Consider the following 230,686-nt stretch of genomic DNA (forward strand, 5'->3'; position numbering starts at 1 on the left):
TCGGCAATATATTGGCAAGCAACCTCACCAGCTTGGGTATTGTTGGAACTAATCATCGCATCCACATCTGCATCAACGGCTGAATCTACTGCAATCACAACCCTACCTGCATGTCTTGCTTGGTCAATAACTGGTTTAACTCCTTTTTTATCAACAGCACTGAGGATAATTAGGTCAGTATTCGCAGCGGTAAAATTTTCGATTTGGTTGCTTTGTTGGTTCAGATCAAAAGCACTAGAAACCGCATTAACTCTGATATTACCCCCGATTTTTTGGGCTTCTGTCTCAGCCCCCTTCTGCACTGCATTATAGAAAGGATTACCTAAGTCACCCAAAGCAACGCCGATTGTTTGCAATTTTCTATTTGGAGAACTAAGATTCTCTGCACTTATATTAGTAGCCTTGTTAGTAGTATTAGTAGCAGTTTTGTCATTTTGAGCGCTATTTGTGCAGCTAACAACCGCGAAACCTAATATGCCAACTATGAGCGAGATTCTCTTCATATTCGTCTATTTCTAACAACGGAATTTAAATTTGAGAAAGTCAGCAGAATATAAATCTGCACAGTTATCACAATATCTATTAGGACTGAAAACTTTAGACCTAATCTAGTGATACTACTAGCTCTTCTAAATCTGACTCCAAAAGTCTTATGACTTGACGTAATTGGAGTTAGTGCGATTAGTTTTACGAAACTAGATGTTTTATTTTTAAAGCAAAACTATGAACACCACACTACTTAAAATAAGTAGATTATTTTTTGGTGAAATTACTTCGGTAGTACATAGTCTGAAAAGAGCTTTTGAGTGAAATTTTCAGAAATTAGTTTTCTTAAAATCGTAAAACTTTATTTGGTTTTGACTTTTTTCATTTTATCCTGCTCCCTCGCAAAAATTATTTTTCTTTATCGAACTTTACAAACAAAAAAGCTTTTATATCTCCCTCCACGTCATCTAAAGTGTTCATATTAAAGCATTTGCAGTAATCAGCAAATTGAAGATTTATGAAAAGGTTAAAAACGGTAACATTTCTCAATCAATCTGCTTCCGAAAATATCTGATTATGAGAGAAAAATTTTTGATCATAGTGTTAGATTTTGGGAAATGTAAACATCCTTCGGTTAGATTTTCTAAATTAACTCAAATCTCCTTGTCAAGCTTACTTATTTGTTATTGCTCCTCTATAGGAATCATATTTGATTTCTGAAAAAATCTCGGTAGTCTTGTAGTGAACTGTCATGGCTTTAATGTTGCAAAAAAATTGCTTTGTTGGGTGGAGGCTTTGCGTAACCCAACATCCGGATAATCAGTTGGGTTACGCAAAGCCTCCACCCAACCTACGTCTACGTCTAATGCACTATTAAAGCCATGACAGTTCACTAGGTGCATTTCAAAAATCAAATACTAGTCTTATATCACTTGAAGACAATAGAGGAGTAAACAAGATAATATTTTTATGCCTGATTTGGTATAAAGAACATTTGCTACCTGTTTTATGCTTTCACATCTCAATTTTGACTCCTAACTTTATGTAGTTTAAAAGTTTAATGTTGCGGGTAAATATTTAACCACTAAATCTTCATAGTATGGTTTTAATTTCTGCCAATCAGGAGGAATAGGGGTTTTTGAATACAAATCGTAGGGATTGAATAAGCTTACCCATTTAAACATTTCTTGATCATGTTTATCCATCAAATGTTGATATGCATTTTCACGATGTTGAGGATAAAATGAGTGATAGCGAAGCATATACAATGCAGGTTCGGGTAAATAGTTTTTCATCATCTGATAAAAATACTCATCATGCCCCCATGATAGATGTACATTACTCAATCCACAGTTAGGCTCATAAATGCCATATTTAGTGTTGTAATCGAGGTTATTATAATCAGGGTTTTCTTTGAAGAATTCTGAGAAAACAATTTTATCAGAAAATGCACAACCTACAGGATAAGTATCCCCGACGGTAGCCCATTGAGGTTCACCAAATAGACAAAGCACTTTCCCCATATCGTGAAAGAAGCCGGTAAGTACCATCCAGTCAGGATGACCATCGGCGCGAATAGCTTCTGATGTTTGCAATAAATGCTGTAACTGATCCATATCTGTATCAGGATCGGAATCATCAACCAATTGATTCAAAAATTCGACTGCATCCCAAACAGACATTTCTTTTTTATCAAACTTCAAAAATTCTTTTTCTTTTTGAAGTACAAAATTATATGTTTGATTAATATGATTTAACCGATAAAACTCTTTCACCGTATCTCTAATAGTCGTTTCGTAATTCCTGTACTCTTCGGTAGTTTTACCTTCTTTAACTATGCTGTCTGGATCGGGATAGCGATTAAGTAAGTCTTCTTCCCATTCTTCTAGTGAATCTAAGGGATTGTTTTCAACCTGAGTAATGGCATTATTTAGGATTTGAGACATGTCTTCCTAGTTGTCGATATTGTATTTGTTAAATGGTATTTTCGCACTCCCTTATGCACAGGTGTGCAAAATCTGTCTTAGACTTATTTATTATTTTTGCACACGTGTGCAAAAATAGGTGTTAAGTTTCATTTCGTCTTCTCCTACCTATGCATAATTTATTTCTTCAACTGTTTTGTCCAATCTGCTTGGCTCAGAATTAGGAATTAGGCAAAAAATTGACAAATTAGACAAAGTGTGATGATAGTTAAGACAAGGCACTGATGCGATCGCTAATTGTCAGAGATTTTGATGTCTTCTCAGTAGCGACGACCTGAGACCACAGCGATCGCATCATACCCTGTAGCATCAAGGAATATGCTCATCGCGTTATTTTCCAAAGCATGGCGAGACGGGTAATAATTAAATAAATAGTTAAAAAACTAAATATCAGCTGATCTTTTGTTTTACACACCTGTGCAAAAACTATACTTATTAATTTTTTTGTCGGACTAAATCAGCGTACTATCAATTTGTTAATTGTACAGCAGTGGAATACTTGATAATATTAGCCAATTCTTGTATCTGGTTTATTGCTTCTGCACCCTCCAACTTCATTAATTCGCGATCGTCCCACAATTCCATCCAAGTAATCCCGTAATCAGACACTAAAAATCGAATCAGGTGCTTTTCTCTAAGGCTAACCATAAATGAAGCACTCTTCATTTGGTCGCCACATGTATAACAAGACGCAGTATAGCCACGCTGCTCAAGTATAATTGTCAAGGCTTGCAGGTTCATTACCAAGTCTTGGACGAATTCCTGATGTTTTTGCGCTAATCTTAGAAACACTAGTTTTCTCCTACCACTACAGTTATGTGGTTGCTTTTATAATTTCTTTAGACTTACATCTGATGTGATTTAGTTGCCAAAAGTTGATGTTTCCGGAGATACGTGATTAATCTTAATATTACGGTTGTCACGCATAAGCTAAATTTCCAAAGCTGTTCTAATGTTTTGGACAATTATCTGGGGTGCCTGTGCAACATCCATACATAGAGTATCTACTGGTTCTTCAAGTGTATAAAACTGGCTATCGAGCAGTTTTTCGCTCATGTAATGATTGCTACGCTCTTGCAACCGCATTTGAATCAACTCATAAGACCCTTTGAGGTAAACTAGCTTGATGCGTTCGCTATCCAATACCAAAAATTGCCGATAGCTATCTTTTAAAGCCGAACACGCCAGCACCACATTTTTATTTTCTTGCAGCCAATGCTTTATGGCTGTTTGCAAATCTTGTAACCAAGGCATTCTGTCATCTTCACTCAAAGCGATACCGCGCCGCATTTTCTCAACATTCTCTGGCGAGTGAAAAGCATCAGCGTCGCGAAACTCCCATTCTAAGGAGTCTGCTAGCAGTTTTCCGATGGTGCTTTTGCCAGAACCTGATACACCCATTACGAGAATAATCATTTTTTTATTAAGAAAAGTAAAACTAATTCGTAATTCGTAATTTGTAGTTGTAATCATGGACGGAGGTAAAAGTCATGACTCCTGACTCCTTTCGATGCCAAATGTGAGTTGTATTAAAATCTCTTGACAAATAACGATTATTTTCTATAATACATACTATTGCACACGTGTGCAATATTTAAAAGCTAAGATAAAAAATGAATAAACGAAGAATTTCAATTGAAGATATTGCTCGCAGAGCAGGCGTTTCTCATTCTACAGTTTCACGTGCTTTGCGAGATAACGCTCTAATTAGCCCGAAAGTGCGAGAAGAAATTAAGCGACTGGCGCAGGAGATGAGCTATGTGCCCAATGCTATTGCTCAAAGCTTGCAAAATAAACGTACTAATACTATTGGTGTAGTAGTAACTTCAATTTCAGATCCCTTTTTTGCAGAGGTGGTAGAGGGAATCGAGAAGATAGCCAGACCGGCAGGCTTGAGTGTTTTATTGAGTGCTTCACACCGAGATTTTGAGCAGGAAATGGCAGCTATTGATACTTTTCATCGCCGTAGGGTAGACGGGATCTTAATAGCCGACTCACGAATTAGTAAGCAGCATATCAAGCAACTCACACAAATTGCTGTGCCAACAGTTTTGATTAATAGTCAAACTGAAGATCAATCGGAAATATTTCACTCAGTAGCAATAGACGATCGCTTAGGTGCTAAATTAGCCACAGAGCATCTAATTAGTCTGGGACACACCGCCATTGGTTATCTGGGTGTAGGCGATCGCAGCAGGTCAAACCAGCAGCGCCTAGAAGGGTATCGAATGGCCCTTGCGGAAGCTGGTATCCCACCAAATACTGATTGGGTTTCAATTAGTGATGAATATGATACTAGAATCAGCGATGTTGCCACCGGGCAAAATATGCTTTCTAAACTATTGGTTGCGGAAGTGACAGGCCTTTTTTGTTACAACGATATGGTAGCAGTTGGCGCTCTGTTAGCCTGTCAAGAACTAGGTATTTTAGTACCGCGAAATTTAAGTATCGTCGGATTTGATGGTATTGCTCTGGGCTGTTACGTTACACCAGCGTTGACCACAGTCAGCCAGCCAATGTTAGAAATTGGTGGCTATGCCATGCAAATGTTACTCGATTTATTAGAAGAAAAAACTGTGGAAAACCGCGTTTTATCTCCTTTTCTATTACAGCGTGGTAGTAGTGCAGCATTATTAACAATTTAAAATTCAAAACAATTTATGTCCGAGATTTTAACCAAACAAAAATTATGTTAACCAAAAAACCGACTTTATCTCCCAATCGCTGCTTTTCTCCAGAACCAGTTCAAAGACGATTAGCTCATCAATTTTTTGATAGTATATCTGCGTTACCTCTAGTTTGCCCACACGGCCACGTAGATCCAGCCTTGTTAGCTAATCCCGCAGCCCGTTTTGGTTCACCAACCGAATTACTGATTATTCCTGACCACTACCTGTTGCGGATGCTTTATAGTCGGGGCGTATCTCTGCAAGCTTTGGGCATACCTACCAGTGATGGTTCACCAGGAGAAACCGACCACCGCAAAATCTGGCAATTGTTCGCCGACCATTTTTATCTATTCCAGGGTACTCCATCCGGGTTGTGGCTGAAAGAGGAACTAACTAACGTCTTTGGGGTGGATGAACCTTTAAACTCTGGCAATGCCGGATATATCTATGATTGTCTGGAAGGTTTGTTAGCCTCACCTGAGTTTTCCCCTCGTGCATTATTCAAACGCTTTAACATCGAAGTGCTTTGTACTACCGACGCCGCCAGTGATAACCTAGAGAATCAGCGATCGCTCCACGAAGCAGGTTTTACTCAAATCAGACCGACTTTTCGACCAGATGCAGTAGTTAACCTGGATGCTCCTGGTTGGCGCGAAAATCTTAGCAAGTTGGAAACTAGTATCGGTAAAGAAATTAACACTTACGCCAATTTTTTGCAAGCTCTCGAAGAACGTCGAGCTTTCTTTAAAAAAATGGGGGCGACAGCTACCGATCAAGGTGCAGCTACACCTTATACCACACGCCTTTCTGACCAAGAAGCCGAAGCTATCTTTGCTAGAGCATTAAACAGCCAGCTGAATCCAGGTGATATAGAACATTTTACCGGTCATATCTTCATGGAAATGGCGCGGATGAGTGTAGAAGATGGCTTGGTGATGCAAATGCATTGTGGTGTGATGCGTAACCATAACCCGGCTTTATTTGAGAGATTTGGATCTGATAAAGGTGCTGATATTCCCGTAAAAATAGAGTGGACTCAAAATCTACGCCCGTTGTTGTCAGCTTACGGTAACGATCGCCGCTTCCATTTAATCATTTTTGGTATGGATGAAAGCACTTATAGCCGCGAGATGGCTCCGTTAGCTGGTCATTATCCCACTGTGTTGCTGGGGCCGCCTTGGTGGTTTCATGACAGCGTAAATGGCATGGAGCGTTATTTCAATCAGGTAATGGAAACTGCTGGAATTTATAATACTGCTGGGTTTAATGATGATACACGGGCTTTTGTTTCGATTCCGGCTCGTCATAATGTCTGGCGGCGAGTAGCTTGTAATTGGTTGGCTGGATTGGTAGCGCGGGGATTGGTTGAGGAGGAGGAAGGGTATGATATGGCTCGTGCTTTGGCTTATGACCTCGCTAAGGTTGCTTACAAGTTTGAGGGGAATTGAGAGGGGAATTTAAACGCAAAGGGGCGCAAAGGGAAGCGCAGAGGTACGCAGAGAATTTTACTAAGTGGGGGAATTATTTTGATTTTAAGTAAACTTTTTGGTTTGAAGGAGCGGGTTGCGGTAGTCACGGGTGGTTCTGGTGTGCTTGGTGGGGCTATGGCAAAGGGTTTGGCTCTGGCTGGAGCGCGAGTGATCGTTTTGGGTCGCAATGAAGTCAGGGCGGGGGCGGTGGTGGCTGAGATTACTGCTAATGGTGGAGAAAGTATGGCTGTGGTGGCAGATGTTAGCGATCGCTCTCAATTAGAAATCGCTAGGGATGTTATTATACAGCGTTGGGGTAAAATAGATATCTTGGTAAATATGGCTGGCGGTAATATTCCGGCTGCCACAATTACTGCTGATGCGACTATTTTTGATCTGCCTCGCGTTGCTTTTGAGGAAGTAGTTAGCCTCAATTTAGTTGGGACTCTATTACCTTGTCAGGTTTTTGGTCAAGCAATGGTGGAAAGAAGTCAGCCCCACGGTTGCATTGTGAATATTTCTTCTATGTCTGCTATTCGGGTGATTAGCCGCGTGGTTGGCTACTCAGCCGCGAAAGCTGGGATAGATAACTTTACTCGCTGGCTAGCCGTAGAACTCGCCCAAAAGTATGGTGATGGGATGCGAGTAAATGCGATCGCACCAGGTTTTTTTATTGGGGAACAAAATCGAGATTTACTCCTAAATGCAGATGGCAGTTTGACCGTTCGCGGGCAAAAAATCATTGATCATACGCCCGCCGGACGTTTCGGAAAACCAGATGAATTACTCAGCACCTTGATCTGGTTATGTAGTTCTGGTTCGAGTTTCGTCAACGGGGTAGTTGTGCCGGTAGATGGTGGATTTAGTATTTACAGTGGAGTTTAATCATGTATTCACTGGCTGTCAATCACGGGACACTTTCCGATGAGCAAGTTTCCGGGTTAGTTCATCAAGCTTTAGCAGACCCTAAGTTTGATGGACAGCGCATCTTGGTGTTAATTCCAGATAGTACCCGCACTGCTCCCATCCCGCAAATGTTTCGATTGCTGCATCAAGAGTTGAGTAAAAGGGTTGCGGCTCTGGATTTTTTAATTGCTCTGGGTACACATAATCCCATGAGTGAAGAACAAATCAATCACTTGGTAGGAGTAACACCAGAGGAACGAGAGACAACTTTTAAAAAAGTTCGCATCTTTAACCATCTTTGGAATGAGCCAGATACCTTTATTTCTTGTGGGGTAATTTCGGCAGATGAAATAGCAGAAATTAGCGGCGGAATGCTACATCAGTCAGTTGATGTGCGTGTTAATAAGCTTGTAACAGCTTATGATTTAATCGTGATTTGCGGCCCAGTTTTTCCGCACGAAGTTGTCGGTTTCTCTGGTGGAAATAAATATTTTTTTCCTGGTATTAGTGGTCAAGAAGTAATTAATCTCTCCCACTGGTTAGGTGCTTTAATCACCTGTTACGAAATTATTGGTACACTGGGAATAACACCAGTTCGGCGTTTGATTAACCGAGCCGCTAGTCTGATTTCTACCCCAAAGCTTTGTCTGGCGATGGTGGTTGCACCGAAAACAAATCAGCTAGCTGGACTCTATATAGATAAACCAGAGTCAGCCTGGGAAGACGCTGCAAAATTATCAGCTAAACTGCATATTAAATATGTAGATCAGCCTTTTAAACAAGTGCTTTCAGTAATGCCCCAAATGTATGATGACATTTGGACAGCAGCTAAAGGCATGTACAAGCTAGAGCCAGTAGTGGCCGACGGAGGCGAAGTAATTATATATGCACCTCACATTACCGAGTTTAGCTATACACACGGCGAAATTCTGTCCGAAATTGGCTATCATGTGCGAGATTACTTCCTCAAACAGTGGCATAAATTTCAAGAGTATCCTGCTGGAGTGCTGGCCCATAGTACTCACTTAAAAGGGATGGGTACTTTTGATCCGATAAAAGGGGAACAAGCGCGGATTCGCGTGACTTTAGCTACTGGCATTTCTGCTGAACGCTGTGCTGCTCATAATTTAAACTATCGCGATCCGGCGACTATTCAACCCACTGAATGGGCTAACCGAGAAGATGAAGGCATCTTGCTTGTGCCCAAGGCTGGCGAGATACTATACCGTCTACGTTACAGCAATTTTTAGTTAAATAAATCATAGACAGCGATATCTACGATGGGCTACGCCTACGCAATTGCAGGTTAAGATTTTAAACTTCGCGCTATTGTTGATCAAACGTCAGCGAACAAAAAAGCATGGGTGGCAAATTAATTGTATTTGAAGGGGTGGAAGGGTGTGGCAAAACCAGCCAAATGCAGCTTTGTTCTGAGTGGTTGCAAAGTCTAGGTGTTTCTGTAGTGGTAACTCGTGAACCAGGGGGAACAGAGTTAGGTTTACATCTTCGCCGCTTGTTACTAGAAAAGGCAGAAGATAAACCAGTTGCAGAAGTGACAGAACTATTGTTGTATGCTGCTGACCGATCGCAACACGTTGAACAAGAACTTAAACCAAATCTCGCCGCCGGGAAATATATTTTATGCGATCGCTACACTGACTCTACCATTGCCTACCAAGGATATGGTCGCGGTCTTAACATGAGTTTAATCAATCAGCTGAACAATATTGCTACTGGTGGTTTAGAAAGTGACCTAACTATTTGGTTAGATGTCGATGTCGAAGTCGGACTGTCCCGCAAACTCTTAGGCAAAGTAGGACTAGACCGCATTGAACAAGAGACAATCGCTTTTCATCGCCGCGTTCAGCAAGGATACGTACATTTAGCAGCATCGCATCCCTCACGAATTGTTCGGGTAGATGGCAGCTTGAGTAAAGAAGCTGTACAACAGATAATTCAAGGAATTTTGCGCGTACACCTGCGCTTGGCAAAATAGGCGAAAATAAACCTAATACTTGACAATCATAGGTAATATGCTATACTATTTTGTCAAATGCGTTGATGCTCATCCACACACCTCGCCCGAACCTTGAAAACCGCATAATTCCGTTGAGGTGTGTCGATGCCTTATTTGCCAAAATCAAAGAAAATCACTCCTCACTCCCCAAAATTGCTAGACTGAACGTTGAAACACTACTGAAAGATTATTAGCTGGCATTTGGTAAATCTGTTTCAAGTTAAGATTTTGTGCGCTAGCTACTGCTACAACATCATCCAAGTTACGCACACCCCACTCCGAGTTTTCGGCGCGTAAATATTGGTCAAAAGCTGCATTACTCGCTGCTGTATGTTCGTAACCTTGTTTGAAGGGGCCATACAAATAAAGGATACCTCCTGCTTTTAGGATACGACCTGCCCCTGCCATTAACCCCAGACAGGCTGACCAAGGTGAAATGTGAATCATATTGATGTTGACGATAGCGACAATTGGCTCCGTATTCGGCCCATCAAATGCACCATTCTCTACTTGCCAAACTGGTTCTCTTACATCTAGCTCAAGCGGTGCATAAACGTTATCACATACATTGTGTTCAGTCCATGAAATAATGCTGGCTCTTAATTGCGGATTTACATCTGTTGGTAGCCACAGACAATCCCTGAGCTTGGATGCAAAAAAGACTGCGTGTTCACCAGTACCACTTGCTATCTCTAAAATAGTGCCGCTCTTTGGCAACACTTCTAAAAGTACTTCTAGAATTGGTTCGCGGTTACGCTCGGTTGCTGGGGCGTATTGTCGTGCGTCTTGTGGTGTCATCTATATCGTTTCCTAATCATAGAAGGTACATCTTAGAGGATGTCTGAAAAGTTTTTTTGTATACATCTAACCCTTGGAGATCCCCCTAAATCCCCCGATAAATTGGGGGACTTTAAGACTTTTATTCCCCCCTTTTTTAAGGGGGGTTAGGGGGGATCGATAAGTGCCTAAAATCACAGCCAACCACTTTTCAAACAACCTCTTAGACGCAATGGCGATCGCTAGCTTCTTGGCACAAGTCCATCCAGTGTAAAATAGATTACCTGACAGCGCAATATGTAGGGGTAAGTGAGGAGTTATGGGGGGTTGCAGTGGGGACTTGAGCAACCAAAACCAAGTTCCCATTGGCATCGATTACCCAACCTTGGGCTTCCACAATTTGAGTAGGTTCATTGACAGAATTAACCTTCTGTAATTTTTCTTCTATGTTTCGCGGCTTGTGAACAACCGCTCTTTTCTGAATCCCCTCAGCACGATTCTTACTCTCTGGAGAGAGTGCTATCCAATCTACAAGCACCGCATCATCAGCTATCAATGGCTCCGTGGGATCGGCTACTACTCCTCCACGCCCAGTAGTAATAAACGAACTCCTTCCTATTTTTCGACCAGAATTACAATCAGCAACAATTTGCTGCGAAGCATCAACCAGATTTACAGGCAATTCCACTAATCCTTTACTGGGGTCAGCATCTGGTGAGTTGATTTGTACTGTGCCATCTAATGAAGGGTTCTGCCGAGAAAACGCTGTGATGTCATTTGTTAGCAGCTTATTTGGGTTTTTTTCGCCTGTTGGATCAAGCCTTTCTACGTCTGCACCTGTGGGCGACGTAAATCCAAAGATGTTTTTAGTAGTAATTTGAATTTTACCACCAGAGCCAAAGTTGGCATTGGCGGTGATATCGCTATTTCCGAAGGGAGGGGCGACAATGAAGCCATTAGGTGCATTGATGGTGATCTTTCCGCCATCTCCATCACTCGCGGCATTAGTGGATATTTGACTCTTACGGCGCATAAGTAATAAGTCCCGCACCTGTAGCGTAATATCTCCACCTTTACCTGATACGGTTTCAGATGTGAGTTTTCCTTGGTTGTCCAAACTGATGCTATGTGCATTTATATCAAGATTGCCTGCATCTCCTGTTCCCTTGCTACTAACGCTTACTTGAGCTGCATCTTGGACAATCAATTGTTGAGTTGCGATCGCAATGTCCCCTCCTGAACCTGTAGAGATGGGTCTGGTACTAGCAAACAGCCCACTGCTAGCTCCTTCATTTTGAACTCTCTTCTCTCCCGGAAAATTAATGTCGGCGTTATTCTTTCGTTCAGTGAAGGTGGAGTCACTTCCAGAAAGTGTAATGCTGTCAGTAGCATTAACGGTAATATTGCCTGCATTTCCAGAATCGCTAGCAGTAGTGATAACTTGTCCACCATTAATGGCTTCAAAGGTCGTCGCGTTAATAGTAATGCTACCTGCATTACTCTGATTGAGAGTTTGACTATTCACAATACCACCATCTGTTATCCGAAAATGCGGCGTATTAACGGTAATATTGCCTGCTAGACCTTCGGCATATGTCTCGGTAGCTGTAAATAAGCCACTAGAAAAACCTGTTTCAGGACTACTGCCTGAAATCGTCACAGAATCAGATGCATTGACTGTGATATTTCCCCCCTTGCTCTGCCCTCCAAGGTTTTGGTTTTGTGCCGTTTTATTGATAACGGAAGCACCTATTTGAGATCCAACACTTAAGGAGAGCGCTCGAGTAGTGATGTTAATTTCACCACCATTACCGACTCCTCCGGCTGACACATTGCTAAAAATTCCACTCTTTGTCAATGATTCGAGAGAGACAAGATCCGAAACCTCTAATAATATGTTTCCGGCATTTCCCTGTCCAGCGGTTCCGGTATTCACAAAACCCCCATCCTTTATAGAAAGTTCCCTCGCCGTGATTTTGACGTAGCCACCGTTACCTATTCCTTCTTCTCCCACACTGCTATCTATACGAGAATTGTTTCCCTCAGAATCCTTTCCAACAACTGTAACAGCGCCATTACTAACATCAATGTTTACGTTCCCAGCATCTCCTTTACCAAAAGTCGCGGCTTGCACTTGACCAGCGTTGCTTAAAAAGAGCGATCCAGCCTTAATATTGATGTTGCCACTATTGCCCTGTGCTTCAGGTCGCACTCTGTTGAGGATTCTACTCCCGTCTGTAACTTTCACTTCTCCTGTGGCATTGAGCGTAATATCTCCAGATTGACCGCCAATTTCCCCTGGATTTATCCCGCTAAAAAGCCTAGTTGTGTTTCCTGAAACGCCTATATCTCCTGCATTGACCGTGATACTACCGCCACCATTAGCAGTGACATCAACTTTAGCTCCATCGGTCAGAAATACATTTGCTAATGCGGTATTTTCAGGAAAACTTAAGCGGAAATTGTTGTTATCAATATCTAACCCTATTACTCCTGGTTCAGCCAATCCTCCCAATTCCACTCGACCGCCAAAAGCGTTTAATATTCCTCCGTTTAAGTTTACCTCCCCACCAACCAGGAGCAAACTCTGTCCATCAGGAACTCTTAAACCAAATACCTTTGATGATATATCTACTCCTGCTGGTGCGATTGAATTGTTGGGAATTGCTCCGTTAGCACTTTGATAAAACAAGGCTGAAGGATTGACTGTCAATAATGGAACCTCAGAAGCAGAAGCCCTAAAAAAGCCCTGATTCCCAAATTGAATAGCATTAGCTGTAGTCCCTACAAATGACCCGCCAACTTGCAACTTGGCCTTCTCTCCAAAGATAATCCCATTAGGATTTATCAAAAACAGGTTGGCGTTACCTCCTGATACGCCTAATGTCCCAAAAATATTGGAAGGTCGATTCCCTGTTACCCGAGTCAGAATGTTCCTGACTCCCGGATCAACGAATAGAACTGTTGCTCCTGCATCTACATTAAACTGAGAAAAACTGTGAAAAAGATTGCTCCCACGTTGAAGCCCACCCCCAATATTGCAAGTTCCAGTACATGTGTCTAGTGTGGTTGGGGTAGTTCCATCTATCTGGATAGATTGAGCCTGGACGGTACTGGTCGCAGTTACTAAACACAGGGAGATACTGCAAGCACCCCACAACATATAAAAGCGCTGTTTCATAAACAAATTACGAAAAAATTACGGCTCTATTGGCTCTTTTATGGAACCTAATACTATAAACTTGTTGCTTGACAGCTTTAAAAGCTTATAGGGAAAGGCTTTCATGATTTAGATGTGCATTATTTGATCATAAGCTTAGTGGCTCCACCATAGAAGAAGTGGTAGAACCAAAATTACCAGTCAACCGGAACATGAAATCTTGAGGATGTGGAAAGGAGGGCAAACGCATGGGATTTATGAAACTCTTTGGGCAAGGATATTGATGAAAAAATAGCCGACATGATAAAACGCCCAAATCCTTGCTATTAAAGAATTCTTATACTTAAGATGCGTTTGCCTTGACGTGGAAAGTAAGTAATAGTTGCGTCTTGATAATCGGTAAAAGCAATGCCCAAAACTACACAATTACTTCAGGCATAAACTCTGGTCGAGGAGGTGGAGGATCTATCGTTCCGTCAGCAATTAATACTGCTCCGCCTTCTTGCATCAAGTCATTTTCTGACTCAATAAAGGTAGTATCATTTGTTCCACTATCATTAGGTTCTGTTATCTCTTGTTGTAGAGAAGATTTTTTTGTCTTAGCAAGATTTAGAGCAATATTTCGATTCATGACTTTTCCCCTAAGTTAAAAAAGCTACTGTCAATTAGTAATTCAGGTTGGTTTGTGAAAATTACGCTTTGTGTAACAGAACTTTATATTCTTCTACTGAATTATTGCCTTTTCTAGAAACCAAGGCGCTGATATCAATAATTGGGATGTGTGAAAACCCTTTATCGGCAACTTGCAAGCTAGTTATGCTATTAAAATCGCTGACCTGTAGTAACTTCAAATCTAACTTCTCCTTGGTCACTAATTCCTAAGTCGCCTCGAATCAGCCCAAAAGATGACTTCACTCGCAATCCTAAGCCGTAACCAAAGCCACTTCCAGGTTTGTTTCGCAGCACTCCTGGTTCTCCTAGCACGGTTTCGCTAGACCCGAAATCTGAGGCGAGGTCAGTAAAAAGAACTCCTCCGATTGACTGAAAAATTGGGAAACGATATTCCACAGAAGCTAAACCATAACTCCGACCACTGGCAACTTTTCCATAACCGTAACCCCTGACAGAATCTAGCCCACCAATATTAAAAGCATCAGCTGGTGGAAAGTCTCCAATAGTGGTGCCAATTTGGAAATTAATCGCTAGCATTTCTGGATTATCGGTTGGTCTACCATTACCTATCCAACTGACTGGTAAATATTGAATATAATTTCCCTGTAGGCGGTTGCTGGAAATATTGCCCAGTCCAATAGGAATCGCTTGTTCTGTGCTGAAGGTGAGGATTGATCCTTGAGTCGGATTGTCTCGGCGATCGCGTTGATCTCTGGATACAGCAAATAATACTGTAAATAAGTCATCAATGCCAGTACCGCTCACAGATAAAGGACTCCCGAATCTATCGACCTGTGCAACGTTATATTCGCGATCGCGTAGGCTAATCCTGGTATAATTGAAACTTATAGCTGCATCCCACTCATCAAAAGATTTTAAAACTCCCACAGAACCGCCAAACCTTCCCTCGCGCACTGTGTCACCGTTAGACAATCTGATATCTTCGTTGAAGGTTCCCGATATATTTCGACTACGAAAACCTCTGATCCTGTAGCCTAAGCGGTTTGGTTCTTCAGGACGATAACGACTAATGAACTGACCATTAAATTGGACATCTTTACCGCTGATTTGCAAAGTTGTATCTAATTTATCGTTAAGACCGCTGATATTTGCATCTTTATAACCCACCCGACCGTATAGCCCAACATCGTCGTTATCACCGCCTCCTAAAATTAGAGAAGGGAAACTACGCTCTTTAATTTCATAGATCAGATTAACGCTCTTGGTATCTTCTTGGCGATAAACATTGACTTCATTAAATGACTCTAATCTCCTCAATCGTTGCAAGTCTGCTTCTAGTAAATCTTCACGGAATACCTGACCAGGTTTGAGTTTCAGCAGACCAATGATAAAATCTTTGCGAGTACGTCCTTTGATCGGCTGACCTTTGTCATCGAGTAACTGATCTTTATCATTCACAAAACGAATCTGGATGTCTTTGACAATTCTCTGGGAAAATTCGATAGACTGAGTATCTACTGGAGTTAATCCTATATAATCACCATATTTGGCATACCCTTCCTGTATCTGTAATGTAGGTTCTGTTGCCACAATACTACCAGCGCCATCTTGAGTAGAAGATTGCGAGTTTGCAATGGCTTCTAGATTTTCTCCACCTATTAAGATTACTGCGATCGCAACTACAACTATTTGAATACGCATAAATACAGCTTTGTCATTACCCACATTTTGGGAACAGTTAAATTGTCCCATTACGACAGACCGATCTCGAAAATATCGCTTTTTGTACCTTTATGACATCGGCTTGCAAAAATTCACCTATCGCGGTTTTCCCTTGAGTGCAGTACAGTTTTGACTTCATACCATTTCACACAAACCCTGATACATAAAGATTTCTTGTAAGGGCACAGCATTGCTCATTAGTGTCAACTTAAGCCCAAACCCCTTTAAAAACCTCGTTTCCAGCCCAGAGGCTGGAAATGCACCTCATTGCGGCTCTGCCGCAATTCAAGAGGCGGAGCCTCCTATAGGCATTCCCAGTCAGAGACTGGGAACGAGGCAATCTTTAAAAGCTGTGTCTAGACTGGTTTTCACGTTAAGTTGACACCAATGAGCATTGCTGTGCCCCTACCAACGTATTTGTATCATTGATTAAAGTAAAACGGTATCACTCCAAACCTCTCTCTTTTGAGGAGAGAAGCTTTGAATTTTACTCCCCAAGGTACAAAGGTTGGGGCTGAGGGTTAGGTCTGTATTGGACTCAACAGCAAACCGCTATATTACTCTGAAAAAATAAAATATTGTCGGTTGGGTTGAAGAAAGTGAAACTCAACCAAATCAAGGATTCTTGGTGTTGAGTTTCGTTCCTACCCCGACTCGTGAGAGTCAGAGAAAAGCGCTAATCAAGCGAATATAATATCAAAGCTTTCTTTCTTCAGTCACTAAGGTTAGACTAACCCATTCGCCTTTCTCGTTGTAGCTGCGAATCATCCGCTGGCGCAGGTTTGGCTGGATTAACCAACCCACTTCCAGAAAAAATGGTTGACGTAACTGCACCTTGACAGGTGATGTTGCAGAAGCGCCATCTGGTAATAGTAATACTTGCACCTGTTTTTGAGGGTCTTGGTCAAAGAGAACGATGGGGCCTTTGATAGTAGCAGTTGAAGTTATTGTGCGTAGACGCATTGGCGAAGCCTCTGGCAGAGAAGCGGCTTGTCGTGAGACATCGCCAAAAGAGGTAGTTTGAATTAATCGCCCAGCATTATCAATTTGTAATTTCAAGGTTGTAGAGTAAGTATCAGGCGAATCTCCTTCCGAGACGCTGCGCGATCGCAAATCTGGATATATTGTCACTGCTTGGCCTTGCCATTCTCCCAACAAATCATTTATCTGCAAAGGTGGACGTTCTGCTACTGAGGTTTCTGCTAGATGTTCTCGAATTAAGATGAGTTCCTTTAGCTGACCGGTATTATCAAACAGTTGCACTAGACGCAAGCGCTGATTTTTATGAACAAAAGCGAGTTCTCCACCAAATTCGGAAAATGGCCCTAGCTGAATTAAACCTTCAGAAAATGAACCATTTTCAAAAAACAGCAGACCCCCTCCCACAGAACTAAATTCTCTGATCACATCTTGTCCCGAACGGCTCAAAGTTAGGCGCACTGTCTGGTTATTGTTCAAATGTTCTAGAGAAAGACGGGTTGGAGTATCTTTCAGAAGTGTCCCTTGAGGAGAAAAATTGCTAAATGAACCTTCCCAAACACCGAGATTCTGCAAAAAACATTCCCATTGCGATTTCATAACGATTTCTCCCTTTGTCCTTTACCCATCCCCAATCCCAATCCCAATCTCAATCCCCAACCTAACCTTTAGCAAAACGTCGGACAGCAAATAAGCTCCCCATTAATCCTACAGCTGCACCGAAACTCAAAAGAATCAGGGGCAATAATAAAATTTCTGTTGGAGTGAGTTGGACTCTGTTGGTGATGACTTGGATAAACTCAGGTTGATTGACTAGCAACTTACCGAGAAACTGTTGAATCACAGAAATGAAACTCCAAGCGATCGCACCACCGACCAAACCAAAAACAATTCCTTGTAAAATAAAGGGGAGGTAAATCCAAGCAGAAGTCGCTCCCACTAGTTGCATAATTTCAATTTCCTGGCGTCGCGCCATGACAATCAGCCTAATTGTGGTGGTAGTAACAGCGATCGCACTTAAAGTCAGAATAATTGTAATTGTTAAAGTAATCCAGTTCAGACCTTGGTGCAACTGGGCAATGCGTTTGACTACTTCATCGACATACTGCACCGTCTCAACTCCTCGTAATTTAGCCAACTGCGTTGCTAAGGTTGGCACAACTTGAGAATTACGGGCTTTCACCTTCATCTCATCAACCAGAGGATTCTCACCTAGCTGCTGGGTAGCACCTTCAATGTCAGAAATTCTCATTTCCTTAACTAACTTAGTCCAAGCTTCTTCTTTGGTAATGGTTTTTATCCCCGCCACCTCTGGCATTTTTGCGATTAGTGGCTCAATACTTTCGATCCGCGTATCTGGTTCGAGATAAACTGATACTTCTAGCTGGCTACCAAACTGATAGAGAAGTTTTTCGACTTGCCAAGAGGTTTGCAAACTCAAGCCGAATAAAAACAGTAACACCGTCACAGTACTGATAGCTGCCCAATTCATCCAACCTCCGCGCAATAAACCGAGGAAAGTTTCTTTGAGCAAATAGTCAAGTTTCGTGAGAGATTTAAACATAAATCACCCCAATAAGTAATTCAAAATGCAAGAATGCAATTAGCTCTGCGCGATGCCAGTTGCAACAACTTTAGAAAAGTTCGCAACGCACTGGCTCAGATAGGTGAGATAACACCACCATTTATACTCGATAGTAGAAATTTTGAATCTGACTTTTCCCCCCTTTCTAAGGAGGGATTAAGGGGGGTAATTCGACTTGTGTGTACACCGTAGCCTTGCAGGAGAGAGGCTTTGAATTCTCCCCCTTCCCTATTAGACAAGGGGGCTGGGGGTAATGGCACTAAAAAAAGATATAGCCCTTGCCCTGACTGGTTGACTGGTTCCCAGCCTCTAGGCTGGGAACCGATTCTGGGAGGGCTGCCGCCTCCAGTAGCTTGACGGGAGGCAGAGCCTATGAGAATACATTCCCAGCCTAGAGGCTGGGAACGAGGCGACACACATGCCTTTAGGCTTTACAAGCGTGCCATTCGGGGCTGGGGGTTAGGTTTCGCGTTAGCTTTTGCAGATGACGTGAAAAGTCAGATTTTGAATGAGTCAAGTGCCAAAAACATCATCAGTTGCGATCGCAACTGATTTGTTACCGAAAAATAAATTTTGAATTTGGAATTTGGAATTCAAAGCCAAGCGACGTGAGGAGCTTGATAGAATAAGAATAGTAGGAATTTTCACCATCTAGCCATCGAGACTCATGCCCTCTGAAATTGCTGTAGAGAAAAAAAAGTTAAAAAATCCACCTTTGGAGCTTCATTATTTAGGCGATCGCGTGCTGCGTCAAGCTGCAAAGCGGATTTCTAAAGTAGATGACGAACTTCGCCAAATAGTGCGCGAAATGCTGCAAACTATGTACAGCAAAGATGGCATTGGTTTGGCTGCGCCCCAAGTAGGAATTCACAAACAATTAATTGTCATCGACCTGGAACCAGAGAACGCAGCGAATCAGCCCTTGGTGTTGATTAACCCCATCATTAAACAAGTCAGCCGCGACATCTCTGTTGCCCAAGAAGGATGCTTGAGTATTCCCAATGTATTCCTAGACGTGAAGCGCCCCGAAGTCGTGGAAATTGCCTATAAAGACGAGTACGGTCGTCCCCGGACATTAAAGGCGAATGACCTTCTGGGACGCTGCATTCAGCACGAGATGGATCACCTTAATGGCGTGGTATTTGTAGATCGTGTAGAAAATTCCTTGACTTTAGCCCAGGAGCTATCTAAAAATGGCTTCTCGTATCAAGCGGTGAAACCAATAGCATAGGGGGCTAGTAGTGTATTTAACTCCAAAAAGCGGTTTATTTCTGGGTGGTTCTTGTGTAAGTGCGATCGCCGCCGTCGGTTCGATTTTTGAACTCAGTTACGGACACCCAGATTTTGGTGTCACAGCCACGGCAATTATCCTGGTATTGAGCATTCCACTCACAGGGTTATTTTTCTTTGCCGCAGTTAAGGACGCAAGGGCTAACATGAAATAAGCATCAGGTACATAAAAAAGGTAAAAGGATGAAGGAAAAAGGCAAAATTCATTCTTTTACCTTTTATTTTTGCTCTCCATCTTCCACTGCCCCTAAAGCTTTTAGCGTCACTAACTGCGCTGCGGTTAACCCTGTAACCCCGGTGATATTCATTTTTTCATAGGGACGTGGCGATCGCAGTGTTCTTAGGCAATCACCCGTCAATACATCCCAAAGCTTAATTGTCTCATCTTGGCTACCACTAATCAGGGTTTGCCCATCGGGACTAAAGGCAACTGACTTTACCCAATTAGCCCCCTGCAAAGTTTTCAGGCACTTGCCATTATAGACATCCCATAATTTTATCGTTTGGTCTTCACTGGCACTAGCTAAAGTCTGTCCATCGGGACTAAAGGCAACTGACCAGACTCGATTAGTATGTTCTTGCAAAGTTGTCAAGCACTTGCCCATGTCAACATCCCATAACTTCACCGTTTGGTCATCACTGCCACTAGCTAAAGTCTGACCATCTGGGCTGAAAGTAACCGACCTGATCCGATTGCTATGTCCCTCTAAAACTTGGATGCATTCTCCTGTATAAATATCCCATAACCTGACTCTTTGGTTTTCACTGCCACTAGCTAAAGTTTCACCATCGGGACTAAAGGCAACCGATCTTACCCAACTGGTATGCCCTTTCAAAGTTTGGAGACATTTTCCGGTGTGGACATCCCATAATTTCACCGTTTGGTCGTCACTGCCGCTAGCTAAAATTTCACCATCAGGACTAAAAGCCACTGACCTGATTCGATTGGTATGTTCCTGCAACCTTTTGAGACATTGCCCGGTGTGAACATCCCATAATTTAATTGTTTGCTTTTCGCTGCCGCTAGCTAAAATTTCACCATCAGGACTGAAAGCAATTGACCGTACCCAACTGTTATGCCCTTGCAAAATTTTGAGAAACTTATCGTTACGGACATCCCATAATTTCACTGTTTGCTTTTCACTGCCGCTAGCTAAAATTTGACCATCGCGACTGAAGGCAACTGACCTTACCCGATTGCTATGCCCTTGCAAGGTTGTCAACGACTTACCATCCTGGACATTCCATAACTTCACTGTTTGGTTTTCACTACCACTAGCTAAAATTTCACCATCAGGACTAAAAGCAACTGACCTTACCCGATTGGTATGCCCCTGAAAGGTTTTCAGACATTTACCATCACAAAGATCCCATAACTTCACTGTTGGGTCATCACCGCCGCTAGCTAAAGTTTGACCATCAGGACTAAAGGCAACCGACCAGACCCGATTGGTATGTCCCTGCAAGGTTTTCAGGCACTTACCATCATGGACATCCCATAACTTCACCGTCTGGTCATCACTGCCACTAGCTAAAATTTCACCATCGGGACTAAAAGCAACTGACCTTACCCAACTATTATGCCCCTGCAAGATTTTCAGGCACTCACCATTGCGGACATCCCATAACTTTACTGTTTGCTTTTCACTGCAACTAGCTAAAGTTTGACCATCGGGACTGAAGGCAACTGACATAATTCGATTAGTATTCCCCTGCAAAGTTATCAGACATTTTCCGGTGTGGACATTCCATAACTTCACTGTTTGGTCTTCACTGCCACTAGCCAAAGTTTGACCATCGGGACTAAAGGCAACTGACCTGACCCAATTGTTATGCCCGTGCAAGGTTTTGAGACAATTACCGTCCTTAACCTCCCATAACTTCACTGTTTGGTCATCACTGCCACTAGCTAAAGTTTGACCGTCGGGACTGAAGGCAACTGATTTTACCCAACTGCTATGTCCAATACAACTAAACAGTAGTTTTCCATCTTCAACTTGCCACAAGTAAGTCTTGCCATCAGCATCACCCGTAGCCAAAAGTTTTCCATTCGGGCTAAATGCGACTGACGAAATACTAACTAATGTTTCTGCAAAAACGGACTTAGCTAAATCAGCATTGGCAAAATTTACCCGATGCAGATTCACACTTTGTAAATATGCTTGCCAAATAGTCAGATTAGAAAAATCATAACCGCTAAAATCAGTTTGTAGTTGACAAAGAATATTTAAGAGATTTCCACCTGCATATCCTGCTCTTTGGGGAATCTGCCGCAGGGACAATAAAATTTGATATAGATGATGTTCAATATTTTTAGCATATCTAAAAATAGTTGATAACCGATCTATAATTGGTTTAATAATCAGGGTAATCTGAGTGTTTCTAATATAATCTTTGGCCGTAGCTTCCATTAAAGCATGGCTCATAAATCGTCTAATATTACGAGTGGTAATTTCGTGACAAACCTGTTCAATCAGTTGGTCAGTCATGTATTCCATGACCACAGACTGGAGGGTGAAAAGTGCTGTTCTTTGTTCAATTAGCGATCGCCTCCGTAGAGATTCTAGCGCCTCCAGTACTTCCCTTTTGGACAAAGGACGCACAAGATCATTTAGCAATTCGTCTAGAGAAACTAACTCCCGCTTGATTGCTAGCCAATAAATTATTTCTTTTTCGATCTCTGACAACCGCTCAAATTGCTGGTCTAGTAAATTCCGGGTGTCGCCAAAAATTATCTCTCCTTCAGCCAAAAAAGCAGCAATATCACCATCAAATAACTCCCGAATTGGCTCAGAAACTAGCTTTAATGCCAAAGGATTGCCGGAATACTTCTCAACTAGTTTGGCCCATTCCTGTTGTGAGCCAAATAACCCTTTATCTTGGAGAATTTCTTGCCCTTCTGTTTTTTCTAAGCCAACTAATGATAATGTTCTGACTGGTGATGCTTCTCCCTCTAAAGGAGCAAATTCTTTTGGTTTTTCGCGAGATGTCAGCACCAAACAGCTTTGATGTGGTTCTTCCCCTACCCGACTAAGTAGTTGACCATAATCTTCATATTCTGGTTTATATTGTCCAGCGCGATCGCCTTCTTGTAAAATTGTCTCTGTATTATCAAATACCACAAGACAATGATGCTCTCGTAAATAATTAATCAGCAGTGTTACTCTACTATCTACGGTTTCTGGCAAATCTGTTTCCCTATCATCAGATAAAAATCTGATCAGGTTCGCCAACATCTCTGCAACGGGTGGCGCATTACGGAGACTTCGCCAAATCAAATACTCAAAATTCTCCTGAACTTCTTTTGCCAGTTTCACCGATAAAGCAGTTTTGCCAATTCCGCCCATCCCCAATATTGCCACTAGTCGGCAATTATCCTCAATTAGCCACTGCGTTAGCTGAGACAATTCTGTTATGCGTCCCCGAAAAAAGCAGACACCAGGGGCTTCACCCCAATCTTGGCGGTTTTGGGTAATGGATTTCTCATTTCCTGAAGATGCTTGATACTCAGATTCTATAACTTGTTGTAACTTAGTGAGCTTACCTGGGCCGCTACCAATAACATTAAATTTTTTGTAAACTTCGCTTAATCTTTTGCGTACTGCCTCGGCACTGATTGCCAATTCTTTAGCGATCGCATTTGGCGATTGTCCCTCAACAGCATATAAAAACACCTCGATCTCGCTGTTAGACAAGCACCGTTTTTCGGCTAAAACCAAAAGAACGTTTTCGGGAATGACACTCATACTCACACTCATACTCATTACAGACCAATGTTATCTCACTATGTGAGATAACATTACTGCCAATCCGGTATCCCCTGAATATTTTGGGGTAGACATTTGTTGCTCTGGGAATGCTTTCTTGGGCTTTGTCGTTCTTTATCTGACGGGGTGAGCGATCGCGCCGATGAGTTTATTGTACCTCACTTAGATAGATTAGACCTCTTGCATAAATCAAAAATAAAGAACCCCACCCCGCATTTGAGTAAAGCAAACGCTCCCCTCCCCTTACCAACTACGGTGTACACACAAGTCCTAAAAACCTTGCGTGATTTAGCTTGACTCGTTCCCAGGCTGCCTCGTTCCCAGGCTTGACTCATTCCCAGGCTGACTCATTCCCAGGCGGAGCCTGGGAATGCATTCATTGAGTCAGAGACTCAATGTCTAACTGGAGGCAGCAGCCCCTAATCAGCCATTCCCATGCAGCAGCCCAGGAACGAGAAAACAATGAGAATCGAGCTTTTTTCGACTTGTGTGTACACCGTAGCCCCGATGCTTTGGGGAGGAGTTGGGGTGTTAGGGACTTGTCTGCTTAGTTTCTGCAACTGGCTGCACGCGCAAACCCTCTGTCTCATCAACCGTAGGAGTGGCAATGAGCGATTCATTTCCTGTCAAACCGGATGTAATTTCTACTTCAATACCATAATCTCGCCCAACGGCAACTTTTTGATAATGCACTGTGTGGTCTTTGGTTACAGTTGCTACCTGCGTACCTCCGCCATTAACGACTAAGGCACTATCTGGCACAACAAAGGGAGGATTAGTGCGGTTAATGGCAAATTTGACATTGGCATACATCCCAGGCCGCAGCGTCGCGTCTGAATTGTGTACTTCTAATTGTGTCAGTAAAGTCCGAGTAGTTGGATCTATAGCGTTGCTAGTACGCACTACTTTACCCGTAAACACTCGTTCGGGTAACTCTCTAACTGTAATTTGTGCTGTTTGTCCAGTTTGAAGTGACTGTGATAAACTCTGTGGAACACTCACATTTACCTTTAGATTGTCATAAGCGGCAATAGTATAAAGGCTGCTATTGCTAGTATTAGTGTTGCTGGTACTGGTGTTGCCATTACCTGCTGAAATTAAAACACCTGTATTGACGTTACGTGCAGTAATCACTCCGGCAAAAGGAGCAGTGACTTTCTTATAAGACTGCAATACGGTATTACGCTGGAAGTTTGCTTGACTTGCGTAGGCGTTAGCTTGTGCTGCTTTGATATTGGCAGAGTCAGAATTAATAGTGTTTTGTGCTGCCTCAACGCTGGCAAGATTAGCTTGATATGTGGCATATTTTGTATCTGCATCTTGTTGAGGTACTGCACCTTGCTTGACAAGAACTTGCCAGCGCTGCCAACTCTGACGTGCTATTAAGAGATTAGCGCGGGCTTGCTTCAAATCAGAAACACTTTTAGCTAAATTAGCACGAGTTTGAGACACATTGGCTTGTGCTTGCACTAACTCTGCCTTCGCTTGCAGAACTTGCTGATCGGTGTCTGGTGAATCAATCTCTGCCAACAACTGACCGGCTCGGACGCGATCGCCAATATCTGCGTACCACCGCCGTAAATAGCCAGTACTGCGAGCGTAGATGGTCGTTTGGTTCAGGGCTACCACACTGCCAGGTAGTTCCACTTTCGTAGCACCAGTAGCGCGACGGGGAGCGATTACGTTGACAGAGGGTACTGTGCTTGCCTCCTTGACTGCTGCTTGTAATTCTGACTTTTGGCTTAACCGGGGTAGAATACCTATCGCCAGTAAGCTACCAAAAAAAACAGTACCAATTACAGCCCAACCAATTCCACCGATGCCGCGCCTGTGTTTTCTAGAAGTCGTTTGTTGTTCAGAATCAGGAGATGGACGATGCTGAGAATCCATAGGTAAACTGTCCTGTATTATCTAAGAAAGCAGAAATTTAGCAGCTAGAGTCATTACCTTATTAGACTTCTTGCAGAAGTGGGATAAGGGGTAATGGCACTAAGAAAAGATATAGCCCTTGCCCTGACTGGTTCCCAGCCTGGAGGCTCTTAACCGATTCTAGGAGGCTCCGCCTCCAGTAGCTTGACGGGAGGCAGAGCCTATGAGAATACATTCCCAGCCTAGAGGCTGGGAACGAGGCGACACATGCCTTTAGGCTTTACAAGCGTGCCATTCGGGTAAGGGGTAAGGAGTAAAGGGGAAAACGGCTCAGAAAAAAACCTTTCCCCTACGGTGTACACACAAGTTGTTGACTTGCATCTTAATTGCATCGACTTGCACCTTAATTGCATTGACCTGCACCTTAATTGCATTGACTTGCACCTTTGTTGCATCGACCTGCAAAAATTAATCTACCCTACGTTACGTAGTAACTTTAAAAGATTTATGTGTACACCGTAACTCCTAAAATATTTCTATGACTTGCCTTGAGATGATGACAACGAGTAGGCTGTCTTTGGATCTGAGAAATTCACATCGTCATCATCTTCATCAATAGGACGAGGTGGTTGACGCCGCATAATGCTGTATACAACAGGTACAAAGATGAGAGTCGCGACTGTTGCAGCTGACAAGCCACCGATTACAGCGCGACCCAAGGGTGCATTCTGTTCACCACCTTCACCAAGACCCAGAGACATTGGCACCATACCAATCAGCATGGCTAAGGCAGTCATCAACACCGGACGCAACCTTGTATAGCCTGCCGCTAGAGCTGCTTTATAGGCATTTTCCCCTTCTACACGTTGCTCGTTAGCAAAAGTAATCATTAAAATACTGTTTGATGTCGCCACACCGATACTCATAATTGCACCCATTAACGAAGGGACGCTCAGAGTAGTGCGGGTGACAAACAGCATCCAAATGATTCCCGCTAAGGCACTTGGCAGCGCCATCATAATAATCAGGGGATCGAGCCAAGATTGGAAGTTCACCACCATTAAGCAGTAAACTAACACAATTGCAAACACAAGTCCTAAACCAAGTCCCAAAAATGAAGAGTTCATCGTTTGCACTTGCCCGCGGACATTAATCTGACTTCCCTTGGGCAATTTTTTCTGATAATCAGCGATGATTCGATTTACATCGCCGGCAACTCCCCCAAGGTCGCGACCAGAGGAGTTAGCGTAGATATCGAAAACTGGCTGAATGTTGTAGTGATTCACAACTTGCATCACTGTGTCGCGTTTGACAGTAGCCAAATTACCTAAAAGTTGCGGTGCAGTTTGACCGTTGCCAACTGGCGTATTTTTCAGGCTGTCAATAGAGTCAATTTTGTACTGAGGAACTTGTACAGCCAGGGTGTAACTCACGCCTTTTTTGGGATCGAGCCATTGGTTGATTGCAGCTTGACCGCTTGAACTTAAGGAAGTGAGGACGCTATTGGCAACATCACGCTGGGTCATACCCAGTTGTTGAGCCTCGGTACGATCTACATCAAGAAGTAATTTTGGAGCATCGACAACTTGCTGGAGATGTACATCTACAGCGCCAGGAATGCGCGTCATCTGGGCGGCGATTTGTTGGGCAATTTCAAAGTTGCCCTTTGAGTTTTTCAGAGGGCCAGATATTTGCACGTCAACAGCAGCAGGTAAACCGAAATTGAGAATTTGAGTCACAATATCAGCCGGCTCAAAAAAGAAGGTGTAGCTGGGAAATGTCGCTTTCAATTTCTGGCGGAGTTCCTTTATGTAAGAAAAAGTTGCACCAGATTCTTTTAGAGACACAAGAATATCAGCATCAGCCTGTCCAATTGTCGCGCCGTTGTAGCCATAAGTAAGGTTGATGCCACTGGTGGGTAAGCCGATGTTATCCAGAATCAGAGCGAGATTCTCTTTCGGTACAGTCTGGCGGATAACGCCTTCAACTTGGCTGACAATTCTTTCTGTCTCTTCCAAACGAGTACCAGGTAAGGCTCGAACATGGAGGCTAAACTGACCACCATCGACTTCAGGGAAAAAGTCTTGACCGACGAACGGCAACAAAACTCCGGCACTGACGATAAAAGCACCAAATAGCACAAAAACTATGCTCCGGTGATTTAATGCTGAGTTCAGGACGTTGTAGTACCAACTGCGAAATTTCTCAAATTGTCGGTTAAACTTTTCGTGTAGCCGCCATATCCAATCTTTTTTCACAGGTTCGGCAGTTGTCGTTGTTGCCTCTTCTGTTTGGTGGTGGTTATCGCTACCATTATTGTTTTGGACTGGCGAATCTAGATGATGGCGATCGCGATTATCATGGATTTCGACTAGTGAAGAATGGCTGTGGTGATTGTCGCGACCATTATTATTTTGGACTGGCGAATCATCTATATGATGGTTGTCGCTATGACCATTATGATCCTCGCTTTCTCTATGCCAGTCCGCTTCGTGTGGTAAAAGATAGCTTGCCATTGTCGGTACTACAGTCCGAGATAGCACATAAGAAGCAAGCATTCCAAATACTACCGCCATCGCTAGGGGGACAAATAGGTACTTTGCCACTCCACTGAGAAACACGACCGGCACAAAGACAATACAAATACATAATGTTGCTACAAGTGCGGGAGTGGCAATTTGCTGCGCCCCATCTAAGATTGCTCGCTTGATGGGTTTACCTTGACCGAGATTTCGGTGGATATTTTCAATTTCTACTGTGGCATCATCTACCAGAATCCCAACAGCTAAGGATAAACCACCTAAGGTCATGATGTTGAAAGTTTGTCCCAAACGACTCATTACAATAATTGAAACTAGCATCGAGAGAGGAATCGATACGGCTACAATTACGGTGCTGCGCCAACTTCCCAGGAAAATCAAAATCATCAGCGCGGTGAGACAAGCTGCAATCAATCCTTCTTTGAGAACGCCTTGAATAGAAGCTTTCACAAATATAGATTGATCGAACAAAAACGCTAAATTCAATTCTGGGGGCAAGGTGGATTGGATGCGAGGCAAAGTTTTTTTGACTCGATCGATCACATCAATCGTTGAGGCATTGCCACTCTTTAGGATACTAAGTAAGCTCGATCGTCTGCCATTCTGACGTACAATGTTCGATTGCACACCAAAGCCATCTCTTACCTGCGCGACATCACGAATGGAAATGATAGTACCATTAACTTGCTTAATTGGCAAGTCATTGAGGGCTGCTACCACGTCTGGACTATTGTTGATTTGGACGGCGAAGTCGCGATCGCCTATTTTCATATCACCTGCGGGCAAAACCAGGTTTTGGGCACTGACAGCATTAGTCACATCTTGGGCAGAAATGCCATTAGCTAACATCGCTTGGGGATCGATATCAACCATAATTTGCCGAGGTTTACCACCATAAGGCAAAGGTACACTCGCTCCTTGCACTGTTGCTAATTGGGTGCGGACGAAGTTGGTAGCATAGTCGAAGAGTGCTTGTTCTGGTAAGGTTTTGCTACTGACACTCATCTGGATAATCGGCACGGAAGAAGCGTTGTATTGAATGATGAATGGCGGTGTAATCCCAGGTGGCAAAGGGCGGAGAATTGTTTGGCTGACAGAGGTAATTTGAGCGACTGCTGAGGCAATATTAGCGTTAGGTTGGAAAAAAACCTTGACGACGCTAACACCACTTAAAGATTGAGACTCAATGTGTTCGATGTCACCAACAGTTGTGGTCATAGCGCGTTCGCTAATGGTGACGATTCGCTGTGCCATTTCCTCAGATGTGGTACCACTGTAAGTCCAAACTACGCTGACAACCGGAATGTTAATTGCGGGAAAAATGTCAACTGGTGTACCAAATATCGTGACTACACCCAGGATCACAATCATCAAAGCGGCGATCGCGAATGTATACGGAAGACGTAAAGCAATTTTGACGATCCACATAGTTAGTTAGGACACTTCAAAAGTTTTTTGGGTTAAAGCTGTTTTACTGAGGTTGGCGTTTGAGCTAATTGCAGTTGTTCTGTTTGGAGTTGCTCAACTAGCCACTCAATTTCTGATTTGATCACTTCAACTGCACGCCTTTGCACTTTCGCTTGATATAAATCATCAGTAACTTCCAGTGCTTTTTTCTCTGTAAGGCGTAACTGGCATAACATCAATCGATGTTCAATTAACTGCACTCGTTCTTCGGGTAATAAATGACTAAAGAAAAAAAATTTGATTAAGAATCGCGATCGCATATTCACCCAGCTTTCATGAGGAAATGCCAGCATCTCTTGATACCAAGTGGTTTTACCGAGTGGTGTAATCTCATATACCTTTCCACACTGTCCACCTTCTTCTACTTGTTCTGCACATAGGATCGCTTCACCTTGTTCTTCCATGCGCTTCAGCAGAGGATAAATCGCGCCATAGTTGACACAAATACAGCAACTCATAAACATTTCTAGTTGCTGTTTGAGCCGATAACCATTTAATGGCTCTCGCTGTAATAGACCTAATACTGCTAGCTTCAGCATTTTGATATATCAATTTGATATGTCAATCAACAATATCAAATTCAGCCTTTTTAGCCAAGTACTTAAGGTTCAACTAGATCAGCAGGATTCCCCCACTATAGGCGTACTCGCTTTAGTGGGGGAGGAATGCGCGTGAGCAGACGATTCCACCTGTCTGCAATCTGACTCTTCGTAGCTCTGGTGCAAGTAGGCGGGTGGATGAGTCTGTGAACAATTTTCTTGATCTTATTGTCTTCAACAGCTATGATACTCATAGAGTTTGTTGAAAACATGAATCAAGTTATCACGGCAAAATTAAAGTTAAATCTCACCGCAGAACAAAAATCAGCAGTGCGTGATACTACATTGGCTTATCGTGATGCTTTGAACTATGCTTCAGCAATCGCTTTCGATAACGGCAAATCTAGCAATGGTGCTACGTTGCAAAAACTCGTCTACAACAGTCTCCGCTCTGACTTTAAGTTAGGCGCACAGATGGCGTGTAACGTGCCAAGACAGGTATCAGCAACGTTTAAGTCATTGCGGGCATTACTTAAACAGAACAATGAAGCGATAAAGAAAGGGCATACTAAAAAGCGTTTCAAAGGGCTTGATGAAGCTCCTAAATACTCATCTCGAACTGTTACCTTGAATTATCAGCGAGACTATTCATTTAAAGCTGACCAATGCGTTAGTATTGGAACGCTAAATGGTCGAATAGTTGTTCCTTACGAGGGCTGGAATAAACATCTAGACCTAATTAAAACCTGTCCTATTATTGGAGCGGCGAAGATAGTTTACCAGCGTTCTTCCAAGACTTACTATTTGATGGTGAGTCTTGAAATTGAACTACCAGATATCTCACCAACTACTATCACCAGAGTCTCTGGGATTGATGTAGGCATGAGATATTTAGCGGTAGAAACGGATCTAAAGAATAAGTCTGCTTTCTATTCTGGTAAGGCATCAAGGCATAAAGCGAACCAATACCAGAAGGCTCGAAAAACTCTACAGCGTAAAGACACCCGTTCTGCAAAGCGACGATTAATCGCTTTATCGGGAAGGGAGAGACGGTTTATCGCTGATGTGAACCACCAAATCAGTAAAGAAATTGCCAAGCCCAATAGCTTGATTGGATTAGAAAACTTGACCGGAATCCGAGATAGAACTAAATCTAAGACGGGCATTAAAGCAAGCAAGAAACAGCGTAGAGCTAATCGAAACAAAACTAAATGGTCGTTTGCTGAACTGCACAGTTATATTGACTATAAATCCAATTTGATTGGCAGTTTAGCAACTATTGTTCCAGCACATTATACTTCGCAGAGTTGCCCAAAATGTGGGCATACATCGAAGGCTAATCGACCGAACAAAGGTCTGATGTTTCGCTGTGAATGTTGTGGCAATGAATTACACGCTGACTTGGTTGGAGCGCGAAATATTGCAATGAGAACGTTGCTCGTTCGGCAAGACTGGACGGGTACGGGGAGCTTGTCAGTATCCCCTGATGTGTCGCGTGATGAAACCAAAGCTGATATCATGCTCATGTTTTCAGGATTGCGGTGGAGCGTAGACACAAGCCCCCACCATACGTGTACTCCCGTTGGTGGTGGGTAATTGACTTGTCAGAATTCTCTGTGATGCCGCATAAGTTACCTGTGGGCTAGTTACAGGCGAGTGAGACGCCCACCTCACAATAGGTAGTTGAGTATTTTCTTAATTGAAATAATTTTCTCTACAGTTTACCTTGACCTAAGTCACTTAGTTACTTTATAGTGAGTTTAACAGTAGAAACCACGGTGACTTAGTAAGGTTACGGGTGAAGTAAAGAAACTTAGTGAGTAAGGCATAAAGGCAAAGACTGGAATTGCAAATTCTGAAAAAGGCAAGTATACAAATTGCCTGGAGGAATTTCGAGGGTTCAATGCGCGTAGTGCGCGTTCTGTCCTATTACGCGCATTGAACACCTAATTTTTGATCGCCAGATTGCCCTGGTAATTCATCAAAGAGCTTAATTTTTCATGAGCCGCAAATATCAAAACCACCTTCGTTGGTATTCCCACTCCACTCAGGAGTAGGACTGTTGTCTACCTTGGCTTGGTGGGAGCAAAACTGTGGAGATTCGCTGTTTCCTTAGTGTGGTCAGGGGAGCGCCAACTGCTGCCTAGATTCAACTTTCAAAATAGGAAAAAACTATGAAACCCAGTCTCAAAGATAACGATAATCTGCTGTTCAATTGGTTTTGTACAGGACTCAAATATTTTCTGCTAGCGCTGCTGGGGTTAGGAATAGCCTTTGTTGTCTCTCACACTCTTGGGGCTAATGCGATAGTTGGGATGCTTTTATCTGCAAGTCTACGGTCATGGGTTGCGAAGATAGCCATTTTCCTAATCTGTCTATTTGCGATCGCCATGATGGTTGAGTCTTGGGGTTAATCGTAGGGACTCAGCAATGCTTATTCTCTCATATTGGGAGAAAGGGAGGTTGGAGAATTTCCTCCCCTCTCCCAAAATTGGGAGAGGGCAAAACTCATACAGCTAAAATAGAAGAATGCTCTCAACTCCCACTCAACTACTGCGACTGTCTCAAGGACAACTGAACTTACTAGAAGTTTGTCCGCGTAAATTTCAACATACCTACCTCGAAAAACTCAATTCGCCCTCAAATCCAGAACAAGAAGAACGGCTAACTTTGGGTAGTCGCTTTCACTTGCTAATGCAGCAGCAAGAAATGGGTTTGCCAATTGATGGTTTCCTGCAAGCAGATGCTCAACTGCAAAGCTGGATGCTAGGTTTTGCCGATGCAGCCCCAGAAATTTTAACTGCTGCATCTGATAATCAAACTTTTCGTGAAAGTGAACACTATCGCACCCTGCAACTTCAAGACTATTTGCTGACGGTTGTCTATGACTTATTGATTGCAGATAACCAACAAGCACAAATTCTTGACTGGAAAACTTATCCGAAACCACCCAATCAACGCCACTTAGAATCCAACTGGCAAACACGGCTTTATCTGTATGTATTGGCTGAAACTAGCGACTATTTGCCAGAAAACATTTCTATGACTTACTGGTTTGTCCAATCTGAGGGTAAGCCGCAGAATATTAAATTTAATTACAATACGGCTCAACACAGACAAACAGCAAAGAAACTTAATCAATTGTTAAGCCAGTTAACTAATTGGCTGGAATCTTACCAAAATAACCAGCAGTTTCCCCAAGTGGCGGAGGGTAGCAAAACCTGTGATTATTGTCAGTTTGCCAAACGGTGCGATGCCGAAGGCGGTAAACTACGCACACAAGCAACTGAAGAAGCAGTAAAAGACTCATTGCCAAATTTTGACAGTATTCAAGAAGTCTCACTCAACCCCATACATTAGAGGATGTTTGTAAAATCCAATCGGGGTATAAAGAGATTATAAGTTTTAAATTTATGTAAAATTATGTCCAGCTTTGACGAAACTGAAGCAGTTTATGTACGCGAATTAGGAATTGATGACATTGCTCCCGTTTACCACATGGGAGAAGGGTTATTTACCAGCGATTTATATCCTTATTTATACCGCACCTGGGACGAATGGGAGGTGATTGGACTTTACAACACCGATCCAGAATACTGTCTTGTAGCTGAAACAGATGGGGAATTAGCAGGATTCATTTTGGGAACCATCATCACCAAAGCATCCTGGACTTACGGATATATTTTATGGCTGGGAGTTAGTCCGAAGTATCAGCGTCGGGGAGTTGCAGACAAGTTGGTTGATAAAGTTGTCGCCCGGATGATTGAAGATGGGGCGCGGTTTATGCTGGTAGACACTGATCCCACCAATACTTCAGCATTAAAGTTTTTTAGTCGCAAAGGTTTTGGTAATATCCGCCAGCATATTTTCTTGTCGATGAATTTAAGCAAGCATGAATATTATGGCAGATTAATTGATTACGAACACCAAAAAGCTGAAAGAGCAGGTTATAAGCGATGTCTACGACGGGCTACGCCTACGCGTCCAGCAATTCGTGCCCGTAAAGCTGATAGTGTTGCTAATGAAGTCGTCCTCAATCCTCTAGTGAATGAATCTCAAATAACTGAGGATGAATCTCCAATCTAACAAAAGTTAGGAGTAGCCCCTTTCAAGGCGGGTAAAATTTGGGGACGATAATTCCTCTTTTCTCCGTGTTCTCTGCGTCTCTGTGGTTTAATAAATTACTTTTAAACCGTAGACGCATAGAAAACGCAGAGAGAAAAGCATTATGGCGATTGTTAATTTTGAATTTAGAACAAAGCGACGTGACTTATGTGTATAGAATTTGGGCGGGAAATCTCCGGCAATCTTGATATTGCAGAATCGCGGGAGTGGTTAGTTACTAATGGTATTGGTGGTTACGCCTCTGGGACTGTGGCTGGTTTATTGACCCGCCGCTATCACGGACTATTAGTAGCAGCATTGAAACCACCTCTGGGTCGCACCTTAATGCTGGCAAAATTAGATGAAACTGTATTGTATGGCGATCGCTCTTATCCTCTACATACCAATCGTTGGGCAGATGGTATTGTTAGTCCCCACGGTTATCAACATATTGAACGTTTTTCTCTGGAAGGTACAATTCCCGTATGGCGTTTTGCTGTTGCCGATGCCTTATTAGAAAAACGCGTGTGGATGCAACAAGGCGCTAACACAACTTATATCCAATATACTTTGCGTCGTGCCACTCAACCGCTGAAGTTGACACTCAAAGCAATGGTCAACTACCGCGATTACCACAGCGACACTCAAAGCAATGATTGGCAGATGTCTGTTGAACAGGTGGAACAGGGAATTTGTGTAACTGCTTATCCGGGTGCTGTACCACTGTATCTGTTGAATGATTCGCCCAAAGGCGATAGCTGCGCTTCACGCGCTAGTGCATCTGTTGCCCACAATTGGTATTATGGCTTTGACTTAGCAGTTGAACGCTATCGAGGATTGAATGACAAAGAAGACCACCTCCACGCCGCCACCTTTGAAGTTACACTGAATCCTGGGGAAGCGCTCGCGTTTGTAGCCAGTACAGAAAAACAACCAAATCTCAATGGTGAAGCTGCACTAAAGTTACGTCGCGCTCAAGACCAGAAGTTAACAGGATTTTGGAAAACTAATCGACCCCTCAACACTAAAGAATCACCTAGTTGGATCAACCACCTAGTACTAGCTGCTGACCAGTTTATTGTCGATCGCTCATTGCCAGAAGACCCCCACGGTAAAACTATCATCGCTGGTTATCACTGGTTTAGCGACTGGGGACGCGACACGATGATTAGTCTACCTGGTTTGACAATTTCCACTGGTCGCCCAGAGGTAGCCCGTTCAATTCTTCGCACCTTTGCTAGATATGTAGACCAGGGAATGCTGCCTAATCGCTTTCCTGATGCGGGTGAGCAACCAGAATATAATACAGTCGATGCTACTCTCTGGTACTTTGAAGCAGTTCGCGCCTACTACAGCGCTACAGACGATGATACTTTGCTTGGTGAACTCTTTCCCATACTTGCAGATATCATTAATTGCCACAGTCGCGGCACACGCTACAACATCCATCTCGATGCAGCCGATGGCTTACTTTATGCAGGCGTTGCTGGTGTACAACTCACCTGGATGGATGCCAAAGTTGACGATTGGGTAGTTACGCCCCGAATTGGCAAACCGATTGAAGTTAATGCCCTCTGGTATAATGCTTTACGGACAATGGCAAAGTTTGCCCGTCAGCTTGGTAAACCACACCAAGAGTATGAGGCAATGGCAGAGCGTGCAAACTATAGATTTTCTCGCTTCTGGAATGAAGAGACAGGTTATTGCTATGACGTTTTAGACAGTCCTGATGGTGATGATTCCGCGTTGCGTCCTAACCAAATCTTTGCTGTTTCATTACCAGAAAGTCCGCTAACATCTTCCCAGCAAAGGGGTGTGGTGGAAGCTTGCGGGCAAATGCTGCTGACTTCTCATGGGTTGCGATCGCTTGCCCCCGACCATCCCCGTTACCAGGGGAAATACGGTGGCAATCAGTATCAACGTGATAGAGCTTACCACCAGGGGACAGTTTGGGGTTGGTTGTTGGGGCCGTTCGTCTTAGCACACCTACGCGTCTACAAAAATCCTGAGCAGGCTCGTCAATTTTTGGAACCAATGGCTAATCATCTCAAAGCACACGGTCTTGGCAGTCTCAGCGAAATTTTTGATGGTGATGCGCCGATGACTCCACGAGGATGTATTGCCCAAGCGTGGACAGTGGCAGAGGTTTTACGTGCTTGGTTGGCGACGGAGATTTGATCCAGAGAATAAATCATACGATTTCGCTATGAGTATGCACTTAATATTTATAAAACGTTTATAGTTGCAGTTAATCCTGGCTGAAATTTAAATGATTACAATGCAGTAAGCAGAGTAATTGCCAATCTTGCCACTGAAAATGTAGAACTTCCATCAACAGATACAAGCACTTATTGCCAAGCTAATTCCAGACTGCGATCGCTGTGGTAGATACGCAACAGAATTTAATTGTTGTTTCAAAGCGCGATCGCTTGCAGCTTTTTTGATTTCGTCTAGCAAGGTGGGGTCTTTATCTAGCCGAATATTTATTTGGGGTGTAATAGCGAAAAAGGATTTTAGATCGGACACCCATTTTCCCAAATACATCCCCACCTACTTATGTCCAATTAATCTCTTTGGAACGAAAAGCTCTATCCCAATCGTTAGCAATCACTTCCATGATATTGATCATGCCTTCATAGCCAAAATATGGCTTGTCTACATAAGTTTCTCTGTTAGTGGGACTAAATACATCAAAAGCAATTTTGATTCCCAATTCCTCTGCCATGTATTTTTCCCATGCCGAGCCAATCACAGCATCAACATCAAACTCTTCTAAGGTCTGTTTTACCTGATAGCCATCTGCCGAAAATATTACGCGGGAAGTAAGACCGAGGCTGTGCAGTTCTCGCTCCAGAATTGAACGAGAATCAGGCATCGCTGAACGAAATAATAAGACTTCAGGAATCATCTCTAATTCTTCAAAGAGCATTCTCACTAGTCCAATGCCAAGCGTCCCATCCGCAGATACAGCAATTCTACAGTTACGATATCGGGGAATAATCATCAATGCTCGTTTGCGAAGTGTATCTACGACCATTTCTTCGCCTTGTTTGATGATTGGCTCCACTTTTTCATCTATCTTGAAATGTGCCGCCAATGCCTTCAACCATCGAGTAGTGTTGTTTACACCTATTGGTAAAGGTATATCATCAAGAATCAAAGGGATGTCATGGGTCTGTTGCATTTTCCGAGCAAACTTATACCCAACATCATGACTGAGAACAATATTAGCGGTTGCTTCACCAGCTTGCTCTAGTTCTTCAAAGGAGGTATTATGAGAGAAGACCGTCTGTACTTTAATCCTTAAAGATTTTAACATCTGCTTTACCCATTCCAAATCAGCCCACCAAGTAGGATTTAGATTTGCCTGTGGTGCAATGATATTTACAATCCTTGGCTTTCTGCCCCTTCTTTTAGTCTGCCTTTTTTTAATAAAAGGAAGTAAAGCCTCCAAACCCATCTCCAAGCCATCGTAAGCATTGCCCCGAAACCCACCAGCCATTAAAGGAACGAGTTTGGCTTTGACCTCTGGCTGAAGTTGATGGCACAATCCCGCAATATCTTCACCAATGATGTCTGCCGCGCAAGTACCAACGACAAACATCACCTTAGAATCAAAAGATTTATCCGCGTCTTTGATCATCCCTTTGAGTTTCTCAGATGCTCCCATCACAATGTCTGACTCAAAAAGACGAGTACAAGCAACTTTCCGCTTGGTGAAATCAACCTCATGAGCATCATACCCAGCTGCAACAGTAGACGCGCAACCCTGTGGAGACTGAATCACAATACTGACATCTTTAATGCCAGCAACTGTAGTTGCAATACCTTCAAGGGCACAGCCAACTACTGGGTCTTTACTATGGTTACAATTGTCAAAAGTCGTTTCAGCAGACATTTTTTCCTCCTGTTTCTCTAAAGCTTGACTATGGGAAACGCGTTTCATGCAGCTTGTAGCGACTTCTGCCTTGACGTTTCCGTGTTTTGTGAAGCCTGTAGCGACTTCTGCCTTGACGTTTCCATGTTTTGTGAAGCCTGTAGCGACTTCTGTCTTGACGTTTTCGTGTTTTGTGCAGCCTGTAGCGACTTCTGTCTTGACGTTTCCGTGTTTCGCGCAGCCTGTAACGGCTTTCACCTTGACGTTACCGTGTTTCGCGCAGCCTGTAGCAACTTCTGCCTTGACGTTACCGTATTTCGCGCAGCCTGTAACAGCTTCCGCCTTGACATTTTTGGCTTAAGCTTTGCTCGTAAGCTAATAATTATTCAAATTGCATCCCCGCGTCTCCCGCAACTCCCGCGTCCCCGCGTCTTTCTGAGGCTAAGGATTATGCAATTTAAAGGCGGATTAGCTTATCAGACGCCATTATCTCGTTCCCAGTCTCCGACTGGGAATGCCTAATGTGAGGCTCCGCCTCCCTTGCTGGCGGCAGAGCCGCCAAGAGCAGCATTTCCAGCCTCTGGCTGGAAACGAGGTTTTAAAGGGGTTTGCGCTTAAGTTGACACCAATGAGCAATGCTGTGCCCTTATTACGTGGTCTATTTACCTGAAAATAGCTGTAAAGGCGGATTAGCTTATCAGACGCCATCGAATCAGCCTGCAGTGTTTTCCAGTTCTTAAATGCAGCCAGTCCCGGTTTTTTGTTAACGATCGCTTGACTTTTAAGACAGTCGCTACAATTATTCTGCGCCTCTGCGTGAGACAAATCCATACTTTATTCAGCAAAGTCACATTTCATTTATCACTCGTTACAACATTTGCCCCGTCTCTTCTCTGCATATACGGTACAATCAGGCAAGTCTTGAGCTAATTTTCCGGTCAGTGATTGAGCAGATGCTAACCCGGAATCTTTAGGGAACACCATTTGCTTGGTTAAAGAACTGCGAGGTCTAAAGCCATATTGAAGTGCTGTTTTAATACACTTTGCGACCTTTAAAGCTCCGCGATAGCCGAATCTAGGACGATTTAAGATAGCATTTAAATCGACGACGGGAATATGGGGGAAACTCAAGGAAGAACCAAAATACACTACTGAATCTGAATCAAGACCACCAATAAAATCCAGTAATTCATCTTCGGTTTGTTTCATGGACTCGTACTTACCAAAAGCCAGTGTCCCCTTCGTAATCAAGATTTCCGGGTCTAACCCTGTTTCCAGCAAGTAATCCACACTGGTTTCTCGTGCTTCTGTACTCCACGGATGGAAGTTATAAATTACTACACGCATCCCAAAATCACGATCTAACATGTGGGCAAGGGACAAGCACTTAATAGCATCATGTCCTTCGATAATTGCTAACTTCCCTTCTATATAACCCTTAGCTTCCTCAAATTCAGTCTTGATTGCGGCATATTCCCTTGACATCAAAGCAGCCGCCTGTTCTTCCATCCCTAAATATTTTGCAGCCCCTTCGAGCCATTTTTCTGTAGCGGTGATTCCATAAGGAAGGATAGTAGAGTTTAACGGAGTACCAAACTTGTCTGACATGGCTTTGCCGATGGTATAGCCAAGATCCAAACATAAAGTACAGTTAACTGCCGCACTTGGTGCTTGCTTAAGTTCTTCTAAAGTACAATCACCAGCGATGACGCTGTGAACTCGTGCGCCCATTCCTTCTATCAATCGCACCAATTCCTTGACATCGGTTTCGACTTCCGTCCTTTCAGGACCCATCTTCGCGCCCACAATGTTGACAGCATTGGCTAGTTGTGCTTTCCGTTCTGGAGTTGGCGGCTCCATAAAGTCTACAATTTGCCGAAATACGATATCAAATCCACTGCGATACTCCCCTGCGAATCCTTCGCAATGTATCGTCATGATCTCAGACTTGATTTCGGTGCGGGCTTTATTCACTACGTCATCAACACAGTCGCCAATAATACCAGACGCGCAACTAGTAGCAACAACGATCGCATCGGGATGGTATTTTTCATCTACTTCTCGAATCGCGCCTGCTAATTCTTTTTCGCCTCCAAAAATTACCGCTTTCTCGCTCATGTTCGTAGTTACCACGGGTTCATAAGGGGAACCACTATTGCGGCTATTGGTCAGCTTGTATGCCCGCTTGACACCATAAGCACAGCCACTCGGCCCGTGAGAAATGACGATCGCATTTTTAATGCCACTTAAAATCTTCGTTGCAGTCCAGAATTTACAGGGGCGGGTATGACTACCTTGTAAACTGGTCTTAATCTTACCCTCTTTTGCCAAGCGATAAAGTTCGCTTAAATTTCCGTAAAATACGACATTCTGATCTATACTTGCAGTCATGAGAACTCTCCAATGTTTCGTCAGCTTCACTTTTTAAACGCAGAGGAGCGCTAAGGTTGGCGCAGAGGAACGCAAAGTTTTGAACGTATCGAAAAACTCTGCGCTCCTTTGCGTTAAAATTCAATCTACCAAACGTTTAAGAGCCACTCGCGATCGTGCTTGTTCTCCATATCTGCAAACATGGCGTTGGCAATGTTATCTGCTAGCCATTCTGCTCCTTTATAGCCAATAATGGGGTATTTCCACAGACCTGCGCGGTCAAAGCTGGGGAAGCCAACTCGAACCATTGGAATCTTGTTATCGATAGAAATATATCGACCCTTTGAATGACCTAGAATCAAGTCGATTTCGAGGGATTTATCTTTAATGCGGCGCTCCAGTTCCCAGAGGTCTGCATTCCAGATCACTTCGATGTCACAAGCTGCTTGCTTCTCCAACTCGGCAATTCTTGGGTCTTTGGTGCAAGCTCTGTTGTCGTCTCCCAACAACATCAGCACTGGCTCTAACTCAACTTCTAAGCAGAACTCTGCTAGACCAATTACTAAATCGGGATCTCCGTAAATCGCTACCTTCTTGTTGGCGAAGAACATGTGTGCGAGGTCGGCGATCGCATCGATTGCTTTACCCCGTTCTCTGACTAAAGATTCTGGTATTGCTTTCCCAGTTAGTTTTTGGATGTTTTGCAGCCAAGTGTCGGTATTTTTGATGCCAATTGGGGTTGGGCCAATGATTGCGGGAACCTTAAACTTCTCTTGTAAGAATTCGGCTGCGCTGCCGCCTTCATATTTACATAAAGCAATAGTTCCCAACGCATTAGCAGAATCAGCAATTTCTTCAATGGTGCTATTCCCAAAGGCAAAACTTGTCTTATCGGGCATGGTGGGCGCATCGAAGGTTTCTGTATCCAGTAAAATGTTTCCTGGAACGTCCATCTCTTTTAAGATGCGCTTAACTTCGGTAACATCTCCAGGGTTAAGCCACCCTGTGATCATGTTCAACTTGCCAGTTGGTTCGCCTTTTTTTGCTAGGCTAGAAATGATTGCATGTACGCCGACATTATAGCCAGTAACTTGACTGCCTTTGTAACTGGGAGTATGTACAGGAACAAGAATAACCTTGCGATCGGGATAGTCTTTCTTTAACTGGGCGTTGAGCTTGTTAATGGTTCCTTCGATATCGTCCCCAATTGTCTCAGTTGAACAAGTCGTAATAATTGGAATAATCCGTAAATCAGGATATCGTGCTACTAAGGTGTTTACGGCTTCCTCAATGCGTGGCTGTCCTCCAAGAACAGCGCTATTTTCATGGAGTGAAGAAGAAGCAATGTCGAAATTTTCCTTCAAATGCTGGGCAAACAGGAGCCGAACGAACATACTACACCCCTGTCCTCCATGCACCAGGGGAATACAATCTTTGATTCCGATGGAAGCGTATTCAGCCCCAGCAGGCTGACAGGTAAATATAGGATTGATTATTCCCTTGCGTTCTTTCTGTTTTACGACTAAAGACATTCTCTTGACTCCTATGTGGTAAAAAAATTGCGTGATTTTGTTTGGCGTTGCTGAACGAAGATATGAAGTGTCATTTTGAGCTTAAGAAAGTGGAGCGATGTCTGCGGCGAGGTAACGCTGCATCCAACCAAGAAACAAGCTACCCATAGCATCGATTACAGAAGAAAAGTAGAATTGAATTTCTTGAAAATCTTGAAAGCTAGATGAGATGCTTCTGTAGTCAGACACTATGCGGACACTACGCTTCTTGGGAATGCTTTTGGTGTAGCCCGTCGCAGCGTTAGCGATCGCTCGCCGCAGGCATCGCTCTCTACTCTGTAAGTCTCTACTCTGTAAGAAAATTTTTGCACAAACACTAACAGGATGACTTGACTCTATTTCATACTCCAATTCAACAACGCCGTTCGTTTAGTGAGGCAATCTGGTCTTCTCCCTGAACTCACGAATGGGAGAAGGGGAGAAGGGGAGACGCTAAAAGCGATCGCAAATCATCGAGCGTCACCCGGAGGGTTAAATTACCGATCTAATTGCTTTAATAAAGCGAATAATGCAATTCACCATTCTTCGACTTGGTTATTACAATATCGATCAGCATTGCCTTAACAGATTCCAGTACTGCTTTCTTTTGCGAGTTCTCCATGCTATTTAACCATGAAAATCTGATTTCCAGGTCAGCCGAAAGGATCTTCGCATCTGCATAAAAACCCCTCTGGATCAAGGTTTCCAGAACCACCTTTTCTCCAGTCAAGATTTGGGCGGCCATATCGAGAACACCATTGATGTTTTCTTCCCGATCCCATGCACGAGAGTGAAACTGCCACAAACACCGTTCTTGAATTAATTTTGTGACTTCCCCAGCTCGCTCTTGAATGTATGACGCGATTTCCTTAGCTTGCACTTGAACCTGTGGCGCAACCGCAACTTCCTTAGCTTGCACTTGAACCTGTGGTGCAACCGCAACTTCCTTAGCTTGGACTTGAACTTGTGGTGCAGCTTCCTTAGCTTGGGGTTGAACCTGTGGCGCAACTTCCTTCGCTAGTTGTTTGGCCTGTGGCGCAGTTTCCTTAGCTTGGGGTTGAACCTGTGGTGCAACTTCCTTCGCTAGTTGTTTGGCCTGTGGCGCAGTTTCCTTAGCTTGGGGTTGAACCTGTGGTGCAACTTCTTTAGCTTGGGGTTGAACCTGTGGTGCAACTTCTTTAGCTTGGGGTTGAACCTGTGGTGCAACTTCCTTCGCTGGCTGTTTGGCCTGTGGTGCAACTTCCTTCGCTGGCTGTTGAACTTGTGGCGCAGCTTCCTTAACTAGCTGTTTGACCTGTGAAGTGGTTTCCTTAACTAGCTGTTTGACTTCTGAAGTGGCTTCCTTAACTTGCTGTTGAATTAAAGAAACAACTTCTTCAGATACCTCTTTGGTTGCTTTACCGTTGCCATTACCATTGGTACTTGGCAGATTTTGCTCACCACGGATATCATATTGAGCCAATTTCATCAGAGGCGAATAGATGGCATTGTACATATCCCGTGCCATATTCACCGCACCTTCAAAGCCCATATAAGGGCCATTGTGGTAGCCATGACCATTCACATAAGGCAAATGTAGCTTCTTCACCAAAGCACCCACCCGTGGCCCAGTCAAAACCAAATCCGGCTTGACCATCTCCAGCACTTCAAAGAACTCAAGTTCATTGCCATCATCAATATAGATAGTCCCCTCTTCACCTCTGGCAATTACCTTTTCAAAGTCCTCTTGGTGTCCAAACTTGGAGGACATCGCCACAACGTGCATCCCCAAATCGTCTTCTAGGGCCTTAGTCCAGTGCCACAATCTCGGACCCCCAGTCCAGATACAGACCTTTTTGCCACTCAAGCGCTCTTTATACCACTCTAACTTCGATTCATATTTAGCGACTTCTTCAGCAATCACCGCTTCGGCTCTGTCTTCAATCCCAAAGAAAGCCCCGATTTTGCGTAACCCTTCCTTGGCATAGTCAAAGCCCCAAGTATCCACATCGATCCGGGGAATGCCATATTTTTTCTTTAATTCATTGGCAATGTATCCAGCAGAGCGGGCACAGTTAGTCACATTCAACTGCGCTCTGTGCATCCCACGTAAGGAGTCATAAGTACCATTCCCGGTAAAATGGGCAATAATTTGGATGCCCATTTTTTCCATGTACTTCTCCATTACAAAGGTATCCCCTTGGATGTTGTAGTCACCAATCACATTAATCGTGTATGGGCTGGTAATTTCTGGCTCAAAGGTTCCTACCTTGTCTGTCATCCACCCCATGTTAAACACGTGGTGTCCTTTGGATTGACTTACTCCAGCAAAACCGGGACATTCCACTGTGAAGATATCGACATCACCCAGTTCTTTTTCGACTTCTTTGACTACAGGCTTGATATCATCGCCAATCAAAGCTGTGGAACAGGTGGTGTACACCATCATCCGCTTAATGTCAGGAAATTCTGCAAAGGCTTCCAGCATAGCCTTCTTCAGCAGCTTTTCACCACCGAAGACAACGTGTTGTTCCTTCATGTCCGATGACCAGACATATTTGAGTTGGAAGTTGCCATTGTCGCTGGGATAGCGTTTGGTGTGCCATGTATCATAAGCACAGCCCACAGGACCATGTATCAACTGGATAGTATCCTTGAGGACACCACCAATTACGAGCTTTGCACCACAATAGCTGCATCCGCGCTCAGATAATGAGCCGGGAATGGTTTCCACGTGTGCGCTTGGCAGAAACTGGGTTGTATCTTCTCCTTTCTCTTTAATATATATGTGCTTCTCCCGTTCGGGGATGGATTCGTCGCACTTAAACAACTTCATTGGCATGGCTGATTGCTCCTTGTGCAAATAGCTGATATCAAGAAAGATACTTTGATATTTCTCTTATGATCAGAAAACTTCTTTGACTTCCTTGATTTCAAAATCTTATCAACCTTTGGAATTAATAATAGTAACTCTGATAACAATAGGAAAAATAAATATTGAATAAGCAACGATATATTCAATTATAAATAGACTATTCTGTCTAGATATAAACCATGCCTTGCTCATATATATAAGAGGTTTACTCATGTAAATAGACAGACTATTCTAACTATAATTAGAGAGAGAAATAATTTAATTTCTCTCTTGATTATGGATGTTTTATTTGGATAAATCGGCAATATTTGCTCAACTTAAAACCACACAATAACGCAATTATTGGCTTTCCGGCTCTCTAGATGAGGCAGTCCGGTCTTCTCTACGAGACGCTGCGCGAAGGGGGTTTCCCCCAGGAGGAACTGCCGTGATAACTAATTGTAACCACGAATACTCTTTGTAAATTAATTGGCCAGCGCAAGTAAATTGGCCAGATGTATGATATTCTTTATTTATAGGGAATCTAAACCACTTCACGCACAAAGGATCTCCAAGCACTTGCGCTGTAGTGATGAAGCCAAATCCCATAAGTTAACCAATTGTTTGATGAACTGATGGTCTTGCTCCACAAGTTTCTGGAGGATTGTGGAAGTACTTGATCGGTAGCAGTTCTGGAGTTCGGGGGGACTTTGGTCTGCTTGCAGTTCATCAATCACTTTTGGGACAAACCGTTTATTCTTTAGAGATAGTTTTTTATTAAATCCTCAGAAAGAATCGAAGCTTTGGCGAATAAAAGAATAGAACAATTAATTGATAAATCACATTATTTGCGATTTAACCAATTGGATAAAATCAACTTAATTCAATATTAAGATGGATGAAATAACCTGTTATTTAAAATAAATAATAGTCAAGAGTATTTTTTCATTTTAAAATATTGTTATTTTCTGTTGCTGCTATACATTGTAATACAGAGTTAAAAACTATTTAAAAATCTGAGTATAACGGTATACTTACTTCTAGCAATTACAGTGTATACAATAGCTATAACGTCAAAGCCTAATAGAAATTTGAAATGGTTTGCACATTTATGCAGTTACTTGAAAAAGCTACTTTAGCTTAAAGTTTAAACAATCCTGAAATTGGGAAAATTTCTGTCAGTATTGAATTAATTAATAATTACACATTATTCAAGGATGCGATCTAAATGACTAAACCGAAAACAACCCGTAAATCTGTTCACGATCGCATCCTCAGTACAGCATCAGGTTTGTTTTATCGAGAAGGAATTCGCAACGTTGGCATTGACAGAATCGTTGCGGAATCTGGTGTTGCTAAAATGTCGCTCTACAATCATTTCAAGTCAAAGGATGCATTAATTGAAGCGTGGCTGCGACAACAGGATGAACAATGGTGTGAATGGCTCAAAAGCGCGATTGAGCAACGAGCTTCTAACCCATCCCAACAACTACTGGCAATATTTGATGCCCTGCGAGAATGGTTTGAAGGCCCAGATTTCCGAGGTTGTGCATTCATTAATGCTTCAGTAGAACTAGCCAATGCTGACCATCCTGGACATCGAGTGGCATTGGAGCATCAACAATCGATTTACCACTACATCAAGAGCCTAGCTCAAGCCGCAGAAGTTTCATCACCGGAACAGTTAGCTAGGCAACTGCTTCTTATCGTGCAAGGTGCGATCGTGGTTGCAATGATGGAAGGAAGTTGGTCAACCGCTTCACAGGCGAAAAAGGTGGCGGCAATCCTAATCCAGACTGCATCAAAATCTGGCGTTACATGAAATCTGTTATGTGATTTAATGTAAAAAATCACACTGCAACTAAGTTCGGAGCAGTCAAGGATGAGAATTCATTACTTACAACATGTGCTATTTGAAGGACTTGCTAGTATTGAACAATGGTTGACAAAGAAAGATTATATTCCCTCCGCAACTAAGTTTTATAATGGTGACACTATAGAGGGATGAATTGAGTAAATCTACTGTGCAATGTCCATACTGCGGCTCTACGGGAATTCGTAAAAACGGAAAGCGAAGAGGTAAACAAAATCACATTTGTACTAAATGCGATCGCCAGTTTCCTTGATACAGAGGCATTGGGTTTTGTAGATTGCAAACCAGGAAGAGGGCAATAAAAAATGCAGACATGTAGTCGGAAAGTTAGCTGTAGGAGTTTAGATTGATTGCTCACAGGCATTTGCGATCGCCCTTAGCTCCGTGACACGAAAAGACGCGCTAGTTCACAGACAAAATTGGGCAGCAAGGGCGACGTAATCACATCATCAACCAGCAACGTAGTCACCTGTTTTAACTGAGCATTGTCTCGTCGATAGACTTCGATTCGTTGAGCAATGCGATCGACAATCCAATACTCCTGCACTCCCTGAACTGAATACAGTTTCAACTTGGCTAATCGGTCTCGATCTTCATTCGCTTTTCCCAAAGAAAGCACTTCTACTACCAATTCCGGCGCTCCTCGAAAATGCCCCGCTTCATCCTGAATTTGCGCCAACCGCTCATAACTCACCCACGCCACATCGGGAGCCACATTATCGGAGTCTGAAAAGATTAGCCCCGGCATAATCGATGCTTCGCCTAAACCACTCTCCAAAGACCAATTATCTAAGACGGCAAAGATGCGACCCGTAACCTGCTGATGTTTATGATGAGGCGATCGCGTCACAAACAATTCTCCGTCAATAATTTCATAATGAATCCATTCGTTATCGGGTAATGCTGCAACATCTTGAATTGTCCAGCGAACACCGCTTGCAGTTTGGCTCATGACAGTGTTTTTTAGTGTGAGGGTGCTTCGATTGTATCGGACAAAAGGGGGCGTTGGCATTGCCAGCCGCAGGCATCGCAGTTATCTTCACTCATTAAGTAGCACAGCTTTCGGCTTAATTTCGTGATTACATTCCTTTTCATCATACATAACCCCTAAGCCCTGACAACCACGACGGGTAGGAAAATTACCTCAACAACTGCTAGATTTGTATCTGAATTCAACAACGCCATTTTTTTTTAAACGAAATGTGCATCTTTAGGGTTGAATGCCAGCTTAATTATTTCATGGGGATATACATTACCGAATATATGATTCCGAGGCACTCTGGCGATTAAAGTTTGTTCTCCGACTTTAACCCAAATACTACAAATACCAATACCATTTAAAACCCGTTCTACTAGCCCTTCAATAATTACCGAACACAGTTTGTGTCGCATTGAAGAAGTTGTATCGAAAATATTGAAAGTATCGCCAGATAAACAACATGCAGTAATTGGCTTGGTGATTTCCCCAGGATATAAAAACTCTATGCCGTTTGCAAGTTTGATAAAACTTCCACGGCTACTCTGTTCTACCCGACACGGAATAATATTATCTATCCCTACCAGTCTGGCCAACTGCTCGTTAGCTGGTCGGCGGATGATGGTTTCCAAGTTATCATCCTGTACAATACAGCCGTCAAATAAAGCGATCGCTCGATCAGCAAAATGCAGTATATCTGTAAAATTATGACTGACTAATATGACTGCTGATCCTCTCGCTTGCGCCCATTGTCTAATTTTCTCGATCATCTGGGGACGTATTCCCACATCTAAAGAGGCAGAAGGCTCATCCAAAAGCAGCAATTCTGAATCAGCAACTAAACCACAGGCAATACAAACCCGCTTTGCTTCACCACCGGATAGAGAACGAGCTGACTGATTTGCCAGGTGTTCACAGCCAAAAGTTGCAAGTGCAGTATGTACCGTTTGCTTAATCTTGTGTATTGGTGTGCCGCGAAACTTTAATACCTTGGCAACATTATTAAAAACAGTGTCATCGAGTAGTAAGGTTTCCTGAAATACCAAAGCCGAACGACGACGCAACAATGTTTTATTAGCATTGCGGACATCCTGTCCAAATAATTGCATCTCACCACGGTAAGGTTGCAAGAGATTGATTGTTCTTAACAAAGTACTTTTACCAGCGCCATTGGGGCCAAGTACAGCAACCAATTCTCCTGGACGGACTGCAAAATTTTCAATTGACAGGATATTTTTACGTGTTTTGCTAGCGACGCTAACCTGTCGCATATTCAGGACAAACTCGTTAGTATTCATAGAATTTTCTTGTCATGCTGTAGGATAGTCAGCAATACGATCACGGTGTATGTGATGATCAGAAGAATGTATGCGATCGCCATCGCCACATCGTAATTTCCTTTCCCTACTTCCAAGACGATCGCTGTAGTCAGGACTCTAGTCTGCCCCTTGATATTGCCGCCCACCATCATGGATGCACCAACTTCCGAGATGACGCGACCAAAACCAGCCATGATTGCAGCCATTAACCCTAACCGTGCTTCCTTGATTAGCAACCAGTTGACTTGCCACTGTGTCGCCCCCATTGATAACAGTCGCCAACGTAGTTTCGGATTAATACTGATAATTGCCGCAAAACTGAAGCCAGCTATAATTGGAAAAGCAATGATGGCTTCGGCTATGATCATCGCTGTGGGCGTGTACATCAAATCAAGATTTCCTAACGGGCCAGATCGCCACAAAAACAGACTGACGAATAAACCGACTACGACAGGTGGTAATCCCATACCGAAGTTAATCAAACTAGTCAGAGTCTGCTTACCGACGAAATCCACTAATGCTAACCATAGTCCTAATGGTAGTCCCAGTAAAACGCTAATGGCTGTAGCTGTTCCAGATACGAACAATGTCATCGTCATGACTTGGAAAACGTCACTATCGCCACTGGTTAATAGTTCAAAAGCTCTGAAAGCTCCTTCGATGATTGTATTCACAATTTATTGCCTTGACAATCTGATTGCTGCTATCAAAGCCCAGATATCTATACTCAGGGAAGTAGCAGAATATGCGGGATTAGTTGAGGTTGTCTGCCTAAATGCTACACATTTGCTACGAGATGCGATGTAGAAGGGAAAGCAGACAGATCCGCGTTTGTAGTTAGAATTGCAATGGCTTGCAACATAAGAACAAGAACACTTGCTATGATTTCCCGACTATGGGTGTAACTACGAAAATCATCACCCAAATGTTCGTCGCGCCATCTTTGAGTAGATGGCGTTTGGTAAAAAAGATTTGGGTTTACCTCCGTTGCTTAGGAAACACTATAGTAATTTATTTCCAGGCTTCCTCTGAGTGTTTCTCGTAATCATTGTAAGCATTCACCAGACCCTTGAGAACTTCGGATGTAGTCTCAAAAAGAGCCTGAGCCTTTGGATCTTCGATTTTGCTAATATCTTCACGCAAGTGTGTAATGAGATCGTTCAACTTACCTTTGATTTTCGTTGTATGGTGGTGTGGGTTGGTTTCGGGCGAGTTTTGTTGGGTTGTCATGAGTTTACTCCTGGTAGAGAAAAGAATAACTTCTAATGTGTTCAATTCTAAGAATACTTTGGCTTATTGTCTGATACTCAAGTTTCTTTAAAAGCCATAATCTTTCTCCGTTTTACCGCCATCAACATAAAATAGCGGTTGTTTGAATTCTTTTTTCCCGTGGGCTGCAATTATTGTCTGTCCTTCAGGAGATAAGACAAAATTAATAAACGCTTTAGCTCCTGCACTATTCACCTTGGGGAATTTCTGAGAATTTACTTCCATGACATGGTAGAGATTTAACAATTTCTTATCTCCTTGCACCAATATTGGCAAAGACAGGTTTTTCTTCTGAAATATATATGTTGCTCGATCTGCTAAGGTATATCCCAGTTTTTGATTAGCAATTTGCAAAGTTTGCGCCATTCCTGAACCTGTTTGCTGATACCATGCACCAGTCGGTGTGATATTTGCCTGTTTCCATAAATCTTTTTCTAGTTTGTTAGTACCTGAGTCATCACCCCGCGATACAAACAACGCTTGATTTTTGGCAATCAGACTGAATGCTTCCACAGCATTCTTTTCACCTCGGATCTTTGCCTTGTCTGCATCTGGGCCGACGATCACAAAGTCATTGTGCATTACCAAGTGGCGATTAATCACCGCACCACCTGCCAAAACTTTGCGTTCGGCTTTAGGTGAATTGACGAATAGCGCGTCAACCTCACCTTTTTCAGCCAGAGCCAAAGCTTGTCCGGTGCCGACTGCAACCTTTTTCAGCTTATATCCTGTTTTCTTTTCAATCGCCGGAACTAAATCATCTAGCAGCCCGCTATCCTCAATACTGGTTGTCATCGCCACGATCACATTTTTATTCGCTGGGGACTGTCCAAGAGTTGGCTCTTGCTTGACTAGGGTACTACCAAAGCCGATGCAAAGAATCGCCAGGAAACTTACCAAACACCCATCGCGCACAGCCCGATGATTGATCATTGTACTCTCCTACCAATCTGTGTGCCAATATTCTTTACTATGGCAAGTAAAGCTTACATTGGGAAGTATAAGCAAGATTGAGTAGGAAATCAACCATTTATGTTGTTTTCCAGACAATTTTTATGATGAGAAGAATTCTTGACACGATGCTGATATTTGAGTTTTGTACCGAGTGTGGCGTTACTTTAGAGGAAGTTGACAAAAGTCCTGGTATGGCTTTAGACGCTTCGTTTCAGTCGTTGTGACGTAGTTTAGAGATGCTTGGTGGAATGCGATCGCAGCAGTTGATCAAAGACTGCGATCGCAACAGCTTCGTGTGTCCACGATGGATTTAAGAATAGCAACCGGAGGCATCCAGGTAGCCCTAGATATTAAAGGAGGCTATTCTCCTGGCATCAGTAAGCGGTAAAGGAAGTTTTTACTTACTTGGTTCTGTCTAGCCATTTCTAGAAGTAGTATATCTCCATTTTTGAGGAGGACGAAAAAGCATTGAGCATCGAGGTAATCATCGTTACGTAATCCTTCATCAGCTACCTTTGTTTCCTCTATCTCTTCATAGTTCAAGTAATGCTCTTTGTCCTCAACATCTACTACATTAAATACGACTGGCATTGGTTGTAAGGTATAAGAGTACATTGTCGAGCATAAATCGTATAGTTGCTCCAATTCTGTTGGTTTAGTTGCAAAATACAATCCTCATGGGATATCCTGATATGGTTCGGGATCTCAGTATTTTAAGGATATCTAATGCGCCTTTGGTATTGTAATTAAGTCATTAGTTAGGCAACTTTGAACAAATCAAGGCAACCAATTTCTCAGGTGCTTGGCACTCATGACTTAATCAATTGTGCGCGGAAGAATGCTAACATTATTCGTGAATATGCTCTGTTATTGCAAATTATTCAGGGTTTGGTAACGGCTCCTATTTTATTATTTAATGCTGGAGCGGTCGCAAGAGAAAATGGAGTATTTTGCGTAAGTACTAATAGCTATCCTCCACACAAAAATTTAGCCCAAAAAGTATTATTGCCAGATATAAATCAGGATAAACAAAACAATCCAGATGACATCAACAAAGTGCCAGAAAATAGAGGTGGCATTTACACCAAAATGACCTGTGTCGTAGTTACCAGGTATAAAAGAGCGACCCAAAACAATCATCTGCAACAAAATGCCAGTGAGAACGTGCAAACCGTGGAAGCCCGTTAACAAGTAGAATGTGCCACCGAATGTCCCGGAGGTGAAACCAAACTCCAAGTGACTCCATTCAATCCCTTGTCCGACTAAAAAGTAACTTCCCATTGCGATCGTTGCCAAGAGATACAGACGAAACCCTTTCAAGTCATGACGTTGAAGGGCTTTTTCTGCTAAGTAAATGACAAAGCTACTGGCAACTAGAATGACTGTGTTGATTGCCGGATCTTTGACTTCTAACCCTGAAACACCAGCTGGTAGCCAGTTAGGAGTAGTTGTTTTGTAGATGATATATCCGGCGAAAAAACTTAAAAAGATGACGCTTTCAGACATCAGGAAGATGATAAAGCCAAACATCTTGTTGCCTTCTTCGTCGTGGCTATGTTCTGCGCCTGTGTGATGCAACTCATTTGAATTGATATAACTGTCCATTGGTGGAATTTGCTTTTAGCTTGAGGGTTAAATTTAAAACGCAAAGGAGAAGCAGCGCGTTGCGCTATGGTGTACACACAAGTCTTTTGACCAGCACCTAATGGCACTAAGAAAAGATATAGCCCTTGCACTGACTGGTTCCCAGCCTGGAGGCTGGGAACCGATTCTGGGAGGCTCCGCCTCCAGTAGCTTGACGGGAGGCAGAGCCTCTTTTGAATACATTCCCAGCCTAGAGGCTGGGAACGAGGCGACACATGCCTTTAGGCTTTTCTTAGTGCCATTCTGACCAGCACCTTAGTTGCATCGTTCTGCACCTTAGTTGCATCGTTCTGCACCTTAGTTGCATCGTTCTGCACCTTAGTTGCATCGTTCTGCATCTTAGTTGCATCGTTCTGCATCTTAGTTGCATCGACCAGCAACAATTAACTTACCCGACGTTACGCAGTCACTCTAAAAGATTTGTGTGTACACGGTAGGATACTCTGGCTTATTCTGAGAGGTTAGCTGTCAACCGTTCAGATTTGCCGTAGCCGTAGGGTTCAGAGATGATGATGGGAATTTCTTCAAAGTTCTCTACCGGGGGCGGTGAAGAAACCATCCACTCTAATCCAATTGCCCGCCAAGGATTATCAGGTGCTTTCTCTCCTTGCATCCAAGAAATCACCATGTTGAATATGAAGGGTAAGGTTGACATTCCCAACAAAAATCCGCCGAGGCTAGCAATAATATTCCAGAATTGATACTCCGGGGCGTAGGAGGCAACTCGGCGTAACATCCCTTGTAACCCCAAGGGGTGCATAGGCAAAAAGTTGATGTTGGTGCCGATGAATGCCAGCCAGAAGTGCAATTTACCCCAGCTTTCGGAGTACATCCGCCCAGTCATCTTGGGGAACCAGTGGTAGGTGGCAGCAAACAAGCCCATCGTTACTGTGCCGTAAAGGACATAGTGGAAGTGACCTACTACAAAATAAGTATTGTTGACGTGAACATCAACAGGCACAGAAGAAAGCATGATACCTGTGATGCCAGCGAAGACAAACATTACCAATCCACCCAAGGCGAATAACATCGGTGTATTCAGCCGCAGCTTACCTCCCCAAATGGTTGCCACCCAAGCAAACACCTTAATTCCCGTAGGTACAGATACGCACATCGTTGTCAGCATGAAAATCAACCGCATCCAACCAGGTGTACCGCTGACATACATGTGGTGTACCCAAACAATACCGCTAACTATGGCAATCAAGATGGATGAAACGGCAACTACTTTATAGCCAAACAGGGGTTTACGAGAATAGACTGGAAAGATTTCTGAGAAAATCCCGAAAATCGGCAAAATGATCACATAAACGGCGGGGTGGGAGTAGAACCAGAAATAATGCTGGAACATGACTGGATTTCCACCCTTGGCTGGATCAAAAAAGCTAGTACCAACTGTGAGGTCAAGTAGCAGCATCACCGCGCCAGCTGTCAATGCAGGTAGTCCGAAAAGTTGGATGATTTGGGCGCTAAATACTGCCCAGACAAACAACGGCATTCTGAAGAAGCCCATGCCTGGGGCCCGCATTTTGACGATGGTGGTGACAAAGTTGACTGCCCCCATAATCGAGGAGACACCGGAAATTGCCACCGCTAACAGCCAGACAACTTGCCCATTAATCAAGTTACCTGTGGGATTTTGGAGACTGACTGGTGGATAAGACCACCAACCCGCTTGGGCTGGGCCACCAGGAACCAAAAAGCTACCCATCAAAAGAATTCCGACTACTGGCACCATCCAAAAGGCAACAGCGTTGAGGCGGGGAAATGCCATATCTCGCGCCCCAATCATTAAAGGCACGAGATAGTTGGCAAAACCAACTAAGGAAGGAAATGTCCACAAGAACAGCATTATAGTGCCGTGCATAGTGAACATACCGTTGTAGACGGTGCGATCGACTACATCAGATTCGGGTGTTATCAGTTCTCCCCGAATCACCATTGCGAATATACCGCCGATGAGAAGGAAGAAGAAAGAAGTAACAAGATACTGGATACCAATCACCTTGTGGTCAGTACTAAAGCTGAAGTATTCCTTCCAGCCTTTGGTCGTTTCGTGGTGCGGCTTCTCACTGGGGAGAATGCCTTCGATTGGAATATTTGTCATCGCTGAATTTCCTTTCAACCGGGATAATTGACCAAAGGAGGTGCCGCAGGTGCAACTGTTACCCAACCAGTTTTGACTGATTTACTGGCTGCTTGGGTATACTCAGAATTTGCTTGATTATTGGCGGCAGATGGTTTTTGGCTTGCGGCTAAGGCTAACCACTGGTGATAATTTTCTGGTGATTCGACGACTACATTCGCTTGCATGGTGGCAAAGTATGTGCCGCTATATTGGGAATCGGTAAGCCGATATTTACCCGGACGGATGGGGGTAAATTCAAAGTCGATCGCATGATTGGGAATAATATCTTGCTTGAGGCGGAATGCCGGGATGTAGAAGCCGTGGAGAACGTCTTGCGATCGCAGTGCCAAACGCACGCGGCGATCGCTAGGCAAATGCAACTCACTACTGGTAATATCTTTTTCAGGGTAATGGAACACCCAAGCCCATTGTTTAGCTAGAACATCAATCTTTTCAACAGGTTCTGCTAAGTCTTTTAGTGGTGCTGCGAATGCAGATTCCATCCCCATCGGGTTATGCAAATGGACAACTTCCATTGGCCCTTGAATCCCCATTTGCTCGTAAACTTGGTAGCTATAACCTGCAATCCAAAACACCAAGAGAATTGGGATTGCTGTCCAGACAACTTCCAAGGTAACATTACCTTCAATTGGGGGGCCGTCAGTGAAGTCATCTTTGACAGCCCGATGGAAGATCACAGAATACATCAAAGTACTTGTGACTCCCAAGAAGATGAAGCCACCGAGGGTTACTAAGAAACTAATCAAATCATCAATTAGTTGGGATTCGGCTGCCGCTTGGGGAGGAAGCCAGGAGTAAGCCTGTTTACCAATCCAGAGACTGATAATAGTCACTGCGATGCCTGCGGCGGGCAATGCCAACGCGCCTGTAATCACGGTCAAAATATTTAAAATCTTCTGGATTTTCATGGTTATTGGTTATTGGGCATTGGTCATTAGTCATTGGTCATTACCGAATGGCACTAAGAAAAGCTATAAGCTTTGCCCTAACTGGTTCCCAGCCTGGAGGCTGGGAACCAATTCTCGGAGGCTCCGCCTCCAGTGGCTTGACCAGAGGCAGAGCCTCTTGGAATACATTCCCAGTCTGAAGACTGGGAACGAGGTGACACAAGCCTTTCGCCTTTTCTTAGTGCCATTCGGTCATTACCATTAGTCATTGGTTAGTAACTTTAAATAAATGACAAATGACTTATTTGAGTGTTGTGTTCAGGTCTTGGTGCGATCGCAGCAAATTATCTGCTGTATTGTGTACGCCAAATTCAGCGGCTAGTTGCGCTCCTAGTGTGCCGTGGATGTACATAATGAACATGATTGCTATGCCTGCGAACAGATAGATCAATTGCACTTGTCTATCTGTCTGTTTATATTCTTGTTTGTCCCAAACGAAACGCTGCCATCCTCTCCAAATGGTCATACCAACAATCAATGCTAATAAAAAGACGCCACCTACACCATGCCAAATCATGGTTTGCATTGCCTGTAATCCCCAGGCACTCTTGACATCATTAGGCGGTGCTGCTAAAAGCATTTCGTAAAAGCCTGCGCCCACAGTGAAAAAAGTGATGATACTGGAAGCGACCATGTTGTACCAGCCAACATCAAAGAAATTGGCACGTTTGACAGTAATCGCAAAATATTTGAAGACCCATATTTCCAAGGGAAACAGCACACCAACGATATCGAAGGTAATCCCAATGATGAACAAGCCCAGGGTGAGATGGACTAAGTTGGGATGGATAGGAATGGTATAAGGCAGTCCGTTACTACCTAGTTGTGTACTTAATTGGTCAATTAGTTCCGAGTTCATGGCAAAATAGCATTTTTTACTGCTTCAACAACTGGCACTGTGTGCAGTCCATATATCCAAACAAGTTCATCTCCGAGATATACTTGCAAGCCAACTATTAGGGTTAAAAACAGCCCCACTATCATGTAATGAATCGGTAATTTGTTAGGGTTGCGTGTACGAATTACATATCGCCAAGCTGTAATTGCTGTGATGATTCCTGAAAGCGACCAACCAATCAACGTATGCAAATTCAGCACTGCCTTAGCAGCATCGTAAGGTCTTGCCAAGCCAGCTTCAAACTGACCAAAGATAACGGCGACAAAGATAGCGATCGTGGCGACACACATATTCCACCAACTGACCTCAAAAAGATGAGATTTACCAATGAAATAACCAACTACATCGCAGGCAAAGGCAAACAATACCATCGCAATTACGAAGTGGACAACGATGGGATGAATTGTATCTGGGTAGGGTAAATTGTGGTCGTTCAAAGATGTAAAGTAATCAAGCATAGCCTTCTAATCCATCTATTAGCTAGAAGTTAATATTTAGGAGCGATAAACTAACTTCTAATCCATAATATTCACAATCTTTTTACTTCCAGAACGACTCAGGTTTGGCTGAAAATCTATTCAAATAATAGCAGGAGTACTCGTTATGAGAATTCTTTATACAAGGTAGCCTAATTATTCTTTGAAGATTTTTGTGCTTTTGATTTTCTATCTCCATATATAAAGAATATCATACATTTGTTAAAATTACTTGCGATCACCAATCTATTTGCAAAGAGTATTTCTGATTACAATTAATCATGAACTAGAGGATTATCAGCCAATAATTGCGTTTTTTCTTTTGTTTCAGTGTGAGGAATTCTGACCTGTTCAAAAAAGTTAGAGACCCAAGGTAAAGCCACAAGAATTCCCGCTAATACTACTAAAAATACTGCAATTCCAAAAATTTGGTCACGGGGAATTTCCAGAACACCGCGTAAAATTACTTCTCTTAAAGCAGAAACCATAGTAATTTCTACTGCTGCTGCCACGGATGTCCGTTGTTGTTGTATATGATCAATTAACAGGCGGAATAACTCTACCAAAATCAAAATGAACAGGATATCAGATGTTACTTGCCGTAAATCTAATGGACTCAAAAAGGAGAAGAACATATCTCCCAGTCGGATGAGCATCACACAAAATAAACCAAGGCAGAGAGAAATGATAATAAAGTCTTGAAAAAACTCCAGGTTACGTACAATTGTATTTCTTTGTAACCAGTTATTTAAGTTTAAAGTTAGCCCTTTGAGCATCGTATTTCCTAACAGTCTAGATTCATTTATCTCCATAACTGAAATAGTGCTGAGTATCTAGCATCGATTACTCAGCACGGGCTAAACGCCCCGCTACCGCTAACGGAACTGTATTCAATCCCCATTATTTAGCTATGGGGTTCCATTCAGCCCTATTAAACTATTTTGCTCCGTGGGCATCATGAGGTACGGGTTCTGCGGTTTTCATCTTGGATGCTGCGGTTGTTAAGTTATTCGCAGCCTTGATGATCTCTTGTAAGGTTTCGTTAATCAGTTTTTCATCAGGGGGAGCTTCTAATAAGTAAGTTTCTATGAAAATCTCCACTCGATTCATAATTATTTTGCTTTGAGAGCGTAGTCTGTTGAGGTCTTTGGTAGATAGATTATTCATTATTTGAAGCTCCTTTGGTTTCGCGGGTTAATTCTACATTTTTAGTCAGCAATTCTCAGGAAAAGAGCGATTCTTACAGTTCAGCCGAATGGCACTAAGAAAAGGCGAAAGGCTTGTGTCACCTCGTTCCCAGTCTGAAGACTGGGAATGTATTCCCAGAGGCTCTGCCTCTGGTCAAGCCACTGGAGGCGGAGCCTCCCAGAATGGGTTCCCAGCCTCCAGGCTGGGAACCAGTTAGGGCAAAGCTTATAGCTTTTGTTAGTGCCATTCCAGTTCCGCGCTTTTTTAAAAGATAAAGCTTGCTGCAATACCCATTAAATCGTTTGTCTTTTGACTGCTTAAATGCCTTCAGATTCCCCAAATTCGTACAAAGGTTTCAAGCAGGAGAATTGCTATATCTGGTAAGTTAGTTGGTCTATTTTAGGATTTATGCACTGAAAACTTGAGATCGCAACTCTTTGAGATGCTCCGTGTAGCTTGCTTCTTTGCAGGAGTATGCGATGGCGTAACCGCCCACCGGAGGTGATCGCAATAATGTAATTTTGTTACAGTGCGTAAGTTCTATATCTATCCTTTAGGCTTACGCACTGTAATCATCTTTTGAGACTGGGTGTAGGGTTGTGAGTCTTTAAGCCTCAGAAGCTTTGGTGCAGACATCAAAAGTTATCCTCTTGCGCGTAGCTTGTTTAAAACTAGAGGTACAATGGATGCTTACCCTGTCTTTATATCTTCTGGCTGTTGACTCCTTTATAACAACTTGAAGCCGAAGTTGTTAAGAGTTTCACGCAAGTACTTGCACCCTTTTAAATAGTCTAAAGTGGCAATCCGCTCGGCTGAATGTTGCGACCAATCACCAGGGACATTCATCTTTTGTTCAGTGTAGAACTCTTTCATGATATCATTATAATGAGCGATCGCTTCATCTTGCTCTGCCAATTTATAGGTTTCCCGATGGAATACAGCTGGCTGAGGTAGGCGCGGCTTAACAACAGGTTGTGCTTCAGGATTGGGATAACCCACACACAACCCAAACACAGGGAACACAAAAGGCGGCAAATTCAATAACGTGGCTACCTCTTGAGTACTTTTGCGGATTGCGCCGATATATACCGTTCCTAAACCAACAGATTCAGCAGCGACAATCGCATTTTGCGCTGCGACTGAAGCATCGACTATTGCTTTAACCAACAGTTCTACGTAATCTAGAGCTACGGGAGCTAGTCCGCGACTGTCAGCAATATGAGCCAGACGACCTAAATCTGCTAACCAAACCAAGAATACAGGAGCTTGGTTAATCCATACTTGGTTATTAGCCAGCTTGCATAATTCTGCTTTACGCTCTTGATCTTCAATCGCTACCACACTCCAGGTTTGCATATTAGCTGAACTAGGAGCAGATTGAGCAGCAGCAACTAGCCATTCCAGGGTTCCTGGTGGTAAAGGATCGGATAGATAAGACCGGACTGAACGGTGGGCTATTAGCGTTTCTAGAGAATCGTTCCAGTCAATTTCGTGATTGAAGGGAACTTCACCGTAGCGCGATCGCAGTAATTCTGTAGGATTAGTCATAGTCAGCTTTTGAATTTGAACACTTTTTTACGATTAAGGAAAACAAGGAAGAACCAGAAAATCAGGAGGCTGATTTTCTAACAAAAGTTGAGAGAAAATACTTGATTACTACGCAGCTAGCTGGGTTTCTCCAAAATCTGAAAGGCGATCTTTCCGAAAAAAAGCGACTCGTAAAGCTAGCCGATACTCAGATGCAGGACAAGTTAGCGGAGTAACCGTATGCCAAGAATTGTCAGAACGTGCGATCGCAACTGAGGAATCGCTGAGGGGTAGAATATCTTGGAAGGCAGATTCCGGCTGAGAATCTTTGAGAATTCGCAAACAGCCTCCCCACTCTACAGACCATTGTTGATTGAAAAATAGCAGATGAGTTAAAACTTTGTTCGCCTCGTCTGTATGAGGGTGATGCAACTGTCCTGAGCTATACCGGCGAAATCCAATATCCATTACACAGTCTTTTAGTTCCAACCCAGACATTTCGGCTATGGCTGCGCGGTAAGAATCTGTCCACAGTCCTTCTATCAACTGTCGCCAAACTTTACTGAGGTGTCTCAAGTCATAAGTAAGTCTGCCTTGTGCCATCCGCTCTCGCCAGCGATTATCGCCAGATTTGAGCATTAAGGAAATATCCTCGCTAGTTGCAAGCATCTTTCCCCAAGAGTATCCGTATCCCTCTCCCTCGGACAGGCGAAACTCTTCGTGGGGAAAACTCGCAGTTAGTTCTAAGCTGGCTTCTGGTGAAAGCAGATTTTTGATCAAAGCCCAATTATATGGGACTTTTTGCATTGCTGTGGTACGAATCGAATCAAAATTAAGCATGGTAGAAAAAACGCTTTACTAAAATTAACCAATCATGATTACCCTGGACATCAAGTGGTATTAGGGACTTCCAAATAAAAAAATATTCAACAATTTCTTGTGGGGTGGGCGTCTCGCCCGCTTAGGCTAGGGGCAAGCAAGATGCCCACCCCACAAGATTGGATAATTTATTTGTTGTCAGTCCCTTAGAGGATGTTTGAAAAGTGGTTGGCTGTGATTTTAGGCACTTCTAGATCCCCCCTAACCCCCCTTAAAAAAGGGGGGAACCTGAGTCAAAGTCCCCCTTCTTTAAGGGGGGCAACCTCTCTCAAAGTCCCCCTTCTTTAAGGGGGATTTAGGGGGATCTCAAAGTATTTGCTACCAAGAAGAGGACTTGTTCATTCATCCTTTTAGAGCATCAACAATTGATTTACGTCTGCATCAAAAAGCTTTGCTCAAGCCACAGAAGTTTCATCGCCGCAACACTTAGAGAGGCCTTCCAATCAATTTCGTAATTGAAAGGAATTTCACGCGATCGCAATAGTTGTGTCGGATTTGTCATAGTCAACTTTTGAACTTGAACGCTTTTTTACAATTTCAGAGGGATTACTAACCCTATTCCCCTGTAATGTTTTGGTAGATGTGTGCATTCACCTTTGGGGAACAAAACTCAGGAGTTCTTCAACCGTGAGACTGCGCTTAACTTTTACTGACTGATGCTTTACAGCATCCAGCACTGATTGGATTTCTGGCTGACTGAGCGTGATTCCATTTTCTTGCAGCACACTGAATATTAGATGCCGACCGGAATGTTTGCCTACTACCAAACGACGTTCCCAGCCAACATCTTCCGGCGCAAACGGTTCGTAAGTACCGGGATTTTGCAACACACCGTGAGCATGAATGCCCGATTCGTGTGCAAAAGTATTTTCACCGACGATCGCTTTCCAGGGAGGAACCGGCCAATTAGCAGCTTTCGCAACTAACCGTGACAGTTCCAGCAACCGTTTTGTATTAATACCGGTTGGGATGCCGTAGAGGTGTTTGAGTGCCATCACAATTTCTTCCAGCGCCGCATTACCTGCGCGTTCGCCAATCCCATTTACCGTAGTGTTGACCGATAGCGCCCCTGCTTCAATACCAGCTAACGAGTTCGCCATTGCCAGCCCAAAATCATTATGTGTGTGCATTTCTATGGGAATGAATAGATGATGCACCAGGGAGCGAACTTTGCTGTAAGTGTTCAGAGGGTCGAGAATTCCTACAGTGTCACAAAAGCGAAACCGAAAAGCTCCCAACTCTTGAGCATAATACGCCACATCCAATAGAAAAGATGGATCGGCTCTAGAAGAATCTTCTCCGCCAACAGATACAGCTAAACCGCGATCGCAAGCGAAATTAATCGCATCCCGCAGCAGATCCAGCATTACCTGCTGCTTACCCCCAAACTTGGCGGCAATCTGAATTTCTGAGACGGGAACGGAAATATGCACCCGTTGCAAACCACAATCTATCGATGCCTGAATATCGGACAATTTAGCACGGTTCCAGCCCAGTAATTGGGCATTTAATCCCAGATTAGCGATCGCTGTGATCGACTCTGCTTCTTCTTGTCCCATTGCCGGAACGCCAATTTCCAATTCTGGAACACCAATGGCATCTAGAAAAGTAGCGATCGCAATTTTTTCTTCAACGTTAAAGGCTACACCTGCCGCTTGTTCGCCATCTCGCAAGGTTGTATCGTTAATCTGAACGGGATGTTTGTTCATAGTGAAGTCATGATTCATCATCAGCTAACTTGTTGGGTGATTTTGATTTGCTTAAGGAATTAGTAATTGAAAGACAGAGCAACTAACTTGAGTTGTGAAAACTAAAAGACATATTCCTTAGCCGTAGGGTAATAATTACGAATTACGATTTATGAAATATTTGCTACAACTTCCCCAATCCTGGTAATGTCATAGCCGCCGAGAATTTCTAATTGGGATCGCACTAGCTGATGTCCCAAAATACTGAGGAACTGTTTTACTGGTTCTTCTTCCAAGTATTCTTTAATAATCACCAAGTCATATCGCGCCTTATGAAGGGGGATAAATCCCAACCCAAAGGCAGCAGCTATAGATGCCGTACTGATACCTGCATCAGCGATTCCTGAGACTACAGACAAAGCAACATCTTGATGGCTGTGAACGATATGGTCAGATCCTTTAACTTTGTGCAATGGCACTCCTTCTTCTCGGAGTTTCCGTTCTAAAAGCATCCGACTGCCAGAACCCACTTCATGGGTGACAATAGTTGCTTCAAATTCTACTAAGTCGGAAACTGTTTTAACTCCCATTGGGTTTCCTGGTGGGACTAACAAACCTTCTTCCCAAACTCCCAGGGTAATCAAAATGGCACTTTTACCTGTTAAGGCTTCCCGCACAAAGGGGATGTTATGTTCCCCAGTGTCAGCATCGTATAAGTGCATCCCTGCAATATGAACTTCGCCTCGGCACAGACTACGCAATGCCGCCTTGCTGTGGGCGAAACGATAATGAATTCGCAGTTGCGGATGCCAACGTTCAGTTGCTCTTGCCAAGAGGGAAAGCACAGGTGTACAACCAGCAATCACAACTGTATTGTGCAGTTTATCTATATCATCCAGAAGCCGAACCAGGACTTTATTTGTACCGATCTGGCTCTGTGCTTCACCCTGCGAGTAACGCTCGTTACTAGCTACCTCTGACGCTAATGGCAATTTGCTGATGTTGGGGAACACTTTCACCCTTACAGATGACGCTCCTACATCGCTACCGCTTGCGCTAACCCCAGTCTCTACAATGGGGTGACTCACCGCAACTGTCTCACCATCAGCTGGAATCATTTCGATCCGAAAAGCATCGTTCCCAACCAGGGGATAAGCTATCCATTGATCCCCAACCCGCGCTAGACTAACTCTTGATTGCTGTTGCTTAGGGACTGATCCCGCAAGAATTGCCTCAACTTCTGGTAAATCTTCCTCAAACCAGAATAAGTCCTCAACTTGGCAGCCAAGTGCCTTAGCTAAACGTAGTGACATAGCAACAGAAGGAGCATATTGTCCCAATTCCACACCACCAATACTCTGACGAGTTACGCCAGCTATATTAGCTAATTCTTGCTGACTCATGCCCAAGCGAGTTCTAATTGACTTCAGGTTATTGCAAAGATTCACATCCAGTTTCATGAGGCTGTATCTCTCCGTTAGAAAAAACCGCAGCAGACAAATTTAAATTTGTTGGGTCAATAGCAAGAGGTTTTCTAGTGTTTGCCGTTTTTGTTGAAAGACATGTTGATGTTTTGACAATTTTGCTGATTTTCTGCAAGCATAACATACATCTTGCTAGAATACTTGCATTTCTGGATACGATTTAGCGATCGCATCGCAGTCGGCATCGCCTTTTGATCATCTGCTAACCAAGGCGATACCTACGTTAGCAAAAGAAAACTTAGTCCGAGTGCGGTAAATCCTGATCTAAATGCCAATTGCCTTTTTTAGTTGGTACCGCCACCCACTGGAGTTCCAACCATAAGATCGGGTTCTTTTCCTTCAACCTGGAGGCGCGATCGCGGATAATGCGTGTAGCGTTTATGCAAACAGCGTCCAATATCCCCAAATCTTGGGCAACGCCTCGGAAAATGTCTTGGTAGGCATTGACTGAGGCAAACAGCATATTAGGATAATAAACGACAAAATGTTGTATAAGTTTTGGGGGGCAGCCCCAGTAAGAGTTTACGAGTTCGACATGGCAGTACTGGAGCAACTCACCGAGTTTGGGACAGCGCCCTTGAGCTATGGTGATAAATTTTTGGACTAAAACCTCTTCGGTCAACATAATGAGTTCTCCTCCTTCAATGAGGTAGACGAATTTTGGCGTGGTTCAGAACGCCGATTTCTCAAATGGTGTTAAGAAGTTTACGCAGTTTTTTCTGCTTTTTCGAGTCAGAGATTGCCAATTGCTCCAGACACTTTGGATGAGGGATAATCCCTACTGCATCGTCCTAGTCAAGAGGCATCTCCGAAAATGAATCTGCAACCTTTGTGGAGCTTGGGGTGATACCTAATGTTTGGAGATGTCTAAACAACCCAAATTGTACCAGCAGTTCCTCTAGGCGATCGTTAGACATAGATTTCGGAGTGACAAAATCTGTATTCTGGTCAATTGCCGTTGCCAGGTTGCGATAGTGCTGCGCCTGTTCAGACTCAGGAGCATACTCAATCACCGTCTTGCGGTGGAACTCTGCCCGTTGCACCATGTTGTCTCTGGGTATGGAGTAGATCATTTGAGTCCCCAGTTTCTCTGCCAGAGCCTCGACTAGATCGTTTTCCTGATCGACTTTGCGAGAATTGCAGATCAATCCTCCCAGACGTATACCGCCTATAGGAGCATACTTTTCAATGCTTCGGCAAATGTTATTAGCGGTATACATCGCCATCATTTCCCCAGAAGTGACAATGTAAATTTCTTGAGCTTTACGTTCACGAATGGGCATGACAAATCCACCGCATACCACGTCACCCAGACCATCATAAAATGTATAATCAAGTCTAACTGCATCATCATAAGCACCAAGTTGTTCCAGCAACCCAATTGATGTCAGAATGCCTCTACCTGTACATCCCACACCAGGTTCCGGCCCACCCGATTCCACACACAGCGTCTTCCCCCATCCCTCCTGGCGGAAGTCTTCTAGATTCACATCATCTTCTTCTTTACGCAACGTATCAAGTACAATTTTCCGGTGGAATCCCCCCAAAAGGAGCCGGGTGGAGTCTGCTTTCGAGTCACACCCTACAACCATCACCTTACGATCCATATCAGTCAGTCCAGCCACGACGTTTTGAGTCGTTGTGGATTTGCCAACTCCCCCTCTTCCATAAATAGCAATCTTCCGCATAAAAACCTCAGTAATGGCGCAGACTTATTGATTCGGCTCCAAGATTATGGTGTAATCCAGTAGAGTGTTGAATTAAATTGAAGTTGTAGTTTTTGAAATAGTTCACTGTCCAGGTTGTGACAGCTTCAACGTAGTCAGAGTGTGGACATCAGCCGTCTATCCAGCACTATAAATATTGCAGTTATCTGCTAAAAGTTAAATAGCTTCTTACAGATATAGCAGCAAATATTAGTGGGATGCGAGATACAACAAGGGTGCTAAAAATTAGTTCCAATCCTGTCACCAAGAATTCAAAAAACTTCCACAGATACGGCAGATGAATAAGAAATTTTTGCTTGATCACAGCAAGACAAGCATTATTTTCCCTGCAAAGAAGATACATAAAAAAATCAGTCCAGCCTACGCTATGGCAACGGCTTCGCCAAACGAAAAACCGATTTTTGGGCGGTTTTGCTCCACTTCGATTAACGTTATGCCGTCACCAATAACTGATGAGGCTGGTCTGATACTCACTTCAAAGGAACCTAAGGAGTTTTTGTCCTTTTATTAGATTCCTTATAAATAAAGAATATCATACATCTGGCCAATTTACTTGCGCTGACCAATTAATTTACAAACAGTATTCGTGGTTACAATTAGTCATCAGCTAGAGAGGCTCAAAGCCAATAATTGCGTTATTCTGTTGTTTTAAGTTGAGCAACTATCGCCGATTTATCCAACTGAAGCATCCAAAATCAGGATAGCAATTAAATCATTCATCTTCTTATATATAGTTAGAATAGTCTGTCTATTTCAATTAACAAAAGTCTTATATATAAAAGGATAACGTCTTCTTAAAATCTAGACAGAACTGTCTATTAAAAACGATTTTTATTTACATTTTGCAATATTTTTCTGCCTTATTGTTATCAAATTTACTATTATTAATTCCAAAGGTTGATAGGATTTTGAAATCAAGGAACTCCAAGAAGTTTCTGACAAAAATAATAGTTTAGAAGAATCTGTCTTCTTATCAGCTATTTGCACAAGGAGCAATCAGCCATGCCAATGAAGTTGTTTAAGTGCGACGAATCCATTCCCGAACGGGAAAAGCACATATATATTAAAGAGAAAGGAGAAGATACAACCCAGTTTCTCCCTAGCGCACACGTCGAAACCATTCCCGGCTCATTATCTGAGCGTGGATGCAGCTATTGTGGTGCAAAGCTCGTAATTGGTGGTGTCCTCAAAGATACTATCCAGTTGATACATGGGCCTGTAGGCTGTGCTTATGATACCTGGCACACCAAACGCTATCCCAGCGACAATGGCAACTTCCAACTCAAATATGTCTGGTCATCGGACATGAAGGAACAACACGTTGTCTTCGGTGGTGAAAAGCTGCTGAAGAAGGCAATGCTGGAAGCCTTTGCGGAATTTCCTGACATCAAACGGATGATGGTCTACACCACCTGCTCTACTGCTTTGATTGGCGATGATATCAAGCCTGTAGTCAAAGAAGTCGAAAAAGAACTGGGTGATGTTGATATCTTCACAGTTGAATGTCCCGGTTTTGCTGGGGTGAGTCAATCCAAAGGACACCACGTGTTTAACATGGGGTGGATGACAGACAAGGTAGGAACCTTTGAGCCAGAAATTACCAGCCCATACACAATTAATGTGATTGGGGACTACAACATCCAAGGGGACACCTTTGTGATGGAGAAGTACATGGAAAAAATGGGCATCCAAATTATTGCCCATTTTACCGGCAATGGTACTTATGACTCCTTACGTGGGATGCACAGAGCGCAGTTGAATGTCACCAACTGTGCCCGTTCAGCAGGATACATTGCCAATGAATTAAAGAAAAAATATGGCATTCCCCGTATCGATGTGGATACTTGGGGCTTTGACTATGCCAAAGAAGGGTTACGCAAAATCGGGGCTTTCTTTGGGATTGAAGACAGAGCCGAAGCGGTGATTGCTGAAGAAGTCGCTAAATATGAATCGAAGTTAGAGTGGTATAAAGAGCGCTTGAGTGGCAAAAAGGTCTGTATCTGGACTGGGGGTCCGAGATTGTGGCACTGGACTAAGGCCCTAGAAGACGATTTGGGGATGCACGTTGTGGCGATGTCCTCCAAGTTTGGACACCAAGAGGACTTTGAAAAGGTAATTGCCAGAGGTGAAGAGGGGACTATCTATATTGATGATGGCAATGAACTTGAGTTCTTTGAAGTGCTGGAGATGGTCAAGCCGGATTTGGTTTTGACTGGGCCACGGGTGGGTGCTTTGGTGAAGAAGTTGCACTTACCTTATGTGAATGGTCATGGCTACCACAATGGCCCATATATGGGCTTTGAAGGTGCGGTGAATATGGCGCGGGATATGTACAATGCCATCTATTCCCCTCTGATGAAGTTGGCTCAATATGATATCCGTGGTGAGCAAATGAAAACTGTTATCTCTGAAGAAAAGAGGAAATTTAAAGAGAGTAAAGTACAACAATCGAAATTTGTTGATATTACATCTACTGAACCGCTCGCAGTACTTGAAAGTTCAAAACTTGATACTCAACCATTGCTAATACCTGATAATCAACCATTACTTCAGGAGAACGAAGTACAACAATCGAAATCTATTGATATTACATCTACCGAACCGCTCGTAGTCCTTGAAAGTTCAAAACTCGATACTCAACCATTGCTAATACCTGATAATCAAGCATTACTTCAGGAGAACGAAGTACAACAATTGAAATCTATTGATATTAAATCTACCGAACCAATCGCAGTACTTGAAAGTTCAAAATCTGATACTCAACCATTGCTAATACCTGATAATCAACCCTTACCACAATGGCAGCAAATTGGTAGTAACTTCTCTGCGTTTTTGGATCAATTGCCTAAATACCTAGGTAGCTTTTCCACTGAGTACCAGATGCCAATTATTTGTTTTGCTACAATTATTACAGCGACTATTGCAGTTAAGATAATTCTAGCTGTATTAGATGTAATCAATGAAATTCCCCAGTTAAATCTAGTTTTTGAGTTGACTGGAATTGGTTACTTAATCTGGTTTGTTTTCCGATATCTATTCAAAGCTTCTACTCGGCAAGAATTAGCTGCACAAATTAGTTTTATCCAAAAAGAAATTGTCGAGGGACAAGATTAATAAGCTGTTATGCCTCCACATTTGCTTTCTTTCATAGTGAAATAAAGCACAAGGCAAACAAACACATCCCCGCGCTATGCAAGAAGTTGCTCGGATTTTGAGAGCAAATAGCTATGTTGCGTAGGCGCAGTTTCTCGTAGACATTGCGATGCGGAAACTGCGCTTAGGGCGTAGCTATGCCGCAGGCTTTACGAGATGCTCCGCGTAGCTTGCTTTCTAGTAGGGGTACGCTCGCTGTAGACATCGCAAAAGCACCACAGTCGTAGGTTGTGGTTACTCCTGAAGTGTTGTCATGTGCGTAATCTCATCAAGATAAAAAACTTTTTACTTAAAGTTTTGATAAAGTCAGCGTTTAATTACGTAGTTGAATTGATTTTCTCCAACCAAGTTGGTATGATAGCTTCAATCGAAAAGATAAATTCGTATAAAAACATACGCCATAAATACTCTTGAATAATTCATAAAGTTTAAACGCTCAGATCAATGACTATTTAAGCATTAGTTAAGCTGTTCCATATTTTTTAAATCATATATGGTCGTCTTGGCTGTTGAGTGTTAACTCTTGACTGTCAACTGTCAACTGTCAATAAACCTCACGAGTAACTATGCAATAAATATGTGTTTTAGCTTACCAAAAACGAGAAAGTAATTTTTTCCTTACTATGAGCGATTAAAAAATGATGAAAAAGTATTTGCTTGCCGCTTCGCTGACTGCAAATTTTACTTGCTGTGAGTGTAGCTTTTGCCTTGCAGAGAAAGTTGATTGCTGCCAAACAGCAAAAAGTTAAAGTGAGCGATGAACGCCACTGTTAGAAAATCGAATAATCTGGTTAACTTTGAAACAAGCTGTTAGTAAATCTAAGGAGATAATTTATGTTAGAGACAAAGTTTTTTGAAAAATCATTAATGGTTATTCTGGGGTTAGCATTAGCTACTGTTTCTACCGCTCAACCCTCCAAAGCTGCTATCTTTACTTATCAGGGAGATACAACAAATGAACCGATTTGGCGGCGTGTAGCACCAGGCAATCCTCCCACTCTTATCAGTGGTGAAAAAGATGGAAATTTGGGAATGAGTGTACCTTACACTGTATTCGATTTTACGGTCGATCAATCAGGTTTATATAATATAAGTGGTGAATCTGAACCTACGCCACCTGCAAATAGAAAATGGGATATTTTCTTAGCTTTATATCAGGACAGTTTCAATCCTACTGAACAATTAACAAATGTTCTTATAGCAAATACTACTACTAATGGTAGTACTGTTACTTTCAACCGAGAACTCCTTACAGGACAGAAATACTTTTTAGTTACTACCGGTCGTCGAGTGAATGATTTTGGCCAGTTTAGCAACACAATAAGTGGTTCGGGTCAAATTACACCAATTCCTGAATCAGATTCAATACCTGCTCTATTAGTCACAGGTGGTATAACTTTACTACTGTATAAGCGAAAACTAGGTTTAAAAATATAGTATTTCTAAATCATTTCTAATCATATACCCAACTTCTAAAAAAGTTGGAGATGTGCTTACAAAGTAGGCATGACTGCTATAGTTGCACTCATATAATCAGAATAATCTGTACTCTGCTAACTGCCTTTTGTATTGTTAATTAACTACTTGTTTCCAGAGAGAGATATAGAGGCGACTAAGCACCTGCATCGAGATTGTGAAAAAAAGCAATCCTGAGAGCCAATCGGCACTGTAGTGCAGTCGATGCTACTGGAGTTACCATCTGCCAGGAATTATCTGAGCGCACAATCACAGCCGAAAACTGGTTCAGTGGTGCAATATCTTGGAAGATAGATTCTGGTTTTCCGTCAAGGAGAATTCGCAAACAACCACCCCAATCGATAGGCCATTGTTCGAATGGCACTAAGTTAAGATACAGCCCTTGCCCTAACTGGTTCCCAGCCTGGAAGGGCTGCCGCCTCCTCTTTCTTGACGAGAGGCTCTGCCTCTCGGAATACATTCCCAGTCTTAAGGCTGGGAACGAGGCGACACAAGCCTTTGGGCTTTTCTTAGTGCTATTCGACCATTGTTCATTGAAAAATAGCAAATGAGTCAAAGCTTTCGATGGTTCATCAGTATGAGGGCGATGACAGTGACCTAGATTATATCGACGAAACCCAATCACCATTGCACAGTCTTTCAATTCCACCCCAGACATCTGTGTTAAGGCTTGGCGGTAAGCAGATGTCCACAGTTCTTCTATCATTTGTCGCCAAATACTGCTGAACACTATCTGTATAATTGCTAAATTCAAGCTTGATATTATAAGTCAATAGTTTCCAATTTCAGCATTTAACTAATTTTGGCGACTGAAGTATATATTCTTTCTTAACAAAGTTATTTTGTTACTAACTATTTGGGACAATAGTAGTAATTATGACAATTCCTACAACTGAATGAGATTAGGTTTAGTGTGAATCTTGATTGAGCTATTTATTTGTCAGCCGATCATAAAACTAAAATGAGTGTTTTCTTCTCAGATGAGGCGATCGCTAGGTTAATTCAGGAAGATGTTCCCTACCTAGATTTGACAACCTACGGACTTGGCATTGGCAAGCAACTTGGTGAAATAGAGTTTTCTACCCGTCATCCGATGACCATTTGCGCTACTGAAGAAGCAGCCAGAGTATTAAAATATTGTGGTGCCGAAGTTCATTATCAAGTCGAAAGTGGTACAGTCTGCCAGGAGAAGCAATTAATTCTTCAAGCTAGTGGCACTGCTCAAGCTTTACACAGTGGTTGGAGAGTTGCTTTAAATTTGCTCGAATACGCCTCCGGCATTGCTTCGCGTACAAGAATATTAGTAGATACTGCTAAAACAGTAAATCAGTCTGTTTCTATTGTGACTACTCGTAAATGTTTTCCAGGTACTAGAGCGCTTTCCATCAAAGCAGTTCTAGCTGGCGGAGGTTTTTTTCATCGTTTAGGATTATCTGAAACAGTTCTGATCTTTAACCAACACCTGATATTCCTGGGAGGTATAGTTGGGCTAATTGAGCGCATGAATGAACTGCGACGACAGTTTCCAGAACAACATATTTGCATTGAAGTAGATACACCAAAAGATGCTTGGATGGCTGCTCAAGCAGGTGTAGATTTAATTCAGTTTGATAAAATTCCCCTACCAGACCTTGAGCCTCTAGTTTTGAAGTTGAAGCAGCAGTATCCAAACTTAAAACTAGCAGCGGCTGGTGGTATTACTTCTGAAAATATAAAGGATTATGCTAATACTGGTGTAGATATTTTAGTGACAAGTTCACCGTACTTTGGTAAACCATGCGATATTGCAGTCAAAATGACGATGGCACAGTAGTGCATTTTTATATTTAGTTTGATACTTAAGATTGCAGTTGTTAAAACGCAAGATTTGAGCCAGAAAGAACAACGCTTATGCAAGACTTAGAACAGAAGTAAGTGGGCATTTTACGAAGCTCTTAAGCAGTTGAAATAGAGCGATATAGCCATCTATCGCTCTATTCACTGTATGAGGAATTGTAGCATTTATTTGGTCTATTGGTTGTATACACGGAGTAGTCTAGTCGCTGTATGGTTTTGCTTCAACTATAGTGTCGGGACAATTACAACCCTTCCCCATAACTCGGACAGTTTTCCAATTTACAGGTGAGTCTCACTTATAAAGAGTTTATTAACTTGATAGTTACCTATTTATAAGGCAAATAACAACAGCTTAGTTTCTTTACAATATTAAGCTGAACTATTTTAAAAAGAAATAAAAATTAATTTGGTTCGGATTTGATTACTATATTAGTTGGTATTTTACTCAATAAGTTGGTATTATCTTCATTAGATTACACAAATACACTTATCCATTTGGAAAAACGCAAATCTAACAAGAGGTTTGCGACTAACTTTGGTGTCAGGATTCATTAGTTTTTAATATGAGTTATTAAAAACTAGCTATTTAGTAGTGTCTGGTAAGGAGTTGAAAGTTTAACGATAGAACCGTTTTATTTTTATCTAACAGGAACTATTGTCAAATTGCTCAATTTTGGCGATAACGATACTAATTTTTGTTGAGCAAACGGCTTTGAGCAAAACTATCTAATTTTTTCAATATTCAATAGGAAACGGAGAAATATTTTATGCGTTTTACCCGCACGATACCCATTGCGTCTTTAATACTATCGATACTGGTTTTATGGCAGCCTACTTTAGCTGACTCCAGGAGCGATCTTCCCTGGGGACGAGAAGAAAAAACACCTTCTATCTGGGATAAAAATAAGTGTCTTGGAGGTTTTTCGCCAAGTTTTCGCTTGGGTGGAGAACTCAATAATCCAACCACCTATAACTTGCAAAACCTGAAGAATTTGCGAGATGCTTTAAAAAAACAAAATCCAGCATTAGTTACTGAAATTACTGTGAGCTTTCAAACCGGCTCAGGGCCACGAACCGAAACATACTATGGAGTTCCCCTATGGGAATTGATTAATAATCCGAAAGCCGGAGGTGGTCTAAAACCTGGGAATTCTGGGGTGAATACTAAAAACTCTTTTCTGAGGCAATATGTTCTAGTTGATGCCACAGATTGCTATGGTGCAGTCGTAGCTATTGGTGAAATTCAACCTAACTTTGAAGGGAAAACAGTGCTAGTTGCATTTGAAAAAAAAGGTAGTGATGGTAAAGTCGTGCCTTTAATAGATGAAGGATTTGCTCGTTTAGTAGTTCCAGGTGACAAAGCTGGAGGTCGTTATGTTAGTAATGTGAGAAATATTGTCATATTATCTGCTCCTGCTTCTCCTTTGAAACGAAAATATTTCTGAAAATCCTTTTGATTAAAGATGCCTACAACGGAGAGTTCATCTTCTAATACCAGTCTGATATCTAAGTTCTTCTGTAAGGCTAAAGATATCTCACTAAATGAGGATAATCCAACAATCTGATTGTTGTTAGTATTAATCTGTTCAGAATTATCTTATAAGTAGGGAGGATCAAAATATGGAAGTTAGCGCTCGTAATTCCTTGAAAGGAACTATTAAGAAAATTCACCCAGGGGCAGTTAACTCTGAGGTGATATTAGAAATTGTGCCTGGGGTGGAAGTAACTGCAATTATTACCAAGGAATCAGTAGAGCATCTTCAACTTCAAGAGGGAAAACAAGCGATCGCGGTGATTAAAGCGTCGGATGTCATAATTGCTACAGAATAGCTCGAAATGAGTAGATAAGTTGTGGCGATCCGCTATAGAGCGATCGCTACGATTATCCAACTATTTACGAATTTTCCGAGCAAGAACTGCTGCCACACACCAGACATGAAGGATCGTGATAAGAATGTCGTTTGGTAAATTCCATTCGCATCAAGTCGATTGTCAGCAGTTGTGACAATAGGGGTTGACTAAACTTAGTAATCAACTTTATTACCTCTAATGCACTAAGACAAGCTAGTGTACCAGAAACAGCACCGATAACCGAGAACCCACGCTGATTCCAATCTGGCTTTTCTGGGAACAAGCATGATAGACAAGGAGTGACACCAGGAATAATCGTCGTCAGGTAAGCTTCCATTCCGTCCATTGCAGCTTCCACCATTGGTTTTTGCCAGCGCACGCAAGCCTCATTGAGCAAGTTCCGCTCTGTGAAATTGTGGGCGCAATCAACAGCTATATCAGCAGATTGTACTAAAGAGTCTACATTCTCCTTTGTAACGTAATCATGAACTGCTTCCACCCGAATATCAGGATTAATAGCTTGCAGAGTTTCTCTGGCTTTGAATACTCTTGGCTTACCTACCCAATCATTTGTCATCAGAACCTGACGATTCATATCATCTAGCCGTAAGTCACCACCCCGAACTAGAATTAGCCGCCCAACACCTGCTACTGCCAAATAAAGTGCTGATGTACCGCCTAATCCCCCTACACCTGTAACCAAAACCGTTGCAGACTTCAAGCGCTTTTGTCCTGCTTCTCCAAAATTGGGAAGCATCATTTGGCGGTGATAGCGTTCTAACTCACTGGGTGTTAAGTTCATCGCTTTTTAATTCTTTATCAGTCGTAAAATTTACCACCTAGTTGGTAGCAAGTATTGTAGTTGTCTATACACTTTTCTAATTTAGTACCTGTAAAGTTGGTATTTATTCTAGGTACAATTAAAGGAGCTATGTGCAAATATAGCGATGTCTACGACGGGCTACGCCTACGCGAATCTGGTGATTCTCAAAGAATACTTGGAACAATCACCAGTACAGCAGTTTATCAATATCTTGGGACATCGGAAGCGTGCGATCGCAATCCTATGCAGACATTTTGTGATGTGTCTAATAGACTAAATAGCTTTGGTTTAGCTTATCTACATATTATTGATGGGAAAGTTGTAGTAACGAGTTACCTACCCGTAGGCGTAGCCCGTCGTAGACATCGCTTTAGAGGGGGCAGTTTGATTGCCCCCCCCTTAATGAGAATACCAACAATTACTTTAGTCAACGGCAATCATTACGTCTGATGATTTAACTATGGCGTAGACTTCTTTACCTTCAGTAAGTTTGAGATTTTCTGCTGATGATTTGGTAATAATTGCAGTCACCTCTACCCCTGGTGCTACTTCTAATGTTACTTCAGTATTTACAGAGCCAACGACGAGGTTTTTTACAGTTCCTTTGAGAGCATTACGAGCGCTAACTTGCATTTGATGACCCCTACTTGTTTTTTATTTACACATAGATAATAACAAGTAATTAAATTAATCTGTATAGCTACAGATAGAAAATATATGAATTTTTCCTATCGATTAATATAGAAAATATACACGAATAATTTACTAAATAATTTGGTATTTACATCTTTTTAAACCAACTTATCTGGTAATAAAAGTAATACAAAGTAGTTAGTTCAACTAACTACTTTTCAGACTGTTATTTGACGCACGTAAGATAAGTTTTCGGTGCTAGTTCATCTTTTTTGAGGTCTTCGCACTCCAATTCGATCATTCGATCAGGTATCCTTCTCCTGTCGGAGACGCTACGCGTAGCTTGCTTCCACGTTCGCGTAGCGTCAGGGAAGTGGTACAGAATCTTGCTACATTTCAGAACAATATTTGGGTAAAAATTCATATTTCCTTCTGCAACGGCAGTCTGCACAATTCGGGAAGGCGTTTTATTAATAAGTCGGCAAAGCCACCTAGCAGACTGTCTCCCTGTTGTAACGACTGCCGTTTTTTTAATGCAAAATTATCTAAAATCGGAATGTAGTACGAACAACTCCTGTATAGATAGTGTCATTATTGCTGTTCTGCTCTGGGTTAAGTATCACAATCAAGCCTGGTGTAATTGAGATATTGTTATTTACTTGGTAGCGATATAGTCCTTCTAAATGGAAAGATGTATCGCTATCTTCACGAAGATTACTAGTAGCAGTAAGAACAGCAGGGCCAAAGTCATTACTCGTCACCTTCGGTGGTTGACCAAAGATTAAACCTCCCAAGTTGCCCTTTTTGCCTAAATCAGGGAAAGCTAAAGTGACCGCCCAGTTCCAGATGTCTGCCTTATCACCTCTATTAACATTTGCACCAGAACTAACCTCTGCGATCGCTTGACTATACCCAACCCAACCAGAAAGTACCAATTGGGGGTTAAAACGATAGCTGGTTTCTATCCCATAATGATTGGCTGAAGTGGCAACACCAGCACCAAATGGGGTATTAGCGAAAGCGCTACCATAAGCCCCCGAAACGGAAACATCATTATTACCACCAGTAAAGTAAGAGTGTGCATAGCTCAAAGCAAGAGTTAAGTTTTGGTTGGGCTGGAATGCTAATTGAGCTAAAGCACCATAACTACCATCAAATAGCCCTGCACCAGCAGTAGGATCATAAGCTCTTCTAGCAAGATAACCCCCAGATAAAGTAATCGCGTCGCTCAATTTAAAGATGGCGCTGACCCCTGAACCTGTATTACTAGCAGAACCCGTATTACTGGCGCGGTAAATAGGGGAGAATCGACCAAACCGCGAAAGAGATCCAATCGGGGTTGAGGACAGCAAAGGGTTAACAGTGTTGAAGTTGTCGTAGAACTCCCCACCAATAGCATCAACAATGACATTGATTTTGTCACCTACCGGGAAGCGATAATATAATTTGCCCACTACAATGGTGTTGTCGTTGTTCCCGTCCCACGATACACGGGTCATGTTTGTACCTGTGACTGCCCCACTAAAGGCTGTGGTGTTGTTCGCTTCTAAACGGGTAAACAACTGGTCTTTGCCAGTGAAACTACTAATTAGATTCAAGCGGATGCGATCGCTGAAAATCGCGTTGTCCTGAAGCCTTCGTCCACCTGATGCTGTATACTCGTTAGCTCTTGCAGCCTCTCTAGCTGTACCCGCAGGAGCTGCTTCAATTCTTCTCCAGCGATCGGAATCTAGCGCTCTATCCCCACCAAACACACTCCCAACAGAGAAAATTATTTCTGCATTTAACTTGGTAGTAGTCGAAAATTGTTGATTTTCCAGGTTTGCATTACGAGCTTCCAACCCATCTATCCGTCCCCGTATTTCAACTAGTCCATCAGCGAATTCTTCTTGCAATTTTCGCAAGGTTTCTAAGTCTTTTTTTGTCACTAACTCTGCTGTGCTAGTAGCAATCAATTCATTAACCCGATTCAGACAAGCGTTAAGACCTGCGGCAAACTCATAACGAGTCATTGCCCGATTTCCTTGGAAGCTGCCATTAGGATATCCAGCTATACAACCGTAGCGCTCAACTAAAGATTGTAAAGCCTGGAATGCCCAATCTGTAGGTTGCACATCAGATAGTTGAGAGACTGAAGTAACCTGACTCATGACTGAGTTAGGACTTTTATTGCTGTCATCATTGAACTGCTGGCTCTGGTCAGATGAAGTAACGCCGATAGGTGCAGTCAAAACAGCTTGATTATCTGTTTGAGCAACCACACCTTCTTTTGCCTGAAACTGAGTAGTCTGCATATCTGCTGGAATAGCTGATGCACCTTGAGCATTGATCAGACTAACTGCTAATAAGATTGGAGCAATCAACAATGAATTATGTAAAAAAACAGACATTAACCTCACACCTCAAATACTATTAGACCAACTTGATTACTAAAGTTGTTGGTACTAAAAAACACCCGATGCACTATTATTACCAGGTTTTCAGATTTTTACCAACTTATATGGTAAAAATCTGACTAAATTTTGTCAGTAACGGCGCAGTTGTTGGTAACAGTCAGTTATACGCTCAACAAGTCTTAACTTCATTAAAAATTCTTGACGCCGTTAAAAGCAAAGCCGTCTATGCCAAAGACGTTCGTCAAGCTCTCAATTACGTAGAATCAGGCAATGCTGACGCTGGGATCGTCTACCTCTCAGATGCCAAAAGTACGCCAAAAGTCAAAATTGTAGCGACTGCATCTGAAAAAACCCATTCTCCCGTCGTCTATCCTATCGCAGTTCTTAAAAGCAGTAAAAATGTCGATGCCGCTAAGGATTTTGTGCAATTTTTATCGGGCAATGAAGCCAAAACTGTGTTTGAAAAACAGGGATTTACGGTAGCTGGTAGTTAACACCAGAAGAATTTTAATTGGGCTGTTTGAGGATTCAACGCACTACTCAAACCAGCTCTCATAAGCACCGTTCTTATCCACAAAACTATGCCACTGGATTTATCGCCCCTCTGGATATCACTTAAAACTTCATTTCTGGCAACATTTATTACCTTCTTTCTTGGCATTTGGGCTGCCTACTGGATGCTGGGATATCGCGGCAAAGGTAAATCTTTGATTGAGGGTATCTTTGTTGCTCCTCTGATTTTACCCCCCACAGTTGTCGGCTTTTTACTGCTGCTATTTTTTGGTAAAAATGGCCCCGTAGGTAAACTCATGGAGCCTTTAGACTTCAGCATCGTTTTTACCTGGTATGGTGCAGCGATCGCAGCTACAGTCGTCTCCTTCCCATTAATGTATAAAACTGCACTAAGAGCGTTTGAACAGATTGACACTAATCTCTTACGGTTAGCCAGAACTCTTGGTGCAACGGAAGTGCCAATCTTCTGGCGCATCAGTCTACCTCTAGCAGTACCTGGAATTATAGCTGACTTTTCACGGGATGTGGAAAAGGGGATTGGTTCGCGATCAGCTATCGCGAACCAATCCTTTGAACTTAAGATGATTTGCGTCCTCTAATATAAGGTGCTTGTAGTATCGTATTTTGGGGTGCAAATGAAACTATTAGAAGCGTCTAATCCTCTGGAAACATTTGGCTATGTCGCCACTGCAATCAGTGACATTAATTTAGCTTATCTGCATTTAACTGAGGAAATGGCAGATTTTGGACGCGAACATACTACTGTGCCAACCAGTTATATCCGCGATCGCTTTTGTGGCACATTAATTGTTAACGGTGGTTATAATCAAGAACGAGCTAATGCTGTGTTAACAAGTCAACAAGCAGATTTAGTTTGATTTGGCAAGTTATTTATCGCCAATCCAGATTTGCCACGGCGGTTCCTATTGAATGCACCACTAAATCAGATTGATCCTACGACATTAGGAGGCACTGGAGAGAAGGGGTACACAGACTATCCGTTTTTGACTCCAATTACGAACGTTAGGTTGGGCTACGCCTGCGCTAAATAGTATCCCAGAATGTTAAATATACTGGTATTATGTATGCTATACTTGCTAAAAATCAGGGAAATTTTCAAGGCATATTGATGCCTGACAACAAAAACGGTAAACACGAGAAAACCTTGCTATTGCTGGCGGCAACGATGAAATCGCCAGGGCAAACGTATCTAAAGTATAAGAATCGCTTAATAGCGCGGGTTTGGACGTTTGATTGTTTAAGCCGTTTTGTCATCAAGATTCTTATCCAGTAAAGGTTTGGTGAAATTACGTGCGTTTACACTGCTTAAGACTCTGGCAGCCAAAAGCAAGTCTGTAGATGCAAACGGTGTTGAGTTGCATTCAAGGAAATAGGGGAAACCATGTGCCAAGAGCGATCGCAACGTACAATAGCAGCTGAATATTGCGGCAAGGGTGGAACTTCTTTAACTACAGATGTAGTCTGATTATCTTCGAGAACTCGGAAACACCCTCCCCAATCTATGTTCCATCCCTGATTGAAATAGAAAAGATGAGTTACATGTTTACGCGGGATATCTGTATGAGGACGGTTCCAGAATCCTAAATCATGTCGTGTTAAATAAATTGTTAGTGAATGGTTTTTCAAATCCAAATTAGTAAGATGCTCCATCGCCTCTCGATAATCAGGAGTGAGAAGTTGTTCAATCAATTTTTGCCAACTAAGACTCAGATCCTTGATATCTTGTAGACCTTTGTACTTACTTTCATCCAGAATGCAGCGTGCAAAAAACCTGTAGTTATTATATGTATATTCCGGGTATCCATCTGGCTCAAAGTCTCTAGCATGATATTCTTTATAGTTTGTAGTAGGAAAACTATTTGCTAGTTCAGATTGTACTGAAGTGTCAAGCAAGTTTTCAAACACAATCCATTTATAAGGAATTGACTGCATAGTTGCATTACTAATTGCACTCAAGTTCAACATAATCCCTCTTAAAAAACTTTCAAATAGTTTATTGCTGTTTAACTAAATATCGCTCCAAATCGTCTATCATCCGATTGGCTGCAAGGGGGCCAAACTGAACCCAGTAAAACCCCACGTTATGAACTTTTTTCTGCTGGACGACTTTTAACTTCGACCACAACGGTTCTGCTTTCAGTTGCTCAAGCATTGGGTGTAAATCCCTTGTGCCCAGTGCGTCTTCTGATACTAGAAATAAAATATCCCCATCTAACTCACTCAGGAGTTCCTTCGATAAAGCATAGCCAGCAGGGCCACCCCCTAGACTCAGGGTTGCTTGACTATCCAAAGTTTGAGAGTAAGGACGTGCAACACCCGCATCTTTAAGAATAACTCCTGAAAAACTTGCCTTCGCCCACAGCCAAAGTGCATCAGTACGCAATTCGGCAACCGAGACTAAAGTTGTGTTAAGGCGATCGCCCATTTTTGCTTTAAACTGTTTTAAACGTGCATAATAATTATCCATTACCTGCTGGGCTGTTTTAGTTTTACCCAGAACACTGGCTGTGAAAGCAAAAGATTCTTTCCAAGCTCCACTGGCTCCAGGAGGAGCCAAAACAGTGGGTGCAATGTGTGATAACAGTGGATAAATATCTTGATGAAAATGCATACCAAGAATTAGGTCTGGTTTGAGAAACAAGACTTTTTCGATACTAGGAGAGAGCCAATCTACATCTTCAATACCTGATAGCGGGCCTACTAACCGCTGCAATTGTGAGACAAATAACTTTGGGGCAGCTATAGGTTTGATCCCCAACGCCAAAGCATTTTCTAAAGAACCACCACTAAGCATAACAACTCGTTGAGGATGAGCAGGAACTATTGTCTTACCCATTAAGTGCTGAACTACTCGAACCTGACTTAAAGAAGAAACACTCTTGTCATGGCTAACTTTTGGGTAATTAAAAAAGAAACAACCGTTTAGCCACACTACCACAGCAAGCAACCCTAAAAGGGGCAGGTATAGGACAAAACACTTGGCTAACCAAGAAGTTGTTCTCATTACAATTCCCACTTCACTGTCAACTCTGCTGTATACGGACGACCAGGAATAATTCTTTGGAGATAGTCAAAGCTTGCTTCATAATATCGAACATTAAATATGTTATTCAAGTTGAGCCCAACGCTAAAGTTATTATTGCGATAGTACAGAGCTGCATCGGTGAGAAAGTAACTTGGGATCGTATATGTATCCAAACTATCTGGCTTATTATCTCCAACGTAGTTAAAGCCAATTCCACCTCCAAAACCTTTGAGAGAGCCAGTACCAAAGGTGTAAGTTGTCCACAAACTAGCGACATGCTCTGGTACTCCCTCTACTCGACTCCCGACTGGAATATCATTGTCTTTGGTAACGCGTGCGTCTGTATAACCGTAGAAGCCAATCACATTCCAACCAGGAAGAATTTCTCCGGTGACACTCAGTTCTACTCCCCGACTTCTTTGTTCTCCTGTTTGCACACTATAATCGGGATCGGTAGGATCGGTAGTTAAAATGTTAGTTAGTGTCAGATCATATAAAGCAAGTGTTGCTGAGAGTTTGTTATCGAATAAATCAGTCTTAGCGCCCACTTCATACTGAGTACCCAGCCGCGGTTTAAAAAGGTTGTCATTTTTATCTGCACCCGTTTCTTGTTCAAAAGAGCGGCTATAGCTGGCGTAGAGTGAGACAGGCGCTATGGGTTGATAAACTATGCCTACCCTGGGACTAAAGGCAGAATCAGACTGGACACTCGCCGTTGAAGCAATCCGATTGGCAAACTCATTCTCTACTAAGTCATAACGTCCACCCACAAGTAGTTTGAGGTTATTGGCAAGTGTCACTTGGTCTTGAAGATAAAAGCCTAAAGCATCATCTCTAAAGTAGAGATCAAGTCTTCCAAAAGTATCACCTAGTGGTTGACCATACACTGGGTTAAAAACATCAAGAGGAGCCACAGCTCTTCTAAGTATATTAATACTTTGGGTTTGTCTAAATAAGTCAAACCCCGCCAAAAGTTTATGTTTTATACTACCAGTGTTGAAATCACCAATCAGATGAGTATCTATTGTGTAAGCTTCATACTCTGTTGGCTTTGGAAAAATAGTCTGTCTTCTTTCGACAGTGCGGTTGTCTGCTTCCAGTAGACTGGTAACATTTGTTTCACGTAAATCAAGGGTTAAAAATGCAGCTTGAAATGAATTACTAATAGACCAGTTATCGTTAAAGCGATGTTCTAGATTGTAATTATATCTATTAAGCTGGCGGTTAAAGAAATCAGTCGGTTCTCCTAAATAACGGTTAATAGGGATTTTGCCATTTGGGTTAGGAAGTATAGTTGCACTAGCAATCTGATCATCACCAGTACCTAGCGACTGTTGTATGTCTTCATATTCTGAATCAAAAGTTAGATTTGTATTTTTCCCTATACGCCAATTAATAACAGGCGAGATGAAAAAACGCTTTTCATTATAAAAATCAGTAAAGTCTTCTGCGGTTCTGTAAGAAGTGTTTAAACGATACGACAGACTGCCATCTTTTGTTAGAGGACTAGAAAGGTCAAGTGAAGGTTCAAAAAGTTCATAACCACCACGCCTTACCTGAATGGCATAGTAAGGCTGACTCAAAGGCTTTTTGGTAACTATATTAATGATCCCACCTGGATTGACTTGACCATAAATTACAGAGTTTGGCCCTCTAACAACTTCTGCTCTATCTATATTTGTCAGCGAACTTGAGAAAGCAGCACCATCTGCAAAGCGGTCTTTGATGCCGTTCCTATAAACGTTTCTAGCTCTAAAACCTCGAATAGAAAAAGTGTCTGCAATTCGAGATGAAAAATTATTTTGGACAACGCCAGCATTTCTGAGTATCCCAATTAAGTTACGCGGTTGTTGGTCTTCGATAACTTGTTGAGGAATCACCTGAACCGAAGCAGGAATATCACGCAATGGCGTATCTGTTTTCGTTGCAGTAGCTGCATCTGGAACCCAATAGTCTGTATTTGGTGGAGCAGTCACATTTAACTCAATGGGCTTTTCTGGCTCTGTTGTAGATGGTTTTTGTTCCAACGTTGTTGTTGGCTGTTGAGCAGTAGAAGTACTAGGGGTCACTCCAAAAACTAAACCTTCTTTTGTACTATCAAACAACTCCACCGCAGGCGCGAAAGTTTCCCCAGTCACCGTTACTCGCAATGTGTTCGCATCTACATTTGCAACTGTTACTTCTGCAATTCCGGCTACTGGCTTTGATTGTCTAAAATCCCCACTTCTTAGTTGCAACTTAGCATTAGGGATATCTGCAATATAGGAATTACCCTCAGTTTTCGGTAAAACTTGTAATTTGAGAGAATTAGCTGTGACTAAAATTAACTCTATTCTTTTATCAGTAGAGTTAACCTTCACATCCGTAACTAATACCACATCTGTAGTTGCTTGACTAAGTTCAGGAAAATCATTCTGTCTGGATACTCTCCATAAATATAAAGCATTAGTTTTAGGAAGCTGTAGCTGATTCAATGACTGAATTTCACTCTTGACTTCACCTGAACTTGCGTTAGATTTCTCAGATAAGAGTTGTTCAGCATTAGCCGAATTATTTACAGTCAGGCAAACAACTGGTATTGACCAGCCAATAACAGCATAAAGTAGTTTTACACGCATTTTATACATACAGACCAACACACTACACTAAAATCGCTTCAATCAGAACTGGGTATTGGGTTCTGGTAAATCCTTTGAAATTTGGCAAGAATTGAATCACTTCCTACATTTTCCTGATTTGATTACCTAATTCCTAATCCCCAATACTCTTAAATAACCAAGTTGGTAAAAAAAGCTGTTTATACCAACCCGATGATTTCAAAACAATACAATACCCAGAGTGTTAGTGTCTTATTCAAGCCGGACTTTTTTTATTCAAAACGGACTTTTATCTACGACAAGACTTAGGACTGATACCAAACTTCTTACGAAAAGCATTGCTAAATGAGGGTAAACTAACATAGCCTACTTTCAGAGCTACTTCTGTGATATTCATGTTTCCTTGGATTAGCAGTTTATGAGCTAGCTCCATCCTATAATGATGTAAATAGCCGAATACTGTAGTTCCAAAGACCTGTCGAAAACCTTGTTTAAGTTTGCGATCGTTTAATCCTACTTGCCGTGCTAGTTGTATAAGAGAGGGTGGGTTATCGTGATGCTTTAATAAAATTTCCTTAGCATGATAAACGCGGTCAACCTCTGAGGCTCTAAGTGCATAAATTTCTAGTGAACCTTGGTGAATTTGTATTTCTTGTTCTATGATTAATGCTACTAATTCCCAAACCTTGCTTTCAAGATACATTCGCTTAGTCACACCTTGGTAGGGACATTGAAGAATTTGTTGTACAGCTACCTGCATAACTGGAGTTTGGGTTCCATAGCGCTCATATGTTAATAGATCCCAGCGTCTGATAAGATGTTGTAATTCTGTGGTAAGTTCGCCAGATAGATTTCCTGCAAAGTTGCGAAACGCATCTGGATGTACATGAACAGCTACTTCTACTATCCGCGCTGATGGCTCGAATATAGCGCACTCAGATGCCATACCACTACCACTCAAAAAGTATTCTCCAGTCTTAAACTCAAGATTTTTAGATTGGCTATCTACTAAAATAAAGAATCGGAATTCTAATGGATGCTTGCGGTCAGGAACTTTTAAAACTACTGATTTGTCTTGCTGATACTTGTCGATGTCTAAAGATATGCCATCTCGTAGCTGAATATGTCGCCAATACCCTTCACCAATACCAAATGGATATTTTCTGATAATATCAAACTCATCGCTACTGCTGCCATTATCCTGAATTATTTCTGCTTCGTATAAGATTTTTAAGTAATCGGCTTGCGAGAGTATTAGTGTCATCGTAATAGTAACTTTCTAGAAAGTGTTGAAATAAGCAAAATAGGAAACATGTGATTGCCTTAAGTCACAAAATATGTAGAATAAAGTATGATTAACTATATATTTAAATTATAAAAATTGCTGAAGTAGACGCTGACGAGGAATGATTTGAATTGATTGGGGAATATCTCACAACGGTGTATCTATCTTTGTTACCGTATTTATATTCGATACTCGATAGGTATCTGCCAAAGCTATCACCTCTAATTCAATTGCTCACTACATGCTCAATTAAGCTATGAAGGGTAAGTGGAAGACCTATTACCCTTTATCCAAAACCCTATGACAATCTCACCCCAAGATTCGTGTTCCTTGAATTGGGGTTGTTGCATCAGGTACGTCAGTTAACCTAGTCTGAATATTACCAACTTTGTGAGTAAAATATCAAATATCTTCCTAATACAAATCTTAAAAAGAGTATTCTAAATCTTGCTGCTCTGACGGGGGTGACTTATCATTGGGCTACTCAAATTGAGTATTGAAGCCGTTTTTAATTAAAATCATTCGGGAAAGTACTGTTAAGTTGACCCAAATCTTTTGTCAGAGTATCTTTACCAAATGCAGTATTAAGTAGCCAAGATTATTGGTAATGTCATCATAATACAATCTAAATATCTATCAAGCAGGGCGATCGCTTACCCCTCGTACTGCCAATACTCATTTGTCATGAAAACCTGATGATCTCAATCATCTAGCCGCATCAATATTCTGATTAAGTTTTTAATTCTTGACTGTGCAACCACTAGACCCTCTCATCCTTCCATATTAAGGGTTTGCACCTTACAAGCGTGCCATTTTAACTTGACGATTTTCCTTTTAAAACTTGAGTATTTCCCAATTATAGTTGTCGGGAAAAGGTTCTATTTCCCAGACTATGCTTTCTCCTGCTTCTAAGGCAACTTCTACGTAGAGTTGTTCTACAGCCGTTGTAGCTACATCTTCATTATTGGGAAAAGGCTGTAAATCTTCGGTAAGTAATCGGAGTTTAAAACCACCGGGAATAGCTGCACCGATCGCGGCGTTACGTAATTCAAAACGCCAAATAGTTGCATCTGGCTCATATTGTGGTATAATTAATAATTCGTAAATTTGACCTGCGATCGCCAACCGACGAGAGAGAATAGTATTTGGTTGTGTGTCTTTCTCACCCCGCGCCCCAGCAGCACTCTGTTGTAAATCAAAGCTTCCCCAACCGACAACCTTAGCAACCTGAGAAACACCGCTTTGCAACCATTGGAGAACTGACCACTGTTCTGGTAATCCTAAGCGTCGTTGATATAAATTTTCTCGCCAACCGCCATGTTGAATTAATCCACCCCACAGTTGAAAAGGGATTTCTTGCCGGGGTGTAAGTATTTCCGGGTTTCCCAGACGGGCAATTAAATTTTGTGCCTGTTGTGGTGATAAGCTGGGAATCTCTTCAATAGTGCTACGGGTGGGTTCTTCTGGACACAATTGACGCGCGATCGCTAAAACGCTGATATCGTTGATTATATCAGTAGCATCCAGGGAATAAGTGCGATCGCTGGCATCATAACTGCCTTGATTTTTAAGTTTTTCATGGCTACAATAACCCCAAACCCTCACATAGCCTTCATCTGGTTCAACTTGCACAGCTAAATAATAATCACCTACCCAACTAGGAATATCCACCCATTCTTGGGGTACTCGCAATTCACTCAAATCAATTGCTTCACTAGGAACCAAGACTAATCTTGTTGCATCAAGCGTGAGTGCAATTCCATTAACCAGTTCCCAGAAACTTGGTAAAGCATTGATAGTTGGCCAAACCTTTGTCTGCGGTGTCCAGTCTTCTTGCAACCATACTAAGATAGCACCCAGGCAAAGTTGATTAATATAAGCTTGATAGCGAGAATTAGGATTAGAAAAAGCTTGACTGTCCAAATCCGCTTGGTTTTGGGTAATTGTAGGGATTTCTAAAACCAAATCTGTTGGGTTAGCGAAAGTAAATACAGTAGTCATAGGGATTGGGGATTGGGGATTGGGGATTGGGGATTGGGGATTGGGGACTGGGATTAGGGATTAGGGATTAGGGATTAGGGATTAGGAGACCTCTTGCAAAAGTCTCTAACACCCCACCCCTCCCCGCTTGCGGGGAGGGGAGCGTTTGCGTCAGCAAATGCGGGGTGGGGTTCTTTATTTGTGATTTATGCAAGAGGTCTAGGGTTGAGGTTATAAGCTAGATTAACGAGGCTCTGAGGTGGATTAACGAGGCTTTGAGGTGGATTAACGAGGCTTTGAGGTGGATGAACAAGCCTCTGAGAGGATGTTTGAAAAGTCCTGTTGTTGGTAGCAAAAAGTTTTAGATCCCCCTAAATCCCCCTTAAAAAGGGGGACTTTAAGAAGTTTTCCCCCCTTTTTAAGGGGGGCTAGGGGGGATCAAGATGCGCTGAAAATCACAGCTAACCACTTTTAAAACAACCTCTGAGGTGGATGAACGAAGTTCTAACTCCCCAATCCCCAGTCATACACCATAGTAATTTTTCAACCATTCCTCCATTAGTATGTTTATACTTTTGAGTAGGTCGGAAGTAACGGAAATATGCAAACTATCTTTACTCCAGTTAGCTAAAAAGCGTAACAAAGTTTCTTGGGCTTTTTTTAGTCGCCGTGAGACAGTATATTGCTGTATTTGTAATTGTTTGGCAATTTTGTCTTGAGTTAGTTCTTGAGCATAATAAAGTTGTAAAATTTCTTGTACTTGCGGTTCAAGTTGAGCGATCGCAGCCACTAAAACTTTGTTAATCTCAGTTTGTTGAAAGTTTCTTGTTTGCTCTTCTTCTTGGGCAAGAATTTGATTAATTAGAGATTCTTGTTGGGTTCCGGGAATATTATCAAGCCACTCCCACGAATTATCGTCCCCTTTAGGGATATTGAGAGAGTCAACCGGAAAGTAACGATAGCGGCGTGCGGCTTTAGCAGCAGTTAAAAGCCACTTTTCTAGGGTTTGGGAATTGACTTGCTGACCACTTTGTGAATTATAAGCTTTAGCGATCGCCTCCCAAATCTCATTGTCTGGTTGAGCAATTTGGCGAGAAGTACCTTTGTGTGTTGGAATATATAGACTTTTGAAACAGTTCCAAGCTATGACGTAAGCATTAATATCTTCTAGCAATAAACCTGCATTTTGTAAAGACTCCACCAAAAACTTTTTAGTAATTTTTCGTAATAGTCCCCAATCTGTACAAATATCAATTTCACGATTTTGGCGTAAATTTTCCCGAATAGCACTGCTAAAGATGGCGCTAGCGTAGTTTATTAAAATAAAGCCTTGATCTGCATTAAATCCTTTCAGGACTTTATCAACTTGAGCGATCGCAATTTGAAAACAGTCTGATAGCTTATACTGAGTACTCGCAAAACTGTTAATTGTTTTTTGGGATGCCCAATAACAGGATTCTTGCAAGTAAGCTACCAGATGATCTTTAGCCAGTAGCTTTGTCTCAGGAACGAGCCAAAATTTATACCAATATAAAGCCCAAAAATGTTCCGAAATTTCTTGAGGCGTGCGGTTGAGACAACTTTGGATACTGCGACGTAACCTTGATTCCGTCGCCCAACGACTGAAGCGATCGGCGTCAAATTGCACAAAAGTTGAAAAGATTTCAATAATGCTTTGCCGAGGATGCATAAAAAATTGTCACCCAACCTATAGGAAGACTGAAAGCGTTAAACGATGCCTACACAAACTTTACTACAAGGACTGAGGATTATATCTCAATACGCTTGGGTTAAGAAAAATTGTAGGTTGGGTTAAGCAAAGCGCAACCCAACAAAGCCCCAGAAATGTTGGGTTTCGTTCCTCAACCCAACCTACACACTACACACTTTAAGGTTTTTGGCACTAACCCAAGAGTATTAGATTATATTTCAACTCCAAAGAAATTTTGAGCATTTGGTATATTTTCCTCCGTTTGCATGAGTTTGAGGCTTGTTTATCCCTCAAAAATGTTTAAGTCCCGTTAAAAAATTCAAGTATTAAACCTCATTTATATGGGGTTTTTCTGTTTCCAGTCAAATTGAATTATTCTCGGAAAACAATTTTCCCAAAGACTGCATAAAAATATCAAAGCAAACCTATTGAGTAAGTGAAAGGTGAAAACTGAAAACTCTAATCTGAGTTTTTAAACACTTGTCACCCGATCACAATTTACTTAATAAGAATAAAATTCCATGTCTACTAAAAAATCCAACCAAGTCAAATTCATTCTCAGTATTCTTGCTATGAGCAGCGTTGCAGCTTTTAGCTCAGGTGTTAATGCTCAAACTGTAAAGCCAGATGCTACTGTTGATACTTTCTTGAACCGTGCTAATTTAAGTAGTAAATCTACAAAAGTTCAAAACATCAGAATTGAAAAGTTGTCTCCGACTGTAGAACGAATTAATAACTCCTCAAAACTTCAAAGACAACTAGAGGCTGGAGATAATGGCTGTAATGGTAGCTGCGGTATAAAGAAACCTTCTGACCGAGGACGTGAAGTGATTATTGACCGTGCAAATCGTAGTGGGTCTTTACTCAACCAATCTCTACCTCAGATACGCAAATAAAAACTGCACTCATTAAAGTACAGCAATACTAACTCAGGAATAGTATGTCTACTTTTAAAAGTTCAACTACTATTCCTTATCTATACATTTTGGAGGAAAATTATGAGCATGAAACTTTCCGATTATCATGTTGTAACACCGCAATTTTTTGATGAACTTGAACAACGGATCAAAAGAGTTGTTTTTGCAACACGCACTGCAAGTATACGCATCATTGATGACCATACCTGGAGCCTTATAGAAACCGGACAATTTGAGCAATTTTCTCAAGATATCTTATTTGACTTCGTTGATATGGAACTGATAGTTCCTGCCCATGAGGATGAACTCAAAACAATTTTGGATCGCAATAATGCTGCCAAACTAGATGATGATGTTCTCTCTTTAGTTGTTCAACCCACTGCATTTTGTCAACTAGGATGCCATTACTGTGGTCAAGAGCATACTAACAAAATGATGAGTGAAGACGACCAACAAAGATTCCTAGAACGTACCCGTGTCAAGCTAGCAACTCAAAAGTTTCATAGTCTTTCTATTACCTGGTTTGGTGCAGAGCCACTAGTAGGATTGTCTGTGATTAGAACGCTTACCCCTCAATTAAAGTCTCTCGCTGAAAATTTTGGTTGTAGCTACGATGCCCGAATTGTCACAAATGGTTTAGCACTGACAGAGAAGGTTGCAACTGAACTAATTAACGAATTCGATGTAACTTTTATCGAGGTTACTCTTGATGGCGTAGCAGAATTCCACAATGCTCGACGAATGCAGAAAAATGGTTTGCCAACTTTCGATACTATCTTCGCTAATGTTACTGCTTTAGCACATCGAGATGACCTTGATGTACAACTGAGTATCCGTTGTAATGTTGACCATGAAAATTATGAATCTGTTTCTTTGCTACTGCAAAAGTTAGCTGAGGAAGGGTTACAAAAGAAGCTTCGTTTCTATGTAGCACCTATCCATTCTTGGGGAAATGATGCTCATACTCGTTCACTAACTAAAGAGGAGTTTGCCGAATGGGAAATTGCTTGGTTTGGTGAAATGATTAATCTTGGTTTCCCCATTGGACTTATCCCAGAAGTCAAACCTATTGTTTGTATGGCTGTAACACCGAATGCTGAATTGGTGGATGCTTATGGCAATATTTTTAATTGTACTGAGGTGTCTTACGTACCTACTTATGGTACACCTAATGAATATGCCATTGATCACCTATCTGGCAAAGAGATGCCTGGTAAACGCGATCGCTTGGGCAATTTTAATGAACGAGTTCGTCAAGGCGAATACCCGTGTTCTACCTGCCCCATGCTTCCAGTTTGCGGCGGTGCTTGTCCTAAAAGTTGGTTGGAAGGAATAGCGCCTTGTCCTAGTGCAAAACACAACATTGAGCAGCGTTTACTTTTAACTTATGCCTTATCACGTATTGAGCAAGAAGAATCGAGTTTACAAGAGGTTAGTTTAATCAATGCTTGATGTCTCCAGTCAACTTCTACAGGAAATAATGCTAAAACAGCATAAATAGTAATTTAAATAATGTCACCAATTGGGATCACCAGTGGCTCAACTTCAGTCAAACAAACTGCAACTCCTAAGCTGTGGCTAATGTTGGTGGGAGTTAATCAATATCAAGATGACGGACTACCCAGCCTTAGTTATTCAACAGTAGATTGTCAGGGTTTAGCAGAAGCATTGGTAGATGCAGCCGCACAATTTAGCCAAACTGAGGTCAAAATATATCATGATTTTGCACCGCAACCACCATCTTTAGAAAACATCCGTGCCAGTCTCCGGCAAATTACGACTGCGGCTCAACCTATTGATACTATTTTATTTTATTTTTCTGGACATGGAATTGTAGAACCAAACACGCAGCAAGCATTTTTGTGTTTGGCAAATACTCAAAAATCTCATCTGCAAAACACAGCTTTAGCTTTACAAGAACTTTTGCTATTGTTAGGTAATAGTGGAGCGCAAAATCAGCTTGTTTGGCTAGACGCTTGTCATAGTGGCGGGATGACACTCAGAGGTACAACAAGAGAACCATTGCTGAATGCTACACCAAAAATGGTTGAAGTATTACAACAGTGTGCTGCTAAAAGTAAAGGTTTTTATGCTTTGCTTTCCTGTGATAATAATCAGCAATCTTGGGAGTTTCCCGAATTGGGACACGGAGTATTTACTTATTATTTAATGAAAGGGTTAAAAGGTGAGGCAGCAGATAGCCAAGGCTTAATTTCTGTAGATAGTTTGTATCGATATGTATATCATCAAACTCTCCAATATATAGATAAAAGTAATCAACAATTGCGGCTGATTAATCAGCAGAAAAAAACTAAAGGAGAAACTCAACTTTTTCGAGAATATCCGTTGCAAACTCCTAAACGAATTGTTGAGGGAGTTGGGGAACTAATTATCGGTAAAGGATTAACCAAGGCAACTTTTGGGGTGCATCGCCGAATCGGAATAGTCGTAGAGGGATTATCAGTCAGCAAAACAACACTAGATATTAGTAAATTTCTCGGAAGTGCTGGAGGTTTTGCACTAGAGTATTTGCCAGCAACAAAAGTATCCGCTGATCGGATCAAAGAAGCGATCGCTCGTCATTTACAACAACCAGCATCAGAAGTTATACTGCTTTATCTGCGGGGACGAATTGAAGAAACCGACGCCGGCGAATGGTTATTGCTGGGAGAAAATATCCGCATCAAGCGTTCTTGGTTGAAACAACAGCTACGTCTCTGCACCACTCAACAAATTGTCATCCTCGATTGTCCTGTAGCTAATGCATCCTTGCAAGATTGGGTAGAAGATTTGCAAATTGACTCCCACCAAGGACAATGTTTAATCGCCTACGCCTCACCTGCTGAGGCACCAGAACGCTTCGCCCAAAAATTTTTTGATACCTTGATGGCGGCAACGCATACAGATGGACTCTCAGCCGCCGGAGCGATCGCTCAACTACAATTATCCTTAGCAGGTAGCGGTGTGCCTCTTTACATCTGGCTATCAGGCACACAAGGCATTATCGAAATTCTCCCGGCAAAAACTTACACAAACACACCAGAATCAACCACAGGATTGGATTTGGGAGTATGCCCTTACATGGGGCTAAGTGCTTTTTTGGAAGAAGATAGCCAGTATTTTTACGGTAGAGAAGCTTTAACTCAGCAGTTAATTCACCAACTACGCGATCGCTCTTTTCTAGCTGTCATCGGTGCTTCTGGAAGCGGCAAATCTTCAATTGTCCAAGCTGGTGTAATTCCTCAACTGCGATTGGGTAAACAAATACCCAGTAGTGAACAATGGTGGATTAGAAGCATTCGTCCGGGTGCAAATCCTCTGGAAGCTTTAGCGCGGCGGCTTGCGGCAGCAGTAAGGGAGCCGGGGGAAAATGATTTTTCATCCTCTTCATCCCCCCATCTCTTGTTAGAGGGAATATTTCACCAAGGCGTAGAGGGATTTGTTTACTGGATACGCAACCAACCCCATCGAGTTTTGGTGTTAGTGGTAGATCAGTTTGAAGAACTCTTTACCCTAGCTCCAACCCCAGACAGAGAGCTATTTTTAGAATTATTGCTGGGAGCGGTGCAATATGCTGGCGATCGCTTCAAATTAATTATTACTTTACGAGCAGACTTTATTGCCTCCTGTTTAGAAGTACCAGCACTGGCGAAAGCTTTGCAAGATTTGAGTGTGTTAATTCCACCGAAGCTAAGTTTGGATGATTATCGGCGGGTGATTCTCAACCCGGCTCAACAAGTCGGGTTAAAAGTAGAAACAGAACTCGTGGAAGTATTATTGCGGGAGCTAAATCACTCACCAGGAGATTTACCGTTACTGGAATTTGTTTTAGAGCAATTATGGCAACATCGAGTTGCTGGTGAGTTGACTTTACAGGCATATCAAGAGCAACTCGGCGGAATTCAAGGAGCATTAGAGCGATCGTCTCAGGCTGTTTACGAAAGTTTAGATCCCCAAATGCGCGAGTGTGCAAAATGGATTTTTTTATCTTTGACGCAACTAGGCGAGGGTACAGAAGATACTCGCAGGCGGGTACATAAATCAGAGTTGATAGTGAAAAAATATCCCACTGCATTGGTAGAAAAAACCCTCAACGTTTTAACCTCTGCCAAGTTAGTGGTGATGAATTTAGAAGAAGATCCAAATATTGCCGAGGGTAGTAAAGGAGACGACAAAATAAGTACTTCTCAGTCTCCCTTGTCCCCTTCCCCGATAACAGTAGAAGTTGCCCATGAAATCCTCATCCGTCATTGGTCAACTTTACGCTGGTGGTTAGAGGAAAACCGCGATCGCTTGCGAAAACAAAGGCAAATTGAGCAAGCTTCCCAATTGTGGCTGCAACGTACTCAGCAAGCTGATTTCTTGTTACAAGGAGTGCGACTAGCCGAGGCAGAAGATATCTATATTAAATATACCGACGAACTTTCGGCTGATGTCCAACGGTTTATTGAAGCTTGTTTAGCACAAAGAAAACAACAGCAACTACAAGAGAAAACCAGACTCAAGCAAGCTCAAAGGGCTGTAGTTGCACTCAGTGTTTTGGGATTAGCGGCTGTCTGTTTCGGGGGGTTAGCCTATTGGAAATCTCAAGCAGCCCAATTGCGAGAAATTGAAGCCTTAAATGCCTCATCTCAAGCTAATCTTTTATCACATCAGCAGTTAGAAGCACTGATTGCTACTGTCAAAGCAGGTAAACAGTTAAAAAACACTCTTGGCGCACCAGCCGAACTGCAAACTCAGACTCTGGGTGTTTTACAACAAGTAATTTCTGGAACCCAAGAACGCAACCGTTTGGAAGGGCATAGCGCTGAAGTTTTGAGCGTGAGTTTCAGTCCTGATGGCAAAACAATTGTATCGGCTAGTAACGACAAAACAGCCATACTTTGGGGACGTGATGGCACAAAGCTACGAACATTAACAGGGCATACTGGTACAGTGCGGAGTGTTAGTTTCAGCCCAGATGGTCAAATGATTGCAACTGCTAGTTTTGATCGTACCATCAAGTTGTGGAGAACTAGCGATGGTACTTTAATTAGAACATTAAACGGTCATACTGCGGAAGTTCTGAGTTTATCTTGGTCTGGCAACGGTGAGACGATCGCTACTGGTAGCGCCGATCGCACTGCTAAAATTTGGCAAGTTAGCGATGGTCATTTGCTGAGAACTTTTAGCGGATATAGGGATTTTGTTACTAGTGTAAGTTTTAGCCCTGATGGGAAAATTTTGGCGATCGCTAGTGCAGATAAGACTGTTAAACTTTGGAGTGTTAGCAATGGACAGTTGCAAAAAACCCTACTTGGGCATAGCGCCGCAGTTTCCAGTGTCGCTTTTAGTCCCGATGGTCAAATAGCTTCAGCTAGTGAAGATAAAACCGTGAGACTGTGGCGTAGAGACGGCACACTACTGAGAATTATTCCAGCGCACAATGCAGAGGTACTCAGCGTTAACTTCAGTCATGATGGTCAAACCCTAGCTTCCACCAGCGCTGATAGCACAATCAAACTTTGGAGTTCTCAGGACGGCTCTTTACGCCAAACTTTATTAGGACATAGTATAGCAGTCTACAGCGTCAGTTTTAGCCCAGATGACCAGACCGTAGTTTCGGCTGGCGCTGATCAAACTGTTAGACTTTGGCAGCGAGACGATCCTCTATTCAAAACTCTCACAGGACATCAAGGTAAACTCTATAGTGTGAGTTTTAGCCCCGATGGGCAAACTTTAGCTAGCGCCGGTCAAGACACTACGATCAAACTTTGGCAGCGTGACGGAACTTTGCGCCAAACCCTCGAAGGTCATGCTACTTCAGTTTATGGACACAGTGCTGATATCTACAGTTTAGCCTTCAGTCCTGATGGCGAGACATTAGCCTCAGCTAGTCAAGACTATTACATTAAACTTTGGCGGACTCGTGACGGCTATATGGTTAAAACCCTCCAAGGGCATCGCCGCGAAGTCAATAGTCTCAGCTTTAGCCCTAATAGTCAAATTCTGGCCAGCGCCAGTGGTGATATGACCATTAAACTTTGGAATCTTCAAAGAAAAGCTTTAATTAGAACTCTCCAAGGACATACGGCTGAAGTTTTGAGCGTTCGTTTCAGCCCTGATGGTCAAGTACTGGCTTCAGCTGGTAGAGATAACAAAGTTTTGCTTTGGAGAGTTAAGGATGGCAAGTTACTGTATACTTTACCAGGACATACGAACGCTGTCAACGCCATCAGTTTTAGTCCTGATGGTCAAGTACTCGCCTCAGCTAGTGCTGATAAAACTATCAAACTCTGGCAAGTCAGCAATGGAGCTTTACTACAAACTCTTACAGGACATACTGATGGCGTGTTCAGCGTCAGCTTTAGTCCTGATGGCAAGATGATCGCCTCAGCTAGCGGTGATGGAAGCATCAAACTTTGGAACCGTGATGGCAGAGAACTCAAAACTCTTCCAGGTCATACCGATGCAGTATTGAGCGTCAGTTTTAGCCCTGATGGGAAATTTTTGGCTTCTGCCAGTTTTGATGGTACAGCTAAACTTTGGCGTCTTCTTAGCACAGAACTGCAAACCCAAGATTTAGATAATCTACTGATTCGCAGTTGTAATTTGCTAAACGATTACCTCAAAACTAACCCTAAGATTAGCGACCAAGAACGGGGTTCTCTATGTTCAGATTTACGTGGCTAGAATTGATCGTATTTTTTAAACCTGTACCCACGTTTTGCAACAATGTATCTCTGCGAGGAGGTCTGGGCCCTGGGCCTTTTACCGGACTGCTACCGCCGGTTGGCCCAGGGGATTGGTCATCTCCTGGGTTCCTGAGTTGATTCTTAATTACAGGAGTTTGAAACTCTGCTTGTACCAAAGCTGGTTGTAAACTACCAACTTTGGGTGTAATACGTTGTATGGGATTTGCGAAAGTGGGTAAGGCAGTGAATAATATTGTTGGTAATGCGATCGCTAAACTCAAAATTTGTTTTTGCATATCAAGCCTTTTTCCTCTTTAATATATACTTAAAGCTAAACTACTAAGCAGCCTGTCCCTTTGTATATACTTAGCTACAAAGGCAAGCAACAGCATTCCAGATTGTGGGTTTAAAACCCTTCAGTGAGTTAATAGATCCAGTTGAGTTTTTTTATGCAGTTTTCTGAGTAGTGTTTCCAGAACTTATATCTGTTAAATAATTAAAGCGATCGCCGCCAAACAATTATAGCGCGATCGTCCTGATGTCCCCATGCACATTTGGGAAAAGTAGTACAAATATCTCCTCTGCACCCCTGCACCCCTGCACCCCTGCACCCCTGCACCCCTGCCCCCATGCCTTCTTCATCGCCGCCCACACCCCTCAATAATGAAGTTTTGGACTCCAAAAAGTTTAAATCACCGAGTCAAAAATTTGTTGTGGGGTTAGATTCAACTGCCAAAAAGTAGGAGACACTATAAGGTTTGTTTCTCTAAAGGGTGTCATTTGATATTCACCATCAATAAGTTCACAGACAAAAATAGTCGGAACTTTGGGACTACCAATAAATACACGTCCACCCAACGCTGCATAATCCACAATCCAATATTCAGGTATACCCATAGCTTCATAGTCACGAAGCTTATCGTAGTAATCATCCTGCCAGTTGGTTGACACTACTTCAACTATTAGTTTGACCGAACTAGCATTATGGATAACTGATTCTTTCTTCCAGCGCGTTTCAGTATCGATAGTTTCTTGATTTAAAACAATAATATCCGGTTCGTACCCTGATTTCTCTCGGTATGGTTTAATAATGGATTCTTTCGGTATAGTCCAGATACCGCGCTTACCCATCTCTCTAATTGTGATGACTAATTCTTCAATCAAAAAACCAGCCAAATCAGAATGCTCCCCTTTAGGCTTTGGCATCTCCACAATCACCCCATCATGTAATTCGTAACGTACTTCTGAGTTTTCTGGATACCATTCGATAAATTCATCGAAGGTCAGTAGCTTTAGTTCCGATTGTGTTTGACTCATAAAAGTTACTGGATTTATTTTTACTGTTCATTTATCCTTTTTATCATTTCATCGAGGAAGGCAGTTCTTGCTGAGGGCAGTTCGAGCTTACGGAAAACTGCCCTCTGTCTCAGTAAAGCGACCAAACGGGTCTTGGGTTTAGGGAGTTGCAAAGAACTGTCCGCACCTGCTCTAAATCTCTAGAATGGGAATCCCTGTTTTCATGCTCACCGACACCATCAAATCGACCTTTAAAGATGCAGCGCAGAAACTGACTGGCTGTTCGCTTACGAGACTTCATGGCAAAAGTTACCGAAGATTACTTCGATAGTTCAGCCCGCAAAGCAGAAACCGTTTTGGGATGGAATCGCCAGAGTGTGCAACTCGGCTTGCATGAACGGCGGACGGGCGATAGTCTGTGTAGAGAATTATCAGGCAAGGGGAGCCCTATCCAGAAATGCGATCGCACTTATTAGAAATACCTATAGGTTATGCTTCTTTCAATTACGCTCGTTATAATTAGCTGCCGACAGTTGAATCACCTCAGAAAAACGTGAATATTTAACCACATCGTTAGGAGGATAATCCGCCGACACTGCAAGTAAACCAATTTTTATATCCTCGAAATAAATCACACCCCCAATACGTCCTTCAACTTGGAACGCTCCATGAAATAAACGATACGGAGTTATATAGATCAGCAAAAAGTCAGTAATCTTTATTGCCCTGGCAAACATCTGCTGACAAGTTTTTTGGAGGACAGCATCTAAATATTCATTATACACAGGCTCACCCAGGTCAGTGAATTCCGGCTGATCCGCAAAATAATCCATATAAAATAACCAGATGCGGGACAAGTCTGCGTCATTGGTCAGTTTTTGCTTAAGTGACTGCAATCGGTCGATTTTCATAATGTGGATATTGAGGTGATGGGGCGAACAGACAGCACTGTTAAAATCTACTGAGGGCGATCGCTAGCAATTGATAAGCTGCTATGCGTTTTTAGCGGAAAGAATTGCTACAAAGCTTGCTATGCATGAATCAAAACTTGCTATATTTTTTATTTTACCAAGTATCTGATACCGTTGGCGAAAGTGTTACAAACTTCTAACAAAAGTATTACAACTAAAAGTGGCAACGATAGATTGAAGGTTGTATCTTGCGTAATACTTGCAATACAAGTATGTAGTACATTCGCCAACAGTATCCAGTATCAGTATCTTAAAAAACCAATGCACGCAGATGTAACTAATGGTCACACAAAACTACACCAATCCTTACTAAGTAAGTTGGCAGAAATAAAGCAAATTATGTTACGAAACGTAAACAGGCTTAAAGTCCTTACTAATGACCAATGACAAAGGACAGCCCTCGCCAGTTAGCTTTAATTGCGCCAACCTACTTAAGAAAAAGATGCTCACAAGCTGGAATAAAATGGAGTTACGCTATCCAAGAATCCAAAACAGGTAAGAAACGACATCTCAACCGAGAAGAAATGTTAATAGCTTTAACCCAGATTAAACAGTCGGCATAATAAAATATAAATTGAAGAAAGTTCTTGGTGTGGTTTCAGAAGTTATTGGCAACCGCTCAACACGAACGTTCTGTCGCGGCGCGCGGCTTGGTGGAAATCAAACATCTGTGCCGACCTCAACCGCTTCGCAAAGACGTTCCACATCACGCATCGGCGTGACACCAAAGAGGCGTTTGTACTCGCGATTGAACTGCGAAGCGTCATCATATCCGACACGATAACCCGCCGTCGCCGCGTCCAACGCTTCCCCAATCATCAGGCGCTGCGCTTCTTGGAGCCGCAACTGCTTCTGAAACTGTAAGGGACTCATGGCAGTGACTTCTTTGAAGTGGTGGTGAAAGCCGGAAACACTCATGCCGATCCCGCGTGCTATCTCCTCGACATAAAGCGGCTGATTGAACTCCCGGCAAATCTTCTCAACGGCCTGAGCAATCCGATGGGTGTGTCCGCCCAATATCGTCATCTGGCGGAGCCGGTGGCCTTGTTCTCCGACGAGGAGCCGGTAGACGATCTCCCGCGTGATGAGGGGTAAGAGAACTCGTGCTTCGCCCTGAGAATCAAGCAGCCTGACCAGTCTCACAGTCGCGTCCAGCAGGGTGGAATCGAGCGGGCTAACTTCGATGGCCTTCACAGCCTTCTGATTTTGCGGCGGGAGTTGGCCGATTTCCACCATGACAGCGCCGACCACAGCGGCATCGAGACACAGTTGCAGCCCCAGATACGGCTGCTCCTCGGACGCTTCGAGAACCCAGCTCACGATGGGAAGTTCCGCTGTGGCGAGAAGGTAGTTGTGAGGGTCGTACTGATAAGGATTCCCGCCGAGATAAACCTCTTTACGACCCTGAGCAATCACGCAGAAGGTGGGGTCTGACACTCCGTACACCTTCTGTCTCATTTTGGAGGAACGAGCCAGACGAAGACCCTGAAGAGGTTGGATTACCCCATCTGCGGGAATGGCTCGCGCCATCCGCTCTGCCAGTTCCGCTCGCTGGTGCTGCTCCTGTTGTGTTTGTAACTCTTTCTGGTTCATAGAGTTCATCTTATCTGTTGGACGCGACGCTACACAATTAATTTCTAAAAGTTTGGAGAATTTACCTATCGTTTTCCAGAATCTTCATATCGCCATCCGTTTCATGAATCATAGAATATTTGTTGTAAGCAGAAGTTACTCTCGACGGTTCAACGCACCGAGCAATTCAACCGCAAGGGAATGCAAGGAGATATTTATGAACAAGAACAAACGGGAAACCGGATCGAATCTTAGGGATCACCGAGTACTCGGTCGTCGTGACCTTTTGGCTACTACTGCCCTTTTCGGGGCAGGATTGTCCGTCGCGCCATTGACGCGAGCCGTATCAGCGCAACAGCCGCGCGTTGGAGGAGAAAATAAAATGAAAGCACGAAAACTCGGACAGTTGGAAGCCTCGGAATTAGGCTTCGGTTGTATGAGCATTAGTGCCAACTACGGCCCCGCCGCAGACCGAAATCAGGGCATTAAAGTCATTCGCACAGCCTATGAAAAAGGCGTCAGGTTCTTCGATACAGCCGAAGTTTATGGCCCCTTTACGAACGAAGAACTGGTTGGAGAAGCGCTCGCGCCTTTCCGCGACAAGGTAGCTATCGCAACCAAATTCGGTTTTGACGTTGCAAATGGTTCAGGTGGTCTGAATAGTCGACCGGAGCACATCAAAAAAGTGGTTGAAGCCTCGCTCAAGCGGCTCCAAACCGACCGCATTGATCTTTATTACCAGCACCGAGTCGATCCCAAAGTGCCCATCGAAGATGTGGCTGGTGTGATTAAAGAACTCATTCAAGCGGGAAAAGTTCTGCATTTCGGTCTCTCTGAGGCGAGCGCACAAACAATCCGTCGGGCACACGCGGTTCAACCGGTCGCAGCCATCCAAAGCGAGTACTCGTTCATGGAAAGAAGTCCCGAAAAAAACGGCGTGCTGAAAGCCTGTGAGGAGTTGGGAATTGGCTTCGTTCCGTGGGGGCCGGTTGGCATGGGCTATTTGACCGGGCAAATCGACGCTCTCAAAAAGTTCGACCCGAAAGCCGACCTTCGATTCGCGATGGAGCGCTTCTCTCCAGAAAACTTGGCGGACAATGCTCCGATTGTGGACGTACTCCGAACCTTTGCGGATAGAAAATACGCGACACCGGCGCAAATTGCCTTGGCTTGGCTCCTCGCGCAGAAACCCTTTATTGTTTCTATTCCAGGCACACGCAACCTCAATCACTTGGAAGAGAATATGGGAGCCATCAATGTTGATCTGACGCCTGCGGATATTCGTGAACTCGAAGCAGCTTTCGCCAAAATCAAAGTGCATGGTGGCCGACTGAATGAAATGCATAGGCAGATCATTGAGCTGTGACCAGTCGTTGAGCAGCAAAATAGGGATGCAAGGGCGCTTGATTCAATCGCTTGCGTTCTTGCAGTTCAACTTGCTTTAGACTAAACTTTCCTTTAGCATCCACCATGAAAACACTCATCATCAACGCTTCTCAGCCTGTTGCCGGAATGTCCGAAGGAAAACTCAATGACTTCCTGGCTAAAGTCATTAGAGAAGAGTTAGAACAGAACGGACATGAAGTCCGATTAACAGAGATTAAAAACGGCTACGACATTGACGAAGAAGTTGAAAAGCATCTTTGGGCTGATGTCATCATCACTCAGTCACCGGTCTACTGGTTCGGAAATCCTTGGATTTATAAAAAGTACGTAGACGAAGTTTTCAATGCTGGACTTCTTCAGCAGAAGATGGTAGCAAATGACGGTCGGACACGCAGCGACCCCACAAAACAGTACGGGACAGGCGGCCTAATGCAAGGCAAAAAATATATGCTCTCTCTGACTTGGAACGCCCCTGCTGAAGCCTTAAACGACGAGAGGCAGTTCCTGTTTGCGGGCAAATCGGTGGACGATTTTTTCATGTTCAACACCGCAAATTACAAGTTCTGTGGCGTAGAAATCCTTCCTTCTTTCTCTTGTCACGACGTACTGAAGCAAGGTGGCATTGAGCATGACATCGAGCGTCTTAAGGCGCATTTGGCTAAATACGTTCTGTGATTGTCGGTGAGCAGCCAACCCAATTGCTTCCAAAGCAAGTGACAACCGTAACACTCCAACTGCTGCCCAACAACCCGCTTGCACCCGACCGTATCAAGGCTGTTGGCAAGTTCGAGAGGTTATTAGCGTCGGGTGAAGCGGAACGTTAAACCGCAATCACATACAGCAGTCTAGACGTGACATTGAATTGTTTTTTGCTGGCTAGCTTAATAGAATCTGTTGGAGAAGACAGTTAAGTTTTTGCCTCCATACTCCCCTGATTTATCACCAATCGAGTTATGTTGGTCAAAATTAAAACAAATTCTTCGTTCTGCTAAGGCTTGCACATCTGACGCTCTTGATGAAATCATCACTATGGCTGTTAATGCTATTACTGATGAAAATGCTCTTAATTGGTTTAATCATTGTGGTTTATTTTTTGAGCCTATTAGATAGCTCTTTTTGTGGCTGGTTTGTTCGCAAACTGCTGTAACTATGATATGTGAGCGTGACCCAAGCCAAGCAGTTGTTGACGATATAGGTAGTGGGCTTGAGTAATCTGCAAGTCATAGGATGGAGTTTTTTCAAGTAAAAGATATATGAGTAATACTGAATTTCATACTTGCCCAATCTGTTCGACCCCAACTCGATATTTTTCAAGATATCCACGCGCAGTTTGTAATACTTGCTATAGCAAAGTAAGTGATGCTCAGGGACGAAAGTTGAGTTTCTTTAATACCTCAATGAGTGGAGGATTTGAGGGAATTGTTACTGAAACTAAAGAGAAGTACGAAAGCCAGATTTGCTACATTGCCGGAGTGAGGTGCTGGGCTGAAGAAGCTCGATTTGGCGGTATTGTGATTGAAACAATGATAAATGATGATTTTTCTAATCACTAGGAAACCGTATTTATATTATTAACTTATACCCAGTGTTTGACTGTGGTCTATCAGATTGGGTGCGATGGCGTACCCGCCCGCCGTAGGCATCGCGTCCATCCAATGGGAATCATGTTATGTAATTGCGTTCCTCAACACCATGAAATTATTGAATTTTCTCAAATCCAAACCAGTCATTATAGCTTTAGCGATTGCAGTAAATATCACTGTTATTGATGTACATTCTTCTAGTTCAAATCTTCCCATAGGCAAGAGTACAATTACTCAGTCCCAACCACACATTCAACTTGTTCATACACTAACTGGGCATAAAAAAGTGACTTTTGGTGTTCGAGCAGTTGCGATCAGCCCAGATGGGCAAACCCTGATTAGTGGAGGTAGAGATGATACAATTAAATTCTGGAATTTACGTACCGGGAAATTGTTGCGTAGTTTAGACGCTCACTCAGATGGTGTTACTTCAATTGCGATTAGTCCAGATGGTAAGCGGATTGTAAATGGTGGGATAACCACCCCAACAATGAAGGTTTGGGATTTACGCACTTTCCTTATGCTTGATAGCGAAAGTGGGCATACCCAACCAGTAGAAACCGTTGCGATTAGTTCAGATGGTAAATTGATTGCTAGTGGCAGTGACGATGGCACAATCAAGCTTTGGGATTTACACACGCTTAAGCTGCTTGATACCATTACTGCACAGTCAGGATTTGTGAGTAAAGTTGCATTTAGCCCTGATATGCAAACCCTTGTGAGTACTGGGGGTGGCGATGACAATACAATTAAGCTGATTGATTTGCAAACTAAAAAAACACGCCATATTCTCAAAGGGCACAAAACCGGAGTTGATGCTATTGCCATTACTCCAGATAGTAAAAAGCTTGTTACTGGTAGTTTTGGTCAGTTAGTTTCTCGAAATCGTGCAATTAGTACTCTGAAGTTATGGAATCTTCAAACTGGAAAACTGCTGCATGAGTTTGCTGATAACTTTAGTTCAGTTGAATCTCTTGTGATTAGCCCCAATGGAAAAATTCTGATCTGCGGCAATTATGATGGCACTATTAAACTGTGGAATTTAGAGCAGGGGAAATTATTGCATACATGGAGGGATGGTTCCAGTTCTGTTTTAGGGCTTGCTCTTAGTCCAGATGGTAAAACCCTCGCTAGTAGTAATGAGGATAGCACTATACATATTTGGCAAATTAAATAACTGCATTAGCCCTATTCTTGGCGCACGGGAACTTCTAAAAGGAGAAGCTGTTTACGGATACAGAACTTAACTTTAACTAGGGGTATTCTCGCTCAAAAAGTACGAGTCAGAATAGCTTTTTTAAAATCCGTGCTTTTACGGACTGTGGTGCAATATTTATTTTGTGATTAGTAGCTTTTCAAATAATCCATCTTTTCTCTCTTGCAGCCATTGGGCGATATTCCCGGCTTCCAAGTGAGACAAATTAGGATATTGCGATCGCAAGTGAGAGATTAGCAGCAGAAGACTTTTATGTTGTGCTACTGCTTTGCCAAAGTCAAGTGAAGTTTGGTGGAGAGTCAACTATTCCCGCACTTAAACATATCTTTTCAACCAGTGAGTGTATGGATGTACTAGAATTACAGCCGACTCACTTGGCAATTTTGTCTCAGTTGAAAGATTGTGAATGGGTAGACTACGACAGCTACTGTGCGCTGTTTTTTGCCCAGGCGATCGCCTATAAATTGGTTTGGCGATGAAAAGCGCGATCGCCTCCGAGAGGCTATTTTGTCTGACAATACAAATTTGATGTTTTCCTACTCTTCTGTCTTGACGATCAGCTCTCCTGCGCCATCCAAACGAGAAAACCCAAGATTTGCTCAACCGGAGGCAGGGGGTAATCTGTAAGGTCAATGGTAACGCATTGCTCTTCCAGCTTCAGAAACCGCCAAACTGTGCCACTACTCACCGTTCCGTAAATCGTCGAAATCGGCTGTTGCTTTTGTTGGTTAAAGCGTTGAGCTGCAACCATTTCGGCGAGGCATTGACCTAGCGCTGGTTTCAGGTCTTCCTTTTTGGCTTCCACCAGGATAACCACAGGAATTTTGATAAATAGCTGTTCTGGGGAACGACTAATGAGAAAGTCAACATAGCCAGTCAGTTCAGCCTCCGGTTCTACATTGAATTCCTCGCCAGAGAAAACGCTAATCTGTCCTTTGAGTTGGCGTTTCACTTCCAGTAACACAGGATTAATGATGCCCTCAGAACGGGCTTTCTCGCTACTCACTGCGATCGCCCAGGGAATCGTTTCTTTAAGAATATCCACTAGCAAAGAGGTAGGGGTGAGTAAGGGAATTTCTGGCAGGAAACGACCCCCTTCAACGATTGTCAGTTGGAAATCCTCTACAGCTTTTTGAAGAGTGAATTTACTATAAGGCATAGATTGATAATTATTAGAGAATGAAGAATTTGCTCTTTACAGAAGGGCGTAAATAACTATCCAGTTGAAAAAGGTTAAAAAGCTTATAAAACAAGCTTTCTTACCTTCTGCCTTCAGCATAGCTGCCTTATTGCACTAGTTTAATTAAATTCAAAAGATTCTCGGTTGAAGCTGTAAAGCGCGACGGTAAGGCTTCGCCTCAAAATACTGTTCAATCTTTAAGGTTGGCATTGCTTGGGTCAATCCCTGTACAATCCATTCCTTAGAGGATGTTTGAAAAGTCCTTAGTGATGTATCAAATACTCTTAGATCCCCCTAAATCCCCCGATAAATTGGGGGACTTTGATTCCGTTTCCCCCCTTTTTAAGGGGGGCTAGGGGGGATCGATAAGTGCCTGATATCACAGCCGACCACTTTTCAAACATCCTCTTAGAGTAGAAGGTTAGAAAGTAGATATAGAAGTAGTTTTGGTAATTGAAGTTAAGAATAGGGAAGTAAGCGATCGCGGTAAAAGCAATATTACTTAATTAAAATTTTGAAGAGAAGTAACTGAAAATTATCAAGAGTGAAGTCCTGTAACAAAAAAGTGAAATACTACTGCCTTGGTTAATACCAAATTTTCGCCTATTCACCTCCTTGACTAGGCTTCATCATCTGATGTTTCTTCAATCTCCATTTCCCAAGGTTCTCCTTGATCATTTGGTGTAAAAAAGTGAATTTTGGCTTTGTTGGAAAACTGCTTCAACTTTTTGATGAACTGGGGAATAGCATCAACGATATGCAGATAACTTTCTATGTCATAACAGATAATGACTAACATCAGAGGACTAGTATTTATCTTGAAATACCAGTGACAATTTGATAGTAAAACTCGCATAATTGGGCCGCAGGCTTGGTAAAATCGTCTGCAAGTAGCTTCTTCTAATTGCCTGTAGAATAACTCGTTAAGTATAGGTGCTCCAGTTGGAGGCAAATCATCTGCGGGAAGGGGGGATTTATTCATAGTAAATAACTAGGGATTGGGAATTATTGGTCAAAAAATACAATGCTTCTGCGTGTTTTAATCACGCCATCTACTCAAAGATGGCGCAACAAGCATTTTTGTAGTTTCACCCAAAATCTGGTTTTCATAGCAAGTGTTCTTGTTTTTGTGTTGCAAGCCATTGCAGTTCTAACCACAAACGCGGATCTGTCTGCTTTACCTTCGACATCGGATCTCGCAGCAGATGTGTAGCATTTAGGCAGACAACCTCAACTAATCCCACATATTCTGCTACTTCTCTGAGTATAGATATCTGGGCTTTGACAGCAGCAATCAGATTGTCAGGGCAATAAATTGTGAAGTATGGCAGAAAGTGAACACGAGGTCTTCCCCAATAAGACTCGATGAGTTTAACATGACAGTGTTTTAGCAATTCCTCGACTTGTGGGAAAGAATGAGCAATTACCGTTTGGAATTCTTTGATTAGCTCTTGTTCATACCAACTTGTGTTCATAGTTATAACTTTCATGCTGAAAGTAGCAATTGGGAATTTTTAATTGTGAATTAGTTTTTTTACTAATCACTGATAACTCAGCACTTACCAGCCTTGGCGCGAAGATTTTTTGGGATACTGTGTAGTACAAAAAGATCGGCGAAGCAATTTTTTACTCATGCTGGTTTCGTTCTTCTCAAACACTATCAAGTGCAATACTTGCTCTAGGAAACGCCGTTTGTCAAAAATGCCTTGAATTAGCACCTCTAGTTCAGTTGCGCCCTTGGCAGGAAAGTCCTCGCCATCAATGGTACGCCAGGGTAAAAACTCCTGCCAGTCTAAGGTTAATGTACCGACTCGTGCCCGATTTCCATAACTAATAACTAGGAATGTATTGTAATCAAACAGCTTTGGTATTTGTTCAATGTAGGTCTGAATTCGCTGATAACCTGCTTTGAAAGTGGCCTGTTCATCACTTGACTGAATCGAGACAATAACTGCCAAGGGTAAACCATTGATAAAGACAACTACATCAGGATAGTGAGCATAACTCCCCTCAACTACAGTCAAGGGATGAATAGCTAGCCAATCATTGTTCAGTAGATTAGACGTATCAATGAGCCATAATTTGTCATGAACTATTTCTTCGTTATACAGGTATTCAACTTGCACACCATCGGTCAATAATTTGTGAAAGCGGTGGTTATTTTCCAGCAAATCGGAACTCTCTGTACAAGTAACCTGATGGATAGCTGCGGCGATCGCCTCATCCGGTTTTGTCGGGTTAATTTTCTGCAAAGCACTATGAAGGCGCTGATACAAAACTACATCACTATAACTACTCCGCCCGATCTGGTGCTTACCCAAAGCAATGTCTGACTCTAATAAAACTGTATAGCCAATAACCTCGAACCAGGTAAGCAAATATGGTGCGATCGCTTTGCCTGCCACAGGCATCGCTTCTCTTTGTTCGTGTAGCCTGTGGGAGACAGAGGCTTTGCCAATGCGTAGCTGGCTTTTGAGTAAGGGTACGCCCAACCCAGGCATCGCAGATTGTGTGAAATCAAAATGTCGGCGAAGCTTTCTTGTAATACGACTCGCTTTGGCAATTGTTTTTTTTAGCTGTGCTGGATTCATGAACAGTAAAAGACTTAATTTGAGTCAATGCAGCAGCTAGGCACGAGCTGATCAGCATTGGTTGGTATATTTTCGATGGAGTATACGACTTGATAGTAACTATCAAAGCTGAACTTGATCGGCAAGATTGTATCTTGCACTACACATTACCAATAATATTGGTAATGTTGCGATAAACAGTTAGAATTGGCTCTGTATTAATGCCTAACCTTTGTTTCCCCCTGTAAAAACAGGTTGCCAATGTCAAATAAAAGTTGCATAGTACCTCGATAGCCAACCTTGGTAAACTGACCATGATCTAAGCGGTCAAAAATGGGAATTCCTTGACGATAGAGAGGAATTTTTAAGCGTTGAGCGATCGCAACTCCATGAGAGTTGGTAATTAGTAAATCAGACCCAACCGCCAATTGCTCAAAGTCTTCCAAATCGCCGATAGTAACGCTCTTAATCGGAAGTTTTTCTAGCAGAGGAAAGCGTGTCGTTGTCACTGCTGAGTGAATCTCAACTCCTAGCGATCGCAAAAAAGAAACTGTTGACCAAAGTAAATCTGGTTCTAGTGCCAAAGAAACTCGCTTGCACCCAAAGTAAAAGTGATTTTCCAACATCACATATTGCAACTGACGGCGTTGACGGCGATATTTATCCGGTACGCTGACACCACTGATATCCGCCAATGCTTGCAGGAATTTATCTACTGCTACTAGTCCCGTCAGTTCACCAAATACCTCATAAGGTATATTGAATCTCTGCTCCAAAATTTGCGCCCCACCCCGCATACTATCACCTAGTGCCAAAGTGAATACAGAACTGCCAATTGAGCGCAACTGTGCTGCATTTGTGCCATCAGCTGTGATCGCACTAGAAGAATCTTCTATATAACCATCTAATGAGCCAGAAAGGTCAGGTACAACAATAGGTACAAGTCCAAAGGAAGTGACAATCTCTTTGATTTCTTGTATATCCCCCGGTGTGAAGGCAGAACTCGCCAAAATAGTGATTTGCGTGGGAGAAGCGTCTTGCTTAGAGCTTTTTTGGGGGATTTCTCTGACTATACTCTCAACTGCACCAGCAAAGCCATCCTGTAATGTACCTTTGAAATCTGGTGTAGAGACAAGCACAATTGGTAAATAATCCAGTTCTGGGTGACGGTGGCGAATCTCCTTAACAAAGCGCCCCATATCATCCCCTCTAGTTTCCACGAGTCCAGTACTACAAAGACCGATAATTTCTGGTTTGGATCTCTGCACCAAAGTCAAGATTGCTTGTTCAACCCTTTCCTCGCCACCCAAAATGGTTGCAACTTCGGTCATCGCCGTACTGGAAAGGGGAATCGCCTGACGAAAATGTTGTACTAATACTGCCTTAGTCAAAGCAGTACAGCCTTGAGAACCGTGTAATAAAGGCATGATTCCCTTCAACCCCAAAAAGGCTAAAACTGCACCCACAGTTTGGCTTTGCTTCAGGGGATTAACTGCAACTGATGTACTCGTAACACTAATAATTGCCATTAGATGTCCTCCTCTGGAGAATTTCTTACTTCCCCTGCTCCCTCATCCTCATCCCACGGGGCTGGCTGGTATACTTGCTCCCATACAGGATTGTAAAAAGCGGCATACAATTCTCGTGCTACTTCTAAAATTCCTACATACCCTGCATAAGGATGATTGCGTTCTTGATTAATATCTAGGAATGGAATCCTAGCAGTGAGAGAGGTGTCTTGATGGCGTTTATCAGCAATTAACATATCAGCTTGATTTTCGTTAATTATCTGTAAAATTTCTTGATGACTATTTTCTTCTAGAATTATGCCATCTTGACCCAGCAAACTTTTGACTCTAAGTTTATCCTCCTCAGTATTATTATTATTAAGAATAGCAATAACTTCCATGCCTAATTTCTGAGCCGCAAAGATAATTAACCAACTCTTGAAACTTCCAATAGAAAGGATAATGCGCTTACCTTGCAATCGGGTAATATACAGACCGAGTTTTTCATCTATTGCAGCAGTTTCTTCTGCAATTAGTTTTTCTGTACGTTCCTGCAAATCAGAATTACCTAACTTTGCAGCAATATTCCTTAAACATTGATTGATTGACTCTATACCATAGATAGACTCTTCAATATAGGGAATGCCATATTTTTTCTCCATCCCTTTTGCCATATTGATTAGTGCTTTGGAAGAGAGTAACACGTTAAGTTTGGCACGATGTGCATAGCAAACTTCTTTGTAGACAGCATCGCCTGTAATTTTTGCCAAAACTCTAATACCTAATTTCTCCAATAACGGTAGAACATTCCATATTGCACCTGCAATATTATGTTCACCAATTAAGTTGATGTCATCAGGTGTACTATTCTCTGGTTCAGCTGTTCCAATAACGTGTTCTAGCAACGCTTCACCAGCGACACGGTTGCCCAAATTTTGATTCCCAATGAATCCAGGGCAATGTACAGGGATAGTAGGTATTCCTGTTTTCTCAGTGGCATTTTTGCAAACTCCCTCGATGTCATCTCCAATCAGGGCGGTGATGCAAGTGGAGTAAACAAATACTGCCGCAGGTTTGTAGCGTCTTTCTAATTCTAAAATGCCTTTGTACAGCTTTTTGGCTCCACCGAAGATGATATCGTTCTCATCGATGTCGCTGGTAAAGCGTATTTTGTACAGCATCGAACCAGAGGAGAGACTGCTGTAACTTCCCCAAATACTGGCAGCACAGCCGCTTGGCCCGTGAACTACATGAGCAGCATCGGTGATTGGTACTAGGGTAATCATTGCACTATCAAAAGCGCAACTCCCTTGAGTAGTTCCAGGTTGGGGTAATTGTGTGGAAGACTTTTTTTTCTTTTGTATCTGCTGCTGACGAGCATCTTCGGAATTGGAGTCACTGAGTGAATCGTTGATTTTTCCTGATGTGGGATTCATTTGTTTGGTGACAATAGGTAGAATTTGTTAGATGTTAATTGAATTCCCAAAGGCTTTTATAGGACTTCCATTTATTAATGTATCTAAAACATGGAATAAAAGGGAATGAGAAAGAGAATTTATCATTCCCTAAAATATAAACATCAACTAGGTTAGAGAAGGATAAAAAAACACTAACTAAACTATTAAAGTATTAATTCCGCTGTGTATACTTTAGTAGATTAGTGTTAATACGGTGAGGATAAAATACTCAGAGGTTAAGATTAGCTATTCGATTACCTCCATTTTAAAAGATTGGTGAGAAAGTGGGCAAGAATAGCCCACCTAATATTTACTCTGTATTTAGCACCGGAGTCTAAACAAGAACCTTACTTCTTCTAGCTACCGGAAACTATTTCTACGTTTCCTTTTTTCACTGCTTCTAGTGCTTCGCCTTGAACGTCTTCTAGCTTCTTAGCAGCGTCTGCTTGGCTAATCATTTTTGCAGCATTTTCTTCACTTTCAAGGATGCCGAACTCAATCAACAAATCTTCTAGCTCATCCATCTCGATGGGTGTGGGAACTGTAAGATTTGTATTGCCGATAATCTTGTCCGCTAATGTGCGGTATTCATTAGCTTGTTTACTGTCAGGTGCATACTCGTTTACTGTCATCCGGCGCAATTCGGCGTGTTGCACGATATTGTCACGTGGGACGAAGTGAATCATGTGGGTATTCAATCTGGCAGCTAGGGTGCTAATCAGTTCGTCTTCCCGGTCAGTTTGACGGCTATTACAAATCAGCCCACCCAAGCGCACACCACCAGTATGAGCATATTTGAGAACGCCACGAGCAATGTTATTAGCTGCAAACATCGCCATCATTTCACCGGAGGTAACGATGTAGATTTCTTGGGCTTTACCTTCACGAATTGGCATAGCAAAACCACCACACACAACGTCGCCCAATACGTCGTAGGATACGAAATCTACGTCTGCGTAAGCGCCGTTTTCTTCGAGGAAGTTGATGGCGGTGATGATACCACGACCGGCGCAACCTACACCAGGTTCTGGCCCACCAGATTCTACGCATCTGATATCCCGGAAGCCAGTGATTACCACTTCTTCGAGTTCGATATCTTCCACAGCGCCCCGTTCAGCAGCTAAGTGCAACACGGTGGTTTGGGCTTTACAGTGCAGAATCAATCGGGTAGAGTCAGCCTTGGGGTCGCAACCCACAATCAAGATGCGTTGACCCTTTTCCGCCATAGATGCGAGGGTATTTTGCGAGGTAGTAGATTTACCGATACCGCCTTTACCGTAGAAAGCAATTTGTCTAATTTTGCCGTCGGACATGATGATTAATCCTGTAATTGTTTGTTTGGTGAGTCTGTCGGTTTATGAGGCGTTGGCATTTTGTGCCTACCGGAGGTACTTGTGCTGTCAAGTTACAGCAGTGACCTTATGTAGAACGTCGTTGGAGGCGCTCGTTCTACAGCAAAAAGAGTCTGAAGAAAGAACATATTCAAGTTTTGGTCAGTTTTCATTGGCCATTAGTCATTGTTTTTTCTGACTAATGGCTAGAGCGATAAGACATCACTCAAGGAATATTGCAAGTATTACCATCTGCTCACTCAAATGATTTCTCTGACGGTAGTAATACCAATTGGGAAAAAGAAAGCTACAGATGACAAGCTGGAAACCCAAATTCAATCCGAATTACGAATTACGAGTTATCAGTTGTTGTCATCTCCTGAAGGTTGCTCATACCTAAAGAGTGGTTGCAGCAGGAATTTAAATTTACGCAGAGTTTTCCTTTAACCACACAACCAACCATTGCAATCCACTTTAAACAGTCGCTACAACTTCCCCGATTTTACTAATATCGTAACCGCCGAGAATTTCAAATTGTGAGTGAACCATCCGATGTCCCAAAGTACTGAGCAACTGCTGCACTGGTGCTTCTTCTAAATATTCCTTGAGAATCACCAAATCATAACGTGACTGATGTAAGGGGATAAATCCCAGCCCAAAAGCAGTAGCTACAGATGCCGTACTCATACCAGCATCGGCAACTCCTCTGACTACAGCTTGGGCTACATCTTGGTGACTTTTGAGTATATTATCAAAGCCTTGAACAGCATCGAACGGTATCTGCTCTTTTTGGAGTGTTTGTTCCAAAAGCATCCGACTACCAGAACCTATTTCGCGGTTAACAATAGTCGCTCCCCCAGCAACTAAGTCATTAACTGTTCTAATTCCCATCGGGTTCCCTGACTTCAACAAAAGTCCCTCCTCCCAGACACCAAGGGTAATCAGAACTGCTTCCCTCCCAGCCAGAACATCTCGAACAAAGGGAGTATTATACTCACCAGTTTCAGGATCGTACAGATGCATCCCAGCGATGTGCGCCTCACCTCTGCATAGACTGTGCAATGCAGCCATGCTATTGGCGAAGTTATATTGGACTCGCAGTTGGGGATGCCAGCGTTCGGTGGCTCTTGCCCATAGTGAAATCACAGGGGCACAACCAGCAATCACAACCGTGTTGTGAAGTGTGTCGAGATTATCGTCTAAAAGACGGACTCGAACTTTATTTGTACCTGTAAGGCTTGTGCCTTCACCATCAGCCGGAATCATATCTTGGCGAAAAGCATCCTTGCCAATCAAGGGATAAGCTATCCATTGTCCTCCTACACGAGCTATGCTAACTCGCAGTTGTTGGCCATTAGGAATAGGTTTGGCAAGAACTGCTTCAATTTCAGGTAAATCCCGCTCTAACCAGAATAGATCCTCAACTTGACAGCCAAGCGCTTTGGCCAAGCGAAGTGTTATGGCTACTGAGGGAGCATATAGTCCCGACTCTACACCACTAATAGTCTGACGAGTCACATTAGCGATGTTAGCCAAATCTTGTTGGCTCATGCCTAAGCGAGTTCTAATCGACTTCAAGTTATTACGGAGGTCACTATCCTGCTTCATTGGCTTCGTCTGTTAGTTTCTAAAAGCCGTTGCGGATTTAAACATTGCATCTGCCAAGGCGAAAGTGTGGTCTTTGAGTTTATATGATTTCTCTTTGACGACATGACTGTGCTTTCGCTGTCTTGATTCCCCATATAAAAAGACTATCACATCAATTGCCAATTTGCTTGCGAAGCGCCAATTATTTTTGCGGTTGGTTACTTTTTACCTGCTATTATCGCTCAAAAGCCCCAAATTCCGATAAACAGAGCATTTGTCTAGCAGAAGATTTTTACCAGTTTAATTGGTAAATCGTAGTATTTAATACAGTTCAAGTGGAGCATCTGGCGTGTGGGGTTCTTTGCGTTTAATAAGTAATCAAGCGAACATGATATTACTTATACAGATTATGAGTTTATTCCTTGTGCTTCATACACCTGTTCGGTAAATAGCTGAAAATCTAGTTCACACGCCTTCAAAGCTTCAGTGGCTTGTGAGTGATGTAATAATACTATTTTCAAAAATCTTTGCAGCCAATAAATCGGCTGTAGAGGTGTACATATCTAAATAGATATATAGGAATCATATTTGATTTCTGAAAAAATCTCGGTAGTCTTGTAATGGACTGTCATGGCTTTAATGTTGCAAAAAAATTGTAGTAAAAAAATTGCTTTGTTGGGTGGAGGCTTTGCGTAACCCAACATCCTGATAATCAGTTGGGTTACGCAAAGCCTCCACCCAACCTACGTCTAATGCACTATTTTGCGTAGACAGTCCACTACGTGCATTTCAAAAATCAAATACTAGTCCTATAGCAGAAACATGCAATATGCAGGTACAAGATAAATTTGTCCAGAAAATCCCCCAGACTGTTTGGGTTTTGGGGTTTGTTAGTTTGCTGGCAGATATTAGTTCCGAGATGATTAATTCTGTATTGCCCTTGTTTCTAGTGTCAGTTTTAGGGGCGAATATCTTGACTGTTGGCATCATTGAAGGTACAGCGGAGGCAACAGCTTCAATCTTAAAAGTCTTTTCGGGAGTATTGAGTGATTACTTGGGACATCGTAAGGGATTAGCGGTGTTTGGGTATGGATTATCAACCTTTGTGAAACCTCTATTCGCTATAGCTACCAGTCCAACTGGGGTGTTAATAGCTCGATTTGGCGATCGCGTTGGTAAAGGTATTCGGGTAGCACCCCGCGATGCCTTAGTTGCCGATTCCACTAATCCAGAGGTACGCGGTGCAGCTTATGGATTGCGTCAATCCCTCGATACTATCGGAGCATTTTTAGGGCCTTTGGCAGCATTTGCCCTGATGGCTGCTTCTGAAAACAACTTCCGCCTGATTTTTTGGCTAGCACTCATCCCTGGATTGTTTGCAGTGGCTTTATTAACGGTGGGAGTGCGCGAACCAGCAACAAGTGAAACTCAAGAAAACCGAAGCAACCCTCTGCAATGGCAAACTTTAGGCAGTTTGGGTCAAGGATACTGGGTACTTATAGCAGTGGCGCTACTATTCAATTTAGGCAACTCCAGCAATGCTTTTTTGTTGCTGCGAGCTGAACAAACAGGCATTTCTGCCTCCCTCATACCGTTGACCTTAATGGTGATGAACATCGCCTACTCATTCAGCGCCTACCCACTAGGAATACTTTCCGATCGCGTGGGCAAATTTGGCTTACTAGTAGGCGGATTTTTCTTATACGCTCTAGTGTATCTAGGCTTTGCTTTCGTGCAGACACCTTGGCAAGTCTGGGGATTGTTTGCCCTTTATGGTCTGCATTTAGGTATGAGTAAAGGATTGCTGTTAGCGCTAGTGGCAAATAGTATACCTGCAAATCTGCGCGGTACTGCTTTTGGATTTTTCAACTTGGCTGTGGGATTAGCGCTTTTACCTGCTAGTTTGCTAGCGGGTGGGTTGTGGCAAACACTGGGAGCAAAGGCAACATTTATAACTGGAACCTTGTTTGCGTTCGCTGCTGTGTTATTGCTGGTAATTAATAGAAAAAAATATTCACAAATATAAGGTTTTAATTTATCAAGAAGCTCCTCTTTACCCAAGAGCGTCTCTTCCTCAATCTTGATCCTGAACGAATGATTTTAAGCGGGCTGTAACTCTTAATTTATTAAGCCTTCGCACTAGTAACAAAGCTTGTTGTTTATATAATGCTACTGGTAGCAGTCCAGGCAAATTATGCATTAACTCTCTAGCTGTGCCGATGTTACATCCTGATATTATACTTATTTCATTTGCACCGTCAAAAATAGCATCTTGAGCTAAAACTTTCTCGACCTCTACTTGCCAATTGCGAGGAAACATTTCACCCCGCTCAATCCGCTGGAGGCTATTGCTATTTGCCAGAACAACCAGGCGATCGCCACTAGCAAGTTGTGTACGATCAGAAGGCATTAACTTAACAGGCGATCGCTTCAGGCTTTGGTATAAAATTGGTACAACTCCATAACCATAAGCAACCTCAGCCAATAATAATTCATTAAGTGTATCTCCAGCCTCAATCATGTACTCTACTACTAAAATAGTTTGAGTATCAAAGTTAAACAAGCTGAGAATATTTTCTCCAAAAGCCGCAGCAGCAAATACTTCTGCTGATATAGCAGAAGTACAAATAACTTGAGCATAAGGAAACAAGCGTGCTACATTATCGCGAAAGCATTGGTCGTAAATACGAATGATCACACGAGTTTTAGGACTCTGAGCGTATGCCATCAAAGCTATTTCCAAATTCTCCATGTCATCGTCCGTAACGACAACAACACTTTTACTATTAGCGAGATTCACCTTGCCCAGAGCATCAGCAATATTATCAATAATCAGCGGTATTTTGTTGAGAAAATCTGCGTTGAGTGTTGTGCTGCTAATACCTACCAAAGGTTGCTTGAATTCTTGTAACAAAGCCGCGACTCGCTGACCGACTCGATTTAATCCAATAAGTACAATATGGTCTTTTTGGGGGATTGATGGCTGATAACTATTGAAAAACTGGAACTTTGAACTTAACAGAGTATCAGTTAGTAACGCATATAAAACCCCAACAAAACCTATACCCGTTAAAGTTAGTGCGAGGCTAAACAATCGTAACCACCCTGGCATATTTGCTGCTGGTTCTGGTGGCGTTTTAAAATTCACACCGCCAAATATATCTCCGTATCCTCCTAAAAGCAAGACAGCAGTAGCATAAAAGGCTTCTATTATGTTACTTTCAGGATAATTTAAGAAATAGATAATTGTTCCAAAAAACCAAAGAAAAAGTACTGTAATTCCACAGATAATTGCCACCCGCAAACTCTGATAACGATAGAATGTTCGCGAGAGATATGCCATTTTATGTTTGAAATTCTTCCACGCTCTGCCTAATACAATCTCTTGCCATAACTGCCGCCAGTTATACTTACGCACAGTAGCAAGTTGTTTCAAAGTTTTAAGCTGTTCTGTAACTTCGATATAAATAATCGTATCACCTGGGTGTAGTGTCGCTTCTGGCTCCCACTGATGAAATTCTTTAGGCAAGGGAGATGAATCATTAGTGTGACTTAATACCCGACGAGATAAGGTATTTAGTTCATGTATATGCCATTTATTGCCCCAGTCATCACTCATTTGAATGTGACGCTTTACTACCCGAAATTGGCGTTCTTCCAGTTGAAAATATCCGAGATTATCATCTCCAAGGGCTGCAATAGCAAAGCCAGAAGCGGAAATTTGATTTGGCTCAAAGGCAATAAAATTACCAAGAGTTTGACTTAAAAGTTCATTGAGATTTTGTTTGTCAGAACGTACAACCAGGCGAACTTGAGGATTTAGAAGCCTTGCAGCAAAAGCAGCTTCTATATTTACCCGTTCATTACCAGTAACTAAAATTACAGTTCGGCACTGAGAAATATTTGCCTGTTCTAAAACACTGGACTGACGGCAATCTCCGATTAATAACTGTTCTAATAAACTTGATACCTGCAAATTTTTGGGTTGTTCTTGATCAATAGCATTGACAACAGCACCATACTCTTTCAGGACTGCAACACAATGCTGACCCAAACTTCCTAGCCCACAAACTAAAAACCGATCTAGTTTTGTCTGAGAATCTTTAACAGGCTGGTAATTACTTTCTGATGATGGCAGCATATAATACCGCCAATGATACACATTATTTATCTCTATCGTAGAATACCAAAGATATTGGCCAACAGCAATAATGGTATTATTGATTTAATTAAATCATTAACGGCGATGGAGCTCGCCAAAACCGCCTTTCCAGTGCGATAAACTCTCATCTGGAAGGCTGATGGCTCCTACTTTCCTTGCTAACTGCGGGAGAGTAGGGCTTGGCTAAATGCATTACCTGACTCTCCTGTAGAAAGTATCTGTCTACAAATCGCACCTCAAGGAGTCATGGTATGAAAGACTTTCGTCAGTTTGAACCATTTATTGCCTTACCCCACCTAATCAAGTGGTTGCCTATTTCCTTTGTGGTTGGCATTCTTGCTGGAACGGCTTCTGCGGCTCTTTTAGCATCATTGGAATGGGCAACTGATTGGCGAGAATCGCATCAGTGGATTATCGCCTTGCTTCCCCTTGGTGGCTTCTTGAGTGGTTGGATTTATCATCAATTTGGTCAGACTGTAGAAGGCGGAAATAACCTTTTACTGGAAGAAATTCATAACCCCAAAAATATTATTCCCTTCCGTATGGCTCCTCTTGTGTTATTAGGAACAAACCTCACTCATTTATTTGGTGGTTCAGCCGGTCGTGAAGGTACAGCATTACAAATGGGTGCAACTTTTTCAGACCAGTTAACTAAAATATTACATTTTAAAGGGGCTAATCGGCGAATTCTGTTAACAGCAGGTATCAGTGGAGGATTCGCTTCCGTTTTCGGTACTCCCTTAGCTGGAACCGTATTTGGTATAGAAGTTTTAGCCATTGGTAAAATTCATTACGATGCTCTTTTTCCTTCTTTAATTGCTGCGATCGTTGGTAATCAAGTAACTTTGCTATTAGGTTTACATCATACAGCATACCGACACGCTCCCTCTATACCGCCGCTCACAATTTGGGGGCTGATTTCTGCCATTATCGCAGGTGCAATTTTTGGAATAGTCGCAAGATTTTTTGCTCAAGTAACTCACCAAATTAGTCACTTATTTAAAGCAAAAATATCTTATCCTCCAATGCGTCCTTTTATCGGCGGTGCAATGATAGCAGTAATTGTTGGGTTGAGTGGTACAACTAAATACATTGGGCTTGGCATACCTACTATTGTTGATTCTTTTTTCACTCAGCTACCTCCTTGGGATTTTGCAGCAAAATTAGGTCTGACTGCTCTAACTCTAGGAGCTGGTTTTAAAGGAGGAGAAGTGACACCTTTATTTTTTATTGGTGCAACTTTAGGTAATGCTTTATCGTTGCTTTTAGCATTACCTGCACCACTCTTAGCAGGAATGGGATTTGTGGGTGTATTTGCGGGTGCAGCAAATACACCTTTGGCATCAACTTTAATGGGAATTGAACTATTTGGTCTGGAATCAGGAGTATTTATTGCTATTGGCTGTATAGTGAGCTATTTATTTTCAGGTCATTCTGGAATTTACTCGGCACAGCGTATTGGGTTGAGTAAATACTCTGCTGTATATTTAGAAGAAGGGGTGACTTTGGCTAATTATCGACGAGAAAAAATTCAGCCAAAAATTGATTTACCTGATGATGGGGAAGAAGAAATAAGTAATTCTGAGGAATAAATTATAGACGCAATTAGAACCACTAAAATAATTTATCTGTTAGAGTTATTAAGCAAATTGTCTTAAGATTTTAAAAAAGCAAGGAATATGATATTTAGTATCATTACTTTGTTCGGAATAAAATCTTCCTATTTCTAACAATAGTTGATTCATCGCTTTTATTACTTACTCTTTTATTTGAGTTTGCTTTAAGGTAATCAGATAATTCCGGGTTAGCATACCAGTAATGACAAAACTCTGCCCCGATTGCAACCATCGATACCCTTTAGGTAACAAGTTCTGTAGTGCCTGCGGCAATCCTGTTAATGACATTGCTTTTTGTCAGCCAACTGATCTATCCAAAAACTATTCACCACCTAATACTATGCCAGATTTCAGTAGCGAACCGACCCCGGAATTGAGAAATCCCCAAGAAACCTTTCATTCCGGTGACTTAAGCTTAAGAATCCAAGGAGAAGTAGTGCCTGTAGTAGATGTTCATTTAGGGCAACAGCAATCGATTTACTTTGAACATCATATTCTCCTATGGAAGCACCCGAATGTTCGCCTTGGTGTCAAAGGCTTGAAAGGGGCTGCCAAACGTTTTTTTGCTGGGCTACAAATTTTTATCAGTGAAGCACATGGGCCAGGAAATATCGCTTTCTCCCGCGAGGCACCTGGACAGATTGTAGTACTACGATTGGAGCGTGGACAGACAGTTGATGTCCGCGAACATCAGTTCTTACTCGCTACCAGTAATATTGAGTATAGTTTCTTTTTCCAGCGAGGGCTGGCAAACCTCTTTTTTAGTCGCAGTGGTGGTTTCTTTATTGACCGCTTTATTGGTCAACAACAAGGAGGGTTGCTTTTAATCCACGGTTACGGTAATGTTTTTGAAAAATACCTCGCTCCTGGAGAAGTGCTTGATGTAGAACCTGGAGCATGGCTATGGAAAGATTCATCGGTGAAAATGGAGACAGTGACAGCCTTACAATCCAGTGGCGGCATCTTCGGAGCAATTGGGGTAATGCTTGGCGGTATTTCATTCACTCTCAACCGTTTTATTGGCCCTGGTCGTTTAGGATTACAGTCTATGACTTATCACCCACCTGCTTCTGAGGGCGCAAGTCAGGTCGGTGGCAGCGGCAATCTTGGGTAAAGTTGTCAGTCATTCGCTTGAACTTCAAGTCTTTTGTAGGCTAAAACTTGATTTTGATTTAGCTTTTTAACAAGTGTCTTAGTAAAGACCACACTTGATTTTTAATCTCAACTGGTTGTGGATTGGGCGACTGAGTATAGGGTTTGGTTTGTGCAATACTGTTGGTAGAAAGTACACAAATAGTTAATTATCCGTCTGTGTAATACTTGTCACCTCCTCCATTATGAGCTTGCCATGTAGCTCCGACACCAGTGACTTGATATAAACTAACAATCTGATGTGTATAAGCAATACTTTTAATTAGGCTATCTCTTTCAAGGTCAATATTTGCATCAATGTGGTGAGTAATCTGTCCTGTGCAGATTTTGCCCCCCACAGTCCATCAGATGAATTCAATAGCCAAAAATCTTGTAGTCGAGACTGCAATTGTTGTGCCAAGTTTTTATTTGCAGCGATCGCTAGGAACGCTATAGCGGTTCTCAGTTGAGTGAGGTACAAGAACCCCACCCCCAACCCCCTCCCCGCAAGCGATGAGGGGACTATGATGTATCTCATGTGATCAGGAAACGCTATATCGTTATTATCCTAGATACAATCTTGTCTTATTTGTGAGAAAAAATTCAGATAAACCCTAATGAAACAGGCTATTGAGTCTTAGTATATTGTCAAAAACTAAATTGGAGTTTTATATGCCGAGTCAAAAGAAAGAGCCAACCGGATGTGGATGCTCAAATATTCCGATCTCTATAATCCTAATTATCTTAGGAGGTGGATATTGGTGGTTTAGCCAGAGAGGATATCTAGAAATAAGCAAGGTTTTAGATAATAGCAAGAAGATAAATATACATATTTTTAACTCCGCTATAACTAGCTCTCCAACTATTACTCCAACTGCTTCTATAGCTCCGTCAATTTATGTAAAAATTACTCCACCCTTAGCTCCTAGCAACAACAAAACTTTACCAAAAGTAATCTTAAAAGAAAAAATTAAATTGCCTCAAACGCCTTGGGAAAAGAAAGTAATTAGAGGAATTTATTTAACTCGCTATCAAGTTACCAATAATGCTGATGAACAAACGATTCGTGAAAGAGTTCGTTACTATCGCTCTCAAGGATTTAATACAATTATTCACGGTGTTTGGGGGAATGGTTGTACGATGTATAATAGTGAGGTTATGCAGCAAAGCTTTGGGTATAAAAGTTGTCCAAACCAGTTTCAAGAGCAATGGTTAAATTGGTTGATAGACGAAGCACATAAACAAGGAATGCAAGTTCATGCTTATTTTGAAAAGGGGATAAAAATAGATAAAAACAGCCCGATTTTTGATTTAGCGATTAATCGGAAATGGATTGTTCCAGGAGTGGATAAAACCTACTCTGGAATTGATCATTATGTACTGGATGTGGAAGTTCCTGAAGTTGCTAATCTTTTTAAAAATATATTAGTAGAGTTTGTCAAGAAATATCCAAATATCGATGCAGTTCAATGGGATGATTATCTAGGTTATTATGCTGAATTACCAGGAAAAGTTGATCGGACTGCAAATTTAACTAAATTTGTGCAACAAATGGTAACTTCAATGAAAATAGCTAATGGGTCAGTGAGTTTTGATATTTGTCATCATAATCCTTATTGGGCTAAAAAATATTTTGCGGCTGACTGGGAAAAATGGGGTGTGGATCGCGTATTTATTCAAGCTTATAATGATAGTAATTTTGTTGAAGAATTAAATTACGCTCAAAAATATGCTGGAGTTGCAATTACAGATCGGCAGTTTGGTCGTTTAAAAGAATTAGTTGATAATCCCAAAATCAAAAGCATCTTAGTTTTTCCGTTTTCAGGAAATCCAGAAAAAACAGCTTCTAGCTTAAAAAACTCGCTTTGAACATGGAGAAAGTAGCGTAGGCGCAGCCCGTCGTAGACATCGCTCTCAAAGCGGGACTGTAGACATCACCCAAACTATTGAACCTGCTGAAAGAATATCGATTGCCTATTGAACGACCTCTGTTTGGCTGCAACATGAATGCAGATAGTGTTAACTTGGTTTTTGAGTAGATGTTCCAAACCACTTTATTTTGGGACATTTGCTGGTGTCATGAGCGTAATGCTAAAAGTGGCAAAGATGAATTTGTCAAAGCGATGGAGAAAAACCAGTGAATGGACAAACCCTAATTCAAATACAGCAGGATTTACTCACAAAAGCGTATGCTGCCTTTAACGCTCGTGATATTGATTCTGTTCTTGCACTGATGCACTCTGATGTGGAGTGGGCTAATGGTATGGAAGGCGGGTATGTTCGCGGTCATCAGGCGGTGCGTGATTACTGGACTCGTCAGTGGAGCTTGATTGATCCTCATGTTGAACCTACAAAGTTTCAACCCGATGAGAGTGGGCGAGTAGTAGTCTATGTTCATCAAGTAGTGCAGGGTTTAGATGGAAACTTGATCTACGACCAAATGGTTCAGCATATTTACACTATCGAGAATGGCTTAATCCGGCGAATGGACATTCAGGATTCATAAACACTGATATAACTGGATAAATATCCGATCTCTTGTGGCTGAATATAAGGATGCATTTACCTAATCGAAAACGAAACCGTTACACCAATTAGACGGTTATTGCTGCCCAAATACGCCGTGTTTTCTCGTTCAAATAGGGCTTTAACGAATCATACTTGTCTTGAATGCTTTCTACTACCTGGTTAACAGACACCTAAGCCTTTAATTCGGTTACATTCTGATGATCTAACAATTCGGTAAATTGTTCAAGTTATTTTTACATGATGCCTTAAGAACTTTGAGAGAACTCTAGCTAATGCCACTGCCAAGGTTAATCTTTGTTTTATTCGGCTGATGGTTAAGAGACTCGCAGCACCTTCTTAGATGTCAAATGGGCTTCTATACTCTCCCTGAGTTTGTTGCGGGATAAGTGCTAACAATAATCCTATCTAAATAAAGCTGCATAAGCTTTACAGCATCTTAATTCCTCTTCAACTTTTTTAAATGGGCGAACCTACCGACTTAAAATATGGCCAAGATTGGTTTTGAACTAGTCGTGTATCCTCTTGAGCAAACGCAAGAGCATCTCCAGGGCGAAGCAAGCAAATCGATACAGGAGAGGCGATTGCTCCATCTTTGCGGGTTCCAGAGCGCACAGTCGCTACCTGGCAAACATGCTCTGGGGTTGGATCAACTGCCATGATGTGTGCTTGCAATCCATCAAGGCAAGGGCCAAGACCGCGCTGCCAAAACCAAGGCGCACCCCCATCGGAGTACGGTACAATTCGTTTAGCATTCCAGATTTCTGCTACATCAATTAAATCATCGGCATCACACATCATCTTTTGACGTACTTGCCAGCTATTCTCTGGGACAAAAGGAAGATAGCGAGCGACTGATGAAAAGAGATACTGAATCGGATACAGTCCGAAACCTCGATATCCACCAAATAAAGTATCAAGGGGACCATAACGCTCTAAGGCTGTAGCTGCAAGTTTTTTGACATCTCCTAGGCAATCACTCCCTGAATCTCCTGTGAGCGCAACACGGCGATCGCAATACTCGACGAGGTAGGTATTGCCCTGATTGCGAATCTCTGGGTGGAGGGCTTGGGCAACCGTTGGCTGTTCTCCGTAGAAGGGTAGGGCAATAACTCGCATCCTACCAATTTGAGTTTCGTCAAACCAGCGTAGTGTGTGAATATTCTCGAACCCAAGCTGACGCAGCCGCAACGCCATATCAATTGCCAGTACAGATTCTCGCTTAACTTCGGGAACGAAGATTGGGGTGTTTGCACCAACTCGCAGCAACGTTCCTAAATCAAAATGATCGGGGTGAGAATGGGTGATAAATACTGCATCGGGTTGTCCCATTTCCTCTAAGCTGAGGGGTTGGTAGTTTGGCGGATAAAGTTTAGACTTGGGCAACAGAAATGGATCGAAGAGAATACTAGAGTTGCCATCACTGAGCCGTAGGGTGGAGTGACCGACAAAAGTGGCATGGCCCAGTTGAGGCTTGACGGATAGTTCGTTGACTTCAACCAGTGCGCCATAATCACTTAATACGTTCCATAACTCGCGAGCAATGGTTGTAGTTGGAGCATTACTTCCTTCTTGCCATTCCCCTAAATACAAAGCTAGATCGGATAGGAGATTGGGAGATAATTCTTGGATGACGATTGTTTTGCCAATATTGCGTTCCATCTCAAGTGCAATGGGTTTAACAGCTTTGGGATCGGGATATAGCCAATCTTCTAAGAGGACACTATGACGCTGATACAAATCCGCCAGACCACCTGGAACCATTGTTAATGCCAGTAAATCCCGCGAATGAACCACCACATCTGCAAGACCATATCGATTGCGGTGTTCTGTGATGCTGGCGCAGTAGCGACGGATGGTAGTGTCACATTGTCCAGTCACAGCACTACCAAACTTGGTTTCGTCCTGATAGATAAGTTGGAATTTAATGCTGCTGCTTAATCTTTGACGTATCATAAGCAAGTCAATAGTTAAAAGTCAAAAGTCTACAATTTCAGCCAGCTACCTTTATAATCGACGTTTGATCTCTACGCAACGACCAGCCATGTTCGGTGTGGGCAAAGGGTAAGGCAAGTTCTGCGATATGATGCTGCCCTTTGGAGTCAACTAGCCAAGGTTGATTGACTAACTCTTCTACAATTAGCCATCGGGTGTGTTTTTGTAGGTCTTTTTTGAAAAAAGACTCAAGGGCTAAAGGGCTGTCCCGATGTAAAAGGAGTGAAGGCTTATCCTCTATTTGCAGATTGAGCAGTATCGGCCAGCTATACTCAGCAGCTAATTGCTGCCATCTGGCAAAGCGCTCTGTTCCAATCAATTTGGCAAGTTCTGCTAATACTTGCCCACTCAAAACTGTCCGCCGAGGACGGACGATCGCTTCTTTTGGCAGCTGAACACGAGGAGTGAAACGAGGTGCAGTCAGTTCAATCTGCATCGGCATTGTGAGAGCGCGAAAGACCGCCATCGGGTTATCTTGAAAGGTAGTCCAAAGTAACTGCTCAGAGATGGGGTCACGGGTATTAACCGCAGCCAAGGAAAACCAAAATACTGCAACAGGGTTGGGCGAAGCCGATCGCAGTTTTAAAAAAGGCAATTGTGTTTTTGGATCTAAAAAAATTTCTGCATCGGCTAGAGATGGAGTATTTTGACTCGCCCCCCACAACTCAATGGGAAGAAGGTTGAAATGGGGACGAGCCAGTACATTTGGATTTGACTCAAAGGGACTTTTTAGTTCTGCAATTTGAATTTGATGTTGGCTTGCCAAACAGTCAAGCTTTTCTTGAAACCAAGAATGCAATAAATTATTCTCATTCAGTAAGTCTTTAAACCGAGCAAAGATTCGCACCGGATCATCACTAATCCCGTGAACTACCAGTTGGAAAGACTCAAATAGACCCGTGAACAAACAACCGAAAGGAGCTTTAGACAGAGGCGACTTTGGCGAATTGCTGCTGGTTTCGAGAACGACTACTTCTGTATTTTGCGATAGCGATCGCTCCCACGCGTCCAACCGGGTGACAACTTCAGGATGGCTATGAGCTGTTCTCATTTCAGAACCCAAGGTGGATTTGAGATCCCCAAGTGCAACACCCTCGGCAAATTCCTGTTTCAGCCGCTCACGAAATGCCATCCGCATTGCCGAGGCTGGACTTGCACCTTCAATCCAGCAACGCTCATAGTCTGCGAGTGTTTGAAGTAATATGTTTTGCTGCACCTCATCGATGGCAATCCGAAACGGTAGTCCCAAATCGCAGTGCAACACTGGCTTGGTTAGCTGGGCGAGCGAAACATCAAGGGCTTGAGTGAGTTCTTGAATACAAGTCTTTGCTTGTTGTAAATAATCCGCAAGTGTATCCAGAGACATGAAATCAAGCTTTGCCGCGAGAGTATCGCAAAGGCAATGCAGTTCTTGGATAGTGCTATTCCAGAGACACCGATCTGGCTCAATTAGTTTGTCTGCTGCAATTGCTAATGCTTCCCAAGGATTTTCAAAGCGATCGGGCAGATCGAGTCCGCCTAAAAGCACATCCCCATCAATGAAAAGATGCAGAATATCTTCTAGTTCTGCTGCATGGTTCCAGCGAGGTAAGGCTGCCACTGTTTTAGCTAATTCATCTAATGTCCCCAGATCGAATTTGGCCAGTTCCTCTAAGAGGATATCCACAATTTCCTGAAACTCGATTTCACGCTGCTCGACTAACCCCTCTGGAGTGCGACCCCAAAAGCGCCAAGAACCATCTGCTTGTCGTCTCAAGGTTGGATTCAATCGCCAAGTTGCACCTTGACGATAAATTGAACGTTGAGCTAGCGATCGCAATATCGTTTGAAAAGGACGGAGGTCAGGTGTAAATGAATACTTAGCTGCAACCGACTCCTGCCGCACCGTCTTGGCAAACTCGACTAAACTCACACCAGCCCATAAGCCGTATGGTGTTGTCCGTCCCACAGCCCGCGCTAGATAACGATACAGTGCCGTCTCCAGATGCCGAATTTTTTTAGTCCGTTTTCCCTGTCTTTGTGGCAGCCCACGCTGTATTTCCGTGACGAGTGACGGATTAGACAACAGCAACGCTTTCATAAACCATGAATCTGCTGCGGTCATCTGCCAAAGGCGATCGCGCTCGTCTTCATACACCTGCTGATAGGCTGTTGTATATTCCTTCCAGGTGCGATCGTCATTTGTCCGGCTTGCTGCTAACGCTAGGCTTGCAAGTTCCTGATTTCCAAAACTCTGAATATTCTCGATTGGCCAAGCAGCAGCCCGCAAAATACCAACAGGGGCAAGCTCAAATTGTTTTCTGGGATGATTCATCAGTCGTTTATATCCCCTTGTGGGCGGGCATATCTAGCTGTAGCCACGCGGCGATGATTGGTGAGCAGTGGATCGATTACTCTAGTGTAATGTTGCTCCAGCTTCAGTACTGCGGTGAAATCTCGCATCACAGCTGAGTATCCCTCAATACTCAAGCCTGCTTCCTTTAACCATTGCTCTGTATCTTGGCTATCGAGTAAATCAAATTGCTCTCGAAAGGAGTCAGACATTGTTTGAATTTCAATATCAGAAATCTTCAGTCCCAAGCGTTCTGCTTCTTGAACTGCCAAATAAGCCAGTAGAACTTTTTTGTTCATCACTTTTTCGTTCTCCCCTAAACGGGTGAGAATCTGAATATCATTGGTACTTTTTGGTGACTCTGGTGCTTTCTCAGACTGGGCATCAGCCAATTCCGGCTGAACGAGAGAAGTTTCGCCAGCTCCAAAATGACGGAGATAGTAAGTGAGGGGATCTGAGGGGAAATCTTCGGCTGTCTTTGGCCACTTTGGACACTCGAAACGACCATTGCGTACACAAATAACCTTTTCATAACTACGAGCCTCACCCGCCAGCCAAAAAATTAACCCCGGCATTTTGCCCATCATTACATCGTCAAGAGCTTGTCCGGCCATGTGGGTAAAGAAGTTTGCTTCTGGATGCTCACCTGGTAAGACGGAAAAATCCTGTGAACGAAAATCAATGGTATAGTTTAGCCGTTCTCCATCTCCGGCATGAACCACCAACTGCCAAACAACCTGCTCGGCAGGGAAACTAGTCCAACTGCTGTGAGTCTGTTTGAACTGATGTTTGAGCCACGAAACCAAAGGCCCGGCCAAGAATACATCTAGCTTTTGTTGCAAGGTACGCCGTTCTTCAGGTGTAGACAATCCTGTGAGGGTGCTGATATCGATTGGTTCCCAGCGCAACCCAAGAGATGGCTTTTCTCTAACGAAATCAGCTGACTGTTCATGTCGTTGCGGAGGTTGCCCAGCTTGAAGCTCAATCACATCACCAGGACGCACCGTTATCGCTCGCTCTAGGGAACCAAGCCGACGTTGCAACAAGCGAACTGTTTCTGCTGAACTTAACGGAAACGCATAGCGGTTAAACCAGGCGTGCCGACCACTAAAGCACAGACCTGAGGCGTAAGGGAACACCAAAGCAGGGTTGCAGGCACATGCCGCTTCCAGCCAACTGACTACCCCTTGCCGATCAAATGTTGCTCCCATACCGTGCAAATAGCCCATACTGGCACGTACTACTGGCTGATACTTGGTTGAAATCAAATCAATGGCACCGTATTCTTGCGTGATTCGTTCTCCAATTTCCGCCGTTACTTCTGCATCTGCCATGTGCCAGAATGCGCCAGTTGAATCTCGAACTAACAGCCCAAACTCTGGTTCTTCATGGTCTGAAGGAGTGGGGAGCAGGTAAGTTTGTCCAAGGGCGATCGCCTGCCAAGGCTGACAGATGATTATTTTTGAGAATCCGATCTTTTGCAGCTGTTCGACCAGTGCCGGTTCATCCGCAGTGATCACAGGCAGTTCACGCTTAAGCTTCTGGAGGGTTTCTAAATGAAAGTGATCGAAATGTCCATGAGTCACCACCAAAGCTGTTAGGTTTGGTAGTTTGTCTAACTCAAATACACGACCAGGATAATAAGTAAGCGTGCCCTCGACAAGTGTATCCGAGAAGCATGGATCGAGGAGGATGCGTTGATCGGTAGTTTCAATGTATAAAGCGGCATGACCACAAATTGTGACACGCATGAGAATTGTTTCCGTTGTTGGTACTGTCAGAAAATAGTAGCCGACTTTACAGTAAAAGGGAAAAATCTTTAAGGAATTTAAGAAGCAAAATATCAATTGCTAAGATTGGTAGCAAATAATTCCTAAATGCCATGAAGCTTGCATACTGGAATACAGAGGAGTACTGAGTCATACGTGTGGAAAAGACAATACACAATGTCGTAGTTTTTGGCGGAGGTAGTGCTGGATTTCTCTCTGCCTTGGCTTTGAAGGTGAAGATGCCCTGGTTGAACGTGGTTGTAGTCCATTCCAAAACCGTTCCAATTATTGGAGTGGGTGAAGCGACTACCGCCTGGATACCTTGGTTTCTACATAAGTACCTAGAATTAAACCGAGAGCAATTTTATGAAGAAACACAACCTATCTGGAAATTGGGAATTAAGTTTATTTGGGGGGATTCTACTCAGTCCCACTTCAACTATCCTTTCGTGACTCATCTGGCAGATAAACTCAGTGTTTTAAGTAAAAGTACCGCTTATTATTGTCTGGATTCAACTACAGAATCCAGTATTTATTCACTGTTGATGGAGCAGAATAAATCGCCTTGCTTCCGTAAAGAAAATGGCGATTTTGTTGTTGATGAACGCTTTGGATACCATATTGAAAATACCAGTTTCGTTTCTTACTTAGAAAGAAGAGCGGCTGAACTTAACATAAAAATTATTGATAAACCTGTTAAAAATACTGAGGTTGCAGAGAATGGCTACATTCGCCAGCTGAAATTTTCTGATGGCACAATATTGGCTGGCGATCTATTTGTTGATTGTTCTGGTTTTCGCTCGACGTTGCTAGGAGAGACTCTGCAAGAACCCTTTTGCAGTTTTTCTAACAGCTTATTTTGTGATTCTGCTGTCACGGGCACATGGATGCGAGATGATGCGATCTACCCCTTTACAACCGCCCAAACTATGCAGAGTGGGTGGTGTTGGCAAATTGATTTGCAGGATAAAGTTAACCGTGGCTATGTATATTCATCTGCTTTTATCAGTGATGATCATGCTCTGCAAGAAATGAAACGTCAGAATCCCTTAATGAGCGATGAGCATAATCTTATTAGGTTCAAGTCAGGGCGACATCAACGATTTTGGGTAAATAATGTCGTCGCCGTTGGCAACGCATCAGGTTTTGTAGAACCCCTAGAATCAACAGGATTACACATGATTGGCGAAACCATTAAATATGTGTGTGATGTATTGATTGATTCCGATCAGCAGCCAACCGCAGGATTAATTAATCTAGCGAATCGAGCGATCGCCGAAAAGTGGGATGATATTCGTGATTTTTTATCGATTCACTTTAAGTTCAATCGTCGAGTAGAATCAGAATTCTGGCGACACTGCTGGCAGCAAACTGATATTGGTGATGCCGAAACAGTAGTAGACTTTTTTCAAAACAATGGCCCATCACCAATTGGTCAACTCCTGCTGCGTAAAAATAGTGTTTTTGGATATAACGGCTATCTGAATCTGCTTATGGGTCAACAGGTTGCCACAAAGTATCAAAGCAACAATGATACCTTGGATTTAGATAATTGGCGACAAGTCAAAAACTATTTCATCAAGAATTGTGCTAACGCCTTACCAATCCAGGAGGCGATTCAGGTTGTTAAACAAAAAAAATGTCAATGGCTGACTTCATAGATAACATTCCCCAGGTGCCTCGGATTAATCCCAATGCCCATTTAATTCTCAGTGAAACGGGTGAGGTTTGTAGCTGGGTGGGCAGCGAAGTGTTTGTTCTCGAAGGCATTCAGCCCAGCATTATCCGCGAACTGTTGGTGCTGATTGATGGAGTTCGTCCGCTTGAGGCAATTTATGCTGAACTTGCAGACTCTAGCGATCGCAACTACTTAAACGAGATCATCTTGGCTTTAAGTAAGCTGGATATTATTGAAGAGGTAGTAACTGAAACCCCACCCCAAAATCATCGCTGGGATTTGCCCATAGTCTCTAAGCAGTTAGGTCAAAAGGCGATCGCTTTACTAGGCAATCACCAATTACTTGATCTTCTCGATCAAACATTTGCTGCCGCAGGTTTTCATAATCGTCGCGCTTTTTATCTGAAGAATTTTGAATCCTGTCAAACGTCTAAGTTTCGCGCCCTTCAGCAAGAACGGATACTCGTCAACGGCACTTTAGCATATCTATCCTCGCTAGCCCCGACAGCATACCAAGATAGTCTAGACTCTGTTAGTATTTCTGGGTTATGCCAACTCTTTAAAGAATTCGACTTTGTTATTTGTGCTTTGGAAGGTGTACCATTTCAGGCACTGTTGGATGTCAACAAGTCGGCGCTAGCCAGTGGCACTCCATGTTTATTTGTCACCGCTTCTCAGGAAACAGCACTTATCGGCCCAACGGTTATCCGAGGTGCAACCGCTTGTTTTGGCTGTCGAGTCATCACCCTGGAAGGGTTGCCATCGGTATTTCAAGATATTTGGCCGCAACTTTCAACCCCAATCGTTGCCAAAGCGGATAGCCGACTCTTATCCTCTGTAGCGCAGACTTGTCTTGAAGAAGCCATTTCGCTTCTAGGCCCGACCTTAACACCAACTCGTGCAACCAACGTTTTGAAAATTACAGGACAGGGCGATGCCTACGGCGGGCTATGCCTACGCACCGTTAAACGGCTTCTCCCTAGCAGTGAGTGTCACGAGTGTGCCCCGCGACTAGATGAACCGTTGGGAGTTATCGAACGAAGCGCGATCGCTGCTGCTGCTGAAGAAATTGGGCGGATCTGGCCGAACTCACCCAAGGCAGCAATCCGCCCAGCAGCCGATGCTTACCAAACTGTGGGCATTTTGGGGGGCGGCACAGCCGGTTATCTCACGGCTTTAGCCTTTCGCGCTTTCAGACCAGACATTAAGGTGACTTTGCTGGAATCGAGTGCCATCCCGGTGATTGGTGTGGGCGAGGCAACTACTCCAGAACTGGTTAAGTTTCTCCATAGTCCCCGCTTTTTAGGGCTAGACATCGTTGATTTTTATCAGCGGGTTCGTCCTACCTGGAAGTTGGGAATTAAGTTCCAGTGGGGACTGCCTGATGATTATGAATTTACGTTTCCGTTTCAGCGAGGACGCTTGCTAGAATCTCTCCTCTATGAGTCAACGCTGAACAATCAGTCTTTGGGGGCAATGCTGATGAGTGCCGATCGCGCTCCTATTTTTGATCGTGGCGATGGTACTCCGTTGTCCCTACTTCACCAGATTCGCTGGGCCTATCACCTCGATAATCGGCGGTTTGTTCGTTACCTCCAAGAGGAAGCGATCGCCGCCGGAATACAGCATATTGATGTGCAAATTTGTGATGCCCAGATGTCTGCCGATGGTGAAACCATTACCTATTTAATCACTGAGGATGGGCGGAAACTAACTTACGATTTATATATTGATTGTTCAGGCTTCCGTTCGTTGTTGTTAGAGGAGAAACTTGGCTCAAAATTTGTGAGTTACCAAGATACCCTCAGCACTGATCAAGCGATCGCTGCTACCGTTCCCCATAATGGTACAGTTAAACCTTACACTCTAGCCGAAACCATGAATAATGGCTGGTGTTGGAATATTCCCTTTGAGGATGCCGATCATCGGGGGTATGTGTTTTCTTCAGCATTTTGTAGTGTTGACCAAGCTCTAGAAGAAATGCGTGCCAAAAATCCGGGGATGGGCGACCCTTGGGTGGTGAAGTTTCGTTCTGGGCGGCATGAGCATTTTTGGAAAGGCAACGTTGTGGCGATCGGAAATTCCTATGCCTTTGTAGAACCACTAGAATCAACAGCGATCCACATGATCGTTCTAGAATTGGAACTCCTGCTTACCAACCTTCCAGCATCAAAACGAGATGAAGGAATCAAATCTGTACTCAACCGCAAGATGAGCGATCGTTGGGATGCCCTGCGTTGGTTTCTCGGAATTCACTACAAGTTCAATCACCGTCTATCTACTCCCTTCTGGCAAGCAGCCAATAGAGACACAGATATCTCTGGCGCAGCAGAGCGACTAGCGTTATTTAGTGAGCGGGCCCCCCTGTCTTATCGAAATTCTCTGTTTTATACACTACATCCTCCAGAGTTTTTCTCTGACGATCACTCCTATGACACACTCTTAGCTGGTCAACAGGTATCCGCCCGCTTTGTCGAACCCGTCGAAGATCCAGCCACTTGGCAACGCCAAATGGCAATTCTCAAAGGGCTGGCTAGCACCGCTATGCCCCAACATGAAGCCCTCTCCTGCTTGCGCGAGAAACGGCAAGATTTGCTTTACGACTTTGCCAAGCGCCAAGATAGTTGGTTACACACTTGGCTTCCTGCCTAATAAGCTAATCGGCATTTACAGCAATTTTCAGGTAATTGAACCACAAATGACGATTGCTATAAGTGCTGAAAAAAATCGGTTCCACAAATCCAATCTAGCGGTCGATCAGAATAATATGCTGAAGTAACAATAGATACTCGTGCTTTAATACATCTGAATGATTTTTTATGTATCATATTAAGCACACGACACATGACTTCTAACTAGTGCTTTTGAAAAATGCGATCTCAAAACCGTTACATTAAAAGGTTAGGATCGCACAAAAAAAATGATGAATTTAAAACGAACTTTTTATCAGACTGGTGTTGTTAATGCTGCTTTATCAAATCAAACGTAGGCATCTCCATTTTTTTTATGAGGAAGTGCCTTGAGATTTCGCTTTTTAGGTAGGCGTTGCATGACAATATTAATATGAATTGAAGTGAATTCTGATAGCTATCAAATTGTCGGTTAGACAGACAAGATACTGAGATAAACCGAGAACAAAAATACTCATTTGAGATATTATCTGGTTCATCTTCATCAAAAAACACTCTGCTATTCCAAAGGCAATAAATACTGAGGCATTCTCTTTGATGTTACTGCACTACCTCAAATATTATTCTGTTCTATTGTCAGCCTAAAACATATCTTTATTTAGCAACGCCTCTAGTCACGACGTTTATTCGTACTGACACTGTAAGCCTGAAATCAAGGCTACCAGCAACACATAATTGTATCTCCAACTTTGGATGAAGCCAGCCCACCAGCAACACTTTCTAACTCATTTTCTGACAATTCTCGGTTAGTCGGTCTTGCTTTAATACCGTTAACGCTATTAATAGACCGGATATTCACAGATGGAGAAGCAGTTGACAAACCTAGAACCTTTTTTTCAGCAGAAACCATCACGGCTTTTACGTCATCAGTGTTAAAATCAAAACCATTTGACTGGCCTTGTTCAACAGCGATTCTTGCAAACTCGCCTGCTTCAGTAGCATCCAAAGCCTCACGCAACTGAGAATTGCTTGGTTGCCCTAAAAAATTTTCATAGTATTCGACAAAACTTTGCTGAGACATTTTCAACTCTCCTTAAGATAAGATGCTTGGTTTTATACTTTGGGATCTCGAAGTAGGTAACTAAATCTGAAAGTCAGGTGATTAACTTCAAAAGTATTAATCCCAAACCACTAGGCAACATATCAGCTATATCACCGAGGGTTTAGTATTTTCCAATACAATAATTGCTTAAAGCATGGGCTAATGTCTAGCTAATTTTAGTAAAGATTTGTAATTAATAATACATTAGCTTTGGATTTTACAATTAAAAAATTAACATTGGAATTGACAAAATGGTGCTAGTTGAAGCTTAAAATGTTACATAGGCCACTTTATATTTCTCTTTAGTAGCTCATCACATCATGTATGCGTTGTTAATGCAATTATTTGGTGTTAAAGCAACACTCAGCATCCTGTGCTTTGGCAAGCCTTCTAGAACTGGGACTCATACCCGACAGACAAAGCCCAACTTTACCGGAATTAATGGGTCTAAAGCCCCGTCGTTCTACGACGGCTTTATATTATATTTCCAGGGCAATCCTTTGATAGTCTTATGATGGAGGTGCTATAATAAGATAAGTCAAATAACAAATATTCATGCTAGTTTTTGAGTTCAAAACCTACGGGAAAGCATTGCAGTTTCAAGCAATTGATCAAGCGATCCGAACGACTCAGTTCATTCGGAATAAAGCGATCAGATTGTGGATGGATGGGCTTGCTAAATCTTGGGTTGAACTTTCACGGCATTGTGCATTATTAGCGAAAGAGTTTCCTTGGGCATCTAAGCTAAACTCAATGGCTAGGCAAGCCGCAGCCGAACGAGCATGGGCTTCTATATCTCGATTTTATGACAACTGCAAGAAAAAGATATCGGGTAAAAAGAGCTTCCCTCAGTTTCAGAAAAACTGCCGTTCTGTTGAGTATAAATCCTCAGGCTGGAAGCTTGCCGATAATCGTAAATCCATAACTTTTACTGACAAAAATGGTATTGGTCGATTAAAGTTAAAAGGCACTCGTGACCTGCATTTTTATCAAATAAACCAGATAAAACGGGTAAGATTGGTAAAACGTGCTGACGGTGTGTATGCTCAATTCTGCATTGATGTAAACCGAAGAGAATTAATCGCTCCAACTCATCAGACAGTTGGTTTGGATGTAGGGTTAGAGAGCTTCTACACCGATTCCCTTGGGCAAAAGATTGAAAATCCTCGGTTCTATCGAACTGGGGAACAGAAAATGAAACGGTCACAAAGACTTGTTTCTCGCAAAGTTAAAGGTTCTAACAACAGACGCTTTGCACGAAAGAGATTAGGTAGAGTTCACCTCAAAATAAGTAGACAGCGTTTTGACCATGCCGTGAAATTGGCAAGGTGCGTAATCACATCAAACGATGTAGTCGTCTATGAAAACTTGAGGATTAAGAACATGGTGAAAAATCATTGTTTGGCAAAATCAATCAATGATGCTGGATGGTATCAATTTAGAGTTTGGTTAGAGTATTTTGGGAAAGTATTTAAGAGGATTACTATTGCAGTAAATCCCTCGTATACAAGTCAGGAATGCTCTAACTGTGGCGTAATTGTGAAAAAATCCTTATCTACTCGTACACACGTTTGTCAGTGTGGCTGCAAGTTAGATAGAGATCATAATGCCAGTATAAATATCCTTAACTCAGGATTGGGTACGGTAGGGCATACTGGAACCTTTGCGCTAGACGCAAGCAACGCTTGGGGAGATGAAACCTCTACTCCTTCTGGGGTAACCCTGATTGAGCAAGTTATGTCTTAGATTCAAGAATCCCCGTGCGTTCACGCCGGAGAGTGTCAATCAGCACATGGAAATTTCATCCTTTTGCTCAATAATTCGGATTATCGCTTCAATTAATTTCCCTGAACGACGCCAGTCAAACCCGTGGCGGTGAAAATTGAACATTGCTACTGCGGCAAGTATATCAGCCAGATCCTGAGTCAATTGACCAAGATGCTGAAGATTAACCAATTCCTTTGCAAGCATGTTGTTAGCTGTTGCATATTTTTGTAATACATCAGCTTCTTGTCCTGCTACGGTTCCAGACTCAGACAAAGTTTCGAGAGAAAGTAGTTCAATTGTTGGAATTGTGGCTTCAGGAGGTGTAGGAATCAAAGCCCTTAAACTGTGCCAGGCTGCCAGAATAAATACTTGATCTGACAAAGCACGGCTAAAGAGATCGTGCAGCACAGTTGGAAGAAGTAAGTCTTTGGGGATAATACTAAGGTTATGTTGATCGAGATGGTCAAGTATAAGCCATATTGAAGTGTCTGCGTCAAAGTGCTGATGAACAAACTTCATGGCTTCAAGCCCACCAAATTGATCGCTTTCTGGCTGATACTCACTAAAGAAGAATAGATTAATAAAATTCTCACCTTCAAGAGGATACATGAGGTCAGAGATTTGTGCGATCGCTTGTTGCCGATCCACTGTTGTAAAAAAGCGCACCCGCATATCTGGCGGTTTTCTCATAAAGAAGAAACAGCGTAACAAATTATTACTCCGCCAGTAAGTAAGCAACGGTTCGAGTCGGGCAAAGAGGGCACGCGCACTCGATAGTGCATTACCCTTATGCCTGACGAGTCCCACGTTAAGTTGCACCCAATTCCCGTTTTCCCAGTCCTTATTACTAGATTGTGTAGTTGAAGTTGATTCTTCGGTCATGAAATGTCTTTTAACATTGCATAAGTCCATTGCATAAGTCCTATGTTAAATCAAGAAAAGAAAGGTTGACAATAGAAGCTGGCTTAAAGCAGCATTACGGCATGTTAGCAATAAAAAAACATGGTTCTCGACAACATTGATCGTATCGAAGCACCTTCAGCAGATGTGTTTTATCAAAAGTATATTCTGCCGCAGCGCCCAGTGATTATCACTAATATGTTTGACAATTCATCACTGCGTCAGATGGATAGCTTTGAAAAGGTAAGAACAGGCTTGACTGACATCCCAGTTCAAATCTGTTCAAATTATATTGCCCATCTGCTAGATTCGACATCAGCCGATGTCCCCCGCATGATGAACTTGGGTGCATATCTTGATTTCCTGCAAGCAGAACCCACAACTCTTGATATTTGTGTTGAGTATCCTACACCCCAAAAGCTGCTTGAGTTATTGCCCTTGAATTTATACCAAAATTTAAGTCATGAGAGCGATTTATACTCGAACATGTTTATCGCTGCTAGCAATAACTATGCTCATTTGCACTATGATGCTGATCAACGTAATGTCTTATTGTTTCAAATTTTTGGCACAAAACGATTTGTATTGATTCATCCGCATCAAACTCAAAAGTTAGATGCCATTGATCAGGCTAATCTATGTCGTACAAGTGGCATCTTCCTGGAAAATATGTCAGAAGCTGAGAAAACAGATTTTCTCCGATATACCAACGCATTTGATGCGGTACTTTACCCTGGCGAAACTATTTTTATGCCGATGATGATCTGGCATTATATTGAGTATTTGGAACCAGCCATGTCAATTGCTTATCGTTTAGGACGCAACTCTTATAATCGTCGATTGGCTAATCTGTTTCCAGCCCCCTCAGTTGATGTTCAGTTCTTGTCGCTGTTGCTGCAAGATGAGACAAAAGCACAATCACATCATCTGGAATGGTTGGAAAAACTAGAGGCTGCAAGCCATTCATTGTCGGGGAGTGAAAGCGATCGCAGGGACACTTTGAACTACCTATCTTTAAGGATTCGGGGGCAATATCTTGGCCTTGAACCTATCAAGAATATTCGGGAGTTGAGAAGACGTGAAGTGATGCTTAACAAATCTTTGATAGGAAAAGTATAACTTAATTGATCATATTAAGAAGTTATGTTAAGGCAATACGCTTGGGTTAGCGCCAAAACCTTAAACTGCGTAGGTTGGGTTAAGGAACGAAACCCAACATTTCCAAGGCTTTGTTGGGTTGCGCTTTGCTTAACCCAACCTACAATTTTTCACAAAGCCAAGCGTATTGTATGTTAAGGGACTGCGATCGCAAATATCATTGCTAAACACTTGCTTGCTCTGACCGAATTAACCGTGCATAGGAACCATCAAGCTGGGACATTTCTTTGTGGTTGCCTCGTTGCACAACTTTACCCTTTTCTAAAACAATGATTTCATCACAGTCGCGGATGGTACTGAGGCGGTGAGCCACAATAATACAAGAGCAGCCTCGATAACGCAGATTTCGGTCAATAATTTTTTCCGTCTCTGTATCTAGGGCACTGGTTGCTTCATCCATGATCAGAATTGTCGGATCGTTGACTAATGCACGAGCAATTTCTAAACGCTGGCGCTGTCCTCCACTGAAATTAGCAGCACCCTCAAGTAAGTTGCCTTCATACCCCCCAGGTAAAGCCAAAATGACTTCATGAATGGCAGCATCTTTGCAAGCTCGCACTAATTGAGAATTTGACACTGTATCATCCCACAAAGTCAAGTTATCTCGAACTGTGCCGGCGTATAGAAAAATTTCCTGTTCTACCATTGCCAGAGAATTAGAAAGTATCGCTCTTGGAATTTGCTCTCTGGGGATACCATCAAAGAGAATTTCTCCCGACCAAGATTGATAAAGTCCCGCGACTAATTTGGCAACTGTTGATTTCCCAGAACCACTACTACCAACTAAGGCTACTCGCTGTCCTGGTTTTAGTTGAAAACTCAGGTCTTGAATTAGAGGCCCATCTGTTCGTGAGTAGCCAAATGTAACATTTTTTAATTCTATATATCCCTTAAGTTCGCAGGATGAAATATCTTGTAAGGGTTTGGCTGTAGAAGTATGTAAATTATGACTGTCCAATTCTGGATCGATTGCGTTTTGCAACACATCATCCAGCCGATTTAAGTCTCCTTCTAGTTCCTGTAAGGTACTGCCGAAATTAACCAGAGAGTTGACTGGAGTCAAAAAGCTAGTCATTAAACTTTGGAAAGCAATCAACATCCCAATGCTAAGATGCCCATCCATGACTCGTAGACCCCCAATAACTAAAACTGATAGGGAACTTAAACTAGTTAAGAAAACAGGTAAAATACCTAGTACTTGATTGGTAACGCCTAATTCCTGCTGACCGTTGATAAATTTTGTGTAGTACCCCGACCAACGGGAAAAGAAATCAGATTCCAACGCTGATGCTTTGAGAGTTTCCATACTTTGAAGAGCAGCAATTTCTGTACCTGCAACTTTGCCCCGATCTTGAATAATTCGCATATAAATATCTGTGCGCTGCCGCGAAATCCACTGCAATGTCAAAATATTAATCGCAGCAAAACAGATACCGATTGCAGTTAGCACGCCATCATAAGCAAACATAACTATGGCGTAAAATACTACCATCATGGTATCAATCACAGTCCTGGCCAACTGCCCCGATAACACTTCTGCAACTTTAGTATTGATATTGATTCGACTGCTAATTTCTCCGGCAAATCTTTGGGAATAAAATGATACTGGCAAGCGAAGAATATGCTGGATGAATTGCCCGGACATCTCCACCGATAACTTAATATTTAGCTTTCTCAGAAACCGTCTTTGTAGTAATGTCAGCAACACCTGGATAATCACAGTAATTGACATTCCCAAAATCAATGGGCGCAACCACTCTGTACGATTTTCTACCAGAATATTATCGACAAAAATCTGATTAAAAACCGGTAAAACTAATCCTGGAATGACTAAAAAAAATCCTGCCAGAAAACAATAGAGAATAGCTCCCCAAGAACCCTGCAAACGGTCAATGAGTGCGCCTATTAAGCTAGGTTTGCGACCTCCACGTTGAAATTCTGTCCCTGGTTCCATCACCAGGACAACCCCTGTATAGGCTTCATCAAATTCTTTGAAGGAGACTCGCCTCGGCCCCGTAGCTGGGTCGTTGAGATAAACCCAATCTTTTTTAAATCCTTCTACTACTAAGAAATGATTAAAATTCCAGAAAACAATGTATGGCGGACGAAGTTCTTGTAATTGTGCTAGCTGCTTTTTAAAACCTTTAGCTTGCATTCCGTAATTTCTGGCAGCTTTGATCATATTGGAGGCTTTGCTACCATCACGAGAAACCCCACAATTTTGCCGCAGTTCTGCTAAAGGCACAATTTTGCGATGGTAGGCCAAAATAATCCCGAAAGCTGCTGCTCCACACTCTACTGCTTCCATTTGCAATAGGGTAGGAGTTTTGACGCGGTAATCTATCTTACTTTGTGCTGTTTCTCGGTCTGATGACGGAGCTTTTTTACGTAAGGGATTGAGGTTTTGAATTGAGGAAATTAATTGCTGAATCAATTGCACAAGATCATTTTTAAAACTTTAGTTAATGCCAGTAAATTCTCGTAGAATGGGTAAGACATAAGTAATTGGTGCCTGCTCTGCTACTTTAACCCGGACACTGGTAGTTGTCCCGGTAGAAATGTTTAATTTTGGCCCTTGGGAAGAAGACCAGCGATAACCACTAAAGGTAGATGGAGCTATTTCCATTTCTGCTCGTACTTCTATGCCTCCGCCGCCAGTTGGCAAAATATTAGTTACTAAATCAGAGTTGCCAATCACAGACTTTGCACCTTCTTTAGTCACAGGTAAGGGGGAAACGGAGGTAACTTTGCCGACAATGCCGCCAAAGCGTTCTCTTTTCACGGAGGTGGGGGTAATTTGCACGATCATTCCTGGTTGAATCTGCTTGCCATCTTGGACATTAAAGTAGGAGACGGCAATTAGTGGGGTGTTTTTGTCGCCGATGTTCAGGGTGACAAGGGGAGTTTTCGGACTAGTAACTTGTCCCAAAAAACCAGTCACTTCTAATACACAGCCATTACTAGGGCTAATAATCTGACTATTATCTAATATTTGTTTTTCCAATAGAGCGATCGCTCGATTAACTTCTTGAATTTGATTAATTTTTGTATTGATATTTTCGACATTTTCTTGCTCTATACGTTGGCTCTTAGTATCTAAATCTTTTAATTGCGCTTGCAGTTCGCTTATAGAACTCAAATTTTGTAAGTATCTCTGCTGTGCTTCTGTTTCTTGTACATCTAACTGTTTGAGCTGCGCTCTTAGATCGTATAACGTCTGCATTCCCTGTGTATATTCTTGCTGTGCTTGTAGATATATATCTTTAGAAATAGCTCCGGCATTTGCGAGTTGCTGGCGCTTCTGCAATCTATCTTTCAGTATAGGTACGATCGCTATAGCATCATTGAGCCGTTGCTGCAAACTAATGCGCTGTTCGCGGATGGCATTTAAGCCTTTTTCATAAAACGCAGGCGTGAGAGTCTGAGTATCCCGCAAACGTTGAAGATAACTAACTCTAGAAGACGCGATCGCTTCTTTTTCCTTAGTGGTACGTTGTCGCTGAAGCAATGATGAGTTTTGTTCTTGTGTTTGTAATTGTCCTAGTTTTGAGCGTTGCAGTTGCAATTGCTGCTTCAGCTCCGTCGGATCAATCGTCGCCATAACATATCCTTGATCTATACATTGTCCTATTTTGACATTAAGACTTTTTAACTGTCCTGAAATTGGCGACTCAAAAGTTACAACTTGATTAGGTTGAATCAGTATTCCCTTTCCTGTTACTGTCATCGGAATATGTCCAAAAATACTCCAAATTAACCCCAGTAACATAAAACTACCCAGCGTCACCAAAGGTAGCCAATCTAAAGGGTTGACTACCTGCATTAACTGATCCAATCTTTCTGGAGAGGATAAACGATCCAGTGATTCCTTACGAAATATACTATCTTGATTTTCAGCCATTTGCGTGAGAGAGATTGGGGACATGGGGACAGGGAAAATTCTTTGCGTCATCGCGTCTACCCCTCTTTGCGTCTTTTCCTTCCCCTATTTCAAGATTGCCTATTTAGACGTTTAATCATCCAGTCAAATCTAGCACCTGCAAGTGCAGTATTGTCTAATGTATCTAAGTTGAGTTCATCTTCAACTTCAATATCTTCTGCTAAGAGTTGGTCTAATTGGTAAACTAATTTCCCAAATCCACGACGGAAAAGGCGATCGCGAATCCGATCTACTAAAACTACAGCGATCGCTCTGTAAAAACGTGCTGTAAATCCTCTATCTTGCTTTAATTTTTCAGCTAGTTTCTGTTGTGGTAGAGCTAGTAATATAGAAGATTCTGCTGCCTTGACTGTGGCAGAGGCAGTTGTTGCTTCTACAAAAGACATTTCCCCTAAAATTTCGCCTTTGACTGATTGAGCAATTTCTCTTTCGTCAAGTTTATTGTGTGGGGTGGTAACAAAAATTCCTAACTTGCCATCTAACAATATATATAATGCGTCAACAGGTTTTCCTTCTTCAATTAGCACCTTACCTGAATTGACTTTAGTTCTTACTCCTTGGCTAATCATCCAATCAATATCGCTATCATTCAAAATAGCAAATACAAACAAAACTTTTCGCATTGGTTCTCCTGGAACTACTTTGTTCTTAGTCAGGAAATCAGTAAGCCTCCGCAATTGCTGTGACAGTAAAACAGCCATTATTTGATAAAAAAGTGCCGCAAATTCTGTATCTTGCTCCAGTCTTTTGAGTAATAATTGTTTTGGCAGTGCTAATATCTGTGAAAATTCCAGAGCTATAAAAGTAGTAGATGGAGGACGATTATCTATCAAAGATAAAGTTTCTACAATTTCCCCTGGTGATACACGATCAATTTCTTGTGTGTCTTTTACATTGCCTGTGGGAGAAACACAAATACTTAATCCTCCCTCTAGCAAAATTTCTACTGTATCAATAACTTCTTTCCCTTCATGAATGATAACTTCATTAATACGATGCTCTCTACATCTGCCTACACTGAGCATCCAATCAATATCACTTTCCCTGAAAGCAGCAAAATTAGGAGTATTAACCAGGATTTGTCTAAGCATAAGATTTAAACTTGATTATGAGTAGAATGAAATCATTTGTTGCAGCAAAATACAGCTTTTTGTTAGTTTTATTGAAGTTTTCAACCTAGTTGTCTGACAGAAGTAGTATAAATTCAGTAAAAACAAGGTTTTTCAGAAAAGGGGTCGAGTTGCATGAGAAGCCAAAGTTACCAGACAACTATAGCAATCGCTCTATTCACTGTCATTAAAGCTACTTACGCTTTTTTACGTATTTGCTCACAAACGATTCCAAGCTATACTCTTATTTATACAAAGTTCTAATATCGATTATCTGTGAGCTTACATAGAACCAGTTGCTCAAGCCCCTTATTTATCAAAGTTTATTTTGTGCAGCTTCACATAGAATTAGTATAAGTACTTAATTATCTTTGTAAAATCTTTAACAAAAATTTTTAAACAAAAGTTAATATAGGTTTTATCATTGGTAGTTAATTTAACTCAATATCACCTTTTCGTGTTATCACAAATATTTGTCTTTGTGAGATGGTTGAAAATTAATAGAACTTAATGTCATAAACCCCATGCCTAAAGGCAGGGGCTTAAGAAAGCCCTAATCTGACCAGCCTAAGTTTTAATTGACTACGTTATCGGTAAGAGTTAAAGACTTACCAGGGAATGCGAAGCTAGTTCCCTGCTCTAAAACCAAATTGTTAAACATCTGTAACAGGGTTAAGGAAGTGCAATTTGGATAGTACCGACCGATAACTTTGGCGTTCGCGCAGCGTCTCCCCTTGGGAGAAGCTAACTTTACCCGAAAGGAGGGACTTGTGTCCAAAGTATTCTTAATTGATTCTGAAAAAAGACCATTAGATCCAATTCACTCGGCACAAGCGAGGCAATTACTACGAAACAAAAAAGCAGCAATTTTTAGACAGTTTCCGTTCACTTTGATTCTTAAAGAATCACGTCCAGATTCACGGATCTTCCTTCTCCTATCGGAGACGCTGCGCGAACAATTCGGCGTAGGGCAAGGCCGGAGTGCCTCTCCTGTATCGCCACTCAGATTAAAGCTAGACCCTGGTGCAAAAACAACAGGAATAGCATTAGTCAACGATACTACTGGAGAGGTTGTATTTGCGGCTGAATTAAAGCATAGAGGCTTCGTAATTCGAGATGCTTTAACATCCAGACGACAGCTAAGACGCGCTAGAAGAAATCGCAAAACTAGATATCGTCAACCCAGATTCAATAATAGAACTCGTCCTGATGGTTGGTTAGCACCAAGCTTACAAAGTCGAATCGAGAACATCAAAACGCTCGTTGAGAAGTTGCGCCGATTTGCACCAATTCAAGCAATTAGTCAAGAGCTAGTACGCTTTGATATGCAATTGATGCGTAACCCAGATATAGAAGGTAAAGAGTACCAACAAGGTACTTTGGCTGGTTACGAAACGAGGGAATACCTACTTGAAAAATGGGGTAGACAATGCGCTTACTGTGGAATTAAAGACGTTCCACTTCAAATAGAACATATTCGCCCACGGGCTAGAGGAGGTTCTAATTCGATTACAAATCTGACATTGAGTTGTGAGAAATGTAATCTCAAAAAAGGAACAAAAGACATTAAAGATTTTCTCAAAAAAGATTCATCTAGATTGGAGAAAATCTTGAAGCAAGCTAAAAAACCTTTGGTGGATGCAGCCGCAGTCAATATAACTAGATTCGCATTGCTGGAAGTCTTAAAATCTTCTGGATTAACAGTAGAGAAAGGTTCGGGCGGTCTAACAAAGTTTAATCGCAGTCAGCAGAATTTAGAAAAAACTCATTGGTTAGATGCTGCATGTGTTGGTAAGTCAACGCCAATCTTAAACATCAGAGGCGTTAAACCTTTGCTAATTACAGCTAATGGTCACGGCTCCAGACAATCATGCCGTACAGACAAGTTTGGATTCCCATCTCGCAATGTACCCAGATTGAAATTTTTTAAAGGTTTTCAGACTGGGGATATTGTAAAAGCTGTTGTCACTAGTGGTAAGAAAATTGGTGAATACGTTGGTCGCATTGCAGTCAGAACTACGGGTAGTTTCAATATTTCAACAGCAAAAGGGTTAGTTCAAGGAATAAGTTACAAATTGTGTAAAGCTATTCATAAAAAGGATGGTTACTCGTATGGATATTAACGTCACAGCGATTAAAATCGCCTGCCCCTTACCCCCATACATGAATGCAGGGGTTTCCACGGGGCGAGAAATCTGATGAATTGGATACAAAAATTTGTAAATTTTTCAGCATTTCCTATATCTCTGGTATTAATAATTTCTAGTTTGCCCAGAATCGTGATAGCTGAATCACCGATTGCACTTAAATTCCAGAGATTCCAGAGTTGGCAAATTAGTCAAAAGTTTATCCCTCCAAATCGAAAAGCACCACAAACTACGGCTGGTGGAGCAAGTCGTGGTGGTTCCTGCTTTTTAGCAAGTAAAGAAACTTTAACTCCCTTAATGCCGCCAAATAAATTAGGTTTAACCTTTTCAGAACGTCCGACATTTTACTGGTTTGTACCGCAGATACAAGTACAAACTGCTCACTTTTCACTTCTAGATGGTGAGGATATAATCTACGAAACGACTTTTAAACTTCCTAAACAATCAGGAATTATTGGTTTTACTCTCCCAGCAAAAGCGCCAAGCCTCAAAGTTGGTAAACAGTATCACTGGTATATGGTGAACGCTTGCAATTCAGAGGAACTAGCAGAGGAAATCAATGTTGATGGTTGGGTAGAACGAATCCAACCCACTCCTGATTTATCGAAGCTGATAGCCAGGACAAATCCTAAGCAACTGTCCCAAGTGTATGCCACAGCTGGTATTTGGTACGAAGCAGTGGATACTTTAGTACAGCAACGTCTTGCCAATCCTAGCGATCGCACAATCATGACTAATTGGCAAGCTTTATTGGAGTCAGTGGGATTAAAAAATTTAGTTTCCAAACCTTTAGTAAATATTTGTAATGACAAAATTGAGTAATTTATGTGGAGAAACATCAAACGACAACTTTGGCAATGGCGTGGTGTCTTCATTGCAGCTCCTAGCGCGGGAGCATTGGTGTTTATTCTGCACTTGAGTGGATTATTGCAGATGTTGGAATTGGCAGCGCTGGATCAAATGTTTTTGTTACGTTGTCCAGAACCTGTTGATTCGCGCATTATCCTTGTAGAAATTAATGAATCTGATGTGCAAAAACTTGGTAAGCGCGGTTATTGGCCTTTGCCTGACGGCTTGCTGGCAAAAGTTTTAGAGAATTTAAAACAACAAAAACCCAGTGCTATTGGTTTGGATTTATATCGAGATTTTCCAGTAGGTTTTGGACATCAATCCTTAGTTAAGGTGTTTGAGTCTACACCAAATTTAATTGGTGTACAAAAAGTAGCTGAGAGTGAAGATAGCTCGGCAGTAGCACCACCACCAGCGCTTAAAAAACTTGGTCAAGTAGGTGCAAATGATTTTCCCTTAGATGGGGATGGAAAAGTTCGCCGCAGTTTGATGTATTTGGCAGATAAAAATGGTGAAAATGTGTTTAGTTTTGCTTTTAAACTTGCCTATCTTTATCTGAGCGATCGCAAAATTGATGTCGGACAAACAGAAGATTTTTTGGTAAAAACGGGTAATGTGATTTACCCTTTATTTCAAGGAAATGATGGTGGTTACGTTCGGGCTGAAGACCAAGGTTATCAAGTACTAATAAATTATCGTGGTTCTAGAGACAAATTTCAACACATATCTATTATAGATGTGTTAGAAAATCGCATCCCCAAGGATTTAGTCAAGGGGCGTATTGTATTAATTGGTCCCACAGCAGAAAGTCTCAAAGACCTATTTTATACACCTTACAGCAGTACTATATTAACAGCACCAAAACGGATGGCTGGTGTAGCAATTCATGCCAATACCATTAGTCAAATTTTAAGCGCTACTTTAGATAATCGTTCGTTAATCAAAACATGGAGCAAACTACAACAATGGTTATGGATTTCTGTTTGGTCACTGATTGGTGCAATCTTAATATGGCAACAACGATATAGCAGTGGCTCTAAAAGAAAATCCTTATTACCTTTGATTAGCATTTTATTAGCTGCTTGCTGTCTTATAGGTAGTAGTTATTTGGCTTTTATAGCAGGTTGGTGGATTCCTGTAGTTCCACCATTAATCACATTAATTGGTTCGGGAATTGCTGTTACTGCCTATATTGCCAGGACTGCGGGACAAATTCGGAAAACTTTTGGTCGTTATCTCACCGATGAAGTCGTCGCTAATTTATTAGAAAATCCCGAAGGTTTAAAACTAGGTGGTGAACGGAAAAAAATTACTATTCTCACTTCTGATTTAAGAGGTTTTACCGCTACTGCTGAGAGAATATCTGCTGAAGAAGTAATTAAAATAATTAATCTTTATTTAGGATATATGGCAGATGTCATTACTCAGTATCAAGGCACGATTGATGAGTTTATGGGTGATGGAATTTTAGTTTTGTTCGGCGCTCCCATCACTAGAGAAAATGATTCTACAAGAGCGATCGCCTGTGCTGTAGCAATGCAGCTAGCAATGGAACCAGTAAATAAGAAAATCCAGGAAATGGGATTACCAAAGCTAGAAATGGGTATTGGAATTAATACAGCAGAAGTAGTAGTCGGTAATATTGGTTCAGAAAAACGGACTAAATATGGAATCATCGGTAATCAAGTTAATTTAACCTATCGGATTGAATCTTATACAGTCGGCGGACAAATTTTCCTTTCAGAATCAACTATTAAAGAGGCTGGTTATATTGTCAAAGTTATTGGATATAAAGAAGTACAAGCAAAAGGACTGAAGCAACCTATAAAAATTTATGAAGTGGGTGGTATTGCTGGGCAATACAATTTATATCTGCCTCAAGATGAAGAAGAAGTATTCTTGGAACTTTTAGAAGCAATTCCCTTAAAATATGCAGTTTTGGATGGTAAAAATGTAAATAGCACTATAATTGAGGGAAAGTTAGTCAAGCTGTCAGCTAAGGAGGCAAAAATATCCTATGACTCAAAAGGAAATTCTTTGATTTTACAGCCCTTTACTAATCTTAAACTGAACTTATTTATACCCGAAAATAACGAAATTAGTGAAGATATCTATGCTAAAGTATTAGACAAAATGGCAGAACCAGATAATTTTTATATTCGTTTTACCAACATTTCACTAGAAGTAGAAGGGCAATTTAATGCCCTACGCCTCCGCCAAGGAACCATTGCACCTATAACTCCAGATGAGTGATTCCAAGTTACTGCTCACAAGTAATCAATCCTTAGTATTAGACAATCCCCAAATAGTTTGGCAGATTGAATCCGGTGCGATCGCTATATTTGCTATTCCTATCCAGCAAGGTATTGAAGGCGTTCGCCGTTATCTATTTAACGTCAATTCGGGAGAGGCATTGTTTGGGATATTGGCTAATAATCAGAAAATTTTGGCGATATCTCTAGAAGATACTCTAATGTTGCAAATATCTGCACAGGAATGTGAAGAATGGATCAGACAGGAGAAAGCTAAGGCAGAAAGTTTGCTCAAGTTAGTGCAGATTTGGGAGAAAAAAATTCAAAGTTATGTAGGCGATACCTTCTCTGCAAGACGCTACGCGAACGGTGGGCTTCTTAACGAAACGCTACGCCAACGTTTTTCTATTTCACCAGTTTTTTCAGATGCTGAAAAGCTTACCAACTGGAACACGATCCAAGTTACTTTGATTCAACTGCACAATGATTTCTGCGAAATTTTGACTCAAATAGAACAGGAAGAATTGGCAGCAAAATGGACTCAATTCCAAGCACGGGAACAACTTAACTCTCAGGTGAAAGTTAATGCCTTAGGAGAGTTAGCATCAGTCCTCAAACCCAAGCAAGGAGAATTGATGCAGTCAGGTACACCGTTGCTGATTGCCGCAGGTGCAGTGGGAAAGGCATTAGGAATTAAGATTTTGCCACCTGTACGTTCCGAAGACATGAATCGGATTAAAGAACCATTAGAAGCGATCGCGCGTGCATCCCGGATTCGCATCCGCCGGGTATTACTCAATGACCGATGGTGGCAAAAAGATAGCGGTCCTCTCTTGGCATATACTAATCAAGATAATTTTCCTGTTGCACTGCTACCAGCAAGGGTAGGAAAGTACGAAATCTTTGACCCAGAGAAGCGCGATCGCATACCTGTAAACAAGGATACTGCCCAGCAACTAGCTCCCTTTGCCTATGTATTTTATCGTCCTGTACCCGAAAATAATTTAACTGCGATCGATTTACTTCTATTTGCCTTCAAGGGGAAAATTCGAGAACTGATTATAATCTTCCTTACTGGTGTAGTTGGTGCATTGCTGGGAATGTTAACTCCTTTAGCAACTGCTATCCTTATCGATTCCGTTATTCCCGATGCAGACAAAGGGTTGTTAGTGCAAATCGGATTGGGTCTGATAGCTGCCAGCTTTGGTACGATAATTTTTCAAATCGCCCAAGGTTTTGCCGGTCTGAGATTAGAAAGTAAAGCTAGTTTAGACTCCCAAGCAGCCTTATGGGATAGATTGTTTAATCTGCGGGTATCTTTCTTTCGTGAATATTCAATTGGGGATTTGCAATCTCGTGTTTCTGCGGTAACTCAAATCCGTCAAAAACTCAATGACACAGTACTACGTACTGTTTTTACTAGCTTTTTCTCTCTACTTAATCTGGGATTGTTATTTATATACAGTTCCAGCCTAGCTTTAGTTGTAGTAGCAGTAGCGCTAGTTGCAATCATCTTCACTACTATCTCAAGTGTACTTAGTCGCCAAAAGTTGCGTGCTTTAGAAGAAATAGAGGGGGAAATTTTTGGTTTTACTGTACAGATGGTTGCTGGTGTGTCCAAACTTAGAGTTACCAATGCAGAAGACCGCGCTTTTGCTTACTGGGCAAAAAAGTATAGTCAGCAGCTAAAACTCAAGTTGAGTACAGAGGTAATTGAAGATGTCTTAGCGATATTTAATACCGCCATGCCAACTGTCAGTTCGATAATTATCTTTTGGCTGGCAGTTACATTAATTACACAAGCCGCATCTCAAAAGGAAACAGGATTATCTACAGGTACATTTCTCGCATTTAATTCCGCCTTTGCCATATTTATTGCTGGCGCAACTCAGCTGAGTAACACCATAGTCAGCATATTAGATATCAGCATTTTCTGGGAACGTGCAAAACCCATCTTTCAGGCTCAACCAGAAATCGATCTGAGCAAAAGCGATCCGGGGCGATTAACAGGTAAAGTAAAAATTGCTCATGCGACTTTCCGCTACCGCGAAGATGGCCCCCTCAATTTAGATGATGTGACAATTCGAGCAGAAGCAGGAGAGTTGATTGCTTTAGTAGGGCCTTCTGGTAGTGGCAAATCAACAATTGTTAGGCTGTTATTGGGATTTGAAACGCCAAAAGATGGCACTATTTACTATGATGGTCAGGACTTATCAGGATTAGATACATCGGCAGTGCGTCGGCAGATTGGTGTAGTGCTGCAAAATGGTCGCATCAATAGCGCTTCGATTTTTGAAAACATTTCTAGTGGCGCATTAGTGACAATGGAAGAAGCCTGGGAAGCAGTACAGATGGCTGGGTTTGCCGATGATATTAAGTCAATGCCAATGGAGATGCACACAGTCATTTCGGAGGGAGGTACAAATCTCTCTGGTGGGCAACGTCAAAGGCTACTAATTGCTCGTGCTTTAGTATTAAAACCGAGAATTCTAATTTTTGATGAAGCTACCAGTGCTTTGGATAATCGTACTCAAGCTATAGTTAGTAGCAGCTTAGAACAGTTAGGAGTAACGCGCATAATTATCGCCCATCGCCTCAGCACCATCCGCAACGCCGACCGAATTTATGTGATTGAAGCCGGTCGAGTTGTCCAGCAAGGTAAGTTTGAAGAATTAGTCAATCAAAAGGGGTTATTTGCGAATCTGATGGCACGACAAATGGTGTAAGAGGATGTTTGAAAAGTATTTTTGGTAACATTAAAGCATTAATAACCTAACCCCCCCAGCCCCCCTTCCCTACGAGGGAATGGGGGTTTCAAAGCCTCTCTCCCTGTGGGGGAGAGGTTTGGAAGCGAGGTTTCTCGTATACTTTACGACTTTTCAAACATCCTCTAAGCGTTCAAGTTTCCAGATGTCTGATTGGGATGAAGATTTAAAACTTTAAACAAAAATAACTATGGTTCACCAATCAATATAAAAGCTGCCCAATCTAATGGGTAAGGATATTGTTTCATCGTGGTCAACATGGCTTGACGCAATGCTGCTGCTTTATCAGTCTGATGTTTCATGTTGCGATAAAACTCGGTCATCAGTAAAGCAGTCGGTTCATCAGGTAGTGCCCATAAAGAGACTACTACACTGGGAACTCGCGCAGCAACTAACGCACGAGATAACCCTACTACTCCATCTCCAGTAATCTTACCTCGCCCCGTGTTGCAAGCGCTGAGGACAACTAATTCAGCGTCTAATTTGAGGTCAATAATTTCACTGGCGGTAAGGATACCATTTTCTTCTGTTGAGGTTTGCCCTTGGACTGTAGGATCGGGAGCCAGAGCGATCGCTCCTGGTACTCCTAAGCCGCTAAAGTCGCTCAACAATCCGTGGGTAGCTAGATGAATTAGAGTTGAATTGCTCATCTGTTTAAGTACCCTAGATTTGTTGGCATTTGCACCAATCAGTGCTTTTGTTTGGAAGAGTTGAGCGATCGCTTTGGCTTCTTGTTCAGCACCAGGTAGAGGGGGCAATTGTTCGGGTGGTTCACCTAATTGAGTGATAATTTTTGGCATAGTTGGATTGCCAACAATCAAGTTTAAGTCATAATTATTACTTGCTCTTGGCTTTTTTCGGAGTTTATATGTAATATCTAAAACTTGAATAGAAGGTGAAGTTGAGATTGTGTGCTGCTCAATTAAAAATTTACCTGTGGCATCTTGAAGGGTGGCAAAAGGAACCAGAAAAAGCGATCGCTGAGGGATAAATATCACATGGGCATTTGCGTCTTGAGGAAGAAGATCGTTAATAGGTTGAATTAATAATTGATGGAGTTGATGTAAGGGGTTTTTATCAATTACAGAAGATGTGTTATTACTTCTCTGCAAACTAGGATTTCTCATATTCAGCAACTCACGAGTTTTAGAAACTAAATCTGTGAGTCCTTTTGGATAACAAAACTGAGGATTTTGACACTGCCAAAGAGGTTTTAGGTCAACTCGACGGAGGGTAATATTACCTGTGGGTTGAACAACCCAGATTAAAAGTTCAGATTCGTGAGTTTCTAGTTTTCCCTCAACTAGGAAATTCCCAGGCACGATGGAATACTCTACCAAAGTTGCACGATGATTTTCAGCAACTTTTTTAATTTCTGCAATTGTCGGAGAAGCAAGGGTTGCAGTCGGCGCTTGTTTCTGGATAGCAACAGTGGAAAGGCGACGAGAGAGTAGTTCGGCAAGGGCACGGGCACGCCCCCGCTCAGATATTTTTAAGGCGGCTTCGGGTTGATTTTGGGCAACTAATACCGCTTGCAGATTGCTATAAGGTGCATTTTGCGTTTCAAAGATCGAGATTTTAAAGCCATCGTTGCTGCCTAGTCTGGCTCGCAATGACTCCCAAATTTCAATTGCTTCTTCAAGGGTTTTTGCTGCCCCTGCTAGGTTTCCTGATTGCAGGCGAACTGCTGCGGCGTTAATTTTTGCAATGCCTTCTTCTCGATGGTTATTGCGCGAGGAAGCGTACTGAAAATATTTGCTGTAGGACTCTAGGGCTTTGTCGAGGTTGCCCATCTGAAAGTAGACGAGTCCTTGATTACCACGAATCCGATAGAGAATATCGGCATCGTGTAGCTTCTCCCAAGAAATTTTCCAGCCTTGCTCATAAAGGGCGATCGCTTTGTTATAATCTCCTTGGAAATAAGCTACACCTCCCAGATTTGCTAGAGCTTCAGCTTCGGAACGTAAGTCTTTAAGTTGACGAGCGATCGCTAAACGTTGCTGTTGATAATCGCTAGCTTTTGGATAATTGCCTTGATTTTGGTAAATAATACCCAAGTTGCCCAAAGCAAACGATTCTAGGGATTGCTCCTTGATTTGTTGAGCTAGGGTTAATGCTTGCTGTTGATAGTCAATCGCTTTTTTTGCATCTCCCAAAGCCTGATAGACAATCCCCAAGTCGCTCAAAGCTTTTGCTTCTCCTGCTTGATCTTTAATTTTTTGAGATAAAGCCAGATGCTTTTGGTGAAATGCGATCGCTTTTACATACAAGTCTGCTCCATAATAAGCATTGCCTAAATTTCCTAATGCTTGGGCTTCTTGAGATTGTCCTGTGTTGCTATTTTGTTTGCGATCGTGAATTAACTGCCAATAATCATTTAAATAATTTATTGCCTCAACATAATAATCTCCTTGTTGGACATGAGCAAGCCCCAAATTTCCTAAAAGGGTAACTTCTAATTCGGGATATCTATTTTGTTTACTAATTTCTAATCCTTGTTTATAGTAACTAATTGCTTTTTCATATTCACCTTGAAGATGATAAGATAATCCTAATGTTGTTAAAACTTTAGCTATTTTATATGGATCTTGACTAGTGCGTGCCACATCTAAATCAGACTCAGAGATAGACTCATTTGAGAAACCATCAACAGAAAAGTAAGCAATTCCAGTATTGCTAACTCGTTCTCCTTCCCATTGCAGATGCTGAAGAGGCTGAAAGAGAGTGAGTATTTGGACTTTTTGAGCAGTATGTGGAGTAGAATCGTTTTTTGCCAGTTTTCCCAGCTTTTGAATTTTATTGTGTATAGCTATATCTGAAGATTTGGCAGTGATAATTTGCTGCCATATTAAAGTTAGTATAGTCAAGGAAAGGGGAAGAAAAAGAGTTAAACCAATTTTTTTAAGAAACATTTGCATCAAACTACGCAGGTGAATTTGGGTTGTGTAATTGTAGCAATCAAAGCACCAAGGCTTTCATTGCGATGCTTTCCAAACTGTATTAGGTGACAAAGTTCTTATTTGAAAAGCATAAGAGCATCTGGTTTAAAGTATTCCCTTAGCCCGGATTTCTCACAACTTGCTATTGATATACTCTCGCGGCTGAGGTATTATCTATTACCTACATCTTTCTTAGGTGATTTCTAGGAAAGAATTTACCAATGGAGGTAAAATGTACCCTTGATGCAAAGGAAACAGGAGCACTTGCAGGTATTGCGAATTTTGAAGTAGGTTCTGTTCATGGCGCGACTGGTGTCAATCCAGTAGCCGATATCAGCAGGGTGTTCGATATTCTTAGAGGATTCGATAATTTCTGCAATCGCATAAATCCCCGCTTGATCCCCAGAAAAACAAATCAGCACCCCATCACCAGCAACCATGTATGATTGCATAGCGCGTTGCAAGCCAAGGCATCTGCTCAAAGTCGCGGATACCGTCTATGATGCGGTAATATTTGAAGTTGCCTTGAAATAGCCAGTATGCCATTGTTGTTTGGTAGTTTTCCTCTCTTCTCTTCTTAGGCTGCGCCAACGAGACGCTACGCGATCGCTTACCGCCCATAGCAAAACTAAACACGCATTAATTCGGTAAATACTTAGCCAACAAATCCTCACCCTCGCCGCCCATCTTTTCCAACATCCCCTCAATCTTCTTCATCGCTAGCGGCGACGGCGTTGATCGTCCATTTTTCCAACGCTTGATTGTGCTATATATCACACGCAACTGGGCTGCAAACTGTTCTTGCGTTAGCCCCAAGGCAAGCCGCAAATCACGAATGATCCGCCCCACCTCTGGCTGTTTGATGGCCAAGGGTTTTTTGATAGTCATTTACTTTGAAACTTTACCTTCTAGCTTAAGTGGACAATGCTGTATTATTATGCTATATCTTAACCATCCAAAATCGGCGCTTTCATCAGTAAATACGCGTAATTTGTGTTTTTATAGTAAAAATTTCTTGCTTTAATGAAGGGAATTTTTTAAGTGATGCCGAACTTGAATTCTTAGAGGAAAAGTTACTAGGAGAGTGCGATCGCCCCCTCGCCCTTTCCAAGAGAACTGCTTGCTTGGCGTGGGCATAGCGTAGGGTGTTATGCGCTCGATGTATGCCCCGCACAGGTGCGCCCCAGTCTAGACTATGGCTGTTGTGGCTGTGTCGTAATCAGTGGGGGCTAACCTTCTCCTGGATTCCCCCTAGATTCCAGCTTTTTTGGCAGGGGCGACGACAAGATCGCGGATGTGGCGATCGCTCTCCCGTTTTCCTCGCTTGAATGGAGAGATAAAGGGCGATCGCTCCTACTGTTAATCTTACCTTACAGCAGTTTGCGATCAAACTGCTGTAAATAATTTGGCTGACGCGCAATTATAGTTGCATTGTTAACCACAGGTCTATTACCTAAAAACAAGGATTGTCGAGACTAGGACAACAGATTTTGTCACTTATTATAGGTAAAAGATTACATCGCGCAATTAGTTAAAAATATGTTACTAAATTCTCACCCATTTCAATACCTTTGAGTCTTTGTCATAGCGGTAAGTAAGACCGTCCCTATTAGTGATAGACTCCCCTTTACTTGCTTTACTTCTAATCGTCTTAATGGAATAGAAGGTTAATTCAGTCATTTCTTTATGAGAAAGTCCTACACTTTTAGCTTTTTGAGTCAATATTTCTGATTGATTTTGGGATTCATTATTAGGCAAACTGTCTATAGTAATGCGAGTATTTTCAGTAGAGTTCTGGCTAATTGTTTTTTGATTTTGATAATCTTCAACCGTCAAAAGTTGCCAACTTGAATCTTGTGAAAGTTCCAGAACCCATTGATGATAATTAAATAAACTTTCCCTATGCCCAACGCTTATAAATGTTGTTTTTGTTGCTTGTAACTGTTGATATAAACTTCCTTCATTTTTTAAATCTAAAGCACTTGTTGCTTCATCTAATATCGTGAATCTAGGATGAGTTACTAATAGGCGTGCAAAGGCAAGGCGTTGTTGTTCCCCCACTGATAATATATTCTCCCAAGGAACTTCTGTATCGAAGCCATCAACTCGACTTAGTAAGTTTTGCAGATTAACTTGTTGCAAAAATTCTTTGAGTTCTGCATCGGTTATTTGACGATTTGTATTAGGATAAAGCAACTGTTCACGCAAAGTCCCCAAGATTATATAAGGGCGTTGAGGTAAAAATAAAACTTCTTCTAATGGAGGTCGCACTAGACGGCCAGTCCCCGCATTCCACAAACCGGCGATCGCTCTCAAGAGAGAACTTTTACCTCGACCACTGGGGCCAACAATCAATAAACCTTCTCCTGGTTGAACAGATAGTGATAAATTTTCAACAATTACCTGCTCATAGTTGGGCGTTTGTAAAGTGACACTTTCAAAAGCAAGATGATTTTCTTCTATTATTTTAATAGTACTGACATTTTCGGGTTGTTGAGTTACTGATTCTAAAGCATCTGAAAATTCGGATAACCGCTCAATATAACTCGAAAATCGTCCGGAAGTTCCAAATTCATTGATTAATTCTGCCAAAGCATTAGCGAAAAGATTACAAGCTATAGCTGCTTGAGTAATTTCTCCTAAACCCATTTCACCTTTAATATCTAAAGGCCCAAATACTATAAATGGAAATATTTGGATGAAACCCTGATATCCTCTATTAAAAATTTCTTTATTTCTTTCCCAATCAACCTTGCGTTTAGCATTTTTTATCAAATTACTAAATCGGCGGGCAATGATATTTAATTCTTGCTTTTCTCCTCGAAAGAAAGCTACTGATTCAGCATGATTACGGACATGAGTCAGGCAATAAGTGTAATCAGCTTTGGCTTCGAGTTCATCTTGATTAATCTTATTTAATTCTTGAGTTAAGTAAACGGCAATCAAATTGCCTACGATCGTATAAACAACTAAAATCACTGCGACTTGCGAAGAGATTGACCAAAGAATTATTAAAAATGCTGTCATCTCCAATACTTTTTCAAAAAAAGTAGCTGAAAAGCTAAGAGCGCTACTGGCAATAGGTTCGATTTCTTGAGATAGGCGTTGATCTGGATTATCAATATCAGATTTAAAATTGATTTTGTAATACGCTCGACTGTTGAAATATTTTGACAAGATGTGATTGTTTAACCATTGATACCAATCAAGAGCGATTTGTTTTCTAATAAATTTAGAAAACCCTACCAAGAGCGTTACCAATGCCAAAACTACACCATAAAGCCATAAAGTATCAAAAAACTTAGAAAGATCCTTCTCTTGAATAATGATATCCAGTAAAAAACGATGAATGAAGCTGATAAAAACATTTCCAGCTACAAGGGCAATTATTAATAATATCAGGAGAAAAAGCATTCCCCAGGCACGAATCACGTCTGAAAATGCTCTTTCCCCTGCTTTCATTGGATACCAGTAGGGCTGGACAACCGCTTTGGTGTTTTCCCAAAATTGAGTAAAACCTGAAAACGCATTTGTTGAGGGTTGAGCTTGAATAACTTGGGTTGGCATATTTTAGAAATAAACTGAAATTTTTCAATCAAAATGAGTACTTTTTGTACTATGCAATAAATATGAATTAGCACAAAAAGTACTCAAAACTATCTTTGCACTTAAATGTTTATTTGTGCTTGTCTGATACAAGGTTTTAATTATTCGGCTAAAGCCTGAATGTGGGGTTGAATCATCATTGTAATATGGTTGCCTGGGACAAAATGAACATTCACTGTTTGGGCAGAAAACTTGTTCCAGCCTCCAACACAATCCTGTAAAAGTTTAAGAACTTACCTCATTATTAGGTTCCTCAATTTTGTATGATGGGAGAGAATAATTACCTTTTTTCTCGAAAGTCTAATTGTTCAAGTTGGCAAAGAAAGCTTGGAGTAATTTCTCGTCTACTTCCGGCCAGCGAATGGCGGTATCTGCAAGTCCATTGAGGGTATTTTGGCAATCGAATTTTAAGCTAGGTGTTGCATTTTGCTTTGACTTTGAAGATGTATTGTCTCCAGCCAGTGATACAAATGAATACAAAGCGTTGTCAGCAGAAATTTGGGTACTGCGGAGTAGTTCAGCTTGCCAATCCTCATAGGAAATCTGTTGCAGTGGGTAGCCCAAAGAGCGGATGCAGTCAATAAATTGACTCCAAGGAACAGAATGGGAATTAATTAGATGAAAGGCTTTGCCCAAAGCTTTTGACTGCTGCGACAGGTTGATTAAAACTTTGGCGAGATAGTCTACAGGTGTAATTTCTATCATGCTGTTCATCTCTGGCGCACTTTTTAGTTGAATGCAGCCTTTGATGAATCTGTAAAACAGGTCATTGGAATTCCAAACACCGGTTTGACTGTGCCATGTTATTCTACCAAGCCTGTAGATACTGCAAGGCAAACCGCGATCGCGTGCCATCATTACCATCTTTTCTGCAACCCATTTACTTTGGGTATAGCCGCCAACAAGTCCTTGAGAGTGTTCCAGAGGATCATTTTCTTGAACAACCTCTAATTTGAAATACTCATCTGAGGCGAAAACGCTAACAGTAGAAATAAAATGCACAGGCTTGATTTTGATTTGACTAGCTAATCTCAAGACCTCCTCAGTTCCCCGAATATTTGCTGCTTTTAACAAAGCGTAGGGATAAACATGATTAACCAAAGCGCCATTATGGTAAATCGAGTCAATTTTAAGAGCCATCAGGTGAAACTGCTCATCTGAAAGACCGAGAAGCGGTTGAGATAAATCTCCTAATACTGGAATAATCCGCGAGTCAAAAGATGCCTCCCAAAGTAAATAAGATTTCAGGGTTTCTTGGAGCCTTTGTTTACCTACGGTAAAATCGGTAGCACGCACCAGACAATAGATATCTGCTTGAGTTTGTTGTAATAATTCAGCCAGCAAAAAAGCACCGACAAAGCCTGTTGCACCCGTTAGAAAAATAGCCCTTGGTTCACTTACAGGTTGATAAACTAGGTTAAGAGGGTTAATTGTCTGGTCTAGGACAACTTCCGCCTGTAAGTTTACGGTAGTAATTTTATTTGCAGTGACAGTAGAGTCTGCCCCAGAGGTAAACTCAATAGTCTGAGCAAGTTCAGCGACAGTTGGGGCAGTAAATAGGTGGCGCAACGGTAAGTTAATCTGGAAAGTCTCATTTACTTCGGACATCACCCGAATTGTGGAGAGTGAATGACCTCCTAACTCAAAGAAATTATCCAAAACACCCACTTGCTTTAGATGCAGTACATTAGCCCAAATCTCTGCCAATACCTTTTCTACAGAGGTACGTGGTGCCACAAAACTCACTGCCAACTGGGTATTATCGGAATCAGGAACAGGTAAGGCTTTGCGGTCTACCTTGCCATTAGGAGTTAAAGGTAAAAGCTCTAACCTGATAAAAGCAGAGGGTACCATGTACTGTGGTAATTTTTCTTTCAAGAAAATGCGTAACTCATTGGTAGTTGGTGTTTGCTCCAACTGCGGCACAAAATAAGCTACTAAGCGTTTCTCTCCTGGAATATCTTCTCTCGCCACTACCGCATTTTCTCTAACTCCTGGATGCTGACTCAGTATTGCCTCAATTTCCCCTAACTCAATTCGGAAACCTCGGATTTTTATCTGATTGTCGATGCGCCCCAGGTATTCTATGTTTCCATCTGGTAGATAGCGGGCTAAATCCCCGGTTTTATATAATTTTGACTTTTGACTTTTGATTTTTGAATTGTCAAAGGGGTTGGGGATGAATTTCTCTTGTGTTAATTCTGGTTGATTGAGATAACCGCGTGCTAATCCTGCACCACCAACGTGTAACTCTCCTGAGACACCCACCGGTACTGGTTGTAAATTTTGGTCGAGTATGTATATCTGAGTATTAGAAATTGGGCGACCGATGAACATTTTTTGGTCGTTAGGATTGCACTTGGCGATCGCTACACAAACACTAGCTTCTGTCGGCCCGTAGGCGTTGATAAAATTTCTCCCCACACACCATTGCCGCATAAGTTCAATAGCACAGGCTTCTCCACCGACAATCAGTGTTTGCAATACTGGGAGTTCTTCCATTGGCAGGACTGCGAGTGCCGATGGTGGTAAGGTAATATGGGTAATAGCATCATCGCCTAATTTCTGAATTAACGGCGTACCCGGTAGTAGAGAGTCTTTTGTTCCTAAGTAAAGTGTGCCTCCTGACCCAAAAGCCATGAGGATTTCCCAGATAGAAGCATCAAAATTTAGGGAGGCAAACTGGAGTACGCGACTATCAGCATTCAAGCCAAAAGGCTGAATCTGAGCTTGAGCTTGATTGTACAATCCCCTATGCTCAACCATTACCCCTTTGGGTTTACCTGTGGAGCCGGATGTGTAAATCACGTTAGCTAGATGAGCAGCAGTCATCACCTTAGTAGGATTATCCTGTTTGTTTTGCAGAATTTCTGACCAGACTTCATCTAAGCAAACCAATTTTGCCTGATACTGAGGTAGTCGATCAACTAGATGCTGTTGAGTAAGCAGCACAGAAACTTGAGCATCTTCGAGCATTAAGCTCAAACGGTCTTGGGGATATTCTGGATCGAGTGGTACGTAAGCACCACCCGCCTTGAGAATACCCAACAGTCCCACCACCATCTCCAAGGAGCGCTCCACAGAAATACCCACCAGCACATCTGCTCCCACACCCAAAGGCTGCAAGTAATGGGCTAACTGGTTAGCACGACAATTTAATTCGTGGTATGTAAGTTGTCGATTTTCAAACACCACTGCGACTGCATCTGGGGTGCGCTCAACCTGTTCCTCAAATAACTGATGGATACATTTATCCTGGGGATAATCTACTTGAGTATCATTCCACTCAATTAATAACTGCTGTTGCTCAGATGCTGTTAACATCGGCAATTGCGAAATCCGTTCTTGGGGATTCGCTACAATTGCTTCGAGCAAAGTTACAAAATTACCCGTCATCCGTTCAATAGTGCTGCTATCAAACAAGTCAGTATTATATTCCCACACTCCCATTAGTCCAGTGAGAGTGTTTTCCATTGATAAAGTAAGGTCAAACTTTGCCGTGGAACTTTCTATTGGCAATTCACTGACAGTTAATCCAGTCAACTCTATTTCAGACATGGGAGCATTCTGGAGAACAAACATCACTTGAAACAGTGGTGTATGACTCATGTCTCGTTCTGGTTGCAGAGTTTCTACCAGCATTTCAAAGGGCAAGTCTTGATGAGCGTAGGCGGACAGTGCCATTTCCCGAACATGAGTGAGTAATTCGTTAAAGGTGCGATCGCCAAAAACTTCAGTCCGCATCACCAAAGTATTGATAAAAAAGCCAATTAGACTTTCTATTTCGGTGCGATCGCGGTTAGCAATTGGTGTTCCCACCAAAATATCTGTTTGTCCCGTATAGCGATAAAGCAAGGTATTATATGCCGCTAACAAAGTCATAAACAAAGTCACCCCTTGCTCCTGACTTAGTTTTGTCAGTTGTTGAGTGAGTTCAACAGACAGGGCAAACTCCAGATATGCGCCATTGAAAGTCTGCACAGCAGGTCTTGGCCTGTCTGTGGGTAATGGTAAGAACGTGGGTGCATTTGCCAATTGTTCTTGCCAATAAATCAATTGGCTTTGCAGTACCGAGCCTTGCAACCATTGTCTTTGCCATAAGGCAAAATCCGCGTACTGAATAGGCAGTGGTAATAAGGGTGACGATTGACCCTGAGAATAAGCATTGTACAGCGCCGTTAATTCTTGGACAAACACACCAATTGACCAGCCATCACTGACAACATGGTGCATACACACTAATAACCAGTGTTCCGTCTCCGACAGCACCACTAATGTAGCTCTAATTAATGCTTCCGTTGCCAAGTCAAAGGGTCGAACTGCTTGTTGCTGCACTAATTTCTGTGCAGCGATTTCTTGTTCGGTTGTCGATAAATGCTGCAAATCAACAACTATAACTGTCCAACTTGTTTGTGTTTGAATGATTTGAGAAGGTTTTCCATCAACGGTAACAAAGTTGGTGCGTAATGCTTCGTGTCGATGAATAATTTCTCCTAAACTTTCTTCTAAAGCTGCTTGGTTAAGGCTTCCTACCAGACGCAAAGCTACAGGGATGTTGTAGAAGAAACTATTTGGCTGTAACTTGTCTAAAAACCACAAACGCTGTTGAGCAAACGACAGTGGTATTTCTCTATGCTCTCCCCTTGATAATATAGGTGGTGCAGTAAGTTCTAAGTCTTGTACTGAGTGACTTGCCCTAAGCGAACTTGTACTGAGCGGAGCCGTTGGCGTAGCCTCTCGTAGAGAAGAGAGTCTAAGTATTTGTTGCTGTAATTGCTGAATCGATGGCGCTAATTCTGCAATGGTTGGTGCAGCAAACAACTCACGCAATGGTAATTCTACTTTAAAAATGTTGCGGATGCGTGAAACCAATTGCGTTGCTAGCAGCGAGTGTCCCCCTAATTCAAAGAAGTTATTATGAATGCCCACTTGGTCTATTTTGAGGACTTGCGCCCAAATTTGTGCCAGCATTTCCTCAATGGGTGTGCGCGGGGCGACATATTTCTCTAATAATTCACTACTTAGCTCTGGTGCTGGTAGTGCGCGACGGTCTACTTTGCCGTTGGGGGTGAGCGGTAAAGACTCCAAGATGACTATTGCCGAAGGAACCATGTATTCTGGTAACTTGGACTTGAGGAATTGCCGCAGAACGCTTATTGTGGGTGTACTTCGACTTCTCTGCGAGACGCTACGCGTAGCTTGCTTCTCCGTAGGAGTACGCTCAGTACAAGTCTGATCTGACTGGGGAACGATGTAAGCAACTAGGCGTTTATCGCCCCTGTTATCTTCGCGGGCAATGACACAAGATGCTTGTACATGGTCATGTTGACTCAATGCTGCCTCGATTTCTCCCAATTCGATGCGGAAGCCACGGATTTTCACCTGATTATCGATGCGTCCCAGGTATTCGATATTGCCATCTGGTAGATAACGTGCCAAATCCCCTGTTTTATACAGGCGTTCTCCTCCTCTGCTCCCCTGCACAAGCGCTCCCCTGTTTCCACCAAAAGGATTGGGGATAAATTTTTGTTGGGTCAACTCAGGTCGATTGAAGTAGCCTCGCGCTAAAGAAACACCACCTATATGTAGCTCTCCTGATACACCTACGGGTACTGGTTGTAAGTTTTGGTCTAGTATGTAGATTTGCGTATTATCAATTGGACGACCAATGGGAGGAAGTAACGGCCAACTATTCGGTGAATTAGTCAGGCTAAAAGTGGTGACGACATGGCTCTCTGATGGGCCGTAATGATTGTGCAGAGTACAGTCACTTAGCTGACTCAGCCACTTGGAAATGGCAGGAGTAATCTGTAACTGTTCTCCAGCAGTAATGATTTCCCTCAGATTACTAGTAACTAATTCACTACTAACAGCTACCTCCGCTAGTTGCTGTAAAGCAACGAAAGGAACAAACACTCTTTCAACAGCTTGTTCTTGGAGTAAATGTAATAAAGCCAACGGCTCTTGGCGCAATTGTTCCCCAATCAACAGCAATGTGCCTCCAGAACACCAGGTAGAGAACATTTCTTGAAAGGAGACATCAAAGCTGATAGGAGCAAATTGCAGGGTTTTTGCTCCACTAGAAATTGTCGTATTTTGCAATTGCCATAATATGAGATTGCAAAGAGCAACCTGATTCATGGCTACACCCTTTGGCTGACCTGTAGAACCAGAGGTATAAATCACGTAACCCAAGTTATTCTCTTGCACGCCAGAGATGAGATTCTCCTGACTCAACTGGGAAATAAGTTGCCAGTCGCTGTCTAAGTAGACGACACGCGCCTGATGCTGGGGTAATTTCTCAACTAATTGTTGTTGAGTAAGCAGCACTGACACACCCGCATCTTCTAACATGAAGCGCAAACGCTCTTGTGGATATTCTGGATCAAGTGCTACGTAAGCACCACCTGCCTTGAGAATACCAAGTAATCCAATCACCATTTCCAGAGAGCGTTCTACACATATCCCCACCAAGACATCGGCTCCCACTCCCAGCGAATCGCTACGCGACAGCTTCTCTTCGAGACGCTCCGCGAACGCTGAACGCAAATAATGCGCTAACTGGTTAGCACGACAATTCAATTCCTGGTATGTCAGTTGTTGATTCTCAAACACCACTGCTATTGCATCAGGTGTACGTTCTACCTGTGACTCAAACAACTGATGGATACATTTTTGGGGATAATCTGCTTGAGTATCATTCCACTCAACTAGTAACTGTTGCTGCTCAGATGTTGTCAACATTGGCAATTGGTCAATTCTCTGTTGAGGATTTGCCACAATTGCCTCTAGTAAGGTCACAAAATGACCCATCATCCGCTCAATGGTGCTGCTATCAAACAAGTCAGTGTTGTACTCCCACCACCCCGCCAGTCCAGTACCAGTGTTCTCCATTCCCAACGTAAGATCAAATTTTGCAGTTGCGCCTTCTATTGGTAATGAACTGATGGTTAACCCAGTCAACTCTACTTCAGAAATGGGAGCATTCTGAAGGGTAAACATTACCTGAAACAACGGTGTATGACTAAGGTTTCGTTCTGGCTGTAATGCTTCCACCAGCATTTCAAAGGGCAAATCTTGATGAGCGTATGCAGATAATGCCATTTCCCGAACATAAGTGAGTAGTTCGTTAAAACTGCGATCGCCCAAAACTTGAGTCCGCATCACCAAAGTATTGACAAAAAAGCCAATTAACCCTTCTAGCTCCGTGCGATCGCGGTTTGCAATTGGCGACCCTACCAAAATATCTGATTGTCCCGTGTAGCGGTAAAGCAGGGTATTATAAGCTGCTAACAGCGTCATGAACAGCGTCACCCCTTGCTCCTGACTTAGTTTTGTCAGTTTTTGAGTGAGTTCAACAGGCAGGGTAAACTCCAGATACGCGCCATTGAAAGTCTGCACAGCTCTTCTTGGTCGGTCAGATGGTAGGGACAACAAAGCTGGTGCATTTGCCAATTGTTCTTGCCAATAACTCAATTGGCTTTGCAATACCTCCCCTTGCAACCATTGTCTTTGCCAAATAGCAAAATCTGCGTACTGAATCGGAAGTGGTGTTAAAGGTGACGACTCACCTTGAGAATAAGCATTATATAGCGCTGCAAGTTCTTGGATAAACACATCCATTGACCAGGCATCACTGACAACGTGGTGTATGCATACTGATAACAAATATTCTGTCTGGGACAAAACAACTAATGTCGCTCTAATTAATGCTTCCTCAGCTAAGTCAAAAGGTTGAATAGCTTGTTTCAGAAGTAATTTCTGTTTAGCAATTTCTTGTTCGGTTGTGGATAAATCCTGCAAATCCACAACTGCAACTGTCCAATTCCTTTGTGTTTGAATAATTTGAGAAGGTTTTCCACCAAGTGTAAGGAAGTTGGTGCGTAATGCTTCGTGCCGTCCAATAATTTCTTGTAAACTTTGCTCTAAGGCTTCTTGATTAAGCGTTCCAACAATACGTAAACCTATGGGGATGTTGTAGAAGGCACTATTTGGCTGTAACTGGTCTAAAAACCACAAACGCTGTTGAGCGAATGACAGTGGTAATTCTGCATTCTCTGCTCTTGGTAAAATGGGTGATGCAGAAAGTTCTAAGTTTTGTTGCTGCAACTGCTCAATCGATTGTGCTAATTCCACAACTGTTGCTCTTGCAAATAACTCACGCAATGGTAGTTCTACTTTGAAAATGTTGCGGATGCGTGAAACCAATTGCGTTGCTAGTAGCGAGTGTCCCCCTAGTTCAAAGAAGTTATTATGAATGCCCACTTGGTCTACTTTTAGAACTTGCGCCCAAATTTGTGCCAGCATTTCCTCGATGGGTGTACGCGGGGCGACATATTTTTCTAGCAGTGTGCTGTCTAACTCTGGTGTGGGTAGGGCGCGACGGTCTATTTTGCCGTTAGATGTGAGAGGTAAGGATTCCAGCAGCACAAAAGTATTTGGCACCATGTAGTCTGGGAGTTTCGCGTTGAGGAATTGCCGCAGTTCGTTGATTGTGGGTGTACAGTGCTGATGTGGCACTACATAGCCGACTAAGCGTTTATCACCCCTGTTGTCTTCGCGGGCAATCACACAACACGTCTGCACATTACTATGTTGGTTCAGTGCTGCTTCAATTTCTCCCAACTCAATGCGGAAGCCTCGAATTTTTACTTGATTATCAATCCGTCCCAGGTATTCAATGTTGCCATCAGGTAAATAGCGTGCTAAATCCCCAGTTTTGTAGAGTCGATCAGCACCAAAGGGATTGCTGATGAATCTTTCTGTCGTTAATTCGGGACGGTTGAGGTAGCCTCGTGCCAACCCCAAACCACCAATATGCAATTCTCCGGCTATACCTACAGGAACCGATTGTAAGTGAGAATCTAAAATGTAAATTTGTGTATTGGCGATCGCTTTACCAATAGGCACTGTCCTTAAATTGGTTTTTTGTTGACATTGCCAGAATGTGACATCAATTGCAGCTTCTGTTGGCCCATAAAGATTGTGCAATTCGCAGTCTAACTGAGCAAAAAAGCGTTCTTGGAGTTCTAAAGGCAGAGCTTCGCCACTACAAATAACTCGTTTCAAGCTACTGCAATTTTTTAAACTTTGTTCTTCTAAGAAAATCTGGAGCATAGAAGGAACAAAATGCAGTGTAGTAACCTGCTGTTCTAAAATCAGGTTGACCAAGTAAGCACTATCTTTGTGTCCACCTGGTTTAGCTACAACTAAACGCGCTCCAGTCAACAATGGCCAGAAGAACTCCCAAACGGAAACGTCAAAGCTAAAAGGAGTTTTCTGTAAAATACAATCTACTGCTGTTAATTGATAAGCTTGTTGCATCCACAGCAAGCGATTGCAAATTCCCAAATGAGTGTTCATTGCTCCTTTGGGCTTACCTGTAGAACCTGATGTGTAAATCACATAAGCCAAGTTACTATCTTGAACAGCAGCGATTGGATTGTCTTGGCTTGACTGAGAAATTGTTACCCAGTCAGTATCTAAACATACAACCTGCCCTTGATGTTGAGGCAACTTTTCCAGGAGTTGCTGTTGTGTGAGCAAAACTGGAACTTGAGCATCTTCTAGCATAAAGCTCAAACGCTCAGTAGGATAGTCTGGGTCAAGTGGCACATAAGCCCCACCCGCTTTGAGAATCCCTAACAGTGCTACCACCATTAACAGCGATCGCTCTACACAAATACCCACTAGAGTATCTGGTTTTACGCCCAAAGAATGCAAGTAATGTGCTAAAGAGTTAGCGCGACAATTCAATTGGTGGTAAGTCAGTTGCTGATTTTCAAACACTACTGCGACTGCATCCGGGGTGCGCCCAAGCTGTTCCTCAAACAACTGATGAATACACTTATTTTGTGGATAATCCGCCTGGGTATCGTTCCATTCAAATAATAATTGATGTTGTTCTGGTTGTGTCAGCAGTGGCAATTGCGAAATCTTTGACTCTGGGTTAGCAACAATACCTGATAGTAATGTCACAAAATGACCAGTCATTCGCTCAATGGTAGGCGCATCAAACAAGTCAGTATTATATTCCCACACACCTACCAATCCAGTAGCAGTGTGCTGTATTACCAAAGTAAGATCAAACTTTGCAGTTGCACTTTCTATTGGCAATTCACTGACAGTTAACCCAGTCAACTTTATTTCAGATATGGGAGCATTCTGGAGAATAAACATCACCTGGAACAGTGGTGTATGACTCAAGTCTCGTTCTGGCTGTAATGCTTCCACCAGCATTTCAAAAGGCAAATCTTGATGAGCGTAGGCGGATAATGCCATTTCTCGAATGCTTAGGAGTAGTTCGTTAAAGCTGGGGTTTTCTGCCAAGTTAGTCCGCATCACCAAAGTATTGACAAAAAAGCCAATTAACCCTTCTAGCTCGGTGCGATCGCGGTTGGCAATTGGTGTTCCCACCAAAATATCTGTTTGTCCCGTATAGCGGTAAAGTAATGTATTATATGCCGCCAACAAAGTCATAAACAAAGTCACCCCTTGCTTTTGACTCAGTTTTGTCAGTTGTTGAGTGAGTTCAACAGACAGAGCAAACTCCATATTTGCGCCATTGAAAGTCTGCACAGCAGGTCTGGGTCGGTCTGTGGGTAATGGTAAGAACGTGGGTGCGTTTGCTAATTGTTCTTGCCAGTAACTCAATTGGCTGTTCAGCACCGAGCCTTGCAACCATTGTCTTTGCCAAATAGCAAAATCTGCGTACTGAATCGGCAGTGGTAACAAGGGTGACGGTTGACCTTGAGAATAGGCATTGTACAGTGCTGTAAATTCTTCAACAAATACATCCATTGACCAGCCATCACTGACAACGTGGTGCATACACACTAATAACCATTGTTCTTTCTCGGACAGCATTACTAATGTTGCTCTGATTAATGCTTCCTCAGCTAAGTCAAAAGGTTGAATCGCTTGTTGTTGCGCTAATTGCTGTGCAGCAATTTCTTGTTCGATTGTCGATAAATTCTGCAAGCCAACAACTGTAACTGTCCAATTTGTTTGTGTTTGAATAATTTGAGCAGCTTGTCCATTGACGGTAACAAAGTTGGTGCGTAATGCTTCGTGGCGATGAATAATTTCTTGCAAGCTTTGTTCTAATGCTGCAACATTAAGAGTTCCGGCTAAACGTAACCCGAAGGGGATGTTGTATAAGGCACTGTTCGGCTCGAACTGGTCTAAAAACCACAACCGTTGTTGCGCGAATGACAGTGGTATTTCTGCATTCTCTTCCCTTGGTAAAATGGCTGGTGCAGAAAGTTCTAAGTTTTGCTGCTGTAATTGCTGAATCGATGGCGCTAACTGGGCAATTGTTGGTGCAGCAAATAACGAACGCAATGGTAGTTCTACTTTCAAGCTGCTACGCACACGGGAAATGAGTTGCGTTGCTAGTAGAGAATGTCCCCCTACTTCAAAGAAATTATCATGTCTGCCTACAAGCTCTACTTTCAGGACTTGTTGCCAAATCAGTGCTAGTATTTCTTCGATGGGGCTGCGGGGTGCGACATATTTCTCTAATAATTCGCTACTTGGCTCTGGTGCTGGTAGAGCGCGACGGTCTACTTTGCCGTTAGGGGTAAGCGGTAGGGATTCTAGGATGACGAAGGCACTTGGTACCATGTAGTCCGGTAGCTTCTCTTTAAGGAAGCTACGTAGTTGGCTAATTATTGGTGTTATCTGTGGCTGTGGTATGATGTAGGCGACAAGGCGCTTGTCACCCCTGATATCTTCACGGGCAATGACACAACATACTTGCACATCTTCATGTTGGCTTAATACTGCCTCGATTTCTCCCAATTCGACGCGGAAACCACGGATTTTGACCTGATTATCGATACGTCCCAAGTATTCGATATTTCCATCTGGTAGATAACGTGCTGAATCCCCAGTTTTGTAGAGACGTTCTACTCCCCTGCTTCCACCGAAGGGATTGGGAATGAATTTTTCTTGTGTTAAGTCGGGGCGGTTCAAATAGCCTCGTGCTAATCCAACACCAGCGATGTGTAACTCTCCTGGTAAACCAATCGGAACTAGTTGTAAGTTTTGGTCTAGCAAATAGATTTGCGTATTGGAAATTGCCCGTCCAATGGGAATAGTTGTAGCTTTGGTTGGTAAGTTCTCTACCAAATACCAAGAAGAAAAAGTGGTGTTCTCTGTTGGGCCATAGACATGGAGCAAATGCTGTGGAGCGCCTTTGTCTAAAACTTCTTCTACCCATTTCGGGTCAACCGCTTCACCACCAAATAGTAGATATCTTAAACCACCAAATGCTTGCGGTACAAAACTGGCTAACTGATTGAATAAAGCTGTGGTTAAAAATAGCACGCTGACCTCGTGGTAGCGCATATTTGCAGCAAATTCTTTCGGGATGAGCAATACAGATTTCCTGATAATGACTAGCTTGGCTCCGTGCAGCAATGCACCCCAAATTTCAAAGGTTGCAGCATCAAAAGCAATGTTTGCAGCTTGAGCAACGCGGTCATCAGGTGTTAACTGTATGTAGTTGGTGTTTAACACCAGTCGATTTACAGCTTGATGAGTGACAGCGACTCCCTTAGGTGTGCCTGTAGAACCGGAAGTGTAAATCACATACGATAGTTTTTCTGCGCTGACTGTGCTATTGAGATTATCTTGATTTGCTCCTTTAATAGTCTGCCAGTCTGTATCCAAGCAGACGACACGCGCCTGATGTTGAGTCAGAGACTCGACTAAATTCTGTTGAGTCAACAGGACTTTTACCTGAGTGTCCTGGAGCATAAATTGTAAGCGTTCTTGGGGATATTCAGGATCTAATGGCACGTAAGCACCACCTGCCTTGAGAATGCCTAGTAGTCCAACCACCATTTCCAAAGAACGCTCTACACATATCCCCACCAGCATATCGGCTCCTACACCCAAAGACTGCAAGTAATGGGCTAGCTGGTTAGCACGACAATTCAACTCGTGGTACGTCAATTGTTGATTCTCAAACACCACTGCGATCGCATCTGGTGTACGCTCTACCTGCTCTTCAAATAACTGATGGATACATTTATCTTGAGGATAATCTGCTTGAGTATCATTCCACTCAACTAATAACTGTTGCTGCTCAGATGCTGTTAGTATTGGCAACTGGGAAATTTGTTGCAGAGGATTAGTAGCGATCGCCTCAAGCATCGTTACAAAATGACCTAACATCCGGCTAATCGTTTCATCTTCAAATCGACTAGCATCGTATATCACCTTCAGCAACAATTGCTCACCAGAGGCAACTAAAACCGTCAGAGGATAATTTGTTTGTTCAATCCACCTAAAATTGGAGAGGGAAAAATTGCTATTGCCTTGTAGAACAGCAGTATCAACAGGATAATTCTGAAAAACAACAATACTCTCAAATAAAGATGTACCTCTGGGAACATCACTCAGCCCCTGAATATCTACCAATGAGCTATAGGAAAATTGCTCAGACTCCACCTGTTTTGCTTGGAAATCCTTCAACAAACCCAGCAATTGAGTTTTTTCAGAAATTTGTACCCGCACTGGCAGAGTATTGATAAATAACCCCACCATCGACTCTACACCAACAAGTTCAGGCGGACGACCAGACACAGTTGCACCAAAAACCACATCTGTTTCTTGGCTGTAGCGAGACAGTAACAATCCCCAAGTCGCCTGCACCAAATTACTCATTGTCAATTGATGCTGTCTGACAAAAGACACCAGTGCTGCTGTCGCTGGCACAGTTAACTGAATCTGCTGTTCACTATAGCCCGAACGCTGCTCCCCGGACAATGGTTTATCCACAGTCAAAGGAGTTGGTGTAGTAAAACCTTGGAGCTTTTGCCGCCAAAATTCTGCTGCTAAATCTCGATTTTGTTGCTGTAACCAAGCAATATAGTTGCGGTAGCCCAGAGTTGGGACGTTAGATAAACTTTTACCCTGAGAAATAGCTTGATAAAACTCCAACAGGTCTTTGAAAACCAAAGGTGACGACCAGCCATCAAGTAATAAATGATGATGACACCAAACAAACTGATAAGTATCTACATCCAACTGGATTAGATGTAGGCGCATCAATGGCGCTTGCGACACTTGGAAACCTTTTTGTCGCTCAGAATCCAGAAAAGCCTCTAATTGCTGTTGCTGCTCTTGGGTAGATAAATCTCGCCAGTTGTATGTTTCGACCGTCACATTCACCTGTCGATACACTACTTGAACAGGCTGGCTCAAAGATTCCCACAGGAACGCTGTGCGGAAGATAGTATGCCGAGCTACTACTTGCTGCCAAGCTTGCTCGAAGGTTTTCACATCTAGGTTTCCCGTCAAAATGCAAGTTATCTGCTCAAAATATACACCTGAGTCTGGCGCATACAAGCTTTCAAACAGCATCCCCTCTTGCATGGGAGATAAGGGATAAATATCTTCAATATTTTGCCGATTAGTTTTGCTAAGTTCTAGTTTCATAAATTTTGTAATATTTGATCGAGTTCTAGTTGATTAAGGTTGATTAACGGGAAATCTGTGGGCGTATAACCTACATTTTCCGGTGATAAACAATGAGCAAGTAGCTCCTGCAATGTTTCGACAAATTCTTGGGCAATATTCTCAATCGTTTTGTGCTGATGGATATTGCTGCTGTATGTCCAATCTATTTGCAGTTGTTCGTTGGTAATGATGGCATTAATATCTAGCAAATAATGGCGCTGACCTTGTAAACTCTGGCTGTTTCCGCTAGGCTCATTAGCTATTTGCATCAGAGAGGATGTATTCACAACTTGAGCAAATTGTCCCAAATAATTGAAGCTAATCTCTGCTTGGGGAATTTTCTCTAATTGGGCGCTAATTTCTGCATCAAGATTCAGATAACGCAATAAGCCATAGCCAATGCCTTTGTTAGGAATTGCACGTAATTGTTCCTTGACGGATTTTAAAGCAGTACCCAGATCATTCTTGATTCCCAGTTCCACAACTACTGGAAAAATCGTTGTAAACCAACCAATCGTGCGTGATAAATCTACACCATCAATGATTTCTTCCCGCCCATGACCTTCTAAGTTGAATAATACTGACTGAGAGTTAGTCCATCTGCTCAACACCAGCGATAGGGCAGTTAACAAGACATCGTTAATTTGTGTTTTGTAGGCTTTCGGGACATCTTGCAAGAGTGCTTGGGTTTCTGCTTCGTTTAATGACACTGATATTGTCTTAGCTGATGCAGTAGTATTTACTCCTTGTGAATAGTCTACTGGGATGGAGTGAACTGCACTGTAAGATACACTCAACCAATAAGCTAGTTCTGTTTTCAAAATTTCTGATTGGGCATAAGCTGTTATTTTTTGCGCCCAATCTTTGAAGGATGTGGTTTTGGCAGGTAGTTGAATAGCTTTACCTTGACTTAGCTGCTGGTAAGCTGTCTGCAAATCTTCTAACAATATCCGCCAGGATACACCGTCTACTACTAGGTGGTGAATTACTATGAGTAATCGTGCTTTCTTGTCAATGCCTAGCCAGAAAAATGCTACTTGTACGAGATTTTCTGACAGGTTTAAACTCGCCTGTAATTCGTTAGCTGTGGTTTCAATGGCAGTTTCTATCTCAGTTTCTGGAACTGTTGATAGGTCAAAACGGGAGATAGTAATATTATCTGTTGGGGCGGCATGAGTTTGCTGCCATGTTGTGTCTGTTTGGGTGAATCTTAGCCTTAGAGCATCGTGATTTTTTAGTAGTTGCTGCCATACTTGCTCTAATATTTCTAAGTTGAGGTCTGATGGTACTGTGAGTAGAAATGATTGATTAAAGTAGTGTTTTTCTGATAACTTCTGTTCAAAAAACCAGTGTTGAATTGGTGTTAAGGGTAATGTCCCTGTGACTAATCCTTGTTCTATTTGCAGCGTTTTTGTTGTGCCTGCAACTGTGGCTAGTTGGGCGATCGTTTGATTGGCAAATAGTTGTTTGACTGTTAGTTCTATTCCGGCTAGTTTTGCTCTGGTGATGATTTGAATGCTGAGGATGGAATCTCCACCTAGTTCAAAGAAGTTATCTTGTATGCCTATTTGCTCTATTCTTAATACTTGCGCCCAAATTTGCGCTAATTTTTCTTCAATGGGGGTGCGCGATCGCACTATATCGGTTTCTATTCCTGTGCGTGCTTCTGGTTCTGGTAGGGCGCGACGGTCTATTTTGCCGTTGGGGGTTAGGGGTAGAGACTCTAGGGTGACGATCGCACTTGGTACCATGTATTCTGGTAGCTTTTCTTTGAGGAAGCTACGCAGTTCGCTAACTATGGGCGTTATTTGTGGCTGGGGTACTATGTAGGCTACTAGGCGTTTATTTCCGGGAATGTCTTCGCGGGCTATGACACATGATGCTTGCACATGGGGATGTTGGTTCAGTGCTGCTTCTATTTCTCCTAACTCAATGCGGAATCCCCGGATTTTCACCTGATTGTCGATACGTCCCAGATATTCTATGTTGCCATCTGGTAGATAACGTGCTAAGTCTCCTGTTTTGTATAATTTACTCTCTCCTGCCTTCTCAAAAGGGTTGGGAATGAATTTTTCTTGTGTTAACTCTGGTCGATTCAAGTAGCCTCTTGCTAATCCTGCACCACCTATGTGTAACTCTCCTGCTACACCAATGGGTACTGGTTGTAAGTTTTGGTCAAGGATATAAAGTTGGGTGTTGGCGATCGGGCGACCAATGGGAATTGAACCGGAAAGATGTTGCCCAGTTGGTACTTGGTAAATACAACAACCCACAACTGTTTCTGTTGGCCCATATTCATTGATCAGCTTTGTTTCTGGCGCAAATTCTTGCCAGAAAGCAATGTTTTCTGCTAACAGGTTATCGCCACCAATGATGAATGCTCTGGTTCGATTTGCTGCTTGTGTTGGCAATATTTGCTGATTGAGCAACTCTAGGTGAGCAGGTGTAATCTTAACTAAGCTTAAATTGGCGTGATGACGTAGAGAATTACTCAAAGTCTCAACACCTTGGTCTTCAGAGAGAATTTCTACTTGATTACCCACTAACAATGGTGAGAAGAGACTGGTAATTGTCAGGTCAAATCCTAGAGGAGAATGAACGATTGTTCCTGCTCCTTGCTCAACGCTATAAGCCTGGCTACACCAACTGAGATAGTTAACCAGTCCTTGATGGGGAATTAACGTGCCTTTGGGTTTGCCAGTAGAACCAGAAGTATAGATGACATAAGCTAAATGAAGAGCAGTTGTCTCACTGACTGGGTTATATATCTGCTGTTGGGTGTTTGCTTTCCAATCGGTATCTAGGCAAATGACTTTGATGCCATCTGTTGGTAAGTTTTGTACTAAATGTTGCTGAGTCAGAAGTATGGGTGTTTGAGTATCTGCCAGAATAAAACTTTTACGTTCAGCAGGATAATCAGGATCAATTGGCACGTATGCCCCGCCCGCCTTGAGAATACCAAGTAGTCCTACCACCATATCCAGAGAGCGTTCCACACATATCCCCACCAGTACATCGGCTCCTACACCCAAGAACTGCAAGTAATGGGCTAACTGGTTAGCACGAGTGTTCAACTCTTGGTATGTTAGCTGTTGATTCTCAAACACTACTGCTACTGCATCGGGCGTGCGTTCCACCTGTTCTTCAAACAACTGATGAATACATTTATCTTGGGGATACTCTACCTGAGTGTCATTCCACTCAATTAATAACTGTTGCTGCTCAGATGCTGTGAGCATTGGTAATTGAGAAATGCGCTGTTTGGGATTAGCAACAATACCTTCTAGGAGTGTCACAAAATGCCCTGTCATCCGCTCAATGGTGCTGCTATCAAACAAGTCTGTGTTATACTCCCATCCTCCTACGAGTCCAGTAGTATTGTTTTCTATTGATAAGGTAAGATCAAACTTAGCGATCGCACCTTCTATTGGCAATGAACTGACACTTAACCCAGTCAACTCTACTTCCGATATGGGAGCATTCTGGAGGACGAACATCACTTGGAACAGTGGTGCATGACTCAAGTCTCGTTCTGGCTGCAATACTTCCACCAACATTTCAAAGGGCAAATCTTGATGTGCGTAGGCAGACAGTGCCATTTCTCGAATACGCGGGAGTAATTCGTTAAAACTAGGATTTTCAGATAAATCAGTCCGCATCACCAAAGTATTGACAAAAAAGCCAATTAACCCTTCTAGCTCGGTGCGATCGCGGTTTGCAATTGGTGTTCCCACCAAAATATCTGTTTGTCCCGTATAGCGATAAAGTAATGTATTATAAGCCGCCAACAAAGTCATAAACAAAGTTACCCCTTGCTCCTGACTCAGTTGTACCAACTGTTGAGTGAGTTCAACAGGCAGGGAAAACTCCAGATATGCGCCATTGAAAGTCTGCACAGCTGGTCTGGGTCGGTCTGTAGGTAATGGCAAGAATGTAGGTGCGTTTGCCAATTGTTCTTGCCAGTAACTCAATTGGCTTTGCAATACCTCTCCTTGCAACCATTGTCTTTGCCAAATAGCGAAATCTGCATACTGAATCGACAGTGGCAACAAAGGTGACGGCTTACCTTGGGAATACGCATTGTAAAGTGCTGTTAATTCTTCGACAAACACACCTATTGACCAGCCATCACTGACAACGTGGTGCATACACACTAATAACCATTCTTCTGTCTCGGACAGCACTACTAATGTTGCTCTGATTAATGCTTCATCAGCTAAGTCAAAAGGTTGAATCGCTTGTTGTTGGGCTAATTGCTGTGCAGTATTTTCTTGCTCGCTTGTTGGCAGATGTTGCAACTCAACGACTGCAACTGACCAATTCGTTTCTATTTGAATGATTTGAGCAGCTTCTCCATCAACTGTGATGAAGTTGGTGCGTAATGCTTCGTGACGATGAATAATTTCTTGCAAGCTTTGTTCTAATGCTGCAACATTAAGAGTTCCTGCTAAACGCAACCCGAAGGGGATGTTGTATGAGGCGCTGTTCGGCTCGAACTGGTCTAAAAACCACAAACGCTGTTGAGCAAACGACAATGGTAATTCGGTATTCCCTGTCCTTGGTAATATGGGTGGTGCAAAAAGTTCTAAATCTTGTTTCTGTAATTGCTGAATCGATGATGCTAATTGGGCAATTGTGGGCGCAGCAAATAAGTTCCGTAATGGTAGTTCTACTTTTAAATTATTACGGATGCGGGAAATGAGTTGCGTTGCTAGTAGTGAGTGTCCCCCTAGTTCAAAGAAGTTATCATGTATACCTACAAGCTCTACTTTTAGGACTTGTTGCCAAATCAGTGCGAGTATTTCTTCGATGGGAGTGCGGGGTGCGACATATTTCTCTAATAATTCGTTACTTAGCTCTGGTGCTGGTAGGGCGCGACGGTTTATTTTGCCATTGGGGGTAAGCGGTAGGGACTCCAAAATGACTATTGCACTTGGTACCATGTAGTCTGGTAACTTCTTCTTGAGATCGCTACGCAGTTCGCTAATTGTGAGTGTTACTTGTGGCTGCGCTACGATATAGGCTACTAGGCGCTTGTCACCCCTGTTATCTTCACGGGCTATGACACAACATACTTGCACATCTTCATGTTGGCTCAGTACTGCCTCGATTTCTCCTAATTCGATGCGGAATCCCCGGATTTTTACTTGGTTATCGATACGCCCCAGGTATTCGATATTGCCATCTGGTAGATAACGCGCTAAATCCCCAGTTTTATATAATTTTGACTTTTGACTTTTGATTTTTGAATTGTCAAAGGGGTTGGGAATGAATTTTTCTTGTGTTAACTCAGGTCGGTTGAAGTAGCCTCTTGCTAATCCTGCACCACCTATGTGCAATTCTCCTGATATACCTACGGGTACTGGTTGTAAGTTTTGGTCTAGTATGTAGATTTGCGTATTGTCAATTGGACGACCAATAGAAATCAAGCTCTGATTGGATTCGAGTTGACATACTGATGACCAAATAGTAGTCTCTGTTGGCCCATAAAGGTTCCACAAAGAAGCGCTCCTCGCAAGCAATTGATTAACTAGATCCCAAGGTAAAGCTTCACCGCCGCAAAGTATTTTTAGATCACTAAATTGGTAGTTGGAGTCTAAAAGCAATCTCCAAGTAGCTGGAGTTGCTTGCATAATTGTTGCCTTAGACTTAACTAGCAAGTCAAATAACTCTTTTCCATCAAGGGTTACGTCACGACGGGCTATAACCAGACAGGCACCTACAGTTATAGGTAGAAAAATTTCTAAGGCAGCAATATCAAAGGCAATAGTAGTGATGCCAAGGAGTATATCTTGTTTTGTTATTCCTGGGCGCTGCTGCATGGCAGATAGGAAATTGCTCACAGCGTCATGTGAAATCTGCACGCCTTTGGGCTGACCAGTAGAACCAGAAGTATAAATCACATAAGCTAAGTTACTAGCTTGGACATCAGCGATGGGATTTTCTTGACTCAACTGAGAAATCAACTGCCAGTTAGTATCCAGGCTTATAAGCTGCGCCTGACACTGGGGTAATTTTTCAACTTGATGCTGTTGGGTTAGCAGCACTGAGACTTGAGAATCTTCCAAGATAAAGCGCAAACGCTCTTGGGGATACTCAGGGTCAAAGGGTATGTAAGCTCCACCTGCCTTGAGAATACCCAACAATCCGACGACCATCTCTAAAGAACGTTCTACACAAATACCCACCAGCGCATCTGGTTTGACACCCAAAGAACGTAAGTAATGTGCCAACTGGTTAGCACGACAATTTAACTCGTGGTAAGTCAATTGTTGATTCTCAAACACCACTGCCACTGCATCGGGTGTACGCTTTACCTGCTCCTCAAATAACTGATGAATACATTTATCGAAGGCATAGTCTACGCTTGTATTATTCCACTCAACTAATAACTGTTGTTGCTCAGATGCTGTGAGCATTGCCAATTGAGAAACTCGCTCGCTGGGATTTGCCACAACTGCCTCAAGCAGTGTCAAAAAATGACCAGTCATCCGTTCGATAGTGCTGCTATCAAACAAGTCAGTGTTGTACTCCCACCACCCAAAGAGTCCATCGGGAGTGTTTTCCATTGATAAAGTTAAATCAAACTTTGCCGTGGTGATTGCTATTGGCAAGCCACTGACACTTAACTCAGTCAACTCTATTTCAGACATGGGAGCGTTCAGGAGAACGAACATCACTTGGAACAATGGTGTATGGCACAGATCCCGTTCTGGCTGCAATGCTTCCACCAACATCTCAAAGGGCAAATCTTGATGAGCATACGCGGATAATGCCATTTCCCGGATACGTGGGAGTAATTCGTTAAAACTGGGGTTCCCTGCTAAATCAGTCCGCATCACCAAAGTATTGACAAAAAAGCCAATTAACTCTTCTAGTTCAGTGCGATCGCGGTTTGCAATTGGTGTCCCTACCAAAATATCTGTTTGTCCCGTATAGCGATAAAGCAGGGTATTATATGCCGCTAACAAAGTCATAAACAAAGTCACCCCTTGCTGTTGACTTAGCTGCAACAACCGTTGAGTTAACTCAACAGAAAGAGTAAACACTTGATATGAGCCATTGAAAGTCTGCACAGCAGGTCTTGGTCTATCTGTGGGTAGTTGCAAGAATATGGGTGCATTTGCCAACTGTTTTTCCCAGTAGCTCAAGTGGTTTTGTAGTACTTCCCCTTGCAACCATTGTCTCTGCCAAATTGCATAATCTGCGTACTGAATTGGTAGTGGCAACAAGGGTGACGGTTGACCTTGAGAATAAGCATTGTACAGTGCTTGTAACTCCTGGATAAACAGACCTATTGACCAGCCATCAAAGACAACGTGGTGGATACACACTAATAACCACTGCTCTGTAGAAGACAGCACAACTAATGTCGCTCTCATTAATGGATCATGAGCTAAGTCAAAAGGCTCAATTGCTCGTTGTTCCAGTAATTGTTGTGCAGTCGTTTTTTGTTCTGTTAAGGGTAAATGCTGGAAGTCAACTACTGTTACTGTCCAATTCGGTTGAGTTTGAATGATTTGAACAGCTTGTCCATCAACAGTAACAAAGTTGGTGCGTAAGACTTCATGGCGATCGATAAGTTCTTTTAAACTTTGTTCTAAGGCGGGAAAATTAAGATTTCCTACTAGACGCAAACCAATGGCGATGCTGTATAAAGCACCATTCGAATCTAACTGGTCTAAAAACCATAAACGCTGTTGAGCATAAGATAGTGGTATTTCTGCATTCTCTACCCGCCTTAAGATGGGTGGTGCTGATAGTTCTATATCTTGCTGTAACTGCTGAATCAATGCTGCTAACTCGGCAATTGTTGGCGCAGCAAATAAGCTACGCAATGGTATTTCTACTTTGAATCTGCTACGCACACGGGAGATGAATTGTGTTCCCAGTAGGGAGTGTCCCCCTAGTTCAAAGAAGTTGTCATGTCTGCCGACAAGTTCTACTTTCAGGACTTCTTGCCAAATCAGTGCCAGGATTTCTTCAATGGGGGTGCGCGGAGCTACATATTTCTCTAATAATTCGCTACTTGGCTCTGGTGCTGGTAGGGCGCGACGATCTATTTTGCCGTTGGGGGTTAGGGGTAAAGCTTCTAAAATGACAAAGGCACTTGGTATCATGTATTCTGGTAGCTTTTCTTTGAGGAAGCTACGCAGTTCTTTAACTGTGGTTGTCTGCTCTGGTTGCAGTACTATATAGGAGACTAGGCGCTTGTCACTAGGATTATCTTCACGAGCAATAACGCAACATAGTTGCACATCTTCATGTTGGCTCAGTGCTGTCTCGATTTCTCCCAATTCGATGCGGAAACCACGGATTTTTACCTGGTTGTCAATACGTCCCAAGTATTCGATATTGCCATCTGGTAGATAACGTGCTAGATCCCCAGTTTTGTAAATACGTTCTCCTCCCCTGCTTCCACTGAAGGGGTTAGGGATGAATTTTTCTTGTGTTAATTCTGGACGATTGAGATAACCTCGCGCTAATCCTGCACCACCAATGTAGAGTTCTCCTGGTACACCCACAGGTACTGGTTGTAAGTTTTGGTCGAGTATGTATATCTGGGTATTGTCAATTGGACGACCGATGGAAATTTTTTGGTCTTGAGGAGTGCATTTGGCGATCGCTGCACAAACACTCGCTTCTGTCGGCCCGTAGGCATTAAAGAAGTTTCTTCCTGTAGCCCATTGTCGCATCAGTTCAATAGGACAGGCTTCTCCGGCAACAATGATTGTTTGCAATGTTGGCAGTTCTTCTTGTGGTAGAACTGCCAGTGCTGATGGTGGTAGGGTAATATGGGTAATGCCATCATCCTTTAATCGGTCAATTAAAGGCATACCCGGCATCAGAGAGTCTTTTGTTCCTAAGTAAAGTGTTGCCCCCGATCCAAAAGCCATCAAGATTTCTGATATGCAAGCATCAAAACTGAAGGAGGCAAACTGGAGAACTCGACTATCACAATCTAAGCCAAAAGCCTGAATCTGAGCTTGAGCTAGATTGCACAATCCACTATGCTCAACCATTACGCCTTTGGGTTTGCCTGTGGAGCCAGATGTATAAATCACATTCGCAAGATGAGTAGTCGTCACTACCTTGATCAGGTTATCCTGTTTGTTTTGCAGAATTTCTGACCAGACTTCATCTAAACAAACCAGTTTTGCTTGATAATCAGGTAGTTGATCGAGGAGTCGCTTTTGACTCAGTAATACTGAAACTTGAGCGTCTTCAAGCATGAAGCTCAAACGGTCTTTGGGATACTCAGGATCAAGTGGTACGTAAGCTCCACCCGCCTTGAGAATACCTAACAGTCCCACCACCATCTCTAAAGAACGCTGCACACATATCCCCACCAGCACGTCGGCTTCCACTCCCAAAGAGCGCAAATAATGCGCCAACTGGTTAGCCTGACAATTCAATTCGTGGTAGGTCAATTGTTGATTCTCAAACACCACTGCTACTGCATCGGGTGTACGCTCCACCTGCGCCTCAAACAAATGATGAATACATTTATCCTGGGGATATTCTACCTGAGTATCATTCCACTCAACTAATAACTGTCGTTGCTCAAATTGTGTGAGCATTGGTAATTGGTCAATTCGTTGCTGGGGATTTGCCACAATTGCTTCAAGCATTGTTACAAAATGCCCCATCATCCGCGCGATCGTGCTGTCATCAAACAAGTCTGTGTTGTAATTCCATGTACCTTTGAGTGAGCCTGGCGTATCAAGAATAGTTAAGGTTAAATCAAATGCAGCGGCTTTAGATCGTGGAATGATTGATTCCAAAATCAAACCATCACTATCCATGAGTGATACTTCTTTGCTACTTTGGTGGTAGCGATCCCAAACCAAAGCTACTTGATATAGTGGCGAAAAACTGGGGTTGCGGACAGGTTGTAGTTGCTCCACCAGCAGGGGAAAGGGATAATTCTGATGGTCTAGGGCATCTAATACACAAGAGCGCGATCGCTCCAGCAACTCTTGAAAAGTCGGTTTTCCCGAAAGGTCTCCTCGCAAAACCACAGGATTAGTAAAGTGACCCACAATCTTTTCAAACTCTGAACGGCTCCGATTCCCCATTGGAGAGCCAATTAAAATATCTTCTTGATTGGTATAACGTAGTAATAGTATTTGTAATGTTGTTAATAAAAGTGTGTAAAGAGACGTATCTTCTCTCTTTGCTAATTTTGTAAGCTTTTGCCGCAGTTTTTCTTCAACAGTAAAAAAGCTGGAAGCACCATTATAGGTTTGGGTCTGAGGTCTTGGGCGATCTGTTGGCAAATTTAGCAATGGCAACTCACCAGATAGTTGTTGCTGCCAATAAGCCCACAAACGCTCACCTTCTGAACTAGCGAGCATTTGCTCTGACCAGTTGACGTAATTTTCATACTGATAGTTTTGTGCTGGTAGTTGGGCTGCTACACCTGTGGCGTAGGCGTAGCCCGTCGTAGACATCGCTTCATACAAGGCTCTCAGTTCACCGATCATAATTTTTAAAGACCAGAAATCCCCCACTATCTGATGTAGCGTGATTAAGAGAATATGTTCTTTTGTTGCTAATTTATCAGTTTTAGTATGGTTAATTAATAAATCAAAGCACAATATTGACCCCTCTTCTAAATCGAAGGAGCGATCGCTTCTTTCTGAAAGCCATTTATTTACATCATCTTGGCCAAGATCGAAAGTTTCTTGGATGCTAAAGTCAACTTGCTGGTTTTCATGAACTGTTTGCACAGATTCCCCATCAATGGTCGCAAAGGTAGTCCTCAAACCTGGATGCCTTTCAAATAAGGCTTGTGCTGCCTGCTTCAGGGCTGGAATATCCAAATTTGTGATTAATTTTGCTGCATAAGTGGCGTTATAAGCGGTATTGCTGGGTGCTAATTGATATAAAGACCAGAGTGCTTGTTGACCGTGGGAGAGGGGATAAGTTGCAGCCTGATTACTACTCTGGGATAAAATTCGGATAATTTCTGGTTTATATTGTTTAATTTCTCCCAATAACTCAGAGGTTAGTGAGTTTTTAGGCGATCGGTAGCGCAATTTTTCTCCATCAATCCAGAGTTCAACATTATTTGCTGAAAGGTTTTCTAAAAGCTCTGTTAAATTCATAGTTCACTCTAATTAATGCTTTTTTTGCAGAAAACAAATTAATATTTTTTCTCTAATTCTGTTACTTTTAATAGCGCTCTGCACAAATGCCCTTGAAAATCGCTTCAATTTTATATTGGGCTACAGTATTTCTCGACAATTGTTATCAGACTAAGCAGCGATTTCTATGCTCCAAAGAGTCTCACCCAGGCTGTGATAGTAGCTGCAACTGTGGCATAACTATCCTCATGATGTGATTAATATTATGCCAATAATACCACCTAGCCGAGCCAGTTTTTCCGGTTTCATCTATTGAACTTACCTCAAATTCTTACAGTCTTAATTAAAGAATAAAGTGAATATTGACGGCAATCTCTGATATTTACTAGTAGAGAAACTTACTTGCCTAATGAGCTTTAGAATTGAAGTAAAATTTTACCTTTAAATAACCAGAGATAAGCTTATTTAAAGGTAAAATTTCACTTCAATCCATAAATCATCTCAGATTTGCCAATAAAATGCAATACCAGTTAAGACAGTTAAGTACACAGTTAAGCAGACAGTTAAGACAGTTAAGACAATTAAGACAGTTAAGCAGACAGTTAAGACAGTTAAACAAATAATAAAGATATTTAAAATAGTTAGTGAATATTGAATAAAAATTCAGAAGTCAGAATCCCTTACGAAGAGTGATTCTGATCCGCCACTGATTGTTCGCGCTTGCGTCTCGTAGAGAAGACCACGAAATCTACGATTTGTGGGGGTTTAAACCCGTTTATTCATCCGCCAATCGGATATCGTTGGCGAATTCCCTAAGCAGCTAAACTGAACCGATTAGTTCAGCAATGAAACGATTGAGAACCTTCTGAGCAGTTTTATACCCAGTAGCTTGCTTACCTTGAGGACAATAGACTGCTTTTGCTTCCAATCTATTTTAAAGTGGGATAAATCAAATCCCAGACCTGCTTTAGCTTCCCGTTCTGAAGCCTTTTTAGGCAGTCGTGTGTCTTCAAAGCGTCTGCTATAGCGGTCATACCACTCAGAGTGAGCCAGTGACTTCAGCCAAGTGGGTGCAACTTCTGCTACAGCATTCAAAGCATACCGTAAGGTTTCCCCCAAATGTTCCAGTCTGGTTAGCTCCCTGACTACAGCTAGTATATGAGTTGAGTCAGTGCGCTGTTTTCCTCTTGCTGAGAGCAGTTTGAGTTCCTGAAATTTCGACAGCATCAAGTCTAGTATTTGCTGCTCGACACCACCTCTTATTAAGCGATCGCGGAATTCGCTTAGAATACTAAAGTCAAAACCTGGATCTGTTACCTCTAGGGACAAAGCATATTTCCAGTCAATCCGCCCTTGCGCTGCTTGTCTATCAGACAACCACAGGGTCACAGTGTGAACTGATGGCTTGACTAAATGTCTAAAAATCAATTTAATAATAGACATCTCCAAAATAGTAATGTTCCATTGACACCCCAATTAAGAAACCAAGAAATGGGGAGTTGACAATTGAACAGAAAATAGAAAAGAAGGAGTTTTCATCTAAACGAATATTTATTGAACATCGAATCCGTTCGGTGAAAATATTTCGAGTCGTCCAAGACAGATTTAGGTTAAATCCCAAAAAGTATGAACAAGTAATTTTGACAATTTGTGGACTAGTAAGATTACGAATTAGAGCGTTAATATTGCCAACAAAAATAGCCCCCTTACCGTCAGGCTAAAATCAACGCATATAACTACATATTTTTGCCTTGTTATTATCAATAAATATCTCAAAGCCATATTTACTCGTATTGACTAGCTAATTAGCGATGCTTGCACTTGCATCTTATAAGCTAGTCACAGCAAAGCTTTGATAGTTTTCGGAGATGTCTGACTTTAGAACAATGGGAACTGCTGTCAGGACTCATTCCTAAGCCGAAAACTGGTGTTCGAAAACGGAGTGTGGATATGCAACCGATCGTTAACGCAAGGAAAGTACATCTTGTGTGCAGGTTGTGCGTGGCGAATGCTCCCAAACGATTTTCCTAAGTGGAAAACTGTGTATCATTACGAACGAAATGGCGAAAAGATGGAACATGGCAGGAAATTCACGAGCGCTTACGTTTGTGGGTACGTGTCAGTCAAGACCAAGAACCATCCATCACTCTCAGAAGCAATTATGGCACGAGCCTTACCGTTGAAACAGCAACAATGATTTCCTAAGAAGTTGGTTACGACTCAGCATAAGCTTTGGAGCGATCGCGAGAAACCACTTCAACTCCTGGATGTTCCTTTAACCAAGCGGCTAAAGTTTCCGCTTCACGGTCTGACAACAGAGCGATGGGCTTCTTACGCTCCAAGTCAATCAGCACGGTCTCATAGGTTTGGCGTTTTCGCAAAGCAAAGTCATCTACCCCAAGAATCTGGGGCGTGATTTCTGTGCGCTCTTTTATTGCTTCTTGAATTTCTCGCATATATATATCGCTTTGCTTTGTCACCATTACCTTTAATAATTCTTGCTCAATACTATTAAGCTTAGAGCGGCGATCTCCTCCTTGGGGTCTATATATACCTTATCAAAACCCTGGATATAATAGGCGCTCTCGTCGTAAATACGGAGACAAAGTTGATTGTCATAACCTTCCTCAGAAGTATCTATGTAAAAGTAGCATTGAGGATGAGATCCAAACTGACATTTACCAAGCTACTTTACTCCACAAGGAATTCGCTCAAGCACTGAATGTAGTTATTTTAGTCAAAACTAATCTTAAAAGTAATGCTTGTAGTCATGTAATCCTATTCTCTAGTGACCTAGATTTGTTCTACGAAAAAATAATAGATTATTACAAACTGCGCTTCCAAATCGAGTTTAATTTCCGTGATGCCAAGCAGTTTTGGGGACTGGAATATTTCATGAACTTAAGCCAAACTGCCGTGACTAATGCTGTTAATTTAGCATTTTTCATGGTCAACTTGTCCCATCATCTTCTCTTGGATTTTCGTCTCCTTAATCCCGACTCTGGCATTATTGATTTGAAGACTCATTATCGTGGTTTTCGATATGTTCGTGAAATGTTAAAAATGCTTCCGGAAATGCCTGAGCCTATTTTATTAACCCAGATTTTTGCCAAGCTTACTGCTTTAGGTCGTATTCATCCCGTCTCTACAGGCGTTGAACCCTCGTAAATTGGCAATGGTATTGTAGGGAATTACGCCTAAGACACCGCGTAACGATTTATATCGTAATAAATCAATTCACTCAATAAATCAAACTATAGCCCTTCAGAGTAATTGATAAGCAAAGTTATCTTTTGTCCAACAAACAACATGAGAGGTTCGGTATGAAGATTGTAGTTATTGGTGGCAGCGGACTCATTGGAAAAAAGCTCGTGAACAACCTTCGTCAGCTTGGTCATGAGGTCGTGGCGGCATCACCCTCATCGGGTGTCAACATCATCACGGGTGAGGGACTGGCTGAAGCGCTGGCGGGCGCTCAGATTGTTGTCGATGTGGCGAACTCGCCTTCGTTCGAGGACAAGGCAGCGCTGGAGTTCTTCGAGACAGCCGGTCATAATCTCCTTGCCGCAGAAGCGATCGCTGGTGTGAGGCATCACGTTGCGCTGTTGGTCATCGGCACCGATCGCCTGCTTCAGGGTGGTTACTTCCGCGCGAAGATGGCGCAAGAGAATCTGATCAAGTCCGCCAAGATTCCCTATACGATCCTCCGCGCAACGCAGTTCTTCGAGTTACTGAGCAGCATCGCCAGCCTGAGCAGCATCGCCAACCTGAGCAGCGATGGGCAAACGGTTCGCTCGTCACCTGCCCTTGTGCAGCCCGTCGCGTCGGATGACGTTGCCGCCGCACTGACTGACATCGCAGTTGGGGTACCAGTGAATGGCACGGTGGAGGTGGCTAGTCCCGAAAAGCTACGTCTTGACGAACTCGTCCGACGATTGTTGAGCGCAAACCAGGAAGCACGCAAGGTGATCACAGACATCCAGGCACGCTATTCCGGCGTAGAGCTAAACGATCGATCCCTCACCCCCGGCGACAAGCCGCGCATCGGGGCGTTGAATTAAGCGATCGCTGAAGAACGAAATGTAACCAATGTGGGCATCAAGCTCACCAACCTAACGGAGAACAAGATGAGCAACATTCACATGGACAGTAAAAACATGAAAATCGAGGTTTTGGTAGTGCCCGTCTCCGACGTCGATCGAGCCAAGAGCTTCTATGAGGCGTTGGGGTGGCGGCTAGATGCCGACTTCGTGACTGGTGAGGACTTCCGGGTGGTGCAACTGACGCCTCCCGGCTCGGAGTGTTCGATCATCATCGGCACTGGAGTCACGTCAGCCGTGCCGGGATCACTTCAGGGTTTGCATCTGGTCGTTTTCGACATCGAGACAGCCCGCACCGAACTCGTCAATCGCGGCGTCGACGTGAGTGAGTTGTTCCACGACGTGGGGGGGATATTCCACCACTCCGGAATCGAGGGACGGATAAATGGCCCAGATCCGGAACGTCGCGATTATGGCTCGTTTGCCTCGTTCAGTGACCCGGACGGCAACAGTTGGGTGCTCCAAGAGGTGAAGACGCGGGCTGCCGGTCGGTGATGGGACATCAGTCGCTCAAGGACATTAATTCACTACGAAACGTTTCTATTCACAAAGGAGCAATATCATGAACAACCTAACTAATAAGACCGCACTCGTGACTGGAGCATCCAGTGGAATCGGTGCCGTCTATGCTGATCGCTTTGCAAAGCGTGGTTACGATCTCGTGCTGGTGGCGCGTGACCGCGCCCGAATGGAAGCTCTAGCCGAACGACTGCGCCGGGAAACCGGAGTGGCGGTTGACATTCTGCAAGCGGATCTCGCCGATGCGGGTGAACTCGCTCAGGTAGAGGAGCGGCTACGCACCGACACGCGCATCGGTATCCTGGTCAACAACGCCGGTGCCAGCATTGCCAGCAGTTTCATCGAGCAAAGCCCGGACGAGGTGTCTAAAATTATCAGCCTCAACACCACAGCGCTAACGCGGCTTGCCAGCGCCGTTGCTCCACGGTTCGTCAAGGCGGGCGATGGCGCAATCATCAACATCAGTTCGGTTGTCGGGCTAGCACCGGAATTCGGTCTGACCGTATACGGCGCAACCAAAGCCTTCGTCCTCTTCTTCACCCAGGGACTCCACCTCGAACTTGAACCTAAAGGTGTTTACGTTCAAGCTGTGCTACCGGCATCAACACGGACGGAAGTCTGGGAGCGCTCAGGTTGGGATATGAATGCGCTACCGCCTCTTATGGAAGTTGATGAACTGGTGGATGCCGCCCTTGTTGGCTTTGATCGCCGTGAGATAGTCACCATCCCATCGCTTCCCGATGCGGATCAGTGGAACACCTTCGACGCTGCTCGTCAAAGCATGATCCCAAATTTCAACCAGGTACATGCCGCAGACCGTTATCGCCTCGTGACACCTAATCGGGGCTAGCCTCGCGTTTGAGATCGCCCACATTGAACTTGATTTAGTAAGGACAGAACAATGGATATGTATCGCCTTCTCCGTATCCGGACATAACGAATCTTCCTACTCTTGATCGTCGGGCTTTTTGGCATACCAAACACTGGTTTGGGGCTGTGTTGCAAGCTTCTCAATTCACTGAGAATGCCAATGCCCAAACCCGACAACAGCAGGTTGAGTCATTCCTGCATTCTGCTCTGAAAGCATCAATAACCCTGCTCAAGTCCGAGTCTTTTGCTGAGGTTTGACGATGAATGTCTCGCAAACTTATCCTCTCTCTACACACCAGGTTTTGTGTACAGAGGACGTGTAAATTTCATCGATCTCAATCATTGAAAGTGTGCAGCAATCAGACTTTTTTGATGACACGAATTTGTCCCCTGTCATTTAATTTGACACTATACAAAAAAGTAATTCGACCATTGTTTTGATCGCGGCTGACGTGACATAAAAACAGTGACATTTACGAGGGCGCGATCGCTCATTTAGCAAGCAATTCGACAAACCATTACAGAGAATATCACAGCGATGTTTTTAACAAAGAAAAAAGTTCAAGGATTTTTGCTCATTCTGGCACTCGCCCTCAGTGCGGTAGTCGGTTTATCAATGCGCCATTCCGAAGCAATCGTGGCACAGCCATTCGCTCAAAAGGCTACGGCAACTGTGTATCGGGCACCGTCTACTGCTGTGGCGCAGCAACCCGCCCAGACCGGTGCCCAGTTCAAAGACGCGACCGGAGACAAGGCAATCCGCCCCTTCCGCATCAACGTGCCAGAGGCGGCACTCGTCGATCTCCGCACTAAGGATGAGATGCTCGACGACATCAGGCTCTACTGGCTCACGAACAGCGCGATTTCTTCCGCGCAGCTCTACTGGGAAAATAACGCCAACAACTTCAACGCCGTGGACATCTCCATTCCTGCTGCCGTGACGGTCTTTCCTGGCGAGATATACCGAGCGCCACGAAGCTGGTCTGAGCGTAGTTACCACAAGCTCATTTATTTCCACGAGGTTGATAAGGGCGGTCACTTCGCAGCGTGGGAACAGCCGACACTCTTTGCTGCCGAGATCCGTGCAGCGTTCAGATCACTGCGCTGATCGGAGAGAGATAGAGAAGCAGGTACACATCGCAGATACATGGAACTTAAATCGAATTGAGGAAAGATAAATGTCCGATGCAATCAACCATCATCGCCGCCGCTTTTTGGGCACTGCGGCTATGACCATTGCTGCCGCCCAGCTTGGCATGTTCGGTTCTGCGATCGCCCAATCCAGCAAGATAAAATCGGCAAATCTGCCCCCGATTAAGCCGGGGACGCACACGTCATTCAACGCACTGAAGCAGATCGATGCTGGTGTCCTGAATGTTGGGTATGCTGAAGCCGGTTCCGCCGATGGTCCTGCGGTCATTCTTCTGCACGGCTGGCCCTACGACATTCACAGCTTCGTCGATGTCGCGCCTTTGCTCGCGTCGGCAGGGTATAGAGCGATCGTGCCGCATCTGCGCGGCCATGGTACGACGCGCTTTCTTTCAAGCGAAACGCTCCGAAATGGACAGCAGTCGGCGATCGCGCTCGATATGATCGCTCTGATGGATGCGCTCAAGATCAAGAAGGCAATCCTCGCTGGGTTTGATTGGGGGGCGCGGACGGCTGACATCATCGCGGCACTCTGGCCGGAACGCTGCAAGGCGCTCGTCTCGGTGAGCGGTTATCTGATCGGCAGCCAGGAATCCGGCAAGATGCCGTTACTGCCAAAAGCTGAACTCCAATGGTGGTACCAATATTATTTTGCCACGGAACGCGGTCGGGCAGGCTACGACAACTATCGGCACGACTTTGCCAAGCTCATCTGGCAGATTGCATCGCCGAAATGGAACTTTGATGATGCCACGTTCGATCGCAGCGCCGCATCCTTCAACAATCCCGATCACGTCAGTATCGTCATCCATAACTACCGCTGGCGGCTCGGTCTGGCTGTTGGCGAGCCACAATATGACGATCTGGAAAAGCGGCTTGCCGAAGCTCCGGTCATCACCGTGCCCACCATTACCCTTGAAGGTGATGCCAATGGTGCGCCGCATCCAGATCCCAGTTCCTATGCCAAGAAATTCTCGGGCAAATATTCGCACCGCACTATTAAAGGCGGCATCGGGCACAATTTGCCGCAGGAAGCCCCACAAGCCTTTGCTAGAGCCGTCGTCGAAGTTGACGGTTATTAATTGGCATTAGCCTGCTCCATCCAAGACATCGCAAAAGGCAATATCCAAAGAAAAACATTTAGAACGTCTGACGGTGCTGCATTGAACTACATCAGTGCGGGTCAAGGCAAACCGATCGTGATGCTTCACGGTTGGTCGCAATCAGCGGAACAATTCAAATATCAAATTCCCGTTTTTGCCGAACACTATCAGGTGATCGCGGTTGATCTGCGAGGACACGGTGAGTCTGAGAAAGTATCGTTTGGTTATCGCATCGCTCGCTTGTCTAAAGATATTCACGAATTGATCGTCGCTCTGCAACTCGAAAAGCCGCATCTACTAGGTCACTCAATGGGATGTTCCCTGATCTGGAGCTACCTCGATCTGTTTGGATTAGATGAGATTGATCGGTTAGTGTTGGTCGATCAATCTCCATTGGGAACGTTGCGATCGCATTGGAGCGCACAAGAAATAGCAGACTCCGGAGCAGTTTTTACTGCTGAACAACTCAATGCAACAGTACACACCTTGGAGAACGGCAACGCGGAGGAACTGACTCGAAACATCCTGACTTCAATGGTCACACCAGCAATATCAAAGGAGCAGTTTGAGTGGATTGTCGAGTGCAACCTTCGTTGTCCACGAGCGATCGCTGCGACGCTGCTGTACAACCATCTTCATACAGACTGGCGCGATCAAATTGTCAGGATTCGTCAGCCAACTCTGATTATTGGTGGCAGAAAAAGTATTATTCCGTGGCAATCGCAGGTCTGGATCAATCAAAGCATTCCTAACTCCGAGTTGGAAATTTTTGAAGTGGCTGAAGGCGGCGGACATTTTATGTTCATCGAGAATCCAGAAAAGTTCAACCAACGAGTTTTGCAGTTCCTACCGCGTAAGAGTCGTTATCAGATAAAAATTCAAGCTGTACAATTTTATCCTCATTTCAGATATCAATTACGGCTAATACTCTATTGTTAGAATTTTTATTAATCGTAAATCCAGAAAGTATATTTTTAACAAACTCTTTTTTTTCAGAATCGGTAGAACAATGCAATAAAATAAAAATTAATTGCAAAGGTGTACTTTTACCACCACCATTTTGACTTCCAAGGGGGAAAATGCTAGGGATAAATTCTGGTTCAAAAGTTATATCAACGTTCTTTAAAATGCGAAAATCTGGAACTTGGACTCGGAATAATTTCATAAAAAGCTCCTATTGCCAACTTGATACTAACTATCTTGATTCTCAAATAGGGTGGACACTGCCCACCCTAATCTTTGAGACTTCCAGATTGAGTTTAACTAAGATAGTCAGACTTAATGTAAAAAATGCCTTACACCTTAAACTTCTCGGTAATCCGCTTCATCGCCTCTTCCACATTCTCCCGACTGTTAAACGCTGAAATGCGGAAGTAACCTTCACCCGCAGCACCAAAGCCAGAACCAGGTGTTCCAACAACGTTGACAGTTTGCAGCAGCTGATCAAAGAATTCCCAACTGGATAAACCATTAGGCGTTTTTATCCAGACATAAGGTGCATTCACACCACCATAAACTGATAATCCGGCAGATGTGAGTTTCTCGCGGATAATTTTGGCGTTTTCTAGATAGAAACTCACCAATCCTTTGATTTGCGCTTGTCCTTCTTCAGAATAAACCGCTTCGGCTCCCCTTTGGATAATATAAGAAACGCCGTTGAATTTGGTAGACTGGCGACGATTCCAGAGTTTCCACAGTTCGACATCGGAACCATCGGCGGCTTTTGCGGTGAGTGTCTTCGGTACCACAGTTAAGGCACAACGGGTTCCTGTAAAACCTGCATTCTTGGAGAAAGAACGAAATTCGATCGCAACTTCTCTTGCACCTTCAATTTCATAAATGGAGTGGGGAATCGATGGATCGGTAATGTAAGATTCGTAGGCTGCATCAAAGAAAATAATCGAGTTATTAGCTTTGGCATAGTCCACCCATGCTTTGAGATATTCTTTGGTAGCAGTTGCGCCAGTCGGGTTATTGGGGAAGCAGAGATAAATTAAATCGACTTTCTTTGAAGGAATCTCGGCGGTGAAGTTGTTCTCAGCCGTAATTGGTAGATAGACTAAACCCTCAAATTCGCCTTTATCGTTGGCATCCCCAGTATTTCCCACCATAACGTTAGTGTCTACATACACGGGGTAAACAGGGTCAGTAACGGCAATTATATTGTCATGTCCAAAGATTTCCAAAATGTTGCCCGTGTCGCATTTGGAACCGTCGGAGATAAAGATTTCTGAGGCATCTATATCGGCTCCTCGTGCTTGAAAATCATGAGTAGCAATTTTCTCCCGCAACCAAGCGTAGCCTTGCTCTGGCCCGTAACCTTTGAAGGTGTTGCGATCGCCCATTTCTTCCACAGCTTTAATCATCGCTGTGCGGCAAGCCTCCGGCAGAGGTTCGGTAACATCACCAATGCCCAACCGGATGACTTTAGCATCAGGATTCGCTTCTGCAAAGGCATTCACCCGCCGAGCAATTTCTGGAAACAGATAACCCGCTTTCAGTTTCAGGTAGTTGTCGTTAATACTTGCCATTATGTAAATTATGAAAAACGCCCTCAAATAGCTTACTGCTAATTTATGAGGGCGGGGAGTAAGAATTTTAGATTTTAGATTTTAGATTTTAGATTTTGGATTTTAGATTGAAATTTAATCCAAAATTTAAAATCCAAAATCCAAAATTGAATTGCCCAATTAGATATTATCGGCTGTTGACTATTTCCTGATGTGTAATAACTGTTGCGATCGCTAATTCGTGAGTGTGTGAGGATTCTTGTCCTGTAATCAATCTTGCTCCGCGATTACGGGTGAAATAGTTCCATGCCCACTGAATCATTACTACTAATTTGTTGTTAAATTCAATTAGGAAGTAGATATGAATCAACAGCCAAAACACCCATGCAAAGAAACCTTTCAGCTTGATAAAGCCCAAATCGACTACAGCAGAATTGTGCCCAATCATCGCTAAACTACCATGATCGGTATAAGCAAAGGGTGGCAAACTGTTTCCTGCTAGCTGCTGTTGGACTAGTGCTGCTACGTATTCACCTTGCTGCTTCGCTACAGGTGCAACCCCAGGTAGCGGTTTACCATTTTGATGAGAAAAATTTGCTAAGTCGCCAATTACAAAAATATTGGGATGTCCCTTAATACTCAAGTCAGGTTCAACGATAATCCGTCCAGCGCGATCGCACTCTGCACCTGTGTGTTCTGCTAACACTTTTCCCATTGCTGAAGCTTTCACACCTGCTGCCCATAATACCGTTTTTGAGGCAATTTCTTTAACTTCTTCGCCTTGTTTGAGGGTAACAAGATCATTTTCAATATTCGTTACCAGCGTTTTTGTCTGGACAATCACCCCCAACCGCGTTAGAGATGCTTCGGCTTCTTGTGATAACTCTGGTGCAAAGGGTGGCAGAATGCGATCCAGCCCTTCTAATAGCAAAATCTTGGCTTCTGAGGTGTCGATGTTGCGGAAGTCTTCTTTGAGAGTCTGGTTTGCCAATTCTGCGATCGCCCCCGCTAATTCTACACCAGTTGGGCCACCACCAATAATTACAAAAGTTAACCAAGCACGGCGTTTTTCTAGATCAGTTTCTTTTTCTGCGGCTTCAAAGGCCGTAAAAATCCGGCGACGCATTTCTATGGCATCTTCTACAGTTTTCAAGCCTGGAGCGAATTCTTCCCAGTTGTCTTTGCCAAAGTAGGAATGCTTCGCACCTGTGGCGACAATTAAGGTGTCGTAACGTATTGCTTCGTCGCCCACGATCACTTTTTGCGCTTCTGGATCAATATTATTCACCTCTCCTAGCAGCACTTTCGTATTCTTGCTCTTACTAAGCACAGAACGCAAGGGTGAGGATATATCAGCCGGAGATAGGGCACCTGTGGCGACTTGATATAGCAGCGGTTGAAATAGATGAAAGTTGCGTTTATCGATCAAAGTAACGTTTACCGCCGCTTTAGCGAGTGTTTTTGCCGCATAAAGTCCACCAAAGCCACCACCAACGATTACTACTTGATGAGGTGGATTATTGTCAAGTGAATTTACCATAAGAAATATTATCGTGTATGCCGACTAGTGTAACTATTCTTAACAAATTTGTATCAAAATTGTCATCACATATTTTGTATTGCTCTTTACATTTGAAAAAGTATTAAAGTAAGCAAAAGTACAGGATAAACAAAACTTTTTAAGACAAAGGTGCAGAGAATAAGAGTTGGCAATATTTTAATCCCTCTTTGCTTGTGTAGATTTATTCAAGATAGATGTAGCATTTATGCAAATTTACTTAGAAATAGTTGACTCTGGTGTTTGTGTCAAACGTGGTGAATGAGTCTGCCGCCAACGGGTAAAACCATAGACAAGAGCAGCAAAAATTAACAAATAGGGACTGTAAACAATTAACCAAATACCCAGCTTGAGTAAGCCAACGGAAAATGCACTCAAAGAGTGGGTAGAGTTGTTCCAAGTTTCCTGAACTTGCAAACCGAAGGCAGGCTGGGGACTGGTGCTAGAAACTGCTGCTTCTAGATTCAGCGTAATAGTGGAATAAGCAACTTGATTTTGTAGGCTTTTCAGTTGGGCATCAATTTGTTCTATCGTCTGGCGGACATTACTCAGTTCTTGAGTAACACTAAGTACATCTGTAATAGAACCTGCCCGATCCATAATTTTTTGCAAACTAGCTTCAGTTTTCCGCAAATTAGTTAATCTAGCTTGGAAATCCACCAAGCGATCGCCCACATCTTCCGCCGTGATATTACGACTCTCGACAGTGCCCAATTTAGCTAATTGTTCTAAGGTAGATTCCAGCAGGTTCTCTGGTATTCGCAATTGTATTGTTGCTGTATAACGCGGGTTGTCGTTTTTGGGTTGTTGTTGTTTCAACCCGATCAAATCCCCTTGCTGCTGATTGATAATTTGCGAAACGGCATCAATAGTCTTATCTACAGAGTTGACAGTCAAAGAGATTGCTGCCTTTTTAATGAGTTGAGGACGAGAACGGGCTATTGGTGCAGCTTCCGCCTTTTGGGAAAGACTGCTTTCCTTAGCAGGTGCAGATGCTGGATTTGCCGCACTATCGGCTGCAATCGGAGGTGAAGCTTTATTTCCTGACTGATGGGAAGAGGCGCAACTGGTGAAAATCACCCCTCCTAATAACGCACTGATAAATAAAGCAGATGTGCGCGGCAATTTAGTCGAAGTATACATAATCTACCCCCAGATGGATGAAGTTAATCCCAGTATTGCTGAAGAAAAACTCAAAGCCTGTATTGTTGCAATTTATGTAACATGGTTAGTCATTTGTCATTAGTCCCCTCCTCTCCTCATCCCCTGAGTTCAAAAAGATAAATTGAATGATTGACAGTTCATCTGTGGTTACTCAATTTGGGGTACAATCGGAAGTCTGCCAATTAATGACGATGCTTGCTGACAGGAGATGCTTCTATGGCCCGGATGTATTATGACGAAGATGCCAATTTAGACCTTTTGGCTGGAAAAACTATTGCTATTATCGGCTATGGTTCTCAAGGTCATGCCCACGCTCTCAATCTCAAAGATAGTGGTTTGAATGTGATTGTGGGACTATATCCGGGTAGTAAGTCAGTCGCCAAAGCTGAAGCAGCTGGGTTAACTGTGAAAAATGTTGCCGATGCTGCCAATGCTGCTGACTTCATCATGATTTTGTTACCTGATGAAGTTCAAAAAACGATTTACAAAAACGAAATTGAACCCAATCTAGAAGAAGGGAATGTGTTAGCTTTTGCCCACGGTTTCAATATTCACTTTGGGCAAGTTGTACCACCGGATAACGTAGATGTGGTGATGGTCGCACCAAAAGGGCCGGGGCATTTGGTACGGCGGACTTATGAAAGTGGAGAAGGTGTACCAGCGCTGTTTGCAGTTTATCAAGATGCCAGTGGTCAGGCACGCGATCGCGCCATGTCTTATGCTAAAGGTATCGGTGGGACTCGCGCTGGTGTTCTCGAAACTACTTTCCGCGAAGAAACCGAAACCGATTTATTTGGCGAACAAGCGGTATTATGCGGTGGTTTGAGTGCTTTAATCAAAGCCGGATTTGAAACTTTGGTAGAAGCTGGTTATCAACCAGAATTGGCTTATTTTGAATGTCTGCATGAAGTCAAGCTGATTGTTGACTTGGTTGTAGAAGGTGGTTTAGCCAAAATGCGCGACAGTATTTCTAATACGGCTGAATATGGCGATTACACGCGTGGGCCTCGGATTGTCACCGCACAAACTAAAGCTGAAATGCAGAAGATACTCAGCGAAATTCAATCTGGGCAATTTGCACGAGAATTTGTTCTCGAAAATCAAGCTGGTAAACCAGGATTTACCGCCATGCGTCGTAAAGAAGCTGAACACAAAATTGAGGAAGTTGGTAAAGATTTACGCGCTATGTTTAGCTGGTTGAAAAAAGCTTAAGCACTGAAGTTGTGCCTTCATTAGTCTAAACACACAATGGCTTAGACTTGTGTAAAAGTCGGGAAAAGGTTAAGAGGATGTTTGAAAAGTATTTGGCTGTGATTTTAGGCACTTTGATCCCCCCTAACCCCCCTTAAAAAGGGGGGGAACCGGAATCAAAGTCCCCCTTTTTAAGGGGGATTTAGGGGGATCTAAAACTATTTGATACCGACAATAGGACTTTTCAAACAACTCCCTAAGAGCAAGCCTATGCATTAGTCACATCTTTCTTAACATTGCTCAAAGGCAGACAGGAAGCAACTGACAGAATAGAATTATTAAGGCTGAGAGAAAAGCTTTAATTTCTCCTGTTACAATGCCTTTGACAAATCCGAAAACCAGCGTGCTGATAAAAATTGGGACGGAACCAGTTGCGGTAATATTTTAAAGCTTCTGTACCATTAGTTATCCAACATCCTCCTAACATCATTTGATGTTTATCATCAAAAAAGATGGCAGAATTATCTTCATAAAGAAAATGAGGTTGATATCCTGGAAGAGGGTTTAAGTTATTACTCAACCATTCCCAAACATTCCCACGTAAATCATACAAGCCCGAATAACTTTTGGCTGTTTCTAACATCCCAACAGGACTAGGGGAGCCAAATTTTAAATTGAGATTATAATTTTCTACATGATCTAATAAACTATTACCATAAGTTGCTAAATGGTATTCTGGTTCACTCATTAAGCGAGTATCTTTTCCTTGCCAACGACAATAAGCCATTGCTTCATAGTAATTGACTTCTACAGGCCAATCTAGGGGTAAATCGATTTCATCAAACATAGCTCGATATTTGTAGCTACCATTTTCATGTAACCAAAATTTGGGCTGTTGAATGTTGTATCGAGTTTTCCAACTCCAAGATTCTTCATCCCAATATTCTTGATTTTCGTAACCACCAGCCTTGACAAAATAGATAAAATCGGCATTGGTAATCAGATATTTACTGGCAAAAAAGGGTGCAACTTCAACAGTGCGATCGCCATAATCAATATCCCATCCATAAGTCGAATCATCATCGGCTTTACCAAGTTTTACTACTCCACCAGCAACTTCTATCATTTCGTTCTCAGGAGTGTAACCATTAAAAGGGGCATATTGCCAGTTTTGAGGACGTTTCACTCTCTCAATCGGTAGTTGGCGAATTAACATCGAAGAAGTTTCAATGTGAATACGCTGGTGTTCAATCCCCATCATTAAAGCCCAAAGGGGATGATTGGGATGAATTGGTAGACTAATTGGGGTGGTCTTAATTAGTTCCGAAATTATGGAATATGCTTGTTCTCGATATTCCCAAGTCTGTGCAACTTGCGGCCATTCCAGATGAGCGATCGCTTCATTCAACTCCTCTGGTTTTTCTGGATCAACTCCAATTTCAAACAAAATTTCATAGTCTGGATTGAGGCGTTTTTCTAATAATCCCACCTGAATTAATTTATTGATGTAGAAAATAGCCGAATGTCCCAGATAAAAAATTAGAGGATTTCTCAAAGGGTCAGGATTGAGATAAAATGTCTCTTCCCCGACCAGACTTTTCAACAATATATCTTCCAGTTGCCAAGCATTCTCAAAGTAATCGAGGATAACTTGGTTATTACAACTATCAAGTTTTGGAGGTTTAGCAGATTGCAGATTATTCATGGTGTAACTAAATTATTGAATTATGAGTTTTCCGGCTCTTGATAAATGTATTGAAACTGGATTGATCCACCTTTGATACTCATTAACACAATATCGTTAACCCAATACGGTTGACAAACTGGTTGGTCAAGGATATCTATTAGTTGAAGTAAGTGGCTACAGCGTCAAACCCTAGTAAAGCACTACATCTTTAGTTATAGATGCTGATGCGGCTGGTTTGCTGGTTCATGTCTGAACTTTCCGCAATGAAGACTGTTTTTTGCCACTGGACTTTCAAGGAAATCCCCAAGGGGAATATGAACAGGACTTACGCAGAAGAGATCCCCCAACCCCCGATAAATTGGGGGCTTTCAAGTTCCCCCCAATTTATCGGGGGGTTAGGGGGGATCGAGGTTTCAAGCTTTGATTGCGTAAGTCCTGATGAACTATTTTTCAACTTAGGTATTGATGGCGTATTTAGCGACTACCCAGATTACGGCAGCTTCCCACCCTACTGTTCAGTGGTAATTTGGTAGGGTAATAAAAAATCAGGGCAAAGTAACATGGTTTTACTTAAGTGGAAATCCTGTATAACAGCAATAACCTTTACCGCAATCAGTCTGACTGCATCCAAGTCGGCATTGGCGGTATCTTTATACTCACTTACTGACTTAGGCAATCTTACAGGAGAAGCCTACAGTTACGCTTCAGATATTAATGACTCAGGTGAGGTAGCCATTAATACTTTGGGTGGTTCTTTGTTTTACAGCAATGGTTCCTTCCAAAAAATTAGTCCGTTGCCTGGTGATAATCAACTTGGAGTGACTGGTATCAATAACTTGGGGCAAGTAGTTGGTAATTCGGTCGGTAACATCGGCAGTGATAATCGCGCCTTTATTTACAGTGGTGGAACAACGCAAAGTATCGGTATTAACGGCATTCCTTATGCTATCAATGACTCAGGTGAGGTGGTTGGCGGTACGACTGGTGGCGGTATATTCCCAAAACTTGCCTTTCCCTACGGGGCCGCTTTCCTATATAACAATGGTACGACGAATATTATTAACAATAATTTAGAACAAAATTATGTTGCTTATGGCATAAATAATCGAAGTCAGGTAGTTGGCATTTTCGGTTCTTCCAGCCGAGCATTTTTATCCGAGAACGGTATAATCACTAATCTCGGTACCCTCCCAGGTGACAAGTACAGTCAAGCAAACGATGTTAATGACTCAGGACAAGTAGTTGGTAGTTCGGGACTGACTGGAGTAAATGATAGTCGTGCTTTTCTCTACAGTTCCAGCACAGGACTTCAAAACCTCGGTAAGTTACGTCCTACAGATTTGTTCAGTACTGGTTTGGGGATCAATAATTTGGGTCAAGTAGTCGGGTACTCTGGCAGTAACAATAACTTTTTTGCAGCAGATGGCAATGGTTTACGGGCTTTTCTTTACAGTGATAACACTCTGTACGACTTAAATGACCTGATTGCTCCTGGTTCGGAAGCTGGCTTTACCTTGACAGCAGCATCAGCCATTAATAGTAATGGACAAATTGTCGGTCGTGGTGCAATTAATGGTGAATTACACGCCTTCCTCTTGACGCCAATCTCATCTGTCTCTGTAGCTGAACCAACTTCAGGCTTTCCTATTTTGTCGTTTGGTGCTGTTGTAATTTTATTTGCAGCACTCAAGCGCAAACCTGACTCTAGTAGTGTAGCTATACAACAAAAAAGTTAATGCAATAAGGATACTTATTGAAAATCCTTGAAGATATGTCTCTAAGCGGATGTTTGAAAAGTTCTTAGTGATGTATCAAATACTCTTAGATCCCCCTAAATCCCCCGATAAATTGGGGGACTTTGATTCCGTTTCCCCCCTTTTTAAGGGGGGCTAGGGGGGATCGATAAGTGCCTAATAAATATCACAGCCGACCACTTTTCAAACAACCTCTAAGCCACGCTTCGAGACACATCTGTACTTTAGGGAAGGGATGACATCACTGTTAAGTTGTTCTCGATTTTCACAAACTAGTCATTACCTGAGCTAATTGATTAGATAAATCAATTACAGACTCCTGGGATTTTTTAAATAAAACTCCAGCTAAAAAATAATAATCTCCAGAATAAAATGCCATCTGGTTTTTTTGGAGTTTTTCGATGTGCTTCTTTACCTTGGGGTCAGAACTATAGTAGCCAAACTGCAAAGGTAAGACCATGAAGTTTTGAACATAATACCCATTTTCTTTTGCTATGTTCAACGTATTTATTGGATTAGAAAAGCTAGATATTAAAACCAAGACATTTTCATAACCTAACGATAAAAGCTCGTTGGTAACAGTGGCTCCATCTATGCCACCAAAGAGAAGTGGCATATAAATATCATTATCTGGTGCGGGCAGATAGGGCGGATTGGCTACAAGATACTTGGCATCGGGTTGAGAAGAATTAAACAAAGATGAATTATGGATGATGTATTTATTAGTGAGATTGTATTCATCGATAGTTGAATTTGCGACTTTCCATGCAGAAGTATTTAATTCAAATCCCTGAATGACTCCATCAAAGTTGTTTCTCAATAAAGAATTAATTACAGGGCTACCATCTCCTGAACCAAACTCCACTATAGATTCGGAATTTTTACAATTTCTGATAACAAAGCTTTCTAAGCAATTTGAATAGAAATTAGATTCTTCAGGACAAAAAAAGATATCTTTCATTTGACTGCACTTCAAGGTGTAAGGTATAATCAATGTAATAGAAGGTTATTTATTACCTTCTATTAAGGCAACAAAAAACTGTTGCTTTCGCAAAGGGTTGCTAAAGAAATGTATTTGCAGGTGAATTGGCAATAAAATGACTTAAAACGTCAAATTAAAACGCTAAAAATAACCTGCTATTTATAATTTTTTGGATTGTTCGCTATGAATCAAGCAGCTTATTCGGCTTCGCGTATCGATCGTACAACAGCACCAGCGGCGCGATCGCCCATTAGTTTCTCCTGGTCATACCCAAGCAGCAGTTCCCACGCATCATTGGGATATCGTTCTGCCAAAGACAAAGCTACATCATCTAACATCCAACGACCGTGGCGTTCATCTTCCCTAATGTGCAGTTCCCAATAACCCATCGCCGCCTCTGACAGTTCCAGTCGTTGCGCCGCTGCCAGATAGTTTTTGTAAGCCGCAGGCCCAGCCACTTCAAAATATGTTAACGCGCCACTGTAACGTAAGAAATAGCGTTTGCGATCGGTAGTCAGAAAGTTATGATTAGCACAAGCTAAGACTTCCCAAGGAACTAAATCAAAGTATCCTTCTGGTTCAGTATTCATGCCAAACTCAGCCAGCATTTGAGCAAAAAATGTCGAGTGCTTGCGGGATAAACGACCATTGCCGTATTCTTCTAGCAATACTCGCACCAGCGTACACTGCACTTCATTAGCAGCACCACCCAATACGTAGCAAAGACGACTACCTTCAACCAAACCATCAAAGGAGCCGATCGCTAGCAAGTGACGATAGCCAGCTTCAGGCATTTCCTCACGAATGTAGCGGCTACTCTCCGACAAAGGCGGATTTAAATCGGCAGATGCACGCTCAATTAAAGCTTGTTTTACATCCAATTGCTGCAATGCAGCCACATCGATTTGTGCTAGTTCCCACTGTTGCCAAGCAGCTTCAATTTGGTCACGACAAGAGTACAAATAAAGCGATCGCTCATTGGTATAGTGCTGCAAATCGTCGTACCAAAACAGCTTTAGCCGATTAATTCGATAAAGTATCCGTTGGAGAAAACGGTGAGCCTGTTCATCAGAGCGATCGTTTCCATAAGCAGCGCCAATTGCCATAGAGAGCGACTGTTCAAACTCACTAGCTATTGCAGGATTTGCATCCAGTTTCTTGTCCAAATCCTCCATTGCTAGCAGTTCTATAAATTGCTCCTCAGCACGGTCGTGGTCGTACTTGGTAATTGTTCTTTCTTCTATTTGCGTGCTATTTTTAGCAGCCCCAGGGTTAGGAAATATAACTAAATTACTTTGCATGGAATCTTCGGTAGCATTGGAAAAGTGAGAAATTAGTTTCAACTGTAATACTTAACTTCCCACACGAGTAGCTTTCTCTACCTCTTTCCCTGGTTATAGAGAAAGATTAAGTTTCCAAGCAAAGGGGCATTGAGCAATTCAATTTTGGGTTTTGGACTTTGGCGTGAGCGCTCAGTCGAAGGATTGAGGATTTTGGATTAAATTTCAATAGACCTCTTGCATAAATCAAAAATAAGAACCCCACCCCGCCAAAGCTACGCTTTGTCTCCCCTCCCCGCTTGCGGGGAGGGGTGTTACGGACTTTTGCAAGAGGTCTAATATCATGTCCGTATAATTAGTTGTGATTCCCACAGTCATTGCACCCCACCCCTTGCTAAGGGGAGGGGAGCCAAAGCACAGCTTTGTCTCTTTGGGGTAATTCGGGTTTAATAAGTAATCAAGCGGACATGATATAATCTCAATCGGACTTACGCACTTTAAAAATTGAGCATCATGTGCATATCAAGCTTATTAAGATAAAAGTCTTGTCCTACCTCGTCCTGCCTCGTCTGCCTCGTTCCCAGGCTCTGCCTGGGAATGTGATCATGGAGGCTCTGCCTCCGCGTTTGACAGGAGGCAGAGCCTCCCACAAGAGCATTACAAGGCTCTGCCTTGTAACGAGATGTAATGCACATTTGGTTATGTCTGTCAATGCGTAAGTCCTACTAAAATCCAAAATCTAAAATTCTTGCTCCCCCACTCTCTACGGCACTTGCGTCTGTTGCTCAATTGCCTTACTGGGCGGAATCTCCTCAAGAGGAATCAGGGCTTCGAGCACCGATTTCACAATTGGTGCGGCGACGGTAGAACCATAAGCACTTTCTCCTTTTGGTTCATCCACCAGTGCGAACACTACATACCGAGGAGATTCCACGGGCAAAATAGCCACGAAGCTGGTCATTCTAGCACCCTTGATGTAGCCGCCATTCGGACTAGCTTTTTGGGCTGTACCAGTTTTACCAGCAATGCGATATCCCGGAATTTGTGCCGCCTTGCCGCTGCCTTCAGTAACCACAGTTTCCATCATTTCCACAACCTTTTGGGTTGTTGCGGCTGAGAAAATTTGGCGGGGGATGGTGCGAGTGGGTGAATCATGCATCTGCCCTTTGCTATCAATCAGCCCTCGAACTACATGGGGTGTAACTAACTTACCGCCATTAGCTAAAGCAGCGTGCATTTGCACTAGTTGTAACGGTGTCATGGAAAAGCCTTGTCCAAAGGAAGTAGTAGCTGCTTCAATCGGGGAAGCGATAAATTCTTCTTGACTTTTGAGCCGTCCGCCAACTTCAAAAGGTAAATCTGTATCAACTTTTTGTCCTAACCCCAAGCGTTCTAACCAGTTGTAGTAGATTGAAGGCTTTAAACGTTGGATAATTTGCACCATACCAATATTGCTGGAATATTGCAAAATCTGAGCGATGCTGATTCGCCCATTACCATTATTCATCGCATTTTTGATAGTGTAATTAGCTACTCGAATAGAGCCGGAGTCATTAAACATATCATCTGGTTTGATGACGCCATTTTCCAGAGCGATCGCCACATTCAAAGGCTTAAAAGTCGATCCCGGTTCATAAAGATCCGCCACCGTCCAGTTTTTAAATAGCGAAATATTAGCTTTAGCGTATTCATTAGGGTTATAAGTAGGCTGAGAAACGAGGGCGAGTAAGGAACCATCCAACGCATCCATAACAATTACCGCCCCACGTTTGGCGTCAAACTTCTCCATCTGTTGTTTGAGCGCCATCCGAGCAATTCGTTGCAGACGGCTATCGATAGTGAGTTGCAGTTGCAAATCATCAAAATGCAAAAAACCTTCGGGCGCATGATCAGGCATCAGTACCCCATTACCCGACCGACTGAGCCGCACCGTTTGCACAGGACGTTCTAGCAACTTCTCTTGAGAGTATTCCACACCTGCTTGACCACGACGGTCAACATTCACGTAGCCCACCACATCAGCAACCAAATCGTCTGAGGGGTAATATCGGGAGTATTTTTGAGTCCACTCCAGGCCATTTAAGCGCAAAGAGATGACGCGATCGATAATTTCTTCTGGTAAGGCTGGCGCAAGTATAATTCCACTTCTTTTGCTTTGAAAAGTTTTCACCAATTCCGCAGAATCTTTTGCCAAAATTGGGGCAAGTCGCTCTGCCATATCTTCATTAGACTTATCAAACAGCTTGGGATGAGCGTACAAAGTATATACAGGACGGTCAATCGCCAACAGATTACTATTGCGATCTAACACCGGGCGACGGGGCATAAAAGGTCGCACATTCACCATTTGCTGGTTGCGTGCTTGCTCAGTTAACTTTGGCCCCTTGACAATTTGTAGGTTATACAAGTTGATCGCCAACCCCAAGCCTGATGCCATTAATACGCCCCAGACGATGAACAGTCGGGACTTAGTATTGAATGTTTGTCCTTGCATATTAGAGGCTAATTTTCCCAAAAGCCCTCGTTTATAACCCTTTTGTCGCCTTATGAATCCTGGATTCTGAAACTTTCTGAATTTTGTTCTGCTTGGTGACTTCTGCATTGGGTTCTGACGAATTACAATTAGTATCCCAGTGGCGAGAGTGTTTGCGCTTGCGTTTCAGAATTTGGCGTTGTGTTAGACGATGCTGGCTTAGGACTCTGAGATGCTGGAGGCAAGAAAATCATCCCTTCGGGAGTTGGCGATACCAGCCCTGCTGCTGGTTGTTCTGCTTCATTAGCCATTTTATTTTTCAGCGTCGCGTTGGTTGTTGTTATCAGCCGTTCATGACGTTGGAGGTTTTGCAGTCTGCGATATGACTGACCCCAAAGCTCTTGAGAATATACCGTCCAACCATAAACAGCAAGTGTCGATACTACTAACAAGAATGCCAAAACTGACGAATAACGATCAAAGGTGTACAAGCGCAGCAACCACAAAGGTGCAACTCCAGAATTAGGCATCGGAAGGCGAAGAAAACCTCCCCCCGGACTCTTCTGGTTCGCATTCAACTGCTGATTGAGATTTGGTAATTTTTGTCTACCCAACTCTTTCACCGATTTGGGTATAACTGCCTCATTTGTGGGAGAAACCGCTAAATTTTTCGAGGAACGCTGTTGTCTTTGAGAGGATACTGGTGTCGAAGCGCTCCGTGCTGCTGACTCCATACGCGCAGAGCGTCGCCTCCCTAAAGAAAGCATAGAATCTCGCCGGAACCAATTACCCCTTGTAGAAACAGATTTACGAGCAACTACCATAAATTTTTTAGATGAAAAATACTGTACTTTAGATTGATTGTCTTGATTGTCTAGTTTTTGCTAAGGTTAAAATAACCTTCTGTGCAATCAGCACACATAACAGACTACACCCTTTTAACTTTTCTGATAGGTAAGTGTACCAATGTTGTATTCCCTAGATATGCAATGTTTGCAATCAGCGATTAGAAACTGGACAGCTTACCCTTTAGGTATTGCACCTAAAGTATGGCAACGTCGGGTAGCAAGGTGCAATAGTCTGTGAAAAAAATAAAATTTTTTGCTATCATAGCTCCGTTTGCTAAATAATTTGGTAATTTTCGTTTTGCTCCTGAGTTAAGAGAAACTAATCAGGATACGCAATTCCAAAAAGAATACCCCAAAGGATTGTTTTTTTTAAGTATGTAATCTCGCAGAATTTAAAAAAAGCAATAAATACGGTATCGTATTCAACAGGCGAAAAATTGTTCTAGCCACAATTGGTGAAAGAGGAGTTATGAAAACAAAAATCTTTGGTTTTGCTCTCATGTTAAGTCTGGCTGCAATTCTTGGGGCCTGTGAAGGTGGTGGTGATGGTGCTGGTACTGCTACTCCAGCTGCTACAGGTGAACCAACTGATGCACCTGCTGGTAAGTCTACTCCTGCCGCGACTCCTGCCGCGACTCCCGCAGCGACTCCCGCAGCGACTCCCGCAGCGACTCCCACTGCTACTCCTAAATAAGGCATCTTAAACTTTAGTTTAAATCACGCCCAGAACTACTTAGTGAAAGCGTTCCTCACTACATAGCTCGAAACATAGCTCGAATTAATTAGGTTCACGTAAAACTTGCATCTTTATGATGTTTGTTTCTCAGAGCCTATAGTTTGCTCAAATGTCAACTAAGTAGGGCAGGAAGTAGAGGACTAGAGGACACTGGTCAAGAGGGTTACGTCCTCAACCAAGTGTCCGCCTGAAATTCCCGCCCGCTCAAACCTTGTTCCCAGTCCAAGGGAGTTGAGTGAATCTAAGCTATTTTGTAGTCAAGATATTTCCCTCGTTTGGCATTTTAAATTGCTTATAGCGGTTCTCGGCCCAAGTGATGTACAAGAACCCCACCTCCAACCCCCTAAGAGCAAGCGAAGAGGGGGCTAAGATCTACCTTGTATGATTAGGAAACGCTATAAACTACTGAGTTTTGAGAGGGCAAAACAATTTATCGCGATCGCTGGCAATTGCTCTTGAGCATTCCTGTAGTCTATTCCGTATCAGGAAAGACCTGGTAATCTCCCCTGATATTGCCAGATTTTTATTGGGAAAATTTGGGCCTGGGGCAAAACAGATTTTCATCCTGCGTTGTGAACGTAGTTCAGGAGATGAGGAGAGTTAAAACGAAAAAGTCTATAAAATTACTGTGCTTAATTATAATTAGTACAACCTTGATTGCGTTAAGTAGCTATTGGAGATCAGCTGCAATAGCACTACCGCCACCAGAGGATACACCAGAAGAAATATTACGGACAAAGATTATTATAGAAGCGCGATCGCCCATTGATGGAAGATTCCTAACAGCTGCCGAGTATGTCCAATTGCAAGCCCAGTTGCAAGAAGTCCCGCCACCAAAACTAGACCCCAAAATTCGGGAACAGATTTTCTTGCTTCGCTTACGTAAAACATTATTTCAGTTTTTCCCCTTTTTAAAGTTTTGATAAATTACTCAAGAGTCATTAGTCATTAGTCATTAGTCATTCATCCTCTGCCCAATGCCCAATGCCCCATTCTGATGTAGGATAACGGTGGCGACAAAATTGCAAATAAATGTAAAGAATATATATAGATATTAAAAAAGTAGATTTAGTCAATCAAGTTATTTCACTTAGGTAGCTTCATGTCCATGACCACGATCGCCCCTGAACAGGTTAACAGCATCGTTTGGAATCAGCATAACGATCCCTTTGAAATACTAGGTTCTCATCCCATAGAACAAGACGGCAAAACTGTCTGGGCTGTGCGAGCCTACCTACCAAATGCAAGTGCAGCCTGGGTCGTTCTTCCTGAACAACGCAAGGAATACCCAATGCAAACGGTGCATGATCCCCACTTTTTTGAATGCACCATTGAAACCGCAGAACTGGCAAACTACCAGTTACGGATTAAAGAAGGGGAACATGAGCGTGTCATCTATGACCCTTATGCTTTCCGTTCTCCCCGGTTGACAGACTTTGACTTGCATTTGTTTGGTGAAGGCAACCATCACCGGATATATGAAAAACTGGGAGCGCACCCCACCGAAATAGACGGCGTTAAGGGAGTTTATTTTGCTGTTTGGGCACCTAACGCTCGTAATGTTTCATTGTTGGGAGATTTCAATCTCTGGGATGGACGTAAAAACCAGATGCGTAAAGGCCCCACCGGGGTTTGGGAATTATTTATTCCTGAAATTGGTGTGGGAGAGCATTACAAATATGAAATCAAAAATTTTGAAGGACACATTTACGAAAAATCCGATCCCTACGGTTTCCAGCAGGAACCCCGCCCGAAAACGGCATCCATTGTCACTGATTTAGATGCTTACAGTTGGAGTGATGAAGGCTGGATGGAAAAGCGGCGTCGCACTGAGCCGCTCACTCAGCCAGTTTCAGTCTATGAAGTGCATTTAGGCTCTTGGTTACACGCTTCGAGTGCAGAACCTGCTAAACTCCCCAATGGTGAAACGGAACCTGTAGTTGTCGTTTCTGAACTGAAACCGGGCGCACGCTTCCTTACCTACCGGGAACTAGCTGACCGACTCATTCCTTATGTCAAAGAATTAGGATATACCCATCTAGAATTGCTGCCCATTGCGGAACATCCCTTTGATGGTTCTTGGGGTTATCAAGTAACTGGTTACTATGCCCCCACCTCGCGTTTTGGCAGCCCCGAAGATTTCATGTATTTTGTTGACAAATGTCACGAAAATGATATTGGGGTAATTGTAGATTGGGTTCCTGGTCACTTCCCCAAAGATGGACATGGTTTAGCTTTCTTCGATGGTAGCCACCTATACGAACACTCTGACCCCCGCAAAGGTGAACATAAAGGATGGGGTACTTTAGTGTTCAACTACGGTCGCCATGAAGTCAGTAATTTCTTAGCAGCAAATGCCCTCTTCTGGTTCGACAAGTACCACATTGACGGGATTCGTGTCGATGCTGTTGCCTCGATGCTCTACAATGATTATTGCCGCGAACCAGGAGAATGGCTGCCCAATCAGTACGGCGGCAGAGAAAATATAGAAGCAGCAGATTTTCTGCGTCAGGTAAATCACATTATCTTTAGCTATTTCCCCGGCATTCTCTCAATTGCGGAAGAATCTACTTCCTGGCCAATGGTATCTTGGCCCACCTATGCAGGCGGACTGGGCTTTAACTTGAAGTGGGATATGGGGTGGATGCACGATATGCTGGATTACTTCAGCATGGATCCTTGGTTCCGTCAGTTCCACCAAAACAATATCACCTTTAGTATGTGGTACAACCACAGTGAGAACTTCATGCTGGCCCTGTCTCACGATGAAGTGGTGCATGGCAAGAGTAATATCATCGGTAAAATGCCGGGGGATACATGGCAGAAGTTAGCAAATGTGCGTTGTTTATTTGCCTATATGTTTGCTCACCCTGGCAAGAAAACTATGTTTATGAGCATGGAGTTTGGGCAGTGGAGTGAGTGGAATGATTGGACAGATTTGCAATGGTATTTATTGCAGCATGAGGCTCACCAACGGTTAAAAACGTTTTTCCAGGAATTGAACCATCTCTACCGTTCTGAACCAGTTTTGTACACGCAGGATTTTGCCCAAGCGGGGTTTGAGTGGATTGACTGTAGCGATAACCGCCATAGTGTAGTTTCCTTCATGCGTCGTGACAAGGATTCTGATGATTTTGCGATCGTCGTTTGCAATTTTACACCACAACCCCATTCTCATTACCGAATCGGTGTGCCGCAAAAGGGATTTTATACCGAGTTGTTTAATAGTGATGCGCGTCAGTATGGCGGCAGCAATATGGGCAATTTAGGTGGTAAGTGGACGGATGATTGGTCTTTGCACAGTCGTCCTTATTCGCTGGATTTGTGTTTGCCACCTTTGGGTGTGTTGATTCTCAAGTTGGATAAGAAGAAGACTGCTGAGGTAATTGGATAACAATTTCGGGTGGGCATCGCCCACCCCAGAAACTGGCTAGAAAAAATCACCAAGTTCGCTTACCATTGGTGGAAGGCGGCAACAGTTTTGTTTTGGGAACTAAATGAGGTGTCCGGTGATATTCCAGAACTATACCGCATAAGTGATTCTTTTAATGAACTGGAAGCGGAAATATTTGCTGATCAAAGTTTTGCTGAATCACTTGTAGTTCCATTACCAAAATCTAAATTAGAGAAAGTTCTAGTTAGTATTGGAGAGATTGTCGAAGACAAATACAATCTAGATATCAAACGCGATCAGTTATATAACAACATCATTTACCCATAACTTCACGTTTATAATTTATCCAGTACTTTCCTCATTGCGGCAGAGCCGCAAGTCAAGAGGCGGAGCCTCCCATTAGGCATTCCCAGTCAGAGACTGGGAACGAGATAAACGAGACAACATATTTGATTGGACTCACCAGAAAGAATTATAGCGATTTCTCAACTAGCGATCGCTCTGCATTTACTCGTGGAATTATACTTAGTACTCAGGGGAAGCGCACTACTAAAGGCTGACAGTAACTAGTTGCTAAGTAATAATAAATCTATCTGTCGATAGATGCACTTTGTATAATGTGTTTGAGCAAATCCTATTGCCACAATTCTCCCTGTTCTGATCAGACAAAGTTTTGTGCCAATTGCGGAATTCTCCTTATAATATTGTGACACTATCGCCCGATCCAAGTACTGGGTAGCGGGGGATTTGGTAAAACTTATTTAGCTTTAGATATGGCTCAAAAGCCAAAATTTTGTATAGTACATACGTATGATTTGTTAGTCCTATCCTAGATATTTTATAATAATTCTAATGACACAGATTAAGCCGGAAGTAAAGCGCACAGAAGAATTGCGCCAGTTATTGCAACAAGCTAGCTATGCTTATTACGTCCTAGATGCTCCAATTATGGAGGATGCAGTCTATGACCAGCTATATCGAGAATTGCAACAACTGGAAACTCAATATCCAGAATTGACAGCACCGGATAGTCCGACTCAGCGCGTGGGTGAGCTTAAGCATACGCAGTTTACCTCGGTGCGGCACAATATCCCCTTGTATAGTTTGGAGAATGCATTCAATATTGATGAGTTGCAAGCATGGGATCAGCGTTGGCGGCGACAAGTACCGAAAATAGATTCAGTGGAATATGTCAGTGAACTTAAAATTGATGGTTCTGCTTTGGCTCTTACCTACCAAGATGGCATTCTAGTTAGAGGGACAACTAGGGGTGATGGGGTGACGGGTGAAGAGATCACCCAAAATGTGCGGACAATTCGCTCAATTCCCTTACGTTTGAATTTTGAAGGGTTAGAAATTCTGGAAAGGGTGGAAGTGCGAGGCGAGGCATTTTTGCCGTTGAAAGTATTTAAACAAATCAACGAGGAAAGGCAAAAAGCAAGTGAGCAATTATTTGCCAATCCCCGCAATGCCGCAGCTGGTACACTCAGGCAGCTAGACTCCCGCATTGTCGCTAAACGGCGGTTAGATTTCTTTGGCTACACCCTACACATTCCTGGTAGAGATGACACCAGTATTGCTAATACCCAATGGGAAGCGTTGGAGTTGTTGGAAAAGATGGGTTTTCGAGTCAACCCTAACCACAAACTCTGTGCTTCGATCGCAGAAGTGGCAAAATATTATGAATATTGGGATACGGAACGGCTGAATTTACCCTACATGACTGATGGGGTAGTGGTGAAGTTGAATTCTTTTAAACTTCAGGAACAGCTAGGGTTTACGCAGAAATTTCCCCGTTGGGCAGTAGCTTTAAAGTACGCAGCTGAAGAAGCACCCACTCGTGTGGAAAATATTGCTGTGAATGTGGGACGAACGGGGGCGTTAACACCATTAGCCGAGATGCGCCCGGTGCAACTGGCGGGAACAACAGTTTCCCGCGCCACTTTACATAATAGCGATCGCATTACTCAATTAGACATTCGCATTGGTGATACTGTTATTGTCCGCAAAGCTGGGGAAATCATTCCAGAAGTACTGAGGGTAATCAAAGAACTCCGTCCCGCTGACACCGAACCCTTCGTTATGCCCACTCATTGCCCAGTCTGCGGCCAATCGGTGGTGCGAGAATTAGGTGAGGCGGTGACTCGGTGCGTCAATGCTTCTTGTGCGGCGATTCTCAAAGGTTCGATTGAACATTGGGTAAGTCGTGATGCTTTAGATATTAAAGGTTTAGGCGAAAAGTTGGTATATCAACTCGTTGATAAAAGTTTGGTGCATTCCGTTGCCGATTTATATGAGTTGACAGCAGAGAAGTTATCTGCATTGGAGAGGATGGGGAAAAAGTCGGCAGAGAAGTTGATAGATGCGATCGCTCAATCAAAAAATCAACCTTGGTCAAGGGTATTGTATGGTTTAGGCATCCGTCACGTTGGCAGTGTAAATGCTCAATTATTGACTCAGAAATATTTCACTGTAGATCAGTTAGCGACAGCAAAGCAATCAGATATTGAAGGCATTTACGGTATTGGTGCTGAAATTGCCCAATCTGTGTACCAGTGGTTTCGGATTGACGCTAACCAAAGATTGATAGAACGCTTACAAGCAGAAGGATTGCAATTAACTGCCACAGAGGAAACAACAACAGTTGCTGATGGTAATCAAAAGTTCGCAGGTAAAACTTTTGTAATTACGGGAACATTGCCAACCTTAAAGCGGGATGAAACGAAGGCTTTGATTCAAAAAGCTGGGGGAAAAGTGACTGATTCAGTGAGTAAAAAAACAGATTATTTAGTGGTAGGAGAAGATGCAGGTTCTAAGTTAGAAAAAGCAGTTTCATTGGGAATTACCCAGTTAAGCGAGGCGCAATTGTTGGAGATGCTTGAAGATTGAAATAAGGTAAACATCTGAAAAGCTATATATTTCGTGAACTAATCCAGGCGATTAACCCATACTTACAGCAGATTGCAACGTTGGTTAGGTACAGATAATCGTAGGGGCACAACATGTTGTGCCCCTACCCGTGTACTTGATTTACCTGAAATACGCTGTATCAATCAGCCCAAAAGCATGACCGCTACAACCCGCAGATCCCCGACTTCGCAAAAGTTGTTGGGGATATTATTTTTTAGGAACTATAGGAATCATATTTGATTTCTGAAAAAATCTCGGTAGTCTTGTAGTGAACTGTCATGGCTTTAATGTTGCAAAAAAATTGCTTTGTTGCTTGGAGGCTTTGCGTAACCCAACATCCTGATAATCAGTTGGGTTACGCAAAGCCTCCACCCAACCTACGTCTACGTCTAATGCACTATTAAAGCCATGACAGTCCACTAGGTGCATTTCAAAAATCAAATACTAGTGCTATATTCAGGATTGCTATAGCAAACTAGTTGGTTTTGCAAAATCGGATATTATCGTCAGGACAATTCATGAATTGCCTCTACTCAAACGGGGGCAAGTTATTCGGGTCAATACCCTGTGATTGCAAATAAGCAATTAGTCGTTCTTTTTGCTGGCGTTCTTGTTCGGCGCGTTGACGTTCTTGTTCGGCGCGTTGACGTTCTTGTTCAATTTGTTCTACAGCCCACGGTAACAAATTACCAGCTTGATCCCACCAGCGTAACCAATAACCAGTTCGCGCTTCTTTTGTTCCTTGCCAAGTTCCCAAAAATAAGCCCATTACATCAATCCAATGACGACCATTTTCGTCGGGTTGCTTTAACTCATAGCGGTTATTTTCCAGTTGATAATATTCTAATAAACCGCCATAAGGTTCAAAAATTATGTAGATGGGAATCTGCAAAATTTGCTCGTAGAAAAACCATTTTCCTGGTGGATAAGTTCGCTTGACCGAATATTCTCCACCCTCAGTGTCGGATAAAAATTCAATGGCGATCGCAGGGATATTTCCTTCTAAATTGGGTGTATAACTTTTGCGATTACCCACGACTTCGTTAACCGATGGCACATAAACCCAGTCTGGTGCTTTGGCAATAAATTGACCGTTGACTGTCGCACAAAGACCAAAGTTTGAAGCTATCAACATCTGGGGTTGGATGAATCCACAGATTTCTAGGCTTTCACGCAAAGCACCAGCCAAAAGTGGCTGACCGGTATTCTCCACTGGTTCATCCTCTAGTTTAAAATCTTTGGGCAAGGCTTCCCAAGAGATTACCAGTTCTGTTGGTGATTTGACTTGGCTAAGTTGGGTTGCCATAAACACAGCATGAATTTATTTTTGATCATATCGCTTGCAGGACGGCTATGGAATAAGAATTAAATAACATCCAATTTATGTCCGTGGCTTACCTCACTCTCAATCCCTCTCCTTATAAAGGAGAGGGATCGTGATACAGGATGAAGTTTTGCATTTTATTTAATCCACGTTCCTAAATATATAAGAATATTAAGAAAATCCAGCAGGACTTAGGCAAACAACAGCCGAAACCCTTATTTTCAGGTAGGGGCAATTCATGAATTGCCCCTACAGCGCGTAGTTTTGCGTAAGTCCGATCCAGATAAAAATTTTGTTTTGTTAACAAAAACCATGCAGTTGAATCGAAGTAATTTCCTCAGATTTCTGATCCAATCAGAGCCAGGAAAACCAGCAATATCCAACGGCTTGCGAGCTGCGTTAGCATTGGGGGTTCCCATGCTAATTGGGCAACTCATCAACCAAAGGGAAAGCGGATTATTGGTTGGTTTAATGGCTTACTTTGTCAACTTAGCAAATATTGGTGGCCCTTACCAGATCAAAGCTAAGGCGATGGCACAGGCTACTTTGGGAATAGCTGTTTCAGTATTTGTGGGTACTGTAGTCGCTAAAGTTCCAGCCCTAGCTGTGGTGCTGACATTTGTTTGGGGACTTGCTTCCGGTTTTGCGTCGCTCTACGGTAATGCTGGTGCTAATGTCGGTCTGGTGGTAGGGATATCATTTATTACCACGATCGCACAGCCAGGAAACTTGGAAGTTGCACTCATGCGATCGCTGCTATGTCTAATTGCAGGTGGATGGGCGATGTTACTTTCCTTAGTGATGTGGCCTTTTAGACCTTATGACCCACTACGGATAGCTTTGGCTTCTTGCTTAAATGCGATCGCCAACTACATACAAGCATTTGTAGGTAAAGTAGCAACAACTGAAAATATTCTCGAAGTTAGAAAAGCGTTAGAGACAGCACGCACTACTTTAGGTACATTACGGATTGGACAGTCGGCTCGGAGTTGGATGAATGAACCGTTTTTGCTGCTAATTCAGGATGGCGATCGCTTGCTTGGTTTAGTTATTGCCTTAACAGAGTTACTAGAAACTCACTTCCAACAACAGCAATATCACGCAGTCCAGCAATTAGTAGACGATGCACTCGAACAAATATCAGTCATTCTTCAAGCTATAGCAAAAGTCATATCTCGCAAGTCTGCTAGCATCGACTTGGGAAATCTCAAGCGCATTTATGAGGCCCTGAAAGAACAAGAAAGTCTGCAAAGAAAAGCAATTGCTGGGAGTGAAACAGACTACACAACCCTCGTTGCTCTGAGTAACTTGGTGCTAATGATCGAAAAGCTGATCAAGCAATTGCAATACACGGCTCAGACAGCTAAATCTCTGGCAGATCGCAGCAAAATCAGCCAACGTAATGTAGATAGACTTCTTTTAGTTGAAGAAGAACAGCGATCGCTCTTAAGTTTACTCAAAGAAAACCTCACCTTAGACTCAGCAATCTTTCGCCATGCTCTCCGCATTGGTGTGAGTCTAACCGTAGGCGTAATATTATACAGCGTTACCAATTTACCAATGGGCTATTGGGTAACACTGACAATCATGTTAGTCCTGAAACCGAACTTGGGTGCAACTTTCCAGCGGTTTTTTCAGCGAGTTGGCGGGACGATCTTGGGAGCTGTCTTAGCTGCTGTCATCCTTGCAACCATCACGAGTAAGCCTGTATTAGACACGATCATTCTGCTGACAGTATTTTTTGGTGTTTCCCTGATCGGTTTCAACTATGCGTATTCAGTGGTTTTTTTGTCAATATTTGTCTTACTGATTATTGACATTGGTCATCCCATTGGTTGGCAATTTGCAGGCTTTCGGGTATTGAATACATTAATTGGGGCGGGACTGGCTTTTGCGAGTCATTACTTTATCTGGCCAAACTGGGAACGCGATCGTTTACCCAGTCAACTCGCCACAGCACTGCGAGAATGTCACAAATACTTTCGGGATGTGATGGCTGTGTACCAAGGTACAAAGGAGCGTGACTCTACTATTATCAGTCAACGGCGACAAACTGGGCTAGCGATTGGCAATGCTCAAGCCTCCTTCCAAGGATTGCTGCGCGAACCGAAAATGCACAAAGAATTAGTAGAACCAGTGATGACGCTGCTGCTGTACATGGGACGTTTTACTAACGCCGTCACAGTTTTGGCAGTACATCTGGAACATTTTCGAGGAACAGCGCCACTCCCGGAATTAGAAACCTTTGTCTGTCAAATTTCGCTACTGTTAGAGCAGTTAGCTGATTCAGTACAGCAGGAAATTCCCCCACCGCCCTTGCCTGACTTGGAAGAAACGCTGCAAAAAATCCAACCGCACCTGCAAGCACTGCGTACAGCCCGGATACAAGAATTAGATGTGAATCAAGGACATACACCGATTCGTCAGGCAGTCATTGATTACAGCATATTAGATTTGGAGATTGACCAGATTGTGCGGCGGTTAATTGCTATGCACTCAGCGATGGTACGCCTAACATCAGGTAAATAAAAATAATGTTGGGTTTCATTGCCTCAACCCAACCTACAAGAACAGCGATCGCACTGGCTTGTATGGCTAAAGTCTTAACTATGAAAGTTTTTTAGTATCCCACCAAATAAAGGTATGAGTATCTAACAGAAATTTCATGATAACCAAAATTAACACCGAGTTTGCTCCCCATTTCTGCTATTTCTTGGTAGCAAACCATTGTAGCGGCAAAAATTTCATAATATTTGTTACAGTTTTTAAAGTTTTTAATTCTGGTATATCTGGTTTTAATCGTTCTGCGATCGCTAATTTTTGTTCAGCTTGTGCAGGTTGAAAATTATATAAATAAACAACAGCTAAATAAAGATATGTGTAAGGATTTTGAGCATCATATTTAGTTAATTCTATTAAATTTTGGATTAATTCTGGGGCTTGGCGCTGTAAAAGTTGTGATAAAACTAAAGTGTAACGCCAATTTAAGTTATTTGGCTCTGTTTGCAGATGATAATTAGCCGCAAATTCAATTTGTTTTAAATAATCTTGAGTAGGATCGTATTGATTGAAATTATCTATTTGCACAAATATATTATTTAATTTACCCTGTTGTAACTCTTGTGCTAATTGTGAAGTTCGGGTAACTAAATCTAAAGCTGGCGATTTCTCTACTGTTCCTATATCTGTAACATTTACAGTAATATCTGGAATATTTAAAGATGTGATTTTTTTGTTTCTTCTATCTAAATATAGTGCTGATAGTTGATATTTACCTAGTGGTAGTGTTTTGGGAATAAATGTAGCTAAAGCTTCTTTAACGCGGAAACTTCCTTCAGGATGACATTTGATGCCACAGTATAAATCACCCAAGCCAATTGCATGATCGTGATACCAAGATGATTGGCTATTTTGCCATTTTAACAGCAATATACCATTTTGCAAATCATCCCATGAACCTGTTATTTCATAGTTTACAGGGTTATTTTTATCTAAAATTAATTGCTGAGGAATCGCAACTTTTTCTAGAGTAATTACAGACTGACTATTACTTATTCTTTCAACAACTACATGCGGATTTTTGCATTGATATAATCGCATTTTATCACCGTGAGGTAATATCCAATCGCCCTGTAATTTCAAATCAGTAGAAGATTCGACTAAAGATTTTAATTTTCGTTTAGTCTCTCCACTTTCTCTCGGTTCTTCTGGTTCATTATCTCTAGTGATATACCAACAAAAATATTGTAAATTTTCCTCTACCTGAGATAATTTGGTTGTTAATTTTCTGCCGTATACGCGAAAATCTGCTAATGTCCCAAAATAATCTAAAGTAAACTCATTTATCTGAGGTATAGCAACGGGAATTACTCCTAAATTTGACCTTAAATATAAATTTGTTTCGTTGATTTTGTTTATCAGTTTCTCCACAGGATATTTTTTAGCATCATCATTAGGTAAATGTCTACCACCCCATGCTTGAATTAGAGGTAATGGAAATAAATTATTGAGTAACACTATGCTACTTAATACCAGAGCGGCTAATCTCAGTCTATCAAAATATATATTTTCAATTAAGTTGAATAAATCCGCCAATATTAAACTAATTATCGGAAAGCATGGCAGAATAAATCTAATGTCTTTATTTGTGCCCAAAGAACAAATTATATAGCTACTTACTAGGGTAACTAATAACCAAATTCGAGCCGATTTATGGAGATTTCCGGAAATTGAATCAGTATTAAATCGATATTTAATCAGATAAACCAATAAAATGCCAATACTCACAGATAATATTGGTAAACCAACGCTTTCTGGAATCATCTGTGGATAGTATAACCATCCAGCAATAGTTGCCGGAGAAGGATCACCCTCACGTTTTCCGACTTGGTTAGCGTTTAATGCCGATGTAATAATTGTTAACCAATTTAAGCCATACCAAAAACTACAAATTAACCAAGCTATTATTAAAGATGAGCAACTTTGAATTAGCTTGATGAATTTACGTTTTCTAATAAAAATAATTAATGTCCAAATACTAGGAACTAAAATAAAAATAAACCCTGTAGGTTTAGTCAACAAAATTAAACCTATTCCTACGCCCAAGATGATAGTTAAACCCCATGATAAAAACCCAATATAACTATCTTTCCAAATTGTCAGAATTGTGAAAGTTACTGTAACAATTGCTGTCAAACCATAATCTAATAAATAATCTGTCCGCATAATTCCCAAAATAGGAAATAACAGACAAAATATGCTGGCAGTTATGCTAATTTTTCGGTTCTTAAATAAAAAATTACCTAAATGATATACTGAAAGTATAATCATCGCAGTATACAATAAGTTGACCAAACTTGCTTGGTCATATCCACGTCCAAACAAGATCAAAAATGGTACAGTGCAAATATATACAAAAGGAGCGCGGTAACTGGGAGTTAATTGCCACAGAGATAACCACCAATTTCCTGAAAAGATATTGAAGTTTTGAAAAATTCTATAATGATGTAATGCTGTCGTTAAATGTGCGCTTTGATCGTAGGCTGGAATCGATTCATCTAAGAAAAACCAAGTTCTATCTATAGCTAATGCTACCAGCCAAATTATTAACAGGATGATATAGTCTTTTCGATGCCGATCGCGGTCAAAATAGCTCATATTTATTTGCTCAAAAACAAAGTTTATAAGGTGAATCACCAGAACGCCTTCAATATTTAGTAATTTAAAGATAAAAACCGTTAAATTTTCTTTGTCAAGTGTTCGGTAGAAAAAGACGATAAGATTCGCTGTCCATCAAAATTCTGAAACCTAGCCACATCAGCACGAAGGGGAAAATCTTGCTAGCATAACGGCTGAGTACCAAAGCAATACCAGGTTGATGAGTCAAAGTATAAGACATAAATAGCCAGCAGCAAACAATGAAATAGCAAACTGGTACGATCACGGCCAGATTTTGAATGCTGCTGCTGGCAAACAGAGGTATATAGATCCCAAGATTATTGCCGCCGTTAGAAATTGTTACCGCAGAGACGCGATAGGTTTGGGGATCGCGAATTAAGTCCCAAAGCGATCGCTTTCTGGAATCAAATCCTTTAAATTTAGAGTTTCTTTTCAGATTAGCTGACTTATCTTCGGCTGAATCATCCTTATTCAAGTTGAAGAAATTGTTCAAGCCAATGAGTATCGGCAGAATTCCCAGTAAACCAGTCCAAGTTGACGGAATTACTAGCCCCAGCAAGAAACCAATGAAACTTACTATCACTAATGCCGTGAACCCTATAATTTCACCAACCACAACGTGCTGAGGACGAAAAGTCCGATTAACCTCACTGAAGAAAGCAGTCAGATAAATATTGTCGTCAAACGTTGTCGCCACAGCAGTAGCTAGCCCGATCTTAATTGTTGCAATTAACCAATCCATCACCATTCCTCACTCAACACCTAATCTGATGAACGAAACTAGCTTATGCTCAACCTTTGTAATCAGCCCCACAATATCGAGAAATATTAATAGGACTTACGCATTGACGCAAAATACAAAGTATGAAGGGCTTGAAAAACCACATCTGTCGTAGGGGCACAGGATTGCTCATGCGTGTCAACTTAACGTAAAAATCAGTCTAGACACAGCTTTTAAAGATTGCCTCGTTCCCAGTCTCTGACTGGGAATGCCTATAGGAGGCTCCGCCTCTTGAATTGCGGCAGAGCCGCAATGAGGTGCATTTCCAGCCCAGAGGCTGGAAACGAGGTTTTAAAGGGGTTTGGGCTTAAGTTGACACTAATGAGCATTGCTGTTCCCCTACAGCGCGGGTTTACCGATTGTCAAAGAACAATTAATAAACACCTGAAACGACCTATTTTCGTGAATACATACCATGATTAATTTGTACAGTGCGTAAGTCCTAATTAATATGAGAACGCGAGTTTCGCGCATCAAGTGTGACTCGACTTCTTATTTGTTCAACTTAGTTATTTATCATATATAAATCACACAGTAAAACTACTCATAGTCGTGATGGTGCGTTACGCTACGCTTTTCTTAAATGCCTCAGCCTATACATGCCCTACATATAAAAGATTTGCATAAGTCCTAATAATATATAAATAGCCCCAAAAAGTCTAACATTCTGGCTGTATTCTCGTATATAACGCGCCATTCATTGCAAGCATCAACAAAGGAGTCATTATGATTAGCCGTTTGATTGACCTTGTGCCTAGATGCACAGGTCAAAACATCTTACGGTCGCTCAGATCAGCCACTCGTAGATCGGCTACCTACAGGTTTGCAGTTCAATTTTGCCTCGGACTTATCTCGATTTTGGTCTTGCCTCTAGTTTTTGACGGTCATGCTGTTGCCGCTTCGGAATCTGGCAATCAGATATCCTCTTTAATGAATCAGTTCAAACTACCCAAAAGCTCCACAATCCAGTTACTGGAAACGGTGGGACTGTTTATGGGGGGCATAATTTTCTGTGTAGTTTTGGATCGCTGGTTTTCTAACCGTCCCGATCGATCTAGCAACACGCCCTTAGCAGAGCAAGCGCGGCGGCTCAAACAACTCAAAATAGGATATCCAGAGGGGATGACAAATCTGGAAGTTCTCCGTGCTCAAGGCTTACTTGAAAACCGTTTGCGACCTTATGGGCTGAGTGTCATCTGGACAAGCTTTTTATCAGCCTCTTCTCTGATAGAAGCACTCAGCAATGGGACGATTGATTTCTGCGGTGGCGGTGGCACGGCCAGCATCTTCTCTCAAGCGGCAGATCATGTATTTGTGCGGGTGGCTAAGGAAAAATATACCGCTCCCAAAGGTCAGGCGATTCTAGTACCGGAAGATTCGCCGATTCAGACGCTGGCTGACCTAAAGGGTAAAAAGATCGCTTTTGACAAAGGCTCAAGCGCTCATTATGTGCTTGTGCGATCGCTGGCAAAAGTCGGCCTAGATTTTAGTGACATTCAGCCAGTTTATTTGACGCAACCGGAGGCGCTGCCCCAATTCCGCCGGGGTGAAATCGATGCTTGGGTGATTTGGGTTCCCTACACGGCAACTCTTGCCCGAAGCGCTTACCCAGGGCGATCGATTGCAGACCTAGAGAGCATATTTGGTGACAAAGCCTCCGTGGAAGTTCCGACCTATTACTATGCGATTCCAGAGCTAGTACGCGACTATCCTGACCTGCTCAAGGTGATTTTAGAAGAGGTAAACGAAGCGGGAACTTGGGCTAAGAGACAGGAATTAGAAGCGGTTCAACGAATGGCAGAACACCATGAAATCGATCCATCTATCGTCGGAACTTTACAGCAACGTAGTGCCGAACGCGCCATCATCCCGATTGACGACCAATCGCTTACTGCTCTACAGCATCAGGCAAATATATTTAGAGATTTAAATCTGATTCCTGAGCGGGTAAATGTGAAAGATGGAACCTATAGCTTGCAGACTAAGCAAAACTGGACTTATTAATCTGACACTGACAATTGAGTACAGCTTTGCCTAAAATCGTTACGTTTTAAACGCAGAGGGACGCTAAGGAAAGCGCAGAGGTACGCAGAGTTTTTTAAGCGAAATTCTCTGCTCGTGTGTTCAAGATATCGTCTGCCTATCTGAGCAGAATACAAGCCCCTAAGCCTAAATCTAAAGTTCTTGACGTGTCGGACGGATGATGATTTCATTCACATCAACATCATCGGGTTGCTCAATGGCGTATGCGATCGCCCGAGCAATGGCATCTGCATCAATGGCGATCGCATAAAGTTGATTAATTCCTGCTGCTGTGTCTTTATCGCTAATCGTGGTAGTCAGTTCGGTGTCAACGGCTCCTGGTGAGATATTAGTCGAACGGATTTCACCGTTTGACTCTAGCCGTAGCCCTTCAGAGATCGCTCGCACTGCGTATTTGGTGGCACAGTAGACGGCCGATCCCGGAAATACCTTATGTCCGGCCACTGATGATAGGTTAATGACGTGACCAGACTTTTGCTGACGCATAATCGGCAACACGGCAGCAATCCCATAGAGAACGCCCTTGATATTGACATCGATCATCCGATCCCACTCCTCTACCTTTACTTGGTCGAGGGGAGAAAGCGGCATCAACCCAGCATTATTGATTAGCACGTCGATCCGGCTGTATGTACTCAAAGTTTCCTTGGCTAAGGCTTCCATCTGTGCGCGATCTACCACATCTGTGACTCGGTAGGTTGCAGTTCCTCCCGATTTAGCGATCGCTGCAACCAATTCTTTGAGCCGATCTTCGCGGCGGGCGGCCAGCATCAGTTTGGCTCCACTAGCAGCAAGTCGCTTCGCAGTCGCCTCACCTAACCCACTGCTGGCTCCGGTGATGATGACCACTTTGTTTTGAATAAGAGACATATTTTTTATTCCTGCGGGTTATTGAGTGTGCTTCATCAAACATGAGTGCTGTTTTAGATGAACTCAGCATCATTAAACCATATCAACTAGTTTGTATACTCATTGACGTTTTTATCCCGGCAATCTCACGAATCCGAACCAGTATCATCACACCGTTTGAGTTCTGTCCCGTTAAAACTTCAATTGGTGAGTTGAGACCATCTCATAAACTTAATCTTTATCTACATACCAAGAGGTATGGCTTCACCGTTCTTTGCCGCTTTTGCGAGTAAGTTGCGGACTTCTTCATCCGTAGTTTGAGGAAAGCTTTCGTACCAAAGACCAACGCTGTGGAAAGGACTGGGTGTCGAGATGCAAACGATTTCGTCTACTTCAGTTTCTAACTCTTGGCAAGTTTCAGGTGCGGCCACAGGCACAGCAATCACAATCTGAGCCGGTTGCTGTTTTTGCACAGTGACAAGAGCAGCCCACATCGTTGCACCCGTGGCTAAACCATCATCTACCAAGATGACTGTGCGTCCTTGTAAATCTCTTAAGGGGCGATTTGGGCGATAAAGCTGTTCCCGCCGCTCTAACTCCCGTTCTTCTTGCACCGCCACCCTGGAAATTACTTCATCGGATATCTTTACCTGGCTGATAATATTTTTATTGACTATCCGCACACCACCAGAAGCGATCGCTCCCATAGCTAGTTCTTCTTGATCGGGCACACCCAATTTCCGTACCACTAAAACATCTAAGGGAGCATTTAAGGCTTTGGCAACTTCAAAGGCAACGGGTACACCACCCCTTGGTAGCCCTAATACCAGAACATCTGGGTCGTTAGCATAAGCGGCTAACTCCTTAGCCAAAACTTGACCCGCAAACCTCCGATCTTTAAATAGCATGATGTCATATTCCTCATTGGTTTCCAAAAAATTAAATAAATATTTATTTACAGGCGTTTTTTATTGCCTATCAACCTTAAACAATGGAGCAAATTCCAAACTTGTTGTTATAGTCAGATGTTCTAAACTGATCTTAGAAAGCTAAATATTCCCTGTCCTCTCGCTAACGGAGCGACATCTTCAATCTACAGTTCTATCAAACGGATGAGTTAGCTTTAATGCAACAAGATTTTTGCATCTTGATCTGACACTATTTTACTACTCCACACTCAATATCCGTCCCAAAATGGCTTGTTGAGAAGACACGGTGATGCGGTGAACTATTGCTGTAGAGGGGTTTACTGTCGTAGGCAACTGGTGTTAGCGTGAGGCGAAGCTATAGCGCAACCACAAAAGAGGGTGACATGGAAAAACCCGATGTTTAAGTAGGGGTGCATTTTAAAACTACTATAAGTTTTCCCCACTTCCTAATCTTTACTGTTAGACTTTTACTGAGTATTTTTTTAACTGAAGATTAAGAAATAATTACTTAATTGCTTGCAGATGCGAAAATATATGAAAATACAGTGATAATTCAATTGCTAATTCTTCGCCTGTCCCCTTTGACTGACATTGTGTTGATATTACCTTGAGATTATCCCTAAATTGTAAATATCAGATAATATACCATCTGTTTGTTCGTTATGTAATACTTAGTATTACAGAGAAAACCTCACCAAATTTACCCAATTAACACTTTGGAATAAAAATTCATAGGGTAGAATCACTGAATATAGCTCAACTATTTTGAAAATCAAAAGCAGGGTTTATTAATGATCAGCTTAACTAATTCAGAAAACGGCACAATTAGCAGCACAGCGGCCACTAAGAGGCTGGCAAGGGCGATGATGGTTTCTGGTGGAGAGTTTTCACTGTTATTGGCGTGTTGTAACTGTGTTCAAAGGCAGCAGCAAGTGCTGAATTTGTTAACAGAATTTTCATCAGCAGATATCCACGAAATTTTGCTCTCACCTACGGCTGACAAACTATACACAGCTATTACAAATGAAATTGGTACGACTCAACCCGAAGCTTTGATGGTACGGGGCTTAGAATCTGTAGTGGCAATTAACCAACTGATTATTAGTACCAATATCATGCGAGATGAGTTTCGGAAACAGTTTCAGTTTCCCTTGGTGTTGTGGGTAAATGATGAAATTCTGCGTAAGCTAGTTTGGCTAGCACCAGATTTCAAAGACTGGGCAGCTAGTACTATTAGATTTGATGTACCTAACAATCAGTTAGTTGAATCTGAACAACAAGCCATGAGCGCCTAATATTGCCTGAGATTACTTTCAAAATCTGATATACGCTAGGTTGAGCCGAGCAAAACCTAAGTTCAGGTTCTGTCCGATTCTTTTCTAAAATTACTTTTATTGAAGCCTCGCTGACCAAAGTGAGGTAAAAAGTCTTATAAGCTATTTTCTAAATTAGAAGATGGTATAGGTGTCGGGTGTGTTATCGCCTTAGTACACGTCACCCTAAAAAAAGGTGTGGAAATTCAGCTGCGATCGCCAGGTTTGTTTGAGTCGTATTATAATTAAAGTCTTGAATTTTTTAAGCGAAAACTTTAACCATTACGGACTATTTAATTTCACCAGATGTCTAATCAATCCTGCGACTAGGTAACTTAGTCCCACACCTCTGACAAAACCCAGCATTTACATCATGGAAAGCCAAACCACAACCTAAACAAACTATTTCTAACTGATTAGCAGTTTTCACCACTCGCTTAATTAAATCTCCCACTTGCCAAGGAATCAGTGCAATTCCTGTAAAAATCATCAATACTGTTAACAAGCGTCCTAATTCCGAAATTGGAATAACATCGCCAAATCCTACAGTTGTCATTGTGACAACAGAGAAATAGAATGCATCCAAAAATGTCCCATAATTTTCAGGATTAACCGGATGCTCGACTTGATAAATTAAGCCAGAGTAAATAAAAACAATCGCAAATAATGTAAATAATATTCGCGCGAAAATCATTCCGTCTTCAGTGCTGATACTGGCGAATAAAAACTTTCTATCTATAAATCTAATTAATCGTAAAATCCGAAACCATCGTAATAGGCGGATAAAGCTAATATCCACCATTCCTAGAAAAAATGGCAAAATCGCCATTAAGTCAATAATCGAATAAAAGCTAAAAATATACTTAATTTTATTTTCCGCACTCCACAGGCGAAGCGAATATTCTACCGCAAAGATAATGACGATCGCAGTATCAGCTACATTTAACTGAAACCGCATATAATCAGGAATATTATATGTTTCTACCACAAAAATTCCTGATGATATTAGCACCAAAGAGGCAAGTGTTAAATTAATCGCTTTACCTATTGGTGTTTCTAGGTCTTCTAAGTAAAATTCTGTTTCTTGTCTGCTCAGTAACATATTCGACCATTAATTAATCTTAATTCCCAGTTATAGCATTAGAGATACGATATTATTAACCATTATCCTTATATTAACTCCAGCTTATATGAACCCAGAATATTTTATGCGTTTAGCATTGGCAGAAGCAAAAAAAGGTGATGCGCCTTACGGTGCAGTGATTGTTAAAGATAACGAAGTCGTTGCCCTAGCTCATAATACTGTGAGGAGAGACAACGATCCATCAGCCCATGCGGAAATCAACGTTATTCGTAGTTTAACAGCTAAACTGAAAAACCCCTCTTTAGAAGGTTATAGCATATATACAACTGGTGAACCTTGTCCGATGTGTGCAACGGCTTGTGTTTGGAGTGGTTTATCAGAAATTGTATATGGGGCTTCAATTCAAGATTTAATTACTGTAAACCAATCACAAATTAATATATCTTGCGAAGAAGTGATCGCTAAGTCATTTAGGAATATCAAAGTTACAAAAGACGTTTTAAAACATGAATGTTTGGAGTTATTTAAATAAGCTATAAAAAGTTAAAATTTTCAGATATAGGGTGTATTACGGCTTCCATAACGCATCGAAAACCCCAAACCCAAAATAGTGCCGCATTTTCAGCAATCATACAACGCCAGATGCTACAAAGTAGGGAACCTCCACAACACACAGGCTTCCCTATAGCTAATCTCTAGCAATCCTGAATCATTCATTAGCGAGAAAGAAGATCCCCGACTTATTAAATAAGTCGGGGATCTGCGGGTTGCAATTTTCACAAATCAAATAGGATTGCTATAGAGGTTAAAATTACGAATTACGAATTACGAATTACGAATTATAGCGTTTCCTAACCAGATGAGGTACATCATAGCCCCCTCATCGCTTGCTCTTAGGGGGTTGGGGGTGGGGTTCTTGTATCTCACTCAAGCGAGAACCGCTATATTTAACTTGGCTCATTCAAATAGGATAAATATGTATTTGCCCAAATTGCAGCTTGAGTGCGATCGCGCAAATTCAACCTGTTTAAAATATTAGTAACATGATTTTTCACCGTCCCCTCAGAAATGTAGAGTTCCTGAGCAATTTCTCGGTTACTAGCACCTGTAGCAATTAACTGCAAAACCTCTTTTTCTCTAGGAGTAAGTTCAGTTAAACTAGATGGTACAGGCGGTGATTGGATTGATGCAACATGAGAAAACTGAGTCAACAGTTTTTTAACTATACCTGGGCCTAATTGAGTATATCCTTTATGAACCGCACGAATGGCAACAGCTAATTCTTCTGATGGGGTATCTTTCAATAAATAACCCATTGCTCCATTTTTTAAAGCTGCTGACACATATTCATCATCATCAAAAGTCGTTAGTACTAAAATCTTAGTTTTGGCAAAACGTTTTTGAATCTCCCGCGTGGCTGCAACTCCATCCATAATCGGCATTCTGATATCTAGCAATATTACATCTGGCTGAAGTTCTGCAACCAAATTAATCGCCTGTTCACCGTTTTCGGCTTCTCCCACTATTTCTAAATCTGGTTCTAGTTCTAATAACGCTCTTAATCCTTGACGAATTAAACTTTGGTCATCTACCAGCAATACTTTAATCATTATGTCAACCTTGTTAATGGAATATTAACTGTAATTTTGCAACCAGAACCAAGAGCGCTATTAATATTAAAATTCCCTCCAAGTGCTAAAGTGCGATCGCGCATACTATGAAGTCCAAAACCAGTAGTATTTTGCCCTAAATCAAAACCTCTACCATTATCCTGAATTATCAATCGTAAATTGCCTTTGGTTGTAGTGAGTTCCAATTTAACCTCTGTTGCATAAGCATATTTAGATATATTAGTCAAAGATTCTTGAGTAATCCGGTAAATAGCAGTATTTATTTCAGGTGGCAGAGAATATTCCAGATTTATTTGATAAATTGCTAAAATACCATTTGAGCTATGAAAATTTTCTGAAAGACTAGCGATCGCACGTTCTAAAGATTGTTCTTGTAAGGGATTAGAACGCATAGTAGAAACAGACTGGCGGACATCTTTTAGTGCTTTTGAACCTAATTCCTTAGCTGTGGCGAGAAATGTTTCAGCCTTTCCTGGGTTAGATTGCCACAGTTTTAAAGCAGTTTCTAATTGGAGATTTAAAGCAGTCAGAGAATGTCCTAATGAATCATGAATTTCACGAGCAATACGGTTACGTTCTTCCAAGGTAGCTTGATTTTCAATTCGCATCGCATATTGACGGAGTTTTTCATTAGCGATCGCTAGCTTTTCTCGACTATGCCGTTCAGATAATACTGCATTCATCATCAACAATACAAAAACTAAGCTTAGGCCAAATACCAGCGACGAATTTAAAATCAGAAATCGATATCGTTCTTGTGCTTGTGGTGATGCTTGAAAATTGAATAACTGGTATTTTAGTTGTGTAGTAACTAAAAATAGAGCAAATGACAATATTGTCACGAACAAACGCCCATTTAACTGAAAAATCAGACAACTGCGAGTCACTAAAATTATATATAGAAAGGGGAAAAGACGAGCAAATCTCTCCCCAAAAAGTCCAATTATTAAAATCAATAAAATTTCAATTACTGTGTATATAACCTTACTTTTTTGGCTATCTCTGGGTAATCTTAAGCCCATTAGCGCAAAAATAATCAGACTATAAATTGATAGTTCTGGCAATATACTACAAACTGACAAATCTGGAAATACACCACAAATTGATAGTTCTGGAGGCTTGGGACGAAAACGCCGTAACGGAGGTGGTATAACAGCTGTCAATGCGGTGATCGCCAGTAATGTCCACTCCAGATAAAGCAGAGACGGAAAAGGATGTTTCTTAATTTTAATTGGACGACTCATCGTCGCTTTGC

At 42.5% G+C, this 230,686-nt stretch carries 169 protein-coding genes, 8 pseudogenes and 1 riboswitch (1 of these 178 running past the window's edge); of the genes and pseudogenes, 75 read left to right on the plus strand and 102 right to left on the minus strand.

What is annotated here, in order from left to right:
• The 4 genes from V7K62_RS25410 to V7K62_RS25425 all read right to left on the minus strand — a co-directional run.
• Positions 1 to 503: the 5' portion of a substrate-binding domain-containing protein gene (locus tag V7K62_RS25410; RefSeq protein ID WP_334868978.1), read on the minus strand. 499 nt of this gene lie to the left of the window's left edge; the window shows 503 of its 1,002 coding nt (coding positions 1-503); the start codon lies at positions 501 to 503; its stop codon lies off the left edge, out of view.
• A gap of 1,032 nt (positions 504 to 1,535) precedes the next feature.
• Complete coding sequence (locus V7K62_RS25415) at positions 1,536 to 2,432, minus strand: inositol oxygenase family protein (RefSeq protein ID WP_334868980.1); 897 nt, start codon at positions 2,430 to 2,432, stop codon at positions 1,536 to 1,538.
• Between the two features lie 507 nt (positions 2,433 to 2,939).
• Positions 2,940 to 3,263, minus strand: a complete 324-nt coding sequence (locus V7K62_RS25420; protein WP_334868982.1) for a DUF1815 family protein — start codon at positions 3,261 to 3,263, stop codon at positions 2,940 to 2,942.
• A gap of 138 nt (positions 3,264 to 3,401) precedes the next feature.
• Positions 3,402 to 3,887 (minus strand): gluconokinase, encoded by a 486-nt coding sequence (locus V7K62_RS25425; protein WP_334868984.1) that lies wholly within the window; start codon positions 3,885 to 3,887, stop codon positions 3,402 to 3,404.
• Positions 3,888 to 4,084: 197 nt separating this feature from the next.
• Between V7K62_RS25425 and V7K62_RS25430 the strand changes: the two genes are divergently transcribed.
• The 5 genes from V7K62_RS25430 (at position 4,085) to tmk (ending at position 9,511) form a co-directional block, all read left to right on the plus strand.
• Positions 4,085 to 5,116 (plus strand): LacI family DNA-binding transcriptional regulator, encoded by a 1,032-nt coding sequence (locus V7K62_RS25430; RefSeq protein WP_334868985.1) that lies wholly within the window; start codon positions 4,085 to 4,087, stop codon positions 5,114 to 5,116.
• A gap of 44 nt (positions 5,117 to 5,160) precedes the next feature.
• Positions 5,161 to 6,588: a glucuronate isomerase gene (gene uxaC, locus V7K62_RS25435; RefSeq protein ID WP_334868987.1), complete on the plus strand. Its 1,428-nt coding sequence runs from the start codon at positions 5,161 to 5,163 to the stop codon at positions 6,586 to 6,588.
• A 78-nt stretch (positions 6,589 to 6,666) separates the two neighbouring features.
• Complete coding sequence (locus tag V7K62_RS25440) at positions 6,667 to 7,494, plus strand: SDR family oxidoreductase (protein ID WP_334868989.1); 828 nt, start codon at positions 6,667 to 6,669, stop codon at positions 7,492 to 7,494.
• Positions 7,495 to 7,496: 2 nt separating this feature from the next.
• Positions 7,497 to 8,765, plus strand: a complete 1,269-nt coding sequence (locus tag V7K62_RS25445; protein WP_334868991.1) for a lactate racemase domain-containing protein — start codon at positions 7,497 to 7,499, stop codon at positions 8,763 to 8,765.
• Positions 8,766 to 8,875: 110 nt separating this feature from the next.
• On the plus strand, positions 8,876 to 9,511 hold the full coding sequence (gene tmk / locus V7K62_RS25450) for a dTMP kinase (protein ID WP_334868993.1): 636 nt from the start codon (positions 8,876 to 8,878) through the stop codon (positions 9,509 to 9,511).
• Between the two features lie 177 nt (positions 9,512 to 9,688).
• Here tmk and V7K62_RS25455 read toward each other — a convergent pair whose 3' ends face one another.
• From V7K62_RS25455 to V7K62_RS25480, 6 genes are all read right to left on the minus strand, one after another.
• Positions 9,689 to 10,330: a DUF938 domain-containing protein gene (locus tag V7K62_RS25455; RefSeq protein ID WP_334868996.1), complete on the minus strand. Its 642-nt coding sequence runs from the start codon at positions 10,328 to 10,330 to the stop codon at positions 9,689 to 9,691.
• 259 nt (positions 10,331 to 10,589) lie between these two features.
• Complete coding sequence (locus V7K62_RS25460) at positions 10,590 to 13,490, minus strand: two-partner secretion domain-containing protein (RefSeq protein ID WP_334868998.1); 2,901 nt, start codon at positions 13,488 to 13,490, stop codon at positions 10,590 to 10,592.
• A 397-nt stretch (positions 13,491 to 13,887) separates the two neighbouring features.
• Positions 13,888 to 14,100, minus strand: a complete 213-nt coding sequence (locus tag V7K62_RS25465; RefSeq protein WP_334869000.1) for a hypothetical protein — start codon at positions 14,098 to 14,100, stop codon at positions 13,888 to 13,890.
• A gap of 191 nt (positions 14,101 to 14,291) precedes the next feature.
• Positions 14,292 to 15,803 carry a BamA/TamA family outer membrane protein gene (locus V7K62_RS25470; RefSeq protein WP_334869001.1) on the minus strand — a complete coding sequence of 504 codons (1,512 nt, stop codon included), beginning with the start codon at positions 15,801 to 15,803 and terminating at the stop codon, positions 14,292 to 14,294.
• A 717-nt stretch (positions 15,804 to 16,520) separates the two neighbouring features.
• Positions 16,521 to 17,402, minus strand: coding sequence for a DUF3598 family protein (locus tag V7K62_RS25475; RefSeq protein ID WP_334869003.1), 882 nt, complete (start codon positions 17,400 to 17,402; stop codon positions 16,521 to 16,523).
• 61 nt (positions 17,403 to 17,463) lie between these two features.
• On the minus strand, positions 17,464 to 18,366 hold the full coding sequence (locus V7K62_RS25480) for a cell division protein FtsX (RefSeq protein ID WP_334869005.1): 903 nt from the start codon (positions 18,364 to 18,366) through the stop codon (positions 17,464 to 17,466).
• Between the two features lie 393 nt (positions 18,367 to 18,759).
• Here V7K62_RS25480 and V7K62_RS25485 point away from each other — a divergent pair, with 393 nt between their 5' ends.
• The 3 genes from V7K62_RS25485 (at position 18,760) to V7K62_RS25495 (ending at position 19,832) form a co-directional block, all read left to right on the plus strand.
• A complete protein-coding gene (locus V7K62_RS25485; RefSeq protein ID WP_334869007.1) occupies positions 18,760 to 18,939 on the plus strand; it encodes a hypothetical protein in 180 nt (59 codons plus the stop codon).
• A 115-nt stretch (positions 18,940 to 19,054) separates the two neighbouring features.
• The gene (gene def / locus V7K62_RS25490; protein WP_334869009.1) at positions 19,055 to 19,618 is read left to right on the plus strand and encodes a peptide deformylase; all 564 of its coding nucleotides are present in this window, start codon (positions 19,055 to 19,057) and stop codon (positions 19,616 to 19,618) included.
• 10 nt (positions 19,619 to 19,628) lie between these two features.
• Positions 19,629 to 19,832, plus strand: a complete 204-nt coding sequence (locus tag V7K62_RS25495) for a hypothetical protein (RefSeq protein WP_334869011.1) — start codon at positions 19,629 to 19,631, stop codon at positions 19,830 to 19,832.
• A 63-nt stretch (positions 19,833 to 19,895) separates the two neighbouring features.
• Here the strand turns inward: V7K62_RS25495 and V7K62_RS25500 are convergent, their stop codons facing one another.
• The 4 genes from V7K62_RS25500 to V7K62_RS25515 all read right to left on the minus strand — a co-directional run bounded on the left by V7K62_RS25500 (position 19,896) and on the right by V7K62_RS25515 (position 29,859).
• On the minus strand, positions 19,896 to 23,423 hold the full coding sequence (locus V7K62_RS25500) for an NB-ARC domain-containing protein (RefSeq protein ID WP_334869013.1): 3,528 nt from the start codon (positions 23,421 to 23,423) through the stop codon (positions 19,896 to 19,898).
• Between the two features lie 552 nt (positions 23,424 to 23,975).
• Positions 23,976 to 25,334, minus strand: coding sequence for an efflux RND transporter periplasmic adaptor subunit (locus V7K62_RS25505; RefSeq protein ID WP_334869015.1), 1,359 nt, complete (start codon positions 25,332 to 25,334; stop codon positions 23,976 to 23,978).
• Positions 25,335 to 25,849: 515 nt separating this feature from the next.
• Entirely contained in the window at positions 25,850 to 29,281 is a 3,432-nt protein-coding gene (locus V7K62_RS25510) for an efflux RND transporter permease subunit (protein ID WP_334869017.1), read from the minus strand.
• A 32-nt stretch (positions 29,282 to 29,313) separates the two neighbouring features.
• Complete coding sequence (locus V7K62_RS25515) at positions 29,314 to 29,859, minus strand: helix-turn-helix transcriptional regulator (protein ID WP_334869019.1); 546 nt, start codon at positions 29,857 to 29,859, stop codon at positions 29,314 to 29,316.
• Between the two features lie 270 nt (positions 29,860 to 30,129).
• Between V7K62_RS25515 and V7K62_RS25520 the strand changes: the two genes are divergently transcribed.
• The 5 genes from V7K62_RS25520 (at position 30,130) to V7K62_RS25540 (ending at position 36,141) form a co-directional block, all read left to right on the plus strand.
• Positions 30,130 to 31,455, plus strand: coding sequence for an RNA-guided endonuclease InsQ/TnpB family protein (locus tag V7K62_RS25520; protein ID WP_334869021.1), 1,326 nt, complete (start codon positions 30,130 to 30,132; stop codon positions 31,453 to 31,455).
• Between the two features lie 578 nt (positions 31,456 to 32,033).
• On the plus strand, positions 32,034 to 32,273 hold the full coding sequence (locus V7K62_RS25525) for a hypothetical protein (RefSeq protein ID WP_334869023.1): 240 nt from the start codon (positions 32,034 to 32,036) through the stop codon (positions 32,271 to 32,273).
• Between the two features lie 115 nt (positions 32,274 to 32,388).
• Positions 32,389 to 33,219 (plus strand): PD-(D/E)XK nuclease family protein, encoded by an 831-nt coding sequence (locus tag V7K62_RS25530; RefSeq protein ID WP_334869025.1) that lies wholly within the window; start codon positions 32,389 to 32,391, stop codon positions 33,217 to 33,219.
• A 63-nt stretch (positions 33,220 to 33,282) separates the two neighbouring features.
• Positions 33,283 to 33,945 (plus strand): GNAT family N-acetyltransferase, encoded by a 663-nt coding sequence (locus V7K62_RS25535; RefSeq protein ID WP_334869027.1) that lies wholly within the window; start codon positions 33,283 to 33,285, stop codon positions 33,943 to 33,945.
• Positions 33,946 to 34,131: 186 nt separating this feature from the next.
• Entirely contained in the window at positions 34,132 to 36,141 is a 2,010-nt protein-coding gene (locus V7K62_RS25540; RefSeq protein WP_334869029.1) for an amylo-alpha-1,6-glucosidase, read from the plus strand.
• Positions 36,142 to 36,294: 153 nt separating this feature from the next.
• Here the strand turns inward: V7K62_RS25540 and V7K62_RS25545 are convergent, their stop codons facing one another.
• The 6 genes from V7K62_RS25545 to vnfD (V7K62_RS25570) form a co-directional block, all read right to left on the minus strand.
• Positions 36,295 to 36,489, minus strand: a complete 195-nt coding sequence (locus tag V7K62_RS25545) for a hypothetical protein (protein ID WP_334869031.1) — start codon at positions 36,487 to 36,489, stop codon at positions 36,295 to 36,297.
• A gap of 28 nt (positions 36,490 to 36,517) precedes the next feature.
• On the minus strand, positions 36,518 to 38,098 hold the full coding sequence (locus tag V7K62_RS25550; RefSeq protein ID WP_334869033.1) for a nitrogenase component 1: 1,581 nt from the start codon (positions 38,096 to 38,098) through the stop codon (positions 36,518 to 36,520).
• A 603-nt stretch (positions 38,099 to 38,701) separates the two neighbouring features.
• The gene (locus tag V7K62_RS25555) at positions 38,702 to 40,231 is read right to left on the minus strand and encodes a nitrogenase component 1 (protein ID WP_334869035.1); all 1,530 of its coding nucleotides are present in this window, start codon (positions 40,229 to 40,231) and stop codon (positions 38,702 to 38,704) included.
• A gap of 125 nt (positions 40,232 to 40,356) precedes the next feature.
• Positions 40,357 to 41,742 (minus strand): V-containing nitrogenase subunit beta, encoded by a 1,386-nt coding sequence (gene vnfK / locus V7K62_RS25560; protein WP_334869037.1) that lies wholly within the window; start codon positions 41,740 to 41,742, stop codon positions 40,357 to 40,359.
• Positions 41,743 to 41,823: 81 nt separating this feature from the next.
• On the minus strand, positions 41,824 to 42,132 hold the full coding sequence (locus V7K62_RS25565) for a hypothetical protein (protein ID WP_334869039.1): 309 nt from the start codon (positions 42,130 to 42,132) through the stop codon (positions 41,824 to 41,826).
• A 142-nt stretch (positions 42,133 to 42,274) separates the two neighbouring features.
• Positions 42,275 to 44,581 carry a nitrogenase vanadium-iron protein, alpha chain gene (gene vnfD / locus V7K62_RS25570; RefSeq protein ID WP_334869041.1) on the minus strand — a complete coding sequence of 769 codons (2,307 nt, stop codon included), beginning with the start codon at positions 44,579 to 44,581 and terminating at the stop codon, positions 42,275 to 42,277.
• 1,240 nt (positions 44,582 to 45,821) lie between these two features.
• Between vnfD (V7K62_RS25570) and V7K62_RS25575 the strand changes: the two genes are divergently transcribed.
• Together V7K62_RS25575 and V7K62_RS25580 are read left to right on the plus strand one after the other, a co-directional pair.
• Entirely contained in the window at positions 45,822 to 46,415 is a 594-nt protein-coding gene (locus V7K62_RS25575; RefSeq protein ID WP_334869042.1) for a TetR/AcrR family transcriptional regulator, read from the plus strand.
• Positions 46,416 to 46,617: 202 nt separating this feature from the next.
• Positions 46,618 to 46,713: pseudogene (locus V7K62_RS25580) on the plus strand (transposase-like zinc-binding domain-containing protein); the annotation flags it as partial.
• A 129-nt stretch (positions 46,714 to 46,842) separates the two neighbouring features.
• Here V7K62_RS25580 and V7K62_RS25585 read toward each other — a convergent pair.
• The 3 genes from V7K62_RS25585 to V7K62_RS25595 all read right to left on the minus strand — a co-directional run bounded on the left by V7K62_RS25585 (position 46,843) and on the right by V7K62_RS25595 (position 49,435).
• Positions 46,843 to 47,418: a Uma2 family endonuclease gene (locus V7K62_RS25585; RefSeq protein ID WP_334869044.1), complete on the minus strand. Its 576-nt coding sequence runs from the start codon at positions 47,416 to 47,418 to the stop codon at positions 46,843 to 46,845.
• 239 nt (positions 47,419 to 47,657) lie between these two features.
• Complete coding sequence (locus V7K62_RS25590) at positions 47,658 to 48,740, minus strand: energy-coupling factor ABC transporter ATP-binding protein (RefSeq protein WP_334869046.1); 1,083 nt, start codon at positions 48,738 to 48,740, stop codon at positions 47,658 to 47,660.
• Positions 48,737 to 49,435 carry an ABC transporter permease gene (locus V7K62_RS25595; protein ID WP_334869048.1) on the minus strand — a complete coding sequence of 233 codons (699 nt, stop codon included), beginning with the start codon at positions 49,433 to 49,435 and terminating at the stop codon, positions 48,737 to 48,739. Before V7K62_RS25595 ends, V7K62_RS25590 begins: the two co-directional genes overlap by 4 nt.
• Between V7K62_RS25595 and V7K62_RS25600 the strand changes: the two genes are divergently transcribed.
• Complete coding sequence (locus tag V7K62_RS25600; RefSeq protein ID WP_334869050.1) at positions 49,422 to 49,568, plus strand: hypothetical protein; 147 nt, start codon at positions 49,422 to 49,424, stop codon at positions 49,566 to 49,568. The two genes, V7K62_RS25595 and V7K62_RS25600, sit on opposite strands and share 14 nt — an antisense overlap.
• Positions 49,569 to 49,772: 204 nt before the next feature.
• Here the strand turns inward: V7K62_RS25600 and V7K62_RS25605 are convergent, their stop codons facing one another.
• The gene (locus V7K62_RS25605) at positions 49,773 to 49,991 is read right to left on the minus strand and encodes a hypothetical protein (protein WP_334869052.1); all 219 of its coding nucleotides are present in this window, start codon (positions 49,989 to 49,991) and stop codon (positions 49,773 to 49,775) included.
• Between the two features lie 87 nt (positions 49,992 to 50,078).
• On the minus strand, positions 50,079 to 50,963 hold the full coding sequence (locus V7K62_RS25610; RefSeq protein WP_334869054.1) for a substrate-binding domain-containing protein: 885 nt from the start codon (positions 50,961 to 50,963) through the stop codon (positions 50,079 to 50,081).
• A gap of 122 nt (positions 50,964 to 51,085) precedes the next feature.
• Between V7K62_RS25610 and V7K62_RS25615 the strand changes: the two genes are divergently transcribed.
• Positions 51,086 to 51,208: a hypothetical protein gene (locus tag V7K62_RS25615; RefSeq protein WP_334869056.1), complete on the plus strand. Its 123-nt coding sequence runs from the start codon at positions 51,086 to 51,088 to the stop codon at positions 51,206 to 51,208.
• 136 nt (positions 51,209 to 51,344) lie between these two features.
• Here the strand turns inward: V7K62_RS25615 and V7K62_RS25620 are convergent, their stop codons facing one another.
• Positions 51,345 to 51,656 carry a hypothetical protein gene (locus V7K62_RS25620; RefSeq protein WP_334869058.1) on the minus strand — a complete coding sequence of 104 codons (312 nt, stop codon included), beginning with the start codon at positions 51,654 to 51,656 and terminating at the stop codon, positions 51,345 to 51,347.
• 330 nt (positions 51,657 to 51,986) lie between these two features.
• Positions 51,987 to 52,589, minus strand: coding sequence for a cytochrome c oxidase subunit 3 (locus tag V7K62_RS25625; protein ID WP_334869060.1), 603 nt, complete (start codon positions 52,587 to 52,589; stop codon positions 51,987 to 51,989).
• A gap of 100 nt (positions 52,590 to 52,689) precedes the next feature.
• Between V7K62_RS25625 and V7K62_RS25630 the strand changes: the two genes are divergently transcribed.
• Positions 52,690 to 52,875 carry a hypothetical protein gene (locus V7K62_RS25630; protein ID WP_334869062.1) on the plus strand — a complete coding sequence of 62 codons (186 nt, stop codon included), beginning with the start codon at positions 52,690 to 52,692 and terminating at the stop codon, positions 52,873 to 52,875.
• 201 nt (positions 52,876 to 53,076) lie between these two features.
• Here the strand turns inward: V7K62_RS25630 and ctaD are convergent, their stop codons facing one another.
• From ctaD to V7K62_RS25665, 7 genes are all read right to left on the minus strand, one after another.
• Positions 53,077 to 54,735 (minus strand): cytochrome c oxidase subunit I, encoded by a 1,659-nt coding sequence (ctaD, locus tag V7K62_RS25635; RefSeq protein WP_334869064.1) that lies wholly within the window; start codon positions 54,733 to 54,735, stop codon positions 53,077 to 53,079.
• A 14-nt stretch (positions 54,736 to 54,749) separates the two neighbouring features.
• Positions 54,750 to 55,685: a cytochrome c oxidase subunit II gene (locus V7K62_RS25640; RefSeq protein WP_334869065.1), complete on the minus strand. Its 936-nt coding sequence runs from the start codon at positions 55,683 to 55,685 to the stop codon at positions 54,750 to 54,752.
• A 77-nt stretch (positions 55,686 to 55,762) separates the two neighbouring features.
• Positions 55,763 to 55,933, minus strand: a complete 171-nt coding sequence (locus tag V7K62_RS25645) for a hypothetical protein (RefSeq protein ID WP_334869067.1) — start codon at positions 55,931 to 55,933, stop codon at positions 55,763 to 55,765.
• 32 nt (positions 55,934 to 55,965) lie between these two features.
• Entirely contained in the window at positions 55,966 to 56,583 is a 618-nt protein-coding gene (locus V7K62_RS25650) for a DUF2231 domain-containing protein (RefSeq protein WP_334869068.1), read from the minus strand.
• Positions 56,580 to 57,080, minus strand: coding sequence for a DUF2231 domain-containing protein (locus tag V7K62_RS25655; RefSeq protein ID WP_334869070.1), 501 nt, complete (start codon positions 57,078 to 57,080; stop codon positions 56,580 to 56,582). Before V7K62_RS25655 ends, V7K62_RS25650 begins: the two co-directional genes overlap by 4 nt.
• A 293-nt stretch (positions 57,081 to 57,373) precedes the next feature.
• A complete protein-coding gene (locus V7K62_RS25660; RefSeq protein ID WP_292769190.1) occupies positions 57,374 to 57,874 on the minus strand; it encodes a phosphate-starvation-inducible PsiE family protein in 501 nt (166 codons plus the stop codon).
• Positions 57,875 to 58,034: 160 nt separating this feature from the next.
• Positions 58,035 to 58,265 carry a hypothetical protein gene (locus V7K62_RS25665; protein WP_334869072.1) on the minus strand — a complete coding sequence of 77 codons (231 nt, stop codon included), beginning with the start codon at positions 58,263 to 58,265 and terminating at the stop codon, positions 58,035 to 58,037.
• 88 nt (positions 58,266 to 58,353) lie between these two features.
• On the opposite strand from V7K62_RS25665, the gene V7K62_RS25670 reads away from it, so the two are divergent.
• Complete coding sequence (locus V7K62_RS25670) at positions 58,354 to 58,503, plus strand: hypothetical protein (protein WP_334869074.1); 150 nt, start codon at positions 58,354 to 58,356, stop codon at positions 58,501 to 58,503.
• A 509-nt stretch (positions 58,504 to 59,012) separates the two neighbouring features.
• On the opposite strand, the gene V7K62_RS25675 is transcribed toward V7K62_RS25670, so the two are convergent.
• The 7 genes from V7K62_RS25675 to nifH (V7K62_RS25705) form a co-directional block, all read right to left on the minus strand.
• Positions 59,013 to 59,834, minus strand: a complete 822-nt coding sequence (locus V7K62_RS25675) for an NADPH-dependent oxidoreductase (RefSeq protein WP_334869076.1) — start codon at positions 59,832 to 59,834, stop codon at positions 59,013 to 59,015.
• A gap of 108 nt (positions 59,835 to 59,942) precedes the next feature.
• On the minus strand, positions 59,943 to 60,653 hold the full coding sequence (locus V7K62_RS25680; protein WP_334869078.1) for a 2OG-Fe(II) oxygenase: 711 nt from the start codon (positions 60,651 to 60,653) through the stop codon (positions 59,943 to 59,945).
• A 409-nt stretch (positions 60,654 to 61,062) separates the two neighbouring features.
• Positions 61,063 to 61,194, minus strand: coding sequence for a hypothetical protein (locus V7K62_RS25685; RefSeq protein ID WP_334869080.1), 132 nt, complete (start codon positions 61,192 to 61,194; stop codon positions 61,063 to 61,065).
• Positions 61,195 to 61,282: 88 nt separating this feature from the next.
• On the minus strand, positions 61,283 to 62,401 hold the full coding sequence (gene nifV / locus V7K62_RS25690) for a homocitrate synthase (RefSeq protein ID WP_334869082.1): 1,119 nt from the start codon (positions 62,399 to 62,401) through the stop codon (positions 61,283 to 61,285).
• A 149-nt stretch (positions 62,402 to 62,550) separates the two neighbouring features.
• The gene (locus V7K62_RS25695) at positions 62,551 to 63,840 is read right to left on the minus strand and encodes a substrate-binding domain-containing protein (protein ID WP_334869086.1); all 1,290 of its coding nucleotides are present in this window, start codon (positions 63,838 to 63,840) and stop codon (positions 62,551 to 62,553) included.
• Positions 63,841 to 64,102: 262 nt separating this feature from the next.
• The gene (locus V7K62_RS25700; protein WP_334869088.1) at positions 64,103 to 64,489 is read right to left on the minus strand and encodes a hypothetical protein; all 387 of its coding nucleotides are present in this window, start codon (positions 64,487 to 64,489) and stop codon (positions 64,103 to 64,105) included.
• 166 nt (positions 64,490 to 64,655) lie between these two features.
• The gene (gene nifH, locus V7K62_RS25705; RefSeq protein WP_334869090.1) at positions 64,656 to 65,552 is read right to left on the minus strand and encodes a nitrogenase iron protein; all 897 of its coding nucleotides are present in this window, start codon (positions 65,550 to 65,552) and stop codon (positions 64,656 to 64,658) included.
• Between the two features lie 1,041 nt (positions 65,553 to 66,593).
• On the opposite strand from nifH (V7K62_RS25705), the gene vnfD (V7K62_RS25710) reads away from it, so the two are divergent.
• Both vnfD (V7K62_RS25710) and V7K62_RS25715 read left to right on the plus strand, forming a co-directional pair.
• Complete coding sequence (gene vnfD / locus V7K62_RS25710; RefSeq protein ID WP_334869094.1) at positions 66,594 to 68,705, plus strand: nitrogenase vanadium-iron protein, alpha chain; 2,112 nt, start codon at positions 66,594 to 66,596, stop codon at positions 68,703 to 68,705.
• Positions 68,706 to 69,578: 873 nt separating this feature from the next.
• On the plus strand, positions 69,579 to 70,181 hold the full coding sequence (locus V7K62_RS25715) for a PEP-CTERM sorting domain-containing protein (RefSeq protein ID WP_334869096.1): 603 nt from the start codon (positions 69,579 to 69,581) through the stop codon (positions 70,179 to 70,181).
• A gap of 175 nt (positions 70,182 to 70,356) precedes the next feature.
• Here V7K62_RS25715 and V7K62_RS25720 read toward each other — a convergent pair whose 3' ends face one another.
• Positions 70,357 to 70,950: a hypothetical protein gene (locus tag V7K62_RS25720; RefSeq protein ID WP_334869098.1), complete on the minus strand. Its 594-nt coding sequence runs from the start codon at positions 70,948 to 70,950 to the stop codon at positions 70,357 to 70,359.
• A gap of 231 nt (positions 70,951 to 71,181) precedes the next feature.
• Between V7K62_RS25720 and modD the strand changes: the two genes are divergently transcribed.
• From modD to V7K62_RS25735, 3 genes are all read left to right on the plus strand, one after another.
• Positions 71,182 to 72,033, plus strand: a complete 852-nt coding sequence (modD, locus tag V7K62_RS25725; protein WP_334869100.1) for a ModD protein — start codon at positions 71,182 to 71,184, stop codon at positions 72,031 to 72,033.
• 790 nt (positions 72,034 to 72,823) lie between these two features.
• Positions 72,824 to 73,501, plus strand: coding sequence for a hypothetical protein (locus V7K62_RS25730; RefSeq protein ID WP_334869101.1), 678 nt, complete (start codon positions 72,824 to 72,826; stop codon positions 73,499 to 73,501).
• Between the two features lie 175 nt (positions 73,502 to 73,676).
• A complete protein-coding gene (locus tag V7K62_RS25735; protein WP_094352220.1) occupies positions 73,677 to 73,886 on the plus strand; it encodes a TOBE domain-containing protein in 210 nt (69 codons plus the stop codon).
• A gap of 64 nt (positions 73,887 to 73,950) precedes the next feature.
• Here the strand turns inward: V7K62_RS25735 and V7K62_RS25740 are convergent, their stop codons facing one another.
• On the minus strand, positions 73,951 to 74,709 hold the full coding sequence (locus V7K62_RS25740; RefSeq protein WP_334869103.1) for a HesA/MoeB/ThiF family protein: 759 nt from the start codon (positions 74,707 to 74,709) through the stop codon (positions 73,951 to 73,953).
• 60 nt (positions 74,710 to 74,769) lie between these two features.
• Here V7K62_RS25740 and V7K62_RS25745 point away from each other — a divergent pair, with 60 nt between their 5' ends.
• Positions 74,770 to 75,180, plus strand: a complete 411-nt coding sequence (locus tag V7K62_RS25745; RefSeq protein ID WP_334869105.1) for a hypothetical protein — start codon at positions 74,770 to 74,772, stop codon at positions 75,178 to 75,180.
• On the opposite strand, the gene V7K62_RS25750 is transcribed toward V7K62_RS25745, so the two are convergent.
• Both V7K62_RS25750 and V7K62_RS25755 read right to left on the minus strand, forming a co-directional pair.
• Positions 75,154 to 75,363 (minus strand): TOBE domain-containing protein, encoded by a 210-nt coding sequence (locus tag V7K62_RS25750; RefSeq protein ID WP_334869107.1) that lies wholly within the window; start codon positions 75,361 to 75,363, stop codon positions 75,154 to 75,156. The genes V7K62_RS25745 and V7K62_RS25750 overlap by 27 nt on opposite strands.
• Positions 75,364 to 75,908: 545 nt before the next feature.
• The gene (locus V7K62_RS25755) at positions 75,909 to 77,753 is read right to left on the minus strand and encodes an iron uptake porin (protein WP_334869109.1); all 1,845 of its coding nucleotides are present in this window, start codon (positions 77,751 to 77,753) and stop codon (positions 75,909 to 75,911) included.
• Between the two features lie 167 nt (positions 77,754 to 77,920).
• Here V7K62_RS25755 and modA point away from each other — a divergent pair.
• The 3 genes and pseudogenes from modA to V7K62_RS25770 form a co-directional block, all read left to right on the plus strand.
• A pseudogene (gene modA, locus V7K62_RS25760) lies at positions 77,921 to 78,253 on the plus strand (molybdate ABC transporter substrate-binding protein); the annotation flags it as partial.
• Between the two features lie 87 nt (positions 78,254 to 78,340).
• Positions 78,341 to 78,826 (plus strand): annotated as a pseudogene (locus V7K62_RS25765) (molybdate ABC transporter permease subunit); the annotation flags it as partial.
• Between the two features lie 81 nt (positions 78,827 to 78,907).
• Entirely contained in the window at positions 78,908 to 79,150 is a 243-nt protein-coding gene (locus tag V7K62_RS25770) for a hypothetical protein (protein WP_334869111.1), read from the plus strand.
• 448 nt (positions 79,151 to 79,598) lie between these two features.
• Here the strand turns inward: V7K62_RS25770 and V7K62_RS25775 are convergent, their stop codons facing one another.
• The 6 genes from V7K62_RS25775 to V7K62_RS25800 all read right to left on the minus strand — a co-directional run bounded on the left by V7K62_RS25775 (position 79,599) and on the right by V7K62_RS25800 (position 88,870).
• Positions 79,599 to 80,258 carry a hypothetical protein gene (locus tag V7K62_RS25775; protein WP_334869113.1) on the minus strand — a complete coding sequence of 220 codons (660 nt, stop codon included), beginning with the start codon at positions 80,256 to 80,258 and terminating at the stop codon, positions 79,599 to 79,601.
• A gap of 28 nt (positions 80,259 to 80,286) precedes the next feature.
• The gene (locus tag V7K62_RS25780) at positions 80,287 to 81,297 is read right to left on the minus strand and encodes an iron-siderophore ABC transporter substrate-binding protein (protein WP_334869115.1); all 1,011 of its coding nucleotides are present in this window, start codon (positions 81,295 to 81,297) and stop codon (positions 80,287 to 80,289) included.
• Positions 81,297 to 83,936, minus strand: a complete 2,640-nt coding sequence (locus tag V7K62_RS25785; RefSeq protein ID WP_334869117.1) for a TonB-dependent siderophore receptor — start codon at positions 83,934 to 83,936, stop codon at positions 81,297 to 81,299. The genes V7K62_RS25780 and V7K62_RS25785 overlap by 1 nt, the downstream gene beginning before the upstream one ends.
• A 268-nt stretch (positions 83,937 to 84,204) precedes the next feature.
• Complete coding sequence (locus V7K62_RS25790; protein WP_334869119.1) at positions 84,205 to 85,179, minus strand: helix-turn-helix transcriptional regulator; 975 nt, start codon at positions 85,177 to 85,179, stop codon at positions 84,205 to 84,207.
• 855 nt (positions 85,180 to 86,034) lie between these two features.
• Positions 86,035 to 87,201: a DUF1822 family protein gene (locus V7K62_RS25795; RefSeq protein ID WP_334869121.1), complete on the minus strand. Its 1,167-nt coding sequence runs from the start codon at positions 87,199 to 87,201 to the stop codon at positions 86,035 to 86,037.
• Between the two features lie 502 nt (positions 87,202 to 87,703).
• Positions 87,704 to 88,870, minus strand: coding sequence for a sigma-70 family RNA polymerase sigma factor (locus V7K62_RS25800; RefSeq protein ID WP_334869123.1), 1,167 nt, complete (start codon positions 88,868 to 88,870; stop codon positions 87,704 to 87,706).
• A gap of 542 nt (positions 88,871 to 89,412) precedes the next feature.
• Here V7K62_RS25800 and V7K62_RS25805 point away from each other — a divergent pair.
• The 3 genes from V7K62_RS25805 to V7K62_RS25815 all read left to right on the plus strand — a co-directional run bounded on the left by V7K62_RS25805 (position 89,413) and on the right by V7K62_RS25815 (position 96,480).
• Positions 89,413 to 89,787 (plus strand): hypothetical protein, encoded by a 375-nt coding sequence (locus V7K62_RS25805; RefSeq protein WP_334869125.1) that lies wholly within the window; start codon positions 89,413 to 89,415, stop codon positions 89,785 to 89,787.
• A gap of 102 nt (positions 89,788 to 89,889) precedes the next feature.
• Positions 89,890 to 91,260, plus strand: coding sequence for a radical SAM/SPASM domain-containing protein (locus V7K62_RS25810; RefSeq protein WP_334869127.1), 1,371 nt, complete (start codon positions 89,890 to 89,892; stop codon positions 91,258 to 91,260).
• Positions 91,261 to 91,320: 60 nt separating this feature from the next.
• Positions 91,321 to 96,480, plus strand: a complete 5,160-nt coding sequence (locus tag V7K62_RS25815; protein ID WP_334869129.1) for an nSTAND1 domain-containing NTPase — start codon at positions 91,321 to 91,323, stop codon at positions 96,478 to 96,480.
• On the opposite strand, the gene V7K62_RS25820 is transcribed toward V7K62_RS25815, so the two are convergent.
• The 3 genes from V7K62_RS25820 to V7K62_RS25830 all read right to left on the minus strand — a co-directional run bounded on the left by V7K62_RS25820 (position 96,434) and on the right by V7K62_RS25830 (position 97,799).
• Positions 96,434 to 96,778 (minus strand): hypothetical protein, encoded by a 345-nt coding sequence (locus V7K62_RS25820; RefSeq protein WP_334869131.1) that lies wholly within the window; start codon positions 96,776 to 96,778, stop codon positions 96,434 to 96,436. The genes V7K62_RS25815 and V7K62_RS25820 overlap by 47 nt on opposite strands.
• A gap of 200 nt (positions 96,779 to 96,978) precedes the next feature.
• Entirely contained in the window at positions 96,979 to 97,164 is a 186-nt protein-coding gene (locus tag V7K62_RS25825; RefSeq protein ID WP_334869133.1) for a hypothetical protein, read from the minus strand.
• Between the two features lie 5 nt (positions 97,165 to 97,169).
• The gene (locus tag V7K62_RS25830; RefSeq protein ID WP_334869135.1) at positions 97,170 to 97,799 is read right to left on the minus strand and encodes a Uma2 family endonuclease; all 630 of its coding nucleotides are present in this window, start codon (positions 97,797 to 97,799) and stop codon (positions 97,170 to 97,172) included.
• A gap of 278 nt (positions 97,800 to 98,077) precedes the next feature.
• Here V7K62_RS25830 and V7K62_RS25835 point away from each other — a divergent pair, with 278 nt between their 5' ends.
• Entirely contained in the window at positions 98,078 to 98,254 is a 177-nt protein-coding gene (locus tag V7K62_RS25835; protein WP_334869137.1) for a hypothetical protein, read from the plus strand.
• Positions 98,255 to 98,278: 24 nt separating this feature from the next.
• Here the strand turns inward: V7K62_RS25835 and V7K62_RS25840 are convergent, their stop codons facing one another.
• Positions 98,279 to 98,689: a hypothetical protein gene (locus V7K62_RS25840; protein ID WP_334869139.1), complete on the minus strand. Its 411-nt coding sequence runs from the start codon at positions 98,687 to 98,689 to the stop codon at positions 98,279 to 98,281.
• Positions 98,690 to 99,132: 443 nt separating this feature from the next.
• Here V7K62_RS25840 and V7K62_RS25845 point away from each other — a divergent pair, with 443 nt between their 5' ends.
• Complete coding sequence (locus tag V7K62_RS25845; protein ID WP_334869140.1) at positions 99,133 to 99,312, plus strand: hypothetical protein; 180 nt, start codon at positions 99,133 to 99,135, stop codon at positions 99,310 to 99,312.
• 97 nt (positions 99,313 to 99,409) lie between these two features.
• On the opposite strand, the gene V7K62_RS25850 is transcribed toward V7K62_RS25845, so the two are convergent.
• Positions 99,410 to 100,342: an AraC family transcriptional regulator gene (locus V7K62_RS25850; RefSeq protein ID WP_334869142.1), complete on the minus strand. Its 933-nt coding sequence runs from the start codon at positions 100,340 to 100,342 to the stop codon at positions 99,410 to 99,412.
• Between the two features lie 196 nt (positions 100,343 to 100,538).
• Here V7K62_RS25850 and V7K62_RS25855 point away from each other — a divergent pair, with 196 nt between their 5' ends.
• The 5 genes from V7K62_RS25855 (at position 100,539) to V7K62_RS25875 (ending at position 104,467) form a co-directional block, all read left to right on the plus strand.
• Positions 100,539 to 101,687: an aldo/keto reductase gene (locus V7K62_RS25855; protein WP_334869144.1), complete on the plus strand. Its 1,149-nt coding sequence runs from the start codon at positions 100,539 to 100,541 to the stop codon at positions 101,685 to 101,687.
• A 104-nt stretch (positions 101,688 to 101,791) separates the two neighbouring features.
• Positions 101,792 to 102,382 carry an NAD(P)H-dependent oxidoreductase gene (locus tag V7K62_RS25860; RefSeq protein ID WP_334869146.1) on the plus strand — a complete coding sequence of 197 codons (591 nt, stop codon included), beginning with the start codon at positions 101,792 to 101,794 and terminating at the stop codon, positions 102,380 to 102,382.
• A gap of 219 nt (positions 102,383 to 102,601) precedes the next feature.
• Positions 102,602 to 102,817, plus strand: coding sequence for a transposase (locus V7K62_RS25865; protein WP_334857800.1), 216 nt, complete (start codon positions 102,602 to 102,604; stop codon positions 102,815 to 102,817).
• Positions 102,818 to 103,104: 287 nt separating this feature from the next.
• Positions 103,105 to 103,260, plus strand: coding sequence for a hypothetical protein (locus tag V7K62_RS25870; protein ID WP_334869148.1), 156 nt, complete (start codon positions 103,105 to 103,107; stop codon positions 103,258 to 103,260).
• 64 nt (positions 103,261 to 103,324) lie between these two features.
• Complete coding sequence (locus V7K62_RS25875; RefSeq protein ID WP_334869150.1) at positions 103,325 to 104,467, plus strand: WD40 repeat domain-containing protein; 1,143 nt, start codon at positions 103,325 to 103,327, stop codon at positions 104,465 to 104,467.
• A 156-nt stretch (positions 104,468 to 104,623) separates the two neighbouring features.
• Here V7K62_RS25875 and V7K62_RS25880 read toward each other — a convergent pair whose 3' ends face one another.
• The gene (locus V7K62_RS25880) at positions 104,624 to 104,809 is read right to left on the minus strand and encodes a hypothetical protein (protein ID WP_334869152.1); all 186 of its coding nucleotides are present in this window, start codon (positions 104,807 to 104,809) and stop codon (positions 104,624 to 104,626) included.
• 41 nt (positions 104,810 to 104,850) lie between these two features.
• Between V7K62_RS25880 and V7K62_RS25885 the strand changes: the two genes are divergently transcribed.
• Positions 104,851 to 104,985 carry a hypothetical protein gene (locus tag V7K62_RS25885; protein WP_334869154.1) on the plus strand — a complete coding sequence of 45 codons (135 nt, stop codon included), beginning with the start codon at positions 104,851 to 104,853 and terminating at the stop codon, positions 104,983 to 104,985.
• A gap of 77 nt (positions 104,986 to 105,062) precedes the next feature.
• On the opposite strand, the gene V7K62_RS25890 is transcribed toward V7K62_RS25885, so the two are convergent.
• From V7K62_RS25890 to V7K62_RS25925, 8 genes are all read right to left on the minus strand, one after another.
• The gene (locus V7K62_RS25890) at positions 105,063 to 105,665 is read right to left on the minus strand and encodes a hypothetical protein (protein WP_334869156.1); all 603 of its coding nucleotides are present in this window, start codon (positions 105,663 to 105,665) and stop codon (positions 105,063 to 105,065) included.
• Between the two features lie 640 nt (positions 105,666 to 106,305).
• On the minus strand, positions 106,306 to 106,668 hold the full coding sequence (locus V7K62_RS25895; protein WP_334869158.1) for a hypothetical protein: 363 nt from the start codon (positions 106,666 to 106,668) through the stop codon (positions 106,306 to 106,308).
• A 124-nt stretch (positions 106,669 to 106,792) separates the two neighbouring features.
• The gene (locus V7K62_RS25900) at positions 106,793 to 107,161 is read right to left on the minus strand and encodes a hypothetical protein (RefSeq protein WP_334869160.1); all 369 of its coding nucleotides are present in this window, start codon (positions 107,159 to 107,161) and stop codon (positions 106,793 to 106,795) included.
• A gap of 84 nt (positions 107,162 to 107,245) precedes the next feature.
• A complete protein-coding gene (locus V7K62_RS25905; protein WP_334869162.1) occupies positions 107,246 to 108,277 on the minus strand; it encodes a type I restriction endonuclease in 1,032 nt (343 codons plus the stop codon).
• A gap of 197 nt (positions 108,278 to 108,474) precedes the next feature.
• On the minus strand, positions 108,475 to 109,785 hold the full coding sequence (nifN, locus tag V7K62_RS25910; protein ID WP_334869164.1) for a nitrogenase iron-molybdenum cofactor biosynthesis protein NifN: 1,311 nt from the start codon (positions 109,783 to 109,785) through the stop codon (positions 108,475 to 108,477).
• Positions 109,785 to 111,200 carry a nitrogenase iron-molybdenum cofactor biosynthesis protein NifE gene (gene nifE, locus V7K62_RS25915; RefSeq protein WP_334869166.1) on the minus strand — a complete coding sequence of 472 codons (1,416 nt, stop codon included), beginning with the start codon at positions 111,198 to 111,200 and terminating at the stop codon, positions 109,785 to 109,787. Before nifE ends, nifN begins: the two co-directional genes overlap by 1 nt.
• 377 nt (positions 111,201 to 111,577) lie before the next feature.
• Positions 111,578 to 112,534 carry a nitrogenase iron protein gene (nifH, locus tag V7K62_RS25920; RefSeq protein ID WP_334869168.1) on the minus strand — a complete coding sequence of 319 codons (957 nt, stop codon included), beginning with the start codon at positions 112,532 to 112,534 and terminating at the stop codon, positions 111,578 to 111,580.
• Positions 112,535 to 113,026: 492 nt separating this feature from the next.
• Positions 113,027 to 114,160, minus strand: coding sequence for a substrate-binding domain-containing protein (locus V7K62_RS25925; protein WP_334869170.1), 1,134 nt, complete (start codon positions 114,158 to 114,160; stop codon positions 113,027 to 113,029).
• A gap of 808 nt (positions 114,161 to 114,968) precedes the next feature.
• Here V7K62_RS25925 and V7K62_RS25930 point away from each other — a divergent pair.
• Positions 114,969 to 116,165 carry an MFS transporter gene (locus V7K62_RS25930; RefSeq protein WP_334869172.1) on the plus strand — a complete coding sequence of 399 codons (1,197 nt, stop codon included), beginning with the start codon at positions 114,969 to 114,971 and terminating at the stop codon, positions 116,163 to 116,165.
• 48 nt (positions 116,166 to 116,213) lie between these two features.
• Here the strand turns inward: V7K62_RS25930 and V7K62_RS25935 are convergent, their stop codons facing one another.
• Entirely contained in the window at positions 116,214 to 118,280 is a 2,067-nt protein-coding gene (locus V7K62_RS25935) for a potassium channel family protein (RefSeq protein ID WP_334869174.1), read from the minus strand.
• A 92-nt stretch (positions 118,281 to 118,372) separates the two neighbouring features.
• Positions 118,373 to 118,457: riboswitch (Fluoride riboswitch) on the plus strand.
• A 95-nt stretch (positions 118,458 to 118,552) separates the two neighbouring features.
• Here V7K62_RS25935 and V7K62_RS25940 point away from each other — a divergent pair.
• Positions 118,553 to 119,893 (plus strand): voltage-gated chloride channel family protein, encoded by a 1,341-nt coding sequence (locus tag V7K62_RS25940; RefSeq protein ID WP_334869176.1) that lies wholly within the window; start codon positions 118,553 to 118,555, stop codon positions 119,891 to 119,893.
• A 226-nt stretch (positions 119,894 to 120,119) separates the two neighbouring features.
• Positions 120,120 to 121,031, plus strand: a complete 912-nt coding sequence (locus V7K62_RS25945) for an AIM24 family protein (RefSeq protein WP_334869178.1) — start codon at positions 120,120 to 120,122, stop codon at positions 121,029 to 121,031.
• A gap of 187 nt (positions 121,032 to 121,218) precedes the next feature.
• Here the strand turns inward: V7K62_RS25945 and V7K62_RS31655 are convergent, their stop codons facing one another.
• Together V7K62_RS31655 and V7K62_RS25950 are read right to left on the minus strand one after the other, a co-directional pair.
• A complete protein-coding gene (locus V7K62_RS31655; protein ID WP_442937337.1) occupies positions 121,219 to 121,407 on the minus strand; it encodes an LssY C-terminal domain-containing protein in 189 nt (62 codons plus the stop codon).
• The gene (locus V7K62_RS25950) at positions 121,332 to 121,529 is read right to left on the minus strand and encodes a hypothetical protein (protein WP_334869180.1); all 198 of its coding nucleotides are present in this window, start codon (positions 121,527 to 121,529) and stop codon (positions 121,332 to 121,334) included. Before V7K62_RS25950 ends, V7K62_RS31655 begins: the two co-directional genes overlap by 76 nt.
• A gap of 191 nt (positions 121,530 to 121,720) precedes the next feature.
• On the opposite strand from V7K62_RS25950, the gene V7K62_RS25955 reads away from it, so the two are divergent.
• Together V7K62_RS25955 and V7K62_RS25960 are read left to right on the plus strand one after the other, a co-directional pair.
• Complete coding sequence (locus V7K62_RS25955) at positions 121,721 to 122,917, plus strand: family 10 glycosylhydrolase (RefSeq protein WP_334869182.1); 1,197 nt, start codon at positions 121,721 to 121,723, stop codon at positions 122,915 to 122,917.
• A gap of 268 nt (positions 122,918 to 123,185) precedes the next feature.
• Positions 123,186 to 123,554 carry a nuclear transport factor 2 family protein gene (locus V7K62_RS25960; RefSeq protein WP_334869184.1) on the plus strand — a complete coding sequence of 123 codons (369 nt, stop codon included), beginning with the start codon at positions 123,186 to 123,188 and terminating at the stop codon, positions 123,552 to 123,554.
• A 479-nt stretch (positions 123,555 to 124,033) separates the two neighbouring features.
• On the opposite strand, the gene V7K62_RS25965 is transcribed toward V7K62_RS25960, so the two are convergent.
• The 3 genes from V7K62_RS25965 to V7K62_RS25975 are packed head-to-tail and all read right to left on the minus strand — an operon-like array spanning position 124,034 to position 129,652.
• Positions 124,034 to 125,530: an MBL fold metallo-hydrolase gene (locus tag V7K62_RS25965; protein ID WP_334869186.1), complete on the minus strand. Its 1,497-nt coding sequence runs from the start codon at positions 125,528 to 125,530 to the stop codon at positions 124,034 to 124,036.
• Between the two features lie 37 nt (positions 125,531 to 125,567).
• A complete protein-coding gene (locus tag V7K62_RS25970) occupies positions 125,568 to 127,883 on the minus strand; it encodes a lantibiotic dehydratase (RefSeq protein ID WP_334869188.1) in 2,316 nt (771 codons plus the stop codon).
• Complete coding sequence (locus tag V7K62_RS25975) at positions 127,883 to 129,652, minus strand: MBL fold metallo-hydrolase (protein WP_334869190.1); 1,770 nt, start codon at positions 129,650 to 129,652, stop codon at positions 127,883 to 127,885. Before V7K62_RS25975 ends, V7K62_RS25970 begins: the two co-directional genes overlap by 1 nt.
• A gap of 176 nt (positions 129,653 to 129,828) precedes the next feature.
• Between V7K62_RS25975 and V7K62_RS25980 the strand changes: the two genes are divergently transcribed.
• From V7K62_RS25980 to V7K62_RS25990, 3 genes and pseudogenes are all read left to right on the plus strand, one after another.
• Complete coding sequence (locus V7K62_RS25980; RefSeq protein ID WP_334869192.1) at positions 129,829 to 131,331, plus strand: tryptophan halogenase family protein; 1,503 nt, start codon at positions 129,829 to 129,831, stop codon at positions 131,329 to 131,331.
• A complete protein-coding gene (locus V7K62_RS25985; RefSeq protein ID WP_334869194.1) occupies positions 131,316 to 134,000 on the plus strand; it encodes a tryptophan 7-halogenase in 2,685 nt (894 codons plus the stop codon). Before V7K62_RS25980 ends, V7K62_RS25985 begins: the two co-directional genes overlap by 16 nt.
• Before the next feature lie 478 nt (positions 134,001 to 134,478).
• Positions 134,479 to 134,623 (plus strand): annotated as a pseudogene (locus tag V7K62_RS25990) (IS1 family transposase); the annotation flags it as partial.
• Between the two features lie 73 nt (positions 134,624 to 134,696).
• On the opposite strand, the gene V7K62_RS25995 reads toward V7K62_RS25990, so the two are convergent.
• Positions 134,697 to 135,059 carry a hypothetical protein gene (locus tag V7K62_RS25995; RefSeq protein WP_334869196.1) on the minus strand — a complete coding sequence of 121 codons (363 nt, stop codon included), beginning with the start codon at positions 135,057 to 135,059 and terminating at the stop codon, positions 134,697 to 134,699.
• A 576-nt stretch (positions 135,060 to 135,635) separates the two neighbouring features.
• Between V7K62_RS25995 and V7K62_RS26000 the strand changes: the two genes are divergently transcribed.
• On the plus strand, positions 135,636 to 136,826 hold the full coding sequence (locus V7K62_RS26000) for an RNA-guided endonuclease InsQ/TnpB family protein (protein ID WP_334869198.1): 1,191 nt from the start codon (positions 135,636 to 135,638) through the stop codon (positions 136,824 to 136,826).
• Positions 136,827 to 136,865: 39 nt separating this feature from the next.
• On the opposite strand, the gene V7K62_RS26005 is transcribed toward V7K62_RS26000, so the two are convergent.
• Positions 136,866 to 137,729 carry a thiopeptide-type bacteriocin biosynthesis protein gene (locus V7K62_RS26005; RefSeq protein WP_334869200.1) on the minus strand — a complete coding sequence of 288 codons (864 nt, stop codon included), beginning with the start codon at positions 137,727 to 137,729 and terminating at the stop codon, positions 136,866 to 136,868.
• A 120-nt stretch (positions 137,730 to 137,849) separates the two neighbouring features.
• On the opposite strand from V7K62_RS26005, the gene V7K62_RS26010 reads away from it, so the two are divergent.
• Positions 137,850 to 138,866, plus strand: a complete 1,017-nt coding sequence (locus V7K62_RS26010) for a cupin-like domain-containing protein (protein WP_334869202.1) — start codon at positions 137,850 to 137,852, stop codon at positions 138,864 to 138,866.
• Between the two features lie 202 nt (positions 138,867 to 139,068).
• On the opposite strand, the gene V7K62_RS26015 is transcribed toward V7K62_RS26010, so the two are convergent.
• The 3 genes from V7K62_RS26015 to V7K62_RS26025 all read right to left on the minus strand — a co-directional run bounded on the left by V7K62_RS26015 (position 139,069) and on the right by V7K62_RS26025 (position 143,936).
• Positions 139,069 to 141,213, minus strand: a complete 2,145-nt coding sequence (locus V7K62_RS26015; RefSeq protein WP_442937339.1) for an NHLP family bacteriocin export ABC transporter peptidase/permease/ATPase subunit — start codon at positions 141,211 to 141,213, stop codon at positions 139,069 to 139,071.
• A gap of 150 nt (positions 141,214 to 141,363) precedes the next feature.
• The gene (locus V7K62_RS26020) at positions 141,364 to 142,857 is read right to left on the minus strand and encodes an NHLP bacteriocin system secretion protein (RefSeq protein ID WP_334869204.1); all 1,494 of its coding nucleotides are present in this window, start codon (positions 142,855 to 142,857) and stop codon (positions 141,364 to 141,366) included.
• A gap of 38 nt (positions 142,858 to 142,895) precedes the next feature.
• Positions 142,896 to 143,936 carry a cyclic nucleotide-binding domain-containing protein gene (locus tag V7K62_RS26025; RefSeq protein ID WP_334869206.1) on the minus strand — a complete coding sequence of 347 codons (1,041 nt, stop codon included), beginning with the start codon at positions 143,934 to 143,936 and terminating at the stop codon, positions 142,896 to 142,898.
• Between the two features lie 788 nt (positions 143,937 to 144,724).
• Between V7K62_RS26025 and iscB the strand changes: the two genes are divergently transcribed.
• The 4 genes from iscB (at position 144,725) to V7K62_RS26045 (ending at position 151,928) form a co-directional block, all read left to right on the plus strand.
• Complete coding sequence (iscB, locus tag V7K62_RS26030) at positions 144,725 to 146,077, plus strand: RNA-guided endonuclease IscB (protein ID WP_334869208.1); 1,353 nt, start codon at positions 144,725 to 144,727, stop codon at positions 146,075 to 146,077.
• A gap of 75 nt (positions 146,078 to 146,152) precedes the next feature.
• A complete protein-coding gene (locus V7K62_RS26035; protein WP_334869210.1) occupies positions 146,153 to 146,923 on the plus strand; it encodes a DUF928 domain-containing protein in 771 nt (256 codons plus the stop codon).
• Between the two features lie 3 nt (positions 146,924 to 146,926).
• Positions 146,927 to 149,203 (plus strand): CHASE2 domain-containing protein, encoded by a 2,277-nt coding sequence (locus V7K62_RS26040; protein WP_334869212.1) that lies wholly within the window; start codon positions 146,927 to 146,929, stop codon positions 149,201 to 149,203.
• Positions 149,196 to 151,928, plus strand: coding sequence for an NHLP bacteriocin export ABC transporter permease/ATPase subunit (locus V7K62_RS26045; RefSeq protein ID WP_334869214.1), 2,733 nt, complete (start codon positions 149,196 to 149,198; stop codon positions 151,926 to 151,928). The genes V7K62_RS26040 and V7K62_RS26045 overlap by 8 nt, the downstream gene beginning before the upstream one ends.
• Positions 151,929 to 152,155: 227 nt before the next feature.
• Here V7K62_RS26045 and V7K62_RS26050 read toward each other — a convergent pair whose 3' ends face one another.
• The 4 genes from V7K62_RS26050 to V7K62_RS26065 form a co-directional block, all read right to left on the minus strand.
• The gene (locus V7K62_RS26050) at positions 152,156 to 154,879 is read right to left on the minus strand and encodes a CHAT domain-containing protein (protein WP_334869217.1); all 2,724 of its coding nucleotides are present in this window, start codon (positions 154,877 to 154,879) and stop codon (positions 152,156 to 152,158) included.
• A 242-nt stretch (positions 154,880 to 155,121) separates the two neighbouring features.
• Positions 155,122 to 155,346 carry a hypothetical protein gene (locus tag V7K62_RS26055; protein WP_334869218.1) on the minus strand — a complete coding sequence of 75 codons (225 nt, stop codon included), beginning with the start codon at positions 155,344 to 155,346 and terminating at the stop codon, positions 155,122 to 155,124.
• Positions 155,333 to 155,542, minus strand: coding sequence for a hypothetical protein (locus V7K62_RS26060; protein ID WP_334869220.1), 210 nt, complete (start codon positions 155,540 to 155,542; stop codon positions 155,333 to 155,335). Before V7K62_RS26060 ends, V7K62_RS26055 begins: the two co-directional genes overlap by 14 nt.
• A gap of 3 nt (positions 155,543 to 155,545) precedes the next feature.
• Positions 155,546 to 155,794, minus strand: a complete 249-nt coding sequence (locus V7K62_RS26065) for a helix-turn-helix domain-containing protein (protein WP_334869222.1) — start codon at positions 155,792 to 155,794, stop codon at positions 155,546 to 155,548.
• Between the two features lie 275 nt (positions 155,795 to 156,069).
• Between V7K62_RS26065 and V7K62_RS26070 the strand changes: the two genes are divergently transcribed.
• The gene (locus V7K62_RS26070) at positions 156,070 to 156,234 is read left to right on the plus strand and encodes a hypothetical protein (protein ID WP_334869224.1); all 165 of its coding nucleotides are present in this window, start codon (positions 156,070 to 156,072) and stop codon (positions 156,232 to 156,234) included.
• A gap of 217 nt (positions 156,235 to 156,451) precedes the next feature.
• Here V7K62_RS26070 and V7K62_RS26075 read toward each other — a convergent pair whose 3' ends face one another.
• From V7K62_RS26075 to V7K62_RS26090, 4 genes and pseudogenes are all read right to left on the minus strand, one after another.
• The gene (locus V7K62_RS26075) at positions 156,452 to 158,473 is read right to left on the minus strand and encodes an ABC transporter ATP-binding protein/permease (protein ID WP_334869227.1); all 2,022 of its coding nucleotides are present in this window, start codon (positions 158,471 to 158,473) and stop codon (positions 156,452 to 156,454) included.
• 339 nt (positions 158,474 to 158,812) lie between these two features.
• Complete coding sequence (locus V7K62_RS26080) at positions 158,813 to 172,960, minus strand: non-ribosomal peptide synthase/polyketide synthase (RefSeq protein WP_334869229.1); 14,148 nt, start codon at positions 172,958 to 172,960, stop codon at positions 158,813 to 158,815.
• Positions 172,957 to 184,092 carry an amino acid adenylation domain-containing protein gene (locus V7K62_RS26085; RefSeq protein WP_334869231.1) on the minus strand — a complete coding sequence of 3,712 codons (11,136 nt, stop codon included), beginning with the start codon at positions 184,090 to 184,092 and terminating at the stop codon, positions 172,957 to 172,959. The genes V7K62_RS26080 and V7K62_RS26085 overlap by 4 nt, the downstream gene beginning before the upstream one ends.
• A 951-nt stretch (positions 184,093 to 185,043) precedes the next feature.
• Positions 185,044 to 185,448 (minus strand): annotated as a pseudogene (locus V7K62_RS26090) (transposase); the annotation flags it as partial.
• Positions 185,449 to 185,546: 98 nt separating this feature from the next.
• On the opposite strand from V7K62_RS26090, the gene V7K62_RS26095 reads away from it, so the two are divergent.
• Positions 185,547 to 185,792: a transposase family protein gene (locus tag V7K62_RS26095; protein WP_334869364.1), complete on the plus strand. Its 246-nt coding sequence runs from the start codon at positions 185,547 to 185,549 to the stop codon at positions 185,790 to 185,792.
• Between the two features lie 310 nt (positions 185,793 to 186,102).
• Positions 186,103 to 186,276: a hypothetical protein gene (locus V7K62_RS26100; protein ID WP_334869233.1), complete on the plus strand. Its 174-nt coding sequence runs from the start codon at positions 186,103 to 186,105 to the stop codon at positions 186,274 to 186,276.
• A 20-nt stretch (positions 186,277 to 186,296) separates the two neighbouring features.
• Here V7K62_RS26100 and V7K62_RS26105 read toward each other — a convergent pair.
• A pseudogene (locus tag V7K62_RS26105) lies at positions 186,297 to 186,485 on the minus strand (transposase); the annotation flags it as partial.
• A 130-nt stretch (positions 186,486 to 186,615) separates the two neighbouring features.
• Between V7K62_RS26105 and V7K62_RS26110 the strand changes: the two are divergent.
• From V7K62_RS26110 to V7K62_RS26140, 7 genes and pseudogenes are all read left to right on the plus strand, one after another.
• Positions 186,616 to 187,239: pseudogene (locus V7K62_RS26110) on the plus strand (IS4 family transposase); the annotation flags it as partial.
• 155 nt (positions 187,240 to 187,394) lie between these two features.
• Positions 187,395 to 188,132 (plus strand): SDR family oxidoreductase, encoded by a 738-nt coding sequence (locus V7K62_RS26115; protein ID WP_334869235.1) that lies wholly within the window; start codon positions 187,395 to 187,397, stop codon positions 188,130 to 188,132.
• 66 nt (positions 188,133 to 188,198) lie between these two features.
• Positions 188,199 to 188,666, plus strand: coding sequence for a VOC family protein (locus V7K62_RS26120; RefSeq protein ID WP_334869237.1), 468 nt, complete (start codon positions 188,199 to 188,201; stop codon positions 188,664 to 188,666).
• A 67-nt stretch (positions 188,667 to 188,733) separates the two neighbouring features.
• Positions 188,734 to 189,540, plus strand: coding sequence for an SDR family NAD(P)-dependent oxidoreductase (locus V7K62_RS26125; protein ID WP_334869239.1), 807 nt, complete (start codon positions 188,734 to 188,736; stop codon positions 189,538 to 189,540).
• Positions 189,541 to 190,098: 558 nt separating this feature from the next.
• Complete coding sequence (locus tag V7K62_RS26130) at positions 190,099 to 190,668, plus strand: hypothetical protein (protein ID WP_334869241.1); 570 nt, start codon at positions 190,099 to 190,101, stop codon at positions 190,666 to 190,668.
• A gap of 70 nt (positions 190,669 to 190,738) precedes the next feature.
• On the plus strand, positions 190,739 to 191,791 hold the full coding sequence (locus tag V7K62_RS26135) for an alpha/beta fold hydrolase (RefSeq protein WP_334869243.1): 1,053 nt from the start codon (positions 190,739 to 190,741) through the stop codon (positions 191,789 to 191,791).
• Positions 191,792 to 192,751 (plus strand): alpha/beta fold hydrolase, encoded by a 960-nt coding sequence (locus V7K62_RS26140; protein ID WP_334869246.1) that lies wholly within the window; start codon positions 191,792 to 191,794, stop codon positions 192,749 to 192,751.
• Here the strand turns inward: V7K62_RS26140 and V7K62_RS26145 are convergent.
• The 4 genes from V7K62_RS26145 to V7K62_RS26160 form a co-directional block, all read right to left on the minus strand.
• Positions 192,717 to 192,977: a hypothetical protein gene (locus V7K62_RS26145; protein WP_334869248.1), complete on the minus strand. Its 261-nt coding sequence runs from the start codon at positions 192,975 to 192,977 to the stop codon at positions 192,717 to 192,719. The two genes, V7K62_RS26140 and V7K62_RS26145, sit on opposite strands and share 35 nt — an antisense overlap.
• 130 nt (positions 192,978 to 193,107) lie before the next feature.
• On the minus strand, positions 193,108 to 194,343 hold the full coding sequence (locus V7K62_RS26150; protein ID WP_334869250.1) for an LL-diaminopimelate aminotransferase: 1,236 nt from the start codon (positions 194,341 to 194,343) through the stop codon (positions 193,108 to 193,110).
• A 166-nt stretch (positions 194,344 to 194,509) separates the two neighbouring features.
• The gene (locus tag V7K62_RS26155) at positions 194,510 to 195,862 is read right to left on the minus strand and encodes an NAD(P)/FAD-dependent oxidoreductase (protein ID WP_334869252.1); all 1,353 of its coding nucleotides are present in this window, start codon (positions 195,860 to 195,862) and stop codon (positions 194,510 to 194,512) included.
• Between the two features lie 234 nt (positions 195,863 to 196,096).
• Entirely contained in the window at positions 196,097 to 197,023 is a 927-nt protein-coding gene (locus V7K62_RS26160; protein WP_334869254.1) for a DUF4349 domain-containing protein, read from the minus strand.
• Between the two features lie 237 nt (positions 197,024 to 197,260).
• Here V7K62_RS26160 and ilvC point away from each other — a divergent pair, with 237 nt between their 5' ends.
• A complete protein-coding gene (ilvC, locus tag V7K62_RS26165; protein ID WP_334869256.1) occupies positions 197,261 to 198,256 on the plus strand; it encodes a ketol-acid reductoisomerase in 996 nt (331 codons plus the stop codon).
• 337 nt (positions 198,257 to 198,593) lie between these two features.
• On the opposite strand, the gene ovoA is transcribed toward ilvC, so the two are convergent.
• Positions 198,594 to 199,940, minus strand: coding sequence for a 5-histidylcysteine sulfoxide synthase (gene ovoA, locus V7K62_RS26170; RefSeq protein WP_334869258.1), 1,347 nt, complete (start codon positions 199,938 to 199,940; stop codon positions 198,594 to 198,596).
• A 178-nt stretch (positions 199,941 to 200,118) separates the two neighbouring features.
• Here ovoA and V7K62_RS26175 point away from each other — a divergent pair.
• Both V7K62_RS26175 and V7K62_RS26180 read left to right on the plus strand, forming a co-directional pair.
• Positions 200,119 to 200,238 (plus strand): annotated as a pseudogene (locus V7K62_RS26175) (glycerophosphodiester phosphodiesterase); the annotation flags it as partial.
• Positions 200,239 to 200,482: 244 nt separating this feature from the next.
• On the plus strand, positions 200,483 to 201,658 hold the full coding sequence (locus tag V7K62_RS26180) for a DUF3466 family protein (RefSeq protein WP_334869260.1): 1,176 nt from the start codon (positions 200,483 to 200,485) through the stop codon (positions 201,656 to 201,658).
• 283 nt (positions 201,659 to 201,941) lie between these two features.
• Here the strand turns inward: V7K62_RS26180 and V7K62_RS26185 are convergent, their stop codons facing one another.
• The 4 genes from V7K62_RS26185 to V7K62_RS26200 form a co-directional block, all read right to left on the minus strand.
• Positions 201,942 to 202,637 (minus strand): SAM-dependent methyltransferase, encoded by a 696-nt coding sequence (locus V7K62_RS26185; RefSeq protein WP_334869262.1) that lies wholly within the window; start codon positions 202,635 to 202,637, stop codon positions 201,942 to 201,944.
• 218 nt (positions 202,638 to 202,855) lie between these two features.
• The gene (locus V7K62_RS26190; RefSeq protein ID WP_334869366.1) at positions 202,856 to 203,959 is read right to left on the minus strand and encodes an iron-containing redox enzyme family protein; all 1,104 of its coding nucleotides are present in this window, start codon (positions 203,957 to 203,959) and stop codon (positions 202,856 to 202,858) included.
• Positions 203,960 to 204,701: 742 nt separating this feature from the next.
• A complete protein-coding gene (locus tag V7K62_RS26195; protein ID WP_334869264.1) occupies positions 204,702 to 206,540 on the minus strand; it encodes a peptidoglycan D,D-transpeptidase FtsI family protein in 1,839 nt (612 codons plus the stop codon).
• Positions 206,541 to 206,560: 20 nt separating this feature from the next.
• The gene (locus V7K62_RS26200) at positions 206,561 to 207,235 is read right to left on the minus strand and encodes a hypothetical protein (protein WP_334869266.1); all 675 of its coding nucleotides are present in this window, start codon (positions 207,233 to 207,235) and stop codon (positions 206,561 to 206,563) included.
• Positions 207,236 to 207,728: 493 nt separating this feature from the next.
• Between V7K62_RS26200 and V7K62_RS26205 the strand changes: the two genes are divergently transcribed.
• The 5 genes from V7K62_RS26205 (at position 207,729) to ligA (ending at position 214,278) form a co-directional block, all read left to right on the plus strand.
• Positions 207,729 to 207,953: a hypothetical protein gene (locus V7K62_RS26205; RefSeq protein WP_334869268.1), complete on the plus strand. Its 225-nt coding sequence runs from the start codon at positions 207,729 to 207,731 to the stop codon at positions 207,951 to 207,953.
• Positions 207,954 to 208,585: 632 nt separating this feature from the next.
• Positions 208,586 to 208,918 carry a hypothetical protein gene (locus V7K62_RS26210; RefSeq protein ID WP_334869269.1) on the plus strand — a complete coding sequence of 111 codons (333 nt, stop codon included), beginning with the start codon at positions 208,586 to 208,588 and terminating at the stop codon, positions 208,916 to 208,918.
• Positions 208,919 to 209,097: 179 nt separating this feature from the next.
• Positions 209,098 to 211,389 carry a 1,4-alpha-glucan branching enzyme gene (glgB, locus tag V7K62_RS26215; RefSeq protein ID WP_334869271.1) on the plus strand — a complete coding sequence of 764 codons (2,292 nt, stop codon included), beginning with the start codon at positions 209,098 to 209,100 and terminating at the stop codon, positions 211,387 to 211,389.
• Positions 211,390 to 211,398: 9 nt separating this feature from the next.
• Entirely contained in the window at positions 211,399 to 211,716 is a 318-nt protein-coding gene (locus V7K62_RS26220) for a hypothetical protein (protein WP_334869273.1), read from the plus strand.
• A gap of 525 nt (positions 211,717 to 212,241) precedes the next feature.
• Positions 212,242 to 214,278 carry an NAD-dependent DNA ligase LigA gene (gene ligA / locus V7K62_RS26225; protein ID WP_334869275.1) on the plus strand — a complete coding sequence of 679 codons (2,037 nt, stop codon included), beginning with the start codon at positions 212,242 to 212,244 and terminating at the stop codon, positions 214,276 to 214,278.
• A gap of 550 nt (positions 214,279 to 214,828) precedes the next feature.
• On the opposite strand, the gene V7K62_RS26230 is transcribed toward ligA, so the two are convergent.
• On the minus strand, positions 214,829 to 215,605 hold the full coding sequence (locus V7K62_RS26230) for a Uma2 family endonuclease (protein WP_334869277.1): 777 nt from the start codon (positions 215,603 to 215,605) through the stop codon (positions 214,829 to 214,831).
• A gap of 330 nt (positions 215,606 to 215,935) precedes the next feature.
• On the opposite strand from V7K62_RS26230, the gene V7K62_RS26235 reads away from it, so the two are divergent.
• Positions 215,936 to 218,152, plus strand: a complete 2,217-nt coding sequence (locus V7K62_RS26235; RefSeq protein ID WP_334869279.1) for an FUSC family protein — start codon at positions 215,936 to 215,938, stop codon at positions 218,150 to 218,152.
• 177 nt (positions 218,153 to 218,329) lie between these two features.
• On the opposite strand, the gene V7K62_RS26240 is transcribed toward V7K62_RS26235, so the two are convergent.
• Both V7K62_RS26240 and V7K62_RS26245 read right to left on the minus strand, forming a co-directional pair.
• Positions 218,330 to 220,780 carry a hypothetical protein gene (locus tag V7K62_RS26240; RefSeq protein ID WP_334869281.1) on the minus strand — a complete coding sequence of 817 codons (2,451 nt, stop codon included), beginning with the start codon at positions 220,778 to 220,780 and terminating at the stop codon, positions 218,330 to 218,332.
• 94 nt (positions 220,781 to 220,874) lie between these two features.
• Positions 220,875 to 221,543 (minus strand): cadmium resistance transporter, encoded by a 669-nt coding sequence (locus V7K62_RS26245; RefSeq protein ID WP_334869283.1) that lies wholly within the window; start codon positions 221,541 to 221,543, stop codon positions 220,875 to 220,877.
• Positions 221,544 to 222,446: 903 nt separating this feature from the next.
• On the opposite strand from V7K62_RS26245, the gene V7K62_RS26250 reads away from it, so the two are divergent.
• Positions 222,447 to 223,586 carry an aliphatic sulfonate ABC transporter substrate-binding protein gene (locus tag V7K62_RS26250; protein ID WP_334869285.1) on the plus strand — a complete coding sequence of 380 codons (1,140 nt, stop codon included), beginning with the start codon at positions 222,447 to 222,449 and terminating at the stop codon, positions 223,584 to 223,586.
• 171 nt (positions 223,587 to 223,757) lie between these two features.
• On the opposite strand, the gene V7K62_RS26255 is transcribed toward V7K62_RS26250, so the two are convergent.
• Together V7K62_RS26255 and V7K62_RS26260 are read right to left on the minus strand one after the other, a co-directional pair.
• Positions 223,758 to 224,495 carry an SDR family oxidoreductase gene (locus V7K62_RS26255; protein ID WP_334869287.1) on the minus strand — a complete coding sequence of 246 codons (738 nt, stop codon included), beginning with the start codon at positions 224,493 to 224,495 and terminating at the stop codon, positions 223,758 to 223,760.
• A gap of 221 nt (positions 224,496 to 224,716) precedes the next feature.
• Positions 224,717 to 225,382 (minus strand): phosphoribosyltransferase, encoded by a 666-nt coding sequence (locus V7K62_RS26260; RefSeq protein WP_334869289.1) that lies wholly within the window; start codon positions 225,380 to 225,382, stop codon positions 224,717 to 224,719.
• Between the two features lie 812 nt (positions 225,383 to 226,194).
• Between V7K62_RS26260 and V7K62_RS26265 the strand changes: the two genes are divergently transcribed.
• Positions 226,195 to 226,698, plus strand: coding sequence for a hypothetical protein (locus V7K62_RS26265; RefSeq protein ID WP_334869291.1), 504 nt, complete (start codon positions 226,195 to 226,197; stop codon positions 226,696 to 226,698).
• Positions 226,699 to 227,026: 328 nt separating this feature from the next.
• Here the strand turns inward: V7K62_RS26265 and V7K62_RS26270 are convergent, their stop codons facing one another.
• On the minus strand, positions 227,027 to 227,818 hold the full coding sequence (locus tag V7K62_RS26270) for an ion transporter (RefSeq protein WP_334869293.1): 792 nt from the start codon (positions 227,816 to 227,818) through the stop codon (positions 227,027 to 227,029).
• 88 nt (positions 227,819 to 227,906) lie between these two features.
• Here V7K62_RS26270 and V7K62_RS26275 point away from each other — a divergent pair, with 88 nt between their 5' ends.
• The gene (locus V7K62_RS26275) at positions 227,907 to 228,332 is read left to right on the plus strand and encodes a nucleoside deaminase (RefSeq protein ID WP_334869295.1); all 426 of its coding nucleotides are present in this window, start codon (positions 227,907 to 227,909) and stop codon (positions 228,330 to 228,332) included.
• 415 nt (positions 228,333 to 228,747) lie between these two features.
• Here V7K62_RS26275 and V7K62_RS26280 read toward each other — a convergent pair whose 3' ends face one another.
• Positions 228,748 to 229,410, minus strand: coding sequence for a response regulator transcription factor (locus V7K62_RS26280; protein WP_334869297.1), 663 nt, complete (start codon positions 229,408 to 229,410; stop codon positions 228,748 to 228,750).
• Positions 229,410 to 230,675 (minus strand): sensor histidine kinase, encoded by a 1,266-nt coding sequence (locus tag V7K62_RS26285; protein WP_334869299.1) that lies wholly within the window; start codon positions 230,673 to 230,675, stop codon positions 229,410 to 229,412. The genes V7K62_RS26280 and V7K62_RS26285 overlap by 1 nt, the downstream gene beginning before the upstream one ends.
• Positions 230,676 to 230,686: the final 11 nt, after the last annotated feature.

The organism is Nostoc sp. (assembly GCF_036917935.1).
Classification (GTDB): domain Bacteria; phylum Cyanobacteriota; class Cyanobacteriia; order Cyanobacteriales; family Nostocaceae; genus Nostoc.

What these genes read in the sequence shown, in the direction of transcription:
- V7K62_RS25715 (WP_334869096.1), top strand. Translation starts at nt 69,579, where the DNA reads ATGTTAGAGACAAAGTTTTTTGAAAAATCATTAATGGTTATTCTGGGG.
- V7K62_RS25685 (WP_334869080.1), bottom strand. Translation starts at nt 61,194, where the DNA reads ATGACAAATCCGACACAACTATTGCGATCGCGTGAAATTCCTTTCAAT.
- nifN (WP_334869164.1), bottom strand. Translation starts at nt 109,785, where the DNA reads ATGGCAATTATTAGTGTTACGAGTACATCAGTTGCAGTTAATCCCCTG.
- V7K62_RS25970 (WP_334869188.1), bottom strand. Translation starts at nt 127,883, where the DNA reads ATGAATCATCCCAGAAAACAATTTGAGCTTGCCCCTGTTGGTATTTTG.
- V7K62_RS25860 (WP_334869146.1), top strand. Translation starts at nt 101,792, where the DNA reads ATGAAAACACTCATCATCAACGCTTCTCAGCCTGTTGCCGGAATGTCC.
- V7K62_RS25945 (WP_334869178.1), top strand. Translation starts at nt 120,120, where the DNA reads ATGACAAAACTCTGCCCCGATTGCAACCATCGATACCCTTTAGGTAAC.
- V7K62_RS26275 (WP_334869295.1), top strand. Translation starts at nt 227,907, where the DNA reads ATGAACCCAGAATATTTTATGCGTTTAGCATTGGCAGAAGCAAAAAAA.
- V7K62_RS25925 (WP_334869170.1), bottom strand. Translation starts at nt 114,160, where the DNA reads ATGAAGCAGGATAGTGACCTCCGTAATAACTTGAAGTCGATTAGAACT.
- V7K62_RS26240 (WP_334869281.1), bottom strand. Translation starts at nt 220,780, where the DNA reads ATGAGCTATTTTGACCGCGATCGGCATCGAAAAGACTATATCATCCTG.
- V7K62_RS26050 (WP_334869217.1), bottom strand. Translation starts at nt 154,879, where the DNA reads ATGTTTCTTAAAAAAATTGGTTTAACTCTTTTTCTTCCCCTTTCCTTG.
- V7K62_RS26155 (WP_334869252.1), bottom strand. Translation starts at nt 195,862, where the DNA reads ATGGTAAATTCACTTGACAATAATCCACCTCATCAAGTAGTAATCGTT.
- V7K62_RS25645 (WP_334869067.1), bottom strand. Translation starts at nt 55,933, where the DNA reads ATGACTAATGGTAATGACCGAATGGCACTAAGAAAAGGCGAAAGGCTT.
- V7K62_RS25555 (WP_334869035.1), bottom strand. Translation starts at nt 40,231, where the DNA reads ATGACTGCAAGTATAGATCAGAATGTCGTATTTTACGGAAATTTAAGC.
- vnfK (WP_334869037.1), bottom strand. Translation starts at nt 41,742, where the DNA reads ATGTCTTTAGTCGTAAAACAGAAAGAACGCAAGGGAATAATCAATCCT.
- V7K62_RS26160 (WP_334869254.1), bottom strand. Translation starts at nt 197,023, where the DNA reads ATGTATACTTCGACTAAATTGCCGCGCACATCTGCTTTATTTATCAGT.
- V7K62_RS25885 (WP_334869154.1), top strand. Translation starts at nt 104,851, where the DNA reads ATGGATGTACTAGAATTACAGCCGACTCACTTGGCAATTTTGTCTCAG.
- V7K62_RS26280 (WP_334869297.1), bottom strand. Translation starts at nt 229,410, where the DNA reads ATGATTAAAGTATTGCTGGTAGATGACCAAAGTTTAATTCGTCAAGGA.
- V7K62_RS25445 (WP_334868991.1), top strand. Translation starts at nt 7,497, where the DNA reads ATGTATTCACTGGCTGTCAATCACGGGACACTTTCCGATGAGCAAGTT.
- V7K62_RS25610 (WP_334869054.1), bottom strand. Translation starts at nt 50,963, where the DNA reads ATGATCAATCATCGGGCTGTGCGCGATGGGTGTTTGGTAAGTTTCCTG.
- V7K62_RS26200 (WP_334869266.1), bottom strand. Translation starts at nt 207,235, where the DNA reads ATGGTAGTTGCTCGTAAATCTGTTTCTACAAGGGGTAATTGGTTCCGG.
- nifH (WP_334869168.1), bottom strand. Translation starts at nt 112,534, where the DNA reads ATGTCCGACGGCAAAATTAGACAAATTGCTTTCTACGGTAAAGGCGGT.
- V7K62_RS25850 (WP_334869142.1), bottom strand. Translation starts at nt 100,342, where the DNA reads ATGAACCAGAAAGAGTTACAAACACAACAGGAGCAGCACCAGCGAGCG.
- V7K62_RS25625 (WP_334869060.1), bottom strand. Translation starts at nt 52,589, where the DNA reads ATGGACAGTTATATCAATTCAAATGAGTTGCATCACACAGGCGCAGAA.
- V7K62_RS25695 (WP_334869086.1), bottom strand. Translation starts at nt 63,840, where the DNA reads ATGAAACTGGATGTGAATCTTTGCAATAACCTGAAGTCAATTAGAACT.
- V7K62_RS25600 (WP_334869050.1), top strand. Translation starts at nt 49,422, where the DNA reads ATGATTGTATTCACAATTTATTGCCTTGACAATCTGATTGCTGCTATC.
- V7K62_RS26080 (WP_334869229.1), bottom strand. Translation starts at nt 172,960, where the DNA reads ATGAAACTAGAACTTAGCAAAACTAATCGGCAAAATATTGAAGATATT.
- V7K62_RS25790 (WP_334869119.1), bottom strand. Translation starts at nt 85,179, where the DNA reads ATGACACTAATACTCTCGCAAGCCGATTACTTAAAAATCTTATACGAA.
- V7K62_RS25675 (WP_334869076.1), bottom strand. Translation starts at nt 59,834, where the DNA reads ATGACTAATCCTACAGAATTACTGCGATCGCGCTACGGTGAAGTTCCC.
- ctaD (WP_334869064.1), bottom strand. Translation starts at nt 54,735, where the DNA reads ATGACAAATATTCCAATCGAAGGCATTCTCCCCAGTGAGAAGCCGCAC.
- V7K62_RS25730 (WP_334869101.1), top strand. Translation starts at nt 72,824, where the DNA reads ATGCGTTTTACCCGCACGATACCCATTGCGTCTTTAATACTATCGATA.
- V7K62_RS25500 (WP_334869013.1), bottom strand. Translation starts at nt 23,423, where the DNA reads ATGAGTGTCATTCCCGAAAACGTTCTTTTGGTTTTAGCCGAAAAACGG.
- V7K62_RS25535 (WP_334869027.1), top strand. Translation starts at nt 33,283, where the DNA reads ATGTCCAGCTTTGACGAAACTGAAGCAGTTTATGTACGCGAATTAGGA.
- V7K62_RS25900 (WP_334869160.1), bottom strand. Translation starts at nt 107,161, where the DNA reads ATGAACACAAGTTGGTATGAACAAGAGCTAATCAAAGAATTCCAAACG.
- V7K62_RS25615 (WP_334869056.1), top strand. Translation starts at nt 51,086, where the DNA reads ATGATGAGAAGAATTCTTGACACGATGCTGATATTTGAGTTTTGTACC.
- V7K62_RS25740 (WP_334869103.1), bottom strand. Translation starts at nt 74,709, where the DNA reads ATGAACTTAACACCCAGTGAGTTAGAACGCTATCACCGCCAAATGATG.
- V7K62_RS26265 (WP_334869291.1), top strand. Translation starts at nt 226,195, where the DNA reads ATGATCAGCTTAACTAATTCAGAAAACGGCACAATTAGCAGCACAGCG.
- V7K62_RS26120 (WP_334869237.1), top strand. Translation starts at nt 188,199, where the DNA reads ATGAGCAACATTCACATGGACAGTAAAAACATGAAAATCGAGGTTTTG.
- V7K62_RS25830 (WP_334869135.1), bottom strand. Translation starts at nt 97,799, where the DNA reads ATGAGTCAAACACAATCGGAACTAAAGCTACTGACCTTCGATGAATTT.
- V7K62_RS26085 (WP_334869231.1), bottom strand. Translation starts at nt 184,092, where the DNA reads ATGAATTTAACAGAGCTTTTAGAAAACCTTTCAGCAAATAATGTTGAA.
- V7K62_RS25605 (WP_334869052.1), bottom strand. Translation starts at nt 49,991, where the DNA reads ATGACAACCCAACAAAACTCGCCCGAAACCAACCCACACCACCATACA.
- V7K62_RS25525 (WP_334869023.1), top strand. Translation starts at nt 32,034, where the DNA reads ATGAAACCCAGTCTCAAAGATAACGATAATCTGCTGTTCAATTGGTTT.
- vnfD (WP_334869041.1), bottom strand. Translation starts at nt 44,581, where the DNA reads ATGCCAATGAAGTTGTTTAAGTGCGACGAATCCATCCCCGAACGGGAG.
- V7K62_RS25530 (WP_334869025.1), top strand. Translation starts at nt 32,389, where the DNA reads ATGCTCTCAACTCCCACTCAACTACTGCGACTGTCTCAAGGACAACTG.
- nifV (WP_334869082.1), bottom strand. Translation starts at nt 62,401, where the DNA reads ATGAACAAACATCCCGTTCAGATTAACGATACAACCTTGCGAGATGGC.
- V7K62_RS25780 (WP_334869115.1), bottom strand. Translation starts at nt 81,297, where the DNA reads ATGAGAACAACTTCTTGGTTAGCCAAGTGTTTTGTCCTATACCTGCCC.
- V7K62_RS26115 (WP_334869235.1), top strand. Translation starts at nt 187,395, where the DNA reads ATGAAGATTGTAGTTATTGGTGGCAGCGGACTCATTGGAAAAAAGCTC.
- ligA (WP_334869275.1), top strand. Translation starts at nt 212,242, where the DNA reads ATGACACAGATTAAGCCGGAAGTAAAGCGCACAGAAGAATTGCGCCAG.
- V7K62_RS25800 (WP_334869123.1), bottom strand. Translation starts at nt 88,870, where the DNA reads ATGCATCCTCGGCAAAGCATTATTGAAATCTTTTCAACTTTTGTGCAA.
- V7K62_RS25480 (WP_334869005.1), bottom strand. Translation starts at nt 18,366, where the DNA reads ATGTTTAAATCTCTCACGAAACTTGACTATTTGCTCAAAGAAACTTTC.
- V7K62_RS25460 (WP_334868998.1), bottom strand. Translation starts at nt 13,490, where the DNA reads ATGAAACAGCGCTTTTATATGTTGTGGGGTGCTTGCAGTATCTCCCTG.
- V7K62_RS25755 (WP_334869109.1), bottom strand. Translation starts at nt 77,753, where the DNA reads ATGTCTGTTTTTTTACATAATTCATTGTTGATTGCTCCAATCTTATTA.
- V7K62_RS25775 (WP_334869113.1), bottom strand. Translation starts at nt 80,258, where the DNA reads ATGTTGAACTTGAGTGCAATTAGTAATGCAACTATGCAGTCAATTCCT.
- V7K62_RS26010 (WP_334869202.1), top strand. Translation starts at nt 137,850, where the DNA reads ATGGTTCTCGACAACATTGATCGTATCGAAGCACCTTCAGCAGATGTG.
- nifE (WP_334869166.1), bottom strand. Translation starts at nt 111,200, where the DNA reads ATGAATCCCACATCAGGAAAAATCAACGATTCACTCAGTGACTCCAAT.
- V7K62_RS26130 (WP_334869241.1), top strand. Translation starts at nt 190,099, where the DNA reads ATGTTTTTAACAAAGAAAAAAGTTCAAGGATTTTTGCTCATTCTGGCA.
- V7K62_RS26185 (WP_334869262.1), bottom strand. Translation starts at nt 202,637, where the DNA reads ATGAAAGATATCTTTTTTTGTCCTGAAGAATCTAATTTCTATTCAAAT.
- V7K62_RS25840 (WP_334869139.1), bottom strand. Translation starts at nt 98,689, where the DNA reads ATGAAAATCGACCGATTGCAGTCACTTAAGCAAAAACTGACCAATGAC.
- V7K62_RS25585 (WP_334869044.1), bottom strand. Translation starts at nt 47,418, where the DNA reads ATGAGCCAAACTGCAAGCGGTGTTCGCTGGACAATTCAAGATGTTGCA.
- V7K62_RS25575 (WP_334869042.1), top strand. Translation starts at nt 45,822, where the DNA reads ATGACTAAACCGAAAACAACCCGTAAATCTGTTCACGATCGCATCCTC.
- V7K62_RS26285 (WP_334869299.1), bottom strand. Translation starts at nt 230,675, where the DNA reads ATGAGTCGTCCAATTAAAATTAAGAAACATCCTTTTCCGTCTCTGCTT.
- V7K62_RS26260 (WP_334869289.1), bottom strand. Translation starts at nt 225,382, where the DNA reads ATGCTATTTAAAGATCGGAGGTTTGCGGGTCAAGTTTTGGCTAAGGAG.
- V7K62_RS25515 (WP_334869019.1), bottom strand. Translation starts at nt 29,859, where the DNA reads ATGCTGAAGCTAGCAGTATTAGGTCTATTACAGCGAGAGCCATTAAAT.
- uxaC (WP_334868987.1), top strand. Translation starts at nt 5,161, where the DNA reads ATGTTAACCAAAAAACCGACTTTATCTCCCAATCGCTGCTTTTCTCCA.
- V7K62_RS25510 (WP_334869017.1), bottom strand. Translation starts at nt 29,281, where the DNA reads ATGTGGATCGTCAAAATTGCTTTACGTCTTCCGTATACATTCGCGATC.
- V7K62_RS25785 (WP_334869117.1), bottom strand. Translation starts at nt 83,936, where the DNA reads ATGCGTGTAAAACTACTTTATGCTGTTATTGGCTGGTCAATACCAGTT.
- V7K62_RS25485 (WP_334869007.1), top strand. Translation starts at nt 18,760, where the DNA reads ATGAGAATACATTCCCAGCCTAGAGGCTGGGAACGAGGCGACACACAT.
- V7K62_RS25870 (WP_334869148.1), top strand. Translation starts at nt 103,105, where the DNA reads ATGAGTGGAGGATTTGAGGGAATTGTTACTGAAACTAAAGAGAAGTAC.
- V7K62_RS25835 (WP_334869137.1), top strand. Translation starts at nt 98,078, where the DNA reads ATGGCAAAAGTTACCGAAGATTACTTCGATAGTTCAGCCCGCAAAGCA.
- V7K62_RS26025 (WP_334869206.1), bottom strand. Translation starts at nt 143,936, where the DNA reads ATGCTTAGACAAATCCTGGTTAATACTCCTAATTTTGCTGCTTTCAGG.
- V7K62_RS25930 (WP_334869172.1), top strand. Translation starts at nt 114,969, where the DNA reads ATGCAGGTACAAGATAAATTTGTCCAGAAAATCCCCCAGACTGTTTGG.
- V7K62_RS25875 (WP_334869150.1), top strand. Translation starts at nt 103,325, where the DNA reads ATGGCGTACCCGCCCGCCGTAGGCATCGCGTCCATCCAATGGGAATCA.
- V7K62_RS25810 (WP_334869127.1), top strand. Translation starts at nt 89,890, where the DNA reads ATGAGCATGAAACTTTCCGATTATCATGTTGTAACACCGCAATTTTTT.
- V7K62_RS26035 (WP_334869210.1), top strand. Translation starts at nt 146,153, where the DNA reads ATGAATTGGATACAAAAATTTGTAAATTTTTCAGCATTTCCTATATCT.
- V7K62_RS25995 (WP_334869196.1), bottom strand. Translation starts at nt 135,059, where the DNA reads ATGTCTCAGCAAAGTTTTGTCGAATACTATGAAAATTTTTTAGGGCAA.
- V7K62_RS26150 (WP_334869250.1), bottom strand. Translation starts at nt 194,343, where the DNA reads ATGGCAAGTATTAACGACAACTACCTGAAACTGAAAGCGGGTTATCTG.
- vnfD (WP_334869094.1), top strand. Translation starts at nt 66,594, where the DNA reads ATGCCAATGAAGTTGTTTAAGTGCGACGAATCCATTCCCGAACGGGAA.
- tmk (WP_334868993.1), top strand. Translation starts at nt 8,876, where the DNA reads ATGGGTGGCAAATTAATTGTATTTGAAGGGGTGGAAGGGTGTGGCAAA.
- V7K62_RS25430 (WP_334868985.1), top strand. Translation starts at nt 4,085, where the DNA reads ATGAATAAACGAAGAATTTCAATTGAAGATATTGCTCGCAGAGCAGGC.
- glgB (WP_334869271.1), top strand. Translation starts at nt 209,098, where the DNA reads ATGTCCATGACCACGATCGCCCCTGAACAGGTTAACAGCATCGTTTGG.
- V7K62_RS25940 (WP_334869176.1), top strand. Translation starts at nt 118,553, where the DNA reads ATGAAAGACTTTCGTCAGTTTGAACCATTTATTGCCTTACCCCACCTA.
- V7K62_RS25815 (WP_334869129.1), top strand. Translation starts at nt 91,321, where the DNA reads ATGTCACCAATTGGGATCACCAGTGGCTCAACTTCAGTCAAACAAACT.
- V7K62_RS25665 (WP_334869072.1), bottom strand. Translation starts at nt 58,265, where the DNA reads ATGAATAATCTATCTACCAAAGACCTCAACAGACTACGCTCTCAAAGC.
- V7K62_RS25820 (WP_334869131.1), bottom strand. Translation starts at nt 96,778, where the DNA reads ATGCAAAAACAAATTTTGAGTTTAGCGATCGCATTACCAACAATATTA.
- V7K62_RS25895 (WP_334869158.1), bottom strand. Translation starts at nt 106,668, where the DNA reads ATGAATAAATCCCCCCTTCCCGCAGATGATTTGCCTCCAACTGGAGCA.
- V7K62_RS25640 (WP_334869065.1), bottom strand. Translation starts at nt 55,685, where the DNA reads ATGAAAATCCAGAAGATTTTAAATATTTTGACCGTGATTACAGGCGCG.
- V7K62_RS25905 (WP_334869162.1), bottom strand. Translation starts at nt 108,277, where the DNA reads ATGAATCCAGCACAGCTAAAAAAAACAATTGCCAAAGCGAGTCGTATT.
- V7K62_RS26145 (WP_334869248.1), bottom strand. Translation starts at nt 192,977, where the DNA reads ATGAAATTATTCCGAGTCCAAGTTCCAGATTTTCGCATTTTAAAGAAC.
- V7K62_RS26255 (WP_334869287.1), bottom strand. Translation starts at nt 224,495, where the DNA reads ATGTCTCTTATTCAAAACAAAGTGGTCATCATCACCGGAGCCAGCAGT.
- V7K62_RS25795 (WP_334869121.1), bottom strand. Translation starts at nt 87,201, where the DNA reads ATGACTACTGTATTTACTTTCGCTAACCCAACAGATTTGGTTTTAGAA.
- V7K62_RS25655 (WP_334869070.1), bottom strand. Translation starts at nt 57,080, where the DNA reads ATGCTTGATTACTTTACATCTTTGAACGACCACAATTTACCCTACCCA.
- V7K62_RS25735 (WP_094352220.1), top strand. Translation starts at nt 73,677, where the DNA reads ATGGAAGTTAGCGCTCGTAATTCCTTGAAAGGAACTATTAAGAAAATT.
- V7K62_RS26230 (WP_334869277.1), bottom strand. Translation starts at nt 215,605, where the DNA reads ATGGCAACCCAACTTAGCCAAGTCAAATCACCAACAGAACTGGTAATC.
- V7K62_RS25855 (WP_334869144.1), top strand. Translation starts at nt 100,539, where the DNA reads ATGAACAAGAACAAACGGGAAACCGGATCGAATCTTAGGGATCACCGA.
- V7K62_RS26065 (WP_334869222.1), bottom strand. Translation starts at nt 155,794, where the DNA reads ATGACTATCAAAAAACCCTTGGCCATCAAACAGCCAGAGGTGGGGCGG.
- V7K62_RS26040 (WP_334869212.1), top strand. Translation starts at nt 146,927, where the DNA reads ATGTGGAGAAACATCAAACGACAACTTTGGCAATGGCGTGGTGTCTTC.
- modD (WP_334869100.1), top strand. Translation starts at nt 71,182, where the DNA reads ATGAGTGTTTTCTTCTCAGATGAGGCGATCGCTAGGTTAATTCAGGAA.
- V7K62_RS25955 (WP_334869182.1), top strand. Translation starts at nt 121,721, where the DNA reads ATGCCGAGTCAAAAGAAAGAGCCAACCGGATGTGGATGCTCAAATATT.
- V7K62_RS26270 (WP_334869293.1), bottom strand. Translation starts at nt 227,818, where the DNA reads ATGTTACTGAGCAGACAAGAAACAGAATTTTACTTAGAAGACCTAGAA.
- V7K62_RS25845 (WP_334869140.1), top strand. Translation starts at nt 99,133, where the DNA reads ATGACAAAGGACAGCCCTCGCCAGTTAGCTTTAATTGCGCCAACCTAC.
- V7K62_RS25935 (WP_334869174.1), bottom strand. Translation starts at nt 118,280, where the DNA reads ATGCTGCCATCATCAGAAAGTAATTACCAGCCTGTTAAAGATTCTCAG.
- V7K62_RS26235 (WP_334869279.1), top strand. Translation starts at nt 215,936, where the DNA reads ATGCAGTTGAATCGAAGTAATTTCCTCAGATTTCTGATCCAATCAGAG.
- V7K62_RS25470 (WP_334869001.1), bottom strand. Translation starts at nt 15,803, where the DNA reads ATGCGTATTCAAATAGTTGTAGTTGCGATCGCAGTAATCTTAATAGGT.
- V7K62_RS25670 (WP_334869074.1), top strand. Translation starts at nt 58,354, where the DNA reads ATGGCACTAAGAAAAGGCGAAAGGCTTGTGTCACCTCGTTCCCAGTCT.
- V7K62_RS26005 (WP_334869200.1), bottom strand. Translation starts at nt 137,729, where the DNA reads ATGACCGAAGAATCAACTTCAACTACACAATCTAGTAATAAGGACTGG.
- V7K62_RS26020 (WP_334869204.1), bottom strand. Translation starts at nt 142,857, where the DNA reads ATGACGCAAAGAATTTTCCCTGTCCCCATGTCCCCAATCTCTCTCACG.
- V7K62_RS26190 (WP_334869366.1), bottom strand. Translation starts at nt 203,959, where the DNA reads ATGCAAAGTAATTTAGTTATATTTCCTAACCCTGGGGCTGCTAAAAAT.
- nifH (WP_334869090.1), bottom strand. Translation starts at nt 65,552, where the DNA reads ATGCGGAAGATTGCTATTTATGGAAGAGGGGGAGTTGGCAAATCCACA.
- V7K62_RS25425 (WP_334868984.1), bottom strand. Translation starts at nt 3,887, where the DNA reads ATGATTATTCTCGTAATGGGTGTATCAGGTTCTGGCAAAAGCACCATC.
- V7K62_RS25415 (WP_334868980.1), bottom strand. Translation starts at nt 2,432, where the DNA reads ATGTCTCAAATCCTAAATAATGCCATTACTCAGGTTGAAAACAATCCC.
- V7K62_RS25890 (WP_334869156.1), bottom strand. Translation starts at nt 105,665, where the DNA reads ATGCCTTATAGTAAATTCACTCTTCAAAAAGCTGTAGAGGATTTCCAA.
- V7K62_RS26125 (WP_334869239.1), top strand. Translation starts at nt 188,734, where the DNA reads ATGAACAACCTAACTAATAAGACCGCACTCGTGACTGGAGCATCCAGT.
- V7K62_RS26205 (WP_334869268.1), top strand. Translation starts at nt 207,729, where the DNA reads ATGAAAACAAAAATCTTTGGTTTTGCTCTCATGTTAAGTCTGGCTGCA.
- V7K62_RS26135 (WP_334869243.1), top strand. Translation starts at nt 190,739, where the DNA reads ATGTCCGATGCAATCAACCATCATCGCCGCCGCTTTTTGGGCACTGCG.
- V7K62_RS25475 (WP_334869003.1), bottom strand. Translation starts at nt 17,402, where the DNA reads ATGAAATCGCAATGGGAATGTTTTTTGCAGAATCTCGGTGTTTGGGAA.
- V7K62_RS25700 (WP_334869088.1), bottom strand. Translation starts at nt 64,489, where the DNA reads ATGTTGACCGAAGAGGTTTTAGTCCAAAAATTTATCACCATAGCTCAA.
- V7K62_RS25660 (WP_292769190.1), bottom strand. Translation starts at nt 57,874, where the DNA reads ATGCTCAAAGGGCTAACTTTAAACTTAAATAACTGGTTACAAAGAAAT.
- V7K62_RS26075 (WP_334869227.1), bottom strand. Translation starts at nt 158,473, where the DNA reads ATGCCAACCCAAGTTATTCAAGCTCAACCCTCAACAAATGCGTTTTCA.
- V7K62_RS25965 (WP_334869186.1), bottom strand. Translation starts at nt 125,530, where the DNA reads ATGATACGTCAAAGATTAAGCAGCAGCATTAAATTCCAACTTATCTAT.
- ovoA (WP_334869258.1), bottom strand. Translation starts at nt 199,940, where the DNA reads ATGAATAATCTGCAATCTGCTAAACCTCCAAAACTTGATAGTTGTAAT.
- V7K62_RS25505 (WP_334869015.1), bottom strand. Translation starts at nt 25,334, where the DNA reads ATGGATTCTCAGCATCGTCCATCTCCTGATTCTGAACAACAAACGACT.
- V7K62_RS26070 (WP_334869224.1), top strand. Translation starts at nt 156,070, where the DNA reads ATGCCCCGCACAGGTGCGCCCCAGTCTAGACTATGGCTGTTGTGGCTG.
- V7K62_RS26245 (WP_334869283.1), bottom strand. Translation starts at nt 221,543, where the DNA reads ATGGATTGGTTAATTGCAACAATTAAGATCGGGCTAGCTACTGCTGTG.
- V7K62_RS25630 (WP_334869062.1), top strand. Translation starts at nt 52,690, where the DNA reads ATGGCACTAAGAAAAGATATAGCCCTTGCACTGACTGGTTCCCAGCCT.
- V7K62_RS25805 (WP_334869125.1), top strand. Translation starts at nt 89,413, where the DNA reads ATGTCTACTAAAAAATCCAACCAAGTCAAATTCATTCTCAGTATTCTT.
- V7K62_RS26045 (WP_334869214.1), top strand. Translation starts at nt 149,196, where the DNA reads ATGAGTGATTCCAAGTTACTGCTCACAAGTAATCAATCCTTAGTATTA.
- V7K62_RS25520 (WP_334869021.1), top strand. Translation starts at nt 30,130, where the DNA reads ATGAATCAAGTTATCACGGCAAAATTAAAGTTAAATCTCACCGCAGAA.
- V7K62_RS26015 (WP_442937339.1), bottom strand. Translation starts at nt 141,213, where the DNA reads ATGGAAGCAGTAGAGTGTGGAGCAGCAGCTTTCGGGATTATTTTGGCC.
- V7K62_RS26055 (WP_334869218.1), bottom strand. Translation starts at nt 155,346, where the DNA reads ATGGTTGCTGGTGATGGGGTGCTGATTTGTTTTTCTGGGGATCAAGCG.
- V7K62_RS25770 (WP_334869111.1), top strand. Translation starts at nt 78,908, where the DNA reads ATGAAACTATTAGAAGCGTCTAATCCTCTGGAAACATTTGGCTATGTC.
- V7K62_RS26195 (WP_334869264.1), bottom strand. Translation starts at nt 206,540, where the DNA reads ATGCAGAAGTCACCAAGCAGAACAAAATTCAGAAAGTTTCAGAATCCA.
- V7K62_RS25680 (WP_334869078.1), bottom strand. Translation starts at nt 60,653, where the DNA reads ATGCTTAATTTTGATTCGATTCGTACCACAGCAATGCAAAAAGTCCCA.
- V7K62_RS26000 (WP_334869198.1), top strand. Translation starts at nt 135,636, where the DNA reads ATGCTAGTTTTTGAGTTCAAAACCTACGGGAAAGCATTGCAGTTTCAA.
- V7K62_RS25590 (WP_334869046.1), bottom strand. Translation starts at nt 48,740, where the DNA reads ATGAATACTAACGAGTTTGTCCTGAATATGCGACAGGTTAGCGTCGCT.
- V7K62_RS25985 (WP_334869194.1), top strand. Translation starts at nt 131,316, where the DNA reads ATGGCTGACTTCATAGATAACATTCCCCAGGTGCCTCGGATTAATCCC.
- V7K62_RS25750 (WP_334869107.1), bottom strand. Translation starts at nt 75,363, where the DNA reads ATGCAAGTTAGCGCTCGTAATGCTCTCAAAGGAACTGTAAAAAACCTC.
- V7K62_RS26180 (WP_334869260.1), top strand. Translation starts at nt 200,483, where the DNA reads ATGGTTTTACTTAAGTGGAAATCCTGTATAACAGCAATAACCTTTACC.
- V7K62_RS25455 (WP_334868996.1), bottom strand. Translation starts at nt 10,330, where the DNA reads ATGACACCACAAGACGCACGACAATACGCCCCAGCAACCGAGCGTAAC.
- ilvC (WP_334869256.1), top strand. Translation starts at nt 197,261, where the DNA reads ATGGCCCGGATGTATTATGACGAAGATGCCAATTTAGACCTTTTGGCT.
- def (WP_334869009.1), top strand. Translation starts at nt 19,055, where the DNA reads ATGCCCTCTGAAATTGCTGTAGAGAAAAAAAAGTTAAAAAATCCACCT.
- V7K62_RS25975 (WP_334869190.1), bottom strand. Translation starts at nt 129,652, where the DNA reads ATGCGTGTCACAATTTGTGGTCATGCCGCTTTATACATTGAAACTACC.
- V7K62_RS25650 (WP_334869068.1), bottom strand. Translation starts at nt 56,583, where the DNA reads ATGAACTCGGAACTAATTGACCAATTAAGTACACAACTAGGTAGTAAC.
- V7K62_RS25465 (WP_334869000.1), bottom strand. Translation starts at nt 14,100, where the DNA reads ATGAATCGAAATATTGCTCTAAATCTTGCTAAGACAAAAAAATCTTCT.
- V7K62_RS26210 (WP_334869269.1), top strand. Translation starts at nt 208,586, where the DNA reads ATGAGGAGAGTTAAAACGAAAAAGTCTATAAAATTACTGTGCTTAATT.
- V7K62_RS25540 (WP_334869029.1), top strand. Translation starts at nt 34,132, where the DNA reads ATGTGTATAGAATTTGGGCGGGAAATCTCCGGCAATCTTGATATTGCA.